Below are 223,619 nucleotides of genomic sequence, written 5' to 3' on the forward strand. Positions count from 1 at the left end.
GGCGCCGCATCCCCTGCCAACTGCCAGACGTGTTCGCGTACTTCAGCACGGGCCGTGCGCAGCGCGGCCAGGACCCGCTGCCCGCCGTCGCCAGCGTGCCGATCAGCCGGGAGACCGTCGGGTCGGAAGCCACCGGCCCGAACACGGCCGGCTCGGCCCGCAACATGCCCACATCGGCCAGGCGGTCCCCGCCCAGCGCCACCGCGAGCGCCACATCCAGCAGGATCTTGCCCGGATCGTGCACCGCCCGCATTTTGCGCCACGGCTCAAGCGCCACCGATATCGCCGCATGCAGACCGGACTTGCGGACCGTCTCGACCAGCAGCACCGCACCGGCCTGCGAGACGACCCCGCGACCGCCGCCCGCGACGCGGACACGCGGATAGGACCCGAAACGCTTCTTCACCCTCTGCTTTCATCATCACCAGTCGGACAGCCCGCTTCGGGAAAGCGCGAGGCTAGCGGTGGCGCCCGGGGTCGGGCTGACGCCGCGTGGCGTGGATGGAACCGAGCAGATTGAGGGACTGGGCGCTGGGGCTGCCTGGTTCGGCATGGTAGATGACGAGTTGCTGGCCGGGCGCTTCGCGGACGTCGAAAGCCTGGTAGGTGAGAGTGAGGGGGCCGACGTCCGGGTGAAGGAAGTGTTTGGCGTCCTGGGTCTTGCCGCGCACGGTGTGGGCGTTCCAGAGACGGGTGAAGTCCGCGCTGTGCTCAGTGAGGGTGTGGACGAGTTCGCGCAGCCGTGGGTTGTCCGGGTCGAATCCGGTTGCCTCGCGAAGGTTGGCGACGGTGGCCTGTGCTGCCCGGTCCCAGTCCGTGTAGAAGGTGCGGCCCGCGGGGTCGAGGAACGTCATGCGGGCCAAGTTGTCCGCCGGCTCGAACGGGGCGTAGAGGGCGTCGGCCAGGGCGTTGACGGCGAGGAGGTCCAGGGTCCGGTTCATGACGAACGCTGGAGTGTTCGGGTAGCCGTCCATCAGCTGTCGCAGCGCCGGGCTGACCCGCTCGGCGGCGTGACCGGAGGGCCGGTCGTTCGGGGTGGCCCTGGCCAGCCGGTACAAGTGCGCGCGGGCGTCCGCGTCGAGGCGCAGCGCGCGGCTGAGCGCGTCGACCACCTGGGGTGAGGGGTTGCGCTCGCGGCCTTGTTCCAGGCGGGTGTAGTAGTCGGCGTTCACTCCGGCCAGGACGGCGACCTCCTCGCGGCGCAGTCCGGCGACTCTGCGGGCCCCGTAGCTCGCCATGCCGACGTCCTCCGGCCGCAGGCCGGCGCGGCGTGTGCGCAGGAAGTCTCCCAGGTGGTTGTCGTCCATGTGCTCAGGCTAGGCGGCGGCCCGGTGTGCTGCCTGGGTGTGCCACACCCAGGCAGCACGCGTCCTGGTTGATGGCCGCTGACCTGCCCAGACTCGGTGGAGCGGGAAGGACCGCAGCATTCGAGGAGAGGAGTCCGCCATGGCCGGGACTGTTGAGGGCGACCACGTCGACGTGGTCGGGATGTGGGTGACCGCGGATGGTCACATCCGTCAGGAGCTGCTGCCGGACGGCCGCTACGACGAAGCCCGCGGCGAGCGGCGCAGCGCGTACACCGGCCGGTACACGGTGACCGGCAGCCACCTGGACTATGTCGACGACACCGGGTTCACCGCGACGGGCGACATCCGGGACGGAGTGCTCTATCACGAGCACCTCGTGCTCTACCGGGAGCAGACGTCGTCGTAGCGGAGGCCGGGCCGCGGCCGCCCTGGTCACCGGGGGCGAATCCGCCGTCGGCGGACCAAGAAGTCCAGACACAGCAGTCAGCCAGTCAGCCAGTCAGCATCAACGAAGATCAAGGACCATATCCATGACGGGACAACGACTTGACGGCAAGGTCGCGCTGATCACGGGCGCGACCGGCGGCCTCGGCCAAGCGACCGCCGAACTCTTCGCCCGCGAAGGCGCCCGGCTCGTGATCACTGATGTCGCCGAAGGCCCCTTGCGGGACCTGTCCCACCGGATCGGGACACACGGCGCGGAGGTCGTCGCTGCCCGCCTCGATGTCTCTTCCGCGCGGGAGTGGGACGAAGTGATCACCGTCGTACGCGACCGGTTCGGAACGCTGGACGTGCTCGTGAACCTCGCCGGCATCCTGGACTGGCCAGGTATCGAGGACACGCGGGAAGAGGCTTGGGACCGCGTCATCGACGTGAACCAGAAAGGCACATGGCTCGGCATGAAGGCGGCGATGCCGCTCCTGCGTGCGAGCGGCAACGCGTCGGTGATCAATACGTCGTCAGTACTCGGCCTGGTAGGAAGCGGTGCGGCTGCGGCCTACCAGGCGTCCAAGGGGGCCGTGCGCCTGCTGAGCAAGACCGCCGCGGTCGAGTACGCCCGGCAGGGAGTACGGATCAACTCGGTGCATCCCGGGGTGATCGCGACGCCGATGATCCAGGAACTCCTGGACGACCAGGGCGACCAGCAGCCGGACATCCAACGCACCCCCATGCGCCGAGCCGGCCGCGCCGACGAGGTCGCACCCGCGATCCTCTTCCTGGCCTGCGACGAATCCTCGTTCGTCACCGGCTCGGAGCTGGTGGTCGACGGCGGGCTCACCGCGCACTGAACAGCACTTCAGGTGTCCCGCACCGGCGCCTGCACTCACACTTACCTTTTCCAGGGACCGCACCATGACACCTGCACCTGCGTCCGCCGAAGCATCCAAATCCGCCGAGTTCGCTGGGAAGACCGCCCTCGTCACCGGGGCCGCGCGCGGCGTGGGCAAGGAGACCGTGGCGCTCCTCCACGCCCGCGGCGCCCGCGTCGTCGCCGTCGACCTACGCCCCGACATCACGACTCTGCCGGACGAGTTTCCCGGCGTACTCGCGATGCGCGGCGACATCACGCAGGAAGAGACCGCCGCCCACGCGGTGCAATCGGCCCTGGACACCTTCGGAGGGCTGGACATCCTGGTGAACAACGCCGGACGCACCTTGAACAAGCCCATCACCGAAACCACCGCCGAGGACTGGGACGCCGTGATGGCGGTCAACGCCCGCGGCGCCTTCTTCTGCACCCGCGAAGCCTTTCGGGCCATGAAGAACCGCGGCGGTGGCGCCATCGTCAGTACCGGCTCCTACACCTGCACCGTCGCCCTGCCCGAAGGCGCCGCATACAGCGCGTCGAAGGGCGCTCTGGCCCAGCTGACCAAGGTGCTCGCCGTCGAGGGCGGGCCACTGGGTATCCGCGCCAACATCGTGGCCGCAGGCGTCATCGAGACCGATTTCCTCGACACGATCCGCTCCGACAGCCGTGCGTACCTGGCGTCCTTCGCCGACGCGCAGCCCCTGGGTCGAGTCGCACAGCCCGAAGAGATCGCCGAGGTCCTGTGCTTCCTCGCCTCACCACGCTCCAGCTTCATCACAGGAGCCGTGGTCGCCGCTGACGGCGGCTTCACTGCGGTCTAGGCAGTTTCTTTCGGATCACCGCGCGGACCAGATGAAGATGGCGGCGATGTGGAGTCCGGCGAGGTAGATCGTGGCGGTCTTGTCGTAGCGGGTGGCCAGACCGCGCCACTGCTTGAGCCTGTTGATGCACCGCTCGACTGTGTTGCGTTGCTTGTATGCCTCGCGGTCGAAGGCCGGCGGACGGCCGCCGAGGCGGCCGAGCCGTTTGCGGTTCGCGGCCTGGTCGGCGGGCTGCGGGATCACTGCCCGGATCCCACGCCGTCGCAGATGACCGCGGATCGCCCGGGACGAGTACGCCTTATCGGCCAGGACCATTTCCGGAGTGGTCCCGGGTCGGCCGACCGGCCGCGGCCCTCGCAGGCGGGCCATGACCTGGTCGAAGGCGGGGGCGTCCCCTGCCTGCCCGGGCGTGAGGACGAAAGCGAGCGGACGGCAGCGGCTGTCCGCGGCGAGGTGGATCTTCGTGGTCAGACCGCCGCGGGACCGTCCGAGGGCATGATGGTCCGGCTCGCCGGCTGGGGCCCCTTTTGACGGGCCCCGGCGGCGTGCTGATGAGCCCGGACGACGGTGGAGTCGACCGCGACGACCCAGGCGAGATCGCCTTCGGCGTCGGCCTGGGCCAGCAGAGCGGTGAACACGCGCTCCCAGGTGCCGTCGGCGGCCCACTTCCGCAGCCGGTTGTGGACGCCCTTCCACGACCCGAAGTGCTTGGGCAGGTCCATCCAGGGTGTGCCGGTGCGGTACTTGAACGCGATCGCGTCGATCAACTGCCGGTGATCCCGCCACCGCCCACCCCGCCTCGGAGTCCGGTCCGGCAGCAACGGCTCGATCCTTGCCCACTGGGCGTCACTCAACGACACGCATCGGTCAACGATCAGATGATCCAATTGAAACGGTCCGGCGCACTGTCACAGGTCAGACCAGTTCGAAGGCACGCCGGAAGACACCGTATTCCCCAGGCGTCTCCCAGCACGTGTAGTGGCAGCCAAGAAGATTGGGCAGGGCAATCCCCAATTGCTCCGCCAGCACGTCGGCCCCGGTCTTGAACATTCGAGACGGCTCATCGACGGCTTGACAATGAGCAGTTGCTCCACGCAGTTCGATAACGACGTACTCCATGCTCCTGCCAGTGCTGACCACCGGTTCCTCGTGGTTCTGCTCGTGCTGGGCATCCATAACCTGCCCACAGAGCCCGCACCGCAAGTTGTCGTGTGAGGCATCCACGGCAGGCATCGTACGCCTCGCTCGAACACGTACGGCCCCCATCCCCACCGGGTATCGGCTCGCCAACCGCCTATACTCCCGTCACTGATCCGGAGGAAACGTCCTAGCGCCGCGTCAGGCAGTATGTCTTTGGCGACCACGGCCGCTAGGTTCTAGTTGTCAGCGGTTCCACCGGATGACGTAGCGGTGAGGCGTCCGAGTCGCGCAGCGGCGCAGTCAGGCGGCGTGACCGTAGCCGTCGGCTCCAGCGCTGCCATCACCGCCATCAGCCCGCTCGACGCCGACCAGGCGCACAGCGTCGTGACCACCACCTCCTTGCCGAATCGCCTGCTGCTCGGTCTCGCCGAGAACCTGGTGCTCGCCGACCCGGCGCCCGCGCGGCTGGGCCACGAGTGCCTCACGTCCGCCCGCCAGCCACTTCGCCCACCAGTTGTCCACGCCCCTGAGTGAGACCAGCGACGGAGTGACTCTCATAACGACCGGTCCGAAGAAGCGGGTCAGCCCGCCCCACCGTCGAGCAGCCAGTTGTAGCGCAGCCGCAGCGCCCGCTCCGTGCTGGCTGCCACAGTAACGAGCCCGACCACGACGTTGCCCCATGCCGATAGGTCAATGGGCGAGGTGAAGGTCCCGACGTACTGGGCGACGCCCTCCGGCGCCCGGGTGACCTGTTCGGCGAGCTGAAGGATCAGAAGAATCAGGCCGATGACGAGCACGATCGACGAGAGGATACCGATCCAGCGGCTCAGTGCGTGGTGCGCGCGGTCGAGGCGCGCGCGGCGCCCTTCGGCGGAGGCGGGGTCCGGGACGAGTTGGTGCTCGACCCCCTCGGCGGTGACGTAGTGGCAGCGCTTGAGCCCGAAGGCGCTCGTCCTTACTTCGACGGTGCCGCCCTGGACGGGGAAGACGGCAGGGACTTTGGACTCGGCGTGATGCCTGCCGTCGAGGTACAGGTGGGCCTTGACGTAGCCCTCCGACTGATTCTGGTGCCTGACGTCGACGGCGTAGACCATCTGTCGGCCGGCATCGTCCGTCAGCCGAAGATGGAACAGTGCGCGGGTGAGCATCTGCCACCAGCGGAAACGCTTCAACGGTCGCCCGTCCCCGGGCTTGACCCGCTGCACGGCCCGACGGTGCCGCCATTCCTTGAGCATGCCCGCACTCCTGTTACTTGCTGGGTTCGGCTGCGCAGGCGAGGTCCTGCGGCGGGCGTTGCCCGGTGGTCAGGAACGCGGTCACCGCGTCGTTCGCGCAGGCGTTGGGGCCGGGATAGACGCCGTGCCCGCCCTGGTCGGCCCGTCACCATCGTGGCCCGCTTCCCGAACGCCCGCCGCAGCTTCTGGGCGCCGGCCAGCGGTGTCCCCGGGTCGCGTTCGTTCTGCGCCATGAGCACGTTCGACGGGCCCCGGTCACCGATGCGCACCGGCGGTTCGACCCGCCTGTCCGGCCAGAAGGCGCACGGTCACATGGTGGCCGTGGACCCGCCCAGCATGGGGTATTTCAGCCGGTCGACCGCGACGTTGCGCTGATACTCCCGGACCGTCTCCGGCCAGCGATCGTCGCCGCATATCACTGAAAAGCGGGCGGACATGAGGTTCTCCATGTTCGGAAACGGCGCGCTAGGCGGCGGTGGCTGGTTCGTGTCGAGTGCCTGCCAGGTCTTGGCCACCAGGGGCATGCCCGCATCGCTGTAGAGGCCCTCGAACGTCATCCATCGGAACGACGTCCCATCGAAGCCGTGGACCGGTTTCGCTTCCAGCCGCTTGGCGAGATCGAAGAACTCCGCCCTCACCTGCTCCGGTGTGGTGCCCAGACCGTACTCGGGGTGCGCTGCCGCGAACGCCGCGAAGTCCGGGAACCGGTCCTCCATTCCACGGGCGAGCAACCGCATGGTCGTGACGTCGTAGCCGCCGGGGCCCGGATTGCTGTCGAGCACGACCCGGTCGCTGCGCTTCGGGAACATCGTCGTGTACACCGCACCGAGGTAGCTGCCGTAGGAGGCACCGAGGTACGAGAGCGTCGGCTCGCCCAGCGCCGCCCGGATCCGGTCCATGTCGCGCGCGATGTTCGCGGTGGTGGTGTACGGCAGCATCCACGCCGTCCGCGAGGTGGCGCACTGCTCGGCGACGATCCACGCGTTCGGCGCCTCCCGCGCGATATCGGCCGCGGTGTGCGCGTACGGCGCGACGTTGCCGCGTGCCTGCTGCTCCGGCGTCAGATCGCAGGTCACCGGCGTGCTGCGGCCGACGCCACGCGGGTCGAAGCCGATCACGTCGTAGGAGTCCAGCACCTCCTGCGGCAGCTCTGAGCCGGCGAGAACGGCCGGGTAGCCGAGTCCCTCGATGCCAGGGCCGCCCGGATTGGTCAGCAGCACGCCGCGGCGCTGTGAGGGTTCCTTGCTCGCCAGCCGGGAGATCGCGATCTCTATCTGCCGGCCGTCCGGATCCCGGTAGTCCAGGGGGACTTCGAGCGTCGAGCACTCCAGACGGGGCAAGGCGGCCTTCTCCGAGGCCGCCTTCTCCGAGCACGGGCCCCACCGCACGGTCTCCGGCGTCGCCGCCACCGACCTTCCCGGCATCGCGGTCGCCGCCGCCACCGCGGTGGCGGCGAGGGCCAGGGACAAGGTCCGGTGCATCTGATGTCCTCCTGAGGGACGCATGGGGGCGCACGGGGGCGCCGGAACGGGCGTGCTCGGGACGGCCCCGCGGGGGATCGCCGAGGGCGATCACCGCTGGGGCGGACCGGGCTGTGATCACCATCCCGACCGCCTCGACGAGTCTGTCCGTGCGGCGCCGCCGGCACATCGGCCCGGCGGCTCGGATCGCCTTCGACCGGAGTCGAGACGGTGGTTCGACTCTGGTCCAAGGACACATCAGCCCCCGGTCTGACCCAACGGCCGTACGGATTCGCGACAATGGCCAGGTGTATACAGACGTCGCGCCACGGCTGGGGGGATGGCAGCAGACCTGGCGGCTGGTGGCGGCTGCGGCAGTGGGCATACCGACCTGGCTCTCCGTCGGTGTGCTGCTGCCGCGTGGGTGCGCGACCGATACGTGTTCCTGGTTCGTCACCGGTGACCCGCTGGTGGCTCTCGGCTGCCTGACGGCGCTCGTGTGGCGACGGCGGTTCCCGCTCGCCGTCGCCATGACGGTCGCGATCGCCTCGCCCGCGTCGGCACTCGCTACCGGCGCCGCGCTGCTGGCGCTGGCCTCGCTCGCCACCCGTCGCCGTCCGATGGAGATCGGGTTCGTCGGGCTGGCCTACGTGACCGCGTCACAGTTCGCCGTCGGGCTCCACCCGGTCCGGAGCCCGCCCGGCTCGTTGTGGTTTCAGCTCGCGTTCCCGGCACTGACCGCGGGCATCGCGGTGGCCGTGGGCATGGCCGTCGGCGCGCGGCGTGTCGAAGTGCGGTCCTTGCGAGAGCGGGCGGAGAGCGCGGAACGGGAACAGACCGCACGAGCGGCGCAGGCACGGGCTCTGGAACGCAACAGAATCGCCCGCGAGATGCACGACGTGCTCGCGCACCGGATCTCCCTGGTCGCCATGCAGGCCGGAGTGCTGGACCACCGCAGCGACCTCACAGCGGAGGAAAACCGCGTGCTGGTCCGCGGCATCGCCGACGGCTCCCACCAAGCCCTGGAAGAACTGCGGGATGTCCTCGGTGTGCTCCGGGCCGACTCGGGCCGTCCGGAACCACCCCAGCCCTCCCTCGACCTCATCCCCGACCTGGTGGCCGACGCCCGCACCTCCGGACTGGACGTCACGCTAACCACCACCGTGACGGGGACACCGTCCGACGGCGTCGGGCGCACCTGCTACCGGGTCGTCCAGGAAGGACTGACCAACGCCGCCAAACACGCCCCGGGCGCACGCGTGCACATCACCCTCGAAGGGACAGCCGGCGACAAACTCAACGTCAGCGTCCGCAACTCCCCGGCGACCACAAAAAACGCACAACCACCGGCATCGGGATTCGGCCTGCTCGGCCTCACCGAACGAGTCAACCTCGCCGGCGGAGAACTCAACCACCACCCCACACCCGACAACGGATACCTCCTCACCGCACATCTACCCTGGCCGGACCCCACCCACGAAAAGAGAACCTGAGTGGACAGCGAGCGGGAGCCGGTGCGCGTCGTCATCGTCGACGACGAACAGCTGGTGCGAATGGCGCTGCGGCTCGTCATCGACGGCGAACCGGACCTGACCGTCGTCGCGGAGGCGGCCGACGGGGACGCCGCGATCACCGTGGTGGACGAGCAGCGGCCGGACGTCGTACTGATGGACGTGCGCATGCCCAGCCGTGACGGTCTCAGCGCGACCCGGGAACTCCTCACCCGGCCGGCGCCGCCGCGGGTGCTCATGCTGACCACGTTCGACTCCGACGATCTGGTGCTCGGCGCACTGCGCGCCGGAGCCCTCGGGTTCGTGCTCAAAGACACCCCACCGCCGCAGATTCTCGACGCGGTGCGGACCGTCGCGGACGGCAACCCCGTGCTGTCTCCAGCAGCCACGGCACGGGTGATCGCCGCAGCCACCGGTCCGCAGTCCGCTCACGCTCGCAGCTCATCCCGCGAAGCCGCACGGAAACAGCTGTCCGCACTGACCGAACGGGAACTCGAAACCGCTCGGGCCATCGCGGACGGACTGGGCAACCCAGAGATCGCCCAGCGGCTGCGCATCAGCGTCGCGACCGTCAAGGCGCACACAGGCAGCCTGTTCGCCAAGCTGACGGTCGAGAACCGGGTGCAGATCGCACTCCTGGTCCGCGACGCAGAGGAATGACCAGCCTGTGGCCGGCCGTCTGCGAACCACGGAAGCGTGCACGTTCATGCGCTCCGGCAGCGTGAGGCGCTGGCCCCGTCCGCCCCGCGCGGTTACGCGGGGCGGTCGGGGCCGTGGGCACCATCTGGTGCGACGTGCCGTTCTCAGCCGTCGGCGGGCGGCGCCATGAGCTGCTCGGCGATGCCGGCCTCCGGTGCAGCGATGCGCCGGTCGGCGATGCGAGCGTTGTCTCGGGCGGCCGTGAGGCGCTTGCTGAGGCGTTCGTTGTCGTTCGTCAACGCGCTGATCTCACGGCGCAGGGCCACGTCGGCGGTGGTGATGCGTACGACGTCGGCATCTGTCCAGCCCTGCTGCAACTCGACGATCTGGCCCAGGAGTTCGGCGATGCGCTCGCGCTGGTCGGCGATCTCGGCGTGGGCGGCTTAGAGGGCATCTTCGGTGTTCAGCGCGCGCTCACGCCAGGAAGCCTCGATCATCTGGTGCTGGGCTTCCTCGGCATCGGCCCTGAGGGGCCATTTCAGTTGGTGAGCCTGCGGTGGCAATGAGGGTGGCGGCGATGGCGGTGAAGGCGAGGAAGTGTGGCTCGCTCGTAACGACGGTGGAGCCGCCGACAGCCGTTGAGCCATGACAGGGTTCGTTCCACGACCCAGCGATGCCGACCCAGTCGGCGGTAGGACTCGATGCCCTTGCGGGCGATGCGGCGCCGGATACCGCGGGAGGACAGCCAGCGCCGTAGGCGCTGGCAGTCGTAGCCCTCGTCGAAGGCGAGCACCAAGGCCACGGCCAGCGAGGGAGCCGGGCGGCCGGAGGCAGGCGCCTGGTCCGGAAGTCCCCTCAGTCCGCAGCGCAGCGTTCGTCGTCCAGGTGAGTCGTGGCGTAGCCGCGTTCGTCAGGATGACGGGCCAGGCGTGCCATCACCCACGCGGTCCGGGCGTCTATCCCCTCGCCTAGTCGGCGGTCAGGCGCCGGGCTTGCCGTGCGGCCGGAGAGGGGCGCGGAGCAGCGGGTCCGTCGACATGGGTCGGACGGCCGTGGCCTCGGGCCCGGTAGGGCCGCCGTGCATCGCCCCCGTAACGAAATGCTCCGCTTCCTTGTGCGGGCCGCGTCCACGCCTGTGAAGTGTGCTGATGCACCTTCCGACAGCCGGCGGTCCGTTATTCCGCCACCTGCGCATGTGGCACGCCGTGGCGGCCTTTCTCGTGGTGGTGGCCGTGGTGGCGTTCCTCGTCCTTCTTCCGTCCGACGGCGCGCACTCGGTGCCCAACAGCCCCTGTCGACCAACCGATTCGGCGCGCGAGGACACGCCTGCGGCCTCCGACCTCGACGGGGACGGCTTCGTCGAACTGGTGCACGAGATCTCCGACACGGCGGAGAACTTCGACGTGACCGTCGTGCCCGGCTCCGAGCACGGTCCGGACCACGACCGCACGAGCGTTCTCACCCACGACGACCTCGGTCTGCCGGACGACGTCCAGACGGGCGACGACCCGTGGCAGCCCACGGTCACGGACCTGGATGAGGACGGCCACGCCGACCTCATCGTCAGCGGCGCCGCCCAGGTCCTGTGGGGAGGCCCCAAGGGCCCGCGGGCCGGCGGACCGCACGGGCGCGTCGCACTGCCGGGCAGCGGATACGACACCGCGCCGATCGCCGGCGACTTCGACGGGGACGGCCACACCGACCTCGCGGCCTTCAGGTTCTCCAACGAGGATCAGGAACTGTTCGTCCTCAAGGGCCCGTTCAAGCGCTCCGGCGCACCCACCCGGACCGTGGAGATCCCCAGCCCCGTCCACGAGGGCGCCTCACCCGTGCTGGTCGCCGGGAACGCGAACGACGACCGCGCCACCGATCTCGCGCTCTACGACTCCCCGTGGGATCCGCCCCTGCTGTTCACCGGCGGCGCCCGAACCGCCGGAGGCCTGAGCCAGGAGCCCGAGCGGCTGCCGGAGGGCGAGAACGTCGTCTTCGGCGACTTCGACGGCGACGGGCGGCAGGACGTCGTCATCGGCCGGAGCTTCGTCGACAGCTACGACGAGATCGACACGCCCCACCGGCGCGGCCAGGTCAGCGTCCGCTACGGGAAGGAGCCGGGGAAGTGGGTCACCATGGAGGGCGGCGACTTCAAGGAGGGCTTCGGCACCAGGCTCGCCGCCGGAGACTTCAACGGCGATGGCTGCGACGACCTGGCCGTACAGCTCACCAAGAAGAAGGAGACGGGGGACGCGCGGATCGAGGTGTTGCGGGGCGGCTCCGAGCACGGCCTCGGGTCGAAGCCCTGGCGCTCCACCAAGCGCTCCGTGCCGGGTGTCGACGGCCCCGTCGACGGCACGCTCTTCGCCGTCCACGACTTCGACGGCGACGGCCGCGCGGAACTGGCCCTTCTCGGCGGGGACAGATGGTGGATCACCGACGGCACGGACCGCGACGAGGCATCCTTCCCGGTCACCCCCAGCAAGGACCAAGGTTCGTAGGCACATGCTCGTTGTCCCCGGCCCCGGAGCTCCGCGCCCGCAACGGGTGGCCGGGGGGGCCTCTGGGGCCGGCAATTGACGGAGGTCAGGGGGCCTGGACCTCCCCCCCCGTCGCCTTGTCGGGGACCAGGGCGAGACCGCCCCTGGGAATAAGCACCGCAGCCGGGCAGGACCGTCCTGCCCGGCACCGAGGCCGTCAGGCGGCGCTGAAATCATGTGCGTGGCCGCCGCGCCATTCCACCCACTGCGGGTCGTCCAAGATGGCCTCGGGTCCGGCGACACCGGCGCCCTCGAGGAATACGACCAGGTCGTGGTCGCTGTAGGCGGTGCCGAGGATCTCGTCCCGGCCGCCGCGGTGCACAGTGACTCTCCGGCCGCCCGAGAGCGAAGGCCGGTGCACAACGATCGGCACGCTGGTCACGCCTCCCAGCGTGCCCCGGTCCAGTGCGAGGGGCGACCCGCCACGTAGACGCGCCGCTGCGTCGTCCTTCTGCGCGGGCTTCCGTCGGCGGCTGAGGTACGCCGCGAGACGCAAGAGGGGCGGCGGCAAGTAGCCAAGACACCCAGAAATCGAAATGAATGCATCGTCGCACTGATCAGACATAGGCTCGTGTGCCGTTTCGCGCGCCAATGCGTCAGGCGCGTATTCCCTTTTCAATCGAGGTTGGAGCCGTGGAAGCAGGGCACCGTCGCACTGGTCGGCGGTGGTACGGAAAGTATGGGAACCGAACGGCGACCGTTCCATCAGCCGCGAGACGAAACAGTTCAACCAGTTGACAGAAGCTTGCGATTGGAATGGATCGGGGGGTGAAGTGCCTGTTCAGAGGTTGATTCAGGGTGTCTCAGTCGAAATGCAGGTGTTTTTCGAGGTGGGACGGCGCTGATTTAGTTGTCACCCGTATGCGCGGCGTGACATTCAGGTGGCAAGAGGCTGTTCGGCTTCCCGGTAGCGCCGACTGCCGTGAGCTGTCGTGTGGTTGGGGCAAAGAGCATGCAGTCCGCTGACGCGAGTCCGCACGGTGTGATGCGAAGCAGGTCCGTTACGCAGTGGGGCCTTCATGGATAGAAATGGAGACGAGGCAGTGGGGCGACCAGAGAACGACGAGTTGCCGCACCCTGACCCGCCCATCATCCAGAACGGCCTGATCGGGGAGGGAGCCGTTCGGCGCGGAGGCAGCGATCGGGTTCAAACGGCTGATCACCAGCCGGGCTTGACTCTGACGCCGCTGGAGACTTGACGATCGCGCTGTAGGCGACACGCGGGTTCACAACGGAGGCGCAAGACATGCGAGGCAAAGGCATCCACTACGACACCGGCACCTTTCCCAACGGCGATACCTCCCGCCCTGTCTTCGACGCCGACGTCGTCGCGCGGGACATGCGGGTCATCGCCGAAGATCTGCACTGCACCGCGATCCGTATCACGGGCGGCGACCCGGACCGGATCGAGACCACCGCGCGGCATGCGGCCGCCGCCGGGCTGGAGGTCTGGTTCTCGCCTTTCCCCTGCGAGATGACCAACGAACAGATGCTGCCGTACTTCGCCGACTGCGCCGAGCGAGCCGAACGCCTGCGCCAGGATGGCGCCGACGTCGTCCTTGTCACCGGCTGCGAACTGAGCCTGTTCGCCCGCGGGTACCTGCCCGGCGACACCTTCAACGAGCGCATCCCGGTCCTGGCCGGCCCCGATCGCGAAGCCGCACTGCGGCCCATCCCCGACATGGTCAACGCCTTCCTCGGCGACGTCGTCCGCACCGTCCGCCCTCTCTTCGCCGGCCCGGTCAGCTACGCCTCGTGCCCCCTGGACGGCGTGGAATGGAGCCCGTTCGACATCGTCGGCCTGGATGCCTTCCGGGGTCTGCGCAACGCCGCCACATACCGCGATGACCTGCGCAAGGAGTTCACCCACGGCAAGCCGGTCGCCATCATGGAAGTCGGCTGCTGCACCTTCCAAGGGGCGGGCGACTACGGCGGCTCGGGCTGGTACGTGGCCATGGAGCCGGACGGTGTCACTCCCAAGCCTGATCTGGTGCGCGATGAGAGCGAGCAGGTCCGCTATCTCGACGACCTCATGCCCATCTTCGAAGGCGAAGGCGTCGACTCCGTCTTCTGGTTCAGCTTCGCCGGTTACGGCACCCCCCACCGTCTGTCCGGACCGGACCCCGACCTCGCCTCCTACGGCATCGTCAAGATCCTCGACGAGCACAGCGGCTACCCAGCAGATGCCCGTACGTACCCGGACATGCCCTGGGAACCCAAGGAGGCGTTCCACGCCCTGGCGAACCGCTACCAAGCCCTCAAGCAGCAGGGAACCTCCCACCAGCACCTCGATTAACCGATAGTGCCTGTAGGGCCACTGAAGATCGGAATGGGGCGCTCCTGCTTCATTGGATGACAAGAAGCCGGAGCACCTCTCCTCATTGTGTTAGGTGCTCTGAGCAGTCGTTCCCCATCGATACACGTCACGCGACTCCCGAGTCCGCCCCGGCCCGCCGAATCAGTCTCATCCAGCCAGGGCCCACGCAGTCCGCCGTCCCCTGAGTGCCGCATCGCCCTGGGCATCCCGGCAGGTCAACGGATGGGACGTCCCACGATCTCCTTAATTGACCAGATGCTGTGGCCCGCGCCCAAGCTGACCGGCAATCTCTGGAGTGCCGAACCCGCAGCGCCTCCCTCCGGGTTCGGACACCGGCCGACAACGAGAAAGGGAAACAATGGAACCGCGTTCGCGTGTGATGCGTTCTGTGATGGCCGCTGCTCTGGCTGCAGGAGGTGTGACGGCCGCGGCCTCGGTACCGGCCGCGGCCACGCCGGCCCGAGCCCAAGGGTGCTACGACCACTCGGTCGGCTACGAGACGGTCGTATACGGCGAACTGCACAGGTGGCCGCGTACCGGGTGGGCCACGACAAGTTCGTACTGCGCCGACGTCAATATCAAGGCCAACATCATGACCGACGTGAAGGTCTGCTTCCGTGCGACCGGCAAGTGCAACGACTTCAAGACCGCCTACTCGCGCTCCTGGATCCAGGCGGCCACCAACGTCCTGGACGGAACGAAGTACTACCTACTGTTCTCCAGCTACAGCGCGGGACTGGCGTCGGCCTGACCGTCTGGTCCCTTGAAACTCCGATGGCTCTGCTGTCTCCGTACGTACGGAGACAGCAGAGCCATCGGGCGTGAGCCCGATGGCCACCGGACCGTGCTGTGGCGGAACGGGGACAGTGTCTGGCTGCAATCCCGTGCCGGCCGCGACGTCACCGCGCCTGCATGGATCTGGCCGCAGCCGCCATGCGTCTGCCGCCCGGCGTGATCCTGGACGGCTAGGCGGTGGTGTCCGTTGCCGACGACGGCAACGCGCAGATCACCGGCTCCACGAGTCGCTTGCGAGCGGCGGACCGCCCAGAAGAGGACCAGCACAACCATGCGGTGGGCCCTTCGCCGGTGCAGGCTTCGTGGAGTATAGGTACATGCATGAGTCAGAGGTCTTCACCGGTCGCGCCATGGACCACCCGGCGTGGTGCTCTTCCGCGCACTGCACGGCACCCGCCCGCTACGCCGTTGATGAGTGGGCGTACGAGGAGTTCGTGCAATCAGATGCGTATCGCGGCAGCGGGTACGAGCATGCCTCCGAGCCGTGGGAGATCCCTCCGTATGCCGGCTTCCATCCGCTCATGGAGCAGTTTGTGCACGGGGCCACACTGACTGCACAGCTCACCCAATTCGCGGCGACGCCCTGGCTCAACGATGCCTACGTCAGCGTGTACGCAGGCGAAGAGCGGCTCTTGTTCATCAGCGAAGTATGGGTGCAGAGAATCTTGGGAGGGGTCATGTCACGACTGCAGGGACCCGAAGGGAACAACGCCATCAACAAGAGCGTCTAGCTCGGCGTGTTCTGGTCCGACGGGCCTGATGACACCATGCCTGCCTTAGTGACAGATATCGTGTCTCGGCTCATGAACTGAGCAGCCTGAGACGTCCCGCCTGGTACTCCAGCCGTAGATCGCTGGTGCGACGTCCGACCGACCGCGCCTACGGGTGCGTGTCCGTGATCGCGATGACCTCGTCGAGGCGGTCCAGGGCGGCCTGCAGGTCGTCGACCTTGGCCTGGATGCGGTCGCGCTCGGCGCGCAGCATGGCTCGTTGCTCGGCGTCGGTGTGCCCGGTGTCCCAGCACGGAAGGAGTTCCGCGATCCTTCGGCTGGTCAGACCGGCGGCGAACATCTGCTGGAAGAAGCGCACCAGGGTGACGGTGTCCTGCCGGTAGAGGCGCTGGCCGGACGGGCTGCGCTCCGCGATGAGCAGCCCCTGCTGCTCGTAGTAGCGCACGGCGCGTACCGAGACGCCGGCGGCCCGTGCCACTTCGCCGATGCGGACCAGCCGCTCGGCCGCAGCCTCCGTGACGGTCATGGTGATTCCTCTCGCCCCGGTCCTGACGGCCAGCACTTGCCTCTGACGTTAGCGTCAGGTTTTAGCGTACCGGGCATGGACATCAACAACTCCGTCGCCCTTGTCACCGGAGCCAACCGCGGCCTGGGCCGCGCCTTCGCCCAGCGCCTGCTCGAACGGGGCGCCCGCAAGGTCTACGCGACGGCCCGCCGACCGGAGACCGTGGACCTGCCCGGGGTCGAGGTGCTGCCGCTCGACATCGCCGATCCCGCGTCCGTGAGGGCCGCCGCCGAGGCCGCCCCGGACGTCTCGCTCCTCATCAACAACGCTGGAATCAGTACGGGGACCGACCTGGTGACCGGTTCGCTGGACGCGGTGCGGCACGAGCTGGAGACCAACATGTTCGGCCACCTGGGAATGGTCCGGGAGTTCGCGCCGGCGCTCGCCAGGAACGGCGGAGGCGCGATCGTCAACGTCCTCTCCGCCATGTCGTGGTTCGGGGGCAAGGGCGCCAATGCCTACCACCTGACCAAGGCCGCAGCCTGGGCCATGACCAACGGCGTCCGCCTGGAGCTCGCCGAGCAGGGCACGCTCGTGACGGCGGTGCACCTCGGCCTGGCCGACACCGACATGGCGGCGGGCTGGCCCGTGGACAAGATCGCTCCGTCGGACCTGGCCGACGCGGCGCTCGACGGTGTGGAGGCGGGCTCCGCCGAGGTCCTCGCCGACCAATGGAGTCGGGACGTCAAGTCCCGGCTGCCGCTGACGCCGGAAGAGTTCAACGCCGCGATGGACCGCGCCCTGGCAGCGCTGATGACGGCCTGAGGGGCCCTCGGGCCGCGCTGACTTCGGTGTGTTGCCAGCGCAAGTGCCCGCGGCCCACTCTGGCCGTCGCCGCCTGCATGATCTCGGGCGGGTCGTGACCTGTTCGTGGCTCTTCGTCAACGAGCGGCCCGTGCGCCCTGCTCTCACCGTCCTGGCCGTCGTTCTCGCCGTACTGCCCACCGCGGTCGCTCTGGCCGCGCAGGCCGCACCGGCTGCCGAGGCCCTGCTGTTGAGCGAAGCGGTGGCCTGGACGATCAAGTCCTGTGTCTGGCTGGCCCGTCTGGCGAGATCCTGCCTGTGAGCGGTGCACTCATCCCGGACGACTCCGGTGGGTGACGTACGTCGTCACCCATCGGACACGTCTAGGACAGGAATTGGCCTAGGGCCTGTCCGGCGGATCTTGGCTGAGGGTCGCCAACAGGTGTGTGACCGGAGGGCTTTGGTCGTTCTTGCGCCAGGCGACGGCGACTCTCGTGCGAGCGGTGCTGGGCTCGATCCTGCGGAAGGCGACGCCTTTGAGGCGCATGCGTCGGATGCTCGCCGGGGCCAGGGAGACGCCCAGACCGGTTTCCACGAGCGCGCACACGGTTTGCCACTCCACTGCATGCTGGGCTATCTGCGGTGTGAAGCCTGCTGCGGTGCACAGCCCGGTGATCTGGTCGTGCAGCTGTGGGCCGACCGCGCGGGGCAGCAGCACGAAGGGCGAGTCCGCGAGCTGTGCAAGCTGCACGGTCCGTTGGGCTGCCAAAGGGTGGGCGGCCGGCAGCACGGCCACGAAGGGCTCGCTGAGTACCGTCCTGAACCCGAGCTCTGCCTCGCTGGTGGGGGGCTCACGCAGCAGGCCGATGTCGATGGTCTTGTCGTGCAGGGCGGCGATCTGCGGCGCGGTGGTCATCTCACGGATGTCCAGGTGCACGCCGGGGTACCGCTGCCGGAAGGCGCGCAGCAGGCCAGGCAGGATTGTCAGGGCGAGGGAGGCAGCAAAACCGATCCGTAGACGGCCGGCCCGGCCGCTGCCCACGGCCCTGGCTGTGGCCAGGCCGTCCGCTAGGTCGGTGAGAGCCCGCCGCGCGGCGGGCAGCAGTTCGCGGCCGGCCGGGGTGAGCGTGACGCGTCCCGGTTCGCGGGTGAACAGCGCGTGACCGACCTTGTCTTCCAGTCGGCGGATCTGCTGGCTCAGCGGCGGCTGGGCGATGCCCAGGCGGGCGGCCGCGTGGCCGAAGTGCAGTTCCTCGGCGAGTACGACGAAGGCGTGCAGCTGTGGGAGGGGAAGTTCGGGGCGCTCCATACGCCTAGAGATATCAGGCCATGCCTTCAGCTGTATTAGACGTACCTGTGCTGGTCACTTAGCGTTCTGCGCATGACAGAGCGACACGCGATCCTCAGCGGCTCGACCTTTGAGGAGCACATCGGCTATGCCCGTGCCGTGGTCGACGGTGACTGGGTGCATGTGTCCGGGACGACCGGCTTCGACTACACCACCATGACGATCTCCGACGACGTGGTGGTGCAGGCCGAGCAGTGCCTGCGCAACATCGAGGCCGCGCTGGCCGAGGCGAAGTGCACCTTCGCCGACGTGGTGCGGGTGCGCTACTTGCTGCCCGACCGCGAAGACTTCGAGCCCTGCTGGCCGGTCCTACGCCGCTACTTCGGCGACGTCCGACCGGCCGCCACGATGCTCATGTGCGGCCTCTCAGACCCCCGCATGAAGATCGAGATAGAGGTGTACGCGCGGAGGGTCACCGCGTAGCAGCCCGAACTGCGCACTATCAACCGGCTCAAGAACTACCGGGCCGTGGCGACGCGGTACGACAAACGGGCCTACGTCTTTCACGGCACCGTCACTGTCGCCGCGATCCGTGCGCGAGACCGAGCTGCTGCGGCCCTCGTTCAAGCGCGAGAAGAAACGCCGGGGAGAGGGGCTGCTGAAGTCGGTGCGGCAGCTGATCGAATTGCCGTGGGTTGTGACAGCCCCACGGATGTGTCTCGAGATGGGGTGGCGGGGGGGCCTCGAACCGGACCCACAAGGGCTCGATCGCTCATGCTTCGACGGCGGGCACCGGTGCTACTTCGGTGCCCAGGAGCACGTTCCGCTGCGCGTGGCCCTGCTGCTGGCCGTGGTGGGGGGCATCCTGCTCACCGCCCTGGCGGGCAGCGCGCGGATCATGCAGTTGCGCGCGACCGCCCGCAAGCACCGCCGGGCCGACCACAGGGCTGTGAAGGCCGGGGCCAAGGACTCGTCGAAGGCCCGGTGGTAGCCCGGACTACCGAGAGCCCGCCACAGGCTGCCGCTTGTAGAAGGACTCCTCCAGGTAGGCGGCCTCGTGCGGCTGGTAGGGCTCCTCCAAGTAGGCAGCCTCGTCTTCGTCGAGTTCGACGTCCACCGCGGCGACCGCGTCGGCCAGCTGGGCCGGCTTGGTGACCCCGACGATGGGCGAGGTCACCGCCGGGTTGCGCATGACCCAGGCCAGGGCGACCTGGGCCGGAGACAGACCCCGCTTGCCCGCGATCTCGTGGACGCGCTCGGCCACCGCCTGGTCCTCGTCGCGGTAGAGGATTTTGCCGCCCGCGTCGGTCTCGGCACGCGCCGTGGCGGTGTCCCGGGCCCGCGTCAGCCTGCCCCGCGCCAGCGGGCTCCACGGGATCACGCCGATGCCCTGGTCGGCGCAGAGCGGGATCATCTCCCGCTCTGCTTCCCGGTGGATGAGGTTGTAGTGGTCCTGCATCGACACGAACCGGGTCCAGCCGTTCAGGTCAGCCAGGTACAGGGCCTTGGCGAACTGCCAGGCGTACATGGAAGAGGCTCCGATATAGCGGACCTTCCCGGACTTGACCGCGTCGTGCAGCGCCTCGAGGGTTTCCTCGATCGGGGTGTCGTAGTCCCAGCGGTGGATCTGGTACAGGTCGATGTAGTCGGTCCCCAGTCGCTTCAGGGAGGCGTCGAGCTCGGCGAAGATCGCCTTGCGGGACAGCCCGGCGCCGTTCGGGCCGGGGCGCATCCGCATCCAGACCTTGGTGGAGAGAACGACCTCCTCGCGCCGGGTGAAGTCCTTGACCGCCCGGCCGACGATCTCCTCGCTGCTTCCGGCGCTGTACCCATTGGCCGTGTCGAGGAAGTTGACGCCGCCCTCGAGGGCCTGCTTGATGATGTCCCGGCTGGCGTCCGCGCCCAGCGACCAGGGCTCGCCGCCCCGGTCCGGCTCGCCGAAGCTCATACAGCCGAGGGTGATGGCGGAGACTTCCAGTCCGGTCGTTCCGAGTTTGATGTATCGCATGCCTGCGAACCTAGGAGTTGGAGTGCGCCCTAACGCAAATACGTCTCGGTCCGGAATTCGGAGGAGGGTTACATATGCGCCCGTCAGGTTTCGACCGTTTCGGGCCAGGCGTACCAGAGAACCCAGTGGTAGCGAGTAACAGACTGTCAATTCTCAGCCGAGTGCGTAGGGCACTACTCAGCCCCCACGGTAAACGCCCCTCGCGGGACCGTCGCCACGACCGATCATCGCTCGATCACTAAGAGATTCCGCTGGTCCGGGCGACGGTATCGCGGCGCTAGACCCCGGCTCTGCGCGGCCATCGTCGGCTGGCTCACCTTCGGCGGCAACGACCGGCGCCGAACCCTACCGGCTGGCCCTTACACAGGCCCGGACAGCAGCGCAGGACGCTGTCGGCTGACCTCGCCCGGTACGGGAGGTGATGCCGTTTTTACCCCGCACGCGAGGGCCGACGGCCTCCCGCTATTGCGCTGCGATGGCTTTGATCCAGTCCTCGACGGCGACCACTTCGGCCCACTGGGGGAACAGCTTTTCGGTGAGCATCCGGTGCACCTCGGGGTCGGTGTCGAGGCAGGCATCGGCCAGGACGGTGAGGCCGAAGTCCAGGTCGATGGCGTGCCACAGGGTGGACAGGACGACAGCGCTGGTGGCGATGCCGGTGAGAACAAGGCTGTCGACATCTCGAGCCCTGAGCACCAAGTCGAGGTCGCTGCCCGAGAACGCACTCCCCCGCCTCTTGGTGACCACGACGTCGCCCTGCTGAGGCGCGACGTCGTCATGGATCTCGGTGCCAGGGGTCCCCTCGGTGAACAGGCCGGCCCGCACGGCGTTTGTCATCACCCTGTTGCGGGGGCTGACTTCTGGATCGCCCGGCCGTAACCCGAGCACCACGTAGATCACGGTGATACCTGCGGCCCGGGCACCGTCGATCGCCCTTCGCAAGCGCGGCAGATATCCGGAACCGTCATCGGCGATGGCCACGACGTCCCGTTGAACGTCCATCACCAGAAGTGCGCTGTTTGCCATGCTAGCTGTCCCTTTCTCCGTTGAGACAAGTCTGGCGGATCAACCGAGCCGCGGTGGAGGCCTCGGAGATTTTCGCAGCGCCGCGCCGCAGTGCTCCCACGACCGGTTTCAGTTCTCGTCGACATCAACGAGTCGCGCGTGGGGGGCCGCTGGACACGAGCAATGAGCCAGGGGTGTATCCGGGGGGACGGCGTAGCCGTACCGGTGTCACTCCGGCTGGTGCTCGGAGCCTCCGAAATCCGGACTGGTGTAGTCCGGGCTGGTAAAGCTCGGGCGCGGGCCCGAGGCACCGCTGTGCGGACGAGGAAAGCCGGGTCGGTCGTAGCCGAGGTGCGGCATACGACTGGTGGGCTCTGGCGGTGCCACAACATCAGATGCGACACCACCGGGGTCGGCCGATGCCTCCCTCAGGAAGGGCATGATGCCGCGCTCCAGCAGAGCCTCCCGCCACGCTTCTTTGGCCAGCGCCACCTTTTCGCTCATCTCGCCTTGGGACCAGTCCCCGACTGGGGGCCGGTGGCGCCGGGCGAGGACCAGCAGAACGGCGAGAGTGCCCGCACATACAGCCCCGGCCACCCACCCGGCGGCAATCATGGAACGGGAGGCATCCGACTCTGCACTGAACGACATGAGGACGATGCCGGCAAGGAAGAAGATCGCAGTGACCGTTCCGGACAGGACAGCGGCAGGAACAGCGAAGTACGACCAAGCCCCGGATCTGCCGGCCTCGGCCGACTCCGGGGCCAGTTTCCGGGCCTCCATGGCGCTGCCTGCTGGCACCTCTGGACGTACGTGCAGGCCGAGCACAGCTGCCAACAGGCGACGGCCGTAAGACATCCTGGCCCAGCGCTGCGCAGCGACACCGCCACCGATTCGGCGGCGGCCCGACTGTCCGGCGCCGGGAACGGCTCCACCGAACCGACGGTCCTGACCTGCCGGAGCCGGCCGACCCGCGGATGCCGGACGGCTGCCAGAGTGAGAGGAGGCAAACGAGGAGGCCGTCAACGCGTCTCCGGTGGACCAGTACGCCGGGTCGCGCATTTCCTCGCGGACCCTCACATAGTGCTGGTACTCGGTCGCCGCGGCCGCCGTGATGAGCGAGGTGGCGCTCAGCGCCATGGTGCGCAACTGTTCGAGACTGAGCTTCCGTCCGAGAGCAGCCAGTTCCGGGCGGTGTGGTACAGATCGCAGGGCTTCGTCGAGGAGCCGCTCGTACTCCTGGCGGTCCTCGCTGAAAAGGTACTGCGGAACACTGTTCACGGCCCCGCCTCCCCCATCGCCGGCCCGTGCCGCCATCGTGGCGCGCTGGGACCGTCAACGCCAGATCCCGCCCCATCGGGCGGGTCGGCAGCCAAGGGAGTATTCGCGGAGCGCGTGGGTTCTGCCGACCGGGCTTGATCCGCAGGAAGTTCGCCAGGGCCGGGCTCTTGCGTACGAGCGACGGCCGCGGGCGGCCTGGCCGAGGACCGTGCAGTAGGTAGTGGGATTTCGCGCGCGGCGGGCTGGGCCGGGTCCGCAGCAGCCGCGAGTTGGGGCTCCATTGGGGATGGTGGCCCTATGGCACCTGCGGCGCCAGGGGACTCGGCACCGGGCACGGTGCCCGCGGTCGCGGTGTTCCCGTTCTCTACGGCCGCCTGCGCCGTCTCAGCCGTCGGCCGATCGCCGGTCACCACCTCGTTCACCGTCTGGACGCGGGTGAGTTGAGTGAGCAGCATGGGCGCCGACATTCCGACAACGAGCGCAGCGTACGCGCCGCTGATCTGTCCTGTGGTGCCGAACAGTACGGCAGCACCGGCTCCCATCACGGTGTGCACGGCGGGCGCGACGATGTCGGTGGAGGGGTCGAAGTACTCCCGGAACTGCGGTGCTTGCCTGCCCGCCTGCAGACAGGCTAGGCGAACGGCCTGCCAGGACACGAATCGGGTGTATAGATCCACGGCCCCACGCAGCAGACCGCCCGCCGCGCCCAGCACGATCAACGTCGGGATGTCCACGGTCTCCCCCGAGTTGTGGCGCCGGCACCTGGCTGGAGACTTCCATACACCGGGCCAGCGTAGAGGCAGGCTTCAGCAACAAGGAAGGGCCTCTTCTCCCAACTGCTCGTTCATCAGATCGACTTGCTGTCCAAGCCGGCGCGGGACCGCCAGTGTTGCCAGCAAGGCTTCATCAGTGACCCTCCTCCGAGAGCCCTAGCCGGTCGTGTGAAGAAGCCGCGACTGAAAGAACTTCTTGCGCTGCTACTTGGACGTCCGGCAGGAGCGAGCTGCGGCCCTTGGTTACGGTGGAGACGTAAGGCCGCCCTCAAGCAGGACATTCTCGACCGCACGTCTCATCGACCTCGTCGCCAACAACCACCAACAGGCGCTTACAGCAACGAGGACGGCCTGCGGAGCGATGGTGCCGACTGCCGGCGCCGGGCTTCTTCAGGCCGTCAGCAGCGGGCCGAGTTCGGCGGCCCACTCCGGGTAGAGCGCGACCTTCTCCTCATGCAGGGCGAGGATGTCCCGGGCCAGGGTGGGCGTCATGTCGTCGGACAAGTCCGGGCCGATGGCGATCCTGTCCAGGTAGGGCGTGATCTGCGGGTCGCCGGCCAGGTGAACCGGGTCGTGCATGTAGCGCCGCAGGGTCGGCAGGTCGGTGATGCCCACGCAGTAGGCGTGGGTGAAGCCGTCGGGATCACCGAGGCATTGGCCCACCGTCGAGAACGACACCGAGTCGACAGAGGCCATACGCCCCAGCACCGCGAGTACGTGCTCGCGCTCCTCCTCGGTCGCGGTCTCCTTGAACGTGAAGCGCAACATGTGGACGATCACGCCTATCCCACCCCTCCCATGCAGACTGAACCTGCTGGTTCAGAAATCTGTTCGCGTTGGTTCAGTCACTACACTGAACCCATGAGTTCAGAAGTGTCAACCGGGGGTGGGCGTCCCGCCCGTGGGCGGATCGAGCGGCGGCAGGCGATCCTGGACGGCGCGTTCGCGGTATTCACGCGACACGGCTACGCCCAGGCATGCGTGAAGGAGATCGCTCAGGAGGCGGGGGTCGCAAAGCCGACCGTTTACAGTCACCTGAACGACAAGGAGAGCCTCTACCGCGAGGCCGTAGAGGCCGCCGCCGACCGGGTCGGCGCGCAGAGCCTCGCCGTCGTCGAGCAGCTGCGCGAGGCCGCCGCGGACAGCGACCCGCGCGCGTCACTCACAGCCGTGGCCCACGGCCTGCTCCAGGCGTTCAGCAACGAAGACGCTCGCGCCGTGCGGCAGTTGGCCTCTGCCCAGGCGGCTCAATTCCCCGACCTGGCGGCGAGCGTACGCGAGCGCACAGCCCTGCGGGTACGTTCCGCCCTCGCTGACCGTCTGGCCCGCCTGGCTCTCGCTGGCCGCCTGCGCCCGTGCGACCCGGAGCTCGCCGCCGAGCACTTCCTCTCTCTGCTCACCGGCCCGATGGAGTACCGCCCCGACGCCGCCCCGGACACCGTCGCTGACACTGCGATGGACGTCTTCCTGCGCGCTTACGGCAAGTGACCCCCCAATCTGTGCCGATCAAAGAGGCGTGTCATCCACCGTCCGCAGCCTCGGCAGGGCGCCATCAGTCCGGTCGCGGCTCCGGGGTGAGTGCCGCTGCTGTTGCCGTGGCGTGCTGAGGGCCGGTCAGCGGGCGGCCAGCGGCTGTCGACAGGTCTTCCAGGGCCTGCCTCCACAGTCCGGGGAGGCTGCCGGCATCGGGGAGAGCTTTGTCGATGCGGAAGCACACGCTCGCCTCGCCCGCGTACACGAGCATGATCACCGACAGGGGCGCGCCGGGCGGGCAGCACATGATGGGGTCGATCCGGGTCACCACCGCGTCGCCGTAACGGAGACGTTGGCGCATCACCAGGCAGGACGCGACGAGCGTGAGCCGACCCGGAGCGGTGCTCGCGGCTACGAGGCGCTGAAGAAGGCCGGCAGGTAGGCGGGTGAGAGCAGCGCGGAGCACTGCTCTGTGTCCGGGCAGCCTGAGAGGCGATGTCACCGCACGGGTCTCGGTGAGCCGCTGGAGGAGGTGAAGTGGGCCGGCCGGGAGGTCGACGCGGGTCAGGAAGAGGCGGTTGCCGGGGGCCCCGGCTTCGTCCTTCGCGCGCAGGTTGACGGGGATCATGACGGGAATGGGAGCCTTGGCGGCGTGTGGCCAGGATGTGCTCGCCCATTGCGCGATCGCGTGGCCCAGCGCGGTGAGGTAGACATCGTTGGCGCTGGCGTCGCCTGCGCGCGCCGCCGTCTTGAGCAGGGCCGCAGGGGTGTGGACCCAGGCCGTGTGACGGCGGCTGGACAGGGGCTGTGACGGTGAGGTCCACACATGGTGCTTGCGGGCATGCCGCAGCAGGACTGCGGCGCTGCGCAGCACCTGCGGCAGCCGGGGCCGCGGCTCGGCGCGCCGGGTCCGCAGCACCGCCGTGGAACGCCCGGCACCCGTGTGCGGTCCGAAGAGGGCCTGCAGGACCTCGATCGCGGTGGCGCCGTCCTGCACGCTGTGATGGGCCGTGTAGAGCAGTGCGAATCCGTCGGAGACGTGGCCGTGGAGTAGGACCAGGCGCCAGGCCGGGGCGTCCACGGGCCAGGGCTCGCGTAGGTGTTCGTGCACCGCCGCCTCGAGAGCCTGGCGGCCCCTGGCCAGGCGTTGGGCGCTGACATGACGCGCGGGGTCGGGAACGGCGGGTAGCCACTGCGCCCGCCGGCCGTCGCCGTGAAGGAGACGCGCCGTGCACGCAAGGCCGGAAAGGCGGGCGGCCACGTGCTCCTGGAGGTCAGGCAGCCCGGGCACTGCGCCCGACAGGTGCAGGACCGCACCGATGGTTAATCCGGCGTCCGGATGCTCCGCGCGTTGTTCCAGATCGCGCAGGAAGAGGTCGGCCGCACTGGGAGGGAGGAAGGTTCGCATGTCGGTCATTTCTGTCACTGCGAAAGATCGGTCGTCACGGCATTGATGCGCTGGTGGGCTGCGATCGCGGTCATCGACTCGCTGCCCGGTGCGAAACGACCCTGGTCACCCTGGCGTAACGGTCTCCTTGGCACCCGGAACCGGTGCCCGCGCCGGGCCCTGGGTGCGGGTGCGCAGGGCGAAGGCGGTCATGCCGAGTCCCGCCATGCCCAGTGCCCACCCGAACCCGAGCAGCAGACAGCTCCACGGCAGCACGTGCAGGTCGGCAGCGGTCACCGCGGTCTGCACCGCGCCGTGCGCCGGCAGGTAGCGCACCAGGGCACTGTCCGATTCCGGATTGACCAGCGGGTTCTGCAGCAGCAGATCCACCGAGCTGATCATGATGGCCAGGAACATGCCGGCCAATTCACTGCGCACCACGGCGGCGAGCACGATGCCGACCGTCCCGTAGACCAGCGCTCCGGTGAACATCCCGGCGGTGAACAGCACCGGCTGTACCGGCCTCCAGAACAGATGCATCCACGCAGTGCCGTAGGCGGCGACCGCGGCCGCCACCAGGACGAGCGACGCGTATTTCGCCAGGGCCAGGCAAGAACGCGGGAAGCCGGCCCGTACCAGACGTCGGTCGAACACGGCGGAGCGGGCCGTGGCAACGAACGTCATGAACGCGACGACCAGCGTGAGAGCCTGCAGCGCCCCGACGACCTGGGTGAGGACGTTGCCGTCCATGACCACATGGCGTCCGACCGGCCGGACGTAGAACCGCAAAGGTGTCCGCGCCACCACCTCGTAGGCCAGCGTGGTCCACAGCGGCACGAACAGGAGCACGATGAGCAGCGCCAGCCGGTTGCGGGCCTGCTCGATCAGCGCGAATCGCAGCGCCGTGCCGAAGCAGGCACGCCAGCGCTTCACGAGGCCGCCCCGACTGTCGTCGTCCACTCGGTCTTGTGCAGCAGCCCGCCGTCCAGGCGATACAGGGTGGACAGGCGCGAGGCGTCATAAGCAAGGTGGGAAACCACGAGCACCGCACAGCCCCGGTCTCGCAGAGCCGCTGCCAGCTCCCAGAAACGCAGATAGGTCTCCCAGTCGAAACCCTGGTACGGCTCGTCCAGGAGCAGCACCTGTGGGTCGTGCATCAGGGCGAGAGTCAGGTTGAGTTTCTGGCGCGTGCCGCCGCTGAGTGCCTCCACCCGCTCATACCGGTAATCGCTGAAGTTCAGTTCCTCCAGCAGCTCGCAGGCTCGGGTCAGACGGCTGATGCCGTAGGCGGCCTGGAAGAACCGCAGGTGCTGGTCGACGGTGAAAGCCGGGTGGAGCACGGTCTCCTGCGGGCAGCAGCCCAGCCGTCCCGTTCTCCGCACCATGCCGCTGTCCGCCGCGAGGTCCCCGGCCAGGATGCGTAGCAGCGTGCTCTTGCCGGCCCCGTTCTCACCGACGATTCCCACCAATTCTCCCGGACGGAGTTCCAGTGACACCCCACGCAGGACAGGCCGCTGCCGGTACCTCTTGCACACCTTTCGCACCTCCAGCACCGGACCGATCGCATTCACCGCGCCGCCCTCCACTCCCGCCGCTTTCCGCCCGGCCTGCCACGCGACCGCATCCGATGGCCGACAGCCGCTCTACGCAGCCGCGCCGACGTCCGCAACGGGCGGAGACCGGTGACATCCCGAAGTCCCCGGCCAGCCGTGCAACGAACACGACAGGTCGCAGGACACGACCACTGAACGGAGCCGGCCACGCGCCCGTCCCCTTGACCGGCACGCACGCACTCGCCATACGGCCCGTGAACGGGTACGGGGTCACGGGTGGCACACACAGAGGCGGTTTGGGCCCGGGGCATCGTGCGGCCCTCTCGCAGAGTCGGCCGGCGTCGCGCGACTAATCGTCGGATCGGCGGTCGGCTGCTGCTTCGGTCAGCCGGTATGGGCTCTGCTCCGGCTGCGCGAACGACGCGGGTCCTGTGCACGGCCGCTGGGGCTGTCGACGGTGCCATGGGCCGCCGACAGCCGTGGACTTCTCCGTCCGGGTGCGTGCCCTGCCTGAGACAGAAGGAGCCCTCCCAGCGCCAGGCGTGACGACAGCGCCCCGCCGTCGTTGCACAGCGCGAGTCGTGGTGTGCGGCTTTCTCCAGGTCAGGGCAGGCAGATCGGCTTTCCAGTCACTGGGAGACGGACGTTTCACCATGCATCCCGCGCCGACGGCGGACCGCTGACGGCGCCCAAGGGTTGTGCGGCCCGAGACGCGGGCGAGCGGCAGAATGGGGAGTTTTCTTGAGCGCGTCACCCATCTCGGCGCGGCCTGTGTGCGTGGCTGACGCCAGAGCCGATCTGACCACGGCCCGCACTGCGGTCGACCGGGCTCTGGACGCTTTTTTGGCCAGCAAGCAGCGATCCGACCGGCCGGGACATTCCGGCCCCGGTGCGGAGCACATGATCGATGTTCTGCGCGCGTTTCTGAGTGGCCGCGGCAAGCGGGTCAGGCCGCTGTTCTGCCACATCGGGTGGCGGGCTGTCACCGACGCGCCGCTGGACGTACGGCTGATCGACGTCGGTGTCGGGCTCGAACTCCTCCACGGGCACGCTTTGGTCCACGACGACCTGGTGGACCGCTCCCTGATGCGGCGCGGTCGCCCGGCGGTGCATGTGGCATGCGCGGACTTGCACGGCGCGAACGCCTGGTCCGGAGTGAGCGCCGCCGTGTTCCTCGGAGACCTGGCCGCTCTGTGGGCCGAGGAGCAATTCCAGTGCCTCTATGAGCCGGGCGTCCCACCGGCGGCCCGTGCCCATCTGGGTGCTATGCGTGCCGAGCTGCTCAACGGCCAGCTCCTGGATCTGGTCAAACCCTCCCAGCTGTTCGGAACGGTGCCCGAGGCGTTCGCCGTCATCCACGCCAAGACCGTCGCCTACACCGTCCTCGGTCCGCTCCTGATCGGTGCCGCGATGGCCGGCGCCGACCCGGACGTGAGCGACGCCCTGGCCGGCTACGCCCGGCCGCTGGGTGAGGCGTTCCAGTTGCAGGACGACCTGGAGGACGTCGCTGCCGACCCGGACTGTTCGGGTTGCGGGGAGGATTTGAAGGAGGGCAAGCACACCGTGGTGGTGGCCCTGGCCGGCGAGGCCGCCACGGCCAGGCAGCGCGCGGTCATGGCCCGGCTCCTGGGCCGGCCCGGCATGTGCGGGGGTGAGCTGGCGGAACTGCGCTCCACGATCGCTGCCACCGGGGCCGTCGAGCGGGTACGGGCCATGATCGCCGCTCGGCGCCGGGCAGCCCTCGAGCGGGCGGCCGGCGGGCCCTTCACCGAGAGGGGACGAGCACTGCTGATCGCGATGACGGACCTGGCATTGCCCGGTGTCGCCGACTGGCCGGAGGTGGCCGCATGACAACGACAGGCAGCACGGATCACACCGCACCCACCCTGGCAGCCCGGCTGGTCCAAGCCCGGCGCGACATCGACCCGCTGCTCCGGGAGGCGGTCGGCACCCTCCCTGCGGGCCGGGTGGGCGACGCGGCACGGTACTACTTCGGCTGGATCGACCCCGAGGGCCGCCCGACCGGAAAGATGGGCGGCGGAAAAAGCATCCGCGCCGCGCTGGTACTCGATGCCGCGACCGCACTCGGCGCCGAGCCGGCGGCCGCGCTGCCCGCCGCAGCGGCCGTGGAACTGATCCAAGCGTTCACGCTGTTGACCGACGATGTCCTGGATCGCGACCGCACCCGGCACGGCCAGCCCGCCACCTGGACCATTCACACCGCTCCCACCGCGCTCCTGGCCGGCAACGCGCTGCTCAGCCTCGCCCTGACGCTGCCCGGCCTGCCCCCCGGCGCGGCCCGGCTGCTCGGACACGCGACAGCTGTGACATGTGAAGGCGCGGACGCGGACACTGCCTTCGAATCCCGCACAGACACCACCTGGGACCAGTGCCTGACCATGACCCGACAGAAGGCAGGAGTCTTCCTCGGCGCGACGGCCGGCGTCGGTGCCCAATGTGCTGCCGCCGACCCCAGCGTGGTGGATCTGCTCGTCGAGGCGTTCACCACCGCCGGGGTGGCGTTCCAGTGCGCCAACGACATGCTGGGCGTCTGGGGAGACGCGGCCAGAACCGGCAAGCCCACCGGCAGCGATCTGGCAGGGCTCAAGCGCACTCTGGTCACCGTGGACGCCCTCGCCCACGACAGCGCGGCCGGCCGGGCCCTGGCCACCCTCTACGCCACCCGCACTCCCCTGACACCCTCGCAGACCGCCCGCGCGACCGAGCTGGTGAACGCGACCGACGCCGGGCCCCGCGCCCTTCACTTCATCAACCAGCAGATCCAGATCACCCTGGCTCTCCTCGACCAGGCGGTGCCCGACCCTGCCGCCCGCCGGAACCTGGAGGCACTGGCCACCCTGCCGATCAGCTACTACACCGCCTACGCCGACGAACGAGGCCCCCGGCCGTGAACAACCCCAACACGCCAGCCCCGGCCGCCGACAGCCTCCGCCCCACCGTCCCTCCGCCCGCCGGCCCCCTGCCCCCTCTGGGCGCGGTCGTCTGCGACATCGACGGCACCCTCACCACCACCTCCAGCGCGCTGACGGTCACCAAAGCCCTCGGTACCTCCGCGGCCGAGCACGCCCGTCTCTACCGGGCCTTCAAAGCCGGAACCCTCACCGGCGACGAACTGCCCCGCGCACTGTGTGCGCTGTGGGCCGGGGTCCGGCGCGAAGACCTGGAAGCCGCGTTCGCCACCGTCCCGCTGCGCGACATCGACCACCTCACCGCCGCCGTCCGTGAGCACAACGTTCCCCTGGCCCTCATCAGCTCCTCGGTCACCGAATACGCCAAAGCCACCGCCGCCCGGATCGGCGCCCGGTTCGCCTACGGCGCCGGCCGCGTCGTCTACGACAACCACGGCTACATGACCGGCCTCGACCTCGACGCCACCGACCCCGCGGCCCTCACAGAACTCAAAGTCACCCAGTTCCATCACCTGGCCCGCGCCCTCCACCTGGAACCCGACCAGATCCTCGTGCTGGGCAACGGCCCCAACGACACCGGCCTGTTCGCCGCCACGCGCCGCTCCGTCCTCATCGACCCCCTCGGCAACAGCCCTCACCGCCACCAGGCCGCACACACCGCACCCGATCTCCAACACGCCGCCTCCTACCTGACCAAGGCCCCACCAACTTGATCTGGACGCATGCAAGCCCGACGGCGCGATCAGCTTCGAGTTGGTCACTTCTCCGAACTAGCGGGTCGTCTAGTTCCGTTTGCTCTGCCGACGGGTCTCCCACAAGGGGCGACATCGACGAGGACGCTGGACGTCCAGGTGAGATTGAGCGGTGCGACCCTGCGCCGCGTGGACGTCGCCGTGCTGGCGTGAACGCGGCCCGGGTGGGCGCTGCACGAACTGGTCCTGGGACGCCCCTGAGCAAACGGCGAGGCCCTCTCGCGGCAAAACGAGGGGGCCGATCAGTGCCGTGGTCTTCCGGCCGCGGCAGACACTGCGGCGCGAACCCTGGCCCTGGCCGCGGGCAGGTTTCGTGAAACGTGGTCCAAGGAGAGCGGGACGATCCGATCACAAGTAGCCCGTCCGTCCCACCACACCGTGCCGGCCAGTGAGCCGGTCAGTACCAACAGGGTGGCGAAGCCGCAGCCGTGCTCCTGAATGACGACCGCGCCGGCCGTCTTCAGGTCCTCGAATCTGTCGGCCTCGTCAGCCCAGGCACGCCAGGCTGTTCGATACGCGGCGTCGTCCTCGAACGCCTCAGCCTGTGGCTCACGCGCCATCAGTTCGTCGTCGCTCTCGGCATAGGAGTCGGGATGCGGAAAGGGAATGGCCAGCAGCTCGCGCCGCCCCTCGTCATTGCCGGCCCACCACCAGCCACGCCCGGTCCGCTCAAGCCGGAAGAGTGCCCCGCCAGCGCTCACCTCGCGCAGATACGTCCGGTATTCCTCAGGCAGGAGCACACCGAGTTCTCGACGCGACCTAGAACCCGCCCGAGCCGATCTTGTCAGAAGCCCTCAGCGGCTGAGCGAGCCGATGAAGCGGTCCAGCCGAGAGACGACTTGTCGCAGGACATCAACCGATCCTGCGGCATCGTCAGCAAACTCCAGGCCATGGTCCGCCAAAGGCACTTCCAGGACATCGTGTCTCAGGGACGCAGCAATTCGAGAATCCCAAAGTTTGTCGGCGCTTCCGCCGATGAGGAGGGTCGGCTCCACGGCTCGTTGGAGAGCCGCAGCAACGTGGTCGATGGTCAGGAGCGGGGTGAGCCAGGCTGCCGGGATCTTCCTGTCAGCTGCGATGCCGCAGGCGAGAGAGCCCAGGGATTTGCCTATGACGAGCTGACAAGCCCCTGCCTCGGCTTCGATGGCCTCGGTGACCTGCCGCTCCACCCATGCGATCCGATCGTCCACTGTGAACTGCGAGAACCCACCAGGGACCCGCCACCACAGTTCCTGGACCGTCCAGCCGTGCTGGAGCAGGACGCTCCGGGCGAAGTGCAGCAGCGGCCGGGCAGGCGAGTAACCGACACCTGGAACGACAACTGCAACACGATCTCGGCCTCCGCCGAAACGGGTGGGCATAGCAAAGGGGACGGGATCAGACATGACCGCAGACTACTAGTCAGTGATCACAGACTCCCTGGTACTCGAACGCTGCCACCATGAACCCTGAGGAATCACTCGACCGTCGACACCGCCGAATCGGCTCGCCGCCGCGGTACTGGCCGTGGCCTCCCTGCTCAGCCCCGCACAAGCCCACGCCGCCGCTACCACAGCTCCCTCCTACACCCTGCCGCTGACCAATGCGGTCAACACGCTGCCCGTCGCCGCGGAGGACCCCACCGGGCGAGCGTTGACGTACATGCGCTCTGCGACTTCGGCCGACACGGCGTGGAGATCGTCACGGCGGTGTGCCAGAGCTTCGAGGTGCACCGCGAACTCGTGGGCAAACGCACCGCCGCCGTCATGCTGGCTGACGACGACGCCGGTGACATCAGCGGGCATCAGCCCTGACGGCGGCCCGCACCTGGTGTTGCCCGCCAGGCACGGTCCTCGGCGGCGCGTTCGCCATCCCGCCCCCAGCGGCTGAGACGAGAGCAACAGCACCGCCCGGCAACTCGGCATCCGGTGCGTGGCGGGTGTGCGGCACGGCACCGGATGCGGGTCAGGTGGGTTGCGGGCGGCCGAAGAGCAAGTCGTAGCCTGTCGGGAGCTGGAGCAGGACCTGGTCCATCAGGTCGTGGCCGGCGGCGTCGGCGACGGTGCTGAGGACGGCGCTGACGTCCCAGGCCGCGGTCTGTTCGGTGGCTCCCTCGATCCAGGCCGCCGTCGCCCGCACGAACCTCTCCGGCGTCAGCGGCTCGGCGCTCTGCAGCGGGTTGAGCAGGATCAGGGCGAATTCCTCTGGCAGGCGCGCCGCCAGCTGGGCGCGCACATCGCCCACCAGGTGGGCACCCAGCAGGGCGAGGACCACGCGCGCCGCCCGCTCGGCTTCGTGTTCCGTTTCGTACTCGCCGCGTTCCTTCACCTGGTCGAGGAAGGCTTCGCGTCGCAGGGTCATGGGGCAACCACCCTTCGTCGGCTCTTAACTCCGAGGGGGTGAAGGGCGGGTGAGGAATGCCCGTCCTCCATTTCTCGGCCGGCCACGGCCGCCGTCGGAGATCTCCCCCGCAAAACCCACTGATGGCGGGTCTTGCGAGGCTTGGCGCGCTCGGCGATCGGGAAACACGGGCTTCCTGGCCGACTGGGCCGGTGCTGGTCCGAACGCCGACGGCGTGGCCGTATCCGGGGCGCCCCCGGGGGTTCTGGTGTCAGCTGGCCAGATCGGCTTTGCCGAACAGGACGGCGTAGCCGGAGGGGAGCTGGCTGATGATCTGGTTCAGCTCACCGCCGGAGACGGCGCCGGCCAGGGTAGTCAGGACCGCGCTGGCGTCCCACTGTGCGGTACGCGGCCGCGCGCCGACGCGCTCGGCGACCCGGCGGTAGAACTCCTCGATCCCGAAGCTCTCGGCCTGCGCCTGCTTGGCCTGGGCCAGTGTCTGTCCGAGCGGTGCGGGCAGTTGGGAGGCAAGGTCGTCGACCTCGCCGGGGCTGATGCGCTGGGCGAGCACGCTCAGCACCGCCTCGGTGACCTTCGCGGCTTCGTCCTGGCTGGCGTATTCGCCGAGCTCGCGTACGCGAGCGAGGAATTCGTGGTGCTGCATGATCCGTCACCTCCGCTTGCCAGTAACTCTCAGGGGCATCGAAAGCGATGCCTTCTTCCCCGGTACCCAGACGGAAGCAAGCCTGTCAGCTCCGCACGACGGGCAACCGCGGCTTGTCTGCGCGGGCGGATGACCACCGTGCGCTGTATTCGGGTTCCGGTGCGCCGCTCGTGGGCGGGGCCGGCCCGGTGACCTCCACAGTCGCCGGGCGCAGCAGGTGCTCTCCCAGCCGGTAGCCGGGACGCAGGACCGCCGAGCACACGAGGCCGGCCGCGGCGGCGCAGACGTGGTGGGTGAGGGCGTCGTGGCAGGCAGGATCGAACGGATCGCCTACCTCACCGAACGACGTGACACCCAGCGAGCCGAGCTGCTCCTCGAGGCTGCCGGCGATGTCCTCAAGACCGGGCGTGAGCGGTTCGTTGGCGCACGCCCGGTCGACGGCGTCCAGCACGGGCAGCAGCGCCTTGAGCACGTTGGCCGCGGCGATCTCGCGCACGGCCAGGCGGTCCCGCCGGACCCGCTTGCGGTAGTTGTCGTACTCGGCCTTGACCCGCTGCAGGTCGGCGGTCCGCTCCTGAACCAGGCGCCGCAGCTGCTGAAGTTCGGTGCTCTGCGGACCGCTCCTAGTCATCGTCAGCCAGCCTCCGGCTTGTCGTCATCAATGATCTCGGCGTCCACCACGTCGTCCTCGGCCGGACCACCGCTCGTACCACCGTCCGCGGAGGCACCGGCCGGCCGCTCGGCCTGGGACTGCTGATACAGGGCGGTGCCGATCTTCTGCGCGGCCTGGGCGGTGCGGTCGATCGCCTGCCGAATCGCGGCGGTGTCCTCTCCCTTCAGCTTCTCCTTCAGCTCGACCAGCGCCGACTCGGTCTCGCTCTTCGCGTCCGCCGGGATCTTGTCGGGGTTGTCCTGCAGGAGCTTCTCGGTGGAGTAGACGAGCTGTTCACCCTGGTTACGGGTCTCGGCCGCCTCACGCCGCTTTCGGTCTTCCTCGGCGTGCTGCTCCGCTTCGCGGACCATGCGGTCGATGTCGTCCTTGGGCAGCGCCGAGCCTCCGGTGACGGTCATCTTCTGTTCCTTGCCGGTACCCAGGTCCTTGGCGGAGACGTGCATGATGCCGTTGGCGTCGATGTCGAAGGTGACCTCGATCTGCGGCACACCCCGGGGGGCCGGGGGCAGGCCGGTCAGCTCGAACATGCCGAGCTTCTTGTTGTAGGCGGCGATCTCCCGTTCGCCCTGGTAAACCTGCACGGTCACCGACGGCTGGTTGTCCTCGGCGGTGGTGAAGATCTCCGAGCGGCGGGTGGGGATGGTGGTGTTGCGCTCGATCAGCTTGGTCATGATGCCGCCCTTGGTCTCGATACCCAGGGACAGCGGGGTGACGTCGAGCAGCAGGACGTCCTTGACCTCGCCCTTGAGGACACCGGCCTGCAGGCTCGCGCCGACGGCGACGACCTCGTCGGGGTTGACGCCCTTGTGCGGGTCCTTGCCGGTCAGCTCCTTCACCAGCTCGGTGACCGCCGGCATGCGCGTGGAGCCGCCCACCAGGACCACGTGGTCGATGTCGGACACCTTGATCCCGGCGTCCTTGATCGCGTTGTGGAACGGCGCCTTGCAGCGCTCCAGCAGTTCGGCGGTCAGCTGCTGGAACTGGGAGCGGGTGAGCTTCTCGTCCAGGTGCAGGGGTCCCTCGGCCGAGGCGGTGATGTAGGGCAGGTTGATGGTCGTCTCGGTGGACGACGACAGCTCGACCTTCGCCTTCTCCGCCGCCTCCCTGAGGCGCTGCACGGCCATCTTGTCGTTGGACAGGTCCACGCCGTAGTGGTTCTTGAACTGTGTGACCAGGTGGTCGACGATCCGCTGGTCCCAGTCGTCACCGCCCAGGTGGGTGTCGCCGTTGGTGGCCTTCACCTCGATGACGCCCTCGCCCATCTCCAGCAGCGAGACGTCGAAGGTGCCGCCGCCGAGGTCGAAGACGAGGACCGTCTGGTCGTTCTCCTTGTCCAGGCCGTACGCCAGCGCGGCCGCCGTCGGCTCGTTGATGATCCGCAGCACGTTGAGGCCCGCGATCTCCCCGGCCTCCTTGGTCGCCTGCCGCTGGGTGTCGTCGAAGTACGCGGGCACCGTGATCACCGCGTCGGTGACGTCCTCACCCAGGTAGGACTCCGCGTCCCGCTTGAGCTTCTGCAACACGCGCGCGGAGATCTCCTGCGCGGTGTACCGCTTGCCGTCGACGTCTCCGTGCTCGGGGAAACGCCAGCCGTGGTCGCCCATGTGCCGCTTGACCGAGCGTGCGGTGCGCTCCACGTTCGTCACGGCCTGCCGCTTGGCCACCTCGCCGACCAGCACCTCACCGTTCTTGGAGAACGCCACCACCGACGGGGTCGTCCGCGCGCCTTCGGTGTTGGCGATGACGGTGGGCTCGCCGCCCTCCAGGACCGAGACCACCGAGTTCGTCGTTCCGAGGTCGATACCAACCGCCCGTGCCATCTGTGCTCTCCCTTCTCGTCCTCACCTCGTTCTTCGTCTCACCGGCCGGGGATCCACCGGACCGGCCCCGCCCGCAGCGGCGGCTCGGGACGCACGTCCCCGAGCACCACGGCGTACCGCCACGCGGGCCGCACGGGCTCGGTCGGAGCAGCACCTCGATCAGACGCCGGCAGCGTGCGCTCGAGGCGCTGGTCGTAGGCCGCTCGCAGGACGGGATCGCGCAGCGTCTCGTACGCCGCCCGCACTTCACCGAACCGTGCGGTGATGTCCGCGTCCACGCGGGTGTCGGGGCGCAGTTCCCGCACCTGGGCACGGAAGGCCGAGGTGATCTTCTCGGCCGTCGCCGAGGGCTGCACGCCCAGCACCGCGTACAGGTCCGATTCCGGCTCCGGCGCCTGCACGTCCGACCACCTCCTCGCCCATGCTGAGCTGCGACTTCCTACCTCCTTGCCTACCTTTCTGAGATAAAACTTGAGCCCTTCCTTGTCAAGTCTGGCGAGGTGTAGGGAGGTGATGCCTGCTGTAGTCCATGCAGTGCAGTGATCACCGAACTCGCTGTCGAACGTGTGGAGTTCACCGCACTGCGGCCGCCGCCGGGTCGGACGCCTGGTGGCGCGCCGGCCCGTGTCGCTGCCCGGTGGCGCCGAGGCGCCCCGCAACCGCGTCACGGCCGAGGGCGGCCATCGTCCCGAGCGGCACACCGCACCGATGCTGCACGCCGCCGGCCACCCGCAGCCGCAACCCGGCGCACGAGCAGCCCGGCCGTCCACGAAGCCGTCCGGATGATCCGAACAGTGCGCGCCTGCCCGTGACGGCGGGCGCGCACTGTTGTGGCAGGGAGTCCGCACGCCGATCTCCTGGGCCCTGCGGCGGCCCCTGAAGGGCGGCACGATCGGCACTCACGTGTGACCTGCGGCATTGCCGGTGAACGCGGTCGGCCTCCACGATGACCGGACCAAACGAGGTCAAGGAGGGCAGCTCCTCATGGGTATTCATGTGCACGTGCGGCTCAGCCAGGGGCTGAGCGTGTCGGCCGAGGGAGAACTGATCGAGCACTCCCGCTGCCGGTGCGGCGCCACCTTCACCAAAGAGTTCGACGCGGAGGCCGGGAAGCCGGAGGGCCCGGCCCCGTCCTGATGCGCTCCCAGAGCCGCACACGAGAAGCCGGCAAGGGTTCTCCCAGCCCGACGCTCCGCGGCTGACCGTCACGTCTGTTGTCGCGCCGTCTACGCGGGCACGCGGGTAACCGTGCGCGAGACCGTGCTTTGCCCGGGATGACGGTGGCACCTCGGCGGCCCGGCGGCGCGCGAGCCCGGCGGCCCGAAAGGATCCGCAGCGCCGCGGTGGCGGCGCTGGCTGCCGGAGGGGCAGAGCGAGCATACGGCCCGGCATCCTGGCCCGCACTGATCGCGCTGACCCTGTTCGGCGCGCTGCCGGACTATCGGCGGGTGGCACGGGAGAGTCGGGACGGCGAGGGGTCGATCGCCATGCTGGAGCGGGCCCTCGGCGCCGGGCCGTGCGGTGCGCGGTCGGGCTACGGCACGGCCACGGGGTCGGTCACCTGTCGGCGCCCCGCGGTCGCAGAGGGAGAAGGGGCAAAGACGGCGTCAGGGCCCCGGGCTGGTGCCCGAGGCCCTTGGAGAGAGGAGTTGCTGTGGCGTCAGCTGCCCAGTTCCTTGCGGTCGCTGCCGCCGCTGATGGCGATCTTGCGGGGCTTGGCTTGCTCGGCGACCGGGATCCGCAGCCTCAGCACACCGGCCTCGTAGGAGGCTTCGATCTTGTCGGTGTCGAGGGTCTCGCCGAGGAACAGCTGCCGGCTGAACGTCCCCGCGGGCCGCTCGGTGACCACCGTGTCGGTGTTCTCGCCGTACGTCGGCTTGCGTTCGGCCTTCACCGTCAGGACGTTGCGCTCGACATCGAGATCGATCGACTCCGCGTCCACGCCTGGCAGGTCCAGCTCCACGAAAAACGTGTCGCCCTCACGCCAGGCGTCCAGCGGCATGCCCGCCGGGTGCGCGGCCGTGCCCCAGACCCGCTCGACGAGCCGGTCAAGCTCGCGGAAGGGATCCGTACGCATCAGCATCCTGTCATCCCTCCTTCACGTCGTTCCTGCGTTCAATCCGCTCTACTTCTGATGTACCACTACGCCGGAAGTTGACAACTACAGGCTCAATTTTTTTTCGGGACGGTGACCTGCCGCAGCCAGGCCGCGTCGCCCTCCGGATCAGAGGTGGGGGCCGTCGTGGCCGAAGGTCGTCACCACGAGCACCGGACCCCGGTTGCACAGGGCGACGACGGCTCGGCCTCGGGCGTGCTCCACTTTGCCCACGCACCAGCGTCCCGGGCGGAAGCGGTAGCGGGACCCGGGGTGCGGGTGCACCGCGCGCCACTAGTGAAGCTCCACGCGGACCTCGTCCACGAACTCATCTAGGGCGCACCGCACGGCCCAGCGGACCCGCGATGCGCCGTGCTTGTGGTACTGGGCCGAACGTCAGTGGGCCACGCGGGCGCCGGAGGCCGGCCCGGGCCACGAACCGCGTCCGGTGCGGGTGGGGTACGCCCGCCAGGCGGCAGCCAGCCACAGGCCGCCCGCGATCAGTGCGTACACGCCCAGGGCCAGCGCGATGGCCACGGCGCCGGCCTCCGGGCGCAGCCACAGCAGGGCACCCGCCGCCACCGACACGACGGCCGAGGCCCGCCACCACCAGGCGTGCCGCAGCTCATGCCGCATCCGCGTGGCGACCCACAGCTCCAGGCATCCCGTCACGATGGCCCAGGCGCCCGCCACGACCAACAGCGCCAGGGCCGTAAGACCCGGCCACAGAGCCGTGACCAATCCGGCCGCCACTCCCAGGGCGCCGGCCGCCGCACAGGTCGCGGCGGGCCGGCGCTCATGCCGGTGCCGCCACGCCGTGCCCAGCAGCATCACACCGTCCACCAGGGCGTACGAGCCGAACACCCAGGCCAGGGCCGGCACCGTCAGCTGCGGCCAAAGCAGCGTCAGCACGCCGAAAACCACCGCTGCTACGCCGCGGGCGGCCAGCAGCCAGACCGTCTTCATCCTTTCCGTCACCAGCGGCCTCCCTTCCAGCACTCCATGCGCCGACGCACGGATCACCCCGGCGGGCCGACGGCATCGACGCAACCGAACACTTCAGCGTTTACGAGATTGAGTCGCCTACCGTCAACTTCATGCAGTGGGCACTTGTCAGAGAATCTCCTGCCGGGTTATACGAATAGGCGGGTACTCGATCACCCGGCCGCATTCCCTGTGGCCCGCCATAAGGAAGAGAGAGGTTGGACATGCTTGCGCGTACGGGTCTGCTGGGCGATCTCGACCGGCTCACGCATCAGCTCGAGAACGGCGCCGCCTCGGCCGGCACCCTCATCCCGGCGGATGCCTGGCGCGACGGCGAAGCGCTCTACCTGCAGTTCGATCTGCCGGGCATGGACCGCTCCACCATCGAGCTGACCACAGAACGCCAGACGCTGACCCTGACCGCCGAGCGGCCCTCCCCCATCCCGGCCGACGCCCGTCCCGTGCTCACCGAGCGGCCCACCGGCCGCTTCACCCGCCGCTTGGCCCTGTCCGACGCCCTGGACACCGCGGCCGCCGAGGCCGCCTACGACAACGGCGTCCTCACCCTGCGCATCCCGCTGGCCGCGCACGCCAAGCCACGCAAGATCGCCATCTCCGGCGGCGTTCCCAAGCAGCTGACCGCCTGAGCTGCACCAGCCCGTCCGTCCCAACGCATCGAAGGAGCTTTACACCATGGGCGCCCTGCTGTGGCTGCTCATCCCCCTCTTCGCCGGGCTCGCCGCCGGCGTCTGGGCCTGGGGCACCGAACGCCGCAGCCCCAACCCGCCCGACCACGACACCTGGGAAGACCTCGACCGGTACCAGCGACTGCGGAGCGTCCTGAGCGCCGACGAACACGCCACCACCGCGTGAGTTGGGTGAGCGCGAGGCCGCGATACACAACCTCAGCGCGGCCCGGGCCGCGGCTGTGATCTCCACCGCCCGGAACCGCAGAGTGCTGGGCGTACAGAGTCGGTACCCGGCGTACCCCGCGCACGGACCTTGCAGGACTTGGCCGCCCGCAGGGGCCGGGTATGCGACAAACGACCGAGCCCGCCCCGCGCGGCGGGCTCGGGTATCGCCGTCAGCCCGCGATCTCGATGCGCCGGGGCTTGGCCTTCTCCGCCTTGCGGACCTTGACGGTGAGCACACCGTCGGCGAGTTCAGCGCCGGCGTGCTCTTCGCCGGTGTCCATGGCGCACCGACCAGTTGCTGTCAAGAATCCTGACCGACAGACCCCTCGCCCCGGCTGCCCACTTCCCGGGCAGCCGGGGCAACGGCGTCCCCGCGCGCGCCGCCTCACCCCCGCTCGCCCCTGCGCAGCCGGCGGAGGAATGGACCGCCTGCACCAAGACGTGACGTGACCGGCGCCGGGCAGTTGTTTGCCGCCCGGCGCCTTGGCGGCTTCTACCTGGGCCCTGCGGCGGTCCGGAACTGCGTGAAGAACTTCCAGACCTCCTGCGGCACCCAGGTCCTGGAGCCGCTGTCCCCGGGAGCCCCGTCCTGCGGAGCCGCGATGTGCCCCTCGTCGAACGCGGCCCAGACGACCGGATGCCCGGACGAGCATCCCGAGTAGGTGGTGACCCGGTGCGTCAGGCTGCCCTGCGCCGGCTCGGGCGGGTTCTGGGGAGTGCAGCCGTTGTTCCTGACGAACCTGTCCCGCAGTGCCCGTCCGCCGGAGATGCCGAGGACACTGTCCCTGAGGCCGTGCACGCCGAGGTAGGCGATCGGCTGGGTGCCGCCGCTGCAACCGCTGAGCTGCCCGGCGGCCAGGACCGCGACCGCGCGGAAGACCGTCGCACGGGAACACGCGAGGGAGTACGACATCGCGGCGCCGTAGCTGAAGCCGAGAGCGAAGCGTTGTGTCGTGTCGACGCAGAGGTCCGCCTCGATGCGCCTGAGCATGTCGTCGACGAAGGTGACGTCCTCCCCGCCGTTGTTGGCCCAGCCGTTGTTGAGGCCCTGGGGTGCGACGAAGATGGCGCTGTTGTTCGCCAGTCGCTGGAGTCCGTAGTAGGCCCAGGTGCCCGTTTCCACGGTGCGGCCGGTGGCGACGTCGGTGGAGGTGCCGCCCAGCCAGTGGAACCCGAAGACCAGGCGGTGGGCGCGGTTACGGTCGTAGCCGTCGGGGATGCGCAGGATGAAGTTGCGGTTCTTGCCGCCGCTCTGGATCGTGTGCGTTCCGCTCGTCAGGGTGGGTGTCCTGCCGCATCCGGAGCTCGGGGCGGCGGTGCCGGCGGATGCGGCAGCCGTGCCGGAGGCCGTGAGCGGGGCGTTCCCGCCCCGGCCGTGGCCCAGTGCCGTGCCTCCCGTGCTCAAGGCGACCAGCACCGCGACCACGGCGGTGCATAAGAGGGACCTTGTCCTCGTCATCCTGGAACTCCTCTGCTGAAGCCGCGGTTGTTCACGCGCGGGTCCACTTCTGGTTGGCCTGGCCGTTGCAGGTCCTCAGGACCAGCGGGGTCCCGCCGGCGGTGCCGGCCCCGTTGACGTCGAGGCACAGCCCGGCGTGGACGTTGCGGATCGACCCGTCGGTCCCGACGGTCCACTTCTGGTTGTTCTGACCGTTGCAGGGCCAGGTGATGACCCGGGTGCCGTCGGTGGTGCCCTGGTTGTAGGCGTCCAGGCACTTGTCGCCGAAGACGCGGATCTCGCCGCCGGCCCATGTGGTCCACAGCTGGTTGGCGGCCGTGTGGCAGTCCCAGAGCAGTGCCGTGGCCCCGGCCGCGGTGGAGGCCTTGTCCACGTCCACGCAGCGGCCGGATGCGGTGCCGCGCAGCCGGGAGGTGGTGGCGGCGAGCGGGCTGCCGCCGCTCACCCGGAAGACGGCGACGCCATGCGCGGGGACGCTCGCCGAGATCTGTCCGGACGTGCTGGACGTGCCGCCGGTCCACAGATCGGTGAGGGTGAACGGCCCGCCGGACAGGCCGACTTGGGCGGCCGTGGCGCTGACCGTGGCCGTGTCGCCTCCCCGGTTGAACAGGCCGACCGCGACCGAGCCGTCGGACAGCGGCTTGGCGAACACCTCGGTGCCGCCGTCGTCGCGCACTCTGCGTCCGCCGGCGCCCAGCGGATCCTGGTTCACCGCCAGCAGGCGCGGGTTGCGAAGAATCGCGCTCACGTCGGCGGACATCGTGCGGATGTCGTTGCCGGCCATGAGCGGGGCTGCCAGCAGCGCCCAGAGGGCGAAGTGGGAGCGGGACTCGGTCAGTGACAGGCCGGGACGGCCGACGACCAGCATGTCGGGGTCGTTCCAGTGTCCCGGGCCGGACTGTGCCGCCAGCGGCGCGGTGACGTCCAGGACGTTGCCCACGCCCATCGGATAGCTGTTGGTGTTGCCGTTCTGCCAGATGTCGAGCAGGTCCTCGGTGGTCCGCCACAGGTCGGCGACCTCGCCCCAGTTGTACGTGTCGCCGGTGATGGCGTGGAAGCTGTTGGGGTTGATGCTGTAGACGATCGGCCGCCCGGTGGCGCGCAGGGCGTCGCGCATCAGCGTGAACCGCGCGACCTGCTCGTCGCGGGTGCCGCTGGAGGAGCACCAGTCGTACTTGAGGTAGTCGACGCCCCACGAGGCGAACGTGGCCGCGTCCTGGGCCTCGTGCCCCCTGCTGCCCGTCGACCCCGGATAGGCGCCGCTGGTCTGGGCGCAGGTGCGTTCGCCCGGCACCTGGTAGATGCCGAACTTCAGGCCCTTGCCGTGGATGTAATCCCCGAGCGCTTTCATCCCGCTCGGAAACTTGGCCGGATTGGCTCGCAGGTTGCCCGCCGCGTCGCGCTGCGGGTCGAACCAGCAGTCGTCGACCACCACATACCGGTAGCCGGCGTCGCGCATGCCCGAAGACACCATGGCGTCGGCGGCCTGGCGCACCTGGGCCTCGGTGATCCCGCACCCGAAGCTGTTCCAGCTGTTCCAGCCGAGCGGCGGGGTGAGCGCCGGGCTTCCCGGCGCGGCCGCGACAGGGGCGTGCGCGGAGCCCGCCAGGGTCGCGGTGACCGTCAGCAAGGTGGTCGCGAGGAGGCGGAGCAGTCGTCCGCCTGATCGTCTGGGCACCAAGGCCTCCTTTGCCGTATGAGCGCCGATGGGCGGGGGACGCGAGTCGATGTCACGTCCATGACACTGCTCGGGAGGAAGAGCAGACACGAAATTTCGTATGCCATTCCGAAACTCACGGTGCCACGGATGGTAGACGGACGCCCGAACATGTCAACACCAGGCGCATTCAAGTCATACGTGCAAGTGACCTGCGATGACTCCTCCCTTCGTAGCGAATGTTTCGACATGCAGATCGAATAATGCGAGGAGTGTTGACGGGGCTTCCGGGCCTTCTATCATCCAGGGTGCCCGACAAATCGATGCACGTTCGAAATCCCGAACCCGTTGTCGTCGCTCCACACGCACGAAGCAAGGCACCTCCGGGTAACGCCACCACGCAACGGCCACGCCGTACGGGGAGAACGCCACGCACAGATATGTCATGTCCGCTTCAACTCCGGTTTCTTCGCCGCGCCGGCACCTTCTCCTTCCATCACGCCACGAGGCACTCGGCGGTGCGGTCCGCGGCACGCGGTTCGACCCCCCACCCACCCCACGAGGAGAACCATGAACCCGCTGAAACGGCTCGGCTGTCGTCGGGCCTCGGTCCTCGGCCTGCTGGCCGCGACCGCCCTGGTGACACCCGGGACCGCTATGGGCGCGTCCGACGCCGTGAAGGCCTCCACCCTGGGCGCCCAAGCGGCCCAGTCCGGACGGTACTTCGGAACGGCCGTGGCCGCCGGAAGGCTCGGTGACGGCACCTACACCACGATTCTGAGCCGCGAGTTCAACTCGGTCACACCCGAGAACGAGATGAAGTGGGACACGACCGAACCGTCCCGCGGCTCGTTCAACTTCGGCCCCGCCGACCAGATCGTCAACGGTGCGACGGCCCGCGGCCAGCGCCTGCGCGGCCACACCCTGGTCTGGCACTCTCAACTGCCCGGCTGGGTCAGCTCCATCGGGGACGCGAACACACTGCGCGGCGTGATGAACAACCACATCACCACCCTGATGAACCGCTACAAGGGCCGGATCCACTCCTGGGACGTGGTCAACGAGGCCTTCGCGGACGGCGGCAGCGGCCAGATGCGCAGCTCGGTCTTCCGGGACGTGCTGGGCACCGGCTTCATCGAGGAGGCGTTCCGTACAGCGCGGTCGGCCGACCCGGCGACCAAGCTCTGCTACAACGACTACAACATCGAGAACTGGAGCGACGCCAAGACCCAGGGTGTCTACCGCATGGTGCGCGACTTCAAGTCGCGCGGTGTCCCCATCGACTGCGTCGGCCTCCAGTCCCACTTCGGCGCCGGCGGACCACCCGCCAGCTTCCAGACGACGCTGTCGAACTTCGCCGCCCTCGGCGTAGACGTCCAGATCACCGAACTGGACATCGCGCAGGCGTCGCCGACCGCTTACGCCAACACGGTCAGGGCCTGCATGAACGTCGCGCGCTGCACCGGCATCACCGTCTGGGGCATCCGCGACAGCGACTCCTGGCGCAGCGGCGAGAACCCGCTGCTGTTCGACCGCAACGGCAACAAGAAGCCGGCGTACAACTCGGTGCTGACCACGCTGGGCGGTACGCCCACGACCCGCAGCACGCCCGCCGTCACCAGCGGCACGCCCACCGGCCCACGCAGCGCCACCAACGCCGCCGCTCTGCCCAGCCGTTACTCGTGGAGCTCCAGCGGCCCGCTGATCTCGCCGAAGCCGGACTCGACCCACAACATCGCCGGGATCAAGGACCCGACGGTCGTCCAGTACAACGGCAAGTACCACGTGTTCGCGAGCACCGCCAGCTCCTCCGGCTACAACCTGGTCTACCTGAACTTCAGCGACTGGTCCCAGGCCGGCTCGGCCACGCACCACTACTTGGACCGGACCGCCATCGGGTCCGGCTACCGGGCCGCGCCGCAGGTCTTCTACTACGCGCCGCAGCGCCTGTGGTACCTCGTCTACCAGACCGGCAACGCCTCGTACTCCACCAACCCGGACATCAGCAACCCCAACGGCTGGAGCGCACCGCGCAACTTCTACTCGTCGATGCCGGACATCATCAAGCAGAACATCGGCAACGGCTACTGGGTCGACATGTGGGTGATCTGCGACAGCGCCAACTGCTACCTGTTCTCGTCCGACGACAACGGTCACCTCTACCGCTCGCAGACGACCGTCGGGCAGTTCCCGAACGGCTTCACCAACACCGTCATCGCGGCACAGGACTCCAAGTACGCCATGTTCGAAGCGAGCAACGTCTACAAGGTGCAGGGCAGTAACCAGTACCTGTTACTCGTCGAGGCCATCGGATCGGACGGGCGGCGCTACTTCCGGTCCTGGACCTCGGGCAGCCTGGCCGGTTCCTGGTCACCCCTGGCCTCATCGGAGAGCAACCCGTTCGCACGGGCGAGCAACGTCTCCTTCCCCTCGGGCGCCTGGACCCGGGACATCAGTCACGGCGAGATGATCCGCGCCGGCTACGACCAGACACTGACCATTCCCGCCTGCCGGCTCCAGTACCTCTACCAGGGCATGAACCCCAACGCGAGTGGCGACTACAACCTCCTCCCCTGGCGGCTGGGCCTCCTCACCCAGACCAACTCGACCTGCTGACCGACCCTGCCGTGGGGAGCGCTTCCGACGGGAGCGCTCCCCTGCTCGCCGCCGACCTTCGGACGCACCCCTGTCAGAAAGCCGAGGTACCCGTCATGCGCCGCAGAATCCACGCCCTGGTGGCAGCGCTCTGCTCACTGCCACTGGCGCTCGCCGCCGCCCCGACCGCCCACGCGGCCGACCCGACGAGCATGACCAACGGGTTCTACGTGGACCCCGACTCCAGTGCGAAGCGGTGGGTCGCCGCCAACCCCGGTGACGGCCGGGCGTCCTCGATCAACGCCTCCATCGCCAACACCCCGACGGCCCGCTGGTTCGGCTCCTGGAGCGGCACCATCGGCACCGCCACCGGCGCGTACGCGGGCGCTGCGGACGCCCGGGACAAGTTGCCCATCCTCGTCGCCTACAACATCTACAACCGCGACTACTGCGGCGGGCACTCCGCGGGCGGAGCCTCCTCGCCGTCCGCCTACGCGAACTGGATCGCCCAGTTCGCGGGCGGAATCGCCGGCCGCCCGGCCGTCGTCATCCTCGAACCGGACTCCCTCGGGGACTACGGCTGCATGAACCAGGCCCAGATAGACGAACGCGAGAGCATGCTGACCGGAGCGCTCGCCGAGTTCAACCGTCAGGCTCCCAACACCTGGGTCTACCTCGACGCCGGCAACCCGGCCTGGGCGAGCGCGGCGACCATGGCCCGGCGCCTCCACGAAGCGGGTGTCCGACAGGCCCACGGTTTCTCGCTCAACGTCTCCAACTACCTGACCACGAGCGAGAACACCGCGTACGGCGACGCCGTCAACAGGGAACTCAGCGCCCGGTACGGCTATACGAAGCCGTTCGTCGTGGACACCAGCCGCAACGGCAACGGCTCCAACGGCCAGTGGTGCAACCCTTCAGGCCGCCGAATCGGCACCCCCACCCGGCTGGGCGGAGGCGCCGAGATGCTCTTGTGGATCAAGGTTCCGGGCGAGTCCGACGGCAACTGCGGCGTGGGAACCGGCTCCTCGGCAGGACAGTTCCTCCCGGAGGTCGCCTACAAGATGATCTACGGCTACTGATCCGAGGCCGTTCTGCGGGCCGAGGCCGACCGCGCCTGAGAAAGACGCGTACCGACCTCGGCCCTGCGGTCGGATCAGGCTCCACTGATGGTCAGGTCGTTGGTGTTGAAGTTCAGTCCGCTGGCCGACGAGGTGATCTCGTAGCCGAACTGCACGTCGCCAATGGTCTCGCTGCCGGCTATCCAGCGCTTGCTGTAGGCGGCGGTGAATCTTGCAGGTCGAGCTGGCGGCGGTCGAGCTTCTGTCCCCTGCTCGGCGCCCGGGCGTACCCGATCTTGATCTCCGTGCGGACGAGCGGCTCGGCCACGAGGAGTTCGGGACAGCCGGGCGGCTCCGGGAGGTCAATCGTTCGTTTCGGCCACGAGGCCTTCCGCCCTGCCGGGCCGCTTCAGCTCGCCAGCCTTGATGGCTTGGTGTTGGCTACAGGTGCGCGGCCAGGAACGGCAGGACGACGTCGGCCATCTCGTCGGGCACTTCCTCCGCCAGGTCGTGGCCGGCATCGAAGGTGTGTCCGGCGACGTCGTGGGCCATGAGCCGCATCTGGGACTCGTTGCGGTCGCCGATGAACGCGGATCCGCCGAGCGCCAGGACCGGGATGTCCAGCTTCTTCTGTGCGGCCTGCCGATTCTGTTCGGCGTCGACGAGCATGGCCCGGTAGATCGAGAGCATCGCGCGGATGCCGCCGGGCATGGAGTAGCAGCGCACGTATTCTTCGACCGCGTCCGAGGTGGCGCTGTCGGGGTGGCTGCGCTCGAACTTGATCATGTAGGTGATCAGCTCGCGCTCGTGTCCGGCGATCAGCATCTCGGGGATGTCCGGCTGGAAGTAGAAGCCCAGATGCCACAGGTGCATGCCGCTGGAGACGTTCTCGGGGGTGAGGGCCGTATGGTCCTCGAAGCCGAATCCGGGGAACAGGGCCTCGGCGAACACGAGAGCGGTGACGTGGTCGCGGTGGCGGGCGGCGAGCTGGTAGCCGATCACCGCCCCCCAGTCCTCGCCCGCCACGGCGTATGTCTCGTGTCCGAGGTGGGTCATCAGCTCGGCGATGTCGTCGCTCATCGTCGCGGAGTCATAGCCGTCCGGGGGGCGGGCGGAGTCGCCGAGACCGCGAAGGTCCGGGACGACGACGGTGTGGTGCGGGGTCAGCTTCGGGACGAGGTGGCGCCAGTGGTAGCTGGTCTTGGGTACGCCGTGCAGGAGCACCACCGCGGGACCGGACCCTGCTGTGCGGTAGTGCAGACTCGTTCCGTTGACGGCGGCTCGGCCCGTGCGGACGGACGTTCCGTCATGGTCGAACATCATGTTTTGCAACCTTCCTGGTGTACTTCGCGATGCGGGTGTCAGTGGGCTTGCGGAGGGTCGACGAGGGTCACCAGGCGGCTCGGCCCGGTGCCGTCCGAGGTTGTCCGGGCAGCGGAACGGCCGGCCGGGCGCAGGGTGACGTTCTCCGGGTAGAGCCGGCCGAGCAGGGCCAGTACGACGAGGTCGTCCTGGCCGGTGGCGTCCAGGGTGACGTCGCCTGCTTGCGTCCACACCAGTGCCGGTGCACGCAGTGCGGACCACACAGCTGCGGTGCGGGGCGCGGCATCGGAGGGGGCGTCACCTGCGGCGGGGCCCGGCCGGTGGGCGAAGCGGTGGCCGCGCAGGGCCTGGCCGAGGTCGACGTGGGCGGTGGTGCCGTCGTGGGTGACCTCGATACGGGCGGTGCGGGTCCCGTCGGCGACCGGCCCGGTGACGGTACGGGCGGCGAACGGCCCCGATGCGGTGTTGGCGGTCGGCAGGTCCTCGACGAGGGTGCGGGGGGCGGCGTAGTAGTCCTGCACCTCGGCGACATACATGACGGTGTCTTCGGCGGCCGGGTGGGTGCGCCAGGTCAGCAGGTGCCGGGGGGCGGTCAGGGGTGGCTGGTCGAGGACGGCGGGCAGGGCGGTGCCGCCGCCGGCCTCGAAGCCGTAGCCGACCGGGCCGGAGGTGCCGGTGACGACGTGGCGGGCGAAGTCCACGATGCTGGTGTGCCGGATCTGGCGGACCAGGAGTTCGGTGAGGAACGCGTCGCGGGCCGGTTCGGTGTGCCGCAGTCCGGTCGGAGTGATCAGGAGCGGAACGTCCTGCCAGTTGGTGAAGGGCAGCAGGGCGTCGCGCAGCAGGACGATCTGGTGCAGCCACTCGTTGTAGAGCTGCATGGTGACGGGTCCGCCACGTCGGCCGCGGAGCAGATCGGCCGCGCGAGGGGTGAGCAGGTGGCCGTAGCAGTGGCTGCGCACGAGGAGCGGCCCCGCGGGCAGCGCTATCCGGTCGGTGAGCAGCCTCTCCAGGGTTGAGGCGGCCCAGGAGGCGAGCTCCCGGCCGATGGTCTCGGCCTGTGCGCCCAGTTCACGCGCTGCCGGGGCGCTGTCCGGGCCGATGGCCAGCGGCAGGGAGGTCTCCCGGGTTCCGAGAGCGAGTGTCGCGCGAATCTGATCCTCCAGCACCTCGCCGTCGGCGCTGGTGAGGGCGTTGTCATCGATGATGCCCTGCAGCAGCGGCTCGCTGGCGGTGAAGAAATCGCGGGCTGTCAGGGTGGTGCCGGCCGCGGGGAAGGTGTTCCAACGGCTGGCACCAAGAGCGGGTGTGCTCGGGGCGGGCGCGGGGGGCATGGGTCCTCCGAAGTCGTAGATGAAGCAGGGGTGGATGTCGCCGGATCCCGCGGCTGAGCGGCCTCCGACCTCTTTTCTGGATCGTCCGATACAGTTTGCGGGCATGAAAAAGTCAGCCGAGGGCGGCCAGCGCGACCTCCACGAGGGGTTCGAGGGCGTGGGCATCCGGGGTGATCTTCGAGGAGACCAGCAGTCCGTTGAGGAACGTGACGAGGTAAGCGGCCAGCGTGTGCGGGTCGTACTGCGCCGCGATCTCGCCCCGCTCCACCGCGACCCGCAGCACCTCGGCGAGCGCGTCCCGACTGGCGTCCTGCATGTCCCGCACGGTGCGCCGGATCGCCGCACTCTTGGGCAGGCGCTCGCAGGCGGCATTGACTGCCAGGCAGCCCCGGCCGTCGTCTTCCACGGCGATCCGGACCCGCTCGACCAGCATCGTACGGATCGCGGAGCGGGCGTCCACCCCCTCCTCCAGGCTGCGCAGGGCGGCCGCCGCGAGGGTGGTGCGGTAGTGCTCCAGCGCCGCTCGGTACAGGCCCTCCTTGTCGCCGAACGCGGCATACAAGGATCCCTGCCCGATCCCCAGGCGCTGGGTCAGGTCGCGTACCGAAGTGGCCTCGTAGCCACGCATCCAGAACAGTTCCATGGCGCGGCTCACCGCCGCCTCAGTGTCGAACTCCCGGGTCCTCGCCATGGCTCCACCGTAAACTATCTGGATCAATTGCTCAAGAAAGGGGGGCTGGGGTCTGACCATGCGCTGACTTGCAGGCCGGCCTCACGGGTACTCGTCATCGGCGCCCTCGGCGGCGTCCGGGTCGCGCAACGGGCGCAGGCCCCGGGGCCCTCCACGCGGAGCTGCGCGACGGCGACGTCGAGGTAACGGGTGTTGCGCAGGACGACGGCGTTGAGGACCAGACCCAGACCGGTCAACCGATCCGCGAGTAGGTGCATAGTCTTGTCGATCCGGCCGTACGCGGCGAACGCCTGCCCCGGCGGGGCAGGATGTCCCTCGCGTCCGAGCATCCGCAGCAGGTCGGCGGCGCGGACCTGGTTGGTGATCAGCGATCCGGCGACCCGGTGTCCGGCCAGTGTGTCTCGATGCGCTTCGGGTTGACCTTGTTGCGGGCGATGGCCTCCGGTGGCCCGTATGCCGGCCGGCACCTCGCCGCCGGGCAGGTCGGTCCGCCAGAACCGCTGGTCGGCAAGGTCGCGGAAGCGCGGGGCGAAGGGGAAGCCGAGCATCTTGTAGAGACCGAACGCCATGTCGGAGTGCGAGGCGTTGTCGGTCGCCATCAGTTCCGGCTTCACCCCGCCGTCGAGGTTCAGGGTGTCCAGCGTGTACAGGCCGTCGTGCGGGGTGCCGCGCACGACCGTCGCGCCGATCCCCGCGACCTGGTCATTGAGCTGCGTTTAGCCAGGTCAGAGCCTAGTTCGTAGCCGTAATACCTGGGCGAGGGAGCGGCCGAGGGTGCCGCAGGATCGTCGTCATACGTTCACCGCAGCCGGGCCGGACAAGAGCGGTGAAGATCCGCAGGAAAACGCCCTATTAGTGCGGCCGATTGCAGAGGAAGCAGCCGTCCCAGAGCGGGAGCGCGCTGAGGACGCGGTGGCGCACGCACGAGGCCATCGCGGCCTCGTCCGGGCCGGGGAAGCCGCGTGCGGCGCTGCTGTCGGCGGGCGGGGTGCAGGACTCCACCATGGTTGTGAAGCGGTGCAGGTAGTCATGCACGCGGGGCGGGTGGTAGCCAAGCTCGCTCCAGCGATGTCCGCTCGCCGCGAGTGCTGTGGCACGCAGCACGAAGTCCTTCGCGCGGGCGCCTTCCCGTTCCGTCGCACCCCAGTCGAACTCCGCCAGGTCGAACCCGACGGCACCGCGCCCCATGACGTTCTGGTCCTGGAGGGTCAGCAGCGCCGCGAAGCGGAAGTCCCAGTCCTCGGAGGCGAGATCGGACACGGCCAGCATCAGCACGTCGATGAACACCGCGGTGGCGCCATTGGACAGGTCCAGGTCGTGGCCACCGCCGGAGAAGATGTTGCTCACCGACCTATGATGCGATCCCGGCCCTCCACCTGCTTGGAGAAGACCCATGACGGATGCGAGCACCGGCAAAGTGGTCGTGAACAGGGTGATGTCCCTGGATGGGTACATCGCCGGTCCCGGCCACACGATGGACTGGATCTTCGAGCACATGACGGCGGCGACGTTCCCGGAGGTCATGGCGGCCACGGGCGCCATGCTCATCGGCCGGGGCACGTACGAGGTCGGCAAGCGCATGTCCGACGAAAACACCGACTACGACGGCGGAGCGCAGTTCGTCCTCACCCACCGCCCGCCCGACGAGCCGGACCCCAACGTCACCTTCCTCAGCGGCGACATCGAGGAAGCCGTGGCCACGGCACGCCGCGCCGCCGGCGACAAGAACCTGGAGATCCTCGGCGCCGACGTGGCCGCCCAGTGCCTGCAGCGCGGCCTTGTCGACGAGATCCTGGTGTATGTGCTGCCGGTACTGCTCGGCGACGGCGTCCGCTTCGCGCCGCCGGGCCTCGACCGGATCGACCTGGAACCGTTCAGCAACGTCCAGTCGGGCGGGGTCACCATGCTGCGCTTCCACGTGCGCAAGTAGGCACGGTCGCTGGCCCCCACTGTCTTGCGCTTGTCTCGGACATGGAAGCCCGTCGCAATGGGACGTCCGCAGTTCAGCGACCTGGCGGCAGCGGGCCAGCCTGGCTCGGAGTCAGAGCCGCAGCCGGTTCGAGCTAGCGGGGACTCCCCGGGCCGCTGAACACCCTCCCGAATATGCCGGGGTCTGAGCACTGGCGGGCCGCCATCAAGCCGTCAGCAGGCGTCCCTCGTCCTCACGGTCTCCTTGTGCGGCGGGCTAGGTGTGGCTGTTGAGGAAGCCGATGAGGCTGGCGCCCCACCAGCCGAGCTGGCTGACAGTGGCGGCGGCGCCCGATGGGACGAGGAGGCTGCGGGGCACCGGCTCGTCCCGGTACCGGTCGAGGCGCTGGCCGAGGCGGTGGGCGTACAGGCCGTTGATGGTGATGACCAGGACGAGTCCGAGTTTGATCCGGGTCAGCGGGGAAGCCAGATCGGGGTGGAGGAACACGCCGCTGGCCACCAGCCCCGCCAGCCCGAGCCAGATCGGGACCTGCAGTGTGCAGGCGGTGTTCAGGATGTCGGCCAGGCGACGCCGTCCCAGCAGCCACAGGACGGCGAACCAGTCCACGGCGAGAACGGCGCCCAGCCCGACGACGAGGGCCGCGACATGCATGAAGCGGGCCACGGTCTGCAGCGTCGAATCGGCATGGAGATGACCGGACATCCAGCACACCGCGGCCAGGGCGCCACAGCTCAGGAGGCCCGCCGCGACGAGAGCCCCCAGCGGCGTGTGCCCAGCCTCGGAGTGCTGGGAGGGCCGGCGGGTGGCGGCCGACGACTGTTCAGGTCCCCGGGCACGTGGGGAAATCGCAGCGGTCACGGGTCTGTCGGACATCACGGTCGCCGTCAGCTCTCTGGCTTCAGTTCGACGCCCGCGAACGCGGCGGTGACCGTCTCGCTCAGCGCCGGCTTCTCGCCGCTGGCGCCGTGCCGCAGGAAGGTCGGCGGCTGCAGCGTGGCCCGCAGGGTGTACTTGCCGGCCGTGTGGACGGAGAAGTTGTTGGCGTAGTGGAAGAACTCGGCGCGGTAGAAGTTCAGGCTCTGCGCCTGGACGACCTTGCCCTTGGCGTCCACGACCTCAAGCTCGATCGGAGCGTTCGGCACGATGCGGCCGGTCTCGGCCTCCATCGGAATGATCTCGATGTGGTGCGTCTCATTCTTGGCCGGCACACGGTTGACCAGCTTCCCGTGAGCGCCGTGCTCGGACTGGAACCACGGCTCGGCGGCTTCGACGATGTAGCCGACGCGGTACTCGCCCACCTTCCTCTCCCCGCCCCGGGCCGCGATTTCCGCTTCGAGCACAGTGTGCTGGTGCGCCACACCGGCCGGAGCGGCCTCCTTCGTCTGAGCCTTGACGGGCGCCGTGTCGGATTGGTCGGTGCCACCGCAGCCCGTCAGGGAGAGAGCAAGCGGAACGGCCAGAGGGAGTGAGGGCAGCATGGACTTGGGCATGGCCGAAATCTTTCGGTCAGAGGTAAGGTAAGCCGAACCTAAGAACTCGCCGTGAGCCCGTCAAGTTATCTCGCAATGCAGACACACTTGGTTATATCGGTCACGTCAAGCCGCAATCCCATACAGCGCAAGGGAGTTGAAGGCGCGTTTGGGCCGGACGCCGGTGGTGTGATGTTCAGCATCTGGACAGCGGAGACGCCTTACCTGAACTGCGCGCCTCCCCCTCCCCGCATCGACGCAGGAGCCTGTCGTGACCTCTACCCCCGCCCCGCCCCTACCCCGCGAGCCTGACCCTGCTCGCCGCGACCCCCCTCGCCCTTCTGACCGCCTGCACCCAGCAGGCCGACGGCAACGGCGACGGTAAGTCGGGAGTGATCGCGGTTCGGGCGGCCGACGACACCGGCGAGCTCTCCCGGAGCTCCGCGCCGGGCGGTGCCATCGCCTTCGAGGTCACACCGAAGGCAGCAAGATCACCTCGGTGCCTTGCCGATCTGCGGCACGGACAACAAGCTCATGGGCGTGCTGACCGACCGGGATGTCGTCGTGAAGGTTCTCGGCGCGGGCAAGGATCCCGCGCCCTGCCCGGTCGGCGAGCTGGCCCAGGGTAAGGCCGTGCCCATCCGCGCCGACGACGACGTGGAGGAGAACCTGCGCACCATGACGGAACACAAGGTGCGCCGTCTGCCGGTGATCGACGGGCATGATCTGGTCGGCATGGTCACCCAGGCCGATGTCGCCCGCTCCCTGCCCGATCCCGAGCTCGGCGACCTGCTCCAGGCTCTGTCCACCGACTGAACCGAACGCCGGCCCCCGGACCTCTTGGCCGCCGGTATGGGAACGCACCGGATTGGCGTCCGCGCCCCTGGGCACACGGGGGGCGTATGACCCATGTGAGCAATGGTGACGAGGGAGGCCTCCCATGCTTTTGGCACACCCCGTCGTGCTGACGAACCTCATCGAGCAGTACGAGACGCTGCGCGTCCTGCACGCCGAAAACGGCACCCCGGAAGCGCGCCGGCGTATGGAAGACGTCGCTTACACGCTGTGCGTGTCGACCGGGACCCGTGATGTCGACGCCGCCCTCGTCGCCGCCCGCCACCGGCTGCCCGGGGCCCGTACCGAAGACGACTCCCTCCTGACCACCTGACCGCCCCCGGAATCGGTACACAAGCACCATGACCACGACCGTCGACCTGCCGACGTTCAGCAGCCTCGATGAGCTGACCCAGCTCATCACCCACCGCCGCGGCCTCTACGTGCGCTGGTCCCGCGGGCCGGAGAGCGACCTGCCGAAGACGAGCAGTACGGATGATCTGACCGGGATCAAGCTGCCGGGCCTGTCGGCCAGCCCGCTGGATCTCGAGGACTGGTGGGGCGAGCGGCCCGTGCGAGTCTGGGTCGCCCGCCGACTGTACGACTACTGCCACCTCCCGCACACCAAGGACGCCCGCACCCGACCTTGGGTCCTGCACGGCTGCGAGACGGCCCGCGGACCGGACAACGAACCCCTGGTGACGGAGATCGAACCCCTCGGCTGGATCGCCGACCAGGTCATCACCGACGCCTGCCGCATCATCACCGAACAGCCCGGGCCCTGGGGCACACTCGACCGGGACGAACCTACCGCGGAAGCCCCTCAGCCCTAGGGCCTGTTTGAGATGTGTTCGGTCGCTCACAGGTACTGGCGTATCAAGGTGGCCGGGATGGTGGCCTCGTATCGGCAGGCGAGCTTGTCGTAGCGCGTCGCTACACCTCGGGCTTGCTGCAACAGTCCGATCCGGCACTCGACCTTGTGTCGGGCCTTGTAGCGTTCCGTGTCGAAGTGGGGATGTCCCGCCACGGTGAGCCGGTCCTGGCCCGCCACCAGATCGCGTTGAACAACTGGCGGCGGTCCCTGGGCGGGCGTCCCATCGACGGTACCGGCGGCAGCAGCGGGTTCAGGCGCCCCCACTGCTGGTCTGTCAGGTCTCCACGGCTCACCGGGAGATGCTGCACCGGCGGTGATCAACACTCCGAACTGACCCTCGCATCTCCCGTTGCCGTCAGGCGGGTTGCGTGGGTGCGGCTCCTAGGGCTCGGATCGCGAGATCGATCGCGGCGGTCAGGCGCTCCAGATCGTGGCCAGCGCGCTCTCGTACCCGTAGGCCGAGCACCGTCGTGAACAGCAATTCCACGGCTCCGTCGATGTCGAGGTCGGCGGACAGCTCGCCTCGCTCCCGCCCCTCGGCCAGCACCGCATGCAGGGCCTGCCGGGTGACCGTGAACGCAGCCTCGGTCCGCTCATGGACCTGGTCGTCAGTGGTGCCGAGTTCGGTGGCGGTGTTGACCACGAAGCAACCGCGGCCGGTCGTGCCGTCGGCCGGGCAGGTCACCAGCCACAGCATCCATTCCCGCAGCACCTCACGAACCGGGCGGTCACTCGCATCCAGACGCTGGCGGGCCTGCGTTGACTCGGTGGCCCGGTAGTGGTCGAGCGCGCGCAGAAAGAGCGTGTGCTTGTCCGTGAACGTCCGGTACAGGCTGCTGGGCGTGAGCTTCAGCTCGTCTCCGAGATCACGCACCGAAGTGGCGTGATAACCGCGCCGCCAGAACAGCTCGGTCGCCGAGGTGACCGCGTTCTGCTCGTCGAACTGTCGAGGGCGTGCCATGAGTTCACCTTACCCAACTTGTGGAGCGTTCGCTCCCATACTAGGGTCCCGATACGGGAGCGATCGCTCCCGAATGTGTGGAGGAGGATCCGTTGACGACCGCAGAACAGACCCCCACCCAGACACAGGAACCAGGGACCCTGGATAAGAGTCGCTGGCTGGCGGTGTCCGTAGTGACTCTGAGTACCTTCCTGCTGGTGACCGCCGAGCAACTTCCGATCGGTCTGCTGACCTCCGTGGGGTCCGCGCTGTCGGTCTCCGAGGGGACGGCAGGACTGATGGTGACGGTGCCCAGCATCGTCGCCGGGTTCGCGGCACCGCTGGTCCCGATGATCGTCGGGTCGCTTGACCGCCGCATTCTGCTGCTCGGACTGATGGCCCTGATGACCGTCGCGAACCTGGGCTCCGCCCTGGCGCCGAACTTCGCGGTATTGGTGGGCTCCCGGGTGCTGGTCGGCATAGCGATCGGCGGTTTCTGGGCGGTCGCCGCCGGCCTGGCGGTTCGGCTCGTCGCCCCCGCGGACGTGCCTCGCGCCACCGCGGTCATCTTCGGCGGCGTCGGAGCCGCGAACGTGTTCGGTGTCCCGCTCGGCACCCTGGTCGGTGACCTGACCGGCTGGCGCATTGCCTTCTCCTCGCTCAGCGCCCTGGCGCTCGTGACCCTGATCGCCCTGCTGGCGGTACTTCCGAGGCTGGTCGCCTCCCAGGCCATCCGGCCCAAGCTACTTATGGAGCAGCTCCGCAACCCAGGCGTGCGCGTCGGCATCATCGCGACGCTGCTCCTCGTGTTCGGACACTTCGCCGCTTACACGTTCGTGAGCCCTGCGCTGCAGAAGCTGTCGGGGATCGACGAGCGCTATGTCGGTCCGCTGCTGTTCGGGTTCGGTGCGGCTGGCATGATCGGCAACTTCGTCGCCGGTTCGGCGCTTTCCCGCCGCGTGCACCGCAGCATGCTGACCATCGCAGTAGCCATGACGGCCGCGATGCCCCTCTTCCTGCTGCTGAGTCAGACCGCGATCGGCGGCGCCATCCTGCTAATCGTCTGGGGCCTGGCCTTCGGTGGTGTGTCCGTGGGCCTCCAGACTTGGATGATCAAGGCCGCTCCGCAGGCTGTGGAAGCGGCCTCTTCGCTGTGGGTGGCGGTGTTCAACCTGTCCATCGGTTTTGGCGCGCTGGCCGGCGGCATCATCGTCGACGCACTCACGCTCCAGGGCGTTCTCTGGCTCGGTGGCGTCTGCGCCTTGCTGGCCTCCCTGGCGATCTGGACCGCCCGTAGCAACAACGCCCTGCAATAACCGAGATCCACTCGGGCTGCCCGGGCACCAGAGAAGGACCTCCGGTGCCCGGGCAGTCCGTGCTTCCAAAATCAACATTCTAAACGGCCCTAGCGGCGGGCCGAGTGGCGCAGGCCCCGCTCGACACGCCGTTCGTCGACGTCGTGCACGCTATGACCCGGCTTGCCTCCGACCTCGCCGCAACTGTGGTCGGCCCGCGCATTGTGCCTGCTCTCGAGTACTGGCGCGGGGTGTACCGAGCCGGCGCATCATCCGGCCCCGATCGCCCGAGGGCCGGGGGGCGAAGCAGGAGGCGGAGCCGGTGTGAGGCTTCGAGGAGGCAACCCCGTGGGGTGGCGAGGTGGGGTTGCAGCAGTGAGCAGGCGTAGAGGGTCGCGGCGTTGAGGCCCGGCGGGGCTTGGACCTAGCCCTCCGGATGGCTAGGGCCACATTCTTCACCAGCTCACAGGACGTTGTCGCACACACTAACGACTCACCTCAGCCCAGGATCACAACCTGGCCACACAAGGAACCTGCGGCCTTCACGCAACGCATGATGATCCTCTCAGGACGAACGCACAGGGGGGGGATCATGCGTACCAGTACAGCCGTCGCCGCAGCCGTTGTGCTCGGCGGGGCAGTCACGGCATGCAGTAGCAGTGACAGCGCCAAGCCCGCACCGACCGTGACCGTCACGAAGACCGTCAGCGCCTCGTCCCGCGCGAAGGCCGCCACGAACCCGGACGACGACGTCCTGAAGATGGGAGCCAAGAAGGACGTCGACGACGCCGAAAGCGGCGTGCACATCACCGTCCAAGCGCTGGAGTACCAGCAGCCGTACAAGGGACCACAGCCGCAGAAACCGCAGGACTTCCAGGGCGGCGACACGTGGGCCACCGTCAACGTCAAGGTCTGCACCGTCAAGGGGGACGTCGAGGTCAGTCAGTTCCCGTGGTCGCTGGCCTACGAGGACGGCACGAGCGTGGAGGTGACGGGGTCCTCGGGCGGCGACATGCCTAAGCCTGAGTTTCCGATGGGCAAGAGGGTTTTGTCGGGACGCTGCGCGGCTGGGCTGATCGCCTTCCCGGTGGACAGCAAGAAGAGGCCGGAACGGCTGGTGCACCAGCCGGAAGGCGGTGATCCGACAGAATGGGCGATCCCGAAGACCTGACAGCTGCCCCTGCGGAGACCGCGGGAGCGCCGAAGGTTACCCGGGCCGCGCGGGCGGCGGGCGACTCGCCGGCCGTCTGCGCAGCGCGTCAGCGTGGCTCCTCCGCCGGCCAGGCTCGGGAGTAGGGCGTGCGCAGGGATCGTGGTGCGACCAGGTTGTGTTCGGCGGCTGCGTGCAGGCGTTGGTCGCGCAGGACGATGGCGCCGTTGCGGAGCATGGTGGCGATCAGGTCGGCGGCGAGGGCCTCGCGCGTACGGCTCAGGAGCCGCTGCCCCGTCCCTCAGCCAGGCCCGGGCACGCAGATCCGGCTCGGTCTCGTCGGCCCGGATGCCGCTGCGGATCATGAGAGTGAGGGCGAAGATGCGCCGTGCGCCGTACCGGACCGCTCTGTGCGGTCGTCGACGAGGCGCTGGGCCCGGCGCACGGCGAGGGCGAATGCCGCACCGGAATCGGTGAGGAGCGGGCGGTATGAGGGAAGGATCACGCGCGTATCGAAGTCGGCAATCCGTTTCAGGGAGCGAGAGCGCCGACCGTAGCGCGCTCAGCGTGTCCGCTCCCGGTACGTTCCACGTTCTGTGGGTCTGACGCTGGATCTCCCCGATGGTGGCGTAGGCACTCGGCATCGCCCGGCCAGAGTGGACGGATGCGCGGGTGGCGGTTAGCCGCGGCCCGGCGGCACCGGATCGCGAAAGCCCCGGCGGCGGGCAGCACCGGGCCGGCAGCGCAACAGACGTGCCAGGATCAGCCAGCCGCCGCGCAGCGCGCCGTAGCGGTGGAGCGCCTGCACCGCATAAGTGGAGCAGGTCGGGGTGTACGGGCAGCAGGCCGACCGGGTCGGGCTTACCGTGACGCGGTAGTGGCGTACGGCCCGGTACATCGAGCGGGACACCCGCCCACCCGGAGGGGGCGCGGCGGGGTCAGCGCCGTGGCGGTCAGCGCCGTGGCTGCCGGCCGTGAGCGAGGGGCGGAGAACGACGAGCAGCATGGCCGCCTGCGACACGCTGCCGCAGCAGCACGGGTGGGCCAGCGTGTCGAGCATCCCCGCGCAGCATCCTTCGTCCTTCTCGCCGTCCGCTCCCCTTCTCCGACCGGGCTTCTCGCTCCGCGACATGGTGTCCGTCTCCCCCTTCACAGTCGAAAGATCATATGACGGGACAGACGGTGGAGGCGTCGGCTGCGGCCGACTCAGGGCCGGCGGCGACTACGAAGTGCTTCGTGCTGGAGACAGGGATCTGCGCTTCCCTCAGCAGGGTCTCGCTGGGGGTGGTCACGGTCTTTCCCCCTTCTGTTTGTGCTTGGCTTCTTGCGGCTGGCGGGCAGTCCGGTCGTCCCCGCACCCGGGGTAGCTCCTCGCCGGCTCGGGGGGTGCTCCTACCGTGCTCGTCGGCGGGGGGCCGCGGTCCTCCCCCGCCGACGCGGGAGCGTTTCGGTCTACGACGCCGACGGGCGCGTGGTGTCCGACCGAGGCGGAGCGGACGTCCTCGCCCTCAGGGTCGCGTGAGTTGAAGGGCAGGAAGGACTCCGGTTCTCCTTGATCTTCCTGCCGTCGGTGAGCCGGCGCGACGCACTGGCCGAGCTCGGCCTCGACCGGGCAAGGGAGGAGCGCTGGAAAAGCTCAAATCAATCATGTTGTCCTGTACGTCTGTGGCTCGGGTGCCCCGTATGCTGTCTTCGCTCAACCTGCTCTTCCTCGAACTCGCCGACCTGTTCGCGAGGTTCGGCGGGCGGGCTCCGGCGTCGCCGGAGCTGGCCAAACGTCAGTCCGCCCTGCAGGACTGGCAGGAGGAGAAGGAGGAACAGCGATGACCGACATGCGCAAGCAGCGCAAGCCGTGGTCCCCGTTCGAGAGGTGGACCATCGGGCTCGCCGCGGCAAGCCTGCTTGTAGGGATCATCGCCGCAGTCGGGCAGCTCTCCCAATAGGGAGTGCATGGAGAACGGTCGGACGGACCGAGGATCGCTGGCAAAGCAGCGAGCCCGGCCGGATGCTAGACGACCGGGCTCCTGCCTCACTGCACGAGGGCTCGTCTCTTCGCGGGAGACGGGCCCTCTGTGGTGCTAGCCATCGGTGGCTGACGATCCGACCGTCCAACACCGGAATCTGTACACCACGTCCGATGGTTTCCCTCAGCTTACTATTCCGGGACCTCCCTCAAGCTAGTCCAAGAGGGTAAATGTCCCCGAGCTGACCAGGTAGATCACTGCCGAGCGGACTGGGGGCGGCCCGGCGGCCCTCGCGCCGTGGGTGGAACGGGAGGCGCCCACCGGCCTGTACCGCGCAGGCGGAGTCAGTGGGTCATCAGGCTGGTGGTTCTCGAACACCGAATCGAGGCGGGAGAGGCTTTGCCCAGGGGCAGTTGGAGGGCCCAGCGCCCCGCAGTGGGTCTGGATTCGGCCGCAGAGTACGACCCGCGCATGCGGAGTCGCCCCCCCGAGAGGCTGCCTGACTTCGGAGTTTTGTGGGCGCGAGGCGCCGGCTGTGATGTCGGCACCGTTGCCCTCAGCGGATCCGTTACGCCGATGGTCGGCAGACCCGCGTGTCACCGTGCCCGCCGTGCTCGTACGTTCGTGATTCGCCCGTCGCCTGCCGTGCTGAGCGCCCGCGCCGGGCGCGCTGGGCGCGTATGGCTCAGTCGCCGTACAGCCAGCTGTCGTACCCGGCGCCGTCCACCAGGTGGTACAGACCGAAGGCGCCGGGGAACAGCACCAGGGCCAGTACCCCGATCCGCAGCAGGACGGGGGCCGCGACGGTCACGGGCCCCGCCTGGCCCCTGACGGTGCGCCAGTCGCGACAGCGCCGGATGTCTCCCCCGCAGGCCCACCAGAAGAAGAGCCCGACAAGGATCCCGACCACGGCCACGGCGGCGGCGAACCCTCCGACGACAGCGAGGAACGTCGTCCGGTCCTGATGGTCGCCGACGAACAGGGAGGCCACCCCGAGCAGGGGCACGGCGACCAGCCCGTACAGCGCCCCGCGCCCCGCTACGTCCCGGATCCGGAGCAGGGGTCGGATGATCGCGTTTTCGGTACGCATACGCGGCACCGTAGCCCAGCCCCGCCGCCGGGATCACAGATGGGTGTGGAGGCGCTACTCGGCCCGCCACCAGCCCTGTCCGACACACCCCTCCCTGACTCAGTACAGGAAATCGCCTCCCGGCTGATCGGACGGGCAGTCGGCCGGCGGAGTTCCTCCCGGCGCCCGACGACCGCAGGGCCGCAGCCTGGTGGCAGACCACCGACGACCAGAGCAACGGCTTCCTCGGCGGTGTTCGCCTCCCCGACGGTCTGGGAACGGGACGGCCCAGCGACGAGGTAGCGCCCACCAGGAAGATGCATGACGAACGGAATATCCCAAGACCAGTCACCGGTGCACCTGCTGAAGTGCAGGTCCTGGTGGCTGCTGGAGGGATGGAGCTGCCGGAGAAGCGGCTCAGCATACGCGGCTCGCACCAGCCTGGTGTCCATGTCCTCGCGATGGAGCAGCCGCTGCCACGCAGCCTCCACGACATCACCCTGACCAGGCTCGGCGTCATCGGAAGCACTCGGCGCATCTGTCGATCCCATGCGCTCATTCTGCCGCCCCGTGCGCCAACAGAGCTTTATCCGGACCAGTTCACCTGGAACAGGGACCAGGCCAGCCGAGACGGGACACGAACTCACTCCGGGGGAATGCCCCGGCTGCCGTACAGGCCATTGCTGCCGTGTTCATCCTTGCCCACGGACGCCCATCCACCACTATGAAAGGAAACCACCGTTTTCCCTGGAGGCCTTGCATGCACCGTGATGGTTTTCCCGCCCCGGATTCCGGGTTCCTCCTCACTCACTTTCTGACGGTGTCCGACGTAGCTCGATCTCGCGCCTTCTACAGCGACGTTCTCGGTGGTGAGGTGGTGCTAGAGGAGAACCCCTGCACCATCAAGCTCGCCAATGGATGGATCATCATGAACCCTGGCGGCGGCCCCACCCCGGACAAGCCAGACGTCACCCTGCGCCCACCTACCGACCCCAGCACGGTCAGCAGCTTCCTCAACCTCCGCGTCGCCGATATCGAGGCGTGTCACCGAGAGTGGAGTGCGAAGGGCGCCGAATTCCTCACGCCGCCCATCGATCGCAAGGCCGAACTGCGGTGCTACTTGCGTGACCCGGACGGCTATCTCATCGAAGTCGGGCAGGCCACCGGCATACTGCATGGTGCCTACGCCGACCCGCCCGCAAATAACCCACTGTGAAGCTGGGATGTTAAGAATTCCCCGAAGGACACGCAATCAGCCACTTCCGCGGCCGCGACCTTTGCCCCGGGCAGTCCGACACCTCTTCATGGACGAGCCGCACTAGCCTCCCACGTGGCAGAGCGGCAGCCGATTTTTTCGCTGTCGGCGACCTGCTGTCCGGGGCATCTGATGAGCACCTTTCGTCTCACGAAACCCCAGCCCACGGAGCGGCGCATCTCCGTACGCTGAGCGAGGTGGAAGGCTTGGGGCATGGCCTTTCGACCATGGCTGGACTTCCGGCGCCCCTGGCGGCCGGGTTACTCACCCGCGCTGGTCGTGCTCCCGCTGGGGCTGATCGTCACGGTCTGTGTGGTGGATGTGCTGGCTCCGCCGCACATCCACCTCGGGCCCCTGCTGGTGGCGGCGCCCGCGATCACCGTGGCGTTCGCCGGCGCCGGTGTGACCGCGCTGATGGGAGCTCTCGCGGTAGCGGCCCAGGTCCTGATCGGCGTATTCAGAGGGGTCCTGCCCACCGCCAACATCCAGGCCCAGATCATCGCCTTGGTCGTGGTCTCCACCGTCTGTGTCACCGTCTGCGTGGTGCGGGACCGGCGTGAGCAGCAGTTGCACCGGGTGCGGTCGGTGGCCATGGCAGCGCAAAGTGTCCTGCTGCAGCCGCTGCCCGCCCGCGCCGGCCCGCTGCGGATCGCCGGCCTGTACCTGCCCGCCGAGGAAGAGGCCGACCTGGGCGGAGACCTGTACGCGGCCGCCCGGACGGCGCACCACAGCACCCGGCTCCTCATCGGCGACGTACGCGGCAGCGGCCTGGCCGCGATCAACAACGTCGCCCTGCTGCTCGGCGCCTTCCGCGCAGCCGCCCATCGCCAGGCCACCCTCCCTCGCCTCGCCGTCCACCTGGACGCCGCGTTCCGCTGGGACCGCAGCCAGTGGCAACCACAGGAGGAGCAAGACACCAACGAAGACTTCGCCACCGCCGTACTGCTCGACATCCCCGACCGTGATCCGGTCGTACACCTCATCAGCTGCGGCCACCCACCGCCGCTCCTCCTGCGCGGAACACACCTCACCCCACTCGCCCCCGAGGCCAGCCACCTCCCGATCGGGCTCGGCGGCCCCTTCGGCATCACCGCCTACGACGTCCAGACGTTCTCTTTCGAGGCCGGCGACTTGCTGCTCCTCTACACCGACGGCGTCACCGAAGCCCGCAACAGCGACGGCCTCTTCTACCCCCTCGCCGAACGAGCACCCAAGTGGGCCAAGGACGACCCCGACGAACTACTGCACCATCTCCAGGACGACCTGCTGGCCCACGTCCACGGACACCTCACCGACGACGCCGCCGTAGTCGCGATCCGCCGACTGGCAGTCTGAGGCCCACCTGACGTGGCAACACCAGCCGCTGAAGCGCCCGCCCGCGGCGCATGGGCATCGGCCGTGGCCGGCAGGCGGCTCACCGTCTCTGAGTGACGGCACCGGTGCCGAGTCGGGTGAGCAGCCAGAAGGTGATTGCGGTGCCGGTGCCGTAGGCGACGTGCGCGCCGAGATCCCAGACCACGACCTTGTTGTCGTACTGCCAGATCGGCTTGTAGAGCCCTGCGATCGGCAAGGTGACATAGTCACCGGCGAACACCGCAGCGCCGAAAGGCACGCCGTATGCAGGGGAGGGCCTGGGCAGTGATCCGGCCACGATGCCGTAAGCCGCGCCCGCCACTGATCCGTAGGCCCAATGAGCGATGGTGCTCGTGAGCCAGGCGGCATCGTCAGGAAGCCGGCGCTGGGTGAAGCCCTCGATCACCCGCTTCGCCACCTGCCCCGGATCTGGAGCCTTCTCCCAGCTTTCGACCGGCGCGAATTCCCAGGCGAGCGGGCTGTCCGTCCCGCCTGCCCGACGGTACTTCACGTAATGGACGGCATCCAGACACACCGTTCCCACCGCCCCGGCCAGCAGGCCGGCCGCGACCGCCGCGAGTGGAGTCAGCGGGTTCCTTCGGGAGCGCATGACGCAATCTCCTCATCGCTCAGGGCCGGAAGGGTCGATGTTCTTCCGCACCTGGGCCGCGATGCGGAGGCATACGACCCGCATCGAGTATCAGGCGACCGGAGAACGTCCGCGAGCGCAGGCAGGGAGGGACCTGCGGCGGGCCGCCTGAGCGACACGGCGGAAGCACCTAACCGCAGGGGGCGCCCATACCCCGAAACGCATATCCACCGCGACCACCTGTACGGGCGAGCCAATGCACTCATTCGCTTCGCCGTGAATGCCTGTCCGGCGCACGCCGGACAGGCTGACGTACGTCCCGCCCGTCCTTCGAAGAGAAACACCTACGACGCTGTCTCCTGTGTCGCCGCTGTCCCCCGTGCAACTTCAACGACTCTGTAGCAGGTAAGGGCAGCGGCCATGGCCAGGCTCGGCTCTGCCAGTCGTTGCGGACCACGGACGGGATCTTGAGACCACGAGCAGCTCATGGCAGGCTCATGCCGCGTGATCGCTGAATTCGCGAAGGACAACCTGCTCGGGAGACTGCGGCGGGACCGAAAAGCGCTGCTCTGGAAACTCGACGGCTTGTCCGCATACGACGCCCGCCGACCTTTGACAGCGACAGGGACCAACCTCCTCGGCTTGGTCAAACACGTGGCCACGGTCGAGGCCAGGTACTTCGGCGAGGTCTTCGACCGCCCTTCCCCGGAACCGCTGCCCCGGTGGCAGGACTACAACGGCAACGATCTGTGGGCGACCGAGGACGAGACCCGCGATCAGATCATCGGGTTCTACCGGCGTACGTGGGAACACTCGGACGCGACGATCAACGAGCTTCCCCTCGATGCCCCCGGCCACGTGCCGTGGTGGCCGGAGCCTTCTCCCAACACAAACCTGTTCGCCATCATGGTCCATGTCCTCGGCGAATCCATCCGGCATGCCGGGCACGCCGATATCCTGCGCGAGGGCCTCGACGGCCGGACCGGGGTGCGCGCCGAACACGAGCAGCCGATCGACGAGGAAGCCCGTGCAGCCTACTGCGCGAAGAACGAGCAGGCCGCCAGGTCGGCCGCACCAATCAAGGCATAGAGGTTGTCTCACGTGACTTGATATTCGTGCGGCGTGATGCCGGTCGTGGGTGCTGGATCTCGCGAAGTGTCCGGTTCCTGATGGCCTCTAGGAGCTGGCCGCCCCGTTGCTGCCGCCGTTCGCTGCCCGTCTTCAAGGTGGTGGGACAACTCCGTGTGACGCGCGGGGCGTGTTCACGGCGGTGGTGTTCGCGCTGACCAGCGGCTGTGCCTGGCGGCATCTCGACAGCCTCGCCCTCAAGCCGCTCTTCCGCGGCATACCCGCCGTCCGGTCCCGCCGGGGACCACGGCGCCACCGACTCGTCAAACTCCGCGTAAGCAAGGCGTACTTCTCCACCGAACGCCTTGCCTGTCCGCGCGAGCGCGGGCTCGTCGCGCACATCGCGCGGCCCGGCATCGAGCCGGCAAAACGCCTCGGCCGGTTATGGTCTCCCGGCCGTCATTTGTTTGCTGATCGGTCACGGATCCCCATTCGACTCAACCCGGCCTGACCGCACGAAGAAACTCACTCGCATCCGGGTGGGACAGCGAGCATCCGAATGATGTGACGTGTTCCTCGGATGCGCCGCACGACAGCCAAGCGCCTTGCCCAAGCCGTGGCTGGGGCGGAGATCTCGACGGCGCGCACGAGGCCGTACCTGGACGCCCGCCAGAAGCGGGCCACCGCCGGCGCTGGCCGGGATGCGCGGCGCCGGCGCTCCTGCGCACCGTCTCGCGCGTGTGACACCTGCGGCACTCGGTGCGCTGTAACTGGTGGACTGCCCAACAGGGTCCTGGCCTGTTCGCTCGTTTCCCCGGTTGGGCGAACACGCACCTGGGGCGGGCAGTGCACCCCGTCGGCTGTCCACCGGCAAAAGCCACCGGCCGCCTGACGCATCGCCCGGAGCCGATTGCTAGGCTCACTCCACGAAGCTACTCAAGTACCCCCATAACGGGGTTAATTGGCCATCATCGTGGGTGCTTCTGTCCGGGTAAGAAGGGTGAGGGTGCGAGTGCTTCTGGCGGATCGGTACTACTTGGACCAGCCGCTGGCTCGCGGCGCCATGGGTGAGGTATGGCGTGCCACGGACCAAGCCCTCGATCGCGTGGTGGCGGTGAAACTCCTGCGCGCGCACGACGAGACCGGTGCCGAGCGCTTCCGCCTCGAGGCACAGACGGCGGGCCGCCTCAACCATCCGCACGTGGTGAGCGTGTACGACTTCAACGCCGACCAGGGACGGCTCTACCTGGTCATGGAGCTCATCGACGGCTGGACCCTTCGCGAGGAGCGCACCCTACGGGCCCCGCTGCCCCCGCTCGAGGCGGCGGGTATAGCCGCGCAGATGGCAGCGGGCCTGTCCGCCGCGCACGGTCAGGGGGTCATCCACCGGGACATCAAGCCCGCCAACGTGATGCTCACCGCCGATGGCACTGCGAAGATCACCGACTTCGGCATCGCCCGTTTCGCGGACGGCGACGCCGGCACCCTCACAGCCGCCGGCACGATCGTCGGCACCGCCGACTACCTCGCCCCGGAACGCGCCCTCGGACGGCCCGCACAGCCCGCCTCCGATGTCTACTCGCTGGGCTGCGTGCTCTACGAACTTCTCACCGGCAGGCCGCCGTTCCAGGGTGAGACGACGCACGCCGTGGTGCGGCACCATATCGACTCCACCCCTCTCCCACCCACCCAGCTGCGGCCCGACATACCCCCTCCACTGGCCGACTTCCTCCTGCGCCTGCTGGACAAGGACCCCGCGCACCGCCCCACCGCCGAGCAGGCGGCCGCCAGGCTCGCGGAGCCCTGGAACACAGAACAACCCCGCAACACCACCCCCCTGCCCGAACCACCCGCCACCCCAGCTCCGCGCCACACCACACGCACCAGAGCAGCGCACTCCCGTCCTCGCGGTCACCGCACAGGCCTGTCGAAAGCTCTGCTGGGCGGCGCAGGAGTGCTGCTGTGCGCCGCCGCGACGGCTCTCGGCGCTTCCATGAACTCCGATGGTGACGCCCCGGCCTCCCCTCATCCGGAAAACAGCGCTCCGCCCAGTGCCACACCCCTGTCCGACGCACCATCGACGACGCCGTCGCCCTCCGACGACGTCACTGTCAACCCCATCCCTTGATGCCGGCTGGCTGGAGTCCCGCACCGGAGGACCGCCGGACCCCAGCCCCTGTCTTGCGTCAGCTCGGTGTGCGCACTGTGCGCACTGTGCGGCGGCGGCGGTGGGCGAGGGCGAGGAACGCGCCTGCGGCCAGGAGCACGGCGAGGGTCGCGTAGCCGGAGGTGAGGGTGGATACGGTGGCCACGCCGGCGACGAGGAGGGGGCCGCCCGCGTCGCCGAGTTCGCGGCCGAGTTCGGCGGAGCCCATGGTCTGGCCCATGCGCTCTTCTGGGGTGGCGGCGGCGAGGGCGGCGAAGCCGAGCGGGGTGATCAGGCCGGTGCCGATGCCGATGAGGGCGGCGGCTGCCAGCACGCCGGCCAGACCGGGCAGCATCGCGGCGGCGAGGCCGGCCGCGGTGATGAGCAGCCCGGCGAGCAGGCCGGCGCCGGTGGTGAGGCGGCCGCTGTCGAGGGCGCGGCCGGCCTGGGGCTGGACCACAGCGGCGGTGGCGGCCAGGACGGAGACGGCTGCGCCGGTCGCGATGGTGCCGAGCCCGGCCGCGGCTCCGGAGACGGGCAGGAAGCCGACGCCGACGGAGAGCGCGGCGGTGGCGGCGGCGAGCGAGGCGGTGGGGGCGAGGAAGGAGCGGTCGGCCATGCGGCGGGCGAGGTCGGCGACGGTCTGCCGCCTGCGGGGCAGTGGTGGCACGACGGGCACCGCGAGCAGGGCCCACAGCGCGACGGCCGCCGCGCACAGGGCCATCACCGTGAAGAGCAGGCGCAGGCCGCCGACCCACACCAGGACGCCGCCCAGCAGTGGGCCCAAGGTGTACCCGATGGACTTGTAGAAGCCGTAACTGCCGAAAGCGCGGCCGCGTTTGGCGGCCGGGTTGAGGCGGGCGACCATGGCGGAGGCGGCAGGTGAGAACGCGGAGGCGGCTGCGCCCTGGCCGAGGCGGGCCGCCCACAGCCAGCCGGGGCTGTCGGCGATCGCGTAGAGCGCGGAAGCCGCGGCGAAGACGATCAGGCCACCCAGGAGGACCGGCTTGCCGCCGATCCGGTCGGCCAGCGAGCCGAAGACCGGCTTGAGGAGGACCTCGGCGCCGTCGTACAGGGCGAGCAGTCCGCCCAGGACGATCAGGGAGGTGACGGCGTCCTCGGAGAAGCCGCCGAGGTTGGCGGCGATGCCGTGCGCTCCGAAGGCGGTGGTGAATCCGGCCGCGTACAACGGCCACATGGCCCGCCGGGAGGCGACATCGGGTATGGGGTGCTGGGTCACGACGAGGCCTCGTCCGTGGCGTGCAGCGCGGCGAAGACACGCTCGGAGTAGCCCTCGCAGACGGCCGCACAGTTCTTGAGCCGCATGGCGGCCGCGGCCGATTCGGGGGCGCCGAAGACGTCGCGGGCGGTCAGGTCACGGTGCCAGCGCCGCAGCCGCTCCAGGCTCTGCTCCTCTTCCTCCAGCTCGGCCAGTGTGAACTTGCCGTTGCGGATCTCCTTGGCGATCTCTTCCTCGAACTTGCCGCAGTCCGCGAGGAACTCCACCCAGTCCGCCGACCGGGCCGCGGTGAACATCTCCCGGAACCGGGCGCCGTCGTCGGCCGTGCGGCCGGTCGCCTGCAGCGTCACAGCCTGTCCGCCGGCGGAGTCGGTGAGGGCCAGAGCGCGCTGCACGCCGTCGGCGAAGACCGGCACCTCCGGTACGGCCCAGACGCCCTGCCCCAACGACAGGGCCCCCACCTTGCGCAACTCCCGCCACACCGCCACCCGGTGCCGGGACGGTTCCGCAGGCAGCTTGATCACCAGGATCAGCCACCGTATCGGCTGCTCAGCGTTCACCATGACAAAAAATGTATCAGGCGTTACTTTCCGCTCCGTGACGACCATGTCCGGAACCCGGACCGGGTCGCACTCCCCGAGATGCACCAGGACCTCGGCTTCTCGCCGGGTGAGCTGCAGTGGGTCTTCAACGCCTATGTCATCGCCTTCGGTGGCCTTCTCCTCCTCGGCGGGCGCCTGTCCGACCTGCTCGGCGCACGCCTGGTGTTCACCGCCGGCTGGAGCGTGCTGATCGGCGGATCGATCGTCGCGGCGGCCGTCACCGCCGGTCTCGCGTTCGCAGTCTTCGCCGTGGTCCGCGCGCCTGAGATCGGCTGGGGTTGCCACGCAGACCGTGCTCGAACTCATCGGCGCCACCGCCCTGCTGGTGCTGTTCCTCGTCCTGCAGAAGACGGTGCGCCAGCCGCTGATGCCGCTCGGCATCTGGCGCGTTCCGCGGCCGGGCTCGGTGAACCTGGCCATGACCCTGCTGGGGGCCGCGTGGATCGGTGGCCTCACCACACTCCTGGTGATGCGCACCGACCGGACCGTGACCACCGCCGGTGCGGAGCAGGTCGGCGCGCACAGCGCACCGGGCGAGAAGGCCGGGGTGTGAGCCATGAGCTGTGAAACCACGCGGGAACTATGTCGCGGCCGACGGTCCGCCAGAGCCCGGATGCCCGGGACTCGGCGGACCGTCGGCGCCTGTCACACCGTGTGGGGCACCGGACGCACGAAGCGCTCCCGCCCCGCCTCGTCCCGCACCGGCGTGCATCCGGCGGCCAGCAGTCGCTCGGCCAGTTTCGCTCGCCGGGTCGTGTTGACCCTGAGTGCGCCCAGCACGAACACCGGGGTCAGGACGGCAAGCGGGAGGAGGACGGCGTACTTGCCCGTCAGCACGGCCAGCAGCAGGAACAGCACCGGTGTCGCCCACGCCATGGTCAGCAGCTGCTTGCGGTTGGCGGCGGCTCCGGCCGCGTCGTACCGAATGCACGTGGTGATCAGGTCGACGTCCGCCTGCGCCTGGGCGACGGGCGTGAGCGAGCCCAGGTACATGCCCGGCACAGGGCGTCCGGGGCCCGGGTCGGGGAAGGCCGCTGTGTTGGCCGCCGCGCGCTGCTGTGCCTGGGGGCTCGTGTCCCGGACGAGACGGATGTGCGCGATCTTGTGCTTGCCGACCAGGCGTACGTCGACGTACCTGAAGCCGTAGCACTCCGCGATGTACGTGAGCGCGCCGAACGTCTGCCACTCGGAGAACGGGTGGACGAGCTCGATCACGTCTTGGGTCGCGATCTGGCGCATGAGGGCGTTGATTTGGCGGTCGGCGAGACTCAAGGTCGCTCCTGGCTGAAAAGCACTGCTGAAGTTCTGATTCCGCACACCAGACTGATCAGACCCCTCAAGGGTTGCCCGTCCTTCTGATCTTTCTGGTGAACGACCACCAGGGTCCGTCTCCTGACCGGTCGTCGGCATCGCGTCGGCATCGCGTCGGCATCGCGTCGCAGGACTTGTCGCTCAGGCTATTGCCCTCCCCGGCCCGCCGCGCTTAAAGTCACCCCGTTTGTCGAATCGATTCGATTGGTTTGGTTTGGTTTGGGGAAGCGGACGGGCCCACGACCGGCCGGGGGGAGGCGGAGATGACGACGATCAAGGACGTCGCCGCGCGCGCGGGCGTCGCGCCGAGCACCGTGTCGTACGTCCTGAGCGGGTCGCGCAAGATCTCCGAGGACACCCGGCACGCGGTGCAGGCCGCGATCGAGGAGCTCGGATACCACCCGCGCGCGAGTGCCCGTACGCTACGCAGCGCACGGACACGGGTGCTGGCGCTGGCCGCGCCGCGAGTGCCCGGGGCGTACCGGGCGATCGACGGGCGGTTCGCGATCGACGTCACCGATGCCGCTCGTGGGCACGGGTACGACGTGCTGCTGATGACGGACAGCGACGGCGTCGGCGGGCTGCGCCGGGTGGCCCGGAGCAGGCTCGCGGACGCCGCGGTGCTGATGGCGGTCGAGGACCGGGACCCCCGTGTCGAGGTCCTGCACGAACTGGGCTTCCCCGCGGCGCTGCTCGGTCACGACGATCACGCGGCGCTGCCCTGGACCGACCTCGACTGGGAGGCCGCCGTAGCCCTCGCGGTGCGCGAGACCGTGGCAGCCGGGCATCGGCGGATGCTGTTCCTCTCGTCGGCCGAGCACGAGGTCGCCGCACGCCGCGGCTATGCCCTGCACGGTCTCGACGGTGCCCGGCGAGCGGCCGCCGAGACCGGGGCCGATGTCCGCGTGGTCCCGTCCCATCGCGACCCGGACGTCCTCGCGCGGCGGCTGAACGAGGCGTTGACCGCGCGGCCCGTCGCGACCGCGCTGATCGTCCAGCACCTCATCCTCCTGCCTCGCTTGCTGGACGCGGTGGCGGCAGCGGGGCTGCGGGTCCCCCACGATCTGACCGTGGTGCTCGTCGGCAGCCTCCCGGACGAGCTGGGCACACGGCATCTGCCGCGGATCGATCTGCCCGTCGCGGAGATGTCCACGGCCGTGGCCCGGCTCGCCATCGACGCGATCGGCTCCGGCCGCGACGACGGGCCGCCGTCTTCGCAGGAGCCCGCCGGGGCACGCGCCTCGAGCAGGCCCTCCGACGCGCCGCACCACCTGATCCAGCCGCAACTGGCCGGACCCGTCATCGCGCCACCGCCCGACTGACCGCTGAAACCGTCCGTACGGCACGACCGGCCGCGTCCTGTTGCCGGGCCACCGCATGTCCAGAGCCGCACATGTAACGGAGGACCAATCATGCCGCCCTTAGCAGGACGCATCAGAACAAGACGTGGACGCGTTCCCGCGCTGGCCGCCGCCCTCGCCGTTGCCATCGTCGCGCCAGGCATGACCGGCTGTGCCGCGGAGCCGGACCCGGGCACCGTCACCGTGCTCAACTCGGCGACGGACACCGCCGAGCACACCGCCAACCAGCGGTTCTTCGACCGGTGCAGCAAGCCGCTCGGCCTGAAGGTCGAACAGAACAGCGTGCCTGCCGACCAGATCGCCTCCAAGGCGCTGCGGATGGCGTCGTCCGACTCGCTCACGGACATACTGGAACTCGACGGCTCGGAGCTGCCCCAGTTCGCGCAGACCGAGGGCCTGCGGCCGCTCGACGAGGTCGGGGTCGCCACCTCCGGCCTCTCCGCGAGCGCGAAGTCCCTCGGCTCGTACGACGGCGCCCAGTACGGCATCGCCCGTTCCGTCAATTCCCTGGCGCTGATCTACAACACCAAGCTCCTCAAGGACGCGGGCATCTCCCCGCCCACCACCTGGAAGGAGTTGCGAGCCGCCGCGAAGAAGCTGACCGCGGGCGACACCTACGGGATGGCCTTCAGCGCCAGCCCGAACGCGGACGGCGTCTACCAGTTCCTTCCGTTCTTCTGGTCCGCCGGCGGTGACGAGGCCAAGATCGACAATGGTAAGGGCGAGGCCGCGCTCCAGCTCTGGAAGGACCTGGTCGCAGACGGTTCCGCCTCCAGGTCCGTCGTCAGCTGGAACCAGCAGGACGTGAACGACCAGTTCATCGCGGGCCGCGCCGCCATGATGATCAACGGGCCGTGGCAGGTGCCGGTCCTCAGCGCCCAGAAGAAGGTGGACTGGGCGGTCGCGAGCATTCCGGTGCCTGAGGCGGGTGAGCCGGCGGTGCCGCCCATCGGCGGCACCGTCATGGCCGTACCGAAGAACGACGAGGATCCGGCGCGCGAGAAGAACGCCGGCAAGGTCCTTAACTGCCTCAACTCCGAGAAGAACCAGCTTCAGTGGGGCGAATCGGTCAACAATGTGCCCACTCGCGCCACGGCCGCACAGGCGTACGCGCAGCACAATCCAAAACTCGCCGCCTTCGCCGAGCTCGTCACGACCGCCCGTTCCCGTACGGCGAAGGTCGGCACCGGCTGGCCGGTCGTCGGCGACGCGCTCGCGGGCGCCTTCCAGTCCGTGCTGACGGGCCGGACCAGTCCGGAACAGGCCCTGCACCGGGCGCAGCAGCAGGCCTCGGCAGGGAAGTGAGGAACCGGCCATGACCACCGTCACCTCCCCCGCGCCCGCCACGGGCGCCGCCGAAACGAAGTCCGCGACCGGGCGTGCTCCGCTGCGCCGTGGACTGCTGCGCTGGCTCTTCGTCGCTCCCGCGCTCGCCTACATGGCGCTGTTCTTCGGCTACCCGCTCGTCCGCAACGTCGTGATGAGCTTCCAGCACTACACGCCGAAGACGTACTTCACCGGCGAGGCCCCGTTCAACGGCCTCGACAACTGGCGGGCCGTCTTCGCCAACGAGCTGTTCACCGACGCCCTGTGGCATACGGCCCTGTTCACCGTCGGCTCGCTGCTCGGCCAGTTCACCATCGGCCTGGCCCTGGCCGTTTTCTTCTCCCGCCGCTTTCGGCTCTCCGGCTTCGTGCGGGCCGTGCTGCTGCTGCCGTGGCTTGTGCCCATGGTCGTCTCCGCCGTCGTCTGGCGGCGCATCCTCGACCAGGACCACGGCATGCTGAACACCGCCCTCCACGCGGTCGGCCTGGTCCCGCAGGACGGCGTGCCGTGGCTGAGCAGCCCGGGTGTGGCCCTGTTGTCGGCGATCCTGGTCAACATCTGGATCGGCATCCCGTTCAACATGGTCATCCTCTACGGCGGTCTCCAGGAGATCCCACGCGACTTGTACGAGGCCGCATCACTCGACGGGTCCGGCCCGTGGCGGACGTTCCGCAGCATCACGCTGCCGATGCTGCGCCCGGTGATCACCGTCGTACTCGTGCTGGGCTTCATGTCGACGGTGAAGATCCTCGACCTGATCCTGGCGCTGACCTCGGGCGGCCCGGCGGACTCCACCCAGACGCTGGGCACGGTCACCTACCAGCTCTCCTTCCTTCAACTCGACTTCGGCCAGGGCGCCGTGGTGGGCAATGTCCTGATCCTCATCAGCGCGGTCTTCGCCGTGCTGTACCTGCGGGCCGACCGCGCCGACTTCGGCAAGGGGAAGTGAGCGACGATGAGCCGACCGACGAAACGACCGGCGAGCCTTCTGCGCGTGCGTTCGGTGTGGAACACCGCCGCCGCCCTGCTGATCCTCGCCGTGCTGCTCTTCCCGGTGTACTGGATGCTCAACACCGCCCTCCAGCCCGAATCGAGCATCGCCGCCACCGAGTGGTTCCCGGTATCACCGTCACTGAAGAACTTTGATACGGCGATCAGCACCCAGGGCGATTCACTGCTCACCAGCTTCGTCGTCGCGCTCGGTGCCGTCGTCGTCTGTCTCGCGCTCGCCGCGCCCGCCGCGTACGGGCTCGCCCAGTTCGGACTCCGCGGCGGGCAGGGCATCGTCTTCGCGACACTCATCACGCAGATGGTGCCGGGCATCGTCATCGCCAACGCCCTCTACAGCGCCTATGCGCAGCTCGATCTCGTCAATTCCTATCTGGGGCTGATCCTGGCGGATGCCTCACTCGGTCTGCCCTTCGCGGTCGTACTGCTGCGGGCTTTCATGGTGTCGATCCCGGGCGAGGTCGTCGAAGCCGCGATGGTGGACGGCGCGAACCGCTTCACCGCGTTCGTGCGGATCGTGCTGCCCATGAGCCGTAACGCCCTGATCACGGCGGGTCTGTTCACCTTCCTCTTCGCCTGGTCGGACTTCATGTTCGCGCTGACCCTCAACACGACGGACGACGTGAAACCCGTCACGCTCGGCATCTACCAGTTCGTCGGCGCGCATGTCAGCGACTGGGGCGCGGTCATGGCGACCGCGGTGCTCTCCGCCGTTCCGGCCGCGATCCTGCTCGTCGTCGCCCAGAAGTACATTGCCGCCGGGATCACCGGCGGGTCGGTCAAGTAGGCAGGTTCCTCCCTGTGAATTTCCCCGATTCCCCCGAGCTCCCCGATTCCCCCGAGTTCCCTGAGTTCCCGCCCGGCTTATTCTTCGGTGCCGCCACGGCCAGTTACCAGATCGAGGGCGCGTACGACGAGGACGGCAGAGGCCCGTCCATCTGGGACACCTTCTGCCGCGAGCCCGGGCGCGTCGCGGACGGCGCCACCGGGGACGTCGCCTGCGACCACTACCACCGCTATCGCGAGGACATCACGCTGCTGCGCGAGCTCGGTGTGGACAGCTACCGCTTCTCCGTCGCCTGGCCGCGTATCCAGCCGACCGGCTCCGGCCCCGTCAACGCGGCCGGGCTCGGCTTCTACGACCGGCTCGTCGACGAGCTGCTGGCCGCCGGCATCTCGCCCGCCGCCACCCTCTACCACTGGGACCTCCCTCAGGCGCTGGAGGACCGGGGCGGCTGGCGGGCGCGTGAGACGGCGGAGCGGTTCGCCGACTACGCCGGGGTGGTCGCCGCCCGGCTCGGCGACCGGGTGGACCGCTGGATCACGCTCAACGAGCCCTTCTGCAGCTCCTTCGTCGGCTACGCGGCGGGCGCACACGCCCCAGGCGCCCGGGAGGGCCGCGGCGCGCTCGCCGCCGCACACCATCTGCTCGTCGGCCACGGGCTGGCCGTGCAGGCCCTGCGCGCCACGGGGGCACGGGAGGTCGGGATCACGCTCAACCCCGACCGGCTGCTGCCGGCCACGGACTCCCCCGCCGATCTGGCCGCCGTACGCCGGGTCGAGACGCTCCACAACGACGTGTGGTTCGAGCCGCTGTTCGCCGGGTGCTACCCGGAGCACGAAGCCGAGACCTGGGGCGAGCTGCTGCCCCGCGGCGACGGCTCGTACCGCCTCGACGGCGACCTCGAGCTCATCGGCGCACCGCTCGACTTCGTCGGCATCAACTACTACCGCCCGATCACCGTCGCCGACGCCCCGCACCGCGACCCGGACCCGGCCACCCGTACCGCGGTCGACGTCCGGGCCGAGGAGACCTGGCGCGAGGATGTCCGCCACACCACCATGGGCTGGCCCGTCGTCCCGCACACCTTCACGGACCTGCTGGTCGACCTGGCCGCGCGCTACCCCACGCTGCCACCCCTGCTGATCACCGAGAACGGCTCGGCGGAGGCGGACACCGTCGACGCCGACGGCCGGGTCCGCGACGTGGAACGGGTCGACTACCTCCGCAGCCATCTGGACGCGCTCGCCGCCGCCGTGCGCGCGGGCGTCGACGTGCGCGGCTACTACGTGTGGTCGCTGCTGGACAACTTCGAGTGGGCCCGTGGCTACGGTCAGCGCTTCGGCATCGTCCGGGTCGACTACGACACGCAGACCCGCACACCCAAGGACAGCTACCGCTGGTACCGGCGGCTGATCGCCTACCACCGCGCCCGCACCCTTCCGGGGAAGGACTCCCGATGAAGTTCACCGACGGCTACTGGCTGATGCGCGAAGACGTCCAGGCGTCGTACGCCGCCGAGGTCGCCGACGCGCGCGTCGATGAGGACCGGTTCACGCTGTATGCGCCCGTTCAGCACGTCACGCGCCGCGGCCAGACCCTCAACAGCCCGCTGCTGACCGTCGAGTGCTGGTCCCCCGCCGAGGGGGTGATCGGCATTCGGTCCACCCACCACGCGGGCGCTGCCGAGCGCGGCCCGGAGTTCGCACTGCGCACCGAGCCGGGCCACGCGGCGCAGGTCACTCGGGAGCGCTCGCTGCTGAAGCTGACGGCCGGGGAGCTGTCCCTGTGCGTGGACAGCGCGGCCCCGTGGCGGCTGGACTTCACCGCGGAGGGCCGCGTCCTCACTTCGGCCAAGGCCCGCGGCACCGGCTTCGCGGTCCTGGGCGACGGCAGCCACCACTCGCTGGCACAACTCACGCTCGCTGTCGGCGAGCTGGTGTACGGGCTCGGCGAACGGTTCACGCCGTTCGTGAAGAACGGCCAGAGCGTGGACATCTGGCAGGCCGACGGCGGCACCGCGAGCGAGCAGGCGTACAAGAACGTCCCCTTTCACCTCACGAACCGCGGCTACGGCATCTTCGTGAACCACCCCGGCAAGGTGAGCTACGAGATCGACTCGGAAGCCGTCGGGCAGGTGCAGTTCAGCGTCGAGGATCAGTCGCTGGAGTACTTCGTCGTGTACGGTCCGACGCCCAAGGACGTCCTGAACCGCTACACGGCGCTGACGGGGCGCCCGGCGCTGCCGCCGGCCTGGTCGTTCGGGCTGTGGCTGTCGACGTCGTTCACGACCTCGTACGACGAGGAGACGGTGAACCGGTTCGTGCGCGGAATGGCCGAGCGGGACATTCCGCTGGGCGTCTTCCACTTCGACTGCTTCTGGATGCGCGAGTACCAGTGGTGCGACTTCACCTGGGACCCGGACGTGTTCCCGGACCCCGAGGGCATGCTGCGGCGGCTGAGGGAGGAGCACGGCCTGCGCGTGTCGGTGTGGATCAACCCGTACATCGCGCAGAAGTCCCCGCTGTTCGCGGAGGCCAAGCGGCACGGCTATCTGGTCCGCAAGGCCGACGGTGACGTATGGCAGTGGGACCTGTGGCAGGCCGGCATGGCCCTGGTCGACTTCACCGATCAGCGGGCGCGCCAGTGGTACGCGAGCAAGTTGCGCGCGCTCACCGCGCAGGGCGTCGACTGCTTCAAGACCGACTTCGGCGAGCGGATCCCGACCGATGTGGTCTGGCACGACGGCTCCGACCCGGAGCGCATGCACAACTACTACACACAGCTCTACAACGAGACGGTCTTCGAGGTGCTGAGCGAGGCCCGGGGCGCCCGCGAGGCCGTGCTGTTCGCCCGTTCGGCGACGGTGGGCGGACAGCAGTTCCCGGTGCACTGGGGCGGCGACTGCGAGTCGCACTTCGGCGCCATGGCCGAGTCGCTGCGCGGCGGACTGTCGCTCGGTCTGTCCGGCTTCGGCTTCTGGAGCCATGACATCGGCGGCTTCGAGGGCACACCCACGCCCGAGGTGTTCAAGCGGTGGGTGCAGTTCGGGCTGCTCTCGTCGCACAGCCGGTTGCACGGCAGCAAGTCGTACCGGGTGCCGTGGGACTACGACGAGGAGGCGGTCGCGGTCACCCGCGACTTCACTCGCCTCAAGCACCGGCTCATGCCCTACCTCTTCCATGCGGCCCAGCAGGCCGCCGAGCGTGGCACGCCGATGATGCGGGCGATGGTGCTGGAGTTCCCCGACGACCCGGCCTGCCACACTCTGGACCGGCAGTACATGCTCGGCGACGACCTGCTCGTCGCTCCCGTGTTCTCGTCCGACGGCGTCGTCGACTACTACGTACCGGACGGCACCTGGACGCATCTGCTCTCGGGCGAACAGGTCAGGGGGCCCGGCTGGCGGCGCGGGCGATACGGCTACGACAGCCTGCCCCTGCTCGCCCGGCCCGGCTCGGTCGTCCCGTACGGCGAGAGCGACGACGCGGCGGAGTACGACTGGGCGCACGGGGTGACGCTGCGGGTCCACGAGCCGACCGACGGCGCGACGATCGTGACACGGGTCCCGGCCCAGGGCGCCCGGCACGGCACGGCGGCCGTCTACCGGACGACTCGCGACGGCGACACGATCACGGTCGACGCGGAGGGAGTACCGGGGCCGTGGCAGGTGCTGCTGGTCGGAGCGCAGGCGGTGCTTGCCGGAGCGCAGGCGGAACCCGGCGATGCCATCGGATCGTCGGCGTCGGTCGAACGGACCGTACTCGGCACTCTTCTCGCCGTACCCGCGGGAACAGCCCGCCTCACGGCACACCTCACCGGAAGCAAGCGGCCGTCGCGCGCGGCCGGGCCTTGCCGACCCGGCTGAAGCGGTTTACCACCTCGGAACTCACCTCGGCCGCCGCGCACGCCCTCCCCGTGGTGTGCACCGGCCGACTCAGCGTGAGGCGGTGTTGCGTCGGGTCTCGGCGAGGTGACTGTCGACGTACCGCATGAGGATCAGCGCGTCCTGCGGCTCATCCGCCTGGAAGGTGACGCGCCGCAGCAGGCTGACCCCGTCGAGCGCGACGCCCTCGCGGGCGAGGACGAAGACGAGGGCGAGGAAGGCGGACCGGGCGTTGCCGTCGCTCTGATGTCCTCCGCCGCGCCGTCGCGGGACGGGGTCACCGGTTCGTCCCGGCCGCAGTCTGAAGCCTCCTGCCACGGCACGGTCTCGCGCACCGCGAGCCAGCGCTCGAGGTGGTCCGGCGCGGGTCCGGCGGATCGTGCACCGTCGTCCGCGCGCAGCGACAGCGCGAGGCGCTCCGCGACGTCCTCGACCAGCACCGGGTCGGGACCCGTCCAGCTCGCGAACCGTCCGCCGATCGCCTCGTCGACCAGTTCTTGCGCGAGGTCGGCAGGGACCCCCCAGTGGCTGAGGAACCAGGTGAGCACCTGATGGCAGTGTCCGTACCAGCCGCTGCCGCAGCCGGTGCGGTCGGTCACCTGCAGAATGCGTACTACATCGGCGTCACGCTCGACGGACGCATCGCCGGCCCTGACGGCGAGTTCGACTTCTTTCCGCAGGGCGACGAGCAGCAGGCCGCCGCCTACTCGGCCTGGATGAACGCGCTGTACCCGGAGACCATCCCGACCGCCTACCGCGCGGCCGTCGGCGTCGCCGACGCGCCCAACCGGCGTTTCGACACCGTCGTCATGGGCCTCGGTACCTACCGCCCCGCCCTCGACAACGGGATCACCAGCCCGTACGCGCACCTGCGCCAGTACGTGGTGTCCAGCACTCTCAAGCCGGACACAGACCCAGCCGTAACCGTCGTGCCGAGCGACCCGCTCGCCCTCGTCCGTGAGCTCAAGAGCGAGGCAGGCGCCGGCCTGGACATCTGGCTCTGCGGGGGCGGCCGGCTCGCGGGCACCCTGCTGCCCGAGATGGACGAGCTGCTGATCAAGACGTATCCGGTCGTTGCCGGAACCGGAATCTCGGTGGTCGACGGTGCCTTCGACCCCACGGTCTTCGACGTGGCCGAGCGCACCGCCTTCCCCAACGGCGTCACCTTCACCCGCCTCACCCGCCGCTAGGGACTGTCCCGTAACTGCTGATCACCGGTGAGATGATCTTGTGCGGGTCCGCCGACTCCCAAGCCGTCGTCGCCGTCGGCCGGCCGCTGCCCGGCAACCGCAACGATTGCAAGGCATGGGAACTTTCCGGTGCGAAGGCTGCGGTCGGCCGGGCCACGGTCATCGCGGACGGCGGCTATCGGGGCACCGGCCTGCTCATTCCGCACCGCCGTGAAGGAAAGGGAGGTGGCTCCCCACCTCCCCGGCTCGAAGAATGTTCAGTCGATACAGAACTCGTTGCCCTCGACATCCAGCATCGGGATGCACGACTCGTTTTCCTCATCGGCATACAGCGTTTGCACGTGGGTCGCACCGAGCGCGACCAGTCTTGCGCACTCGGCTTCGAGCGCGGCGAGGCGCTCGTCGCCCACCAGCCCGGTCCCGACCCGGACGTCGAGATGCACCCGATTCTTGACGATCTTGCCTTCCGGGACGCGTTGGAAGAACAGACGCGGGCCCACGCCTGAGGGATCACTGCATGCGAACCATGATTCCTGCTTCTCAGGAGGCAGGGTGCGGTTGAAATCGTCCCAGGTGGTGAATCCCTCAGGTGGCGGCGGCGTGACGTATCCCAACACTTCACACCAGAAGCGAGCGAGGCGCTCAGGTTCTGCGCAGTCAAAGGTGACTTGGAACTTCTTGATCTCTGACATCGGCGCACCGTACCGCGTAGCAGGGTGACCCTGCCGTTCATTTCGTTTCGATTCAGCGGGCGGACCAGCGGAAAGTGCCCGCGACGTGAAGTCCGGCGAGGCAGATGGTGGCGCCCTTGGCTGCCGCGCCGCAGCCGGTGGGCCTGCCGGCCCGCCCGGCCTCCCGGCCGGGCGCGTCTCGTCTACCCGGGTCACAGTTCGCCGGTTGACGGGTTCTCCAAGCCGTTCGGTCAGGTGCAGTTGCCGTTCTCGGAGTTGTAGTAAATGTCGAACGAGCCGCTCCACGTGAGGCACTGCCCGTCGTCGGGGACGTCCTTGTAGACCGGGCCTGCGTAGCTGGCGTAGGAGCCGGAGTCCTTGACCTCGCCGCTGCTGTGAGGCCAGGTGTCCAGCGTGACCTCCATGAAGACGCGCGGACCCGGGTTGGTGCGCACAGTGACCGCGCAGACTTTGCCGGCGCTGCTGTTGTAGGTCACGAACGTGGTGGCGGGGATGGTGGACTGCGACGAGTGGACCGGCGTAGCCCTGATGACGTCGTATCCGGCGCCACAGGCGCCGTTGTAGCGGGTGGGCGTGGCAGCCGAGGCCGGTGTGGTCGCGGCGAGCGTGCCGCCCAGGGCAAGGACAGCCAAGACGGCGGCGGTGGCTGCCTTTCGGCGGGTCGACTTCATGATGTTCCCCCTGTTGTGGTCTGAGTCAATGCGTCGAAACGGCGGGTCGTCGCCGTCCACGCATGGTGAGACCCGGGGTGCCCACCCATAGTTGTGGGGTGTTTCGTCACTGCTCTGTCACAGGCGTGACGACGAACTGCTCGTCGTCACGGTCCATTTGTTCAGTGCGCAACGCGACTCTCGTGGGAGCGAATCTGAGGAGCACACCCCCTCGCGGACGCGTAGCCCCAACGTAGGCCGAGGACGAGGGGGACTCGAAGTGCGCGATGTGGGAACCGGAAAAGGAGCCCTGACGCACGAGGGCAGGCCGGATGGCCGGACGCCCGGCTCCCTCACCGGAAGAGAGACCACGATGGCGCACGAAGACGACGCCCAGAAGGCCGTGCCGAACACGCCGGGGATGCGCACGGACGGCGACGGCGTCACGCGCCGCCGTCCGCTGCGCGAGCATCACTTCGAGGAGACGGTCGAGGTCGCGGTGCCGGTGCGGACGGCGTACAACCAGTGGACGCAGTTCAAGACCTTCCCGCGCTTTTCGACCGTGGTGCACGGCGTCGAGCAGATCAGGCCCACCGTGGCCGCCTGGACCATCGGCTACGGGCCGCTGCGCCGCCGCTTCCCGGTCGAGATCGTGGAGCAGGACCCCGACGCCTACCTGGCCTGGCGCGGCCTGGAGCAGAACCCCTCCCACCAGGGCGAGGTCGAGTTCAGGCCGACGGAGTCAGGCGGCACTGCGATCACTGTCCGGATGCTCCTGGAACCGCAAGGAGCCGCGAGGATCCTCAACCGCTCGTCCTGGGCAACCCGGCTGACGGCCCGGCTGGTGCAGGGCGAACTCGTGAACTTCAAGCAGTTCATCGAGGGGCTGGGGCAGGAGGGCGGGGCCTGGCGCGGCACCATCCGCAACGGCCGCGTGCAGCACGACCATCCGGAACCGCCCAGGAGCCGCGTGGCCCAGTGGCCTGTCGGCTGACCGGCGTGCCGGACACGGCAAGAGAAAGGCGAACCGATGCAGAACCCGCCCGGCGAGGAGCCGGAGACCACCCTCGCCGTGACACCGCCGAAGAAGTGGGCGGCCGGAGTCCCCGCGGTCGTGCACGCGCTGGAGTACTCCCTGGAGCAGACCTCGCCGCGCAAGACCGGGGTGGACCTGCTGACCATGAACCAGGTGGGTGGTGTCGACTGCCCTGGCTGCGCATGGGCGGACCCGGCCCCGGGCCGCCGCCATCGCAACGAGTACTGCGAGAACGGCGCCAAGCACATCAACGACGAAGCCACCACGCGCCGGATCACCGCCGACTTCTTCCGTGAGCACAGCGTCGCCGACCTCGCCGGACGCTCCGACATGTGGCTCAACCAGCAGGGCCGGCTCACCGAGCCGATGATCAAGCGACCTGGCTCCGAACACTACGAGCCCATCGGCTGGAACGAGGCCCTGGGCGTCCTCGCGCAGGAGCTCAAGGGATTGGCCTCCCCCGACGAGGCCGTCTTCTACACGTCCGGCCGCGCCAGCAACGAGGCTGCTTTCGTCCTACAGCTCTTCGCCCGCGCCTTCGGCACCAACAACCTGCCCGACTGCAGCAACATGTGCCACGAGTCCAGCGGCTTCGCCCTGAGCGAGACCCTGGGTACCGGCAAGGGCACCGTCAGCCTCGACGACCTCCACCACGCCGACCTGATCTTCCTGGTCGGGCAGAACCCGGGCAGCAACCACCCGCGACAGCTCTCCGCCCTGGAGGAGGCCAAGCGGGGCGGCGCCCGGATCGTGGCGGTCAACCCGCTGCCGGAGGCCGGGCTGCGGCGCTTCAAGAACCCGCAGAAAGCGCGCGGGGTCGTCGGACGCGGCACCCAGATCGCCGACCGCTTCCTGCACATCAAACCCGGCGGCGACCTCGCCCTGTTCCAGGCCCTCAACCTCCTGCTGCTGGAGGCCGAGGACGCGGCGCCCGGCACCGTCCTGGACCACGACTTCATCGACGCCCACACCACCGGCTTCGAGGAGTTCGCCCCGCACGCCCGCACCGTCGACTGGGACGACGTGCACACGGCGACCGGGCTGACCCGCGAGGAGATCGAGAAGGTCCGCGACGAGGTCCTCGGCAGCGAACGCGTCATCGTCTGCTGGGCGATGGGCATCACTCAGCACAAGCACGGCGTGCCCACCATCCGGGAGATCGTCAACTTCCTGATGCTGCGCGGCAACCTGGGGCGCGCCGGCACCGGCGCGTGCCCGGTGCGCGGCCACAGCAACGTCCAGGGCGATCGCACCATGGGCATCTGGGAGCAGATGCCGGACACCTTCCTGGACGCCCTGCAGAAGGAGTTCGGCTTCGACCCGCCGCGCCCGCACGGCCTGGACTCGGTGAACGCGATCAGGGCGATGCGCGAGGGCCGCGTCAACGTCTTCCTCGCCCTGGCAGGCAACTTCGTCCGCGCCGCCCCTGACAGCGCGGTCACCGAGGAGGCGATGCGCTCGTGCCGGCTGACCGCCCACATCTCCACCAAGCTCAACCGCTCGCACACCGTCTGCGGCGACACCGCGCTGATCCTGCCGACCCTGGGGCGCACCGAGCGTGACGTCCAGGCCGACGGCGAGCAGTTCGTCACCGTCGAGAACTCCATGAGCGAGGTGCACACCTCCCAGGGCCGCCTCGAACCGGCCTCCCCGCTGCTGCTCAGCGAAGTCGCCATCCTGTGCCGGCTCGCCCGGCAGACCCTGGACGGCAAGGCGGACATCCCCTGGAGCGAGTTCGAGGGCGACTACAGCACGATCCGCGACCGCATCTCCCGCATCGTGCCGGGCTTCCACGACTTCAACGCACGGGTGACGCGCCCCGGAGGCTTCCAACTACCCAACCCCGTCAACGAGGGCGTCTTCAACACCAAGGTCGACAAGGCCCTGTTCACCTGCAACGAGCGGGTGGTCCCCCGGGCGCCCGAGGGGCACCTGCTGCTGCAGACGCTGCGTTCGCACGACCAGTGGAACACCGTTCCCTACAGCAACAACGACCGCTACCGTGGCATCCACGGCAGCCGCCACGTGGTCCTCGTCAACCCGGCCGACCTGATCGAACTGGGCCTCGCCCAGGGCGATCATGTCGACCTGGTGAGCGTCTGGGCGGACGGCACCGAGCGCCGGGCCGAGAACTTCGAGATCGTGCCCTACCAGGCCGCCAAGGGCTCGGCCGCGGCCTATTACCCGGAGACGAACGTCCTGGTGCCGCTGGACAGCGTCGCCGACATCAGCAACCAGCCCGCGTCGAAGGGCATCGTCGTACGCCTCGAACCCACCCCCGACCGGACCCAGCCCACACCCGCCTGACCGGCGGCGTCCGCGCCACGGGCGTGTGGACCTCAAGCCGGTGGTCGGGGCTGTCGGGCTGGGGCCGCACCTGGCGCTTCTGCCCGACCGGGCGTCGGTGCAATTTCTACCCGGCCCCAGCAGCCAGAAACCCTGATATCGGGCATTACATAATAAAACGGTGTATAGGCGTCGCATCGCCGGATACTCGCGGGCCATGGTGCGGACACTGAAAAGACACGGAAAGCACGCCGGGGACGCTCCGGCCGACCACAAAGCCGAGGCCGCGCAGGGCACGCGTGCCGGACCTGATGAGCGGGTGGAACAGCGGGCGCCCGACAAGCCGAAGGATCTACCCAAGGGCTCCTGGCGCGCGGTACTGAAGGGCTCCCTCAAGGAATTCAAGAAGGACGAGCTGACCGACCGGGCCGCAGCGCTGACGTACTACGGGATCCTGGCGCTGTTCCCGGCGCTGCTGGCGCTGATCTCCCTGCTCGGAGTGGTCGGCCAGTCGGCGACCCAGCAGGTACTGGACAACATCCAGAAGCTCGCCCCCGGCGCGGCGCAGGACGTCCTGCGTAACGCGGTGCAGCAGATGCAAGGCAACGCAGGGCTCGGTTCGGTCGTGGCGATCGTGGGTCTGGTGCTGGCGGTATGGTCGGCGTCCGGCTATGTCGCTGCGTTCATCCGCAGCGCGAATGCGGTGTACGACGTTCCCGAGGGCCGCCCGGTGTGGAAGGTGCTGCCTGTCCGGGTCGGTGTGACGGTTGTTTTGATGGTGATGGCCGTGGTCAGTGCGGTGATCGTGGTGTTCACCGGGGGCCTGGCCCGCCAGGTCGGCACCGCGCTGGGCCTTGGGGACACATTCTTGACCGTGTGGTCGATCGCGAAGTGGCCGGTGCTGATAGTCCTGGTCACAGCCATGATCGCGATCCTGTACTGGGCGGCACCGAACGCGAGGGCCCGCGGTTTCCGCTGGATCACGCCGGGCAGCTTCCTGGCGCTGGGAATCTGGGTGATCGCCTCGGCCGGGTTCGCGGTGTACGTCGCGAATTTCGCCTCTTACAACAAGACCTACGGCACTTTCGCCGGAGTGATCATCTTCCTTGTGTGGCTGTGGATCACGAACCTGGCGATCCTGCTCGGCCTGGAATTCGACGCCGAGATGCACCGGCAGCGTGCCGTCGCGGGCGGCCATCCTGCCGATGCCGAACCGTACGTCCAACCGCGAGACACCCGGAAGTGGGACGAGGAAGACCGCCGTCGCCTTGAATCCTGAGTGAGCGGCCGGCCGAGCGAATGATCGCGGCGGGCCGTGCGTGCTGCGGAGGGTCGCCCGGGCTCGGGGGTCGCCCGGGCTGCGGCGCCGGCGCCCGCCAGAGGAATGTGGCGGGCCCGCCGCGCCCTGGAACCCGGGCTACCGTGTGCCGCGATGCAACAGGCGGCCCCTTTGGTGCCCTCGTTTCAGGAGCCTGTGCGCCGGCCAACAGCTTCCGGCCCCTTCTCAGCGCAGTTGCTCGGCCAGCCCGACGATGATGCCCTCCGGGCCGCGGAGGTAGCAGAGCAGATAGCTGTCCTCGAACCGGGCGATCTCCCCGACGAGTTCGGCGCCGTGAGGGCGCAGGCGGGCAACGGTGTCTTCGATGTCGTCGACGGCGAACATGACGCGGTGCGTGCCCACGATGTTGTGGGGTCGGTTGCGCGGCCCGGCGCTGATCGCCGCGGGGCTGTGGTACTTCGCCAGTTCGAGCCGGCTGTGACCGTCCGGGGTCCGGACCATCGCGATGTCACAGCGGACGCCGTCGAGTCCGGTGCACTGGTCGGCGAAGGGGCCCTCGACCTCCCCCCTGCCCTCCAGCTCCATACCGAGTTCCACGAAGAACGCGATGGCGGCATCCATGTCCTCGACGACGATGCCGACGTTGTCCATCCGCTGAATCGCCATGCCGGTTTCTCCTTCTTCCTCGTACGGCTGGTGTCGTAAGCGGGAGTGCCAGCCGTCAGAACGGCACGGCGGGGCAGCTGGTGCCCCGTGGCGGGGCCGTCAGGTCGGTGAGGTAGCTGTCCACGGTGTCCTCCATGCATGGGCCGCTGGTGACGCTGCCGTGGCCGTGGCCCTCGTAGGTGAGGAGCACGCCGCTGCGACCGAGCTGCCGGGCCACCGAGACCGCCCACGGGTAGCCGGTCGCGGGGTCGTGCAAGGCGTTGGACAGCAGAATCGGCGGGGCGCCGCGTGCGTCCAGGTGGTGCTGCGGGTTGGCGGTCGGCGTGCCCAGACACCCCGCTGCCATGTGGAGCGGCAGCAGGTAAGGCAGGTCAGGCGCGGTCGTGTTCATCATGGCGACGAGCGAGGCGTACTCCTGGTAGCCGCGCACCGGCAGATGCCAGTCCGAGCAGAAGAGCGAGGCGGCCCCAGGCAGCGGCGCCGTCGAGGTGGGCGACGCGGGCAGCGGCTTGCTCGCGTCCATCCCCGCGATCGCCGTAGCCAGGCCCGCGTATTCGGCCTTGTAGAACTTCCGGAACGCGATCTTGTTGACCAGGTCCGACGAGGACAACGAGATGCCCTCCTTCGCCGGGTCCTCCAGCTCGCCGCGCCCGGCCCGGGCCAACAGGCCCTGCCAGACGGCACGGACGTCCCGGCCGTGCAGCGCGCAGTCGGCAGCTCCGTCGCACCACTCCACGAACTCCTGGAACGAATCCTCTGCCGTGGCCGCCTCGGCCCGCAGGAAGTCACGGGCGGTCGGGACGCTGTGGTCCATGACGCTCTCCAGCACCATCGCGCGCACGCGGCGCGGGTAGGTCTCGGCGTACTGCGCCCCGAGCAGCGTGCCGTACGAGCTGCCGTGGAAGGTCAGTTTCCGCTCGCCGAGGGCGGCCCGCAGGGCGTCCAAGTCCCGGACCGTCTGGGCCGTGTCAAGGTGGTCGAACACCGGTCCGGTACGGGCCCGGCAGTCGGCACGGAGCCGCTTGTTGTACGCCACGGTGGTGTCGAAGTCCGCTTGGCTCTTGAGCTCCGGTGACGGCCGCTCGGCAAGCAGGTCGCCGGAGCAGGTCACCGGGTTGCTGCCGCCCACTCCGCGCGGGTCGAAGCTGACGATGTCGAACCTGCGGCGGACCTCGGGGCTGAACCGGCCGACACGGCCCACCACCGTCTCCACGCCCGAGTCACCCGGCCCTCCGGGGCCGAACACCATCGAGCCGACGCGTGCGCCGGGGTCCGTGGCCTTGCGGCGGGCCACAGCCAGGTCGAGTCTCGGCCCGTCCGGATGGGCCCAGTCGACCGGCACCGAAAGGGTGGCGCACTCGGCTCCCGGCTTCTCCGGGTCGTCACACGGTGCCCACCGCAGGGCCCCGCTGGCGGGCGGCGACGCGTGGACCGCAGGAGCGGCGGCCACGCCGGTGATGACGGCCATAGCGGCTCCCACGGCCATGGCCGTGCCCCGCTCGGCGATGCGCCGTAATGCGGATCTGCCCCTCAACGGCATGGATCCTCCTGGTGCTCGTGAAGAGAACGGTTGTGTCAGGCGTGCGGACCCGGCCGGGGCACCGTCGTCACGTTAGGTGCACTGTCGCCCATGTGGTGCCCCTGTCAGGGGCTTTTCCGGGTCGGGTCGGGGTCCGATCAGGGGCATCTCGGAAAGCCGGCACCCAGATCCCGCGGCGAAGGCGGGGCGGGACGTTCAAGTTTCGCTTCGCCCCAGGGACGCTGCTTCCTAGGACGCAGCGACCCACCCATCGCGATCGCCACACCCCGGCCGGGGCAGGAGGATGGAGGCATGGCCGGCAACGTGGACCTCTCCCAGTTCCTGCGCCGCTGCCGGGACCGCGTCGACCCCGAGTCGGTCGGCCTCCCGGAGCGCGGCGCCTACCGCCGCGTGCCCGGGCTTCGGCGCGAGGAGGTCGCTCAGCTCGCCGGGGTGAGCACGGACTACTACACCCGCCTCGAACAGGGCCGCAACATCACCCCCTCGGACAGCGTCCTGGACGCCGTCGCCGAGGCGCTGCGCCTGGACGACGCGGAGCGGGCGCACCTGCACGACCTGGTCAAGGCCCGGCCCGGCCGCCGCGCCCGGCGCACCGCGCCCAGCGTGCAACGCGCCAGCCCCGGGCTGCTGCGGTTCCTGGAGTCCTTCCATGACCACGCCGCCTTCATCCTCGGCAGACGCGGCGACATCCTGGCCACCAACCATCTGTGCCGGGTCCTGATGGCCGACTTCGACGCCATGCCTTACCGGGAGCGCAACCTCACCCGCTGGATCGTCCTGTCGCCCGAGGCCCGCGAGCTGTACGAGGACTGGGAGCGGCTCGCGGCGGAGATGACCGCGATCCTGCGCCTGGACGCCGGCCGCTACCCGGACGACGCCCGCACCGCCGAACTGGTCGGCGAGTTGACGATGAAGAGCGAACACTTCAGCCGCTGGTGGGACGACCACAAGGTCCTCACCCGCACCCACGGCCAGAAACGCTTCAACCACCCCCTGGTCGGCAAGCTCACCATCGACTACCAGGCGCTCACTCCGCCCGGCGAGGACGACCAGACCCTCTTCCTCTACATGCCCGCCGCCGACCGGGCCTCCCAGGAGGCGTGGCGCCTGCTCGCCGACTGGAGCACCCCCGCCCCCGACCACCCCCAGGCGGACAGCACAGGCCACACCGCTTCCGCCTCCGACGACAGGAGCAGCCTGTGAGCAGCCCCTCCACCCGCCCCTTGGCTCTGGTCACCGGAGCCTCCAACGGCATCGGCTACGAGATCGCCCGCCTGTGCGCCGCCAACGGCTTCGACCTCGTCGCGACCGGCCGCAGCGAGAAGATCGACGAGGCCGCCGAGCAGTTCACCCGCGACGGCGCCCACGTCACTCCCGTTCGCGCCGACCTCGGCGAGGCGAACGGCGTCGAGACGGTGTGGAAGGCCGTGGCGGACACCGGCCGACCCCTGTCGGCAGCGGTACTCAACGCCGGACGCAGCATCGGCGGAGCGTTCATCGACACCCACCTGGACGACGAACTCTCCCTGCTCTCCCTCAACGTCACCTCGGTCGTCCACCTCGCCAAGCACGTCGCCCGGCACATGGCCGCCCATCACGCGGGCAAGATCCTCATCACCTCGTCGCTGTCCGCGACCCTGCCCACCCCCTACGAGACCGTGTACGGGCCCTCCCGCGCCTTCACCCGCATGTTCGCCCTCGGCCTGCGCGAGGAACTCAAAGAACACGGCGTCACCGTCACGTGCCTCATGCCCGGCGCCACCGACAGCAACTTCCACGCCCGCGCCGGCATGGACAACACCGCCTTCGGCCCCGGCATGAAGAAGAACAGCCGCAAGGACGTGGCCCGCCAGGGCTTCATCGCCATGATGGAGGGCCGCGCCGAGATCGTCGGCGGCGACACCGCCACCAGGCGCGCCGCCCTCGCACACCGCTTCCTGCCCGAGACCTACAAGGCCACCCGCCACGCCACCAAGGCGAAACCCCGCTCCCACTGAACACACGCCCGCGACTCCGCGGCCCCGGATCCGCCCCCTCAGACGGAGTTCGCCCGCGAGATGACGCGACACCAGCGGAGAGGGACGTCAGGCCGGGCGGACCACGCCCTTGATCGCCGACTGGCCGGCGAAGAGCACCGACTCCTCACGGATGAGCGCTCCCGGGCCCGGGGCGTGAATCATCATGCCGTCGCCGCTCCAGATGCCGACGTGGCTGAGGTCCTCGTGGAAGAAGACGAGGTCTCCGACCTGGACGTCAGCGAGCGAGACCTGCACTCCCGCTCCCCACTGGGCCTGCGGGGTCCGGGGAAGCGTCACGTCGGCCGTCTTCCACGCGGCCAGGGTGAGACCGGGGGCGTCGTACGATCCCGGCCCTGCCGCGCCCCATACGCAGGGCCGACCGATCTGCGCTCGGGCGAAGGCGACCACCCGCTCGGCCTGGGTGCTGTGGCCGGCATTCGGCAACTGCCAGGATCCGGCGTAGCCACCGGGTGTGAAGGTGGTGGGGGGAGTTTCGCGTGCCGTGAGGTCAACCGCTTCCGCCGGGGCGGCAGCCGCTGTCAGTGCAGCAGGGGCGGGTGCGGCGGCCGGTTCGGCGGGCACTGCCGGGCCAGGGGCCGCCAGGGAAGAAGCCGGGATGCTCGGCAGACCGGCGCCATAGGTCACGGTGGTCACGTCGGCCAGTGGACCAGAGGTGTAGTAAGTGGTCGGCTCGGCCGGCACGGCCGTGGCATGCGGTGCGGTCGCGTCGGTCGCCGGACCGGCACCGTAGGTCTCCACTCCCCCTGTCGGAAGATCCCCAGGGTGCGTACCCGCAGCGGGGTGCGGGAGGGTGGGCAGCGCCGCGAGGGCCTGTGTGCCGGGCAGTTGGCTGGGCTCGGGGGCGGGCACCGGCTCGGGCTCGTACGGCGGCCGCGCCGCCATGTCGCCGAGGACCGGCTGTGCACCTGTACCCCAGGCGCTCTCGTCCCGCCGGGACTCCCCTGTCGCAGTCAGTGCGTCACGCTGGTCGGAGAGCTCCGGGAGGAATCCCGTGGTCAGTGCCCGAGCTGATCCGCCGGTCAGCTCCCGCGCAACACCGGTGGGTGCCTTGGGCGCTTCGAGAGCGCGGGCTTGCTCGGGACGTTCCGCAGGGCGGGCGGGTCGTACCGCCTGGGGCGCGCGGTCGGGCCGGGCCGGCAACCTCCTGTCCGGCAGCGACGCCGGCACGGTCGGGCCCAGTTTGGCACGGGCGGCGTCGAACCACTGCCGGGCCAGGGATCCGACCGCGGGTTCGGTGTCCTCCTGGGGCCGGCCGCGGCCCGCCGCGTTCCGCTGGCGCGGGATCGCAGCGGCGCGGGTCGCGTTGAAGGTACCCGTGTCACTCTCGGCCCGGTCGTAGAGTCTGTCGATCCGCCGCCGAACCTCGTCAGGGTTCGGCCTCTCGCTCTCAATCGCCGACACGGGAACCATCAGTCCGCGAGAGCCGGGCCTTGACAGTGGAGGCCTCCGGGGCAAGGGAGTTGGTCTTGCCGGCGGAGTCGGTCACTTCGGGGTGCGAGGTTCGTTCCGACGCCATGGAAAAGGGCGCTCCTTCCGTCCGAGAGTGCACGGAACCACCTGCCTGTCGGCGGAAGTCGTGCACGTAGGGGTCAACGTAGCCAACTTGTGAGCCTTCCGTGAAGATCCAAGTCCGAAAACGGCCGATATGCTTCTGTGACCTTCGCCCCTCCGTCCACAGCCCCTACGCAGCCCGTCCCACAAATGCGAACCTTGGACCGCTTTGGACCTCGCCGGCGACTGAGTGAGCGTCAAGAGGGGCGGCAGGCGACGCCGGTCTTCCCGCACCAGCATCCGCGGTCGGCGCGTGCGGCCCGCTCGCCGGTCGGTCCGGTCAGGTTCCGCGCGGCTGATGTGGGCGAGGAGCGGCCAGGTGCTGGTCGGTGATTCCGCCAGGGCAGGCCAGTCCGGCCATGTCCCAGCCGGCGCACCCGGCTCCGGCCCGGTAGGCGCTGTCGTAGAAGGCGAGCACAGCGGCGCGGGGGTCTGCTTCGGCGCGGGCGTCGTCGTAGCTGAGCACGGCCAGATGGCTGTCGTTGCGTGCCACCCACCGGGCGGATCCCGGGTCGAGCGGTTCCTCCGCCAGTTCTGGGGGTTCCGGAGCGGTGTAGGAGTAGAAGGCGGGCTCGGGGAAGGTGTCGTCACCGAACCAGAACCCGAAGCTGATCACCTCACGGGAGTACGCCTCGCGGGTGACCGGGTCGGCCTCCGTCGGCTGTTCGGCATGCCGCCCGGAGAACCTGCTGTAGGCAAGGTCGAAGGTGTGCCAGAAGTGGTGCACGGGACTGGCTTTGCCCGAGAAGTCAGCCGCGAACTCCTCCAGCACGAGTGCCACCTGGCTCAGGACTCGCCAATAGCGGTTGACCTGCACGGGATCGTAGGCGGCGTGCTCGGTGTCCTCGGCGAAGGGCCGGGCCGCGTCCGGCAAGTCGAACGGCTTGGGGATCGGGACGTCCACCTGGACGCCCAGCGCGGCCAGTGCGTCCAGGGTCGCGCGGTGGAAGGACGCGACGGACCGCCCGTAGAGCGGAAAGGACACCACCGTGCCGTCCAGCGAAGCGGCCGTCAGCTGATGGCTGACGAAGTCGAGGTCGATGGTGAACGGATCTCCGTCGACCCGCCCCATCGGGCGCGTGGTGATGCCACGTCCGGTGAGATGGAAGGGAACATTCCACCAGTGGTTGCGCCGAACGCTGGCGGCGAGCCGGATCTTGCCGACGACCTGCGCGAACCGATGCAGCGTCTCCTTGGTGTCACGCCATTCAGCGAGCGGAATCGGCGGGAAGAGCTCCATGAGCCTTCCTTCCTGCTCGGAGTATCCGGCTGGGCACCGGCACCGGCGGCCTCCACCCCCGTGCCCGGGTACCGGGCCTGCAACGTTCGGCGTGCTGATGACGAGGCCGCCCGGGCAACCACGCCGAACGTGTGATCAGGGCAGGATCTTGATCGAGCTTTGCCAGTTCAGCTGGAGGGGCTGCTGCATGGCGATGTGCAGAAATCCCATCGCCTCCAGCTCCCGGGCTCTGCGCAGGGGACCTACGTCGAACGGGCGCATCCCGCCGGAGCGAACGAGCTCCGTGATCTTGCCCTTGGCGCCGGTGTCGTCCCCGGCGATCAGGACGTCGAGCGGGAAGTCATGCCCCTCGCCTGTCGTCAGCGGGCCGGCGAAGGTGGTGTTGAACGCTTCGACGACCCTCACGTCCGTGCCGACGATCTGCTGGATCTCCTCGGCAGCCGAGGTGTCCGGGGGTGTCACCCGCCCATCCATGGTCGAGACGTCGATCGGGTTGCAGATGTCCACCAGGACCTGCCCGGCCAGTGCAGGTCCGGCGGATCGCGCGAACTGCAATGCCGCGTCGTACCAAAGTGCGACCACGGTGACGTCGGCCGCCTCCGCCGAAGCGGCCCAGTCGCTCTCGCCGTCCGGGAATCGCTGCCTGAGCTCCTCGGCCAGTGCCCGAGCAGGGTCGGCGTCGGGGTGGACGATGCGCACTCCATGGCCGCCGGCGAGGGCACGGGTAGCGATGGCGCGGCCCATGTTGCCGGGACCCACAATGTTGATTTTCACGGGTGCTGCCTTCCGGTGTGTCGGAGCGTAGGACGCGCCTGGGCCGGGCCCGTCCACCAGATGTATCCCTTTCCCGGGCCCGACAGGCTGTGCGCGGAGGAACGCCACGGTCACCCGGATGCCGGACACGGGGCGGGGAGCTACACGCAGGGGCTGTGGAACATCGGCCGCGCGGCGCAGCTGTGGTTGTCCTCGATCCACGAGCACGGGTCCGATAACGGTGTGGTCGACCACTGCTTCGAACCCCTGCGGACCGGGGTCGGTCACCCGCAACGGGGCGAACAACGCCGAGGCGACCGCCTCCAACCACTCAGTTCCGCTTAAAGTTCCAAGCCTCAGCATTCCGTTCGGGGAACAGTCGCCGTGACTGTTCCCCGAACGACTTTACGAGGCGTCCTTTTCGCAGGCTCCCGGGGTGCTGCCCTTGAAGCGCTGGCCCATGGCGATTTCGTCGCCCACTGCCGACCAGACGGTCTCGTCGTCCTGGAAAGGGAGCGGGTCGGTGCTGCTCGTCTCCTCACGGATGCGATCGACCTCGCCGTCCAGGCGCTCGAAGTCGGCCTCCTCGTCGCCGCTGAAGGTGAACGCTTCGAGCAGGCGCTGGAACCGGCGGGTGACCTGGACGAGGGAGGAGACGTCCGTGTGCAGTTCCCGCACCGTCTCCTCGTCGGGGTCGAAGGCGTGCACCTTGCCCGATACGGGGTCGAGGGCGAGGTGCGCGTTGAGCAGCCAGCCGATGACGGGCCAGTCACCAGCGCCCTCCGCAGCCTCCTCGAAGTCCTCGATGTGCACGACGTGCTGGACGAGGGGCAGCAGGCCGTCGTCCTCGCCAGGCTGACGCAGCAGGAGCGTCCCGGTGGGGACGCCGACCGTCTGCAGGAGGCGGGCGCCCTCGGCGTCCGCGGCGGCGGGCGGGAAGGCGCCGGCAGGCAGGGTCGCGATCCGGCCCTCGCCGAAGATGCCGGCGAGTTCGCCGCGGGTGACGTCGAAAAGCACTGCCAGAACTCCGAACTCCGCGCCGTTGGACTGCACGCGCCGCGACAGATGTGCCGCAGGTATGGAGCCCACTTGGAAGTGCCGAGGGTAGCGGTCACTCCGCTGATCTGGGGCTCTTGCGCTGGTTGGCATGGAAGCGCGCCTTCTTCTGGCGATTCCCACACGTGTTCATGTCACACCATTTGCGGGTGCGGCTTCGGCTGGTGTCGAAGAAGGCGGCTCGGCAGGTCGGTGACGCGCACAAGGCCAGTTTTCCGTCTCGTTCGCCTGCGATGATGCCGATCGCGTCGGCGGCGATCACGCCGAGGGCGTCTTCCACGCCGGAAGCCGGGCTGAGCCGCCATCGCCGCTTGCCCTCGGGCGTCAGGATCGCCGCGGCCCGACCCTGAGCGCTGCGGTCATTGATGACTTGGACTGCGGACGCAGGGAGAGCGTCCTGGAGGGCGGCGGCTGTCGCTGCGGCGTGAATCGCCTCCCTCAGTTCCCGGGCGAGGCCGAGCTGGGCAGTGGTGCAGGAGTCCACGGCGAGGCCGTTCACCGCCAGCCAGTCGATGAGTCGCTGCGGCGTGGGAATGCGCTCCACGGCGTTGCCATGACGCTCCGACAGAGTCCCCGTGAAGCTGGTCGCCAGCACGCTACCGAGGCGGAAGTCAGGGAACGCAGCACACATGGAACCACCATAGCTGGTTGCCGCGTGGCTTGGAGAACTGCTAGAACCGTCATAGCCGGTTCACGATAGGTCGTAGCCGGTTCCACGATGGTCAGGAGGTCTCATGCCCCGCCCAACCAGCGACGTGCAAGCGTTTGAAGCCCACGCAACGGACGCTGACCTCGACGATCTGCGCGCACGACTAGCCGCGGCACGACTACCGGAGGCCGAGACGGTCTATCGCGCCGCGCCCGACCCTCGCCGCTGGGAGCAGGGCGTCCCGCTCGCCGACCTCGTCGATGTCGTGAACTACTGGCGCACCGGGTACAACTGGCGGTCGTTCGAGGAGCGCCTCAACCGGATCGGCCAGTTCCGTACGACCATTGATGATCTGGGAATCCACTTCCTGCACCGCCGATCCATGCGCGCAGATGCCACTCCTCTGCTTCTGACGCACGGCTGGCCGGACAGCATTGCCCGATTCATCGATGTGGTGGACGAGCTGGCAGATCCGAAAGACGCGGAGGCGCCGGCGTTCCACGTCGTGGTCCCGTCGCTGCCAGGCTTTGGTTACAGCGACAAACCGGCCACCACCGGGTGGGGAACCGAGAAGATCGCGGCCGCGTGGGTGGACCTGATGGAAAGGCTCGGCTACAGCAAGTTCGCAGCCCACGGAGGCGACTGGGGAGGCAATATCACCACGGTTCTCGGCGGCAGGTTCCCGGCGCACGTTCTCGGCATCCACACAACGTTCGCGGAGGGACCGCCCGGGCTGACAACGGACGGACTGACGGCGGTCGAGCGCAAGTGGGCCGAGGAGACCCGGGATTTCTGGAGCCACCGCGCGGCGTACGCGAAGCAGCAGGCGACCCGACCGCAGACCATCGGCTACTCGCTGGTCGACTCACCGGTCGGGCTTCTTGCCTGGATCCTTGACAAGTTCGCCGAGTGGACAGACACCGAAGACAGCCCGTTCGAGACGATTTCCAGAGACCGCGTGCTTGACAACGTCACCCTGTATTGGCTGACGCGGACCGGCGCATCGGCGGCCCGCATCTACTACGAAAGCCACGACTCGCTGGATCCGGAACTGCGGGTCGACATCCCGACCGCGATCACCATGTATCCCCGCGACGTCGAGAAGTGTCCGCGCCCCTGGGCGCAGGAGCGGTATCGGCAGATCGTCCGATGGGGGGCGCCCGAGAACGGGGGACATTTTCCGTCGCTGGAGGTTCCCGATTATTTCGTCAAAGATCTGCAAGAGGGCCTGGCGGCAGTGCTGACCGCACATCGGTGAACAGCGGTCAGGGCGTGTCGCCGGTCCAGTCCAAGCGCCCCGGGTCGCCGGGGCGCGGGTCGTAGATCGCCCGGCCGCCGGCGCCGAACTGCCCCAGCTCGGTGGGGAGCGCGACGCCGGTGCCGGCTTCGTCCTGCGTGAAGCCGGTGATGTCGAGCAGCAGGCCGTCCAGCGGCCCGCCGACCAGTTCGGCATAGCGCCGGTCCGGCCGCGGGCCCGGGTTGTCGTGGTCGGCGCCGTAGACACGGCGGTGCAGCAGTTGCTCGTCATCACGGTCCATCCGTTCAGCCTCGCAGCCGCCACTGACAACGGGTCCGGTCGCATCAGCTGCGGAAGCGAGAGCCATGGCCGGTCGAGTGTTGCGGCTGCGGCGGCCCTTCGGGGGTTAGCGGCCCTTCGAGGGCTGGCGGCAGGAGGCCATGACGTTGCTGATGCCTTCGCGTAGCCGTGATGCCGGCGGTTGCCCGTTCGCTGTGCTGTGCGGGCGGTGGTAGTTGTAGTGGATGTTCCGGACCGCGAGGGCTTCCTGGCGTTGGTTTTCGGATGTCCAGGTGCGGGCGTAGAGGAACTCCTCGGAGATGATCCGGTTGTAGCGCTCTACGTCCGCGAGGCGGGAGTAGCGTGGGTCATGGCGTGGCCTGAGTGTTGGGGAATGCGTGGTGTCGGGCCCCGGCGACGATGAGCAGGCTGACTGCCCCGAGGGCCGCGGCTGACACGGCGACCACGGTGACGCCTGAGCCTTGCAGCAGGAGACCGCCGATGATGCCGCCAAGGGTCATTGCGGTGTTCCAAAGGGTGACGAGGACGGCTTGCGCGATGTCGGCGGCAGTGGTGCTGTGCCGCATTCCGGCTTGTCCGGCTGCGGTTTGCAGCAAGGTCGGGGCACCGCCCCACCCGAGGCCCCAAAGGACAGCGGCGATCCAAACGATCGTGTGTGTTGTGGTGACGGCAAGAGCAACGGTGGCGAGAGTGAACAGCACGGCACCCGTGATCATCAAAGTCCGTGGCCGGCGGTCGACATGGCGTCCGACGTACCAGATGCTCACCAGGCATGCGACACCGAAAGCAAGGAGAACCGCGTCGGTCGCTGACCCGAGCCCGGCGTGCTGCAGGTAGGGAGCGATGTAGGCGTAGATGATCGTGTGCCCGAGAACGAACGTCGTGACCGTGACCATGATCGCCGCGACACCGGGTACCGCCAGGGTCTGCCACAGGGGCGACTTCTCTGCTTCTGGTGCGGGGTCCGAACGGTCGATGTCAGACTTCTCAATGGCGGGTTGCCCCACGCCGGGGACGGACAGGCCGATCCAGCCGATGACGGCGAGAGTGACCAGGGAGACAGCGCCAAACGCCGCCCGCCATCCCACCTGTTCACCGATCAGCGTGCCGGCCGGAACTCCCAAGGACAACGCCACAGGGATCCCGGTCATCGCCACTGCGATGGCGCGCCCTTCCAAGCCGGCAGGTGCGATTCGACGGGCGTAGCCAGCGAGGATCGCCCACGCCAGGCCCGCGGCCACGCCGGCGAGGAACCGGCCCGCAAGCAAGACGATGTATCCCGGTGCAGCCGCCGTCAGGGTGTTGGCCACCAGGAAGACGGCCATGGCGCCGAGCAGCAGTGGTTTCCGCGGAACAGATGCTGTCGCCGTGGCGAGCGGGATCGCGGTCAACGCCGTACCGGCCGCATAGACGGTGACGGCCTGGCCGGTAGCACCTGAACTGGTGCCCAGTGAGGCCGACATGCCGGGCAGCACACCGGCAGGCAGAGTCTCGGTCAAGCTCGTGATGAAGACGGCAGTCCCCAGTGCCAACAGCGCCGACCATGGCAGGCCGACCTGTCGCGTAGGAGACTGTGCGTCGGGAGACGTGGTGGTCATGGACCGAATCCTGAAACCCTCACATGGATGTGATGGTCAAGTCGGGGTGCGCCGAGTAGTTTCGGCGGGTGTGAGGATCGGTGAATTGTCGCGACTGACGGGTGCGTCCCGTCGGCTACTTCGCTACTACGAGGAGCAGGGTCTGATTGTCCCGGACCGGGGTGCGAACGGGTATCGGGAGTATGACGACCGCTACGTGGACCGGGTCCACCAAATCCGTGGCCTGCTGGATGCGGGACTCCCCACTCGCATCATCAAGCAGATCCTTCCGTGCCTGGACAAACCTCGATCGATCCACTTTCCCGATGCAACACCGGAGATGCTGGCCTTGCTGGCCGCCGAGCGGGACCGGCTCACCGAGCGGATCGACGTACTCATCCGCAACCGTGATGCGATGAGCGAGTACCTGACTGAAGTCGCACGATGCCGAGCGCCGGCGCCTGGCAGCTCTCACGGAACACCGAACTCTTCGTCGGTGGTGTCAGCAACGTCATGACCCGCAACAGCTAGCGGGCCCTGAAGCGGCGGAAGAGGTTCCGGGCCACGTACACGCCCGGGCCGCCGAAGCCGACGATGTCGACGTGTCCGTCACCGGTGGTGCCGACGAGGAAACGGGGATGCTTGTCGGCAAGCCACCCTCCCGCCTGCCGGCCGTGCCCGAAGGCATCGAGGACCAGTTTGCCTCCCGTGGGCGCGAACGTCCCGGCGTCGTCCTGAGAGGACGCCCGGACACCGTCAGCGGCGAGCACGACGACGCCGGGTCTGCCGTCGCCCGTCGTGTCCACGACGGTCCACAGGTCCGCAGGGCTCGGGGAGGGCGCGCCTTGGTGCCGATGATTCCGTCCCCCGTTTACTCGCGGAGAGCTGCGCTCCGGCCTTGCCGTTGGCCTGGTCCGCCGGGCCGCCCGATGACCTGAAGGAACTCGCTCACATGGGTTATCCCATGTGAGCCGGGTGATCCGGGTGCGGTTGAGGCCAGGCGAGCACGAAAGGAAGATCACCGCTCGGGGCCGACACGGACGACTGGGTGGGGCGCCACGCTCAGGAGGCGGCAGCCTCGTCGATCGTGCCTCGAATCTCCAGGAGATGGTCGACTCCGGTGATCTCACACAAGCGCCGAACCTGCGGCGAGGGCGCGACCACGCGCAGTGTGCCCGCCTGGTGGGTGAGGATCAGCAGATTCAGAAACGCCGAGTCCGCGAAGGTGACGCAGGAGGCGTCCAGGATCGTCTTCGGATGCTTGCCGACCGCGGTCCCCAGCGCCTCGGCGAGCGGCGTGATGGAGTCCATGTCGTAGGCGCCGCGGGCTATGACGACCCAGGCCCCGGCGAGCGGGTACTGGAGCACCGCAGCCCCTCCGGAGGCGCGCTCAGCGGCCTGATCCGGCAACGGCTTCTCGCCGGCGTTGCTCGTGAGCGTCGGCGCGACAGCCTCGTCCCAGGACACTTTCGGGCTCCTTCTGCGACTCTCCCCTACGGGAGCACGTCATCGATTACCTGAAAAGTATGTCATGTAACTGGATTCAGGCAACGGGGCCCTCTAAAATGCTCGGCATGGTCGGAGTGCCCGAAGCCCACACCGGATGGACGTTCATCACCAGCCACGCGCGCGTACTGGCAACCATCGCCGACAACCCGAACGTCCGTATCCGTGACATCGCCGCCCGCTGCCGGCTCACCGAGCGCGCCGTCGCGCGGATCATCTCCGACCTCGAGCAGGACGGATACCTCTCCCACACCAGGGACGGGCGCATCAACACCTACCGCATCGAACCGGACAAGGTGCTGCGCCACCCGGCCGAAGCAGGCCTCTCTGTGGCCGCCCTGCTGTCCCTGCTCGTGCAGGACGAAACGGAACGCACCAGAAAACCGGTCGCTCCGCAGTAACGCCTGGTGAGCGCCGAGGGCTCGGCTGGTGAATGCCGAGGCATCGGCTGATGAAGGCCGAAGCCTCGGCGAACGCTGCACCATCCCGGCGCCGGCCGATCTCCGCCCGAGGCCGCCGCCCTCACGCCTGATCACAGAGGTCGCTCACGGGCAGCACGGGGACCGCCGGCGCTCCGGCGGGCAGCGGGTGCGGCCTCCACATCCCCGTGCGGCGCCCGCTCCTCCGCGTCGGCCAGCCAGAGGAAGACCGGAGGCAGGCCGAGCTCGATCACCGTCAGCGCGATCTGGAACCACTGCGGCCAGCCGTGCACGGCGAGCGAGAGCAGCCGGCCCACACCGCCCAGCAAGAAGACGCCGGCCAGCCACCGCACCGCCCGAGCCGGGATGGGACGCTGCCGCGCGGCCCAGAGCCAGGCCAGCCCGTAGCCGACGAAGCTGGCCCCCATGAACCGGCCCCAGCTGTCGACCGTCGCGCCGGCGGAGGCAGCGCCAGGGAGCGCCGCGTTGCCGAGTGCCACATGGAACAGACCGATCATCACACAGGCCCAGCCCATCAGCTGTACGAGTGCGCGCAGAACCCTGGCCATCGTCCCTCCAAGCCGCCTTGGCAGCGCTTAGTTGACATGCGTCTACTACATTGAGGCGCACTAGTAGACCCATGTCAACTAGACTGCGTTCGTGCCTTCCCGCCAGCGACTCACCCCCGCCGCCCGCCGAGCCCAACTCCTCGCCGTCGGCGCACGGCTCTTCGCCGCTCATCCCTACGAGGACGTGCTGATGGAAGAGGTCGCCGAAAAGGCCGGCGTCTCCAGGGCCCTGCTCTACCGTCACTTCCCCAGCAAGCACGCCCTCTTCGCAGCCGTCTACCAGCAGGCGGCGGACCAGCTGCTCGCGGAGACGCGGCTCGACCCCGCCGACTCCCTGGTGGAACAGCTGGTCCAGGGGATGGACGTCCATCTCGACTACTTCGTGGCGAACCGCAACGCCGTCCTCGCGGCGAACCGGGTCCTCGCAGGCGACCCGGTGATCCAGACGATCATGACGAACGAGCTGGACGCCCTCCGTGCACGGCTGCTGGCCGTCCTCCCCCTCGCGGACGAGAGCGCACGCGAGGCGGTGTCCGGCGTCCTGAAGAGCTGGCTGGTCTTCGTTCAAGTCCTGTGCGTCGACTGGCTCGCCCACGAGACCTGTACCCGCGGCGAGCTGCGCGACGTCTGCGTCGGCGCGGTTCTCGGCGCCCTCCGACCGCTCCTCGCCCACGACCCCGCCCCCGACTGGCCGCCGCGAGGACACGGCACGGGTGTCTAGAGCCTGTCGTCACGTGATCGTGACTGCTGGGCTGCGAGGGTCGTCCGCCGCCGGTCCCTGGGCGAGATCGGCTGCGTGGCCGACTCGGGCTGCGCCCGACGGCAGCTCCCGGCATGGCTCAGTCGTGCTCACTTCCAACTGCGGGAGCCGTGGATGTGGCCCCGGCTTCGTCGACGCCGTGCTTGAGTACGTCGCAGGTGTGCTGGAACTCGTCCGTCAGACGGCTGGCCTCGGCCATGAGGATGCCGTACGGCTGGGCCGGGTCGCCGAGCGGGAGGGCGCCGGCGTGGGCTTCGTCCTCCAGCCGGGCGCGGCACTGTTGAGCTTCCGCGGCAGCCTCGCACAGCTCCTGGGTCTGGTCTCGCAACTGGTCTTCGTCGATCTGGCTGAGCAGCTCGGCGATGTGGGCGAGGGAGGCCAGGAAGTCGCCGTAGGCGCGGACGAAGTCGAGGTGGTCCCGGTTGGCGGCGGCATCGTGCCACTGGTCGAGGCTGCGGGTCAGGGAGCCCACTTGGTGGGTGACGCGTTCCAGGGCGTCGACGACGGCCTGGTAGCCGTCGAAGGACGTGCGGTGGCGGTGACGGCGCCGTAGGCGTCGGGGGTTGTAGAGGGTGCTCTCCCAGGCGGTGTGGACCGAGGACTGGGCCTGCTGCACGATCGGCGTCAGGTGGGCGGCGCGCCGCCGCCAGTGCTGGGTGCGTTCCCCTTCCAGCTTTCCCTCGCGCAGCGCCGGGTACATGTCACCGACCAGGTCGCACAGCGAGCGGGCGAGGGTGTGGATGCCGTATTCGGCGCTGCGGTACCGCAGGGGGGGCAGCACCAGTGTGTTCACCACGACACCGATGCCGCAGCCGATGAGCACGAGCACGATGATCTGGCCGAGCTGGGACCAGCGCTGTGCGTCGCTGGTGGCCGCGACGTACGTGGAGAAGGCGAAGAACGCCGCGGTGGCGACCTGCGAGCCCTGGGAGCCCAGGGGCCGCCATCGTCCGATGGCCAGGGCCGCCAGCGTCACCAGCACGAACGTGAGCAGGTGCGGGCCGGCCAGCAGACCCAGTACCCCCTGGAGCCCCACGCCCACGGCGACCGCACCCACGTAGCGCAGAGCCTGCACCAAGGACTGGTAGACGGTGACCTGCATGATCAGCACCGCGGAGAACGGCGCGAACGCCGGAGACTGCGCGGCCATGACATCGTGCGCGATCACCCATGAAACGGCTGCGGCGAGGGTGCTCTTGCCTATGAGGGCCAGAGTGTGCCGCTCGTGCCCGTCCGAACCCGCCCGGCCGAACCACTGCCTCACCCGGGCCGGCCGACTCTGGGCTGCCGCCGGTGCGCGCTGTGCTCCTGCAGCGGCTTCGGCCATCTTCTCTCCCGTTCTCGTTCCGCCACGGCTGCCGGGCCAAGAGGTACCCCGTGCCGGCCACCGCAGACTGTGCAAGAGGTCATACCTGTCCCGGGCCCCGCGGGCTCGACGACCCCGGTGCAGCGCGGGCCACAGCTCGGGCCAGGGCTGGGGCGTCACCCACCCGGGAGGGGAAGAGCGGCAGCCCGACGCTGCCGGGTGGGGGTCCGCTCCCCCGGCACACGAACGCGCAGGTCAGGCGCACCCTGAAGCCATCCCCGCAACGAGCGGAACAATCAGTAGGAAAACCGGCGAAAGGGGCACCGGAATGACCGGGAACGTCTCAGGAGCACCGACGAGCCTGCACGAGTCGTTCTGGGGACTGCCCGACTGAGGTCCGCATCCGCCTGCCGCCCCGCAGGTTCCCTGCCGGCGCCCTACCCCTGCCCGGCGGGACGGCGGGGTTCGACGAGGAGTGGCTGGGTTGCGGTGCCGATCGCCCCGGACACGTCGTGCAGGCCCGTCACCGTGGCCCCGATCCCGTCTCCGGACAGGGAAGTACGGGCGTCCAGCAAGATCCAATCCCCCGCGGGATGCCGGTGCAGACTCAACTGCAACGCCGTCGGCACGAACAGGAAGCGATCCAGCGCGAGCTCGCTGGAGATGCCGTTCGCCGAGTCGGCGACCACCGCCAGGCGCTGCAACGGGGTCGTGGCCTCACCCTCGACCACCGGAACCCGGACCCGGGTCCAGACCGCGGCAGGCCCCGGCTGGGCGCCATCGCCGTGGACGAACCGCCACTCGATCGCGTCGGGATAGTGCCAGCCATCCGGGAAACCGGGGAAGGGCCGACCGGGCGTGGCGGACGGGATGGGGGGCAGCGGCGACGAGCGGTGTTCGACGCGCCGGTCCGCTCCTGCGCTCGTGGTCATCGTCCAGCACCTGGCTTCCGCCACCACCCTGCCGCCGATCGTCAGCGTGGCCGCGTCGAGGCGGACCCGGCGACCGGGACGGAGCGTGCGCACCCCGACCTCGCCGGGCTCGCGCGGGATCGCGCCGAGGAAGTCGATCTGGGCCGCCGTGATCCGCCCATGGCCGGCCACCGCCTTCTCGATCTCTCCGAGCAGGAGCGCGGACGGCGGGCCGCCGTGCTGCAACGACTGGTCCCAGGGGCTCTCGGTGGCACGCGTCGGCTCGAACGCGGCGGGTCCCACCCGGCGGTAGAAGGGCTCGTTCGTCATCCCGGCGACGATACAGGTCTGTATCGTCCGGGGGCGAGACAGATCTGTATCGTAAGGATCGTGGTTGGCACCAGGGACGCCCGTGAGCGGGTGCTGCGCTCGGCGGCTGCGCTGTTCTACGAGCACGGCATCGGGGCGACCGGCGTCGATGTGATCTCCGAGCACGCATCGGTGGGGAAGATGTCGTTGTACCGGCACTTTCCCAGCAAGGACGATCTGGTCGTCGCCGTGTTGAGGTTCAGGGACGAGACGCATCTGGACTGGCTGCTCCCGCAGAGCGACCTCGATCCGCGCCGCCAGGTGGCAGGGATGTTCGACAGGATCGGCCGGGCCGCCACACGTCCCGGCTTCCACGGCTGCCCGTTCGTGCGGGCCGGCCTGGAGTTGCCGGCGGGACATCCGGGGCGGCAGGTCGTACGAGACCACAAGGCACGCCTACGGGCACGCCTGCGCACACTGGCTCAGGCGCTGCATGCGGCGGACCCGGCGGCGCTGGCCTGGCAAGTGGTCACGCTGGTCGATGGGGCCGCGGCGGAGTGCGTACTGCAGGGCAGTGGCACTCCGGCACGCGCCGCCCGCGCGGTGGCGATGCTCGCCCTTGACGCGGCGGCGCAGGTCAAGCCGTAGCCGAGCGGTGGCCTGGCCAGGCCTTCCCGGCCATCACCACACTCACGCCCGCTGCAATCCCGTCACGAGGCCGCTGAACAGGACAAACGGAAGTCCGGTGGGGGCGTTAGCCGCTGTGCGGCGCATTTTCAATGCACGACACGCCAGCGCCAGTGTGAAAGAGCGTCAGCCGGGTCCCCCGGGCGGCTTAAAAGTAGTAACAACTGGCCTCCAGTGAAGTGTTTCTGATGACCCATCATAAGTGCGATCCAGGGCTTTCGAACACCCGATCGGCCCCTTCTGTCGGCCCTTCAGAATTTCCCGAGGTGGCGACAGAAATGGACATGAGTATGTTCGATCATGGTCGGCGGCTCAGCTGACATCCCTGAGAGATGGAGGAGTGGAATGCCTGAGAAAAGGAAAAACGGAGTGCGCGGCCGTACCGTTGTCGCGATCGCACTGTCCGTGGGCATCGCGGTCCTGGCCGCAACCGGCGTGAACTACGCCTCGGCTTCCAGCTCCGTCCCGCAGTCCGCCCCGGCGATGCAGGATGCCGATGCCTCCGCTCCCCTCGGAGGCGACGGCCAGACGGACTTCAACAACAACAACAACAACCGCCACAGGAACGATGACGAGGGACGGGTTTTCGTCAACGAGCGGATCTATTCGGCGGACCCGGGTGTGTGCACCGCTGTGATCAGTAGTCCCGCCACCAGCTTCAACGTCCGAAACGAGAGCAACAGGACCATCGAATTCTTCACCGGGATCACCTGCGACAACGGCGCCGCCATTGCGACGATCGGGCCCCGGAACTCCAGCAGTGTCATCCCCGGCACGACCGTGTTCGATGGCGCTGTGGTGCCGTTCGCGCTGGTCGGCAGCTTCCGAGCGGTCGACAACAAGCACCACTGACCCTCGCGCGGACCAAGGGCAGTGACGAGACTGCCCGTGTGGCACTTGGACCCCGGCCCGCCACAAACGGGCCGGGCCCGTACCCATCGAGTATGCGCCTTCGTCCGGGACGGTCAGTTGACGAACCGGTGATGGCCCGGTGGCGCGAGGAACACCGCACAGCCTTCCTCGGTTCGCTGCAACTGAGCTTCCCCATGGGTGACATGGTCAGTGTCGCGGCGAAGGGGGATCCACACCTCGGCGGTCGTGTTCGCGGGAACGCCGAGGGAGAGACTGAATGTCTCGCCGTCCAGCGTCCAGCGCGTCGAGATCGGCCCGCGTACCGAGTGCAGGCGTCCCCGGGCCCTCTTGAGGCTGCCTCCTGGTCGTGGGCGGACGAGGACCCTGCGGTAGCCGGGTTCGCCCGGTGCGATGCCCGCGATGTTGGCGTACATCCACTCCCCCACGGATCCGTAGGCGTAGTGGTTGAACGAGTTCATGCCGGCGTCCTGGAAGGAGCCGTCGGGGCGGATGGAGTCCCAGCGTTCCCACATCGTCGTGGAGCCCCGGTCGATCGGGTAGCCCCAGCTGGGGAACGAGCGTTGTTCGAGCAGCCGGTACGCGACGTCGACATGGCCGGTGTCGGTGAGGACGGGCAGCAGCCGCGGCGTGCCGAGGAATCCCGTCGACAGGTGCCAGTCCTTGCTGCGGATCAGGGAAACCAGCCGGTCAGCGGCGGGCTCCCGGTCGGTTCCGGCCAGCAGGTCCATGGACAGGGCCAGTACGTATGCGGTCTGCGTATCGCCCTTCACCCTCGCGTTCCTGTCGACGTAGGCGGCGCGGAAGGCGTCGCGCACGGCCCGGAACAGGTCGGTGTACGGCGCACTGTCCTTGCCCAGTGCCTGGGCCGTGCGTGCCACGAGGTCGGCCGCGTGGGCGAAGCATGCGGTGGCGATGACGTCCTTGGGAGTCTCGTCCTGCACGTTCAGCCAGTCGCCGTAGCCGGTGGCGGGACGCAGGTAGCCGGAGCTGTGGGCTCGCAGATGGTCGAGCCACTTCAGCATCGACGACCACGACTCCTCCAGCACACGCGTGTCTCCGTAGGCCTGGTAGAGGGCCCACGGCACGGTGACCCCGGCGTCTCCCCAGCCGGCCGTTCCCGAACCCGTGATCCGCGGGTCGGGTGCCACGTCCGGGAACGCCCCGTCGTCGGTCTGGGCCTCGCGCAGGTCGTGCAGCCACTTCGACAGGAAGCGCGCCGATTCCATGACGTAGGTGGCGGTCGGTGCGAAGACGTTGATGTCACCGGTCCAGCCGAGCCGTTCGTCCCGTGCGGGCGTGTCCGTCGGCACCGACAGGAAGTTGCCGCGCTGCCCCCAGGTGATGTTGCTGTGCAGCTGGTTGAGCATGGGCACATCGGTGTCGAACTCCATGGTGAACGGGGCCGCCGTGTGGACGACGAGCCCCTTCACCGCGCTGAGGGGAGGTGCGCTGTCGCACCCCGTCACCTCGACGTAGCGAAACCCGTGGAAGGTGAAGCGGGGTTCGCAGGTTTCCGGGCCGGTGCCCTTGCAGACATAGGTGTCGGTGGCCCGGGCCGTGCGCAGATTGGCCGTGTAGATCGTCCCGTCGGGGTTCAGCACCTCGGCGTGGCGCAGGCGGACGGTGGTGCCCGTCTTGCCGGACACGGTGAGCCGGACCGTGCCGACCATGTTCTGGCCGAAGTCGTAGACGTACACGCCAGGCTTCGGCTCCGTCACCTCGCGGGCGGGCAGGACTCGTTCGACCCGGCAGGGCGCGTCGAGCTGGGCGACCGGCTCGGCCGTGACGTTGTCGAAGGTCTCGGCCGGTGCCCAGTGGCCGTCGTCGAAGCCGGGGCGGGTCCAGCCCTCGGTCTCCAGGCGGGCGTCGTAGTCCTCACCTGCCAGCAGGTCCGCTCTGGTGACGGGTCCGGTCGCGGCGCGCCAGCCGGTGCCGGTGGTCACGCGCTGTGTCGAGCCGTCCTGGTAGGTCACCTCCAGCTGGGCCAGGAGGGCGGGCCGTTCGCCGTAGTGGTGCGGTCCCGCCCAGGCGATGTTGCCCGAGTACCAGCCCGCGGCCAGGGTGACACCGAGCGCGTTGGGGCCGGACGAGAGCAGTCCGGTCACGTCGTACGTCTGGTACTGCACCCGCTTGCCGTAGTCCGTCCAGCCGGGAGCGAGCCGGTCCTCACCGACGCGGCGCCCGTTGAGCCGGGCCTCGTACAGGCCGAGGGCCGTCGCGTAGAGGCGGGCGCGGGTGATCTTTCCGCGCTTGAGCTGGAAGGTGTGGCGCAGTTGCGCCGCGGGGGCGTGGTCGGGGGCCACTTCGCCCCAGGGGCCGGCGCCCCATGACGCCGCCTTCCTGGCGGCCGGCCAGGACGAGTGGTCGTAGGCGCGGGAAGTCCAGTCCCCGGTCGGTTGCGTGTCCGTGGCCCTCCAGTCGTCCCCCGTGGACACCAGGTGCCGCGATCCGTCGGCCAGGGTCAGTTCGAGCACGGCCAGCAGTCCGGCCGGTCCTTCCGTGGCGTTCGTCGCTGCGACGGCGAGAACCCCCGGGCCTGTGCCGATGGACTTCGTGACGTCGATCAGGGCGGGGCGGCGCCACGCGTCGGAGTCGGAATCCGCCGCGACGGAGGCGACCTGCGTGCCGTTCACGTGGGCCGTGCAGCCGTCGTCGGCGGTGAGGACCAGACGGGCACGTGTCACTCCGGCCGGGATGTCGATGAGGCCACGGAACCATCGTGTCGCCGCGGGCACGCTCTGGGTGGGGTCGCCCTCGGGGAACCAGATCCAGGACGCCCCCTTCAGGGCGGGTGCGTCGACGAGCTCGCCGGGAGCGGTGATCCAGCGGGCCGACCAGTCCGCGATGCCGGTCTCCCACCAGGACGGCTCGCTCCACGGGGAGGCCGTGCCCGAGGTGTCCCATACGCGGACCTGCCAGTGATAGCGGGTGCGCGGCTCCAGAGCGGGCCCTGCGTACGGCACGAGGGCCGACTCGGCGGAGGCGACCCGGCCGCTGTCCCAGACATCGGGGTCCGCCAGTCGCTGTGGGGTCGTGGCCACTCTCACCTGATAGGCGCTCTGGGTTCTCGCACCGGACATCGGCCAGCTCAGCCGTGGCCGCGGCGCGTCGATGCCGAGCGGATGGCCGGCGTACTCGACGGTGGGCGCGGTGACCCGCAGCCGCGCCGTCCCGGCTTGCGCCTTCGCCGTGCCGTCCGCCGCTGCGGCGTGGGCGCCCGTGCCGGTCAGGGTCGTGGCGACGGCGGCGGCGCCGGCCGTTCCCAGTAGTTCTCTCCTGCTGATCACGGTCGTCTCCGTTTCCTGCGGGAGGTGAAACGTTTTAGGTGGAGGGGAACCTAGGGAGGCTGCATGGAGGCGTCAAGTGCTGGGACGGCGGAGACGTTCACTGTCCCGGAAGAGGCTTGAATCCTTTCACCCATGCGAAGCGGGCTGTCATCTGGTGAGATATCCGCTCACGATCTGAGAAGAACGGCCGGACGCTGCATCCCTCGGCTGCCTGGCTACGTACACCCCTTAGCGAGCCAGAACACGCGACAGCACAGCAGGGTGCCGAGGGGGTTTCCATGACGGGACAGCAGCTCCAGGAGGCGGGAAGGGGCCTCTCGGAGGAGAGCCGAACCCGTGAAGCGCCGCCGGAGCCCGCCGCGGTGTCCGTGGTCGCCGAGCAGCTGGCCGGGCTGCTGGCTGAGGTCGCGCACCTGGACGAGGTGCCTCTCGACAGCCACTTCTTCGACGATCTCGGCGCCGACTCGCTGGTGATGGCGCACTTCTGCGCGCGGGTGAGGAAACGGCCGGACCTGCCTCCGGTGTCGATGCGTGACGTCTACCGGCATCCGACCGCCGGCCGACTGGCAGCCGGACTGCTCGACACCGCCCCGCGCCCTTCCCGACCGGAGACGCCCGCACCGTCGGCACCACCTACGGCACCGGCACCGGCGCCGCCGACGGGCCGCCCCCACCGCGTGCTGTGCGGCTCACTCCAGCTCCTGGCCTTCCTCGGTTATGCCTTTCTCCTGGGCGCCGTCACCGCCCAGGGCTACGAATGGATCTCCGCGCAGGCGGATCTGCTCGACGCCTACCTGCGCAGCGTCGTCTTCGGCGCCGTGCTGTTCGCCCTGCTGTGCGCCCTGCCCGTGGTCGCCAAGTGGCTGCTCATCGGCCGGTTCAGGCCCCGGCGGTTCCGCGTCTGGAGCTTCAGCTACTTCCGGTTCTGGCTGGTCAAGACACTGATCCGGTCGAGCCCGGTGGTCCTGTTCGTCGGATCGCCGCTGTACCCCCTCTTTCTCCGGGTCCTGGGCGCGCGGATCGGCAGAGGCGTGACGATCCTGTCGCGCGGTGTCCCGGTCTGCACGGACCTGCTGACGGTCGGGGACGGCGCGCTCGTCCGCAAGGACGCCCTGATCAGCTGCTACCACGCGGTCGACGGTGTGATCGAGACAGGGCCGGTCACGCTGGGCCGGGACGCGGTCGTCGACGAGGTGACCGTGCTGGACATCGGGACCCGGCTCGGCGACGGATCCCGGCTCGGGCACGCGTCCTCCCTGCACACCGGCCAGGCGGTCCCCGACGGCGCGCACTGGCACGGCTCTCCGGCCCAGCCGGCGGACGCCGACCTCCCTACGGTCGAGCCCGCGCGGTGCGGCACCGCGCGGCGAGCGGTCCACGGCGCCCTGCTCATGCTCACGGTTCTCCTGGTGTACGTGCCGCTGGCCGTGGGCTGCCTGGACGTGCTGCTCTCCCGGATGCTGGAGGGATCCGCCGCGCTGAAGGGCGGCGGGATGTCGGTGCTCTACGTCGACCTGCTGGTGGTCACGGTCGTCGTGTTCTTCGGCGGCGTGATCGCCGCTCTCGTGGTCCTGGCCACCGTCCCACGGCTGCTGGGCAGGCTCGTCCGGCCCGAACGGACGTATCCGCTCTTCGGCTTCCATCACACCGTGCACCGGACGATCGTCCTGATGACGAACAGGAAGGCCCTGACCCGCCTGTTCGGCGACAGCTCGTGCATCGTGCACTACCTGCGCTGGATCGGGTACCGGCTCTCCCCCGTGGCGCAGACCGGCTCGAACTTCGGCACCCAGGTCAAGCACGAGAGCCCCTATCTGAGCAGGGTCGGCACCGGGACCATGGTCGCGGACGGACTGTCCTTGATGAACGCCGAGTACTCCAGCACCTCCTTCCGGCTGTCGCCGACCACGATCGGGGCGCACAACTTCCTCGGGAACCGGATCGCCTACCCGGCCGGCGGCAGGACCGGCGACAACTGCCTCCTCGCCACCAAGGTGGCGGTGCCCCTCAACGGGCCGCTCCGGCACGACGTGGGGCTTCTCGGCTCTCCGTGCTTCGAGATCCCGCGGTCGGTGGCGCGGGACAGCACGTTCGACGACCTCAAGGACGGCAGCGTTCCGCGCCGCGGCCTCGCGGCCAAGAACCGGCACAACGCCGTCACCATGACCTGTCACCTGCTGACGGGGTGGCTGTACTTCTTCTGCGTCGTGCTGCTCTTCTCGCTCGCAGCGAGCAAGTACCCGTCCCACGGCACCGTGGTCCTCGCGCTCGCCAACGTCGTCGTACTGCCGTTCACCTTCCTGTACTACGTCCTCGTCGAACGGGCGGTCACGGCGGTGCGCCCCCCGGGGCCGTTGTTCTGCTCGATCTACGACCGCCGGTTCTGGCGGCGCGAGCGCTACTGGAAGGTCCCGTCCGAGACATATCTGCACGTCGTCGACGGCACCCCGTTCAAGAGCCTCGTGTGGCGCCTGCTGGGCGTCCGGATCGGGGCGCGGGTCTTCGACGACGGCTGCGCGCTGACGGAGCGCCGCATGGCCGCCATCGGGGACGACTGCACCCTCAACTCGGGCAGTGTCCTGCAGTGCCACTCCCAGGAGGACGGCACGTTCAAGTCGGACCGCATCCGGCTCGGTGCCGGCTGCACGCTGGGCGTCGGGGCGTTCGTGCACTACGGCGTGACGGTCGGTGACGGGGCCGAGCTGGCGGCGGACTCCTTCCTCATGAAGGGCGAGACGGTCCCCGAGCACACCCGTTGGGCGGGGAATCCGGCCCGCCCGGCACTCGACGAGAGCGGAGGTGCGCAGTGATGGCACCGACAGCGACCGACGCCCGCGCCCCCGGACACGACAGCCGGGCCGAGGGCCGGTTCGGCCGGGCCGAGGGCGGCTTCACGGCCCTGCCCCGATGGGCGAAGGAGCCGCTGCCCGGCACCGGAGAACAGGTCACAGAGGTCCCCGACGACGTGACGGCGGCCCTGCGTGTGCGGGCCGGTGAACTCGGCGTGCCGCTCAGCGCGATCCTTCTCGCGGCCCATGCGAAGGTGCTCGCCCTGCTGTCCGGCGATCCCGAGGTGCGCAGCGGCTATCTGGCCCCGGGCCGGACCGAGCCGCTGCCCTTCGCACTGACGGTCGGCCCCGGCACCTGGCGGCGACTGGTGCTCGACGCCCTGCGGGCCGAGGCCGCGGTGGGGTCGACCGGGACCGGCTCGCCGCCCCTCACCGGCCCGGAAGCGGTGTTCGCCCCCTCCGGGCACGAGGTCGACGTCACGCCGGGCGGCAGTGCGCTGCTCGGCGTCTCGGCGGGCGAGGAGGGCGGCCGGCTCGTGCTGCGCCTGCGCCACCGGGCGGACCTGCTGGACGCGGACTGCGCCGCCCGGATCGGGGGGTACCACCTGGCCGCGCTGGAGGCGGTCGCCACCGGCCCCGACGCCCCTCATGACCGACGCAGCCTGCTGTCCGAGGACGAACTCCGGTTCCAGCTCGACGGGCTGGCGGGGCGGCGCCGCGCGCTCCCGGACCGTCGTTTCCACGAGCTGTTCGAGGAGCGGGTGCGACGGCATCCGGACGCCGTCGCCGTGGTCCACCGGAACCGGTGCTGGACGTACGGGGACCTCAACACGCGGGCCAACCGGCTGGCGCGCGCCCTGCTGGCCCAGGGGCTCGGCCGCGAGGAGACGGTCGCCGTGGTGACCGAACGCGACCTCCACTGGGCGGCCTGCGTGCTCGGCGTCCTCAAGGCGGGCGGGGTCTACCTGCCCGTCGACCCGGGGCACCCGCCCGGCCGCATCGCCACCATGCTCAGCCGTGCCGACTGCTCGTACGTCCTCACCGAACCGGACAGCACCACGCGGCTGGACCGGGCGCTCGCGACGCTCCCCGGAACCCGGCGACTGCTCGTCCCGGACGTCACCGACCGGGACACCGACGGGACGGACCTCGGCCTGGACATCCCGGCGGATCGGCTCGCGTACGTCTTCTTCACCTCCGGCTCCACCGGCGAGCCGAAGGGCGCGCTGTGCGAGCACGCCGGCCTGCTCAACCACCTGTACGCCAAGATCGACGATCTGGTCATCGGCGAGGGCACCGTGGTGGCGCAGACCGCCTCGCAGTGCTTCGACATCTCGCTGTGGCAGTTGCTGGCGGGGCTGCTGACGGGCGGACGGACCCTGCTGGTCGAGCAGGAGGCCGTCCTCGACGCGGACCGGTTCCTGGACAGGATCGCCGAGGGCCGCGTCAACGTCCTCCAGGTGGTGCCGTCCTATCTGGACGTCATCCTGTCCGCACTGGAGCGCGCCCCACGCGACCTGCCGGACCTGCGGTGCGTGTCCGTCACCGGCGAGGCGCTGCGCGGGGAGCTGGTCCGGCGGTGGTTCGCCACCGGTCCGGCCGTGCGGCTGGTCAACGCCTACGGGCTGACCGAGACGTCCGACGACACCAACCACGAGGTGATGGACCGGGCGCCCGCCACCGACCGGATCCCCCTCGGCCGGCCCATCGCCAACGTGCACCAGTACGTCGTCGACGAGAACCTGCGCCCGGTTCCGCTCGGCGCCCCGGGTGCCATCGTCTTCTCCGGGGTGTGCGTCGGGCGTGGCTACGTCAACGACGCCGAACGCACCCGGCTCGCCTACTCTGCCGATCCCCACCGCCCCGGCGGGCGGCTCTACCGCGGCGGCGACTTCGGCCGCTGGCGGCCCGACGGAAAACTGGAGTTCCTCGGCCGCGGGGACACGCAGGTGAAGATCCGCGGGTTCCGGGTCGAGATCGGCGAGGTCGAGAACACGCTGCTGCGTGTCCCCGGCGTCACCGACTGCGCGGTCGTGGTGACCGGCGCGGAGGCGTACGGCCGTCAGCTGGCCGCCTTCTGCACGGGAGAGGGCGCGGCGGCCGCCGATCAGCTGCGGGAGCGGCTCGCGGACCTGCTTCCCTCGTACATGGTCCCGGCGTTCTTTCACCGGCTGGACCGCCTGCCGCTCAACGCGAACGGCAAGACCGACCGCAAGGCACTCACGGCGCTCGCCGAGGAGCTCGGACCGGCCCGGGACTCCCGAGGCGCCCCGCGGACCCCGGCCGAACGGCGGCTCGCCGCGGAGTGGTCGACGGAACTCGGCCTACCGCCCGGACGGATCCGCCGGGACGACAACTTCTTCGACCTGGGCGGCACCTCCCTGACGGCGGTACGGCTCGCGGTCGCGCTGGACCGGGTGATCTCCCCGCGCGACCTCGCCGGCCACCCCGTCCTGGCCGACCTGGCCCGCCTGATCGACGCCCGGGCCGGCGGAGATCCGTGACAGACACGAGGAGCACGAGAGGAGATCGACATGCTGTCGGCACTCTTCAGCAAGAACAGGGCCACCACGAAAGCGGCTCCGGACGGCCTGCCGGTGCTCGACGCCGAGGGCGTCCCGGAGACGCTGGACGCGGCGGGCTGGGCGGCCGGCCGGCGGGACGTGCTGCGTGAACTCGTCGCCGAGCACGGGGTGCTCACCGTCCGCGGCCTCGGCCTGCGCACTCCGGCCGACATCGAGTCGATCCTCCACCGCGTGGCCGAGCACCCCATGGCCGAGCGTGAGGCGTTCGCCGCCCGCGACCGCCATGCGGACGGCGTCTACTCGTCGTCGGCCTGGCCACCCAACCAGCCCATGTGCATGCACCACGAACTCAGCTACGCCGTCCGGTGCCCCGGCCTGCTGATGTTCGCCTGCCTGGAGCCGCCCGTCGAAGGCGGCGCCACCGCGGTGGCCGACGCGACCGCCGTGCTGCACGCGCTGCCGGCCGACCTCGTCGACCGCTTCGTCCGGGAGGGCTGGCTGCTCACCCGGGCCTACAACGACGGGATCGGCGCAACGCTCGGTCAGTCGTTCGGCACCGACGACCGCGCCGGGGTCGAGGCCTACTGCCGTGCGCACGCGATCGACTGGTCCTGGCAGCCGGACGGTTCGCTGCGGACGCGCCAGCACCGGCACGCCGTCGTGCGGCACCCGGTCTCCGGCCGGTTCTGCTGGTTCAACCAGATCGCGTTCCTGAACGAGTGGACGATGGCGCCCGAGGTCAGGGAGTTCCTGGTCGAGGAGTACGGACCGGACGGACTGCCCTTCAACACCCGTTACGGCAACGGCGATCCGGTGTCCCCGGACGTCGTCGAGCAGATCAACAAGACGTACGAGGCCCACACCGTACGCCGGCCCTGGGAGCGAGGGGACCTGATGATCGTGGACAACCTCCGCACCGCGCACAGCCGGGAGGCGTACCAGGGGCCGCGGAACATCGTGGTGGCGATGGCCGACCCCGTGCGTCCCGGCCTTCCCGGACCGCAGGTGGGGAGGGAAGCGGCATGACCACCGTGCACACGGTCCCGCGGACCGCCCGGACAGACACCCCGGCGGTGCCGCCCTTCGCGGTCATCCCCGGAAGCCAGGTCAAGGAGGTGCTGCAGGGCCGCGAGAAGACCGTCGTGGAGGTCGTCGAGGCGACGTACCGTCTGCACGGCTCCGGCCGTACGGTCAATCCGCCGTCCTCGTTCCTGCGCTTCCCCGACCGGCCGATGTCGCGGATCATCGCCCTGCCCGCCTCGCTCGGCGGCGAGGGCGGGGTCGACGGCCTGAAGTGGATCTCCAGCGTCCCCGGCAACGTCGCCTCGGGCATCCCCCGGGCTTCCGCCGTACTCATCCTCAACGACCCCGTCACGGGCTACCCCTTCGCCTGCATGGAGAGCTCGATCATCAGCGCCGCCAGGACCGCGGCGTCCGCCGCTTCGGCGGCCGACCGGCTCAGCAGGGGACGGCCGCGCCCGGCCCGGCTGGGATTCGTCGGGGCGGGTCTGATCGCCCGCTACATCCACTCGTATCTGGAGGGCACCGGGTGGTCCTTCGACGCCATCGGCGTGCATGACCTGTCCGCCGACAGCGCGGCCGGCTTCCGCACCTACCTGGAGCAGTCCGGAGCCGTCGGACGCGTCACGGTGCACCGCAGCGCCGAGGACCTGATCCGTCTCAGCGACCTGATCGTCTTCGCCACGGTCGCCGACCGGCCGCACATCAGCGAGCCGTCGTGGTTCCGGCACAACCCGGTGGTCCTGCACGTGTCGCTGCGCGACCTCTCGCCGCAGGTGCTGCTCGACGCCACCAACGTCGTCGACGACATCGACCACTGCCTCAGGGCCTCGACCTCGCCGCACCTCACCGAACGCCTCACCGGCAACCGCGACTTCCTGCTCGGCACGCTGGACGACGTGCTGGACGGCCGCGTCACGGTCCCGGCGGACCGACCGGTGGTCTTCTCGCCGTTCGGCCTGGGCGTACTGGACCTCGCCGTCGGCAGCTACGTCTACGACGAGGTGGCCCGATCGGGTGAACTGCACGTCATCGACCACTTCTTTCACGAATTGAGCCGGCACGGCTGAGGACGGAACCCGTCCCGCGTCCGGCGCCGTACGAGGAGAACATCGTGCCTGTCATATCCGTCCCCCACGCCTTCAACGAGGAGGACCTGTACGTCGACCTCGAGCCGATGACGGGACACCGGCTCTTCCTCAAGTGCGAGGGCTTCAACTTCGCCGGTTCGATCAAGCTGAAGGCCGCTACCGAGATGGTGGAGGCCGCCGAACGGAGCGGAACCCTCAGGCGGGACTCGATCCTGGTCGAGTCCTCCTCCGGCAATCTCGGTGTGGCGCTGAGCATGATCGCGGCGAGCAAGGGCTACCGCTTCGTCTGCGTGACGGACTCCCGGTGCAACCTGGCCACCCGGCTGATGATGGAGGCCCTGGGCAGTCAGGTCCACGTCGTCTCCGACGAGCACGCCACCGGCGGGCTTCTGGGCGCTCGGCTGGCCCACCTGCGGGGTCTGTGCGCGTCGGACGACCGCTATGTGTGGCTGAGTCAGTACACCAACCCCGACAACTGGAAGGCGCACTACTTCAGGACGGCCCCGGCCATCGCCCGCTGGTTCCCGCTCCTGGACGTGCTGTTCATCGGCGTCGGCACGACCGGCACGTTGATGGGCTGCGCCCGCTGGTTCCGCTCCTGGCACCGGCCGGTGCGGATCGTCGCGGTGGACAGCGTCGGCTCCGCCATCTTCGGCGACCCGCCGGGACGGCGGATGATCCCCGGGCTGGGCATGAGCGTGCGGCCTCCCCTGCTCGACGAGAGCTACGTCGACGAGGCGGTCCGTGTCGAGGAGGCCGATGCCATCCGTACCTGCCGGAGCCTGGCGAGGCAGGGCTTCCTGTTCGGCGGCTCGACCGGCACGGTCGTCAGCGGGGCGACGAGTTGGCTCGCCCGGCACGGGACGCCGGGCCTCACGCCCGTCGCGATCGCCCCGGACCTCGGTGAGCGCTATCTCGACACGATCTATCAGAGCAACTGGGTGCAGGCCCTCTACGGCGGCGACGCGCTCGCCCCGTCGCAGGGTGAGGGAACGGCGGACCCGCGTGCCGTGCGGGCCTCCTCCGACTGAGGGCGGCCGGGCCATGTGCCTCCCTCCGGTGAGACCGGCCCTGCGTCCCGAGCGGCTCACCCCCGGCGCCTGGGCCCGGCTGCCTGAGCCACCTCGCCCCGGCAGGCCCCGGCTGTGGCTGGCGCGTGTGGAGGACCTCAGCGGCGCCGTGGCCCCGCTCGCCGACGCGCTGCTGGACAGCGGGGAACGGGCCCGGGCCGCGACGCTTCACCGGGCGGCCGACCGGGACGGCTACCGGGTCGCCCATGTGTGCCTGCGTCTGCTCCTCGGCGCCTACCTCGGAGTCGCGCCGTCGGACGTGCCGCTGGTGCGGCGGCCCTGCCCCGTGTGCCGGGCACCACACGGCCGTCCCGACGTGCCCGGGGTGCCCCTGTGTTTCTCCGTCTCCCGCACCGCCGGTCTCTGCCTCCTCGCCTTCGCGGACACGGCGGTCGGCGCGGACATCGAACGGCTGCCCGGCCCCGACGTCGTCGCCGCCCTCACGACGGTGCTGCATCCCCGGGAGGCCGACGAACTCACCGCGTGTCCGCCGGAACGGCGCCCCGCCGCCTTCGCCCGCGTGTGGACACGCAAGGAGGCCTACCTCAAAGGGCTCGGCACCGGACTCGGCCGCGACCTCCGCTCCGACCACCTCGGCGCCTCCCCGCACGGGCCTCGCCGGGTGCCGGGCTGGGCGGTCGACGACGTGGCGGTGGGGGCGGGCTGTGCGGCTGCCGTCGCGGTGGCTGTCTAGGTGGATGTCGCGGTGTATGTCGCGGTGGCCGAGAGGTGATGCGGCGGGCCGGCACGCAGCCCGGCGCGGGCTGGTGCGGTGTGGGAGGGCCGGAGCGGTGAGCGGACCGGCGCGGTGAGCGGGCCGGTCTCGTCACGGGCACACGTGTCGTCACGGGCACACGTGTCGTCACGCGGGGACGGAGATGACGCCGATGGGTTCGGTCGTGGGGTGCCGGGAGCCGCCGGCCGGTTCCACCGTGAGACAGACGGCGGTGGCCTGCTCCATGCGCCCGTCCAGGACGTGTGCCTGATGTCCGCCCGCAGCGTTCACCAGCCCTGCCGGCCGGTACTGTCCCGCATCGTCGTACCAGAGTTCGTAGACCTGGTCGTCGGTGAGCCGTGGCAGCCCGGAGGCGATGAACGCGGCCCGGCCCTCCGCCCGGGAGGCGACCACACTGGCGGTCCCGCCCCCCGCGAGTTTCCCGGTGCTGATCGTGGCATCGTGGGCGGCCAGGACACCGGCGACGTCCCGGTACGCGGCACGGGCCTCGGCGGACTGCTCACGCGCCGTACCGGCCTCCGAGCTCTGCCACCAGGCGACACCTCCGAGGGCCACGGCCCCCGCCACGGACGCGGCCAGCGCCAGCCCGAGACCGCGTCGGAGGCGGCGCTGACGCCGGGACTCGAGCGCGACGAACCGGTCCTGACGCACCGTGCTGATCTGGTCGAACACCCGGCGGCGCAGGTCCGCGGAGGGCGCGTTCGTCTCGGCCGCTCCCATTCCCACGGCCGCCTCGGACAGCCGCTCGACCTCCAGACGGCACTGGGAACAACCCGCCAGGTGGTTCTCGAAGGCGGCTGCCTCACCGGCCGGGAGGGCGTTCAGCACGTACGCGCCGGCATCGAGGTGGGGGGCGTCGGCAAGGTTCATGAGCCGGCCTCCAGACAGTCGTGCAGGCGCTGAAGCCCCTGACGCATCCGCGACTTGATGGTGCCCGCAGGTGTCGAGAGGGCCTCCGCGACCTCCGCGTACGTCAACCCCTCGTAGTAGGCCAGCACCAGGGGCAGTCTCAGCTCGCGGGAAAGCTGGGCCAGGCAGCGGAAGACCACACGCTGCTCCTCCCGCACCTCGACCTCTTCGGCCACGGTGTCGAAGGAGCGTTCCTGTTCCCGGAGCGCGGCACGCAGTTCGCGGGCGCGGCCCGCGGAGACGGACCGTACCCGGTCCACCGCGCGGCGGTGCGCGAGGGTGAGCACCCAGTTCCGGGCGGCTCCGCGCGCCGGATGGAACCGGTCGGCGGTCCGCCACACCTCCACCATCACGTCCTGGGTCACCTCCTCCGCCTGGGCCTTGTCCCGCACCACACGGCAGACCAGCCCCATCACCGGGTCCGCCAAGGCGTCGTACACACCGGCAAAGGCCTGTTCGTCGCCGTCTGCGGCGCGGACGAGCAGCTGGTTCAGCCCGGGGTCGTCCGTGGGCCCGCTTCGCCGACCTCGCGTGTCACCTTCCCTCCGAGCTCCGGTTCCCCTGTCCATCGCGCCTCCTCGGCTCAGCTCGACACTGGCCCTCTTCCGTGGGAAGCGCATCCGGTCCGACCCCGTGCGTCTGACAGATTCACCTGCCTGCCGCAGTTCTCTGAGGCTCCATGCCCACCGAGAGTTTTCGGGCCCGGAGGATTTGAGGACACCCGGGGGCCTTCGAGAGCACCGCTCGGAGGCTGCCGGAATGCTCTGTTTCTTGCCCCTCCCATTCCCGCTGACGGCTACTCGAACCTTCGTGCCCGTCCGGATCGTCGCCCGGCGGCCGGCGCCCGGAACGAACCTGCGGAGCGTCCCGGACGGGCTCTCTCACCAGGCCCGGGGGTCGGAACACGTTCGGAACGTTTCGGAGCACCGTTCCAGCGTTGAACCCGTGCTGACCCCGTCCCAGACTCATCACCGTTCATCCCGCCCGTTCATCGGGTCGGGTCCGGACCCCTCGCCTCCCCACCGGGCATCTCCCGCCGGGACACGAGGGGCTCCACGGGGACCAGCTGCTGGTGCGCCGTACGCGCACGGTGCGCCGGGGGCAGGTGGTGGTACTGCTGCGACCCCGGTCACCGGCGATCTGGCGGGAGGACCAGCACAGTCCGCTGATCGTGAAGAGGGTGGTGGCGGTGCCGGGGGACCCGGTGCCACCCGGTTCGGTCCCCCCGCTCAAGGAGGGGCAAGGGGGCCATGGGGGACGGGTGCCGCCGGGCCGCGTGGTGCTCCTCGGTGACAACGCCGCCGCCAGCGTGGACTCACGCCAGTTGGGCTTCTTCCCCCTGGGGGACGTGCTCGGGGTGGTGGCGCGGCCCCTGCGCCGGGCCGAAGGCGCGCACCGGCGGTGACTCCCGCTCGTCCGGTGCTCGGGTTCCGCGTCCTCGGCACAGGGGCCCCTCACGGCTGCGCGGGGCCCGGACACACAGCGATCGACGAACGGTTCCCAGGGGCCCTTTCAGTGCGTGCCCCGGCCGTGGTGTCGCCGGGGGCCTTGTTGCCGAGCCGTTTTGCCGCACCACCAGGAGGTAAGGCAACCGGCGGCGAACACCGCCGCGACGGCGGCGTCGGCAATCTGGTGACGCCCGCAGAAGCCCTCCCCGTCGTCCTGAGCCGGCCCGGGCGCCCCACCCGTCCCGGCCGGCGTCCAGGCGGCCCTTGCGATCCCGCTGCGGGCCCGTAACCAGGCGTCCGTCTCGTCCTCGCCGCCACAGACCCGCACGAACGCCCTCACCACGTCCTCCCGGGGCAACGTGGCGCGGCCCAGCACGGCCGCGAGCGTGCTGGGCGGCAGCGTGCCGCCGTTCTGGTGGGCGCGAGCCGCGATCTCCCGGTACGTCAGCCCGGACCACCCTTTGAGGGCACGCATGCGGTCCACGAAGGACCGGGGGTCGAGCGCGTCGTCGGGACGGGGCGGACAGTGATGCCTCATCTCATGACCTCTCTTGAGGATGCGGCGGTGACGCCGCTGCGACGGTGCAGCCGGAGGGTGAACACCTGCCTGGCCGGCCGCAAGACGCGTAGGGCTCCAGGGGTGTCCGGGAGACCGAGCACCCCTCGCACCTGCGCGTTCCGGCCTGTCCCGGACGGCCAGGCGGCTGTCCGGACGCCCGGTGGCACGAGCGCTCTCCGTCGCCCCTCGGACCAAGCTCAGGCGGCGGCGCCCTTGCCGGGGTCGATTGTCCGGTCGTGGAAGGGCACGGCATGCTGCCGGAATGCCCCTGAAGACGATTCCTCCGCTCTCCCGCCGCGCCCTGCTGCGTGCGCTCGGCTCCGGCACGGTGCTCGGCGGACTCGCCGGGTGCGGTGTCCCGGGCGCGTATGTGCGGCCCGGCGATCGCGACGCCGCCGATCTCTCCGCCACCGATCGGCGGCTGGTATGGGCGAACTGGCCTCTGTACATCGACACCGACGACGAGAACCAGGCACGGCGACCGACGCTGTCGGGCTTCGAGAAACGCACCGGCATATCGGTGGACTACGTCGAGGAGATCAATGACAACGACGAGTTCTTCGGCAAGATCAGCCCCGCGCTGATGAACCATCAGTCCACCGGCCGCGATCTGATCGTCATCAGTGACTGGATGTGCGCGCGGTTCGTGCGGCTCGGCTGGGTGCAGGAGATGGACCGGGTACGGCAGCCGAACGTGACCGAGTACCTGGATCCGCAGTTGCGTTCGCCCGCCTTCGATCCGGGCCGTACGTTCGCGGTCCCGTGGCAGTCCGGGATCACCGGGATCGCGTACAACCGGCGCAGGACCGGCCGGGAGATACGGCAGGTCTCCGATCTGTGGGCGAGCGACCTCAAGGGGCGGGTCACCCTGCTGTCCGGTATGGACGAGGCGTTCGCGCTGCTCATGCAAGGCAACGGGGTCGACATCACCGACTGGAGGGCCGACGACTTCCACACGGTCTGCGACCAGGTCGAGGAACAGGTGAGCCGGGGACAGATCCGGCGCTTCACGGGCAACGACTACATCAAGGACCTGTCCAGCGGGGACGTCCTGGCCTGTCAGGCGTACTCGGGCGATGTGATCCAGCTCCAGGCGGACGACCCGGACATCGAGTTCGTCGTCCCCGAGGCGGGCGCCGAGCTGTGGGCCGAGTCGCTGATGATCCCCAACCTGGCCCGCCACAAGACGAATGCCGAGCGGCTGATCGACTACTACTACGACCCCGAGGTCGCCGCCGAACTGGCCGCATGGGTCAACTACGTCTGTCCGGTCCCGGCCGCACAGGACGTCCTCGCCTCCGCCAAGGACGAGGAGACGGCCGCCCTCGCCCAGAACCCGCTGATCTTCCCGGACGCGGAACTGCGCAGCCGACTCTCGGTCGCACGTGACATCACGTCGACGGAGCGAAGGGAGTTCGGCAAGCGCTGGAACCAGATAGCGGGGTTGTAGGCCCTGCCTGTGAGGCCCGGCGGTGAACGGAGGCGGTACGGGCGTCCGCTGCTGACCTCGGTGGCCCCGGGGAGCTCCGACAGGCCGGCGGGGGGGGTACCGGCCTGTCAGGGGCCCTTGCGGTCAGGCGAGGTTCTTGGTGAAGAACTCGTCGAGCTTGTCGAAGGGGATGAGGTCCTTGCGGTCGTACAGGTCGACGTGGTCCGCGCCCGGGACGACCACGAGGTCGACGGTGTCGGGGGCCATCTTCTGGACGTCCTCGGAGTAGTAGCGGGAGTGCGCGTTGGCGCCGGCCACCAGGAGGGCCTTGCGGGGCGCCAGCATGTCGATGTTCGTCATCTGCCGGAAGGCGAAGAACGACATCGGCGTGGTCGCGGTCCACGCGGTGGTGGAGTTGATCGAGCGCGGGTGGTAGCCGCGCTCGGTGCGGTAGTAGTCGAAGAAGATCTTCGTGATCGGGTCGGCGTCCGGCGGGAGGGTCTTGGGCAGGACGCGGTTGGAGGGGGCGACGTTGCCGTTGTCGTCGAAGGGGACCTCGTGGGAGCCCCGCGCGAAGGTGCCCTTCTCGGCGTCGGTCCAGCGCTGCCGGCTGAGGTAGTCCACGACCTTCTGGCGCTGCTCACGGGTGTAGGAGTCCTGGTAGCCGCGGGACATGCTGCGCGACATGTCGTACATCGAGGCCGTGGCGACCGCCTTGATGCGGCTGTCCGCGGCCGCCGCGGTGAGCGCCATACCGCTCAGGCCGCAGATGCCCTGGACGCCGATCTGCTCGCGGTCGACGAGCCTGTGCAGGCCGAGGAAGTCGACGGCGGCGCTGAAGTCCTCGGTGTAGACGTCGGGCGAGGCCACGTCGCGCACCGTGCCGCCGCTCTCCCCTGTGAAGGAGGGGTCGAAGGCGAGGGCGACGTAGCCGCGGCGGGCGAACTCGTTGGCGTACAGGCCCGACGACTGTTCCTTGACCGCGCCGAACGGGCCGCTGACCGCCAGGGCGGGAAGCTTGCCCCTGGCGTTCTTCGGCACGTAGAGGTCCGCGGCGACCTCGATGCCGTAGCGGTTCTTGAACCGCACCGAGGTCCGTTTGACGTTCTTGTCCAGCGCGAAGGTGTAGTGGTCGCCCTTGGCCGTGGCCTTGTCCTGTCCTGTGGCGCCGGCGGCGCGGCCGGTCTCGGCACCGAAGGAGGGCACAGCCGTGAAGGCGGCGGCGGTGGCGCCGGTGCCTGCGATCAGTCCGAGCGCTTTACGACGTTCCATGGGGTGGACCTCATGTTCGAATCGGTGGGAGAAAGACGCGACGGTCGGTGGTGTCGTGACCGAGGCGTGATTCCAGGGAACCGCTTCTGCGTGAGGCGTGGCAGGTCGGGTTTGTGGGGGGTACAAGCTCGACCCCCCTCCCCGCGGGTGCGCGGCGGCGCAACGCGTATCGGCCGGACCGCGCTGACGCGGACCTGGGCGCCTCCTATGTGGCACTCAGTGCCATAATGGTGGTATGGGTTCGCCGATCTCCGCAGGTACGGTCCAAGCCTGGGCGACACTGGGTGCCGATTCTTCGCTGCTCGACCGGGTGTCGTACGGCGGCCCGTCCGGAGGGCTTCCGGCGCGGCTGCCCGTCATGGAGCTGGCGCGGGCCACCGTCGCCGTGTGCTCGCTCGCGGCCTCCGAGCTCGTTTCCGTACGCACGGGGCGGCCCGCGCCCCGGGTGCGTGTCGACGACGAGGCGGTCGCGACGGCGTTCCTCAGCGACCGGCTGGTGCGGGTCGACGGGCAAGCGTGGTCGACCTTCGCCCCGCTGTCGCGGTTCTGGCGGGCGGCCGACGGATGGGTCCGTACGCACGCCAACTACCCGCACCACCGCGCCCGATTGCTCGCCGCTCTCGAGGTGCCGGAGGACTCCGGCGATGCGGCGGTGGACGCGGTGGCCGGGGCGATCGCGGAGCGATCCGCGCTGGAGGTGGAGGAAACCGTGTACACGGCGGGCGGTCTGGCCGTCGCGGCGCGCGGCCCCGAGGAGTGGGCCGGGAGTGAGCAGGGGGTCCTGGCCGCGAGGCAGCCGCTGCTGACGACAAAACGCGTCGATGACGCTCCGCGCCGGGTGCTCGATGACGCCGCGCTGCCGTGTGCCGGGCTGCGCGTCCTGGATCTCACCCGCGTGCTCGCCGGGCCGGTCGCCACCCGAACGCTGGCGTTGCTCGGCGCTGACGTGCTGCGGATCGATGCCCCTCACCTGCCGGAGAGTCAGGAAGCCCACAACGACACGGGGATGGGGAAACGGTCGACCACCCTGGACCTGGCAGACGCCACCGGCCGCCGGATCTTCGAGGAGCTGCTCGACGAGGCGGACGTGGTGGTCACCGGTTACCGGCCGGGCGCACTGGAGCGGTTCGGGCTGAGGCCCGAGGCACTGGCCGGGCGACGTCCAGGTCTCGTGATCGCCCAGCTGTCCGCGTGGGGCCGCTACGGTCCGTGGCACGAGCGGCGCGGTTTCGACAGCCTGGTCCAAGTGGCCACCGGTATCGCCGAGCTGGAGGGCTCGCCGGACTCTCCCGGCGCACTGCCCGCCCAGGCACTGGACCACGGCACCGGTTATCTGCTGGCGGCCGGGGTGCTGCGTGCGCTCACCGAGCAGCACCGCACGGGCGGCACCCGGCTGGTCCGTCTGGCCCTGGCACAGACCGCGCACTGGCTGGTCCACGGCCTGGCCCCTGCTCCGGGCGATGAAGACGGCTTCCACGCCGAGCGCAGGATGACCGAGACCGACAGCCCCATGGGCCTGCTCCGGTACGCGCTGCCGCCGGTGTCGTACGAGGGCGGCCCGGCGGACTGGGCACGCCCGCCGGGCCTGTGGGGCACGGACGCCCCGGTGTGGAGCGGCAACTGAGGGTTGTGCGCCCAATGAGCGCAGCCCCCGGCGGAAGCCGTGAGTTCCGGTCCCGCCGGCCGTCGGTGCAACCTCCGCCCTGCCCCGGACGTCGTACGGTCATGCCCTCGTCGTCGAAGAACGTCACACCTGACGCGCCCGCCCGTGTGCCGGTCCCCTCCCCCGGCGTTGCCTTGGCCTGGCTCCTGTTCATCGCGTACCTCGCCACCGTCATCACGGTCGCCGTGCTGGGCGAGCCCATGCAGTGGATGGTGCCCGCTCTCGGTGTCCTGCCGCTCGCAGCGGGCGTCCTGTTGGTTGTGGGCATGATCCGCGAACTGCGGAAGTGGGTGAGTCTGCGCCGTCACGGCGTCACCGTCACCGCTGTCTGGTCCGGCTACAAGTCGAAGAAGCGGCGGTTCGTGTTCGCCGACGCGGAAGGAACCCAGCACGAGTTCCTCAGCCGTCACCACTTGGCGGCGGAGATCCAGGTCACGTATGACCCGCGTGATCCCCGGCGCACGTACTCACCGATGCCTCTGTTGCCCCGGGTGATCGAGACCGTGGGCGGCGTGATCTTCACCGGCGTCTTCCTCGCCCTGGGGATCGCCCTGGTGCCCGTCCAGTTGTTCCTCGTCCTGTTCGGCTAGGGGCCGTACTTCACTGGGAGATCCGTTTGAAGACGGGCCCTGGTGCAAGCCCCTCGCCGTCAACGCAGTCTGGGCAGGAGTTGGTCGCCGATGCGGATGGTCTCCTGTTTGTAGGGGGTGTCCGAGAGTACGAAATGGGTGATGCCGAGCTTGCGGTAGCTTTCCAGAGCCGTGGCGACGTCGGCGGGCGAGCCGACCAGCCAAGTGGTCCCCGCTCCCCCACCGCCGAACCTGCCGGGTGTCGTGTAGAGGCAGGTGTCGAGCACCTCCCCGCGCGCGGTGAGGTCGAGGAGCCGCTGTTGTCCGACGGCGGTCCTGCGGTTGCCCGTCCACGTCAGCTCGCGCGCCCCGGCCTCCGCCATCGTCGCGGTCTTCTCCTCGGCCGCCCGCCAGGCCTCCTCGGTGGTGTCGCGTACGAGCGTGGTGATCCGCAGCCCGAACTCCAGGGGCTTGTGCCTGCGGTCCACCTGCTCGCTCAACGCCTTGAGCCGGTCGATGCGCTCGGCGATCCCGTCGAGGGGCTCGCCCCAGAAGAGCTGTACGTCCGCCTCCGCCGCCGACACCCGTTCGGCGGCTTCCGAGGCACCGCCGAAGTAGAGCGTCGGGTGTTCCCTCCCTTCGGTCGCGTACGGCCGTGGTGTCACCGTGGACCGCTCGACCTGGAAGTGCTCGCCGGTGAACGTCACGTCCTCCTCGGCCCACAGTCGTCGTACGAGATGCAGGAACTCCCGGGTGCGCGCGTACCGTTGTGCGGGATCGCTGCGGGTGTCGCCGTAGGCGGCCGGGTTGTCGAGGCCGCTGACGATGTTGATCAGGACCCGGCCACGGCTGAGCTGGTCGAGTGTCGCGGCGGCGGTGGCGAAGTGCGCGGGCTGCCAGTAGCCGGGCCGGATGGCTATCAGGGGTTTGAACGTGGTGGTCCGGGCGGCCAGCGCGGTGGCGACGGTGAAGGTGTCCGGCCGGCCCCAGCCCGTTCCGATCAGCGCGCCGCCCCAGCCGTGTCGCTCCGCCGTGCGGGCGAGGTCGGTGGAGAAGTCGAGGGAGCCCCAGCCGGTCGTCGTGTCGTCGCCGCGGTGGCCAGGCTCGACGGTGTTGGGGATGTACCAGAGGAATTCGGGGCTCATTTGTGTCCGATCACATCGTGGGCCGCGCTCACGCCGGCCTTCGTCGGGTGGGTCCGTCCCGTCGGCACGTGCAGATCCCCGTCCCGCAGCCGGGTGGTCGCCCACACACTGACCAGTCCGGTCAGCGCCAGGTAGCCACAGGCCCACCAGGGGCTGCCCGAACCGAGAGCCAGCAGAGCGGTCATGATCAGCGGGGTGATGCCGGACGCGAAGATGCCGGACACCTGGTAGACGAAGGACATCCCCGTGTACCGGACCGGGGTGGCGAAGAGCGCGGCGAACAGGGTGCCCTGGGCGCCGTAGAACCAGGCGTGCACGACCCCCAGCGTCAGGACCAGCGCCGCCGCGAAGGCCCAGGTACCGCCGGTGCCGAAGAGCCAGAACGCGGGAAAGACCGACACGGAGAACGCGGCCATGCCGATGATGTACACCCGGCGGGCCCCGCGGTGGTCGACCACCGCCCCGGACACCGGTATCAGCACGCCCATCACCAGTGCCGCCGCGGTGACCGCGAGCAGCACCGGCGTACGGTCCAGCTCCAGCGTTCCGGTCGCGTAGGTGATGGCGAAGACGGCCCAGGTGTTGAAGGCTGCTCCCTCACCCCACCGGGCGAGCATCCCGAGCAGGACGTGCCGGCGTGCCTGCGGCGCACGTACCAGCTCGACCAGCGGCGCGGAGCGCGGCAGTTCCTGGAGGCGGCGGACGGCGCGGAACGCCGGTGTCTCGTCGATCTTCAGCCGTACGGTCAGTCCGACCACCACGAGCACCAGGCTGACCAGGAAGGCGATCCGCCACCCGTAGGCGAGGAACGCCTCGTCGCTGAGCGTGTCACTCAGCAGCGCGAACACGCCTGTTCCGAGGGCCAGTCCGAGGGCCAGCCCGACCTGCGGGTAGCTGCCGAAGCGGCCCTTGCGGCCGGCGGGCCCGTACTCCACGGCCAGCAGCACGGCCCCGGCCCACTCCCCGCCCAGCGCCACGCCCTGCGCGACACGCAGGACCAACAGGAGCGCGGGGGCGAGGATGCCGACCTGCTGATAGGTGGGCAACAGCCCGATCAGGGCGGTGGAGACGCCCATCAGCCCCATGGTGAAGGCCAGGGTGTGCTTGCGGCCGATCCGGTCTCCGATGTGCCCGAAGAGCAGACCGCCCACAGGACGGGCGACGAAGCCCACGGCGAACGTCGCGAAGGACAGCATCGTGCCGATCGTGCCGTTGGACGTGGGGAAGAAGAGCTTGTCGAAGACGAGCCCGGCGGCCGTGCTGTAGAGGAAGAAGTCGTACCACTCCACGGTGGTGCCGAGCAGGCTGGCGAGCACGACGGTCCTCAGCCGGTTCGGAGCAGGGCGATCCTGTTCCGGCTGGTGGGCTGGGGACGTCTGCGACGGTACGGGTGCGGTGCTCATCGCGAACCACCGCTGAGGGCATGGGAGGACATGTGGCTCCGAGTGGGGTGCGGAGGACGGCGTGCGGGCATGCCGACGCGGTGAGGTACGTCGATGGACGCGTCGGGGCACGCGAAGGCGCGTGAAAGGGGGTCGGCGCAGCCTTGACCGGTGCGCGTGCCGCCGTGGGGGGATGCGGACGCGCGAAGGCTGACGACCCTGCGGCCTTACGCCGTCAGGGGGCTGATGGGCTGCCGGTCGTCAGCGGCGACAGGTGGCGCTGGACTGGCGGCACAGATCGACGTGCAGTCGTCCCACGAGGATGTCGGCGGCAGCGGTCATGCCAGGCATTGTGCGTGAGCGACCCCGTCGAGCTCAAGTGCGACTCGGCTCACGACGTGTGCGGAGAGACGTGGTCCGGAGAGCCGGAGAGACGTGTTCCAGAAAGTGGACGCCGGTTGGTGCCGAGCCGCGGCTGCTGTAGAAATATGCCTCATGAATTCCGAGTCCCTTGTGCGACGCCTGGTCATCGACCTGTGCCGGCGCCCGGGCTCGTGTTGTTGCTGACCCGTCTTCTCTGACGCGCCCTGCCTGCGGTGACACCACCCGCATCGGGGCGGTTCCCGCGCGCTGTCACAGGTCGCAGAGAGCGCGTTCTCTCCCCTCGTTCGGCATGACTCTCGCTCGGGGCCGGCCGCCCGTCCCCCGGGCGGCGGCCGCTCATGTCCCGGCGCGCCCCCTGGAGGACGCCCGTGTCCACAACTCCCACTCTTCACAAGCCTGTTGATCCGGCCGACGTGCCGCCGGAGCCTCGTGCGCCGACGCGGGGCGTGTGGGCGCGCCTGCGCCCTGCCGTGCTGCCGTTCGGCTCGCTCCTGCTCTTCCTCGTCCTGTGGCAGCTGCTGGCGGCGAGCGGGACGTGGAGCGAGACACTGGTTCCGCCGCCGGCCAAGGTGTGGGCGGCGTTCGTCGACGTCTCCACCACGCACGGCGGGGTACGGGGCTACAACGGCACCATGCTCGTCGAGCACCTTGGCATCAGCCTGCGGCGCATCGCGATCGGGGCCGGTCTCGGCATCGCCGCCGGGGTGGTCTTCGGACTGCTCATGGGCACCGTCGGCTGGGTGCGCTCGCTGTTCGAGCCCTGGATCACGTTCCTGCGGACCCTGCCGCCGCTGGCGTACTTCTCGCTGCTCATCATCTGGCTGGGCATCAACGAGGAGCCGAAGGTCACACTGCTGGCCGTGGCCGCCTTCCCGCCCGTGGCGGTGTCCACCACCACGGCCGTCGCGGCCGTACCGAAGAGCCTGATCGAGGCCGCCCGTGCGCTCGGCGCGTCCCGCTGGGACGTCGTCAGGGACGTCGTCGTCCCGTCCGCGCTGCCGGAGACGCTCACCGGAGTCCGGCTCGCCGTGGGGGTGGCCTACTCGTCCCTGGTCGCCGCCGAGTTGGTCAACGGACTGCCCGGGATCGGCGGCATGGTCAAGGACGCCGCCAACTACAACAACACCCCTGTGGTGCTCGTCGGCATCATCGCCATCGGTGTCTCCGGCCTGATCATCGACGGCCTGCTGCTGCGGCTCGAACGCGCGGTGGTGCCGTGGCGCGGTCGCGTCTAATCCCCTTCCTGTCCTTCCCTCCCTTCCCTCCGCACAGAAACGGCTCCGCCATGTCCCCTGCCTCCCGAGGCCCGTCCCGCCGACTCCTCCTCGGCGGCGCCCTGGCTGCCGTGTCCGCGGCCGTCACCGGCTGCTCCTCCGGGAGTGGGGCGTCGACGTCCGGCGGCTCCAAGCGGCTGCGCATCGGCTACTTCGCCTTCCCCAGCGGCGACCTGCTCGTGAAGAACAGAAAGCTGCTGGAGAAGGCGCTGCCGGACTACGAGATCAACTGGATCAAGTTCGACTCCGGGGCCAGCGTCAACCAGGCCTTCATCGGCAAGTCCCTCGACATCGCCGCGCTGGGTTCCAGCCCGTTCGCCCGCGGGGTGTCCGGCAGTTCACCCATCCCGTACAAGGTGGCGTGGATCCTCGACGTCGCGGGCGACAACGAGGCCCTGGTGGCGCGCAAATCCACCGGCATCTCCGATGTCGCCGGGCTCAAGGGCAAGAAGATAGCCACTCCCTTCGCCTCCACCTCGCACTACAGCCTGCTCTCGGCGCTCGAGGAGGCCGGTCTGAAGCAGTCGGACGTCGAGCTCATCGACCTTCAGCCGCAGCCTCTCCTCGCCGCCTGGCAGCGGGGCGACATCGACGCCGCCTATGTCTGGCTGCCGACCCTGGACGAGCTGCGCAAGACCGGAACCCAGCTCACCAGCAGCAAGGAGATCGGCGCGGCGGGCAAGCCGACCCTCGACCTGGCCGTCGTGTCGGACGACCTGATCGCCAGGGACCCCAAGGCGATCGACGCCTGGCGCAAGGCGGAGGCCGAGGCGCTGCGCCTGATCAAGTCCGACCCGGACGGCACGGTCAAGGCGGTCGCGGCCGAGCTCGGCATCAGCGCGGCAGACGCCAAGGCGCAACTCTCGCAGGGGGTGTTCCTCACCCCGGAGCAGGTGGTCTCCGCCGACTGGCTGGGCACCGACGGCAGCCCGGGCAAGCTGCTCACGTACGTCACCGACACGGGTCGGTTCCTGGCCGACCAGAAGCAGATCGGCGCCGCGCCGTCCAAGGACGTCGTCCGCGAAGCGTTCTATCTCAAGGGGCTGCCCGATGTCGTCAACTGAAAGCACCGAGACCACGGAGGGGGCGGACACCGCACGTGCCGGATCCGTCCGCCTCGACCACGTCACCCACCGGTACGGCCGGGGAAGCGAGACCTTCACCGCTGTGGGGCCGGTCGACCTGACCGTCCCGGCCGGGGAGTTTCTGGTCCTGGTGGGCGCCTCCGGCTGCGGCAAGAGCACACTGCTGCGACTGATCGCCGGCTTCGAGCGGCCCACCCAGGGATCGGTGCGGGTATCGGGCGCCGAGCCGCGGCCCGGTGAGGCGGCCGGTGTGGTGTTCCAGACACCTCGGCTGTTCCCGTGGCGGACCGTGCGGGGCAACGTCGACCTGGCGCTGCGGTACGCCGGTGTCGATCGCGCCCAATGGCCGCAGCGGCGCGCGGAGTTGCTGGCCCGGGTCGGTCTCGAGGGCACCGGGAAGCGTCGCACCTGGGAGATCTCCGGCGGTCAGCAGCAACGCGTCGCCATCGCCCGGGCGCTCGCCGCCGAGAACCCGCTCCTCCTGCTCGACGAGCCGTTCGCGGCGCTGGACGCGCTGACCCGGGAACGGCTCCAGGAGGACGTCCGCCGTGTGACCGACCGGACCGGGCGGACCGCGGTGTTCGTGACGCACTCGGCGGACGAGGCGGTGTTCCTCGGCTCCCGCATCGTGGTGCTGACCAAGAGCCCCGGGACCGTGGCTCTGGACCTGCCGATCACCCTGCCGCGCGGCGACGTCGACTCCGAGGAGCTGCGCGAGTCGACCGAGTTCGCCGAACTGCGCGCGCAGGTCGCCCACGCCGTCAAAGCCGCCGCGGCGGCCTGACCCCGTACCCAGGAAAGGACACACAGGTGAGCATTCTCAGCGAGCGGCCCGCCGTGACCCGGCTGCCCCTCACCGAACTCGGCCCCCGCTTCGGCGCCGAGATCAACGGCATCGACCTCGGACGCCTCGACGACGACCAGGTGCTGGCGGTGCGCGAAGCGCTCGTGGCATACAAGGTGCTCTTCGTGCGTGGCCAGCACAGCCTCGACGACGACGCGCAGATCGAGTTCGGCAGACGCCTGGGCGAGGTCACCGTCGGGCACCCGGTCCACGACTCGGGAGACATCGCCCCCGAGGTGTACTCGCTGGACAGCCAGGACAACGGGTTCGCCGACGTGTGGCACACGGACGTCACGTTCGTACGGCGGCCGCCGGCGATCTCCGTCCTGCGGGCCGTGGTGCTGCCGCCCAGTGGCGGCGACACCAACTGGGCGGACAGCCAGCTCGCCTACGAGTCGCTGTCGCCGGGCCTGCGGGCCTATATCGACACGCTGACCGCCGTCCACGACGGCAGCCGCGAGTTCGGTTACTACCTCGCCCAGCACCGTCAGGGTCAGGGCAACCTGTGGGACGGCGAGGTGTTCACCGAACTGAAGCCGGTGGAGCACCCCGTGGTGCGGGTGCACCCGGAGAGCGGCCGCAAGGGCCTGTTCGTGAACCCCGGTTTCACCTCGCACATCGTGGGGGTCTCGGAGCACGAGAGCCGGGGCATCCTCGACATCCTGTACGCCCATCTCACGAAGCCCGAGCACGTCGTACGGCATCGCTGGCAGCCGGGTGACGTCGCGCTGTGGGACAACCGCGGCACGTCCCACTACGCCAACCGCGACTACGGCGACCAGCATCGCGTCATGCATCGCATCACGCTGCGCGGAGACACTCCGGTCGGTCCCCCAGCCCCTTCCTGACCGAACCGGGGCGCCTCGCGGTCCCGTCACCCGGCACGACTGCCCCTGGTTCTGCCCCTGCGGACCTCCCCGCCGGCGGCACCCGTCGGGTAAGAGGGAAGGGCCCGAGTCGAACGAAGGGGAACCGCGTATGCGTACCCACGCAGAAGACCGCTCGAACGCTGACCGCGTCGGCGGACGCCCCACGTCCCGGGCGACCTCCGCCCCGCCACCGCTCATCGCCCTGCAACAGGCCGCGGGAAACGCAGCGGTGACACGCGCCGTCCAGCGGGCCCAGGACGAGCACCACCCAGAAGGGGAGCAGAGCGGGCCCGTGGGACGCGACTCGGACGGGGCCGTGCCGGTCCAGCGGGCGCCATCGGTTCGCGACGCTATCGGCTCCTCCCCCGGCAGTCCGCTGGAGCCGCGCATCCTCCAGCGGGCCGAGCGGGCCTACGGCATGAACTTCGGCCATGTGCGCGTGCACCGCGACCCCGTCGCCCAGCGCTCGGCCGAGGGACTCGAGGCCCTGGCCTACACCACCGGCCCCCACATCGTGCTCGGCGAGGACCGTGTCAGCGACGAGGTGATGTACGAAGAGGTCGACCACGTACGCCAGCAGGCGCTGGGAACGGTGTCCGGCACCGCCAACAGCAGGGGCGAGAGGGTCTCACACCCCAAGGATCCTTTCGAGAGGAGCGCCGGTTCCAACGGCCGGAAGATGGCCCGGGGCGCGGCCCCCGACCTGTCGCTGCCCGGGGCCGGCGCACCCGGCGGGGCGGTGCAGCGCAGCGTGGACGGGGACATGCCCGTCCAGCGGGCGGACCGGCCCGGGCCCGCGGGCACGACCGGGCCCGCGGGCACGACCGAGACCCCGGCCACGGCCTCTCCGCCGGCCGTGGTCCGTCTGGCGCGGCTGCTCGTCGGCGGCGACCGCGAGATCAGGAACAAGGACGTACGGGCCGTCATCCACAAACGGGTGCGGAGCGGCCCGATGTTCACCGGCGAGGAGCTTGAGGCGATCAGGGCGGTGGAGTCCGAGGACCCCAAGTGGCTGAAGACCGTGGGCATCTGCACCCACGCCGAGGCCGAGGCCTACCTCAAGGCCGGTCATTTCCGCAGCTGGCTCCAGCAGCCCGAGGGCAAGCGCCTGTTCGTGACCACCCTGCGGTGGCAGCAGAACGTCGAGGATCGCGGCCAGGGGAAGCCACCGGCCAAGCCCACCCGGTCGGACTACCAGCTCGGCCACCACATGGCCATGCACGCCGAGGAGACTCCGGAGTCCGAGAAGGAGCAGCTCAAGGAGGAGCGGAACGAGCAGATCTTCCAGACCTTCATCAAGACGTTCCTGCCTCCCGGTATCAGCGACGACGTACCGGACGCCGACAAGCACCGGCAGCGCGTCGAGCGCGGCACCGAGTTGCTGACCAAGATCTTCCTGATCCTGAAGGAGGGGCTGAAGGTCTTCAACCCGGAGGCGGGCATGCACGAGGACTTCAGGGACGACGTCGCCCATGCCCTGGCCTACGGCGGTCGCGTCAACATCCGCATCCCGCAGTTGTCCGACGGCCAGCACGGCTACGAGCTGCCCCAGTGGCTCCACATCACCAAGGAGGACCGGAAGCCCTGGGAGCCCAGGTCCACGCCCGAGGCGCCGGTGTACCGTCGAAAGTTCGGCACGCACCACATGGAGATCGGCGACAACAAGCCGGACGGAACGCGGGGCGACTTCGTGGAGAAGGGCGAGATCGGGGCCACGGTCCAGAACTGGCTCGATCCCCACAGCCACCTCTACGGACTGCCCGCGGCCGTCGGCGGCATGGGGAACAACGACTACCACGGCGACACCATCCTGCCGGACGAGTCGTACGGGCACGTGTTCATGGGGTACAAGCCGCCGACCCGCAAGCGTGACGGGGCGTTGCAGGTCGGCATCGAGACCGCCGGGCCGGGCGGCAGGACCGCCGACGGTTACCAACACGGCGTGACCAGCAGCGAGAAGAACAACAACCCCGTGAGCCACTTCGGCGGCCACAAGGACGACAAGCCCGCCGCCAAGGCCCCCCTCAGTGCGAACCAGCGCCTCGTCGACCTGCAGGAGTTCGGAGACTGGGTGCAGAAGCTGAAAGACCTGGAGGCGGCCTGGAAAGCGGAGTTCGCCCAGGCGAAGACCCATGAGGAACGCGCGGCCCTGTACCGGGACCTCATCGGCAAACGCAACAGCGCCGACTCCTGACCCGGTCAGGTCGCTTCGACGTCGGTGTGCAGCAGGTGGTGGTCCGAGTAGGGGCTCGGCTGCACGCGGTGCCGGAGCGGGACGATGCCCCGCAGGAAGACGTAGTCGAACTTGCTCTGCCAGTCGGTGGTCGGCTGGCAGGTGCCGGTGGGCGAGGGGTGGCACTGGGGGTCCGTGTCGGTGGCCAGTGCCCATATCGGCCTGAGCTCCGGGGCGTCCGGCACGGCGTTGAAGTCGCCGAGAACGATCGCGCGGTCGTGCCGGGCGACCTCCTCGGCGAGGACGCCCGCCTGGTCCGCCCGGACCGCCTCTTGACGCCGTTGGGCGAGATGCGTGTTGAAGACCCGGACGGGCCGTCCGCCCACGGTGGTGGTGACGGCCATGTACCCACGGTCCTCGGATCCGCCGTCGGGGTACTCCACGTTGACCGGGTCGGTCATCGGCGCCGCCGAGAGGACCGCCTGGCCGAAGCCTCCCGGGTTCCACGGAAGCCCGCCGCAGCGGCCCCAGTTCCTGAGCACCGTCCCGTACTCGACGTGGTAGACCAGCCCGTGCAGGTTCCGCAGATAGTCCCGGATCCTCTCGACGTCACGGACGCACGCTTCCTGGAAGCCGACGACCTGGGGAGCGTACGTCGCGATCTCCGCTGCCCGGTCGACGTCGCTCACCGCGCAGGGGTTGCAGAGGTTCCACGTCATGACCCGGTTCGGTACGACTTCCCTGGCGGCTCGGACCGGCGGTGACCCGGCGAAGAGGGAACCGGCCGGTGCGCTGGGGCCGACGAGCACCATGCAGACCACGGCCATGGCGCCCGCGAGCAACCGCGTCCCCCTACCGAGCACCATGGCCTCCCCCTCACGGACACACGTGGCACCTGACGTCTCCATGGACGAGGTTATTCCACCGTGCCGGCACCGTCGGAGGCTGTTCCTTGCGCCCGATGGATGAATTGGGTGCGTGGCTCGGGCTTCAGGGCGTGTCCGGCCTCTGGTGGTCGTGGGGCGGCGATAGGACGGGGCCGTGCGGCCGCCCTCAAGTCCGCGCCCCCAGCACCCGCCCCCGCAGTCGAAGGGAACCCTGTGACCGCTCCTGTCGCTCTCGACCACCGCGCCTCCGGCTACAGCCTGCGGCACGCCTACTGCCTTGCCCAGGCGTGCGCCCTGGCCTACAAGGACCGGAGCACCATCGAGCAGCAGGCCGCCAAGTGGGGCTTCGGCCGGGTGCGCCACCACGAGACGCGGTTCACCCCGCCGTTCCCGCTCCAGGACACACAGGCCTACACACTGGCCAGCGACCACATGATCATCACCGCGTTCCGTGGCACGGAACCGAACCAGATCAAGGACTGGCTGACCGACGGCACGACGCCGCCACGGCGTGGCCCGGACGGCACGGGACACGTCCACCACGGTTTCGCCGAGGCCCTGGACTCGATCTATCCGGAGGTCATGGCCACCCTCGAGGAATGGCGGACCAACAGCCAGAGCGTGTGGTTCACCGGGCACAGCCTCGGCGGCGCGCTGGCCATGCTCGCCGGGGCGTGGATGTACCTCGAGGAGCCGCGACTGGCGGCGGACGGTGTCTACACCTTCGGCCAGCCCCGCACCTGCGACCCGACGCTGGCGGCCGCGTACAACAAGGGGTACAAGGACCGCATGTACCGCTTCGTCAACAACAACGACGTCGTGCCGCAGCTTCCGCCCGAGCCCGTCTACACGCATGTGAACGCCCTGCGGTACATCGACTCCCACGGGCGGGTCCGCGAGTCGATGCCGCTGGTCGGCGGACTGGCCGACCGGGCGAGCGGGCTGACAGCGGACCTGTTCGCGCCGGCCGGCGACGGCGTACGGGACCACTTCATCGACAGCTACCTGAAGGTCCTGGAGAAGAACCTGAACTGACAGGTCGCCCGCTTCGAGGTGCCCGAAATATGCCACGTGGGTGGAATTTTGGGTGCGTGACTCGATAGGGGGCCATATTCTGGTTTCCCCGAATGGCGGGTGTAACACGGCAACGATTCCCAGGCGCTGTAGTGGACAGAAATGGCCAACCTCGGCCGAATCCAATACGTCGAGGGCAGGCCGGCGAATGAACACAGCAGATGGGATTCCTCGTGAGTAACACCGGCCCTGCTTCCGGCTACCAGTCGTACGACCCGCCCCCGCCGCCACCCCCGGGACCCGACCACTCGGCGCGCAACCAAGCCGCTGGGCGGCGCGCAGCCCTGACCATCTGCACGATCGCCGACGTCGCGGCCGGTCTGCTGGGTCTGTGGATCGTGCTGTATCTGCTCGACGCCAACCAGTCGAACCCTTTCGTCGAGTTCGTGCACGGAATGGCGGACTGGCTGTCCGGGTGGGCTCAGGATATTTTCACGATGGACACAGAAAGCCTACGCGTCGTCCTCAATTATGGTCTTCCGGCGGTCATCTATTTGCTGATCGGTCACGGTATCGCCGCACGGATCAACCGGGCCTGAATTCACGACGACACTCCCTCGCATCCGGCGTCGCCGGCGGGTGCGTATCGCCCTGTCGGACAGCGGTCCGGCAGGGCGATGCGGTGTGTGCTACTCCTCGCCCGGGGAGTCGGCCACCCGGTAGGTGCGGGTGCTGGTGAACTCGCGGATGCCGGCGGCGCCGGTTCGCGGCCGTAGCCGGCGTTGACGAACGCCGTCGTCGCTGGTGATGCGGCGGGCGAGACCGACTCCGCGCGCCGTGTGGGCGGTCCACACGCTCAGGCCCAGCCCGTGGGCGGTGGCGTCGGTGAGCCGGACGGCGTCCTCTTCGTCGCGGGCGACGGTCAGGGCGGCCAGGGGGCCGAAGGTCTCCTCGTCGAAGGCGGCGGGCCCCTGCCGCCACCGACTCCTCGACCTGCCGCCGGATCGCCGCGCGCAGGCCGTCCCAGGCGAGCGGCCCCACCTGCGTGTCCGGCCAGGCGAGGCGGGAGCTCTTCGACCACGCCGACGAGTGAGCAGATCGGCGCCCGGTTCAGGCACACGGCTATTGGTTGTTAGCTGCGTAACTCTTGACATTCAGGCTTGCCGCCCTTGTGATGGCTAATGCCCAGTAGCCGATGTCAGGGGTCAACGTGTCGATCGGGTTCGAGACCGACGAGAGGGTCGCCGACATCGCGTGGCGCACCACTGAGTTCGTCCGGGACGTCGTGCTGCCGGAGGAGCAGGCGTGCGACGGGAACGTCCATGACGGGCCGGAGCCGCTGCGGCGTCGGTTGCAGGAGGCGGCCCGGGCCGCAGGGGTGTTCGCTCCTCACGTGGGTGTGGAGTGGGGCGGGCTCGGACTCGATCTCTGCGGCCAGGCAGTGGTGTTCGAGGCGGCCGGATACTCGTTGCTCGGCCCTCTCGCGCTCAACTGCGCGGCGCCCGACGAGGGCAACACGCACCTGCTCGAAGTGGTCGCCACAGAGGAACAGAAGGAGCGGTATCTGCGCCCGCTGGCGGTCGGTGAGGTGCGCTCCTGTTTCGCGATGACCGAACCGGCACCGGGCGCGGGGTCCGACCCTCGTGCGCTGGCCACCACGGCGACGAGGACCGGCGGCGGATGGCGGATCGACGGCCGCAAGTGGTTCATCAGCGGCGCCGACGGCGCCGACTTCGCCATCTGCATGGCTCGCACCAGCGGCGTCCCGGGTGACGCGGGCGGCGCGACGATGTTCCTCGTCGACGCCGGCAACCCCGGCATGAAGGTCGTCCGGAACATCGACACGCTGGACCAGGGCCTGTTCGGCGGGCACAGCGAGGTCGTTTTCGACAGCTGCGAGGTCGGCGAAGGCGCCGTGCTGGGCGAGGTGGACCAGGGCTTCGCGTATGCCCAGGTGCGTCTCGGGCCCGCGCGTATGACGCACTGCATGCGCTGGCTCGGGGTGGCGCGCCGGGCACAGGACATCGCCCTGGAGCGCGCGGCGGATCGCACGGCCTTCGGTAGACCGCTGGCCGAACTGGGCATGGTGCAGCAGCTGCTGGCCGACTCCGAGATCGACATCGAGACCAGTCGCGCGGTGCTGCTGCGGGCCTGCTGGGAACTGGACCAGGGTCGCCCGGCCGCCCAGCACACCTCGATCGCGAAGACGTACGTCTCGGAGGCGGTGAACCGCGTGGTCGACCGGGCCGTGCAGGTGTGCGGCGCGCTCGGCATCTCCGGGGACGCCCCGCTGTCCCGGCTGTACCGGGAGGTGCGTCCGTTCCGGATCTACGACGGCCCGTCCGAGACCCACCGCTGGGCCATCGCCAAGCGCGCGGTGCGGGCGGCGCGGGAGCGGAGGGCGGCGCGATGACCCCATCGGACGGCTCACCGAAGGCCACCGTGACGGCACCCCGGCGAGGGACAGCGGCCGCGGCGGACACGGCCGTGGTCGGCATCGACGGTCCCGCCCTGCAGCGCTACTTCGCACGGCATGTGCCGGAGTGCTCGGGCCCGTTGCGGGTGGAGCTGCTGCACGGTGGGCGCTCCAACCTCACCTACGAGGTGACCGATGGGGCGCACCGGTGGGTGCTGCGCCGGCCACCGCTGGGTGTGCTCACGCCGACCGCGCACGACATGGACCGTGAGTACCGCGTCGTCGCCGCGCTCGGCGGCACCGGAGTACCGGTGGCCCGGGCTGTGCTGTCGTGCACGGACCCCACGGTGATCGGAGCGCCGTTCTGCGTCGTCGACTTCGTGGAGGGCGCCGTACTGCGCGACGGTGACGAGGTCGCCGCGCTGCCCCGGGCCGACGTACGGCGCAGCGCCGATGCGCTGGTCGACGCCCTGGTGGCACTGCACTCGGTCGACGTGTCCGCTGTCGGGCTCGGCGGCTTCGGCCGTCCGGGCGGCTATCTGGAGCGTCAGGTGCGGCGGTGGCGCAGCCAGTGGGACAAGGTCGCCACCCGCGCTCTGCCCGACGTCGAAGCGCTGCACGGGCGGCTCGCCGCTGCCCTGCCCGAGAGCGGCGCGGCGGCGATCGTGCATGGCGACTACCGGCTGGACAACACGATCCTGGAACCCGGTGACATCGGGCGGATCGCCGCGATCGTCGACTGGGAGATGGCCACGCTCGGTGATCCTCTCGCCGACCTCGGGATGCTGCTCATGTACTGGGACCCGGTCTGCGAACCGGTGCTCGGGGCGCGCCACGTTCCCACGGCCAACCCGGGGTTCCCCGCGGGCCAGGAGCTGGCCGAACGGTACGCCAGGCGCTCCGGCCGGGACATCGGCGCCCTGCCCTTCTACCAGGCGCTCGGCTGCTTCAAGCTCGCGGTCATCGCCGAGGGCATCCACGCCCGCTACCGCGCGGGGCAGACCGTCGGCACCGGCTTCGAGCGGGTCGGCTCCGCGGTCCCGGCGCTGCTGCGCTCCGGGTTGGAACTGCTGTCCTGACCAGGCCGCTCACCCCACTCGGCCACCGACACTGACGCACTCGACGCTATCCGAGGAGGAGCCGTGCGAGACCGGCTGTCCGCGATGATCGCCCTGGTGACCGGCGCGACCGGTGGCATAGGAGACGCCGTCGTACGCCGGCTGGCCGCGGAGGGTGCCGCGGTGGCGGTGACCGACGTGGACGCCGGCAGGTGTGAGGCGCTCGCGAAGGAACTGACCGACAACGGGGCGCGAGCGATCGGCCTGGCCCTCGACGTCAGTGACGAGGAGGCGTGGCGCCACACGGTCGAGCGGGTGGCCGCCGAGCTGGGTGGGCTGTCCGTGCTCGTCAACAACGCGGGCATCGCCGAGACGCGGACGGTGGAGACGGAGACCCGGGAATCCTGGGACAAGGTCATCGGCGTCACGCAGACCGGTGTCTGGCTCGGCATGAAGCACGGCGGGCCCGCGATCGAGCGCTCCGGTGGGGGCTCGATCGTCAACATCGCCTCGATCTTCGGTACGGTCGGCGGCTTCGGGAGCCAGTTCTCGTACCACGCGGCCAAGGGCGCGGTCCGGCTGATGACGAAGAACGCCGCGCTGCACTGGGCCACGCGCGGGGTACGCGTCAACTCGATCCACCCCGGTTTCATCGAAACGCCCCGCTCCCGCGAACTGTGGCGGGGCACGGCCCGGCACACCGCGATGGTCGAGGGCACCCCGTTGGGGCGGCTGGGCCGGCCCGACGAGGTCGCGGGAGCGGTGGCGTTCCTCGCCTCCCCCGACGCGAGCTTCGTCACCGGCTCCGAGCTGTACGTGGACGGTGGTTGGACGGCACGCTGACCGGGGAGCCCGAGGAGGGGCGGCCGGCCCGGGGCCCCTCCTTCGCCGGCGGGGTCACCGCACCCGTGTGTACTGATGCACGCCGCCCACGAACGCCACGCTCGCCCGTCCCTGGAGCACGAGGACATCCAGGTGCGCCGCCGTCTCGTTGACCGCGAGCATCTGGTTGAAGGCGCTCAGCTCGCCGAACGCCACCGCCCGGCGCGTCCATCCGAGCTTGCGCGCCACCGCGTGGGCGTCGAGCGTGTCCTCGCCCAACGCCGTCAGGCTCCTGGCCAGCCGGTCGTCGTGGTGGGCGAGCAACTCGGCGACCCGGGTGTGCGTGCTGTCGGAGACCGGGCCGTGCGCGGGCAGCAGGCGGGCGTCGGCGTACCGGTTCATCAGCCGCAAGGAGTCCAGGTAGTCGGCGAGCGGCCGGCCGCCCGGCTCGGACAGTTCGAAGCCGATGGACGGAGTGATGTGCGGCAGGACGTGGTCCCCGGAGAACAGCAGGCCCCGCTGCTCGTCCAGGAAGACCACATGCCCCTTGGTGTGTCCCGGAGTCGGTACGACACGCAGCTCGCGGTCGCCGAAGCGGAGGGTCTCGGCGGCGAGCCACCGGTCAGGGGCCTCCCACACGGTCGGGTCGAAGCCGCCGTGGTCCATCGCCCGGATACGGCCCGCCAGTTCGCCGGCCCCTGCCCTGGTCAGGGTCTCCAACGAGCTCACGGGTTCGTCGCTGCGCAGCCGGTCGAGCATCTCCAGACCGGGACGTTCCCCGGCGCCGAGGTAGACGCGCGAGCCCAGCAGGCGGCGCAGTTCCACCGCCTGCGTGTAGTGGTCGCGGTGGATGTGGGTGACCAGGATGTGGCTGAGGTCGCCGAGGTCGCGGTCGATGGCGGACAGGGCTTCCTCGAGCGCCTTGCGCGCCTCGGGGATCGCCCAGCCGCCGTCGATCATGACGATCCCTCCGTCGTCGGCGAGGTCCTCCAGCAGGTAGACGTTGACCGCGTGCAGGCCGTCGTTGGGAAGGGGCAGAGGAACGCGGTGCACCCCGGGCTGTACGGTCTGCACTCCGGCTGCGGCCCACGGGCCCTGGTCGAACCGCGTTGTCATGATCCTCCTTGGTGGGTGCCGCCCCGGGAGCTTGCCCGTGAGCAGGTGACGGCACGGTCGTGCGGATGGTCGCCTCGTCAGGCGTGGTCGTCGGTCGTCCGGGCATGCAGTCTGACGGCCATGTCCCGGGCCCCGCTCCGGTCGAGCTTGCCGACCTTGGTCTGAGGCAACTCCTGGATGCCGTAGACGAATTCGGGCCATTTGGTCTTGGAGAGGCCGACGCTCTCCAGGTGCCCGGTCACCTCGGCCAGGCCGATGCCGCCGCCGTCCTCGGTGACGACGAGCAGTGCCACGCGCTCACCGAGCACGTCGTCGGGAACCGCCGCGACACAGACCCTGGCGACGCGGGGGTAGCTGGCGACCGCGCGTTCTATCTCGGTGATGTCGATGTTGCGGCCGCCGCGGATGATGATGTCCTTCTCGCGGCCCATGATGCTGATGGTGCCGTCCTCGTGGGTCATCAGCAGGTCGCCGGTGGGCAGGTAGCCGTCCTGAGTCAGTGCGGTCGGCTCCACCTCGCCGTCGCGGGCGTAGCCGAGGAAGAGGGAAGGTCCGCGCACCTGGGCCCGGCCGGTCACGCCTGGTCCGGCCCTCTCGCCGTCGGGGGTGAGCGCGCGTACGTCCGTGCCCGGGAAGGGGCGGCCGTCTCTGCCGAGGCGGATCTCCTCGGGGTCGTCGGGGCTGGGCGAGGTGTGGCCGAGGCACTCGGACATGCCGAAGACGCGGAGGATCTTCGTGCCCAGGGACTCCTCCGCCCGGGCCAGCGCTCCACGGTCCATCGGCCCACCGCCGACGGTGATCGACCGGACGCCCCGCAGGACACCGGATCCGGCCGCCTCGGCGCCCATCTGCAGCGCCATGGTCGGGACGCACATGGTCCAGCGGACCTCGGCGTCCGCCATCCGCCGCAGGGCGACGGCCCTGTCCCACCTGCCCGTCATGACGAGCGGCCCGCGCAGCAGGAGGGAGAGGTAGACACCGAAGCAGTAGGCCGCCGTCGACGACAGCGGCACGATCGCGGCGACGGCGTCGCCGGGCGACAGGCCGTTGACGGTGATGGTGCTCGTTGCGGCATAGCGCAGGGCCGACTCGGACTGTACGACGCCTTTGGGCCGCCCGGTCGATCCGGAGGTGAGGCCGATCAGGGCGCCGCCCGACCACCGTGAGGTGTCACGCCGGTCGGGCGCGGTCAGGCACGTCCAGCCCTTGAGCACCTTGCGCGGCCCGCCCGGCAGCCGGTCGGCCACCGCCCATTCGTCCGTCGCGGAGGGCTCGGCGACCACGGCGTCCGGGCGGATGTCCTCCCAGGCCGCGGTGAACTCGGCATGTGTGGTGTGCCGGTTGACGACCGCGATGACACCGCCGCTCAGTCCGACGGCGAGGGTGGCGGCGACGGTACGCCATGAGTTGTCGGCCTGGACCATGACGGTGCCGCCCGCTCCGTCGGCCTTTCCGGTGGACAGCGCTGCCGCCAGCACCGTGGCCTCGTCGAGCAACTGCCGTGCCGTGTGGCTGCCCGCGTCGTCGATGACGGCGACGAAGTCCCTCTCGTGCGCCTTCTGCTGGAACTCCCGCACTACCTGTCGCATCTTGTCCCTCGCTGCGATGTCCCGAACGTCAGGCGGCGAACATCTCCGCCTCGTGCCCCATGACCGCGATGCGGCGCCCCTTCATGTCGCCGACCTGTGCGACGGCCTCGGCCCACTCGGGGCTCGCGAGGGCCTTGTGCAGGTCCTCCGGGGAGCCGAAGCTGAGCACGGAGATCCCGTCCCAGCCTTCGGAGCGCGGCTCCAGAGCGGCGTCGATCTCGGTGTGCCGCCAGGCACGCAGTCCTGGCAGGCGGCAGGTCAGCTCCGCGTGGTCTCCGCGCCACCACGCGATGAACCGCTCGTGCGTCCACTCCGGGGGCCGGGCTGCCAGCAGGACGAGGTTGTACATGACGATCCTCTTTGCGTGGTCGGTCGTGGGTTCAGGTGAAGCGGATCTCCGACGAGCGGCCGATCAGCAGGCGCTGGAGCCGGCCCTGGTCGTTCACCCGCCCGGCGGCGACGAAGCTCGCCTCGGGGACACCCGCGCGTCGGACCTCGCCCAGGAAGAGCTCGTCCTGGCCGAGCGTGGTCGCCGACAGCCGGTGGTGGGTGCGGGTGCCCCTCTCGCGCTGTTCGAGATAGCCCACAAGGGCGGCGCGGCCGCCGGCGAAGTCGGTGGCGTTGCCGCCGCCGGTGGAGAACAGGATGGACAGCGAGAAGTCGTCGCTGATCAGGTCGAGGATCCGGGACGGCTCGTCCCCGTCGAGGATCTCGAACCACGCGGTGAGGAACGGGGCCGCGGTCGAGGTGTCTGTCATGTCCGGCTCCTCTCGGTCGAGGCCTGCCCGGCCCGGTCGACGAGCTCGAAGTCCGTGGTGAAGAAGGACTGGTAGCGCGCCAGCAGCCCACCGGGCGAGATGACCGCGGCCGAGAGGAAGGAGCCGGTGTACCGCCCGCCCTGCGTCACCACTCCGTAGACGGTCTCCAGGTCGCCGTCCTGGCTGTACCGCAGGATCTCGTGCGCCCGGTCCACGGCGTCGCGGCCGGCGATGTACGCCGCGAAGTCCTCCTTGGACGTGCCGGTGACCTCCTTGCCCGGCAGGGCGATGAGGAAGCGGAAGTCGGGTTCGAGCAGTTCCAGCGTCCGCTCCGGATGCCGGCTGTCCATGCTGGCCATGTATGCGCGCAACGCCATGAGTGAGCCCCTTCGGTCGGCGACCGCTTCCCAACTGATCAACCTGAGCCAAGTTCAATTCAGTTAGGATGGTAATCCGCTGGAAACACGGCTGGCAATAGCACAAAGCCCCCGACGGAAATCCGCCGGGGGCCTCACGACCAGGACGCTCAGTACGTCACGTGGCGACCATCCGCACGCAGGCGCCCTCGATCAGTTCGCTGATCTCCGACAGCGGAGTCGGTCCGGACGGCCGGTACCACCGCCAGACGCTGACGATCAGGCCCAGCACGCTCGCACCCAGCAGCTGCGCGTCGCGCAGCGGGAACGCCCCCTGGGACATGCCCCGGACCAGCAGGTTCGTCCAGTCCCGTTCGACGACCTGGACCAGCTGGCGGGCCGCGACGCGCTCGGCCTCCTCCCGCTTGGACTTGCGCGGGCCGGAGAGCAGGTCCATGTGGTTCTGCAAGATACGCATCTGCAGAACCTCCTGGTCGGAGACGTCGTACGCCGCGCGAACAGCCGCCCGCAGCGCTTCCACCGGCTCCGCGACGTCCGCCGTCGCCTCCGTGAACTTGTCGTGGGAGCGCTGCAGCTCCAGCCGCATGATGGTGAGCAGGCAGTGGGTCTTGGACTCGAAGTAGTGGTACAGCGCGGTCTGCCCGATGCCGACCCGCTCCGCCACGGTGGACCACTTGGTGGCCTCGAAGCCCGCCTCGCCGAAATGATCGACGGCGGCCGCGAGAATGGCGGCGCGCTTGGACCTCGGCCCCGCTTCCGGTTCAACGATCTTTGTCGCCATGCCTGACCTGTCTCCTGGCTGCCGCCCGCCTCGTGCGTACCCGAGAGTAGTCCCAAGCTGAACTCAGTTGCCAATCGACTTCCGGTCAAAGGCGCTCCAGCACGATCGCGTTGGCCATGCCACCGCCCTCGCACATCGTCTGCAGACCGAAGCGTCCGCCGGTCCGGCGCAGTTGGTGCACGAGCGTGGTCATGAGCCGCGCCCCGGTGGCGCCGAGCGGATGCCCGAGCGCGATGGCGCCGCCGAAGGCGTTGACCCGCTCCGGGGCGGCACCGATCTCCTTCTGCCAGGCGAGGACGACCGAGGCGAACGCCTCGTTGATCTCGACCAGGTCGATCTCCCCGATCGACAGCCCGGCCTTCTTCAGGACCTTCTCGGTCGCCGGGATCGGGCCGGTCAGCATCTGGATCGGGTCGGAGCCGACCACGGCCATGGTGTGCACACGGGCCAGCGGGGTCAGAGCGTGGCGGCGCACCGCCTCCGGGGAGGCGATCAACAGGGCGGCGGCGCCGTCGGAGATCTGGCTGGAGACGGCCGCGGTGAGCCGGCCGCCCTCGGTGAGGGTCTTCAGACCGGCCATCTTCTCGAGGCCGGTGTCGGCGCGCGGCCCCTCGTCTGCGGCGAGCCCGTAGGCCGGGGTGATCTCGTCGTCGAAGGCACCGGCGGCCTGGGCGGCGAGGGCCCGCTGGTGGCTGGAGAGCGCGAACCGTTCCATGTCGGTACGGGAGACGCCCCAGTTCTCGGCGATCAGCTCGGCCCCGCGGAACTGCGAGATCTCCTGGTCCCCGAAGCGCTCGCGCCACCCGTCCCCCGCGTACGGGCTGCCCATGCCGGCCTGCTCACCGACGAACATCGAGCTGGCGATGGGCACCAGGCTCATCACCTCCACCCCACCGGCGACCACCAGGTCGGCGGCGCCGGAGCCGACCGCCTGCGCGGCGAAGTGCACGGCCTGCTGGGAGGAACCGCACTGGCGGTCGATGGTGGTGCCGGGCACGTGCTGCGGCAGCCCCGCCGACAGCCAGGCGGTGCGTGCGATGTTCCCGGTCTGTGCGCCGAGCTGGCTGACGCACCCGAAGTACACGTCGTCGACGGCGCCCGGGTCGGCGCCGGTGCGTTCCAGCAGGCCGCTCAGCACATGGGCGCCCAGATCGGCGGGGTGGACGCCGCTGAGCGCGCCCTTGCGGCGGCCGACGGGGGTGCGGACGGCTCCGACGATGAATGCTTCCGGCACGGTGGCTCCAAGGTGGGATACGGAGGTCAGGGGCGGGGCGGGATGCGCTTGAAGTCGGGCGCCCGCTTGCCCAGGAACGCGGCGACGCCCTCACGGCCCGTGTCGGAGCCGGCCGCGGCCGCGAGCGCACGGGCCTCGCGGTCCAGGTGCGGCCCGAGGTCCGTGGTCAGTCCGGCGGCGACGAGCCGACGGGTGGCCCCGAAGGCGGTGGTGGGTCCCCCGCGCAGGGCCTCGGCCGTGCGTGCGGCCTCGGCGGCCAACCGGTCGGGGGCAACGGCACGGCTCACCAGTCCGATGGCGGCGGCTTCCGCCGCGGGGACGCGGCGGTTGGTCAGCAGCAGGTCCAGGGCCCTCTTGGGGCCGACGAGACGGGGCAGGAACCAGCTGACTCCGGCGTCCGGTGAGTACCCGATGCCGGTGTACGCGGCGGTGAACGAGGCGTCGTCGGCGGCGAGGGTCACATCGGCGGCCGCGGCCAGACCGATGCCGGCGCCCGCCACCGACCCCTGCACGGCGGCCACCACGGGCGCGTCGCTCGCGGCGAAGGTACGCAGGGCGTCGTGCAACGCGTCCGTCACCGCGGTCAGGTGCTTCTCCAGCGCCTCACCAGAGAGCCGTGAGAACTCCCTGAGGTCGCCGCCGACACAGAAGGACTTTCCCTCACCGGTGAGCAGCACGGCCCGTACGGCCTCGCGCGCGCAGGCCCGCGCCGCCTGAAGCAGTCCGCGCGCCAGGTCCAGGTCGATGGCGTTGCCCGCCTCGCCCCGGCGCAGCGTGACGCGGGCCAGGCCCGCGTCGTCGATCTCGAGGCCGACCGTCGTCGTCCCGGCCGTCATCGGGCGGTCCATCCGCCGTCGACGGTCAGCACCTGTCCGGTGCAGTACGAGGAGGCGTCCGAGGCGAGGTACAGCAGCGCGCCGTCGAGTTCATGGCCGTCGCCGCCGCGCCGCAGCAGGGTGTTGCGCTCGACCCAGCGGCTGGAGCGCTCGTCGCCGAAGAGGGCCTCGGTCATCTCGGTGCGGAACCAGCCCGGGGCGAGCGCGTTGACGCGGATTCGGCTCGTCCCCCACTGTCCGGCCAGTTCACGCGTCAGTCCGATCAGTCCGGCCTTGGACGCCGAGTAACTCGCGCCGCCCAGGGGCGCGGCGGTCACCAGGCCGAGGATGGAGGAGACGTTGATGATGCTCCTGCCTCCCGTGTCACCGGGTGCCTCGGCGGTGAGGCGGGCCAGGTGGTATGGGGCGGTGAGGTTGACGCCGAGGACGTCGGCGAAGGCGTCCGGTGATTCGTCCTCGGCGCGCGTCTCGCCGGAGCCGGCCGCGTTGTTGACCAGGATGTCGAGCCGGCCGGTGGCGGCCAGCGCGGTCTCGGTCAGCCGCGTACGGTCGTCGGCTCGTGAGACGTCGCAGGCCACGGGGTGGATGCGGGCGTCGGAGTCGGCGAGTTCCTTCAGCCGGTCCATGCGGCGGGCCGCGGCGAAGACGGTGGCGCCGGCCTGCGCGAGGACCCTGGCGAAGCGTGCGCCGAGCCCGGCGGAGGCGCCGGTGACGACGGCCGTCCTGCCCTGGAGCGAGAACAGTTCGGCGGCGGATCGTGGCGCGCTCACTCGTCCACCCCGATCGGCAGGGCGGTCGCTCCGCCGTCGAGCACCAGGGTCTGGCCGGTCATCCAGGAGGAGGCGTCGGAGGCCAGGAACAGTGCCGCGTTCGCCACGTCCTCCACCGTGCCGAGGCGTCGCAGCGGCAGCTTGGCGGTGAGGACCGGCTCCCGCACCTCCCACACGGCCCGCGCCAGCTCCGTCTTGATCAGTCCGGGGGCGATGGCGTTCACCCGTGCCCGGGGCCCGAGTTCGTAGGCGAGCTGCCGGGTCATGTGCAGCATGGCGGCCTTGGTGGCGTTGTAGTAGCCGATGTGCGGATCGACGATCAGCCCGCCGACGGAGGCGATGTTGACCACCGCTCCCCCGTGCTCGGCCATCCACGCCCGCCAGGCGTACCGGATCCAGGCGATCATGCCGTACTGGTTGACGCGTACGGTCTTCTCCGCGCGCGGCAGGTCCAGGTCGAGCAGATCGCCGTGGTACGGGTTGGTCGCCGCGTTGTTGACGAGGATGTCGATCCGGCCGAAGCGGGCCATGGTCTCCTCGACACAGGCTTCGGCCTGCTCGGGTTCACCGGCGTTGGCCACCACCGTGTGCAGGTCGCCGTCGCCCTTGACGCGCAGCAACTCCTCGCGCGCCTCGGCGAGTCCGGTCGCCTTGCGGGCCGCGATCACCACGTGTGCGCCGGCCGCCCGGTAGGCGGTGGCGATGCCGAGTCCGATGCCGCGGGATCCGCCGGTGATGACGGCGACCCGGCCGTCGAGAGTGCCGCCGCTCACGCTGCCCCTGCCTTCCTGTCGGTCTTGTCCTGCTCGGCCCTGCCGTGCTCGTCCTTCTTGCGGTACTTGGCGAGTTCCTGACGGGCCACCGTCCGCAGATGCACTTCGTCGGGGCCGTCGGCGATGCGCAGTGCTCGTGTGATGGCGTACAGCCGGGCCAGTACGGTGTCGTCGCTGACCCCTGCCGCGCCGTGCGCCTGCACCGCGCGGTCGACCACCTTGTGGGCGACCTCCAGCGCCGCGACCTTGATCGCCGCGACCTCCATACGGGCGGCGGCGTTGCCAACCGTGTCCATCAGCCAGGCGGACTTGAGGACGAGGAGACGCAGCTGCTCGATCTCGATGCGGCTGCGGGCGATCCACTCGCGCACCACGCCCTGGTCGGCGAGCGGTCCGCCGAAGGCGCTGCGTTCCGTGACGCGTTCGCACATCAGCCGCAGGGCGCGTTCGGCGAAGCCCACGGCGCGCATCGCGTAGTGCATCCGCCCCGGACCGAGCCGCCCCTGGGCGAGCGCGAACCCTTCCCCCTCGCCCCTCAGGATGTTCTCCACCGGCACGCGGACGTCCTCGAAGAGCACGTCACCGTGTCCGAGCCGGTCGGTGTAGCCGAACATCGGCAGGTCGCGCAGGACCGTGACGCCCGGAGTGTCCCGGGGGATGAGGAGCATGCTCTGCTGCCGGTACGTGGGCGCGTCCGGGTCGGTCTTGCCCATCAGGATGATCAGTTCGCAGTCGGGGTCGAGGATCCCGGAGGTGTACCACTTGCGGCCGTTGACGACGTAGGCGTCGCCGTCGCGGGTGATGCGGGTCCGGATGTTGCGGGCGTCGGAGCTCGCGACCTCCGGCTCGGTCATGGCGAAGCACGAGCGGATCTCCGCGTCCAGCAGGGGGCGCAGCCACCGCTCCTGCTGTTCGGGCGTGCCGTACAGCGCGAGCAGTTCCATGTTGCCGGTGTCGGGCGCCGAGCAGTTGAACACCTCGGGGCCGATGACGGAGCGGCCCGCCAGCTCGGCGAGCGGCGCGTACTCGAGGTTGCTGAGCCCCGCGCCCCAGTCGCCGTGCGCCATGAAGAGGTTCCACAGGCCCTCGGCGCGCGCCTTCTCCTTCAGTTCCGCCATCACGGGCGGCAGGGCGTGCGGGTCGTCCGCCTCGGCCAGCTGCCGGTCGTAGACCGCTTCGGCGGGGAGGACGTGCTGCTCCATGAACGACCGCATGCGGGCTTGGAGTTCACTCGCTCGGGGCGAGAATCCGAAATCCACGATGGCTCCTGTCCGGGATTCGTGTGGTGGGTCCGGATCAGCCGAGGATGTCGCGTGCCGTGCTGATCATCGCGGCGATGGTGGGCGGCAGTCGCTCCTGGTCCGGGTCGTGGTGCTTGCCCTCGCGGTGCCGGCGCAGGTTGTGGCCCATGATCGCGGCCATCTTCATGCGGCCGAGTGCCCGGAACCAGTCCATCGCGGGCAGTGCGGGCCCGCCGTCGAGGTAGGCGTCCAGCAGGTCGGCCTCGCCGGGCAGGCCGGGCACGGCACGCCCCAGCCGGGGGAAGTTGCGGTGGTCGGCGAAGAGCAGGAACCACCCGAGGTCGATGCGCGGGTCGCCGATGCTCCAGATCTCCCAGTCGACGACGGCCACCGCATGCTCGTCGACGCACAGCACGTTGCCGAGCCGGAAGTCCCCGTGCAGCAGCACCGGCGGGAGGCCGCCGGGCACATCACGGGCGAGGCGGGTGAGCAACTCCTGTCCGCCAGGGCGCAGTTCGGCGGGGACGGCGTGCAGGGTGCGGCTCCACCGTTCCAGCTCCCCCGCTGTGTCGAGCGGTTCGGGCGGGTCGAGCCCGGGCGTACGGGTGTCCGTGGCGTGCAGGCGCCGCAGCACGGCAGCGACCTCCAGCATCCGGGCGCGGGCCGTCGCGGCGGGCACCCCGGGCTCATCGAGTACCGGCTCGACGGCCTCTCCGGCGGCGAACTCCATGGCGAACCACGCCGGTTGGGTCTCGTCGACGGCGGCGATGCCGGGGACCGGCACCGCGGACCCGGACAGCGCGCCGAGCACCCGTGCCTGACGCAGCACGTCGTTGCGCCCGACGGGTTTCTGCCCGGGAGGCACCGCCTTGACGACGTACCGGGTGTCCCCTGCGGTGATCGAGTACGTCAGCCCCGAGTGGCCGCCCGGCAGCACCGCCAACTCGCCCACCGGGGCGCCCGGATGGCGGCGGGCGAGCCGGTCGCGGACCCGGGCGGACAGCTCCGGCACCTGCGTGGCCGTGCTCATCGGGTGGGCTCCTTCGGCAGGCCGAGCACGCGTTCGGCGAGGATGGTGTGCTGGATCTCGTCGGTACCGCCCGCGATGCTGTATCCGGGGGCGCCGAGCAGGTGCTCCGTCCAGGCGTAGGTGCCCCACTGGCCCGTGTCCGCGACGAGGCTCGGTCCCAGCAGCTCGGAGACCAGGTCGCTGGTGCGCCGCATGGTCTCGGTGGCGTAGAGCTTGCCGACGGAGGCTTCCGCGCCGGGTTCGCGTCCGGCGACGAGGGCGGCGGTCACGCGCAGTCCGATGAGCCGCTGGACGAGGGTGCGGATGTGGAGGTCGGCGGCCCGCTGCTGTTCGCTGCCGGTGAGCGGGCGGGGCAGGTTCCCGGCGAGTTCCAGCGCCCGGTCGGCGTTGTCCAGGCCGAGGTTGCCGGAGTCGAGGCGTTCGGCGGCCAGCACACTGAGCGTGACCCGCCAGCCCTCTCCGACCGGCCCGAGCCGGTCGGTGTCGGGCACCACCACGCCGTCGAGGTAGACCTCGTTGAAGCTGGTGCCGCCCGTCATCTGCTGGATGGGCCGTACGGTCACGCCCGGCGCGTCCATGCGCACCACGAAGACGGTGATGCCGGCGTGCTTGCGCACGTCCGGGTCGGTACGGCACACCGCGACGCCCCAGGTCGCGACGCGAGCCCCGGAGGTCCACACCTTGTGTCCCTGGAGCACCCAATTGTCGCCGTCGCGCACCGCCCTGGTGCGCACCGCGGCGAGGTCGGAGCCGGCCTCGGTCTCCGAGAACAGCTGGCAGGCGAGTTCGTCGGTGCGCAGCATGGGGGGCAGCCAGCGCTCCTTCTGCTCCTCTGTGCCCCAGATGCCGATCGCGGGGGCGACGAGCTGCTGCGTCACGGGGAAGACCTCGGTGCGGTGGGGAACGTCGAAGGCCGTCTCCTCGGTGCGGTAGAGCTGTTCGTAGTACGCGGGCAGGCCCCGCCCCCCGTACGTCTGCGGCCAGTTGAGCGCTCCCCATCCCTGGTCGTAGCGGGTGCGTTCCCACTCCTGCGTGCGGGCGGTGTGCTCGCGTTCCTGTTCCTCGGTCCAGTTCTCGAACACGGCGACGGAGTCGGAGCCGCTGCCCCACTCCCCGTCGGCGGCGCGCGGCCGGGCGACCGTGGCGAGCCACTGCCGGGCCTGGGCGCGGAACGTCTCGGGGTCGGGGACAGCGCCGGGTTCCGGGTTGCCTTTCATCGCTTCTTCCACCTCCGATCGGCGGGCCGTTTCAAGGGACGGGTCAGCGGGACAGCACCGTGCAGGCGCTCACGCCGGGGGCGCCGTACACATGGGTGAAGCCGGTCCTGGGTTCGCCGGGGACCTGGCGCTCGCCGGCCCGTCCGCGCAGTTGCTGGACGATCTCGTAGACCTGGCGCAGTCCCGAGGCACCGATGGGTTCGCCGTTGGCGATGCAGCCGCCGTCGGTGTTGACCGGCAGGGTGCCGCCGATGCCGGTGGCGCCGGAGGCGACCAGCCGCTCCTGCTCGCCGTCCTCGCAGAACCCGCACTCGGCCATGTGCATGACCTCGGCGCCGCTCTCGGTGTCCTGCAACTGGCAGACGCCGATGTCGCCGGGGCCCATGCCGGCCTCCTCGAAGGCGGCGGCGGAGGCGTCACGGCTGACGCTGGTGAGCGGGCCCGGGGGGATCGAGGGGCTGAACACCTCGAACGAGCCGAAGCGCCGGGTGCGTACCGCCGCCGCGCGCAGGGTGACCGGCGTGCCCTCCAGGGTGCGTGCGGCCTCGGGCGAGCACAGCACCAGGGCGGCCGCGCCCGCTCCCGGGGAGCAGAACATGTACCGGGTCAGCGGATCGCTGACCATGCCGGAGTCGAGGATCTCCTCGGCGGACACGGGCTTGCGGCGCCACGCCTCGGGCGTCAGGCCGCCGTTGTGGTACGCCTTCTCGGCGACCAGGGCCAGGGTGCGGGGGGTGATTCCGTGGTCGTGCATGTAGCGCTGGATCTTCATGCCGAAGAACTGGGTCGTCACCATCAGCCCGTCGCTGCCGTACTCCGCTCCCAGGCCCCAGTCCTCGGGCCTCGGGTCGAAGGCGCCGCGCGGGTGTTTGTCGAAGCCGACGGCGAGGACGACGTCGGCCATGCCGGAGCGGATCGCGTTCACGGCGGAGACCAGCGCGCTGCCGCCGGTGGCGCAGCCGTTCTTGACGTTCACGAACGGCAGTCCGGTGAGGCCGAGTTGGGTCACCAGCGTGTCGGCGAGACCGGCGTTGTCGCTGCCGCCGAACGCGGCCCCGACTCGCGACCACGCGATGCCGGCGTCCGCCAGCGCGGCGTTCACCGCGCCGAGGGCCAGGTGCCGGCCGCTGGCCTCCGACCGGCCGAACGGCGTGCGCCCGGCGCCGCAGATCAGGACGTCGGTACTCATGAGCCCTCCTCGCCGGGGGTCGTGGGCCTGGCCCGTGGGACGCCGTCGCCCGCGTTCACGGTGAGGGGCATGCCGATGCGGATGCCGTCGAGGTCGTCGACGTCGAGCACGGCGGCCACCCGCAGGCCCTCCGTCAGCTCGACGTAGCCGAGCGCGAACGGCTCGAAGCCGTCGGGCGGCATCCGATAGGGCGGCGACTTGGGGGCGAACCGCTGCACGGTCCAGGTCCACAGCGTGCCGGTACCCTGGAGGACCGCACTGTCGGCCGGTCCCCCACAGCGAGGGCATGCGTCGTCCGCGGGGTAGGCCGTCACCGCGCAGCCGGAGCAGCGTGAGCCCTGGAGCCCGACGGCGACGGCCGGACTCCGCGGATCCGTGGCCATCGGGATCAGCGCCCCTGCCACTTGGGTTCGCGCTTCTCCAGGAATGCCGACACGCCTTCGCTGGCGTCCTCGGAGTTGAGGGCCACGCCCACGGCGAGGTGTTCCATCACCATCAGCGACTGGGTGTCGGCGTCCAGGCTGCGGTCGATCGTCATCTTCGTGAGCCACATGGTGAAGGGGCTCTTGTCGACGAGGTCACCGATGAAGTCCTCGACCGTCGCGTCCAGCTTGTCCGCCGGCGCGGACTTGTTGATCAGTCCGAACTCGGCGGCCTCGACACCGGAGAGGAGCTTGCCGGTGAGCATCAGCTCCTTGGTCTTGCGGATGCCGATCATGCGCGGCACCCGGTAGATCGGCCCGGCTCCGCCGAAGAGTGCGCGGCGGATGTGGAAGTCGCCGATCTTGGCGTCGTCCGCGGAGATGGCGAAGTCGCAGGAGATCATGATCTCGAAGCCGCCGGCGGTGACATGGCCCTCCAGGACCGCGACCGAGGGGGTCTTCATCGAGTAGAGGCGGTCGCACACCTTCGCGGACTTCACCGCCACGTCGATCGCGTTCGACTTGCCGACGTACTCCGCCTTCAGGCTGTCGAGGTCGAAGCCGGAGCAGAAGGTGCCGCCGCGGCCGCGCACCACCAGAACCCGCAGCTCGGGGTCCTCGTCGACCTCCGTGATGATCTCGTCGAGCCGGTCCAGGATCGGCACGGTGACACAGTTCTTCTTCCACGGGCGGTTGAGCCACACACGGGCGACGTGGCCGTCACGCTCGAACTGGATCTCGTCTTCCACTGCCATCTTCCAACCCCTCCAAACTGAACTGAATTCACTACGAGTCTGGGAGGGTCACGGACAGCTGTCAACCCTTCCGATCAAACCAAACCGAATCCGATTCAGCTCTTGATGCGCGGACCCGCTTCGGTTCAAATGACTGAGGCTCACGACCGCTCTCAGGAAGGACCACCATGTCCGGCATCTCCCGTCTCGGCGTCGTCGGCTGCGGGCTCATGGGCTCCGGCATCGCCGAGGTGGCCGCACTGCGCGGTCTCGATGTGACCGTCGCCGAATCGAGCCCCGACCTGGCCGTCGCCGGCCGCGACCGCGTCACCGCGTCCCTCGACCGCGGCGTACGTCGCGGCAAACTCACCGCGACCGACCGGGACCGGGCCCTGGCCCGGCTCTCCTTCACGCACGCCCTCGGGAGGCTGGCCGACCGGCAGTTCGTCGTCGAGGCCGTCGCCGAGAACCGGCAGGTGAAGCTGGAGGTCTTCCGTCAGCTGGACAAGGTCGTCTCGGACCCGGAGGCCGTCCTCGCCACCAACACGTCCTCGATCCCGGTCGTCGATCTCGCCGTGGCCACCGGCCGGGCCTCCCATGTCGTGGGCCTGCACTTCTTCAATCCCGTGCCGGTGCAGAAGCTGGTCGAGGTGATCCCCGCTCTCACCACCGGCGCCGACACCCTGGCCCGCGCCCGCGCCTTCGCGGCCGAGCAGTTGGGCAGGACGGTCGTCCAGGCGCCCGACCGCTCCGGCTTCGTGGTCAACGCGCTGCTGGTGCCGTATCTGCTCGCCGCGATCCGCATGGTCGAGTCCGGGGCGGCGCGCGTGGAGGACATCGACAGCGGCATGGAGCTCGGCTGCGCCCATCCCATGGGTCCGCTGCGGCTGCTCGACCTGATCGGCCTGGACACGGCCCAGGCCGTCGCCGAGTCGATGTACGAGGAGTTCAAGGAACCGCTGTACGACGCTCCCCCGCTGCTGCGGCGCATGGTGGCCGCGGGCCGCCTCGGCCGCAAGAGTGGCCGTGGTTTCCATGTGTACGACGGCTGACCAGGCCGGTCACCGCCCACGCACGAGCGTCACAGCGGCCTCGCGGCCCGTACGGCCAAGGCCTTCGGCGGCCTTGGCGGCAGCGCGTCGGGGCGACGAGCTGCGCATTCACCGACGGTGACCAGGACGCATGCCGGCGCTGCCCTGGGCCGGCCACCGTCGGTGGGCAGCGGTCTCGTGGGAGCGGCGGCGGTGCGACGGGGTGGTTGCGGAGGGTGAGACCGGCGAGCGGCGTGCGCGGCGACGGCACCATGCAACTGCGGCCTTCGACATCCGTCCCTCGTCGGCTGCCCGGCCTCGTCAGGCGGCGGAGCCAGAGGTGAGGCCGATGAGTTCGGCGAGCCGGCCCCGGTGCCGGTCCGTCGTACCGAAGAGGACCTCGGCCCCGCGCGCACGGCGCACGTACAGGTGGGCCGGATGCTCCCAGGTGAAACCGATGCCGCCGTGCAATTGGACGTACTCGGCCGTCGCCAGACGGAAGGTCTCCGAGCAGACCACGGCGGCGGCACAGGCGGCCACCGGCAGGTGCGGCGAGCGGGCGGCGGCGCAGGCCGTCGCGTAGGAGGACGCGGAGCGTGCCGCTTCCAGAGCGACCAGCACGTCGGCCAAGCGGTGCTTGACGGCCTGGAAGGAACCGATGGGCCGCCCGAACTGGTGGCGCTGTCCGACGAATTCGACGATGGCGTCCAGTGCGTGTCCGCTCCCACCGACCTGCTCGGCCGCCAGCGCGGCCCGCCCGGTGTCGAGCGTCGCCGCGACGGTGGCCTCGGCTCCGCCCGTCGTGCCCACCGTGATGGCCGGTGCCCCTCGGAACTCCAGCAGCGCCTGGCGGCGCGTCTCGTCCAGCACGCGGCGCGGAGTCCGCCGTGTGGTGTCCGGCGAGGACTCACAGACGAACAGCTCCGGTCCGGTCGGAGTCTGCGCCCGTACCAGAACAAGATCGGCGCCGGCCCCGTCGAGCACGAAGTCCGCCCGGCCGCGCAGCACCCAGCCGGACCCAGCCCGCTCCGCCGTGACCTCGGGCTCGTCGGATCCCCCGGCGTCGAACCCGGCCACGGTCGCGGTGAGCGTGCCGTCGGCGATCCGCGGCAGATAGCGCTCGCACGCCATGCGGTCGCCGCTGTACAGCAGGGCATGAGCGGCGAGGACCACGGTGGGCAGCAGCGGCGCGCAGTACAGGGCGCGCCCGGCTTCCTGCAGAGCTACCGCCAGTTCGGCGAAGGTGAAGCCCGCCCCGCCGTACTCCTCGGGAACGGCCAGCCCGTGGACCCCGATCTCCCCCGCGAGCCGTGCCCAGAGCTGCTCGTCGTGTCCACGCTGGGTGGCCAGATGCTTGCGGACGTCCTCGGGACCACTTGTCTCGCTGTAGAAGTCCCGCAGCACGGCCCGCAGTTGCCGCTGTTCGTCTGTTTCGGACAGCGACTGGGGGTCGATCTCGGGGTGCCGACGGTGCATGGAGGTCTCCATCGTGCTCGTACGTCGCCCATACAAGAACTGAACTCAATTCATTCACCGTAGATGCAGGGCTCCGGACGGGCAAGACCTGCGCGCGAGCCGGTTCCGCTCAGACGGTGAACCGGCCGCCGTTGGCGAGCAGCACCGCGCCGACCAGATTCGCCGCGGCCTCGCTCGCCAGGAAGAGCGCGATGTCGGCGATCTCCTCGGCGGTGGCGTACGGGCGCACCCTCGGGTCGGCGAAACCGGCACGCAGCACCTCGGGCGTGCGTGCGGCCATCCCCGTCTCCGTCGGCCCCGGGGCCACCACGTTCACCCGGATCCCGGACGCGATGACCTCTTTGGCCACGGCCTGGCTCAGCGCGTGCACGGCGGCTTTGGAGGCGGCGTAGTGGGGATAGCCGACGGGCGTGTCGAAGGCCGAGGACGAGCCGATCACCACGATCGCCCCGGCCTCGAAGGGGCGCATGGCCCGCACCGCTGCACGCAGCACATGGAACGTGCCGTCCAGGTTCGCCCGCATGACGCGCCGCCAGGCGGTGTCGTCGAGAGAACCGGTCACCTCGACCGGCCGCCCCTCGACCAAGGCGTCCGCGATACGTGCCTTTGCCTCGGGGTCGTCGACCCCGGCCGCGTGCACCAGAATGTCGAGCCGCCCGTGCCGCCGCAGTACGTCCTGGACCGCGCCGTCGACCTGAGCCGCATCCGCCACGTCGAGCGCGACCGCGCGAGCGGCGGGCAGCTCCTTCGCGACAGCCTCGGCCCCGTCGCCGTTCAGGTCCACCAGGACGACGGCCCGTGCCCCCTCCGCCGCGAGCTTCCGGGCGGCTGCCGCACCCATCCCGGAGCCGGCGCCCGTCACCATCGCGACCTTGCCCGCGAACCTGTCCGTCCGCCCGTCCGTCCCGGTCAAGACGATCTCCCTTCACCGCACTGGCCATATTGAACTGACTTCATCTCTGTTACCGTGACGGCTGCGGGACTGACAAGACCTGGGACGGTGAAGATGAGGGCATTGCGGCTCACGGCGTGGGGCGAGCCCCCGGCACTGGCCGAGGTCGAGCGGCCCGTCCCCCGGGGCGCCGAGGTCCTCGTGCGGGTCGAAGCCACCGGCCTGTGCCACTCCGACCTGCACGTCATGGGAGCGGCCGCGGGGGCTCTCCCCTATCGGCTCCCGTTCACGCTCGGCCACGAGGTCGCCGGGCGGATCGCCGCCCTGGGGCCCGACACCGACGGGGTGCGGGCCGGTGACCGCGTGGTGCTCTACGGGCCGTGGGGCTGTGGCACCTGTGACCGGTGTGACGCGGGCCGGGACAACTACTGCGACCGGCGCGACACCCTCGCCTGGCACGGGGCGGGACTGGGCCGGGACGGCGGAATGGCCGAGTACGTGCTCGTCCCGTCCGCCCGCCATCTGGTGCCGATCGACGACCTGCCCGCCGATCAGGCGGCTCCGCTCTCGGACGCGGGTCTGACGTCCTACCACGCCGTGACCGGACTCCGGCACGCACTCGGGAAGGGCAGCACCACCGCCGTCATCGGCGTCGGAGGACTGGGCCACCTGGCCGTGCAGATCCTTCGCGCGACCACCGGGAGCCGCGTACTGGCGGTCGACGTCAGGGAGGACGCTCTGGCTCTCGCGGACCGCTCCGGCGCGGACTTCGGCACTCTGGTGCGGGCGGACACCGCCCCTGTCCTGAAGGCACGGACCGGTGGCGCGGGGGTGGACGCCGTGCTCGACTTCGTCGGCACCACGCAGACGCTGGAACTCGCAGTCGGTGTCCTGCGGCCGGGGGGCGAACTCGCCGTGGTGGGCAGTGGAGGGGGGCGTCTGGCCGTCTCCAAGCCGGGTGTTCTCCCGCCGGGCTTCAGGCTCTCCCTGCCCTTCTGGGGTACGCGCCCGGAACTCGCCGAGGTCGTCGCGCTGGCCCGCTCGGGGGCGATCCACGTCGAGACGGAGTACTTCCCGCTGTCCGCCGCGCCGGAGGCTATCGCCCGGCTTCGCCAGGGCCGGGTGCGCGGGCGGGCCGTACTCGTCCCCGACTGACCAGGCGCAGCCCCGACAGGCCAGGAGCAGCCCTGCCCGGCCAGGGGCGGATCCGGCCGACCAGGCTCGGGCATCACGCATACGCGGAAGGGAAGTTCAGGATGCGCTTCGACGGAAAAGTCGCCCTCGTCACCGGCGGGGCCCGGGGCATGGGCGCCTCACATGCACGCGGGCTGGCCGCGGAGGGCGCCCGGGTCGCCGTCTGCGATCTGCTGGACGACGAGGGGAAGGCCCTGGCCGAAAGTCTCGCCGGCGCGCGGTACCACCACCTCGACGTGACCGACGAAGAGGCGTGGCAGTCCGTCGTCCGCACCGTCGAGGACACCCTCGGTCCCGTGGACGTCCTGGTCAACAACGCGGGGATCGTTCACTTCGGCGGCGTGGAAGAGCAGTCGCCCGAGCACTTCCGCCGGATCCTCGACGTCAACGTGGTCGGCACCTTCCTGGGCATGCACACCGTTCTGCCCGGCATGCGCCGCCGCGGCCGCGGGGCGGTCGTCAACATCTCCTCGGCCGCCGGCCTCATGGGCTTCGCCGACGGCATCGGCTACGTGACGAGCAAGTGGGGGATCCGGGGAATGACGAAGGCAGCCGCACTGGACATGGCGGGCACCGGGGTGCGCGTCAACTCCGTACACCCGGGCGTCATCCGCACCACCATGGGGGACAGCGCCGCCCCCGCGCTCTTCGCCGACCAGCCGGTGCCGCGCATCGGGGAGCCCGAGGAGGTCACGCGCATGGTGCTCTTCCTCGCCGGCGACGACGCCTCGTACACCACGGGCGGGGAGTTCCTGGTGGACGGCGGCCAGACGATCGGCCACGTCGGTCACGCCCGCGGCTAGACAGCGGGGCAGCGCGTCGCGGTGACCGCCGGGCTCCTGGCGCCGGCGGTCACCGCGTCGGACGTCTCAGACCGTCTTCGCGCCCACGTCCTTGCGGACCGTGAGCAGGGCCCCGAGCCCGATCACGCAGACCGTCATGACGAAGAACGCCGGGGAGAGCTGGTTCCCGGTCCGCTGGACCAGGAAGGCCGCGATGTAGGGGGCGGTACCGCCCGCCAGGACGGTGCCGATGTTGTAACCGATCGCCATTCCGGTGAACCGGACCCGTCGATCGAACAGGTGCGGCCACAGACTGGCCGCCGGGACCTGCACGAACGCGCTGCTCAGCATGAACAGCAGATAAGCGGCGCCGGCCAGAGCCAGGTTGTGCCGGTCCATCAGCATCATCGCGGGGTAGGCGGTCAGCAGGAATCCCAGCAACCCCGCCAGCAGGATGCGGCGGGAGCCGAACCGGGCGGCGAGCCAGCCGGCCGGCACCATGAGCAGCACGGTGACGAGCACGACACCCGCGCTCAGCCAGAGCACCTGCGTGGGGTCGTAACCCAGGTCGGTGGTGAGGTGGATGCCGATGTACGTCAGGCCGAGGAAGATGGCGCCGCCCTGCGCCATGGACAGGCCGATGGACTGCAGCAGCGCCGCGCGGTGCGTGGCCAGGACCTCCCGGATCGGAGCGGTGGGGATGTCGGCGCGCCGTGCGGCCTCCTCGAATTCGGGGGTGTCCTCGATCCGCAGCCGGGCCCACAGGCAGAACAGGGTGAGCGGCACGGCCATGAGGAACGGCAGCCGCCAGCCCCAGTCGGCCATCTGGTCCTTCGTGGCGATCGCGGAGATCACCCCGGCCGTGGCGGCCGCGAACATGAACCCGAGGTTGGACCCGATGGGCGTGACGGCACCGAGGAAGGCCCTGCGCCGGGGCGGGGCCGACTCGTAGATGTAGGTGTAGGCGCCGACCGACTCGCCCCCCGTGGAGATGCCCTGCATCAATCGGCACAGAAGGAGCAGCACCGCGGCGGTCACGCCGATCTGGCTGTAGGTCGGCAGCAGCCCGGTGGCACTGCTGGCGACTCCCATGCACAGCACCGAGGAGACCAGTGCCTTGCGGCGCCCCCATCGGTCGCCGAGCCATCCGAAGAACACACCGCCGATCGGCCGCACCACCAGCCCGGTGGCGAACACCGCGAGCGTCGCCAGGAGCGCGGCCGCCGGCTCCTCGCTCGGGAAGAACTGCGGCGCGATCACCACGGCGAGATAGCCGTAGACGCTGAAGTCGTAGTACTCGATCAGGGTGCCGAGGCTGCCGGCGAGCATCGCGCGGCGCACCGTACGAGGTTCGTACGCCGCCGACTGGGCCCCTGATGTGGCGGAACTCTGAGTGGCACTCATGCTCCGGCTCTCCTTCCCGGCACGTCCCGTACCTGCCGACGCCGGGGACGCTACAGAACTGAACTCAGTACAGCTAGTCCGGTGCGTGGACTTTCTTGGCGCGGGACAGAGGGCCGGACCGGAGCCTGAGCGTGCCAGGCGTTTGACCTGCGGCGACTGCGAGAGGCCGCACCGCTCGGGTCGCCGACGCGCCGCAGGGCACGGTCACTACTGCGACACGGCATGACCGTCCACGACTTTGAACCGGATTCGGTTCACACCGAGTGTGCTTCGCTCGAACGGAACTCTCCGTCGAGTCAGCGCGCGCCGGCCAGACGCATGGCGAAGTCGCCGTACTGGTACACGACCTGATCTTCCGTCAGGTCACCGTCCTCGTGGTACCAGACCGGTACGCCCATCCCGAGATCCAGGATCGCGTAGGAGGTCAGCTTCACCGTGGTGACGCTGAAGCGCCCGGCCTGCACGCCTTCGCCGAGCAACGTCCGGAAGGCCTGCTCGTACGCGGCACGCCGCTGGAGGACCTCCGTACGGTGGGGCTCCTCCAGGCTGCGGATCTCCCGGGTCCCCACGAACGCTTCGAGGCGATGCCGGGCGTGGTAGCGGACATGAGCCTCGGCGGCCCGGCGCAACCGCTCCACCACGTCCTCACATCCCGTGACGGCAGCGCGGTGGTTGCGCAGCAGGTCGTCCATCGTGCCCGTCATGATCTGGGTGAGCAGTTCCTGCTTGGACCCCACGTGCTTGTACAGACTCGGCCCACGCATCCCCACCGCTTCGCCGATGTCGGCCATCGTGGTGGCGGCGTACCCTCGCTCGGCGAACAGCACGAGGGCGGCGTTCCGGATCTCCACCGCACGCGGCCCCGGAGCCCGGCCGGCCGCCGTACGGCCCCGGGCGGCCACCGCCGACTGATTGCCGCGCTGTGTCGTCACGCTTCCCCTGCCTTGTCCACCGGCCGGCGCCGTGTAGCCGCTTGCCGCCATCCTCTCCGCCCAGCTCACGGTAAGCCATCCGAGGTCGCACCCCTCCCGGGAGTGCCGCGTGCCGACGGCCGGGGAACGCCACCGGCCCGGTCTGTGTTCCTCAGCCGTGCTCGCTTCCTGCCGCGGGAGCCGTGCGTGTGGCCTGGCCTGCGTCGACGCCGTGCCGTGCTTCATGGCGCTGATCACCCTGTTGCGCCGGTGGAGGGCACAGCGTGGGCGTCGGGCCGCCGTCGTACTGGCCGCCCTGGGCGTCTTCGGCGCGTGGCTTTTCTTCGGCGACCGATACCAGGGCGCCCGTGAGGACGGAACCCGGAACGGCGTCGGGAGTTCCTCACGCGCCGCGCCCGACGTCGCGACCGAGGCGACCGCCTCCGGCTCCAGCAGCATCCGGAACTCGAACAGGGCCCGCACCCCGCCCAGCGAGATCGCCGCCCCACGCGCCACCTCGCCGGGCACGAAGCGGCCGTGGGGAGGGGACGCTGCGGGAGCGTGGCGACGATACGCGTCAGGCGCCGACGATACGGCGCACGTTGTCCACGGAGCCGCAGCCCGACTTCAGCTGACGCTCCCGCTCTGCGAGAAACGCCTCGCCGAGCTCTTCCCTGCGGTCCATGGCGACGTTCTCGCGCGCACCGTTGAGGATGGTGCGCTCCTCCTCGTCGGCGTGGTGGGTGACGGCCTCCACGAGCTCTTCCAGCTTCGTGTCCCACTCGTCGGAGCCGACCTCGTCGACCTCCAGGAGTTCAAGAAGAGCCTTGTTGCCCTCTTCGTGCTCCTCCTCGCCGTGCTCGACCTCGTCGTCGTCGATCTTCTTGTAGCGCTTGAGGGCGGGGTACACCTTCGCCTCCTCCGCCAGCGCGTGTGCGATCAGCAGATCGGCGAACTCCGAGAGAGCTGCTGCCCGGTCGGCTTCGACGCTGCGCATCAGACGGAAGAGATCCTCCATCTTTCTGTGATCCTGGAGAATGAGCTCGACTACGTCCCGTGTCTCGGCCATGGGCATCACTTCCGTGCGAAGGAACCTTGCCGGAACCGAATACCCCCGACCGCGATGTTCAGTGATCCCGGTTCGGCACGCTCGGGCGCCCTCTCAGTGATCGGCGAGCATGCCTTCCCGCAGCCGGGCGAGGGTGCGCGACAGCAGCCGGGAGACCTGCATCTGCGAGACGCCCAGACGTTCGCCGATCTGGGCCTGGGTGAGTTCCTCCACGAACCGCATGCGGATGATGTGTCGGTCCCGCTCGTCGAGTTCGGCGATCAGCGGCGCCAGGGCGTGGAAGTCCTCCACCAGCTCCAGAGCCTGGTCCTCGGCACCGATGAAGTCCTGCAGCGCCGCTTCGCCGTCGTCGCTGCCGCTGATGGTGGCGTCGAGCGAGGAGGAGTTGTAGCCGTTCGCGGCGATGCGGGCCTCGCGCACCTCCTGCTCGGGAAGGCTCATCAGCTCCGACAGCTCCTTCACCGTCGGTGTACGGCCCAGACGACTGCGCAGTTCCTCCGTGGCGCGGGCGAGCTGGACGCGGGCTTCCTGGAGCCGGCGGGGCACGTGCACGGCCCAGGTGGTGTCGCGGAAGAAGCGCTTGATCTCCCCCACGATGTAGGGCACGGCGAAGGAGGTGAACTCCGCCTCCCGGGAGAGATCGAACCGGTCTATCGCCTTGATCAGGCCGATCATGCCGACCTGGACGATGTCCTCCATCTCCTCGGGCCCTCGGCTGCGGAACCGGCCGGCCGCGAACCGGACCAGGGACATGTTCATCTCGATCAGCGTGTTCCGCGCGTACTGGTACTCCGGCGTGCCTTCCTCCAGCACCGCGAGCCGGTCGAAGAACTGCCTGGACAGTTCGCGGGCGTCCTTCGGCGCGATGTGCGCGGGATCGGCGACCGCCGGCAACTCGCACGTCTGTGTTTCCGCCGCCGTTCCGTTCATGAGTGCCATGACAAACCCCTCCCGCCGTCGAAGCCGACCGCCGCTGCCAGCAGGGTGCAGCAGGCGCCGCCCGCGCGGATACCCCCTGGTCCAGCTTCCATGCCCGCACTTCGGATCAGGTCCGGGACGAGTCTTCGCCGAGCTCACGACGATGAAGATCCTGATCTTGGGCACACGGTGGACGTGATCTTGCTGTCGGTCCCACGAGGAGGGGCATGTCGTGACCGCACCTACGCTCCGTACGCCACCTGCGAACCGCCGGCGCCGGTTCGACCTTCGTTCGACCACCCTGTTCTTCGTCTTTCTGGCCGTGGTCGTGAGCGTCGTCGGATTCGCCGTGCGCATGGTGGCGGGCTCCGTCGAGCGTCGTCCCGCCTGGGTGTTCGTCCTGGTCGTCGTGGGCGTGGCGAGCCTCCTGGGGCTGCGGCGCCGGTTGCACGTGATGAGGGCTGCACGCCGGGCCGCGGCAGCGCTCGACGAGGCGGCGAGGGAGGCGGCCGACGAGCTGGAGGCCCTCTCGATCCCGCGTCAGCGCGTGTCCGCTGACGTCGCGGGTGGTTACGACGCTCTGACGCCGGAGGAGTTCGAGGAGGCGATAGGTGCCCTCTGCGAACGCGACGGTTGCTCCGCGGTCGACATCGTGGGAGGGGCCGGGGACCTGGGCGCCGACGTCCTGGCCGTGACCCCGGACGGGCGCCGGGTCGTCCTCCAGTGCAAGCACTACGGCGACGCCCACCGGGTCGGCTCGCAGGACCTCCAGCGCTTCGGCGGCACGTGCTTCACCGTCCACGAGGCCGATGTCGCCGTGCTGGTCACCACGAGCCACTTCACCGAACCGGCGGTGGAGTACGCCGAGCAGTGCGGGATCGTGTGCGTGGACCGGGAAGGCCTCCAGGCATGGACGGACGGCACCGGTCCTGAGCCCTGGCGGTGACAGTGAGCGGCGGGTGACCAGGGGCCGGGTGGCCTAGGTACATGGTGCCGGTCCACCCGGTCCCCGGGTCCGATTCGCCGAGGCCCGACGGTGGTTAGCGTCCCCTCATGCGCTTAGGACTACTTGGCACCGGCAACGTCGCCCGGGCACTGGCTCACGGCTGGAGCGCCGCAGGGCACGACGTGCTCCTCGGTTCACCGTCATCGACCGAGCCGGCGGCGAAGGGCCACCGTCAGTCTGACCGGCGCGACGCGCAGCACCAAGGCGCCCTTCGAGCCGCGTGGGAGCGGTTTGGCGTAGTAGGGGCGGCCGAGTCGGGAGACGCGGAACCAGTGGGTGCCGGTCAGTCCCTTCGTGGGAGGGACGGGGATCCGGCGGCTCGGCTCGTCGGTGCGGAGGGTCAGTGTCCAGTGTGCTGGGGGCAATTCCCTGACCGGCAGGCGGGCGGTGAAGCCGGTGTGCCTGCCGTCCTGTGCGTAGAGCAGGGGCACCTCGCGCACCGCGCCGGAGTCGGTTTCGGCGCGCAGGGAGGTCGGCCTGGGGTGGCGTGACGGCCCGTCGGTCAGGCGTCCGGTGACGATGAGGGTGGCGGGGACGGAGGTGTCCCAGGCGATGCCGGTCACCTGACAAGGCGGCTCGTCCTCGGTCAGCCGGATCTCCAGGGAGACGTTCCCGTGCGGAGTGAAGAAGGGACGGGCGGTGGTGGGCTCGTGCCCGGGCCGAGGGACTGTGACCACCTCGCGCTTCGGCGGAGCCGTTCGCTTGCCGCTCGGGTCCGTCCGGGCCTGCCGGAGCCGGACGGTCCGGCTGACTCCCCTGGCGCGCACGTCCAGGTAGAGGTCCCATACGCCGGGGCCGAGGGGTGCGCCGGAGTCCACGGTGCTCAGGTCCATGTCGGCGGTGAAACCGCTTGTCTCGTCAGCGGCCACGGGGATGCGGATGTCAGGGTGCTCGAACCCGCGCGGGCGCAGGATCAGTCGGCTCTCGGGTTCGAGGGCGCCGACGGACTCGATCCGGGCGTGGCCTGCGAGCCGGAGCACACCGCCCTCGCCCGTCCACGCGGCTTCGTCCAGTTCATGGTGGACCGGGAGCCGGTCGGTGACGTCGAAGCAGACGTCCGGGACCGCCTTCACGGGGTCCCGGAAGAAGGGGTGACACCAGTAGACGCGGCCCTTGTCGACGATGTTGCCGCGCGCCGCGTCCTCCTTGGCGTTCCGGACCACGGTCATGAGGTCCTCGTAGCGGTCCGCGCGCAGGAGGTGGACGATCAGGCGGTCCGGCGGGGTGAGCTGCTGGAAGACCCCGTCGGTCGCGTAGCTCCGTGCCCAGTGCCGGAACTGCGGGTAGAAGAACTCGCGGGCTCGCTGTTCGCTCTCCTTGGGCAGCAGGGCGCGCAGGGGGCCGCACAGCTCCCACTCCACATGGCGGCGCATGATCCGGTCCCGTCGCGGGCCGGGTTCCAGGTAGCGGGCGACCGTCTCGAAGCACAGCCGGGTGCCGTCCATGCGGTGGACGAGGTCGGCGGCGGTGAGGGTGAGGTTGTTGCCGTTCTCGCGGTTGCGTGAGTAGTAGCAGTCGTAGTCGGCGACCACGGAGATGCCGTCGGCGTTGAGGAAGGCAGCGGCGGTGAACGGCTTGTCCTCGCAGTTGCGGTACGGCGGGAACCTCAGCTCCAGTCGCTCGATCAGCGAGCGTCGGAACAGCTTCCAGCAGCCCAGGGTGCGGTAGGCGTGGGAGGAGAAGATGTCCGTACGGGGCTGGTTGTGGGAGAAGACGGCCGTCGGTACGGCTCGTCCGCCCACGGACACCATCTTGCCGAGGACCACGTCCGTGAGGTTCTCGTCCGCCATCGCGACCATGCGGCGCAGGGCGTCCGGGCCCAGGTAGTCGTCGGAGTCGAGGAAGAAGACGTACTCGCCGTCGGCCATGTCCAGGCCGGTGTTGCGTGGGCCGCCGGCTCCTCCGCTGTTGGCCTGGTGGACGACACGCAGAGCGGCGCAGGTGTGGGCGAGCCGGTCCAGCTCGTCCCCGGTGCCGTCGGTCGACCCGTCGTCGACCGCGATGATCTCGATCTTGTCCAGACCGAGCGTCTGCTCCATGACGGAGGTGACGCACTTCGTCAGTTCCGGCATGGAGTTGTACGCGGGGATGATCACGCTGACGCGGGGCGGATTCGTACGGAGCATGAGGACTCCCGGGCCGTGGGACTGGACGCGGCTGAGGGAGACAGGCCGCTTCCCGACGGGAGCCGCCGGCGCGTGGTCGTCCGGGTCCCGGTGACGAAGGCGGTCGGCGGCTTGTCACGCTCATCTCCATGGAGCTTCGGCCTGGCCCCGACCGCCCCGCGTGAGGCGTCCTCATACGCCGTCGGAGTGTCCGAAGCACCCGTTCGGGGGTGTGTCGGCCGTCCTGCCGGGCACAGGGCGTTCGCGTAGCGGGGTCAGCGCGGAGCGAAGAGGTTCTTCTCGTTCCGCAGGACGTAGCGTGCCGTGTCCGTGCCGAGCGTGATCCCTGCTTCGTCGGCCGACCGCGTGTGGATGCCGGAATAGACCCGGGCGTCGACGTTCTCGTCCGAGAGCTGCTTCCAGGTCGTGTACGTCCGGGTGACCCCGGGCGCGGTGGGGCTGGTCAGGCGGAACGGCGCGGTGCGCGGCCCGGAGAGTGCCGACAGCACGGTCTCCGCGGCGCCCGAGTAGGTGTTGTGGCCGCTGGGGTAGTCCGGATGCGCGGGGGTGGCGTGCAGTGGCGTCCAGTCGGGGTCGGGGTCGATGCTGCCGGTGCGGATCGCGGTGACGGGACGCCAGCGTTCGTAGGCGTACTTGCTGTCGGAGGTGGCGATCTGCGTGTCCACGAGCGCCACGTGGAAGAGTGCGACGAGCCGTGCCTGCCCGGCGGTGCCCTGGTTCGTGCGTGTGAGGGCCACGCGCAGCGGCTCGGTGTAGAGGGTGAGGGAGGAGCCCAGCCAGAAGGTGGCCGTCTCGGTCTGGTGGGCGGTGCGCGCGGTGCTGTCCGCGGCGCCGTACGCCCGCACCTCCGCGAGGTCGGCGGCGTAGCGCCCGGAGTTCAGGGCGGGTGGCGGGCCGAGCCGGAACTGGCTCGGCGACTTCAGCAGGAAGGGCTTGGCGAGCCGGTTGCCGTACTGCGCCGCCGGGGCGTAGGCGGGGGGCGTCGGCTGCCAGACGCCCGGGGCGGCGGGCCGCACGGGATACGGCGCGTTGACCGAGGTGGGGTCGAGGCCGTCGCCCTCCCGCGACGCGAGGACGAGGTCCGCCTGCCGCTCCCCCGCCGTGACGCCGCTCTCCTCCGCCGTCCCGTCGGGGATCGCGTCGAGGGTCTGCTCGAAGGTCGCGTCGAGTTGCTCCGTACGGCTCGGGACCAGCGTCACCAGGGCACGGTGCACGGCCGCGGCGAGCGCCGCGTCCTGGTACGTGCCGCGATCGACGCCGGCAGGCACGCTCCGGGTGGCGCGGGCGGCGGCGAGCCAGCTGATGGCCCAGGTGCGGCTGTTGGTGACCTGGGCCGACGCACCGGCCGTCGCGATGTTCTCGGCCGTGGCGTCGTACCAGGTGAGGGTTGTGGACGTGCGGCCGGCCGCTGAGGCCTGAGGCACAGCGGCGGACGCGGTCAGCAACGCCGCCGCGCCCAGGACGACGAGGGTGGAGTGGGTTCTGGTCGAACTCACGCTTTCTCCTTCGGTTTCGGTGAAAGTCCGCGGGCCGATGCCCTGGCGCCGTTCGGTAGCGGGATCGCTTCGGCCCAACGACGCGTCAAAGAATGTTCAGGGCAATCCGTTTCGCCGGGCCGGGCCGGCAACAATGCTTTCGTGCGAATGCCATGCGGCCGTTACGTCCGGGCTTCGCGCACGCATATCGAGGCGATGAACCGATCTGGTGCGTTGCGCCCCGCGTGTGGTTACCTGGCCCCATGACCGTGCTCGTGATCCGCCGCCACGTCGACTACGGGCGTGTCACCACCACGTGTTGTTCCGCCGAGAGCTGACGCCTCGCTCCGGCTTCTGACCTGCGTTCTCTCCACCGCATCACACTGACCGCTGCCGGCGTCCGCGAAACCGCCGCCCGCTATGCCCCCCGATATCAGTGCCGAATTCCGCAGGAGCACACATGACTGTCCAGGACTCGCCCACCGGCATCGACACCTTTGCCACCGAATGGGAGGCATGGCATCAGCGCAGGGATTCCACCCTCGCCCATGCACACGGATTCCTTGCCGTCACGGGCCTGCACTGGCTCGCCACCGCCCCCCAGCGCTTCCCCGACGCGCCCGGCACCTGGTCGACGGGCGACGAGGGCGTCGTCGTGGTGCTCGGCGAGGGGGAGGAACTCGTCGTCGACGGCACCGCGGTGCACGGACGGCACGCCTTCGGTGTCATCCCGGAACGTGGTGGCGTCACCGCCGTCTGGGGCGCTGCCGTGATCGAGATCGCCAAGCGCGGTGGCCACGACGTGATCCGGCCACGGCACCCGGACCATCCGCTGCGTACCGAGTTCACCGGGACACCCGCGTACACGCCCGACCCGCGCTGGGTGGTCACCGGCACGTACACGCCCTTCCCGGAACCGCGGCCGACCACCGTGGGTGCCGTCGCCGAGGGACTTCAGCACGTCTACGACGCACCCGGCAGGATCCGGTTCCGGATCGACGGCCGGACGCTGGGCCTGACCGCGTTCGACGGAAACACCCCTGGCGGCCTCATGGTGCTGTTCACCGACGCGACCTCCGGCGTGACCACGTACGCGGCCAATCGCGCCCTGCAGATCGACGCGCCCGGACCCGACGGCACCGTGGTGCTGGACTTCAACCGTGCCACCAACCTTCCGTGCGCCTACACCGACTTCGCGACCTGCCCGCTGCCGCCCACCGAGAACCGGCTGCCGGTCGCGATCGAGGCCGGTGAGCAGATCCCGCACGAGCGGCAGCCGACCGCACAGTGAGCTCCTCGCGTGTGGACACCGCGTCGTCGCCCGATCGCGAACGGCGAGCCGGCCCCGTTCTCGTCGTGATCGGTGGTCTGCCCGCCACGGGAAAGACCACGCTCGCCCGTCTGCTGGCGGCGGAGGTCGGCGCGGTTCACCTGCGCGTGGACACCATCGAGCAGGCCCTCGTTCGGTCCGGCCTGGCCCGGCACCCGGTCGGCCCGGCGGGCTACGTCGTCGGATACGCCCTGGCCGAGGAGCATCTGCGGCAGGGCCTGACCGTGATCGCGGAGTCGGTGAACCCGCTGGCGGTGACGCGGGAGGCCTGGCGGGGTGCGGCCGCGCGGGCGGGCGTGGCTTGCGTCGAGGTGGAGGTCGTCTGCTCCGACCCGGTCGAGCACCGGCTGGGCGCGACGTCGCGGTCGGCCGACATCCCGGGCCTGCCGCTGCCCGGCTGGCAGCAGATCCTCGACCGGGAGTACGAGCCGTGGGACCGGGACCGTGTCGTCGTGGACACCGCGGGACAGGCTCCGGAGGCGTCGTCGGCCCTGCTGCTGGGGGCCGTGTCGTCGGCGGCTGCCGGTGAATGAAGAGGCGGACGAGCCGGGTCTTTCACGACGCCGCCCGCTGCTCACCCTGTAGGTCGTCGGGGTGGGCGAGGCCGAGCTGGTGGCGGAGGGTCGGGCCCTCGTATGCGGTGCGGAAGACGCCCCGTTCCTGGAGCAGCGGAACGACCCTGTCGGCGAACTCGTCGAGGCCGCCCGGCGTGATGTGCGGAACGAGGATGAAGCCGTCACTGGCGTCGGCCTGCACCAGCTCGTTGATGGTGCGGGCGATCGTCTCCGCCGAGCCGATGAAGTTCTGCCGGTTGCCGGTCTCGATGACCAGGTCGCGGATCGACCAGTTGTTGGCCGCGGCGAGCTCGCGCCACTCGCGGGCCGTGGTCAGCGGGTCGCGGTACATGCGGACCTGGGCGCGGCCCTTGGAGATGTGGTTGTCGCTGATGTCGGGGTCGATGTCGGGGAGCGGCCCGTCCGGGTCGTAGGAGGACAGGTCCCGGTTCCAGACGAATTCCAGGTGCTTGATGGCGGTGGCACCGCTGACCTGCTGGCGGCGCACCAGCTTGGCCAGCTCCTCCGCCTCGGCGTCGGTGTCGGCCAGCGTGAAGGTGGCGGCGGGCAGGATCAGCAGCTGGTCGTGGCGGCGGCCGTACTTGGCGAGGCGGCTCTTGACGTCCGTGTAGAAGGCCTGGCCGGCCTCCAGGGTGGCGTGCCGGCTGAAGATCGCGTCGGCCTCGGAGGCGGCGAACTCGCGGCCCTCCTCGGAGTCGCCCGCCTGGAAGACGACCGGGCGGCCCTGCGGGGAGCGGGGGACGTTGAACTGGCCCTGGATGTCGAAGTGCTGCCCGGTGTGGACGAAGGAGCCCGCCTTCGCGTCGCGCAGGAACGTGCCGGTCGCCTGGTCGGCGAGGATCTCGTCGCCGTGCCAGGAGTCGAAGAGCTCGTTCGCCGTGGCCAGGAACTCCCTGGCCCGGGAGTAGCGCTCCTCCTGCGGCAGGAAGCCGCCGCGGCGGAAGTTCTCGCCGGTGAAGGCGTCCCACGAGGTCACGACGTTCCAGGCGGAGCGGCCACCGGAGAGGTGGTCCAGGCTGGCGAACTGGCGGGCGACCTCGTAGGGCTCGTTGAAGGTGGAGTTGATGGTGCCGGTCAGGCCGAGGTGCTCGGTGACGGCGGCGAGCGCGGCGAGGACGGTGAAGGTGTCGGGGCGGCCGACGACGTCCAGGTCGTAGATCTTCCCGCCCTGCTCCCGGAGCCTGAGCCCTTCGGCGAGGAACAGGAAGTCGAACTTGGCGCGTTCGGCTGTCCGCGCGAAGTGCGCGAAGGAGCTGAACTCGACGTGGCTGCCGGCGCGTGGATCGCTCCACACGGTGGTGTTGTTGACGCCGGGGAAATGGGCGGCCAGGTGGATCTGCTTCAGCGGCTTGCTCATGGTGGTCGTCTCTCCGTCCGGCTCAGGCTGCGACGTGGCGGTTGGCGGGGCGGGCGAGGCCCAGCAGCCCGCGCAGGGTGTCGGCCTCGTAGGTACGGCGGAAGGCCTCGCGGCGCTGGAGTTCGGGCACCAGGCCCCGCGTGATCGCCGGGAGGTCGTGGTCGGCGACGGCCGGGCGCAGCCGAAAGCCGGTCAGGCCTGCCGACTGCAACTCCTGAAGGAGGTCGGCGAGTTGGGAGGGGGTACCGGTGAAGATAGGGGCATCGCTCGTGTACGTCTGTCCCGCGAGGGTGTCGAGGCGCTCGCGGCGGGCCGCGGCCTCGGAGGGGTCGTCGTCCAGGAAGACCACGAGGTCGCCGAAGATGTGCAGCGGTTCGTCGACGCGACCGGCCGCCTCCTGCTCGGCGCGGATCTCCGCGACGATGGCGCGGGCCTGGCCGGTGTCGTGCGGGGTGGTGTAGCCGACGTCGGCGGCGCGGGCCACGAGTCGGTAGGGCACGGTGTCGTGGGCGAGGGCGCTGACGATCGGCTGGCCCTGAGGCGGCCGGGGCGTGATGGACGGTCCCTTGACGCTGAAGTGGCGGCCCTCGAAGTCGATGTAGTGCAGCTTGTCCCGGTCGATGAAGCGTCCGGTGGCGGCGTCCCGGATCTCGGCGTCGTCCTCCCAGCTGTCCCAGAGGCGGCGCACCACCTCGACATGGTCGGCGGCCTCGTCGAAGAGGTCGGTCACCACGTCCTGGGCGGCGGGGCTGTCGTAGGCCTCGATGCGCGGGATGGTGCGGCGGCCGAAGTGCGCGGCCTCGTTCGGCCGGGCGGAGATCTGCACGCGCAGGCCGGCGCGGCCGGTACTGACATAGTCGAGCGTGGCGATCGCCTTGGAGATGTGGAACGGCTCCGTGTGGGTGGAGACCACGGTCGGCACCAGGCCTATGTGCCGGGTCAACGGTGCCACGCGGGAGGCGATGAGCACGGCGTCGAGACGGCCGCGCACCTGGTCGGTGCGCTCGTCGGGGTCCAGCCAGTGGGAGGACTGCGGGCCGAGGCCGTCCTCGATGGTCACGAAGTCGAGCAGACCGCGCTCGGCCTCGGCGACCTGGTCGGCCCAGTATCGGGCGGTGAACAGGTGCCGGGGTCGGGCCACCGGCTCGCGCCAGGAGGCGGGATGCCAGCCGGTGCCGTCCAGGGCGACGGCAAGATGCAGGGGCGAAGGGGGAGTTGAGGACACGAGTCAGCGCCTTCCTGGAATTCCGCAACGGGAACGCCGGCTCCTCCGGCGGGAGGGCGGCGAGGTGAAGGAACGGATCAGGGGCAACAGAGCGCGCCGGCCACGCGCTGGAGATCTATGTGGGGCCGGGAGTGGAGATGGACGGCGTGGAACATGCGCGTCACGTCCTCCACCTCCGTCCGTCGGGTCGCGCGCCGCGGCGCCTCGCACATCTCGTCGTCCTTCACAACGGCCGCGTCCCATGCGGTGTTCCCGGGCTGCGGACCAGCAGGATGGGCGAACGGCGGCGCAGGGTGAAGCCGATGGACTCGTAAAGGCGGATCGCCTGGGTGTTGCCCGCGGCGGCGTGCAGGAAGGGGAGGTCGCCGCGGGCGCGGATGCCGGCGGCGACGGCACGTACGAGACGTGTGCCCAGACCGCGGCCGCGATGCTCCGGGTCGGTGCAGACGGCGCTGATCTCCGTCCAGCCGGGCGGGCGGATCCGCTCGCCGGCCATGGCGATCAGCCGGCCCCGGTGCCGGATGCCGAGATAGCTGCCCAGTTGGACGGTGCGTTTCAGGAAGGGGCCCGGTCTGGTGCGGGCGACCAGGTCGAGGATCTGGGGGACGTCGTCGGGTCCGAGCCGGACCGCTTCAGGGGCGGGCTCGGCCCGCAGGGCGGTGTCGACGAGCTGGACTCCCAGGCCGCCGCCGATGACGTCCCATCCGGAAGGAACCTCTTCGACCGGTTTGATCCATACGACGGTTCCGGGCCCGACGAGCGTACCCAGGTCGGCCCAGGCGGCCGGGTCGGCCGGATCGGCCAGGGCGGCGAAGTCGTAGACGTCGGCGGGGTAGCGGGCGGCGCGGCCGAGCCGTTCGGCGAAGCGGGCGTGCGGGCCCGTCAGAGCGGCCCAGACCGCGTTGTCCAGAGGGTGCGTGCTCGGGCCGGCCAGGGTCTCGCCACCACGAACGTCGATCGATTGTGCCACGGAGGCATGTCTAGCAGGCGGTTGCGGGCTAGATCATTGCAGGTGCATGAAATCCGGGCCCGGCCACTGTGGCGTTCCCTACATTTCCCATCGATTTACTAGGGAAGCGTTGACGGCCCACCCGGCGGGTGCGCAGGATGATGTACATGTCCCACACGCAGCAACGACTCGTTCGTCGTCGGCATGTCGACTTTGGTCACGTCGTCAGCGCCGCCTGCTGTCTCGGGTAGGGCACGCGACTCACATCGTCGCGCGTGCCGCTCCGCTCCTTCTCCCTCCACCCAGGTGCTCAGGCGCATCCAACCGCCGCACCCGTGGACCCCGACGTACTTCTGAAGGACGACCGCCATGACCACGGCACTTCCGACCCAGCTGACTCCGCCGGATTCCCCGCTCCCCGACCCACGCCGCCTCCGACTCGTGGGCGACCCCGCGCCGGGAGGCGACGAGGGAAACGGTTCCGCACCCCTCGTCGGCTACCTCGTGCTCGTCCCCGAGGGCACCGACCCCGCCCAGCTCTTCGCCGAGGGAGTGACACGGCCGGAGATCCGGCCGGTCGCCACCATGGACTCCCCTCCCCCGCCCCGGGCGGAAGCGGGAGGCAGCGGCGTCCGTATCGATCAGGCGCGGCGTGTCGCCGAGCTGGACGGACGCGAACTCGACCTCACCTACCTGGAGTTCGCGCTCCTGGCGCATCTCGTGCAGCAGCCCCACCAAGTGCATTCGCGCGAGCGGTTGATGTCCGGCGTCTGGGGCTACGACCACATCGGCGACGGCCGCACCGTGGACGTCCACATCGCGCGCCTGCGCCGCAAGCTCGGCGCGGCACACCGGCACCAGGTCGTCACCGTACGGCGCGTGGGCTACAAGTACGTGCCCGACCGGCAAGAGGACCCCACCACCACAGCTTGCCGCCGACCCTGAGGAGACCACCACCATGGGCGTTGCCATCGCGCCGGCCGACCCCGCCTCGGCACCCGACCGGACCGGGCCCGGCCGCGCGCACTGGCTGCGCGTGGCCCGCGAGACGGCGGAAGACCTGGCCACGGACGCGGTGGCCAGGGAGCAGGCGGGCAAGGCCCCCTTCGACGAGGTGTCCCGGCTGCGCGAGTCGGGACTGCTGTCCCTCCTCGTCTCGCCCGAGCTCGGAGGCGGCGGCGCCGACTGGCCCACGGCCTACGCCGTCGTCCGGGACATCGCCGCCGCCGACAGTGCGATCGCTCAGCTCCTGGGCTCTCACTACTTCCTGTCGTGGAGCGCCGGGTTCCTCACCGAGCCCGCTCTCGCCGCTCGGATCGAGCGGCGGTCCGCGTCGGAGCAATGGTGCTGGGGCGGTGGTATCGCCCGCCAGGACCTGCCGCCCGCGCTGGCCGGGACAGCCGCCGGCCATGTCCTCGACGGTCGGCAGAGTTACCCCACCGGGGTCCTGGTCGCCGACCGCCTCGTGGTGCGGGCCGTACGGCCCGACACCGGCGAACCGGTCGCCGTCCTGGTCGACCCAGGCCTTCGCGGCGTGCGGATCGACGCCGACGCCGACCCGTTCGGACAGCGGCTCGCAGCCGGCGGGAGCGTGGAGTTCGACGGTGCACTGATCGCCGCCGACGAGGTACTCGGCTCCCTGTCCGCGGACGAGGACGTCCTGTCGCCCTTGACCGCACTGGCCTCGCCGGTCGGCCGGCTGCTGTCCGTCCAACTCCGCCTCGGCATGGCCGAGGGAGTGCTCGCCGAAGCCCGTGACTACAGCAGGGCGGGCCACTCCCCCTGGCACCCGGACTGGCCCGTCGGCTCACCTCAGGACCCGCAGGTGCTCACCGCCTACGGAGAACTCACCGTCCTCACCCGCTGCGCGTCGGCTCTCACCGACCAGGCACAGCAAGCCGTGCAGGGCGGGCTCGTACGCGGCGAAGGCATCACCTACGAGGAGTACGCCGAGATCTCCGTCCTCGTGGCCATGGCCGAAGCCGCCGCCTCCAAGGCCGCGCAGGAGTGCACCGCCCGTGCCCTCGACATCATCGGCGCCCGCTCGGCGTCCGCGCGGCTGGGCTTCGACCGCTTCTGGCGCAACGCCCGGACCCACACCCTGTACGAGCCCGTCACCCACCGGCTCCGCGACGTCGGAGACTACTTCCTCAACGGCGCGCACCCTCCTTTCAGCCTGCCCGTCTGACCCGGTGAGGTCCGGGCCTGGAGCCCCCTCCAGGCCGACGGGCATGTTCCGCGGCCCCTGCCGCTACGTCAGTCCGTGCTGTTGGGCGTACGCGTCGGCCACGTCGCTCGGGTCCTTCTTGTCCTTGTCCACCTGACGATTGAGTTCGGTGAGGTGGGCGGTCGTCAGGACGTTGCCGAGGCGGGCGAGGGCCTTGCGGACCCGGGAGTCGGCCTTGCGGTCGGCGACGAGAGGAACGACATGCTGCCCGGGGATGAGGTTCTTCGGGTCCGACAGCACCACCCAGTGGTTGTCCTGGATGTCGGTGTCGGTGGTGAAGAGATTCGCCACGTCCACGTCACCCTTCTTGAGGGCGCCTTTGACCAGCGGCCCCGAGGAGTCCAGGGACTTGAACTCCTTGAACTCGACCCCGTACACGTCCTTCAGGCCCACCACGCCGACCTGACGCTTCCGTACCTCGGGCGACGCGCCGATGACCAGTTCGCCGTTCCGCTTCTTCAGGTCGGCGAGGGAGGTCAGGCCGTACTTCCTGGCCGTCTCCCGGGTGACCGCGAAGGCGTCCGAGTCCTCGGCCGTCCCGTACGGCAGGATCTGGAGGCCGGACGGGAGGGCGGCGGCGAGGGCGTTCTGCATCTCGCCCTCCTCCGTGGCCGTCGCTTTGGGGTCCAGGTAGTGGAGGAGGGCGCCCTGGTACTCGGGCAGAAGGTCGATGTCGCCGCCCTTGAGGGCGGGGATCAGGATCTCGCGGGTGCCGAGGTTGGGACGGACCGTCGTCTTCACGCCGGCTGCCTCCAGGACAGCCGCGTACAAGTAGCCGAGCACCTGGTTCTCGGTGAAGTTGGCGGTGCCGATGGTGACTCCGCCTCTGCTCGAGCCACCGCCGGTCGTCGTGCCGCCCTGGCCGTCGAGGGAAGTGACGCCGCTTGCGCACGCGGAGAGAGCGGGGACGGATGCGGCGGCGAACAGGCCACCGATGAGAGTGCGACGATTCATTGCGGATTCCCTAGGCAGTGCGGTGACGGAAGAGGAAGCGCTGAAGGCCGGCGAGGCCGACGTCGAGGACGACGGCGACCACGGCGACCAGCACCGCGCCGCCGAGCACCTGCACGAGGTCGCGCTGGGCCAGGCCGTCGAAGACGTAGCGGCCCAGCCCGCCGAAGGAGACGTACGCGGCGATCGTGGCCGTGGCCACCACCTGTATCAGCGCCAGCCGCAGCCCCGTCATGATCAGCGGAAGGGCGAGGGGCAGTTCCACGTGAGCGAGGGCCTGATGGCCGCGCATCCCCTGTCCGCGCGCGGCGTCCTTCACATCCGGGTCGACGGCCGTCATGCCCGCGTACGTGTTGGTGACGATCGCCGGTACCGCCAGGGCGACCAGCGCGACGTACACCGGCAGCATCGACAGGCCGCCGGCCAGGAAGACCAGCACGACCAGCCCCACGGTCGGGAGGGCGCGGCCGAAGGACGCGAGGTTGATCGCGACGAACGCGCCTTTGCCGGTGTGCCCGATCAGCAGGCCGAGCGGGAGGCCGATGGCGGCCGCGATGAGCGTGGCCAGGAGCGAGTACTGGAGGTGTTCGGCGAGACGGTGGCCGATGCCGTCCGGGCCGGACCACTGGTCGTCGCTGACCAGCCACGTGCCGAGGTTCTCGAAGAGTTCGTACATGTCAGGCTCGCCGCCTCTTCCAGGGGGTGAGGACGTACTGGAGCGCGACCAGCAGGGCGTCCGCGGCGACGGCGAGGAGGATCGTGAGGGCGACGCCCGCGATCACCGGGGTGGGGAAGTTGCGCTGGAAGCCGTCGGTGAAGAGCTGGCCGAGTCCGCCGTCGCCGATGTACGTCGCGACGGAGACCAGCGAGATCGACATGACCGTCGCGATCCGGACCCCCGCCATGATCACGGGGAGGGCGAGGGGGAGCTCGACGGTGAGGAGTGTCCGCAAGGGGCGCGTGCCCATGGCCTTGGCCGCCTCCTTCGTCTTCAGGGGGACGGAGTCGAGGCCCTCGACCGTGTTCCGGAGCAGGACGACCAGGGTGTAGATCGTCAGGCCGATGACGGTGGTGGTGCGGGTCAGACCGCTCACCGGGAGAAGGAGCACGAAGATCGCGATGGACGGGATCGTGAACAGGACGTTCGAGACGCCGAGGAGGAAGCCGCGCAGGGGGCGGACGCGGTGTGCGACGACCGCGAGGGGAAGGGAGATCAGCAGGCCGAGCAGGACTGCGGTCAGGGCGGCCTGGAGGTGGGAGAGGGCGAGGGTGGTCAAGTCGTCGGTGTGGCCGGATATCCACGACCAGTCGAGGGTCATGCGGCCACCCGGGCCTCGGTGTGGGCCTGACCGGCGTGGCTGTGGATGTCGTCGCGGGACGAGACGCCGGTGAGGATCCCGGCGGCGTCGACGCGAGCGATCAGGCCGGTCGGTGAGGCCACGGACTCGTTGAGTGCTGCCAGCAGGGAGTCGGTGTCCTTGAGTGGCCGTACGGGTATCTCGCCGCCCCTCGAAGCCCAGTGCAGCGGCTTGCGCGCCTCGTCGAGTACGAGCGTCCAGGTGCCGCCCTCGGGAGCCGGGCCCTGCGGGACGGCCGCGAGGGTCTTCAGGGAGAGCAGCTTGAGGCCGCGCTCGGCACCGAGGAAGTCGGCCACGAAGTCGTCCGCCGGGCGGGCCAGGAGTTCGGTGGGCGAGGAGCACTGGACGAGGTGTCCGCCGGTGCGGAAGATCGCGATCTGGTCGCCCAGTCGTACGGCCTCGTCGATGTCGTGTGTGACGAAGACGATCGTCTTGCTCAACTCCTCCTGCAACCGGAGCAGTTCGTCCTGGAGCTGGGTGCGTACGACGGGGTCGACCGCGCCGAAGGGCTCGTCCATGAGCAGGACGGGCGGGTCGGCGGCCAGGGCGCGGGCGACACCGACGCGCTGCTGCTGGCCGCCGGAGAGCTGATGGGGGTAGCGCTTGCCGACGTCGGCGGCGAGGCCGACGGTTTCGAGGAGCCCGGCCGCGCGGGCCCGCGCCTGCTTGCGGCCATGCCCCAGCAGCAGCGGCACGGTGGCGATGTTGTCGAGCACCGTGCGGTGCGGGAAGAGCCCGGCCTGCTGGATGACGTACCCGATGGAGCGCCGCAGTTCGGCCGCGTCCTGCCGCTGGACGTCCTTGCCGCCGACACGGATGGTGCCGGAGGTCGGTTCGACCATCCGGTTGATCATCCGCAGGGTGGTCGTCTTACCGCAACCGGAGGATCCGACGAGCACGGTCACGCCCCCTTCCGGCAGGTCGAGGGAGAGGTCGTGGACTGCCTCGGCGCCATTGGGGAAGCGCTTGTGCACTGCGTCGAACTGAATCATGAGATGCCCCTTGCCCGGCTGTATAACCTCATGCAGAGTTCTTGGTGCGTGAATAACTTGTCAACGGGTCGGCGTTAATCCGAGGTAACGGATTCCCGCAAGGCGAGATGGAGTGTCTGGATTGAGGGGTGTTTGGGCTTGATGTCGTCTCGAATTGTGGACGCTCCCAGGGGTGTGCACCACAAAGGCTCGGGTCGTGTCGTCCTCGACGGCGCCGGCCTCGGCGTCGCGGACGTCGTACGGCTCGCTCGCGGAACGGCTCGGCCGGTCCCCGGGAGCGAGGCGATGCGGCGCGTCGAGGAGTCCTGGAACGCCGCCCGCCAGATCGCCGCGACCGGCCGCGTGTACGGCCGCTCCACCGGCGTGGGCGCCAAACGGAACGAGGACGTGCCCACCGGCGCGGACGCCGCGCACGGCCTGCGACTGTTGCGCAGCCACGCCGGCGCCATCGGGGAGGAGCTTCCCGCCCGTCAGGTGCGCGCGATGCTCGCCGTTCGGGCCAACCAGTTGCTGGCCGGGGGCGCGGGGTTGCGGCCCACCGTCGTGACGGCGCTGTGCGAGTCGCTGGAGAGCGGGGCGTACCCGGTCGTCAACGAGTTCGGTTCCGTCGGTACCGGCGACATCGCGGCCCTGGCGCAGGCGGGGCTGGCCCTGGCGGGAGAGCACCCATGGCACGGTGCCACCGCGCCGGAGCCCCTGCCGCTCGACAACAACGACGCACTGGCTTTCATCAGCAGCAACGCCCTCACCCTCGGCCAGGCCGCCCTCGCCCTGCACGAACTGCGCGGGCTGCTTGAGGCCACCCAGGTCGTCGCCGCGCTGTCGCTGCTGGCGGTCGACGGTTCGCACGAGGCGTACGCCGCCCCCGTGCACGCGGCCCGCCCGCACCGCGGGTGCGCGGAAGTCGCCCGCCGCATGCGGGGGCTGATCGGCGCGGCCGATCGGCCGACCCCGCCGCTCGACCGTCTCCAGGACCCGTACGGCTTCCGGTGCCTGCCCCAGATCCACGGCCCGGCGCACGACGCCGCGGACGCCCTGGAAGAGGTCGTCGCCATCGAGATCAACGCGGCCGCCGAGAACCCGCTCATCTTCCCCGAGGACATGGCGGCCTATCACCACGGCGGCTTCTACCAGGCCCAACTCGTCCTGGCCCTGGACCACTTCAGACTGTCACTGACGCAGGTGGCGCGCCTGTCGACCTCCCGCCTCGCGACCCTGAACGAGCCCACCTACACCCGGCTGCGCCCCTTCCTCTCCGACCAGGAGCCCGCCTCGTCCGGCGTGATGATCCTGGAGTACGCCGCCGGGGCCGCCCTCGGCGATCTGCGGGCGTTCTCGGCGCCCGCGTCGCTCGGCCACGCCGTACTCTCCCGAGGTGTCGAGGAACAGGCCAGCTTCGCCTCGCTGGCCGCACGTCAGACGCTGCGTCTGTGCGGCGCGTTCCGCCTCGTGGTCGGCTGTGAACTCGTCGCCGCCGTACGGGCGTTGCGCCAGCGGGGCCTCAGGCTTGAGCCGGAGCTTCCGGTCAGCCGCGCCCTGGAGCTCGCCGGTTCGGTGCTCGACGAGGATCCGGCCGACCGGCCGCTCACGGACGACGTGACGGCGGCGGCCGCGCTGCTCGACCGGTTCACTGACATCTGGAGGAGCAGCGAGTGAGGGTGTGACCTCCGTGGCCGTTTCAGGGGTGACCCGGCAGGGTGGGACGGCGGTAATCCTGGCGCGGCGGGGTAAAGGGAGGTCGACCACCCCCGTGGAGAAGGAGCCGACGATGACCGACGACGCCTATCTGTTCCTGCTTGACGACGCATCCGTGCCGCTCGGCGTGGTGCCCGCCGCCGTGGGTGATCTGGCGTGCATGGAGACCCCCGCGGTGCGTGCCTGGCTGGACGCCCAGGGCAGTACGCCGGGCTCTCCGAATCTGCGGTTGCTGCCGCCGGAGGAGAGGGCGGCCGTCCCGGAGGGAGCGGAGCGGCTGCCCGTCCCGTTGAGCGATGAGGAGTTGAACCGGGTCCGCCACCTGATGGCGCCGGAGTCCCTGGCCCGCATCGAGGAGGAGCTGCTCACCTACCGGGACATCTCGGACGGCCGGGACGGCCTGATCGGACGCGCGCTGGCCGCCGGTGTGCCGCCGCACCGCATCGTCGAACTGACCGGGGAGGACCCCGCGACGGTGACCGCCGCGGCGCGAGGCTGAGCACGCGGCAGCGCGCCGCGACCGTCCGAGCGGCCTCACCGGCCGGGACCCGGGTCCGGTTGGGCGGCCTGCGCGATGCCGGCGCGAGCGGCCTCCAGCTGGGCCGCGAAGGCGATGCCGAGGAAGAGCGCGACAGCGGTGAGGTTGGCCCACAGCAGCAGGGCGACGAACGCGGTGAGCGGCCCGTACACGGCGCCGAAGGCACCGCTCCGCTCGACGTACAGCGCGAGCATCCACGTGGCCGACACCCACAGCAGCAGGTGCACGGCCGAGCCGAAGGCCAGCCAGGTGTAGCCGGGCTGGACACGGCGGGGCGACCAGCGGAAGATCACGGCCGACGCCACCCAGGCCAGCAGCAGCCCCACCGGGACGTCGAGTACGCCCCACCACTGCGGCCCGCCGCCCTCCCGGCCGACCGTCTGCGCAACCGCCTCGCCCACGGCCTCGCCGGCGACGAGGACGACGAACCCGGACACCAGGGGCAGACCGGCGGCGAGCGCGAGAACGAGCGCCCGCGCGTACTTGCGCGGGAAGGGGCGGTCGCGCTCGATGCCGTAGATGCGGTTGGCGCCACGCTCGATCTGGCCCATGGCCGAAGCCAGGTTCAGCAAGGCGAAGCCCAGGCCGAGCCACAGGGCGAGGGTGCTCCACACATCTCCGTGAGCGGTGCGCCGTGTCCCCTCGAAGGCGTCCTCGACGATGTCGGCGCTGGCGCCCGGCACGATCCGGCCGAGCGTGAGCTCGATGACCCGGCCCACCCCCTCCGTGTGCACCGACGTGGCCAGCCCGACGAGCGCCACGGTGCACGGAACCAGCCCGAGCACCACCTGGAAGGCGAGTGCGCGGGCGTTGGTGAAGCCGTCCGCGTAGCGGAACCGTACGAAGGAGTCGGCCAGCAGCCGCAGCCCTCCGTAGCGGCGCAAGGCGGTGAACGCCTCATCGCCGGAGAGCTCCTCCCCGATCATGTCCCGGGTCTGCGGGACGTGGACGGCGGTACCCATGGCGTGGACTCTCCTTGTCGCGGGGACTGCGCTCTGAACCGTGCTGTCTGATCCGGTTACCCCCATTGGCCTCCTGCCCCGCCATGACATCTCTCCCGAGTCGTACCGGCCTTCGAGGGAATCCCGGGGCGACTCGGGGCTCCGAGGGCAGGTGGGTGGTACGGGCATGAGACGGCCACGCCTCCCGAACCGCCCGCGTCGCGCCACTCGGACAGCCGAGCGGCGAGGCGTTCGCGTGTACCGGGGTGGCTGCGGACCTCGGCTGCCTACGCGTGGCGGATCATCGCCGTCGGTGTCGTCGTCCGCGTGGCCTTCTCCGTGCTCGGGCAGTTCCACCGGATCGCGGTCGCCGTCTTCCTCGGTCTCTTCATCGCCGCCGTGCTCCGCGAGTGGGTGTCGGTGTGCGCCGGGGGTGAAACGGCTGGTGCTCGCCCCCATCGAGGTCGCAGGCGGCTACAGGCTGCGGGCGGTGATGTCGCCGTAGTCGGTGGTGGCGTGGATGGCCAGGGCGGCGTCGGCGCCGTCGGCGTTCTTGAGCGAGTTGTGGATGCGGCCGTGGCTGGTTCCGGCGTCCAGGGAGGCGGAGACTCCGCGGGCGGCGCCGACCGAGATGTCGCCGTGCTCGGTTCGCAGCGCGAGCGTGCCGCGCACGGCCTCGGTGATGTGGAGGTCGCCCTTGCGGGTGCTGAGTTCGCCGGGGCCGTTCAGGCGGCCGACCGTGATGTCGCCGGCCTGGAGGGTGAGGCGGGCACTCTCGGTCTCGTCGATCTTGACCGTGGCCTGCGCGCCCTCGAAGGTGACGTCGCCGAGCCGTCCGACGCCGCGGAGCTCGGCGTCGGCCGCCTTCGCCTCGATGCGGGAGCCGGTGGGCAGCTGGACCGTCACCTCGACGGATCCGGGGTGTCCGAGGATCCGGTTCTTCGCGGCCGGGGATTCGACCCGCAGGACCCCGTCGCCGCAGGCGACCTCGATCTGCTCCGCCGCCTTCACGTCGCGGCTCTTGGAGGCGTCCGCGGGCAGGATCTCGACCGTGGTGTCGGCGCGGTCGGCGGCGATGAGCCGGATGCGTCCCGCCGGGATGTCGAGGACGGCGAAGACCTGGGTGGGGGTGTCGAACTTCTGCATCGTGCGCTCCTTCGATCTGCTGTTTCTGACGAGAGAAACGCTACGTTGCGTTCAACTACCCGGCAACTACTTCGTTGCATCGAATGGACATATACGCAGTTCAGAGCGGCTAAATCATTGCAATGGCTTCGAATCTAACGCAACATTGCCGGACTGGGCCGTTGCAATGACCTGGGAGTGAACGCTATGGTCGAGGCACCACGGACCACGAAGGAGACCGCGATGCCGGGAGGCCGACTCACCCAGCAGGAACGCCAGCAGATCTCGCTGGGACTGGCCGACGGCCTCGCCTACGCGGAGATCGCCAGGCGCCTGGACCGCCCGACCTCGACGATCACGCGCGAGGTGATGCGCAACGGCGGTCCCGCCACCTACCGCGCCGACCTCGCCCACCGCGCCACCGAACGCCGCACCCACCGGCGCAGGCAGACCGCGCCCCGGGGACCGGAGGCGCCCCCACAGGCCCACGGACGCGACGCCGAGGCGGTCCGCGAGTACGAGGAGGCGTTCACCACCCTTCTCATGCAACAGGGCCTGCCCAAGATGATGTCCCGGGTGCTGACCTGCCTCTACACCAACGACGCCGGCAGTCTCACCGCGTCCGAACTCGCCCGGCACCTCCAGGTCAGCCCGGCGTCCATCTCCAAAGCGGTCACGCTCCTCGAAAGCCAGGGCCTCATCCGCCGGGAACGCGACGAAGGCCGCCGTGAGCGCTACGTCGTCGACAGTGACGTCTTCTACCAGGGCATGATCGCCAGCGCCCGAGTCCACGCCCAGCTCGCCGAGACCGCACGGCGGGGCGTCGGCCTCCTCGGCCCGGACACCCCGGCCGCCGTCCGGCTCGAGAACATCGCCCGCTTCGTCGAGTTCGTCGGCGAGAGCATCACCCGCGCCGCCGAACAGGCCCGTGACGTCCTGTACACGAAGCCCGAGACGTCCCCGAACGGCACCACCACGCCGCGGTCGGGCGACGCATAGTCAGTCTGCCGTCCTGAAAGAGGTATCCGCACCATGGAACAGCGCGTCGACCCACTCGATGATCCGGTGGGCACGTCACTGAGCGGTCACCACGCCCACCTCGCCCGTCGAGTCGGCCGGGCCGTCACCTACCTGCCCGATGTGGCGACTTTCTGCGCGGTGACCAACGACCCCGAGCCGGAGGCCTGGGCAGACCTGGCACGCCTCCTGGGCCCAGGCGAGTTCGCCGACATGTTCAGCAGTTCCGCGACGCCTCCCCCCGGCTGGGAGCAGGTCTTCACCCTCGAAGGCCGCCAGATGATCTGGCCGGGCGACAGCCGCCCCGAACATCCCCACGCCCGGACCACCACCGGTGTCGTCGAACTGGGCGCCGCCGACGTGCCCGAGATGCTCGACCTGGTCGCGCGGACCCAGCCAGGGCCCTTCTGGCCACGCACCCACGAACTCGGCACGTACCTCGGCATACGCCACAACGGCACACTCGTGGCCATGGCCGGCGAACGACTTCGCCCCCCGGGGTGGACCGAGGTCAGCGCTGTCTGCACCGCCCCCGAAGCACGCGGACAAGGCCATGCCGCGCACCTCATCACGGCAGTCGCGACGCGCATCCTGGCCCGGAACGAACGCCCCTTCCTGCATGTGGCCGAAGCGAACACCGGCGGGATCGCCCTCTACGAACGACTCGGCTTCAGGACCCGCACACACGTCACCTTCCGCGGCTACCGCGTCCCCTGACATCCGCCAGCGTCCGCACCCGCACGCGCAGCGGTGAACCGGCGGCTGTACAGCGTGATTCAGGACGGCCCGTGCTGGGGTGAGCCGTCGGCCGAGGTGACCGTGACGGCGGCGGTGCGGCCGTCAGGGGTGATGCGCAGGACGGGGATCGCCTTGTCCCTGGGGGCGCCGTCGTTCCCCAGGGCGATCCAGCCGCTCACGCCCGGCAGGGCGCCCTTCTTCCGCAACCGGGACAGCGTGCGGAAGACGTCGGAGACGGTCGGTGCCCCTGCCGGTGGTGTGTCGCGGACCGCCCGGGCCGCGGTGAGCAGGGCGTCGTGCATCATGATGGCCCGGCCGTCCTCGAGGTCGCTGTACGGGAACGTGCGGGCGAAGGTGCCGTCGCGGAAGGGCGCGACGAAGTCTTGGTCGAACGCGTCGGGTTGTACGTCCCATGCCTGCGGATGGGCGAGGCCGGTGTAGAGCAGGTCGATGCGTCCCTTGCTGAGTACGCCGGCCAGTTCGCGCGCGTCGAAGCCCTTCGTGTGCCTGACCATCATGGTGTCGTCGCCGGACATCACGGTCACCCGGTGGTCCAGGCACCGGCGTCCGGCCAGGCCGGTCAGGAGCTGCGGAAGCGTGGTGCCGCGGCCCGCGAAATAGACCACGTCCGGCTTCACCTCGCAGACGTCGGCGAGCTGGGCCCGGAAGAGGGACGGGCCGCGTCGTGAGGAGTCGAACAGGGTGGGCTCGGGCCGGACCATCCGGCCGGGCGGCATGCGCTCCCGGAACTGCTGGGCGAGGGTGCTGGTGTACTGGTCGCCGGGGGCGATGTCCTGCACGAAGAGGACCCGGGCGCGGGCGAGTGCGCCGGTCGACAGATGGCGTACGGCGGCCGCTGCCTGGTCGGCGTTGGAGGGCGCGACCCGTGCCAGGCCCGGCACGGCGGCCCAGGAGTCGGCGGTGAGCACCGAGCCGAAGGCGGGCAGGCCGCCGGCCGTCAGTTCCTCCACCATGTCCTGGCTGGCGGCGGTGCTGCCGCCGAGCCCGAGCGCCGCCACGATGCGCTCGGCGCGGCGGGCCCCCAGCACCTGTCCGACGGCGTGGTTCCGCTGCTGGGCGGAGCCTCCGGTCTGTCCGAACAACAGCCGGACCGCAGGGCCTTCGCCCGGTCCGGACAGCCCTCCGTTGCTTCTGAGCTGGGCGAAATGAGCCCCCTCCAGATCGCGTCCGACGGCCTGCATCGCGGCGTCGCCGTCGAACTCCTCGGTGAGGGGCGTCAGATACACCATCGACACGTACGGCCGACCACCCGGCTTCGCGGCGGCCGCCACGACCCGCCGGTTCTCCGCCGCGATCAGTTCCAGCACCGGGGCGACGGTCCGGGCCGACGAGCGGCGCAGTCGCGTGGGCGAGGCGTCCGTGTCGAGCAGGCCGACGCATCTGCGCATGCGGCCCTCGCCGATGGCGCTCAGACCGTCGGCGCACGGCAGGTGCGTCGACGGCGCGGGCGGTGGGACGTCGCCCGGGACGACCAGGGTGGCGAGCAGTGCCAGCGCGGCGAGCGATCTCCGGCCGGGCCGGCGACGCCGCACGGGTCGCACGCTGTCGGTCCGGTCGATGCCCTGACCGGCTCGGGTCGCCAGGCGCAGTACCTCCTCCAGGCCGGGCCGGCGGGCGGGGTTCTTGTCGAGACAGCGGGCCACCAGAGCATGCAACGCTCCGGACAGACAGGTCAGGTCCGGCTCCTGGTGCACCACCGCGAAGGCGACGGCGATCGGCTCCAGGCCCGCCGCGTCGGGGTCCTCGAAGGGGCTGCGGCCCGACGCGGCGAAAGCCAGGACGCATCCGAGCGCGAACACGTCCGTCGCCGGGGAGACGGACCGGGCGGCGGTCAACTGCTCGGGTGCCATGAAGGCGGGAGTGCCCACGATCGCGTCGCCGCGGGTCAGGGCCCGGCTCTGGGTGACGGACCGCGCGATGCCGAAGTCGATGACCCGTGTGCCGTCTTCGGCGAGCAGGACGTTGGCGGGCTTCAGGTCCCGGTGCACGATGCCCTGCTGGTGGATGTCGCGCAGCGCCTCCGCCAACTGCCCGGCCAGTCTGACGATGTCGGCGACGGGCAGCGGGCCGCCGGAGCGCACCCGGGCGTCCAGCGAGTCACCGACGACGTACTGCGTGGCCAGCCAGGGCGGGTCCCCGTCCGGGTCGGCCGCCACCACGGGCGCGGTGAAGGCCCCGCTCACCTTGCGGGCCGCCGCGACCTCGCGCCGGAACCGGGCCCGGAACTGTGGCTCGTCGGCGTACTCGGGGCGGATCACCTTCAGCGCCACCTGCCGCCCGGCGGCACTGCGCGCCAGGTACACCACCCCCATGCCGCCGGCTCCGAGGCGCCGTTCCACGGTGAACTCCCCGATCCGCCGCACCACGCCAACGTACCGCCGCCGAGAGCCCTTGTTTCCCGCTCTTTCGGAGTACGTCCGTCTGCATCACACCTTCAGGTGAAATGGCGCGGATCGGGGGCTCTACAGGCCGAACTCGGGGGCTCTACAGGTCGAACTCGAGGTGTTCGACGTCGGTGAACTCCACCAGCAGCCCCTGCGCACGCCGCCCGTGGTCCTTGAAGTAGATCTCCTGGAGGCCCTCCGCCGCGATGTCGCGCAGCTGCTCCTCGGTGCGGCCGGCGTCCCGGGCTTCGAACAGGCGTGCCGCGTACTCGGGTGGCAGCGCCACCGTGAGGTGACGCAGTCGGGCGTCGTCGGTGCTGCCCGGCGCGGCGGTGTAGCCGAAGCGGGCGCGGGTGTCGATGACGATGCCGCCCGTGGTGGCCGCGGCCTGCCTGGCTCTGGCCCTGACGTGGGGCTGCCATCGCTTGAGGACCTCGCGTTCCAGACGCTGCGCCAGGTCCGGCCGGGGCCTCTTGAGCTGGTCCCTGACATAGCGCTCGACGGTGCGCTGGGTGATGCCGAGCAGTTCGGCCACCGCTCTGGTGCCCTTCAGCTGCCTGACGAGGAACCGCATCCGCGCGCCCCCGCTGCGCGGGATCGGCCGGGTGAACGCCTTGCGCAGTGCGTCGTCGAGCCCGTCCGTGACCGTGTCCACGAATTTCTCCCCCGTCCGCTACTCGCCGTCGTCCGAGGCGGTGACCTCGCCCGACTTGATGTACCGCGCGAGGTTCAGGGACTGGCCGTGCCTCTCGCGGAGCTCCTCCGCCCACAACGTCGTCTGCGTGCCTTCGTGTTTGACCATGCCGGGTGACACACCGATCCGGAAGGAGCCGGGCACCGTCCTGCCGTCGGCGTCGTAGGGCAGGACGTCCAGCGGTGACGGGCCCTCAGCGGCGTACACGGCGCAGTCGGACAGCACGGCCACCGGGTAACGGCCCGTGGCGGCGGCCAGGTTGAGCATCTTGCGGTGCATGTTGACGCGGGCGCGGGAGATGACGACGGCGCGGATGTCGGGGCGCCAGGTCGGGCGGGAGAGGGCCGGCCAGGGTTGTCCGGGCTTCCAGCCGCCGCCGCGGGCCCGTTCCCTGAGCTTGCCGATACCGCCCTTCACGGTGGACTTGATCGCGTCCAGGACCATCGCCGCCTGCGGGTCGCGCCGCCGGCAGTCTTCCATGGCCTTCAGATAGTCGTGCGGCGGCAGCTTCTCGGCGACGCCCAGGTCGTCCATCGTGCTGACGTAGGCGTCGCGCAGGCGCTTGTACCAGCCGTCCAGGTAACGGCCCTTCTCCTCGCGCACCCAGGCCTCCAGGGGTGCCACGTCGTAGCCGAGCTCCACCGCGTAGGCCACCGTCGGGGTCGCGTACCACGCCGGGCCGGTGGGACGCTCGCCCGTCGGGGTGAACGGGCTGGGCAGCAGGTCGCCCCGCAGCTGCCGCCGCTGCTTGCCCACCAGGACGCGGGAGAGGTCGACGTGGGAGAGGTCGACCAGCCAGGCGCCGGGCAGTCCCGGGTCGAAGGCCGGGTCGGTGACGTGCACCGGAGGGGTCGCCAGGCCGACGACCGCGCCGTTCGCGGCCGCCCCGAACGCGAGATTGACGTCGATGCCGACCAGGTGGCGGTGCATGCACTCGGCGTCGGTCAGCTCCCGCGTCCAGTCGTAGGCCTCCTCCAGCAGCATCTCCCCCGGTCCGCGCTGGTGGAAGCGGGGCAGGCCGGCCAGCAGCGGATGCCCGTCCGGGGCCTCGCAGGGCGCACAGTCCATCGGGTGTTCGCCCAGGGACCCGGGCCGGTGTTCCCGGTGCCGCCTGCCCGAGTCGTCCGGCTCACTCGCGCGGGTCGGCGGGTTCAGGGCGGTCATCAGCTCCAGGCCGGTGACCGCGGTCGAGCCGCACGGCGTCAGCACCCGCGCCGCGTAGGTGCCCAGCACGCGGGCCAGTTCCGCCGGCTCCAGCTCCGCGGCCTGTCCCCAGGAACGGGCGTCGAGGGCACCCCAGGAGGGGACACACAGCTGCACACAGTGCCGCTGACCGCCCTGCGCGGGGCGGTAGATCCGCGCCCAGGGTCCGAACCCGCGCCGGGTCAGCCGCCAGTTCGCCTTCTCCAGTTGCTTGCAGACCTTGTGGTCGTCCGGGAGCCGCCCGGACAGGCGCTCCGAGTCCGTCAGCCGGGCGGGAAGGCCGTAGCGCTCCAGTGCCGCGGTGGTGAGCACCAGCAACGGGTCCGTGTCCCTGCCGGAGCCGTGCAGCTTCGCCGAACCGAGCTGTGCCTCCTTCAGCGTCCACTCCACCAGGGCGGGCAGCGACCTGGTCGGCACGTCCATCACCAGACCACCGATGCCGTAGCCGGTCACCCGGCGATCGGCGTCCGCGTCGAGGACCAGCAGGGGGCCGTTCGCGAATCGGGGGGCGTCGTCCGTCCGCACAGGGCCCGCCTGGGCGTTCGGCTTCCGCGTGACCGGGCGCGGCGGCGCCGGCGGCGGACCCGATTCGGCCGGACGGGCGACGGGAACCGTCTGCCTCGGAGGGGTCTTCGTCGTGCCGGCGCGGTCGGGAGGCGGCGGCGACGCCTCCGGCGTCCGAGCGGCCGGACCTGTGGACGCCTCCGGCACGGGCGCCTTCGGAGCGGGGGCGTTCGGGTCGGGGGTGTTCGGAGCGGGGGTGTTCGGGTCGGCTGGATAGAGCTGGGCCAACTGCTTCAGCAGGCGCGCGTACGCGTCACGCTCCGGTGGACGCGGTTCCGTCTTGCCGGCCTCCCAGCCGCCCACCGTCGCCCGCCGGACCCGCAGCGCGGCGGCCACTTCGTCCAGGGTCAGGCCGTGCGCCAGCCGCAGCCGCTTGCGCTCCGCCGGCGGTGGCAGTGGGGAACGGGACGCGACGAGTGCGTCGACCGCGTCGAACAGCTCGGACATGCAGGACCTCCCGTTCGGCAACCGTATCGTGAACCGCACTTTTCGCGTACGGAACACGCACCGTTCGCGTGGAGGTCAGGTGGGGAACTCCTCACGCGCGGACCGGCGCAGGCAGGAGATGACCACGACGAGGGGCCAGAGCGACTGAAGCGTCGTCACCGTGCGCTCGGCCACGCCCGCGACGCCCTGGAGGCGGAGCTCGATCAGGAACCAGGCCGCGCCCACCGCTATCACGGCGGTGGCGCCCAGACACGAGAGGGGACGCAGCGCCCATGGCACGGAGCCGCCCCTCCGGGCGGCCAGGACCGGCCAGACGGCCAGGAGGATGAACCCGGCGGTCGCGACCGAACCGTGGCTCAGGGAGCCGCCGCTGCTCGGTGCCGGGATCACCGCCACCGCGAGCGCCGCGACGCCGCCGGCCGCCAGGGCCACACGTCCGGGAAGCGCGGCCGGGCGCAGACCCCAGGCGGTGAGCAGGTAGCAGGCGCCCACGGCGACGAACGCTCCCGTCATCACCCAGGAGCCCGTGGTTCCGGGGGCCGCCAGGACGCTGATCGTCTGGGCGGCGGGGTCGTAGGCGGCACCTTGCAGGGAGGCCGCCACCAACCAGCCCAGGATCAGGACGGCAGGCGCACAGCTCGACGGCAGCAGGACCCATTTCGTAACAGAACGCACCAGGACACCGTAAAGCGCATCGCCCGTTCCTCTCGTCCCACCCCTGCGGCTCCGGGCGGGTCTCCCGTCGGGTTTCGCGGCACGATGGGTCCGTGCGGCGGCCGTGTACCTCCGGCGCACGGCCCGCGCGGGAAAGGTGATCAGGCATGGAGCTCACTCTGGTGGTGCTGATCATCGTCGTGGGACTGACGTTCGACTTCACCAACGGCTTCCACGACGCGGCGAACGCCATCGCCACCTCGATCTCCACCAGGGCCCTGACGCCGCGCGTGGCGCTGGTGATGGCCGCGGTGATGAACTTCTGCGGCGCCTTTCTGGGGACCGGGGTCGCCGAGACCGTCGGCAGTGGCATCATCGGCGCGCCCGAGGACGACTCGGGCCTGTTGCTGGTCCTCTGCGCGCTCCTCGGGGCCATCGGGTGGAACGTCTTCACCTGGTGGCGCGGGCTGCCCACCTCGTCCTCGCACGCGCTGATCGGCGGGCTGGTCGGTGCCGCGCTCGCCGCCTCCGCCACGGTGCACTGGTCCGGCATCGTGGACAAGGTCGTCCTGCCGATGCTGCTGTCCCCGTTGGTCGGTGTGCTGCTGGGATACGCGCTGCACACGGCCATCCTCTGGGCGTTCCGCCGTGCGAACCCCAAGCGCACCACGCACCGGTTCCGTATGGCGCAGACCGTGTCCGCCGCCGCCATGGGCCTGGGGCACGGGCTTCAGGACGCGCAGAAGACCATGGGGGTCATCGTGCTGGCCCTGGTCACGGCGGGGTGGCAGGACAGCTTCTCCGTCCCCGTGTGGGTGATCGTCGCCGTGGCGGCCGCCATGGCGGCGGGTACCTACACGGGCGGGCGTCGCATCATCACCACCCTCGGCCGGCGCATCGTGCACCTCGATCCGCCTCGCGGGTTCGCCGCCGAGACCGCGGCCGCGACCGTGCTGTACACCACCGCGTTCCTGGTGAAGGCGCCGATCTCCACCACGCAGACCATCACCGCGGCCATTCTGGGCGCCGGCGCCACCCGGCGTGCTTCGGCGGTGCGCTGGCAGGTGGCGCGCTCGATCGTCACCGCCTGGGTCCTGACGTTCTTCGGCGCCGGGATCCCCGCCGCCGCGATCTACCTCGCCCTGCACGCCCTGACCGGAGTGTGACGCCCTCGGGGCCGACCGGCGCAACCGCCCGCTGTGGTGGGCCGCCCTGCTGGGCAGGTGGCCGTCACCAGGCGGCGTGCGGACTCCAGGGCTCACCGCTCGGCGAATGACCGAGGTTCCGGGATGCGCGACTCGTCGCCGGAAGCCTTGCCTGCGTATCATCCTATGGACGTAAATCAGGTGATTTGCCTTCGAGGGTGTTCACCGACGGTGGCCATCCTCGCCGGAGTGATCAATGTCCCGCACGGGCACGACGGACGACGGCGACGAGCTGCTGACCAGGCTCGGGGCCCTGACGGCGCAGGCGCGCGCGCAGGCCGAGATGCAGCGGTCGCGGGTCGAGCTGGCCGTCGCGCTCCAGCGCGGCATGCTCCCGCGGGACCTGCCCGTCGCCGACCGGCTGCACCTGGCCGTCCGGTACACGCCCGCGTGTCAGGGGCTCAACGTCGGCGGCGACTGGTACGACGCCTTCACACTGGGCGACGGCCGTATCGGCCTGTCCATCGGTGACGTCCAGGGACACAACATCGAGGCGGCCGCTTTCATGGGGCAGGTACGGGCCGGGCTGCGGGCCCTGGCCTCCGTCACCGGCGAGCCGGGCGAGGTCCTGGCCCGGACCAACGAGCTGCTGCTCTCCCTGGGCTCCGACCTCTTCGCCACCTGCACGTTCATGCGGCTGGACCCGTGCGCCGGAGTGCTGGAGAGTGCGCGGGCTGGGCATCTGCCCTGTGTGTGGGCCACGGCGGACGGGAAGTCCGGTGTCACCGAGGACGAAGGCGGGCCTCCGCTGGGGATCCAGGCGGGGATGCCGTATCCGGTGACCCGGTACCAGCTCACCACCGGTGGGATGTTCGTGCTGCTCACGGACGGGCTCGTGGAAGGCCCGTCGATGCCGCTCGAGGAGGGCCTGGACCAGGCGGTACGGCTCGCCGGGATCGCGGCGGTGGCGGGAATGGACGTGGACGCGCTCGCGGCGGCCCTGATCAAGGGTGCCGAGCGGGTGGGACACGAGGACGACGCCGCCGTGCTGGTGGTCGGCCTCGACGGGCCGGACACTAGGCCATAGGGCCGCAAGGACCGCGCCGTCACCTCGCCGACGCCCTGGCCTCGGTGTCTGATGACAGCGTGGTGGCTAGCCAGGATCTGCGCACGCCGGTCGTCCTCGCTCTGCAGACGCTGGCCGTCGCCGCCTGCTACTACGTCTCGGGGCAGCTGGGCCTGTTGCGGGAACTGGTCGTGGAGGGCTCGGTCGTCACCCCCATCTGGCCTCCCACCGGCGTATCGGTCGCCTTCCTGCTCCTGCTGGGGCTGGGCTGCTGGCCGGGGATCGCCCTGGGTGCCTTCTTCGTCATCCTGTCCCTCACCTCCCCCACCCCTGCCGCGCTGGGCGTCCTGGCGGGAAACACGGCCGCGCCGGTCGTCGGGTACCTGCTGCTGCGCCGGGCCGGTTTCCGGACCGATCTCGCGCGGCTGCGGGACGGTCTGGCGCTGGTGTTCCTGGGCGCGTTCATCGCCATGCTGATCAGTTCGACCGTGGGGGCGGGCCTGCTGCTGGTCACGGACAAGGTGGAATGGGCGACCTTCTGGGCCGTGTGGCTGGCCTGGTGGGTGGGTGACGCGATGGGCGTGCTGATCGTCACCCCGGTGCTGCTTCTGCTGTCCCGCGTCCGCCTGCCGCTGCGGCTGTCGCGCTGGAAGGAGGCCACGGGCCTGGCACTGATCGCCTGCTGTGTCGTGCCGCTGTCCGCGCACAGCTCGATCAGCGTGCTGTTCCTCGTCTATCCCCTGCTGATCTGGGCGGCCCTGCGCTTCCAGCTGGCCGGCAGCATGCTGTGCGCGCTCTTCGCGTCGGTCCTGGCGACGGTGGCGGCGACGGACCGGGTGGGGCCGTTCGACCGGCTGACCCGGGTTGAGGTGATGATCAAGCTGCAAGCCTTCAACGGGGCGATGGCCCTGACGGCGCTGATCCTGTCGGCGGTGATCACCGAGCAGATCAACACGCGGCGGTCGGTGCAGCACGCGTGCCAGGAACTGGTCGAGGTCCTGGAGCATCTCACCGCGGGCGAGCCGGCGGACGGCCGGGCACCGGTGGAGGAGGGCGGGACGGGGCGGCGGCAGGACGAATAGGGTGGTCGTCATGACCGAGGTGGAGGTGCTGCAACTGCTGGTGTCGCCCGCGCACCGGCTGGCCGGGCGCCCCTCGGACGGGCCCGCGGACGGCCCGTCGGACGAGCGGGTGCCCCTGGTGGAGGTACGCCGCGGCCTGGGGATCGTGGGCGACCGCTACTACGCACGGCCCGCCCACCGGAACGCGGCGGTGACCCTCATGGCGGCGGAGAAGCTCCCCGTGGCCATCGACGGGGCCGCCGATCTCCGGCACACCCGCCGCAACGTCCTGCTCAGGGGCGTCGACATCGACGCGTGCGTCGGCGCGACGATCGCGCTCGACTGCGGCACCGGGCCGGTCGTGTTCGCCGTGAACCGTCCCGCCCGGCCCTGTGCCTGGATGGACGTGACCATCGGCCCCGGCGCACAGCGCGCCCTGCGTGGCGGGGGCGGTGTGCGGTGCACTCCGCTGAGCGACGGGGTGATCAGGCTCGGCCCGGCGACGTTCCGTGTCGTGGCCGGGCCCGGCGACACGGCATGAGCCGCAGCGCCGCGTCGGGAGCGTCAGCCGCCCGCCGGGGCCAGGCGGATCGCGGCGATGTCGAGTTGCAGGCGCACCTTCTCACTCACCATCGCGCCGCCCTCGGCCAGCCTGCTGTTGTAGGTCAGACCCCAGTCGGAACGGTTGATGGTGGTGGTGCCGTCGAAACCGACCCTTTCGTATCCGAAGGGGTCGGTGACATGTCCTATGTAGGTCATATCAAGTACGACAGGACGCGATACGCCTTTGATGGTGAGCTCGCCCGACATGCGAAAGAGGTCGGCGCCCGTGTGTTCCACCGCGGTACTGGTGAAGCGCATACGCGGATAAGTCGCGGCGTCGAGGAAGTCACGGCCGACCAGATGCGCGTCGCGTTGTTCCACCCCGGTGTCGACGCTGGAGGTGAACAGCGTGATGTCGGCCCGTGACCGAGCGGGGTCGTACGCGTCGAAGTAGAGCCTGCTCTCGTACTCCAGGAAACAACCGCGCACGGTGGTCACCATGGCGTGCCGGACGGAGAAGCCGATCCGGCTGTGCGCGGGGTCGACCACCCATTCACCGGTGAGATTCGCCAGGCCGGGGTCGGGCAGCACGGCGGTGGGGGATGCCGCCGCGCCGGCGGGGCGCTGTGGGGGGACGGTCGATGCCTGCCGACGGGACGGCACGACGCGGTTGAACAGGTTCATGATTCACCTAGGTACTTGAGTTTGCTTATCGCCGCAAGTCCCTTCAGCGTTCACGGGTGTTGAAGAGGAGCACATCGGCCCGTCCCGCCGCCGCTTTACACAGAATCCACACACCGCTGTCGCGACGCACCGACGAAATGCCCATCCAAAACGCCATGGTTTTTCATCTCGGGCATTTTGACTATTCGGCCGTCTTCACCTCGATCGCGAGGTCGTTGTCGACCGTGTAGTAAGGGCGCACCACCGATGCGGCCGCCGTCATTGCCGGATAGACGAACACGTGCTTGCGGTCCGCCACGTCGTCGAGCAGCCGGGCGATCCTGATCGGTGACGCGTCGGCGGCGGGCCGGACGAAGGCGTCCCAGATCCCGCCGGGCCCGCCACCGATGATCGTCAGGTCGTCGTGGCCGGCGACGAAGGAGAAGCCCCTGCCGTCGTCGTCGATCCGGGGGCGGAGATTGCGCATGGTGTCGCCGCCGCGCAGGCGCAGCCGTACGGTGGCGTCCTCCTGGAGGACGGCACCGTGCAGGCGGGCCGTGACCGTGATGGCCCGGTCCGTGACGTCGATGGTGCGGGCCTCCGCGTGGGTGGTGCGCCGCCAGGCCCGGAGCGCGAGGAAGCCGTCCTTCGTGACGTACGGGATTCTGACGGTGACCGGAGAGGGCCGGTCGCGCAGGTGCCCGTCGACGAGCGCGCGCAGGTCTCTGAGGCCGGGGCGCAGTCGCTGCCGCTCGGCTCCCGCCTCCGGCAGCAGGTACAGGTCCCAGCGGCCTTCGTCGAGGGCCGGGTGCGCTTCCAGTACGGCGCACAGGGGGCCGTCGGGGTGGCCGGGCTCCAGGTCGAGGAGGTGCTTGGTGGTCTCGGGGCGGCCCTTCTTGGGGCGCAGCCGCAGCAGCAGCTGGGGTCGGCTCCCGGTGGCCGCGGGGAGGCGGAAGGTGATGCGGCCGTCGGCGTCGGTCGCGCAGTCGGTGCGCAGGCGGGTGTCGTGCTGGGTGGTCATCGTCGTCCCTTCCGGATCGCGCGCAGGGCGCCGGCGGCCGCGGCGTGGGCGGCGTCGCGGGCGGCGTGGCCGCGGCCGGTCAGTGCGCTGTGGGTGCGGTGGTCCTGCTCGGCGCTGGTGCGGCCCGTGCTTCTGGCCGTGACGGCCCGCTCCAGGATGCGTTCGGCCTGTGCGACGACGGGGCCGGGGGCGAAGCGGCGCGCGTTCTCCAGGGCGGTGCGTCCCATGCGGCGACGGCGTTCGTCGTCGCCGACGAGTTCCAGCAGGGCCGCGGCGAGGGCGTCACGGTCTCCGACCGGTACCAGCCGGCCGTCGGCTCCGTCCTGGATGATCTCGCCGGGGCCGTAGGGGCAGTCGGTGCTGACGACGGGCAGTCCGCAGCGCATCGCCTCGACGATGGTCATGCCGAACGGCTCGAAGTTCGACGTGGCCGCACCGATCGAGGCCTTGGCCCACTCGGCCTCCATCGGGGTGGCGGCCCCCATCAGGAACACGTTGTTCCACAGACCGAGTCGTTCGATGAGCTGCCGCAGCGCGGGCTGCTCCTCGCCCTTGCCGTAGATGCGCAGCTGCCAGTCCGGGAAGGCGGCGGCGACCTGGGCGAACGCCTCGATGAGCAGGTCGTAGCGCTTCACCGGGACCAGCCGGCCGGCGGCGATCACGATCTTGGCGGAGCCGTCCGCGGGCGGCAGCGCGGGGTCGGGGACGCTGTTCGGGAGGGCTTCCACATGGACGCCGGGCAGCCACATCTTGCGCCGGTAGGCGGCTGCGTCCGCTTCCGTGACGGTGGTGATCACGTCGAGGTGGCGGTAGGCGCGGCGCAGCACGGTGCGCAGCCGGGGCGAGTGGTTGTCGAGGGTGAGGTGCTCCTGACCGACGCGTATGACGTGCCGCGGGGCCTGGCGCGCTATGTGCACGTTGAGGCCCGGGCGGGTGCCGATGACGACCTCCGTGTCGAGGGCCTCCAGGCACTCGCCGATCCGCTGGTCGGTCAGCTCGCTGTACTGGTGGTGGCGGTACTCGGCGGCGGGGAAGACCTTCGCCGGTCTCTGGTGCAGCGGATGGTCCGCTTCCTTGCGCAGGTCCACCAGCGCGCGCAGCCGCACCCGCGGGTCCAGGGCGAGGTTCGGGTGTTCCCGGTGGCGTAACGCGGAGACGATCTCCACGTCGTGCCGCTCGGCCAGCGCCCCGGCCAGGTTGAACGTGGTGGTGATCGTGCCTCCGATTCCGTAGGCGTTGTGGATGAGGAAAGAGATCTTCATGGTGGCCTAGACCGTGTCAACGACCTGAACGTTGTTCGTCGTTACCACTCTGTGGCCGTGGTTCGGCCGTGGTCTGCCGGGTGGGCTGGTTCGGCCGATTTCACGATGATCTAGGACATACGTGTTCTGGGCCATACCGGTTCGCCGCCCTTGTGTGGATAGCTTGAGGTGTTTGCCCGCAGCAGTGCCGCGTCATCGGGTGCCCGCTCGTTTTGATCTTCAGGAGACCCATGCGCCCCCGAACCGCCTTCGCCCCCTCGCGCATCACCTCCCTCCCGCCCCTGGCCCTGGCCGGCGGCGCGCTGGCCGTGGGCGTCGGCGGTCTGTACCTCACCGGTCTGATGCTCACGGGTGGGGAGATCGACTCCGGCACGACGGTGCGCGGGGTGGAGATCGGCGGCCTGAGCCGAGCGGAGGCGGTGCGGAAACTGGAGCACGACCTGGGCCCCGTCGGCACGCGGGACCTGCCCGTGACGGTCGGTGACCGCACGGGCACGGTCGATCCGCGGCGCGCCGGGCTCTCCTACGACCTCCGGGAGACCGTCGACCGGGCGGCGCGCACCGGCGCCGATCCGATCGGCGTGTTCGGTGGCCTCTTCCGCTCGGGCGGCGAGATCGAACCGGTCGTACGCGTCGACGAGGGCGAGACCCGGGCCGCCCTCGGGCAGCTGGCGAAGAAGCTCGACCAGAAGGTCCGCGACGGTGCGGTCTCCTTCGAGGACGGGCGCGTCGACCAAGTGGCACCACGCACGGGGTACGCCCTGGACGTGGAGCGCGCGGTCGGCCCCCTGCGTGCCTCGTTCCTGCGCGGTGACGCCGACGCGGTGACGGCCCTGCCCGCCCGGGAGACCCGGCCGAAGGTCACGGCCGACGAGGTACGGCGGGCGGTGCGCACTTTCGCGGAGCCGGCCATGTCGGCGCCCGTCACGCTCAGCGCCGACGGCGAGCGGTTCACGGTCGGGCAGCAGGTACTGGGGGAGCACCTGGCCATGCGGCCCGACGGCAGCGGCACCCTGAGACCGGAGCTCGACGCGAAGGGTCTGCGCGACGACCCCGCCGTGGCCGGGCCCCTGAACGACGTCACCACCGCCGCCGAGAACGCCAGGCTGCGGCCGGACGGCGACAAGGTCGTGGTCGCCGAGGACGCCACGCCCGGCCGGGAGGTCACCGACAAGGCGCTGGGCAAGGCCGTGCTGCCGCTGCTCACCAGGTCGGGCGACGCCCGCGACGGCGAGGTGGAGGTGCGCCGGATCCAGCCCGAGGTGACCCGGGAGAACGCCGCGGCACTGGGGCTGACCGAGACGATGTCCTCCTTCACCGTCCACTTCGAACCGGCCGAGTACCGCACCAAGAACATCGGCCGGGCCGTGGAACTCATCAACGGCTCGGTCGTCAGGCCGGACGAGACCTGGAGCTTCAACCGGACCGTCGGGGAGCGCACCGAGGCCAACGGTTTCGTCGAGGGTGTCATCATCCTCGACGACAAGTTCACGAAGGCGTCCGGCGGCGGCGTCTCGTCCGTGGCGACGACCGTGTACAACGCGCTGTTCTTCGCCGGGGTCGAGCCCGTGGAACACGGCGCGCACTCCTTCTACATCGAGCGCTACCCGGAGGGCCGCGAGGCGACGGTCGCCTGGGGCAGCCTGGATTTGCGGTTCACCAACGACTCCGGCAAGGCGATCTACATCCAGGCCGAGTCCACGGACACCTCCGTGACCGTCTCCTTCCTCGGCACCAGGAGGTACGACGAGATCAAGTCGGTCAAGGGGCCGCGCACCGAGGTGAAGGAGCCCGAGAGGAAGGTGAGCCACGACAAGGGGTGCGTGCCGCAGACGCCGCTCGAAGGGTTCGACGTCACCGTGGAGCGGGTCTTCTACGACGACGGCCGGGAAGTGAGGCGGGAGCCGTACCGCACCCACTACACGCCGCGTGACGAGATCGTCTGCGAGTGACCCCCACCCGCTGTTCGCCCACCCACGCAACTCTCCTGTTCCGAACCGGGCGTTGACCCTCCCGCTGGGCACCAGCACAATGAGCGCGCATCGTTGAGAGCGCTCTCAAGGGGAGATCCATGGCTGGCAGACAAGGCCCGGCACTCAGCCGGCGTTCGCTCATCGGGGCCGGGCTCGGTGCGGCCGGGATCGCCGCGGCCGGCTCCGGACAGGCCCTCGCGGCCGGTCCGGCCGGTGCCCGTCCGGCAGCGGCCCCGGCCCGGGCGCGAGCCTTCCTCGCCGCCGCCATGGACGCCTACCCCGGCCACGGCCGTATCCGCCTGACCCAGAGCTACACCGACCAGGCCGGACTGTTCAGCACGGCGTTCACCTACGACAACGCCCTGGCGATCCTGGCCCACCTCGCGGCCCGCACCGCGGACGGCCTCACCCGGGCCGAGGTGCTGGGCGACGCCCTGCTCCACGCCCAGAGCCACGACCCGGTGTACGACGACGGCAGACTCCGGCAGGCCTACAACGTCGGCCCGTACACGTTCTACGACGGTTCGCGGCAGCCCGACGGCTTCGTACGGCCGGACGGCACCGCCAACGTCGGTACGCAGTTCGGCTTCACGGGCACCGCGGTGGGCGACATGGCCTGGGCCGGCATCGCGTTGAGCGCGCTCGCCCGCCGCACCGGGGCGGGCCGGTTCCTCATGGGTGCCGTGCGGATCGGCGAGTGGATCGAGCGGACCGGCCGGACGGACGAACCCCTGGGCGGCTACAAGTTCGGAGTCGACGGGGCGGACCAGAAGCTGCCGTTCACCTCGACCGAGCACAACACCGACCTGGTCTGCCTCTTCGGGCGGCTCGCCCGGCTCACCGGGGACCGGGTGTGGCTGGAACGGCGTGGGCGGGCCGAGGCGTTCGTGCGGAGGATGTGGGAGCCGTCGGGGGGCTTCTTCTACACCGGCACCAACGACGGGGTGACCGTCAACAAGTCCCCGATTCCGGAGGACACCCAGACCTGGACCCATCTCGCGTTCGGCTCCCGCACCGGTCGCCACGCCCGTTCACTGGACTGGGCCGTGACCGAGCTGGCCGTCCTGGACCACTCCGGCCGCACGAACAGCACGGTGCCCGCGGGGCAGTCGTACGAGGGGGTCACGTTCAGTTCGGCGAGCCTCCTCGCGAACGAGGACGTTCCGATCGCCGAGGGGCAGCCCAAGCCGGACCGCTACGGCGTGTGGTTCGAGGGGACGGCTCATCTCGCGCTCGCCCTGCGGGACCGCGGAGCGCGTGGTGACGCGGCACGGGCCCGGCGTCTGCTCGCCTCGGTCGAACGGGCCCAGGACCTGCTGGGCGGGGGCCAGACCGTCGGCGGCAAGGCGCTTCCCGAGGGCTGCGGGGTGGTGTCGGCGAGCAGTCCGCTGGATACGGGGTTCGGCTTCGGCTACTACCCGTACCGGCACACGGGTGCGACCGCCTGGTACCTGATGGCGGCGGCGCGCTTCAACCCGCTGAGGGCCTGACAGGGCGGCCCGGCCCGCCGTCGCGCGCAGCGGACCGGGCGGGTTTCTCAGGCGACGCGGTGGACGGCTTGGGTCGTCAGCTCGTAACGGGCGCCGACGATCGCCAGGCGGCCGTCGGCGACCCGGGCGGCGAGCTCGGGTTCCGCGGCCAGCCGTGAGCGTACGAGGCGGACGTTGGCGCTCACCGTCGCGTCGATCCGCGCGTCCCCTTCGACACCGTGGTCTATGGCCGGGCCTATCTGGTCGACGAGGTACTGCATGTGGGCGGGCAGGCGTTCCCCGGACTGCTCGGCCTGCACGGCCGCACGGACCGCGCCGCACGACTGGTGGCCGAGTACGACGACCAGGGGTATGGCGAGTTCCAGAACGCCGTAGGCGACGCTGCCGAGGACGGCCTCGTCCAGGACCTCGCCGGCGGTGCGGACGGTCATCAGGTCCCCGAGCCCCTGGTCGAAGACCAGTTCCGGGGGCACGCGCGAGTCGATGCAGCCGAGCACGACGGCGAAGGGATGCTGGGCGGTGGCCAGCGTCCGCCGTAGGGCGGGATTTTCGTGCGGGTGGCGTTCGCGGTGGGCGCGCCAGCGGCGGTTGCCCGCCGCCAGTTCCCCGAGGGCCTCGTCCGGAGTGCCGGGCCTCGGGGGTGTGCCCGGTGTGGAGGTCGTGGCGGTGGCCTGCGGGGCGGCTGCGAGGCCGGCGCCGAGGGCGGCGGCCCCGGTCAGCGCGGTGCGCAGGAGGGTGCGGCGGACTGCGCCGCCCGGGGTCGGCCGTGAACCGGCGAAGGGGTGCGGTTCAGGGCCGCCGCCTCTGTGGGAGGTGGTGTGTGAGTTCACGACCAGAACGTATGCCCGAGTCCGGGAACGGCCGGGTTCCTTGCCGTTTCATGGTGAGAGTTGGGTGAGTGATGTTCTTGCCTTGAACGGCCTTTGACGGTGCCTCAGCGCGCACGCGGGACGCCCCGGGCGGTGGCCCGGGGCGTCCTGTCAGGCGGAGTCGATCAGACCAGGTCGAACCGGTCCAGGTTCATGACCTTGACCCACGCGGCGACGAAGTCGTTCACGAACTTCTCCTTCGCGTCGTCGCTCGCGTAGACCTCGGCGAGCGCCCGCAGCTCGGAGTTCGAGCCGAAGACCAGGTCGGCGCGGGAGCCGGCCCACTTGACCTCGCCGGTGGCGGCGTCGCGGCCCTCGAACGTGGTCTGGTCCTCGGAGGTGGCCTTCCACGTCGTGCCCAGGTCGAGCAGGTTGACGAAGAAGTCGTTCGTCAGCGAACCGGGCGTCTTGGTGAAGGCACCGAGCTGGGACTGCTGGTAGTTGGCGCCCAGGACACGCAGGCCACCGACCAGGACGGTCATCTCGGGGGCGCTCAGGGTGAGCAGGTTCGCCTTGTCGAGCAGCAGGTACTCGGCCGGCAGGCGGTTGCCCTTGCCGAGGTAGTTGCGGAACCCGTCGGCGGTCGGCTGGAGTGCCTCGAAGGACTCGGCGTCGGTGTGCTCCTCCGTCGCGTCCACACGGCCCGCGGCGAAGGGGACCTGCACCTGGAAGCCGGCTTCCTTGGCGGCCTTCTCGACCGCGGCGGTGCCGCCGAGGACGATCAGGTCGGCCAGGGAGACCTTCTTGGCGCCGGTGTTGAACTCCTGCTGGATGCCTTCCAGGACGCGCAGGACCTGGGCCAGCTCGTCGGGCTCGTTGACCTCCCAGCCGCGCTGCGGCTCCAGGCGGATGCGGGCGCCGTTGGCGCCGCCGCGCTTGTCGCTGCCGCGGAAGGTGGACGCCGAGGCCCAGGCGGTGGACACCAGCTGCGAGACGGACAGGCCGGACTCGAGGAGCTTGGTCTTGAGGGTCGCGATGTCCCCGTCGTCGATGGGCTCGCCCTCGGCCTCGGGCAGCGGGTCCTGCCAGATCAGGGTCTCCTCCGGGACCTCCGGGCCGAGGTAGAGGGACTTCGGGCCCATGTCACGGTGGGTCAGCTTGTACCAGGCGCGGGCGAAGGCGTCCGCGAATTCCTCGGGGTTCTCGTAGAACCGGCGGGAGATGGGCTCGTAGATCGGGTCGAAGCGCAGCGACAGGTCCGTGGTGAGCATCTTCGGGCGGTGCTTCTTCGACGGGTCGTGCGCGTCGGGGACGATCTCCGGGGCGTCCTTGGCGACCCACTGGTGGGCGCCGGCCGGGCTCTGCTCGAGCTCGTACTCGAACTCGAAGAGGTTCTTGAAGAACCCGTTGCTCCACTGGGTCGGGGTGGTCGTCCAGGTGACCTCCAGGCCGGAGGTGATGGCGTTCCCGCCCTTGCCGGTGCCGTAGGTGCTCCGCCAGCCCAGGCCCTGCTCCTCCATGGAGGCGGCCTCGGGGTCGGCGCCGACGTTGTCGGCCGGGCCGGCGCCGTGGGTCTTGCCGAAGGTGTGGCCGCCGGCGATCAGCGCGACGGTCTCCTCGTCGTTCATCGCCATGCGGGCGAACGTCTCACGGATGTCGCGGGCCGCGGCGATCGGGTCCGGGTTGCCGTTCGGGCCCTCGGGGTTGACGTAGATGAGGCCCATCTGGACCGCGCCGAGCGGGTTCTCCAGCTCACGGTCGCCGGTGTAGCGCTTGTCGTCGAGCCAGGTGGTCTCGGGGCCCCAGTAGACGTCCTCCTCGGCCTCCCAGACGTCCGCGCGGCCACCGGCGAAGCCGAAGGTCTCGAAGCCCATCTGCTCCAGGGCGACGTTGCCGGTGAGGATCAGCAGGTCGGCCCAGGAGATGGACTGGCCGTACTTCTTCTTCACGGGCCACAGCAGGCGGCGGGCCTTGTCGAGGTTGCCGTTGTCCGGCCAGCTGTTGAGGGGGGCGAAGCGCTGCTGGCCGGCGCCGGCGCCGCCGCGGCCGTCGCTGATGCGGTAGGTGCCCGCGCTGTGCCAGGCCATACGGATCATCAGGGGGCCGTAGTTGCCGAAGTCGGCCGGCCACCAGTCCTGCGAGGTGGTGAGCACCTCGGCGATGTCCTGTTTCACGGCCGCGAGGTCGAGGTTCTTGAACGCCTCGGCGTAGTCGAAGTCCTTGCCGAGCGGGTTGGCCACCTCGGGGTTCTTGGCGAGGATCTTCAGGTTGAGGCGCTCCGGCCACCACTGACGGTTGCCGCCACCCTGGGTCGGGTGCAGGGCGCGGCCGTGCGCTACCGGGCAGCCGCCGCCCGTCTCCTCCGGCTTCGCGTCAGTGACGATCGCGTCGTGGTTCTCGGTCATGGGAATCCTTCCGGACGGGGTGGTTCACGGTGCTCGGGTGGATCACATTGCTCAGGAACTGCGGGCGGTGGAGCAGGCGGGGCACAGGCCCCAGTAGATGACCTCGGCCTCGTCGACGGCGAAGCCGCGGTCGTCGGACGCGGTCAGGCACGGGGCGTGGCCGACCGCGCAGTCCACGTCGGCGACGGTCCCGCACGACCGGCACACGAGGTGGTGATGGTTGTCGCCGACCCGTCCCTCGTAGAGGGCCGGGCTGCCGGGTGGGTCGAGGCGGCGTATGAGTCCCGCCGCGGTGAGTGCGTGGAGCCCCTCGTAGACGGCTTGGACGGAGATGTGGCCGACGCGGCCGCGCACCTCGGAGGCGATGGTCTCGGCGCCGAGGTGGTCACCGTCCCGCACGGCCTCGAGCAGCGCGACGCGGGCGGCCGTCACTCGCAGGCCGGCACCGCGCAGCTCCTCGGCGGTGGTCGGGGGCGGGGATGCGGTCATGCCGGACAACCTATCCACACAAACACGAGCCGTTCAAGAAAACGAACGGTTCAATTTTGGTGTCGCGGACGTGACCCCTTGTGCGGCCTCCCGCCCGGCAGTTGTGAGGTACGCCACAGTGAGCTACGCCACATTCAACATGATCGTGTTCCGGTGCGGTGCCGGGATGGTGTCAGCCGCGTCCGTGTCGCGCCAGCACCGCACGTGCCGTTTCGGCCATGGCCTCGTCGACCATCCGGCCCTCGAACGTGAGGGCGCCGACGCCGTCGCGCTGGGCCGACTCCACGGCGGCGACGAGGCGTGCGCAGCGGTCGAGTTCTTCGGGGCCGGGGGCGAAGACCTCGTTGATGACGGGGATGTGGGTCGGATGGACGGCCATCATGCCGTCGTAGCCGAGGGCGCGGTTCTGCTCGGCGAAGGCGCGCAGGCCCGTCAGGTCGGCGATGTCCGTCCACAGTCCGGTCACCGGGTACGGCGCTCCGGCGGCGCGGACGTCCAGCAGGACGCGGGAGCGCAGGGCCTGTGTCTCGGTGCCCTCGGGGCTCCAGCGGTAGCCGACGGCGCGCTCCACGTCGCCGCCGGGTGCGGTCAGCGCGCCGACGTGTGCCACCCGGGGGGCGGCCGCGGCGATGTCGTAGGCGTCGTGCAGGGCGCGGGCCGACTCCAGCAGGGGGACGAGTGCCGTCGTCGCGGTGGGCAGGCCGTGCTCGTGTTCGCACCAGCCGATCAGGCGGTCCGCGAGCCGTACGTCGGCGGCGGTGTGCACCTTGGGCAGGACGACTCCGGCCAGTCCCGGGCGTACGACGGCCCGCAGTTCCCCGGCGGCGGTCCAGTCGTCGAGCGGGTTGATCCGGACGAACAGGGCCGTGCCACCGGCCGGTTGCGCGGCGGCCTCCGCCAGGGCCTCGGTGACCCGGGCGCGGGCGAGCGGTTTGCCGGCGGCCGGGACCGCGTCCTCCAGGTCGAGGACCACGGCGTCGGCGCCGGCGGCGCGGGCCTTGGGGAGCCAGTCCGTGCGGTGGCCCGGGACGAAGAGCAGGGAGCGGAGCGGAGCACGGAGTGCGATGGGCGCAGAGGGCTCAGACGACATCGTTCTTCTCCAGGTCGGCCAGTTCCCGCTCGCTCAGTCCCAGCCAGTCGCGGTACACGAGGTCGTTGTCCTGGCCGAGTGCGGGCCCGGTGCGCCAGACCCGCCCGGGGCGGCGGCGGAAGTGCGGGATGACCGCCTGCATCCGCACCTCGCCCAGGTCGGGGTCGTCGACGGTGACGATGTCGCCGCGTTCGGCGTAGACCGGGTCGGCGGCGATGTCGGCCGCGTCGAAGACGCGGGAGGCGACGACCTCGGCGCGGGCGAAGGCCTCCAGACACTCGGCGGCCGAGCGGTCCGCCACCCAGGACCGCAGCCCCTCGTCCAACTCCCCCCGTCGTGCGTGCTGTTGCTCCGACGTGGCGAACTCCTCCCCGGGCAGGCCCAGCAGCCGGGCCACGTTGCGTACGGAGCGCAGGGTCGCGGAGGTCACCGTGATCCACTGCTCGTCGCGGGAGCGGTAGGTGTTGATCACGGCGGCGGGGGCGACGGCCAGCTGGTTCCCGGTGCGTTGGGGCACCACACCCAGCTGGTCGTGGACGATGACCTGCCACTCGACGAGCCGGAAGAGGGGCTCGAACAGGGCGAGGTCGATCCACTCGCCGTCGAAGCCGGGGTCGTGGTCGCGCCGGTGCAGCGCGGCCAGGACGGCGTAGGCGCCCATCAGGCCGGTCACGGCGTCGCCGTGCGAGAAGCCGGTGTGGACGGGCGGCCCGTCCGGGTGACCGGTCAGGTGCACGACGCCGCTGCGGGCCTCGCCCATCTTGCCGAAGCCGGGGGCGTCGGCCTGGCTGGAGGTGGCGCCGAAGCCGGAGATCTGCAGCAGGACCGCCTTCGGGTTGATCCGGTGCACGGCCTCCCAGTCGAGGCCCCAGCTGCGCAGCCGCCCGGCGCGCAGGGTGACGATGACGACGTCGGCCCAGGCGACGAGGCGGTGGGCGACCTCCCGGCCGGCCGCGTGGTGCAGGTCGAGGGTGACGGAGCGTTTGTTGCGGGCGGCGACCTTGAACCACAGGGGCACTCCGGCTCGGCGAGGCCCCATCGCCCGGGCGGCGTCCCCGGCCCCGGGGGGTTCGACGTGGACGACGTCCGCCCCCTGGTCGGCGAGCATGGATCCAGCGAGCGGACCGGCCACCACATGGGCGAACTCGACGACCTTCAGTCCTCGCAACTGCCCTTGTCCCGTGCTGTTCCGCTGGTCGTCCGACACCGACGCGTCCCCTCTCGGCTGGCCCGATCGGCCTCCAGACTGCCGAGCCGCAGAAATGCCTGTCCAGCAAAAGAACACCATCAATCAATGCGGGATACGCATCAATCGGCTCAGGCCCAGGACACCCCGGGCGGCAGTTCCCGGCCCTGGCCGCGGAAGTCCTCGAGCGTCTCCAGGAAGTGCTCGGTGACACGTGGGAGGGTCCGCCGGGCGCGCAGGGCGATGTCCAGGCGCCGGTCGACCACAGGGTCGATCAGCGGCCGGAAGGCGAAGGGGCCGGTGCCCAACAGGGGCAGCACCAGGGCGGGCAGGGCGCTCACGCCGAGGCCGGCGGCCACCAGTCCGCCCACCGTGGCGACACTGCCTGCCTCCGCCGCGGGGACGGCGTGTGCGTCGACCTGGCCGAAGGCGGCGTCCGTCAGCCGCCGCACGCTGGAGTCGCGCCCGACGGCGAGGAAGGGCTCGCGGGCCAGGTCCGCCCAGCCGACCTCGTCGCGGGCGGCCAACGGGTGGTCCTCGTGCAGGACCGCGACGAACCGGTCCCGGACCAGGGGGCGGTGCTCAAGACGGTCCGGCGGTACGCCGACCGTGGTGATCGCGAAGTCCGCGTCGCCGGACAGGACGCGGTTCAGCACGGCCCGTTCGAGGCCGTCCAGCAGGCGTACCGCGACCCTCGGCCGTGCCGCGCGGAAACCGGAGATGACCTGTGGGAGCAGCACTGCGGCAACGGAGGGCAGGGTGGCGACGGCGACGGTGCCCGACTCACCGAGCAGGAAGCGGTCCAGTTCGTTCATCCCGGCCCGGTGGGCGCCGAGGATCTGCTCGGCGATGCGCAGTGCCTCGGCCCCGGCGGCGGTCAACTGCACGTTACGCGTGTCGCGTTCGAGCAGCTGGGCCCCGACCTGCCGTTCCAGGTCGGCGACGGCGCGGCTGAGGGACGACTGCGAGACGCCCAACCGGGCGGCGGCCGCGGTGAAACTCGTCGCCCGGGCGACGGCCGCGTACGCCGAGAGCTGACGCAAGGTGGCCTCCATGGCCGGGAAGCGTACGTCACCCCGGGCCGATTGATGCGCGGATCGCATGGACAGATCCTGGTTTGATGCTGGACAGGGATCTTCCGGCGCTCGGACACTCTCGGCTATCCCCGAGAAAGCGAGCCTCACCATGCCGGCAGTCCTGGGCTTCGCCACGATCGCCCTGTTCCTGTTGCTCACCATGACCAGACGCGTCTCGGTGCTGGTCGCGCTGGTGGTGCTGCCGGTGCTGGCCGCGCTGGTGGGCGGGTTCGCGGGCGACTTGGGCGGGATGGTGCTCGACGGGCTGTCGAAGGTGGCACCCACCGGCATCATGATCGCGTTCGCCGTTCTGTACTTCAGTCTCATGGTGGACGCGGGCCTGTTCGATCCGCTGATCCGCGGTCTGCTGCGGCTGGCCAAGGGCGATCCGATGCGCATCACCGTCGCCACGGCCGTCCTCACCCTGTGCGTGGCGCTGGACGGTGACGGGGCGTCCACGTTCCTCATCACGGTCTCCGCGCTGCTGCCCGTCTACCGGAAGGTGGGCATGAGTCCGCTCGTGCTGTCCGGGGTGGTCTGCCTGGGGGCGGGGGTGATGAACATGGTTCCCTGGGGCGGGCCGACCGTGCGTGCCATGGCGGCGCTGAAGCTGGACAGTTCGGACGTCTTCACGCCGGTGCTGCCCGCGATGGGCCTCGGCGTCGCGTGGGTTCTGGTGGCGTCCTGGCTGATCGGCCGTCGGGAACGGCGGCGTCTCGGTGTGCTCACCGAAGCACGTGAGGGGCAGAGTCCCGACCAGCCTGTTCCTGCCGCGGCCGCGACTCCCGGTGACGGGCCGGGTGCCGTCCGGGTCGACGCCCCGGCGCCGCTCTGGCTGACCGTCTTCAATCTGCTGCTGACCGCCGTGCTCGTCGTCGCGCTGGTCCTGGAGGCCATGCCGCTGCCCGTGCTGTTCGTCCTCGGGTTCGCGGTGGCCCTCCTGGTCAACCATCCCAGGTGGGAACAGCAGCAGGCGCTGCTCGACAGGCACGCGAAGAACGTCGTCCTGGTGACCACGATGATCTTCGCGGCGGGTGTGCTCACCGGCGTTCTGACCGGGACCGGGATGATCGACGCGATGGCCGAGGCGCTGGTGTCCGTGATACCGGACTCCCTCGGCGGCCACCTGCCCGTCCTGGTGGCCGTCACGGGCATGCCGCTGAGTCTGGTCTTCACCCCGGACGCCTACTACTTCGGCGTCCTGCCCGTCCTCGCCGAGACGGCGAACGGCTTCGGCACCGATCCCGCCGAGGTCGCCCGGGCCGCCATCCTCGGCCAGATGACGACGGGCTTCCCGCTCAGCCCCCTCACCGCCGCCACCTTCATCCTCCTCGGCATGAGCGGTGTGCAGCTCGGTGAGCACCAGCGCTTCATCTTCGGCTGGGCCTTCGCCACCACGCTCGTGATGACCGCCGGCGCCGTCCTCACCGGCGCCCTCTCCCTCTGACGGAGACTCAAGCCTGAGCAGGAGAGCCGTTCAGGTGCCCGGCGAGGTCAGGCGTTCGAGCTGGGCCACCGCCTTCGCCGCCCGGCGGTCGGCTTCGCGAACGCGACGGTCGGCCGCGCGCGCCCGTTCCCGGGCCGTCCGCTCGGCGAAGCGTGCCTGCTCGTGTTCGCCCCTGGCGCGTTCCAGCTCCTCGGCGAGCTCCCCCACGCGCCGCTGGAGGCGGTCCACCTCCTGTTTCGCCTCGTCCGCGTCCTGCCCGGCGGATGCCGCCTCGTCCTTCAGTGTCCGCAGCTCCCGCTCGGCGGCCTCGGCGTCCCGGCGGGCCTGAGCGAGTCGCCGCTGGCGCTGCTCCTCGGCCTTGCGATCCTGCCCGGAGGGGGCTTCTGCGGGGGCGCGGCGCCGCGTCCCGGCTCCCTCCGCGACGGTGCTCGGTGCCCCGGTGCTCCGCGCGGCTGCGCTCTGCGCGACGGCCGGGAAGCCGACGGTGGCGCTCAGCGGCTTGGCCAGCCGGCCGCTCGCCCATGCCCCGGCGGCCTCGGGGTCGGCGAGGACGGCGTGCAGGGTGTTCTCGACCTCGCGCTGCACGGCCTCACCGACCGGATGACCGGCGTCCGCGGCGAGCCGGCGGGCCTCGGCGGACAGGGCACGGATGAGCGCGTGCTGCTGCCGGCTCAGTTCGCGCAGCTGCGTGCCGTCGAGGTCCTCGTGGGCCTGCCGAAGGCCCTCCCCCAGCCTGAGCAGGGGCTGGACCTCGCCGGGGCGGCTGCGCACCAGAAGGTTGCTGACCCACGCGGCGAGGCTGGGCTTGCGCAGGGCGCCGATCCGCTGGGCGAGCTCCCGGTCGCCCGCGGTGCGGGCCGCTGCCACGGCCGAGGCGCGGGCGGCGGTGAAGTCCTCCGGGCGCAGGGCGTACAGCTCGTCCAGCACGGCGTCGTAGTCCATGAGCGTCCCTTCCGCGTGGAGGCTCCGTTCCGATCGTCTCAGGCCGGGCGGCCCGGGGCTCGCGGAGCCGGGCGGGCCCCGCGGTGGGACCCCGTTCATGATCCGGAAATCGACGGTTTAACATATGAGCGCCGCCTAGCTCGAAAGATGGATTCGTGACTCTCAACGACGACTCGTTCACCAACTGGAAGAACCGCGAGGAGATCGCGGAGTCGATGATCCCGATCATCGGGAAGCTGCACCGGGAGCGGGACGTGACCGTCCTGCTGCACAGCCGCTCCCTGGTGAACAAGTCGGTGGTCAGCATCCTGAAGACCCACCGGTTCGCCCGGCAGATCGCCGGTGCGGAGCTCTCCGTCACCGAGACGCTGCCGTTCCTGCAGACCCTCGCCGCCCTCGACCTCGGGCCGTCGCAGATCGACATCGGCATGCTCGCCGCGACGTACCGCGAGGACGACCGCGGTCTGTCGATCGCGGAGTTCACCGCCGAGGCCGTCGCCGGTGCCATCGGAGCCAACAAGATCGAGCGCCGCGAGGGGCGCGACGTCGTCCTGTACGGGTTCGGCCGCATCGGCCGGCTCGTGGCCCGGCTGCTGATTGAGAAGGCCGGCTCGGGCAACGGTCTGCGGCTGCGGGCCATCGTCGTCCGCGGCGGTGGTGAGCAGGACATCGTCAAGCGCGCCTCGCTGCTGCGCCGCGACTCCATCCACGGCCAGTTCCAGGGCACGATCACCGTCGACGAGGCGAACAGCACGATCGTCGCCAACGGCAACGAGATCAAGGTGATCTACGCGAACGACCCGTCCGAGGTCGACTACACGGCGTACGGCATCAAGGACGCCATCCTCATCGACAACACCGGCAAGTGGCGCGACCGCGAGGGCCTGTCGCAGCACCTGCGCCCGGGCATCGACAAGGTCGTGCTGACCGCACCGGGCAAGGGCGACGTCCCGAACATCGTCCACGGCGTCAACCACGACACCATCAAGCCGGACGAGCAGATCCTGTCCTGCGCCTCGTGCACCACGAACGCGCTGGTGCCGCCGCTGAAGGCGATGGACGACGAGTTCGGTGTCCAGCGTGGCCATGTGGAGACGGTCCACTCGTTCACCAACGACCAGAACCTGCTGGACAACTACCACAAGTCCGAGCGCCGGGGCCGCAGCGCGCCGCTCAACATGGTCATCACCGAGACCGGTGCCGCCTCCGCCGTCTCCAAGGCGCTGCCCGACCTGAAGGCGAAGATCACCGGCAGCTCCATCCGGGTCCCGGTGCCGGACGTCTCCATCGCGATTCTCAATCTCCAGCTCGCGCGCGAGACCACCCGCCAGGAGGTGCTCGACTACCTCCGTGACGTCTCCCTGACCTCGCCGCTGAAGCGCCAGATCGACTTCATCAGCGCGCCCGACGCGGTCTCCAGCGACTTCATCGGCTCGCGCCACGCCTCGATCGTCGACGCCGGCGCCACCAAGGTCGAGGGCGACAACGCGATCCTCTACCTGTGGTACGACAACGAGTTCGGCTACTCCTGCCAGGTCATCCGTGTCGTGCAGCACGTGTCGGGGGTGGAGTACCCGACGTACCCGGCTCCGGCGGTCTGAGCCCGGAGGTCGACGCGGGGCGTGTCCGGCTGGCACGCCCCGCGTTCTCCTGTGTCAGGAGCGGGCCGGCCGGATGCTGTACTGCCGGGTCCGCGTACCGTCCTCGCTGCGAACGGTGACGACCTGGGCCGCCTGCGAGGTGTCCTCGCGGACCGTCACGGTCGCGTAGGGATCGCGCGGCGTGGCGGTGATCCGCGCCTTGTCCGGCCGGTCGGCCATCACCCGGTAGTCGGTCCGGTCGGGGTCGAAGCCGTCGATCGGCACGCCGTCCACCTCGATCGACGCGGCCGCCGCGTCCCCGGACGTGCCGGGTGCCTTGGCACGCAGTCCGATCTCCCCGAGGGTGATGTAGCCGCCCGGTCGCGCCGTCATGACCACGCGTGCCCCGGTCACCGGGCCGGGGGTGCGCACCGGGACATCGACGACGGGTGTGCCCTCGGTGCCGACCGGCACCGAGTCGCTCGCGTCGGTCCAGGTGCCGTCGGCACCGCGCACCTGGATCTTGAGGGACTCGGCGAAGCTGACGTTGCCGCCGTCGCGGTGGAAGTGGGTCACGACCCGGGTCAGATCGCGTGGCTCCGGCAGGGTGAAGGTGATGGTGTCGGACGGATTCTTGGTGCCTGACTTCCAGTTGGACCAGGCCTTCTCGGCGGTGATCCCGTTGCGCAGGCCCTCGGCGGAGTAGCCGCTCTCGGTGAACGTCGCGCCGGCCGTCACCCCCTCGTCGGGCGCGGTGTTCGTCTCCCGGGGTGCCGTGACCTGGACGCGTACGGTCGCCGCCGCCGTGGTGCCGCCGGGGACGTGCGCGGTGCCGCGCAGGGTCACCACTCCGGCGTCGTCGAACGCCTTGTCAGGCGCGACGTCCCAGGTGACCGGGAGGTCGGCGGTTCCGCCGTGCCGTCCGACGGCCGTGACGGTGGCGGGCAGCTCGGGGTGTCCGCCGGTGTAGGTCTTGGCCCGGGCCGGGAGCGTCGAGGCGATGGTGTCCACGGTGACGACCGCCTCGGCGGGGACGGTCCGGCCGAGTGCGTCGGTCGCCCGTCCCCGCACCCGTACCGTGCCCGGCTCGCTCCAGCGCGACTCGGAGGGCTGCGTCCACCGCACGGGGATCGCGCCCCGGGCACCGTCGCGGAAGACCGGCGTCACGGTCTCCGGCAGTTCGGGCGCGCGACCGGGCACGGTGAACGCCTTGGCCTGCCGGGTGCGCAGCACGGTCTCGTCGGTCACGGCCCATCGCTGGTTCGCGGCGGAGGTCGGCAGGTACGCCGACACACGGGCGCCGTCCGCCGTCGACTGGCCGACGACGTCCAGCAATCGGCCCGTGGCGGCGTTGACGAAGGTCCAGGTGCCGTCCCCGGTGGTCGACATGATCCACCGTGCGGCCGGGGTGTCGCTCTCTTCGAGCACGGCGTCGTTGTCGCGTGCGGCGAGGCGTCCGCCGGTGGCGGCGTTGACGAGGGCGTAGCGCTCACGGTTGCCGTCGCCGCGGGTCAGCCGCTTCACGGACCACAGCTGGGACTTGGCGCTCGGGTCGTCCGTGCGGACGACGACGCCGTCGCCGTCGGCGGACGGGGCGAGGGACTTGCCGCTCTGGGCTCCCTGGAGGCGGTAGACATGGCCGGGCCGTACGAGGGCGGCGTCCTCGGCGGTGCCGGACACGCCGTTCACGAGGAGGGTCGTGACGGACTTCGCCGGGACGGTCACCGTGGCGGAGTCGTTCTTCACGCGCACGGGCGTGCCGCGGACGAGGGCGCCGTCGCCGCTGGTCACGACTGGTGTGACGGTGGCGCCTGGGGTGACGCGCCGGAACCGCGAGAGGTCCAGGGTCACGGCGCGCGGGGTCGTGCCGTTGTTGACGTGCACGACGGTCGCTCCCCGGCCGGACTTGCGTACGGCGGCGACGCTGGAGGGGTCGTCGGCCTTCACGAAGTGGTCGCCGGGCCGGATGTGGTGGGTGAAGTTCCGCAGCGTGTGGAACTTGGTGTTGGCCCGGATCGGGCAGGTCTCCAGGGTGTCCTTCGCCGTGCAGTCGAACGGGATGTGGATGCTGCCCCAGTTCTTGCCGGCCTGCGCCTGTGGGACGGCGTCCTCGACCGGCTGCCACAACACCCAGGCGGACGGCTCCAGTTCACGGATGTCGTCGACGATCCGGGTGGCGATGCCGAGCCCGGGTTCCATGCCGGTGAAGTCGGTGCCGGTCCCCCAGGTGCCCTCGACCTCGCTCATCCAGAAGGGCCGGTCCGCGGCCTTGGCGCTGTCCCGGGCACTGGTGCGCATGCCGGTGCCGTAGGTGTGCACGTTGAGCTGGTCGACGGCGGCGCGGGCGGAGCTGTCGTAGGCGTTCCAGTTGCGGACGAAGGTGCTGGGGTTGGTTTCGTCCATGGCGGAGACGGTGGCGCGGGTCCTCGCCTTGTCGAGGGCGCGGCGCAGGGCCAGGACGACCTTCTGCTGGAGTTCGGGGCCGGCGTGCGCGCCCTCCTGACGGCCGCCGGTGGGCTGTCCGTCGGGGCCGAGCTGGGTGCCCCAGTAGTTGGTGTTGGGCTCGTTGAGCGGGGCGAGGGTGTCGAACTTGATGCGGTGCTTCTTCTCCAGGTGCTCGGTCACCTTGACCAGGTAGGTGGCGAAGTCGTCGACGCGATCCGGTCTGATCTGGTCTGTGTTGGCGTCGAAGCCCCCCGAGACGTAGCCGCTGACGGTCTGGAACCAGGGCGGCGAGTTGCTGAAGGCCTCCCACTTCGTCACCTTGTTCTTGACGCGGTCCACCCACCAGCGCTGGCCGGCGTCGGCGGACCAGTCCCAGTGGTCCGGGTCGTCGGGGTTCCACCAGTCGGTGTCCTCCCGGGTGGTGCCCTCGGGGGCCTTCCAGAAGCCGTCCATCGTCGCGCCGACCTTCATGTAGTCCTTGCGGACGTCCGGGGCGTTGCCGCCGCCGATGTTGTAGCGCGCGATGTTGAGGCGGAGGCCGTCGTCGCCGAAGAGCATGTCGGCGAGCTTCTGGCGGATGGGCTCCGGGTAGCGGCCGGTGATGTTGGCGAACCAGACGAGGCTCGTCCCCCACCCTTCGAACTCCTGCTGCCGGTAGGACGGGTCGATCCGTACCGTGACCGCGGTGCCGGGCGGTTCGGCGGCAGCGGCAGCGGCAGCGGCGGTAGGAGGCACGGCCACGAGTCCCGCGCCGAGTACCAGGGGGACGGTGATCGCCGAGGCCCGGGCGAGGCGATGTCTGCTGGACATGGATTCCCTTCGGGAGCGAACAGAACCGCGCAGAATCAATCGAGCTTCCCGAATGTTTTAGGACGGCAATCAACACGTCAAGAGGTGGGGCGAGTTGGGAACCGGTGCAGACCTCTTGACGCGTTCCGCCTCGCCGCCCCACTAATGATCGTCCACATATCTAAACGACGTTCTCTGTTGTGTACGCGAGCGAGCGCGGAGGCGCAGTGACCGTTCTTGCTCGGTGGCCGGTGCCGACCCCATCGGCGGCGGCCCGGACACCCTGCGCATCGTCCTGCCCGAGGAACCGCCGACGCTCGAACCCTGTGACGCCTCGCTGACCGCGACGGGCCGGGTGACACGGGCCAACATCACCGAGGCCCCTCACCGAGCGCGAACCGTCCGCCGGACGCCTGGAACCCGCCCTTGCCACCATCGCCCGTGCCCTGGCGCTGGAGCCGGAGGTGATCGTCTGCGACGAGCCCGTCTCCGCGCTGGGCCTGTCGGTGCCACCCTTACACGGAGGCGCTCCTGTCGGCCGCCCGCTCCCCCGCGACCGGCCGAGGACGCAGGCGGCAGCGCATCCTGCTCACCGGCGAGATCCCGTCACCGACGGACCCGCCGTCCGGGTGCCGCTTCCGGACCCGGTGCAGGCGGGCGCAGGGCCTCTGTGCCGCAGCAGACCCCGCACCGCCGCCCGGCGATCTCCGCCACGGGGCGGCATGTCACTTCCCTCTGGCGGAGCCACCTACGGTCACGTCCTGACGGACGGAGTCAGCCGATGCCCTCCACCAGGGACTCCTAGGTCCCGGTCCCCCGTGCAGCGCTGCTGAGCCACAGGCCCTCCGGCCGTGGCCGGGCCGATCCGTTCGGGCGGCTCACGGCCGTGGCGGTGCCGCGTCCGCTACGGGGACGCGGCACCGCCACGGGTTCATGACCTGATGCTGGAAGACGACCTCAGTGCTTGAAGACGTCCTTCGTCTTCTCCTTGGCCTGGCGGGCGTCGCCCTTGGACTGCTCCGCCCGGCCCTCGGCCGTCAGCCGCTCGTTGCCGACCGCACGGCCGACCATCTCCTTGGCCTTTCCCTTGGCCTGCTCGGCCTTCGCCTTGCCCTTCTGCTCTCCAGCCACGATTCACTCACTCCAAGCCGTGTCCGACTTCGGGGTCACAGCCCGAGTGACCTTTGTTGGGCGGTCCAAACCTGCCCAGGAGTTCACGCGCCGGAGGCCGGCTCCGAGGCCGCCAACCAGCTACTGGGAAAGGCCCGTTCGGTCCATGAGAGCCTGGCTCTGTTCATGATCGACGTTGCGAGCCCGGAGGACAGGCATGACCATCAACCGGCCGGGGCTGCCCGGGGACCTGCCGTCGGCGCAGACGCTGTGGGCGCGCTGGGCGCTCATCGCCGTACTGGAGGCCACCGCCGAGGACGAAGAGGCGGGCCATCACCGTACGGGGACCTGGGTGGACGACAGGGGGCTCCACCTGGACGACTCGGGCCGCACCTGGTGGGGCTTCGCACGGCGGGGCGAGGGGCGGTACGTACTCTTCGGCGAGGACGAGTCGAGTGACTGCACATGGCATGAGCCGCCGGTCGACATGCTCGCCGGCGCCCCTGCCTGGCTGCCCCACAAGAAGCTTCAGGACCTGCTGAACGGCGGTGACCTGGGGTGCGTCTACTGGTTCGAGGACGGAGCCTGGGCCCGTGCTCCGTATCCCGGCACCCTGGACGACGACGGGCTCGACTGCGGGATGAGCCGCTTCGCCGACCGGGACGAGGTGCTGCGCACGGTCGGCGACGCGGATCACGCCGCCACGTCGGCCCACGACGCCGAGGCCCTGCTGACCCATGCCGAGAACCACCGGCTCACGCCGGAGCTCCTGCTGTCCCTCACCACCGACCCCGACGGGCGGAAACGGGACCAGGCCGCCATGACCAGGGCCTTGGAGCGAGCGGGCCTGAACCGGCCGTGACGCCCGGCGTCAGTGACAGCACCGGTCCTCGTCCCCGGGACCGGGCGCTGTCTCCAGACGGCAGAAGCAGGACGCCTCGATGGGTACGTCGGCCAGCGCGGTCGCCAGCTTGAGCTGGTGGGCCACCAGGGCCGCCTCGCCGGTCCGGCCCGTCCGGATCAGGCACTCGTGGAAGCCGTGCAGGGCCCAGACGTTGCCCGGGTGCTGCAGGGGGCGGGGCAGGGTGTCGTCGAGGCCGAGGTCCGCGCGGTAGACCACCTCGGCCTCCGCCACCCGTCCCTGTTCCAGCAGCAGTGCGCCGTAGGCGTGGCGGGTGGGCTGCATCCAGCCCCAGGGCTCGTCGTAGGGCAGACCGTCGTCCAGCGCGATGGACCGCTCCAGCGCGGCGAAGGCGAGGTCGTGACGGCCCCTGCGGTACTCCAGCTCTCCGTCCAGCATGGCCGCCGCGACGGCGAGGATGTCGCGGCAGGTGTTGTTGAACAGCATCCGCGTCTCGGGGACCCTGCCCACCGCCTCGCGGAACAGCTCGCGCTCGGTCTCCGCGCGGCCGACCTCGCCGGTGGCCGACAGGGCGACACCGCGGGCGTAGTGGCGCATGGCGGTGGTCACCGCGTACAGCTTCTGGTCGGTGGGGGCCGGCAGGGCGAGGATGTCGGTCCAGCGTCCGAAGCGGATCAGTACGTGGACGCGCATGGCGAGGAAGCCCTCCAGCCAGTCGGCCATCGGGGGGCTCTGCACCCGCAGCAGGTCCTCGGGGATGGCCGCTTCCAGCTGCGCGGCGGTGTCGAGGGCGACCTGCGCCTGCCCCAGGAACATGGCGCCGTAGATCTTGAAGTGGTAGTTGTGCGCCCGGTAGAGGGTGTAGAAGTTCATCGCTCCGGCCCGCCGGTGGAACTTCTCGTCGGCGGCGATGGCGTCGCTGTTGGCGGCGACGACCCGGCGATAGTCGCCGCACAGGACGTCGAGGTGCGAGGGCATGTGGTGCAGGTGCCCCGCGTCGGGCACGAGTCCGCGCAGGCGGTCGGCGACGGTGAGGGCCTGCTCCGGCGTCGGGGACATCTCCATCAGGTGGATGTACAGGTGCAGGACCCCCGGATGGCGGGCACCGGCGTCGGTCGCGAGAGCGCCGTCCAGGGCCGCCTTGGCCTCCATGGTGCGCGCGCCCCCGGCCGGCTGCCCCGTGCTCAGGTCCCACAGCTGCCAGGGGGTGAGGTTCATCAGGGCGTCTGCGTAGAGGGTGGCGATGTCCGGGTCGTGCGGGGCCAGGTCGTACACCGCGCGCATCGCGTCCGCGTAGGGCTCGTTCCACACCGAGCAGTCCTGCACGGCCTCCGACTGCGGATAGCGGGCCCGCAACGCGCCGATCAGGGCCTTTTCGACCGGGGTGGCGTGGACGGCCTTGTCGTGGGCCCGTTCGACGGCCGTGTGCGTGCGTTCGACGGTCCGCACCAGCTCTTCGCCGTCGAAGAACTCCCAGGGCTTGTTGTAGTTGGGCCCCAGCGCGTAGGCGATCCCCCAGTACGCCATCGCGCACTGCGGATCGGCGTCGGCCGCCCGTTCGAAGCAGGCCACGGCTTCCTCGTGGTGGAAGGCGTAGGTCCACATCAGGCCGCGATCGAACCAGAGCTGGGCCGTCGAAGAGGACGTGGTCACGGGGCGGCTGTAGGTACCGAGGTCGTAGTAGTCGTCCATGGTTGCTCCTGGGAAGCGGCCGGGTCCTCACCCACATCTTGGATCGCGTCGGCGCGGTCATGCATGAGCGCAGGACTGATTTCCCGAGATTTCCGCCCGGCTTCGGCCGAGGGGTCCACGACCCCACCTCCCACAGGAGTACGACTCTCCCCCGGCGAGTACCTCGCTCGACGCACCGGAGTCCGGTGACGCAGAGTGCCTGAAGGTGACACAGTGAGCACGCGACGTAGCGGCACACGATCATCTTTTCGTTCGATCGTGGGCACGTTCGCCACTGGGCTGGCACGGCCCAACTGCCCCTCCCTAGGATGTACTTCCTGTCCAGCCAGTCCGTTGGCGCGGCACCATGCAGGGGGATCGATGCAGTCCGAGAAGCAGTTGTCCACCGAGATCGACGCGACCGTGCCGACAGCAGCCCGTATGTACGACCACTACCTGGGCGGCAAGGACAACTACGCGGCCGACCGCGCCGCGTGCGAGGAACTGGACAAGGTCGTGCCCAGCACGCGCCGCCTCGCCCTGAACAACCGGCGCTTCCTCCAGCGTGTCGTGAAGACGCTCTCCGAGGAGTTCGGCATCCGGCAGTACCTGGACCACGGATCCGGTCTGCCGACGCAGGACAACGTGCACCAGGTCGCCCAGCGCATCGACCCCACGACCCACGTGGTGTACGTCGACAACGACCCGATGGTCCTGGTCCACGGCCGGGCACTGCTGGAGCAGGACGAGCGCACCACCGTC

The 223,619-nt window shown here is 70.0% G+C and carries 215 protein-coding genes and 11 pseudogenes (1 of these 226 running past the window's edge); 101 read left to right on the plus strand and 125 right to left on the minus strand.

What is annotated here, in order from left to right; all coding sequences use genetic code 11:
• Both ABEA82_RS29125 and ABEA82_RS29130 read right to left on the minus strand, forming a co-directional pair.
• Positions 1 to 406: pseudogene (locus ABEA82_RS29125) on the minus strand (transposase); the annotation flags it as partial.
• 52 nt (positions 407 to 458) lie between these two features.
• The gene (locus tag ABEA82_RS29130; protein WP_345664668.1) at positions 459 to 1,307 is read right to left on the minus strand and encodes a helix-turn-helix transcriptional regulator; all 849 of its coding nucleotides are present in this window, start codon (positions 1,305 to 1,307) and stop codon (positions 459 to 461) included.
• A gap of 139 nt (positions 1,308 to 1,446) precedes the next feature.
• Here ABEA82_RS29130 and ABEA82_RS29135 point away from each other — a divergent pair, with 139 nt between their 5' ends.
• The 3 genes from ABEA82_RS29135 (at position 1,447) to ABEA82_RS29145 (ending at position 3,437) form a co-directional block, all read left to right on the plus strand.
• Positions 1,447 to 1,713, plus strand: coding sequence for an Atu4866 domain-containing protein (locus ABEA82_RS29135; protein WP_345664669.1), 267 nt, complete (start codon positions 1,447 to 1,449; stop codon positions 1,711 to 1,713).
• A gap of 124 nt (positions 1,714 to 1,837) precedes the next feature.
• A complete protein-coding gene (locus tag ABEA82_RS29140) occupies positions 1,838 to 2,596 on the plus strand; it encodes an SDR family NAD(P)-dependent oxidoreductase (RefSeq protein ID WP_345664670.1) in 759 nt (252 codons plus the stop codon).
• A 64-nt stretch (positions 2,597 to 2,660) separates the two neighbouring features.
• Positions 2,661 to 3,437: an SDR family NAD(P)-dependent oxidoreductase gene (locus ABEA82_RS29145; RefSeq protein WP_345664671.1), complete on the plus strand. Its 777-nt coding sequence runs from the start codon at positions 2,661 to 2,663 to the stop codon at positions 3,435 to 3,437.
• 15 nt (positions 3,438 to 3,452) lie between these two features.
• On the opposite strand, the gene ABEA82_RS29150 is transcribed toward ABEA82_RS29145, so the two are convergent.
• Both ABEA82_RS29150 and ABEA82_RS29155 read right to left on the minus strand, forming a co-directional pair.
• Positions 3,453 to 4,297, minus strand: a protein-coding gene (locus ABEA82_RS29150) for an IS5 family transposase (RefSeq protein ID WP_425588565.1) whose coding sequence is annotated in 2 segments (ribosomal slippage) — positions 3,453 to 3,967 and positions 3,967 to 4,297 — 846 coding nt in all. Because the reading frame shifts where the segments join, the coding sequence is not laid out codon by codon here.
• A 55-nt stretch (positions 4,298 to 4,352) separates the two neighbouring features.
• Entirely contained in the window at positions 4,353 to 4,661 is a 309-nt protein-coding gene (locus tag ABEA82_RS29155) for a hypothetical protein (protein ID WP_345664672.1), read from the minus strand.
• Positions 4,662 to 4,886: 225 nt separating this feature from the next.
• Between ABEA82_RS29155 and ABEA82_RS29160 the strand changes: the two genes are divergently transcribed.
• Positions 4,887 to 5,111: a hypothetical protein gene (locus ABEA82_RS29160; protein WP_345665004.1), complete on the plus strand. Its 225-nt coding sequence runs from the start codon at positions 4,887 to 4,889 to the stop codon at positions 5,109 to 5,111.
• A 47-nt stretch (positions 5,112 to 5,158) separates the two neighbouring features.
• Here ABEA82_RS29160 and ABEA82_RS29165 read toward each other — a convergent pair whose 3' ends face one another.
• Complete coding sequence (locus ABEA82_RS29165) at positions 5,159 to 5,812, minus strand: hypothetical protein (protein ID WP_345664673.1); 654 nt, start codon at positions 5,810 to 5,812, stop codon at positions 5,159 to 5,161.
• Positions 5,813 to 5,825: 13 nt separating this feature from the next.
• A pseudogene (locus ABEA82_RS29170) lies at positions 5,826 to 7,293 on the minus strand (alpha/beta hydrolase).
• Between the two features lie 287 nt (positions 7,294 to 7,580).
• On the opposite strand from ABEA82_RS29170, the gene ABEA82_RS29175 reads away from it, so the two are divergent.
• The 3 genes from ABEA82_RS29175 to ABEA82_RS29185 all read left to right on the plus strand — a co-directional run bounded on the left by ABEA82_RS29175 (position 7,581) and on the right by ABEA82_RS29185 (position 9,988).
• Positions 7,581 to 8,765, plus strand: a complete 1,185-nt coding sequence (locus ABEA82_RS29175; protein ID WP_345664674.1) for a sensor histidine kinase — start codon at positions 7,581 to 7,583, stop codon at positions 8,763 to 8,765.
• Entirely contained in the window at positions 8,766 to 9,443 is a 678-nt protein-coding gene (locus ABEA82_RS29180; RefSeq protein ID WP_345664675.1) for a response regulator transcription factor, read from the plus strand.
• Between the two features lie 113 nt (positions 9,444 to 9,556).
• A complete protein-coding gene (locus ABEA82_RS29185) occupies positions 9,557 to 9,988 on the plus strand; it encodes a hypothetical protein (protein WP_345664676.1) in 432 nt (143 codons plus the stop codon).
• Positions 9,989 to 10,026: 38 nt separating this feature from the next.
• On the opposite strand, the pseudogene ABEA82_RS29190 reads toward ABEA82_RS29185, so the two are convergent.
• A pseudogene (locus tag ABEA82_RS29190) lies at positions 10,027 to 10,203 on the minus strand (transposase); the annotation flags it as partial.
• A gap of 367 nt (positions 10,204 to 10,570) precedes the next feature.
• Between ABEA82_RS29190 and ABEA82_RS29195 the strand changes: the two are divergent.
• A complete protein-coding gene (locus ABEA82_RS29195; protein ID WP_345664677.1) occupies positions 10,571 to 11,914 on the plus strand; it encodes an FG-GAP repeat domain-containing protein in 1,344 nt (447 codons plus the stop codon).
• A gap of 196 nt (positions 11,915 to 12,110) precedes the next feature.
• On the opposite strand, the gene ABEA82_RS29200 is transcribed toward ABEA82_RS29195, so the two are convergent.
• Complete coding sequence (locus ABEA82_RS29200) at positions 12,111 to 12,335, minus strand: hypothetical protein (protein WP_345664678.1); 225 nt, start codon at positions 12,333 to 12,335, stop codon at positions 12,111 to 12,113.
• Positions 12,336 to 13,199: 864 nt separating this feature from the next.
• Between ABEA82_RS29200 and ABEA82_RS29205 the strand changes: the two genes are divergently transcribed.
• The 3 genes from ABEA82_RS29205 (at position 13,200) to ABEA82_RS29215 (ending at position 15,796) form a co-directional block, all read left to right on the plus strand.
• Positions 13,200 to 14,249 (plus strand): glycoside hydrolase family 113 protein, encoded by a 1,050-nt coding sequence (locus tag ABEA82_RS29205; protein ID WP_345664679.1) that lies wholly within the window; start codon positions 13,200 to 13,202, stop codon positions 14,247 to 14,249.
• 439 nt (positions 14,250 to 14,688) lie between these two features.
• Positions 14,689 to 15,021: a hypothetical protein gene (locus ABEA82_RS29210; protein ID WP_345664680.1), complete on the plus strand. Its 333-nt coding sequence runs from the start codon at positions 14,689 to 14,691 to the stop codon at positions 15,019 to 15,021.
• Between the two features lie 361 nt (positions 15,022 to 15,382).
• Complete coding sequence (locus tag ABEA82_RS29215) at positions 15,383 to 15,796, plus strand: hypothetical protein (protein ID WP_345664681.1); 414 nt, start codon at positions 15,383 to 15,385, stop codon at positions 15,794 to 15,796.
• 148 nt (positions 15,797 to 15,944) lie between these two features.
• On the opposite strand, the gene ABEA82_RS29220 is transcribed toward ABEA82_RS29215, so the two are convergent.
• Positions 15,945 to 16,322: a MerR family transcriptional regulator gene (locus ABEA82_RS29220; protein WP_345664683.1), complete on the minus strand. Its 378-nt coding sequence runs from the start codon at positions 16,320 to 16,322 to the stop codon at positions 15,945 to 15,947.
• Between the two features lie 75 nt (positions 16,323 to 16,397).
• On the opposite strand from ABEA82_RS29220, the gene ABEA82_RS29225 reads away from it, so the two are divergent.
• Both ABEA82_RS29225 and ABEA82_RS29230 read left to right on the plus strand, forming a co-directional pair.
• Entirely contained in the window at positions 16,398 to 17,126 is a 729-nt protein-coding gene (locus ABEA82_RS29225) for an SDR family oxidoreductase (protein WP_345664684.1), read from the plus strand.
• 130 nt (positions 17,127 to 17,256) lie between these two features.
• Positions 17,257 to 17,427 carry a hypothetical protein gene (locus ABEA82_RS29230; protein ID WP_345664685.1) on the plus strand — a complete coding sequence of 57 codons (171 nt, stop codon included), beginning with the start codon at positions 17,257 to 17,259 and terminating at the stop codon, positions 17,425 to 17,427.
• Between the two features lie 78 nt (positions 17,428 to 17,505).
• Here ABEA82_RS29230 and ABEA82_RS29235 read toward each other — a convergent pair whose 3' ends face one another.
• The gene (locus tag ABEA82_RS29235; protein WP_345664686.1) at positions 17,506 to 18,414 is read right to left on the minus strand and encodes a LysR family transcriptional regulator; all 909 of its coding nucleotides are present in this window, start codon (positions 18,412 to 18,414) and stop codon (positions 17,506 to 17,508) included.
• 72 nt (positions 18,415 to 18,486) lie between these two features.
• Between ABEA82_RS29235 and ABEA82_RS29240 the strand changes: the two genes are divergently transcribed.
• From ABEA82_RS29240 to ABEA82_RS38745, 3 genes and pseudogenes are all read left to right on the plus strand, one after another.
• Positions 18,487 to 18,876, plus strand: coding sequence for a RidA family protein (locus ABEA82_RS29240; protein WP_345664687.1), 390 nt, complete (start codon positions 18,487 to 18,489; stop codon positions 18,874 to 18,876).
• A 12-nt stretch (positions 18,877 to 18,888) separates the two neighbouring features.
• Positions 18,889 to 18,987 (plus strand): annotated as a pseudogene (locus tag ABEA82_RS29245) (IS5/IS1182 family transposase); the annotation flags it as partial.
• Positions 18,983 to 19,078 (plus strand): annotated as a pseudogene (locus ABEA82_RS38745) (IS982 family transposase); the annotation flags it as partial. The pseudogenes ABEA82_RS29245 and ABEA82_RS38745, both read left to right, overlap by 5 nt.
• Positions 19,079 to 19,390: 312 nt before the next feature.
• Here the strand turns inward: ABEA82_RS38745 and ABEA82_RS29255 are convergent.
• From ABEA82_RS29255 to ABEA82_RS29270, 4 genes are all read right to left on the minus strand, one after another.
• Positions 19,391 to 20,401: an aldo/keto reductase gene (locus tag ABEA82_RS29255; protein WP_345664689.1), complete on the minus strand. Its 1,011-nt coding sequence runs from the start codon at positions 20,399 to 20,401 to the stop codon at positions 19,391 to 19,393.
• 462 nt (positions 20,402 to 20,863) lie between these two features.
• Complete coding sequence (locus ABEA82_RS29260) at positions 20,864 to 21,427, minus strand: cysteine hydrolase family protein (RefSeq protein ID WP_345664690.1); 564 nt, start codon at positions 21,425 to 21,427, stop codon at positions 20,864 to 20,866.
• Positions 21,428 to 21,634: 207 nt separating this feature from the next.
• Positions 21,635 to 22,687 carry a hypothetical protein gene (locus tag ABEA82_RS29265; RefSeq protein WP_345664691.1) on the minus strand — a complete coding sequence of 351 codons (1,053 nt, stop codon included), beginning with the start codon at positions 22,685 to 22,687 and terminating at the stop codon, positions 21,635 to 21,637.
• Positions 22,688 to 23,850: 1,163 nt separating this feature from the next.
• Positions 23,851 to 24,240 (minus strand): Dabb family protein, encoded by a 390-nt coding sequence (locus ABEA82_RS29270; RefSeq protein ID WP_345664692.1) that lies wholly within the window; start codon positions 24,238 to 24,240, stop codon positions 23,851 to 23,853.
• Positions 24,241 to 24,321: 81 nt separating this feature from the next.
• Between ABEA82_RS29270 and ABEA82_RS29275 the strand changes: the two genes are divergently transcribed.
• The gene (locus ABEA82_RS29275) at positions 24,322 to 24,948 is read left to right on the plus strand and encodes a TetR/AcrR family transcriptional regulator (RefSeq protein WP_345664693.1); all 627 of its coding nucleotides are present in this window, start codon (positions 24,322 to 24,324) and stop codon (positions 24,946 to 24,948) included.
• A gap of 64 nt (positions 24,949 to 25,012) precedes the next feature.
• Here ABEA82_RS29275 and ABEA82_RS29280 read toward each other — a convergent pair whose 3' ends face one another.
• The 3 genes from ABEA82_RS29280 to ABEA82_RS29290 form a co-directional block, all read right to left on the minus strand.
• Complete coding sequence (locus ABEA82_RS29280) at positions 25,013 to 26,350, minus strand: hypothetical protein (protein ID WP_345664694.1); 1,338 nt, start codon at positions 26,348 to 26,350, stop codon at positions 25,013 to 25,015.
• A 96-nt stretch (positions 26,351 to 26,446) separates the two neighbouring features.
• Positions 26,447 to 27,280 (minus strand): ABC transporter permease, encoded by an 834-nt coding sequence (locus tag ABEA82_RS29285; RefSeq protein WP_345664695.1) that lies wholly within the window; start codon positions 27,278 to 27,280, stop codon positions 26,447 to 26,449.
• Complete coding sequence (locus ABEA82_RS29290) at positions 27,250 to 27,870, minus strand: ABC transporter ATP-binding protein (protein WP_345664989.1); 621 nt, start codon at positions 27,868 to 27,870, stop codon at positions 27,250 to 27,252. Before ABEA82_RS29290 ends, ABEA82_RS29285 begins: the two co-directional genes overlap by 31 nt.
• 903 nt (positions 27,871 to 28,773) lie before the next feature.
• Between ABEA82_RS29290 and ABEA82_RS29295 the strand changes: the two genes are divergently transcribed.
• From ABEA82_RS29295 to ABEA82_RS29305, 3 genes are read left to right on the plus strand one after another with little or no spacing between them, the layout of a single operon-like run.
• A complete protein-coding gene (locus ABEA82_RS29295; RefSeq protein WP_345664696.1) occupies positions 28,774 to 29,724 on the plus strand; it encodes a polyprenyl synthetase family protein in 951 nt (316 codons plus the stop codon).
• Positions 29,721 to 30,785: a polyprenyl synthetase family protein gene (locus ABEA82_RS29300; protein ID WP_345664698.1), complete on the plus strand. Its 1,065-nt coding sequence runs from the start codon at positions 29,721 to 29,723 to the stop codon at positions 30,783 to 30,785. Before ABEA82_RS29295 ends, ABEA82_RS29300 begins: the two co-directional genes overlap by 4 nt.
• The gene (locus tag ABEA82_RS29305) at positions 30,782 to 31,516 is read left to right on the plus strand and encodes an HAD-IB family phosphatase (protein ID WP_345664699.1); all 735 of its coding nucleotides are present in this window, start codon (positions 30,782 to 30,784) and stop codon (positions 31,514 to 31,516) included. Before ABEA82_RS29300 ends, ABEA82_RS29305 begins: the two co-directional genes overlap by 4 nt.
• Before the next feature lie 281 nt (positions 31,517 to 31,797).
• On the opposite strand, the gene ABEA82_RS29310 is transcribed toward ABEA82_RS29305, so the two are convergent.
• Positions 31,798 to 32,295, minus strand: coding sequence for an SMI1/KNR4 family protein (locus ABEA82_RS29310; protein WP_345664700.1), 498 nt, complete (start codon positions 32,293 to 32,295; stop codon positions 31,798 to 31,800).
• Between the two features lie 54 nt (positions 32,296 to 32,349).
• Entirely contained in the window at positions 32,350 to 32,940 is a 591-nt protein-coding gene (locus ABEA82_RS29315) for an alpha/beta hydrolase (RefSeq protein ID WP_345664701.1), read from the minus strand.
• A 285-nt stretch (positions 32,941 to 33,225) separates the two neighbouring features.
• Between ABEA82_RS29315 and ABEA82_RS29320 the strand changes: the two genes are divergently transcribed.
• On the plus strand, positions 33,226 to 33,348 hold the full coding sequence (locus ABEA82_RS29320; RefSeq protein ID WP_345664702.1) for a hypothetical protein: 123 nt from the start codon (positions 33,226 to 33,228) through the stop codon (positions 33,346 to 33,348).
• Positions 33,349 to 33,499: 151 nt separating this feature from the next.
• Here the strand turns inward: ABEA82_RS29320 and ABEA82_RS29325 are convergent, their stop codons facing one another.
• The 5 genes from ABEA82_RS29325 to ABEA82_RS29345 form a co-directional block, all read right to left on the minus strand.
• A complete protein-coding gene (locus ABEA82_RS29325) occupies positions 33,500 to 33,895 on the minus strand; it encodes a DUF2267 domain-containing protein (RefSeq protein ID WP_345664703.1) in 396 nt (131 codons plus the stop codon).
• Positions 33,896 to 34,145: 250 nt separating this feature from the next.
• On the minus strand, positions 34,146 to 34,538 hold the full coding sequence (locus ABEA82_RS29330) for a DUF2267 domain-containing protein (RefSeq protein ID WP_345664704.1): 393 nt from the start codon (positions 34,536 to 34,538) through the stop codon (positions 34,146 to 34,148).
• 85 nt (positions 34,539 to 34,623) lie between these two features.
• The gene (gene grpE, locus ABEA82_RS29335; RefSeq protein WP_345664705.1) at positions 34,624 to 35,169 is read right to left on the minus strand and encodes a nucleotide exchange factor GrpE; all 546 of its coding nucleotides are present in this window, start codon (positions 35,167 to 35,169) and stop codon (positions 34,624 to 34,626) included.
• A 2-nt stretch (positions 35,170 to 35,171) separates the two neighbouring features.
• Positions 35,172 to 37,031, minus strand: a complete 1,860-nt coding sequence (gene dnaK, locus ABEA82_RS29340; protein WP_345664706.1) for a molecular chaperone DnaK — start codon at positions 37,029 to 37,031, stop codon at positions 35,172 to 35,174.
• 38 nt (positions 37,032 to 37,069) lie between these two features.
• Positions 37,070 to 37,432, minus strand: coding sequence for a J domain-containing protein (locus ABEA82_RS29345; RefSeq protein ID WP_345664707.1), 363 nt, complete (start codon positions 37,430 to 37,432; stop codon positions 37,070 to 37,072).
• 583 nt (positions 37,433 to 38,015) lie between these two features.
• Here ABEA82_RS29345 and ABEA82_RS29350 point away from each other — a divergent pair.
• Positions 38,016 to 38,168, plus strand: coding sequence for a hypothetical protein (locus ABEA82_RS29350; RefSeq protein WP_345664708.1), 153 nt, complete (start codon positions 38,016 to 38,018; stop codon positions 38,166 to 38,168).
• Positions 38,169 to 38,691: 523 nt separating this feature from the next.
• Here ABEA82_RS29350 and ABEA82_RS29360 read toward each other — a convergent pair.
• On the minus strand, positions 38,692 to 39,114 hold the full coding sequence (locus ABEA82_RS29360) for an Hsp20/alpha crystallin family protein (protein ID WP_345664709.1): 423 nt from the start codon (positions 39,112 to 39,114) through the stop codon (positions 38,692 to 38,694).
• A 408-nt stretch (positions 39,115 to 39,522) separates the two neighbouring features.
• Positions 39,523 to 40,104, minus strand: a complete 582-nt coding sequence (locus tag ABEA82_RS29365; protein ID WP_345664710.1) for an HdeD family acid-resistance protein — start codon at positions 40,102 to 40,104, stop codon at positions 39,523 to 39,525.
• Between the two features lie 230 nt (positions 40,105 to 40,334).
• Between ABEA82_RS29365 and ABEA82_RS29370 the strand changes: the two genes are divergently transcribed.
• Positions 40,335 to 40,757, plus strand: coding sequence for an Hsp20/alpha crystallin family protein (locus ABEA82_RS29370; protein ID WP_345664711.1), 423 nt, complete (start codon positions 40,335 to 40,337; stop codon positions 40,755 to 40,757).
• A 46-nt stretch (positions 40,758 to 40,803) separates the two neighbouring features.
• A complete protein-coding gene (locus tag ABEA82_RS29375; RefSeq protein ID WP_345664712.1) occupies positions 40,804 to 40,983 on the plus strand; it encodes a hypothetical protein in 180 nt (59 codons plus the stop codon).
• 211 nt (positions 40,984 to 41,194) lie between these two features.
• On the opposite strand, the gene ABEA82_RS29380 is transcribed toward ABEA82_RS29375, so the two are convergent.
• From ABEA82_RS29380 to ABEA82_RS29390, 3 genes and pseudogenes are all read right to left on the minus strand, one after another.
• The gene (locus ABEA82_RS29380; RefSeq protein WP_345664713.1) at positions 41,195 to 41,305 is read right to left on the minus strand and encodes an Hsp20 family protein; all 111 of its coding nucleotides are present in this window, start codon (positions 41,303 to 41,305) and stop codon (positions 41,195 to 41,197) included.
• A gap of 233 nt (positions 41,306 to 41,538) precedes the next feature.
• A pseudogene (locus ABEA82_RS29385) lies at positions 41,539 to 42,483 on the minus strand (CE1 family esterase); the annotation flags it as partial.
• 31 nt (positions 42,484 to 42,514) lie between these two features.
• A complete protein-coding gene (locus tag ABEA82_RS29390; protein WP_345664714.1) occupies positions 42,515 to 44,161 on the minus strand; it encodes a glycoside hydrolase family 27 protein in 1,647 nt (548 codons plus the stop codon).
• 549 nt (positions 44,162 to 44,710) lie between these two features.
• Here ABEA82_RS29390 and ABEA82_RS29395 point away from each other — a divergent pair.
• Together ABEA82_RS29395 and ABEA82_RS29400 are read left to right on the plus strand one after the other, a co-directional pair.
• Positions 44,711 to 46,756 (plus strand): glycoside hydrolase, encoded by a 2,046-nt coding sequence (locus ABEA82_RS29395; protein WP_345664715.1) that lies wholly within the window; start codon positions 44,711 to 44,713, stop codon positions 46,754 to 46,756.
• Positions 46,757 to 46,851: 95 nt separating this feature from the next.
• Positions 46,852 to 47,817: a glycoside hydrolase family 6 protein gene (locus ABEA82_RS29400; protein WP_345664716.1), complete on the plus strand. Its 966-nt coding sequence runs from the start codon at positions 46,852 to 46,854 to the stop codon at positions 47,815 to 47,817.
• Positions 47,818 to 48,237: 420 nt separating this feature from the next.
• Here the strand turns inward: ABEA82_RS29400 and ABEA82_RS29405 are convergent, their stop codons facing one another.
• The 5 genes from ABEA82_RS29405 to ABEA82_RS29425 all read right to left on the minus strand — a co-directional run bounded on the left by ABEA82_RS29405 (position 48,238) and on the right by ABEA82_RS29425 (position 52,491).
• On the minus strand, positions 48,238 to 49,119 hold the full coding sequence (locus ABEA82_RS29405; protein ID WP_345664717.1) for an alpha/beta fold hydrolase: 882 nt from the start codon (positions 49,117 to 49,119) through the stop codon (positions 48,238 to 48,240).
• A 38-nt stretch (positions 49,120 to 49,157) separates the two neighbouring features.
• Positions 49,158 to 50,453: a hypothetical protein gene (locus ABEA82_RS29410; protein ID WP_345664718.1), complete on the minus strand. Its 1,296-nt coding sequence runs from the start codon at positions 50,451 to 50,453 to the stop codon at positions 49,158 to 49,160.
• Between the two features lie 112 nt (positions 50,454 to 50,565).
• Positions 50,566 to 51,144: a TetR/AcrR family transcriptional regulator gene (locus ABEA82_RS29415; RefSeq protein ID WP_345664719.1), complete on the minus strand. Its 579-nt coding sequence runs from the start codon at positions 51,142 to 51,144 to the stop codon at positions 50,566 to 50,568.
• Positions 51,145 to 51,167: 23 nt separating this feature from the next.
• Entirely contained in the window at positions 51,168 to 51,818 is a 651-nt protein-coding gene (locus tag ABEA82_RS29420; RefSeq protein WP_345664720.1) for a Tn3 family transposase, read from the minus strand.
• A gap of 178 nt (positions 51,819 to 51,996) precedes the next feature.
• A complete protein-coding gene (locus ABEA82_RS29425; RefSeq protein ID WP_345664721.1) occupies positions 51,997 to 52,491 on the minus strand; it encodes a hypothetical protein in 495 nt (164 codons plus the stop codon).
• Between the two features lie 46 nt (positions 52,492 to 52,537).
• On the opposite strand from ABEA82_RS29425, the gene ABEA82_RS29430 reads away from it, so the two are divergent.
• A complete protein-coding gene (locus ABEA82_RS29430; protein WP_345664722.1) occupies positions 52,538 to 53,074 on the plus strand; it encodes a dihydrofolate reductase family protein in 537 nt (178 codons plus the stop codon).
• A gap of 255 nt (positions 53,075 to 53,329) precedes the next feature.
• Here ABEA82_RS29430 and ABEA82_RS29435 read toward each other — a convergent pair whose 3' ends face one another.
• Together ABEA82_RS29435 and ABEA82_RS29440 are read right to left on the minus strand one after the other, a co-directional pair.
• Positions 53,330 to 53,737, minus strand: a complete 408-nt coding sequence (locus ABEA82_RS29435) for a hypothetical protein (protein ID WP_345664723.1) — start codon at positions 53,735 to 53,737, stop codon at positions 53,330 to 53,332.
• Between the two features lie 221 nt (positions 53,738 to 53,958).
• A complete protein-coding gene (locus tag ABEA82_RS29440) occupies positions 53,959 to 54,564 on the minus strand; it encodes an iron transporter (RefSeq protein WP_345664724.1) in 606 nt (201 codons plus the stop codon).
• Positions 54,565 to 55,038: 474 nt separating this feature from the next.
• Here ABEA82_RS29440 and ABEA82_RS29445 point away from each other — a divergent pair.
• From ABEA82_RS29445 to ABEA82_RS29455, 3 genes and pseudogenes are all read left to right on the plus strand, one after another.
• Positions 55,039 to 55,359: pseudogene (locus ABEA82_RS29445) on the plus strand (CBS domain-containing protein); the annotation flags it as partial.
• A gap of 124 nt (positions 55,360 to 55,483) precedes the next feature.
• Positions 55,484 to 55,711, plus strand: a complete 228-nt coding sequence (locus ABEA82_RS29450; protein ID WP_345664726.1) for a DUF5133 domain-containing protein — start codon at positions 55,484 to 55,486, stop codon at positions 55,709 to 55,711.
• A 28-nt stretch (positions 55,712 to 55,739) separates the two neighbouring features.
• Positions 55,740 to 56,210: a DUF6098 family protein gene (locus ABEA82_RS29455; RefSeq protein WP_345664727.1), complete on the plus strand. Its 471-nt coding sequence runs from the start codon at positions 55,740 to 55,742 to the stop codon at positions 56,208 to 56,210.
• A 26-nt stretch (positions 56,211 to 56,236) separates the two neighbouring features.
• On the opposite strand, the gene ABEA82_RS29460 is transcribed toward ABEA82_RS29455, so the two are convergent.
• Together ABEA82_RS29460 and ABEA82_RS29465 are read right to left on the minus strand one after the other, a co-directional pair.
• Complete coding sequence (locus ABEA82_RS29460) at positions 56,237 to 56,404, minus strand: hypothetical protein (protein WP_345665006.1); 168 nt, start codon at positions 56,402 to 56,404, stop codon at positions 56,237 to 56,239.
• A 202-nt stretch (positions 56,405 to 56,606) separates the two neighbouring features.
• Positions 56,607 to 57,212, minus strand: coding sequence for a TetR/AcrR family transcriptional regulator (locus tag ABEA82_RS29465; RefSeq protein ID WP_345664728.1), 606 nt, complete (start codon positions 57,210 to 57,212; stop codon positions 56,607 to 56,609).
• 77 nt (positions 57,213 to 57,289) lie between these two features.
• Between ABEA82_RS29465 and ABEA82_RS29470 the strand changes: the two genes are divergently transcribed.
• Both ABEA82_RS29470 and ABEA82_RS29475 read left to right on the plus strand, forming a co-directional pair.
• Positions 57,290 to 58,507 carry an MFS transporter gene (locus ABEA82_RS29470; protein WP_345664729.1) on the plus strand — a complete coding sequence of 406 codons (1,218 nt, stop codon included), beginning with the start codon at positions 57,290 to 57,292 and terminating at the stop codon, positions 58,505 to 58,507.
• 571 nt (positions 58,508 to 59,078) lie between these two features.
• Complete coding sequence (locus ABEA82_RS29475) at positions 59,079 to 59,657, plus strand: DUF4352 domain-containing protein (RefSeq protein WP_345664731.1); 579 nt, start codon at positions 59,079 to 59,081, stop codon at positions 59,655 to 59,657.
• An 88-nt stretch (positions 59,658 to 59,745) separates the two neighbouring features.
• Here the strand turns inward: ABEA82_RS29475 and ABEA82_RS29480 are convergent, their stop codons facing one another.
• Positions 59,746 to 59,874, minus strand: coding sequence for a hypothetical protein (locus ABEA82_RS29480; protein ID WP_345664732.1), 129 nt, complete (start codon positions 59,872 to 59,874; stop codon positions 59,746 to 59,748).
• Positions 59,875 to 60,315: 441 nt separating this feature from the next.
• Entirely contained in the window at positions 60,316 to 60,696 is a 381-nt protein-coding gene (yidD, locus tag ABEA82_RS29485; RefSeq protein WP_345664734.1) for a membrane protein insertion efficiency factor YidD, read from the minus strand.
• A 623-nt stretch (positions 60,697 to 61,319) separates the two neighbouring features.
• On the opposite strand from yidD, the gene ABEA82_RS29490 reads away from it, so the two are divergent.
• On the plus strand, positions 61,320 to 61,463 hold the full coding sequence (locus ABEA82_RS29490) for a hypothetical protein (RefSeq protein WP_345664736.1): 144 nt from the start codon (positions 61,320 to 61,322) through the stop codon (positions 61,461 to 61,463).
• A gap of 822 nt (positions 61,464 to 62,285) precedes the next feature.
• Here the strand turns inward: ABEA82_RS29490 and ABEA82_RS29495 are convergent.
• Together ABEA82_RS29495 and ABEA82_RS29500 are read right to left on the minus strand one after the other, a co-directional pair.
• Positions 62,286 to 62,690, minus strand: coding sequence for a DUF6336 family protein (locus ABEA82_RS29495; protein ID WP_345664738.1), 405 nt, complete (start codon positions 62,688 to 62,690; stop codon positions 62,286 to 62,288).
• Positions 62,639 to 63,220, minus strand: a complete 582-nt coding sequence (locus ABEA82_RS29500; RefSeq protein WP_345664740.1) for a DUF6193 family natural product biosynthesis protein — start codon at positions 63,218 to 63,220, stop codon at positions 62,639 to 62,641. Before ABEA82_RS29500 ends, ABEA82_RS29495 begins: the two co-directional genes overlap by 52 nt.
• 209 nt (positions 63,221 to 63,429) lie before the next feature.
• On the opposite strand from ABEA82_RS29500, the gene ABEA82_RS29505 reads away from it, so the two are divergent.
• A complete protein-coding gene (locus ABEA82_RS29505) occupies positions 63,430 to 63,885 on the plus strand; it encodes a VOC family protein (RefSeq protein WP_345664742.1) in 456 nt (151 codons plus the stop codon).
• Between the two features lie 252 nt (positions 63,886 to 64,137).
• Positions 64,138 to 65,259: a PP2C family protein-serine/threonine phosphatase gene (locus tag ABEA82_RS29510; RefSeq protein WP_345664743.1), complete on the plus strand. Its 1,122-nt coding sequence runs from the start codon at positions 64,138 to 64,140 to the stop codon at positions 65,257 to 65,259.
• Between the two features lie 79 nt (positions 65,260 to 65,338).
• Here ABEA82_RS29510 and ABEA82_RS29515 read toward each other — a convergent pair whose 3' ends face one another.
• Positions 65,339 to 65,887, minus strand: coding sequence for a hypothetical protein (locus ABEA82_RS29515; protein ID WP_345664744.1), 549 nt, complete (start codon positions 65,885 to 65,887; stop codon positions 65,339 to 65,341).
• A gap of 483 nt (positions 65,888 to 66,370) precedes the next feature.
• Between ABEA82_RS29515 and ABEA82_RS29520 the strand changes: the two genes are divergently transcribed.
• Positions 66,371 to 66,955, plus strand: coding sequence for a DinB family protein (locus ABEA82_RS29520; RefSeq protein ID WP_345664745.1), 585 nt, complete (start codon positions 66,371 to 66,373; stop codon positions 66,953 to 66,955).
• A 985-nt stretch (positions 66,956 to 67,940) separates the two neighbouring features.
• Positions 67,941 to 69,062, plus strand: coding sequence for a serine/threonine-protein kinase (locus ABEA82_RS29525; protein ID WP_345664746.1), 1,122 nt, complete (start codon positions 67,941 to 67,943; stop codon positions 69,060 to 69,062).
• Between the two features lie 58 nt (positions 69,063 to 69,120).
• Here ABEA82_RS29525 and ABEA82_RS29530 read toward each other — a convergent pair whose 3' ends face one another.
• Together ABEA82_RS29530 and ABEA82_RS29535 are read right to left on the minus strand one after the other, a co-directional pair.
• On the minus strand, positions 69,121 to 70,278 hold the full coding sequence (locus ABEA82_RS29530) for an MFS transporter (RefSeq protein WP_345664990.1): 1,158 nt from the start codon (positions 70,276 to 70,278) through the stop codon (positions 69,121 to 69,123).
• A gap of 38 nt (positions 70,279 to 70,316) precedes the next feature.
• Positions 70,317 to 70,883 (minus strand): Chromate resistance protein ChrB, encoded by a 567-nt coding sequence (locus tag ABEA82_RS29535; RefSeq protein WP_345664747.1) that lies wholly within the window; start codon positions 70,881 to 70,883, stop codon positions 70,317 to 70,319.
• Between the two features lie 78 nt (positions 70,884 to 70,961).
• Between ABEA82_RS29535 and ABEA82_RS29540 the strand changes: the two are divergent.
• Positions 70,962 to 71,367 (plus strand): annotated as a pseudogene (locus ABEA82_RS29540) (MFS transporter); the annotation flags it as partial.
• A 200-nt stretch (positions 71,368 to 71,567) separates the two neighbouring features.
• Here the strand turns inward: ABEA82_RS29540 and ABEA82_RS29545 are convergent.
• Positions 71,568 to 72,194, minus strand: coding sequence for a hypothetical protein (locus ABEA82_RS29545; RefSeq protein WP_345664748.1), 627 nt, complete (start codon positions 72,192 to 72,194; stop codon positions 71,568 to 71,570).
• Positions 72,195 to 72,496: 302 nt separating this feature from the next.
• Here ABEA82_RS29545 and ABEA82_RS29550 point away from each other — a divergent pair, with 302 nt between their 5' ends.
• The 6 genes from ABEA82_RS29550 to yicI all read left to right on the plus strand — a co-directional run bounded on the left by ABEA82_RS29550 (position 72,497) and on the right by yicI (position 80,577).
• Positions 72,497 to 73,555: a LacI family DNA-binding transcriptional regulator gene (locus ABEA82_RS29550; protein ID WP_345664749.1), complete on the plus strand. Its 1,059-nt coding sequence runs from the start codon at positions 72,497 to 72,499 to the stop codon at positions 73,553 to 73,555.
• A gap of 90 nt (positions 73,556 to 73,645) precedes the next feature.
• Entirely contained in the window at positions 73,646 to 74,899 is a 1,254-nt protein-coding gene (locus ABEA82_RS29555) for an ABC transporter substrate-binding protein (RefSeq protein ID WP_425588566.1), read from the plus strand.
• Positions 74,900 to 74,909: 10 nt separating this feature from the next.
• Positions 74,910 to 75,869, plus strand: coding sequence for a carbohydrate ABC transporter permease (locus ABEA82_RS29560; RefSeq protein WP_345664751.1), 960 nt, complete (start codon positions 74,910 to 74,912; stop codon positions 75,867 to 75,869).
• A 6-nt stretch (positions 75,870 to 75,875) separates the two neighbouring features.
• Positions 75,876 to 76,715 carry a carbohydrate ABC transporter permease gene (locus tag ABEA82_RS29565; protein ID WP_345664752.1) on the plus strand — a complete coding sequence of 280 codons (840 nt, stop codon included), beginning with the start codon at positions 75,876 to 75,878 and terminating at the stop codon, positions 76,713 to 76,715.
• A 14-nt stretch (positions 76,716 to 76,729) separates the two neighbouring features.
• On the plus strand, positions 76,730 to 78,172 hold the full coding sequence (locus ABEA82_RS29570; protein ID WP_345664754.1) for a GH1 family beta-glucosidase: 1,443 nt from the start codon (positions 76,730 to 76,732) through the stop codon (positions 78,170 to 78,172).
• Positions 78,169 to 80,577: an alpha-xylosidase gene (yicI, locus tag ABEA82_RS29575; protein WP_345664755.1), complete on the plus strand. Its 2,409-nt coding sequence runs from the start codon at positions 78,169 to 78,171 to the stop codon at positions 80,575 to 80,577. Before ABEA82_RS29570 ends, yicI begins: the two co-directional genes overlap by 4 nt.
• Positions 80,578 to 80,646: 69 nt before the next feature.
• On the opposite strand, the gene ABEA82_RS29580 is transcribed toward yicI, so the two are convergent.
• Positions 80,647 to 80,913: a hypothetical protein gene (locus ABEA82_RS29580; protein ID WP_345664756.1), complete on the minus strand. Its 267-nt coding sequence runs from the start codon at positions 80,911 to 80,913 to the stop codon at positions 80,647 to 80,649.
• A 233-nt stretch (positions 80,914 to 81,146) separates the two neighbouring features.
• Between ABEA82_RS29580 and ABEA82_RS29585 the strand changes: the two genes are divergently transcribed.
• Together ABEA82_RS29585 and ABEA82_RS29590 are read left to right on the plus strand one after the other, a co-directional pair.
• On the plus strand, positions 81,147 to 81,785 hold the full coding sequence (locus ABEA82_RS29585; protein WP_345664757.1) for a dihydrofolate reductase family protein: 639 nt from the start codon (positions 81,147 to 81,149) through the stop codon (positions 81,783 to 81,785).
• Between the two features lie 68 nt (positions 81,786 to 81,853).
• Positions 81,854 to 82,010: pseudogene (locus ABEA82_RS29590) on the plus strand (IS5/IS1182 family transposase); the annotation flags it as partial.
• Positions 82,011 to 82,042: 32 nt separating this feature from the next.
• Here ABEA82_RS29590 and ABEA82_RS29595 read toward each other — a convergent pair.
• Together ABEA82_RS29595 and ABEA82_RS29600 are read right to left on the minus strand one after the other, a co-directional pair.
• Positions 82,043 to 82,477 (minus strand): VOC family protein, encoded by a 435-nt coding sequence (locus ABEA82_RS29595; protein ID WP_345664991.1) that lies wholly within the window; start codon positions 82,475 to 82,477, stop codon positions 82,043 to 82,045.
• A gap of 230 nt (positions 82,478 to 82,707) precedes the next feature.
• On the minus strand, positions 82,708 to 83,148 hold the full coding sequence (locus ABEA82_RS29600; RefSeq protein WP_345664758.1) for a hypothetical protein: 441 nt from the start codon (positions 83,146 to 83,148) through the stop codon (positions 82,708 to 82,710).
• Between the two features lie 352 nt (positions 83,149 to 83,500).
• Between ABEA82_RS29600 and ABEA82_RS29605 the strand changes: the two genes are divergently transcribed.
• The 3 genes from ABEA82_RS29605 to ABEA82_RS29615 all read left to right on the plus strand — a co-directional run bounded on the left by ABEA82_RS29605 (position 83,501) and on the right by ABEA82_RS29615 (position 87,728).
• Entirely contained in the window at positions 83,501 to 84,121 is a 621-nt protein-coding gene (locus tag ABEA82_RS29605; protein ID WP_345664759.1) for an SRPBCC family protein, read from the plus strand.
• A gap of 36 nt (positions 84,122 to 84,157) precedes the next feature.
• Positions 84,158 to 86,470, plus strand: coding sequence for an FdhF/YdeP family oxidoreductase (locus tag ABEA82_RS29610; RefSeq protein ID WP_345664760.1), 2,313 nt, complete (start codon positions 84,158 to 84,160; stop codon positions 86,468 to 86,470).
• 196 nt (positions 86,471 to 86,666) lie between these two features.
• A complete protein-coding gene (locus tag ABEA82_RS29615; protein WP_345664761.1) occupies positions 86,667 to 87,728 on the plus strand; it encodes a YihY/virulence factor BrkB family protein in 1,062 nt (353 codons plus the stop codon).
• Positions 87,729 to 87,953: 225 nt separating this feature from the next.
• On the opposite strand, the gene ABEA82_RS29620 is transcribed toward ABEA82_RS29615, so the two are convergent.
• Together ABEA82_RS29620 and ABEA82_RS29625 are read right to left on the minus strand one after the other, a co-directional pair.
• Positions 87,954 to 88,394: a VOC family protein gene (locus tag ABEA82_RS29620; RefSeq protein ID WP_345664762.1), complete on the minus strand. Its 441-nt coding sequence runs from the start codon at positions 88,392 to 88,394 to the stop codon at positions 87,954 to 87,956.
• A 55-nt stretch (positions 88,395 to 88,449) separates the two neighbouring features.
• The gene (locus tag ABEA82_RS29625) at positions 88,450 to 89,934 is read right to left on the minus strand and encodes an alpha/beta hydrolase (protein WP_345664763.1); all 1,485 of its coding nucleotides are present in this window, start codon (positions 89,932 to 89,934) and stop codon (positions 88,450 to 88,452) included.
• 291 nt (positions 89,935 to 90,225) lie between these two features.
• Here ABEA82_RS29625 and ABEA82_RS29630 point away from each other — a divergent pair, with 291 nt between their 5' ends.
• Together ABEA82_RS29630 and ABEA82_RS29635 are read left to right on the plus strand one after the other, a co-directional pair.
• Positions 90,226 to 91,137 (plus strand): helix-turn-helix transcriptional regulator, encoded by a 912-nt coding sequence (locus ABEA82_RS29630; protein ID WP_345664764.1) that lies wholly within the window; start codon positions 90,226 to 90,228, stop codon positions 91,135 to 91,137.
• Positions 91,134 to 91,931, plus strand: coding sequence for an SDR family NAD(P)-dependent oxidoreductase (locus ABEA82_RS29635; RefSeq protein WP_345664765.1), 798 nt, complete (start codon positions 91,134 to 91,136; stop codon positions 91,929 to 91,931). The genes ABEA82_RS29630 and ABEA82_RS29635 overlap by 4 nt, the downstream gene beginning before the upstream one ends.
• Positions 91,932 to 92,018: 87 nt before the next feature.
• Here ABEA82_RS29635 and ABEA82_RS29640 read toward each other — a convergent pair whose 3' ends face one another.
• The 5 genes from ABEA82_RS29640 to ABEA82_RS29660 form a co-directional block, all read right to left on the minus strand.
• Complete coding sequence (locus ABEA82_RS29640) at positions 92,019 to 93,374, minus strand: C40 family peptidase (RefSeq protein WP_345664766.1); 1,356 nt, start codon at positions 93,372 to 93,374, stop codon at positions 92,019 to 92,021.
• Positions 93,375 to 93,804: 430 nt separating this feature from the next.
• Positions 93,805 to 94,764, minus strand: a complete 960-nt coding sequence (locus ABEA82_RS29645) for a DUF5996 family protein (protein ID WP_345664767.1) — start codon at positions 94,762 to 94,764, stop codon at positions 93,805 to 93,807.
• A 135-nt stretch (positions 94,765 to 94,899) separates the two neighbouring features.
• Positions 94,900 to 95,538, minus strand: a complete 639-nt coding sequence (locus ABEA82_RS29650) for an NADPH-dependent F420 reductase (RefSeq protein ID WP_345664768.1) — start codon at positions 95,536 to 95,538, stop codon at positions 94,900 to 94,902.
• Between the two features lie 384 nt (positions 95,539 to 95,922).
• Positions 95,923 to 96,534, minus strand: a complete 612-nt coding sequence (locus ABEA82_RS29655; protein ID WP_345664769.1) for an SUKH-4 family immunity protein — start codon at positions 96,532 to 96,534, stop codon at positions 95,923 to 95,925.
• A gap of 94 nt (positions 96,535 to 96,628) precedes the next feature.
• The gene (locus ABEA82_RS29660) at positions 96,629 to 97,204 is read right to left on the minus strand and encodes a CGNR zinc finger domain-containing protein (protein WP_345664770.1); all 576 of its coding nucleotides are present in this window, start codon (positions 97,202 to 97,204) and stop codon (positions 96,629 to 96,631) included.
• A 103-nt stretch (positions 97,205 to 97,307) separates the two neighbouring features.
• On the opposite strand from ABEA82_RS29660, the gene ABEA82_RS29665 reads away from it, so the two are divergent.
• Positions 97,308 to 98,480: an epoxide hydrolase family protein gene (locus ABEA82_RS29665; RefSeq protein WP_345664771.1), complete on the plus strand. Its 1,173-nt coding sequence runs from the start codon at positions 97,308 to 97,310 to the stop codon at positions 98,478 to 98,480.
• 7 nt (positions 98,481 to 98,487) lie between these two features.
• On the opposite strand, the gene ABEA82_RS29670 is transcribed toward ABEA82_RS29665, so the two are convergent.
• The 3 genes and pseudogenes from ABEA82_RS29670 to ABEA82_RS29680 all read right to left on the minus strand — a co-directional run bounded on the left by ABEA82_RS29670 (position 98,488) and on the right by ABEA82_RS29680 (position 100,357).
• Positions 98,488 to 98,760 carry a hypothetical protein gene (locus ABEA82_RS29670; protein WP_345664772.1) on the minus strand — a complete coding sequence of 91 codons (273 nt, stop codon included), beginning with the start codon at positions 98,758 to 98,760 and terminating at the stop codon, positions 98,488 to 98,490.
• Between the two features lie 105 nt (positions 98,761 to 98,865).
• Positions 98,866 to 99,117: pseudogene (locus tag ABEA82_RS29675) on the minus strand (integrase core domain-containing protein); the annotation flags it as partial.
• Entirely contained in the window at positions 99,107 to 100,357 is a 1,251-nt protein-coding gene (locus tag ABEA82_RS29680; RefSeq protein ID WP_345664773.1) for an MFS transporter, read from the minus strand. The gene ABEA82_RS29680 and the pseudogene ABEA82_RS29675, both read right to left, overlap by 11 nt.
• 70 nt (positions 100,358 to 100,427) lie before the next feature.
• On the opposite strand from ABEA82_RS29680, the gene ABEA82_RS29685 reads away from it, so the two are divergent.
• On the plus strand, positions 100,428 to 100,853 hold the full coding sequence (locus ABEA82_RS29685) for a MerR family transcriptional regulator (RefSeq protein ID WP_345664992.1): 426 nt from the start codon (positions 100,428 to 100,430) through the stop codon (positions 100,851 to 100,853).
• A 10-nt stretch (positions 100,854 to 100,863) separates the two neighbouring features.
• Here the strand turns inward: ABEA82_RS29685 and ABEA82_RS29690 are convergent, their stop codons facing one another.
• Both ABEA82_RS29690 and ABEA82_RS29695 read right to left on the minus strand, forming a co-directional pair.
• Positions 100,864 to 101,142: a hypothetical protein gene (locus ABEA82_RS29690; RefSeq protein WP_425588567.1), complete on the minus strand. Its 279-nt coding sequence runs from the start codon at positions 101,140 to 101,142 to the stop codon at positions 100,864 to 100,866.
• Between the two features lie 256 nt (positions 101,143 to 101,398).
• Entirely contained in the window at positions 101,399 to 101,803 is a 405-nt protein-coding gene (locus tag ABEA82_RS29695; protein WP_345664774.1) for an STAS domain-containing protein, read from the minus strand.
• A gap of 107 nt (positions 101,804 to 101,910) precedes the next feature.
• On the opposite strand from ABEA82_RS29695, the gene ABEA82_RS29700 reads away from it, so the two are divergent.
• Complete coding sequence (locus tag ABEA82_RS29700; protein WP_345664775.1) at positions 101,911 to 102,243, plus strand: helix-turn-helix transcriptional regulator; 333 nt, start codon at positions 101,911 to 101,913, stop codon at positions 102,241 to 102,243.
• A 131-nt stretch (positions 102,244 to 102,374) separates the two neighbouring features.
• Here ABEA82_RS29700 and ABEA82_RS29705 read toward each other — a convergent pair whose 3' ends face one another.
• Positions 102,375 to 102,830, minus strand: coding sequence for a DUF4345 domain-containing protein (locus ABEA82_RS29705; RefSeq protein ID WP_345664776.1), 456 nt, complete (start codon positions 102,828 to 102,830; stop codon positions 102,375 to 102,377).
• A 91-nt stretch (positions 102,831 to 102,921) separates the two neighbouring features.
• Here ABEA82_RS29705 and ABEA82_RS29710 point away from each other — a divergent pair, with 91 nt between their 5' ends.
• The gene (locus ABEA82_RS29710) at positions 102,922 to 103,551 is read left to right on the plus strand and encodes a TetR/AcrR family transcriptional regulator (protein WP_345664777.1); all 630 of its coding nucleotides are present in this window, start codon (positions 102,922 to 102,924) and stop codon (positions 103,549 to 103,551) included.
• Positions 103,552 to 103,669: 118 nt separating this feature from the next.
• Here the strand turns inward: ABEA82_RS29710 and ABEA82_RS29715 are convergent, their stop codons facing one another.
• Positions 103,670 to 104,917: an FUSC family protein gene (locus tag ABEA82_RS29715; RefSeq protein WP_345664778.1), complete on the minus strand. Its 1,248-nt coding sequence runs from the start codon at positions 104,915 to 104,917 to the stop codon at positions 103,670 to 103,672.
• 416 nt (positions 104,918 to 105,333) lie between these two features.
• Positions 105,334 to 106,137: a thioesterase family protein gene (locus ABEA82_RS29720; RefSeq protein ID WP_345664779.1), complete on the minus strand. Its 804-nt coding sequence runs from the start codon at positions 106,135 to 106,137 to the stop codon at positions 105,334 to 105,336.
• A gap of 60 nt (positions 106,138 to 106,197) precedes the next feature.
• Between ABEA82_RS29720 and ABEA82_RS29725 the strand changes: the two genes are divergently transcribed.
• Positions 106,198 to 106,764: a TetR/AcrR family transcriptional regulator gene (locus ABEA82_RS29725; protein ID WP_345664780.1), complete on the plus strand. Its 567-nt coding sequence runs from the start codon at positions 106,198 to 106,200 to the stop codon at positions 106,762 to 106,764.
• 408 nt (positions 106,765 to 107,172) lie between these two features.
• On the plus strand, positions 107,173 to 107,655 hold the full coding sequence (locus ABEA82_RS29730) for a hypothetical protein (RefSeq protein ID WP_345664781.1): 483 nt from the start codon (positions 107,173 to 107,175) through the stop codon (positions 107,653 to 107,655).
• A gap of 113 nt (positions 107,656 to 107,768) precedes the next feature.
• Here ABEA82_RS29730 and ABEA82_RS29735 read toward each other — a convergent pair whose 3' ends face one another.
• Positions 107,769 to 110,963 (minus strand): alpha-L-rhamnosidase, encoded by a 3,195-nt coding sequence (locus ABEA82_RS29735; protein ID WP_345664782.1) that lies wholly within the window; start codon positions 110,961 to 110,963, stop codon positions 107,769 to 107,771.
• Between the two features lie 278 nt (positions 110,964 to 111,241).
• On the opposite strand from ABEA82_RS29735, the gene ABEA82_RS29740 reads away from it, so the two are divergent.
• Genes ABEA82_RS29740 through ABEA82_RS29765 form a run of 6 tightly spaced genes read left to right on the plus strand, consistent with a single transcriptional unit; the run spans position 111,242 to position 120,152 of the window.
• Complete coding sequence (locus ABEA82_RS29740) at positions 111,242 to 113,773, plus strand: Pls/PosA family non-ribosomal peptide synthetase (protein WP_345664783.1); 2,532 nt, start codon at positions 111,242 to 111,244, stop codon at positions 113,771 to 113,773.
• Positions 113,773 to 116,256, plus strand: coding sequence for a non-ribosomal peptide synthetase (locus ABEA82_RS29745; RefSeq protein WP_345664784.1), 2,484 nt, complete (start codon positions 113,773 to 113,775; stop codon positions 116,254 to 116,256). Before ABEA82_RS29740 ends, ABEA82_RS29745 begins: the two co-directional genes overlap by 1 nt.
• A 30-nt stretch (positions 116,257 to 116,286) precedes the next feature.
• Positions 116,287 to 117,303 (plus strand): TauD/TfdA family dioxygenase, encoded by a 1,017-nt coding sequence (locus ABEA82_RS29750; RefSeq protein ID WP_345664785.1) that lies wholly within the window; start codon positions 116,287 to 116,289, stop codon positions 117,301 to 117,303.
• Positions 117,300 to 118,367 carry a 2,3-diaminopropionate biosynthesis protein SbnB gene (sbnB, locus tag ABEA82_RS29755; protein WP_345664786.1) on the plus strand — a complete coding sequence of 356 codons (1,068 nt, stop codon included), beginning with the start codon at positions 117,300 to 117,302 and terminating at the stop codon, positions 118,365 to 118,367. Before ABEA82_RS29750 ends, sbnB begins: the two co-directional genes overlap by 4 nt.
• Before the next feature lie 44 nt (positions 118,368 to 118,411).
• A complete protein-coding gene (gene sbnA / locus ABEA82_RS29760) occupies positions 118,412 to 119,419 on the plus strand; it encodes a 2,3-diaminopropionate biosynthesis protein SbnA (protein ID WP_345664787.1) in 1,008 nt (335 codons plus the stop codon).
• Positions 119,420 to 119,447: 28 nt separating this feature from the next.
• Entirely contained in the window at positions 119,448 to 120,152 is a 705-nt protein-coding gene (locus ABEA82_RS29765) for a 4'-phosphopantetheinyl transferase family protein (protein WP_345664788.1), read from the plus strand.
• 168 nt (positions 120,153 to 120,320) lie between these two features.
• Here the strand turns inward: ABEA82_RS29765 and ABEA82_RS29770 are convergent, their stop codons facing one another.
• Together ABEA82_RS29770 and sigK are read right to left on the minus strand one after the other, a co-directional pair.
• Positions 120,321 to 121,064 (minus strand): anti-sigma factor, encoded by a 744-nt coding sequence (locus ABEA82_RS29770; protein WP_345664789.1) that lies wholly within the window; start codon positions 121,062 to 121,064, stop codon positions 120,321 to 120,323.
• Complete coding sequence (sigK, locus tag ABEA82_RS29775; protein WP_345664790.1) at positions 121,061 to 121,672, minus strand: ECF RNA polymerase sigma factor SigK; 612 nt, start codon at positions 121,670 to 121,672, stop codon at positions 121,061 to 121,063. Before sigK ends, ABEA82_RS29770 begins: the two co-directional genes overlap by 4 nt.
• A 497-nt stretch (positions 121,673 to 122,169) precedes the next feature.
• On the opposite strand from sigK, the gene ABEA82_RS29780 reads away from it, so the two are divergent.
• A complete protein-coding gene (locus tag ABEA82_RS29780; RefSeq protein ID WP_345664993.1) occupies positions 122,170 to 122,508 on the plus strand; it encodes a S26 family signal peptidase in 339 nt (112 codons plus the stop codon).
• Positions 122,509 to 122,615: 107 nt separating this feature from the next.
• Here ABEA82_RS29780 and ABEA82_RS29785 read toward each other — a convergent pair whose 3' ends face one another.
• Positions 122,616 to 123,089 carry a helix-turn-helix domain-containing protein gene (locus ABEA82_RS29785; RefSeq protein ID WP_345664791.1) on the minus strand — a complete coding sequence of 158 codons (474 nt, stop codon included), beginning with the start codon at positions 123,087 to 123,089 and terminating at the stop codon, positions 122,616 to 122,618.
• 283 nt (positions 123,090 to 123,372) lie between these two features.
• On the opposite strand from ABEA82_RS29785, the gene ABEA82_RS29790 reads away from it, so the two are divergent.
• Complete coding sequence (locus ABEA82_RS29790; protein WP_345664792.1) at positions 123,373 to 124,560, plus strand: ABC transporter substrate-binding protein; 1,188 nt, start codon at positions 123,373 to 123,375, stop codon at positions 124,558 to 124,560.
• Positions 124,561 to 124,683: 123 nt separating this feature from the next.
• Here the strand turns inward: ABEA82_RS29790 and ABEA82_RS29795 are convergent, their stop codons facing one another.
• Positions 124,684 to 125,811, minus strand: coding sequence for an alpha/beta hydrolase (locus ABEA82_RS29795; RefSeq protein ID WP_345664793.1), 1,128 nt, complete (start codon positions 125,809 to 125,811; stop codon positions 124,684 to 124,686).
• Between the two features lie 235 nt (positions 125,812 to 126,046).
• On the opposite strand from ABEA82_RS29795, the gene ABEA82_RS29800 reads away from it, so the two are divergent.
• Positions 126,047 to 127,435, plus strand: a complete 1,389-nt coding sequence (locus ABEA82_RS29800) for a CoA transferase (protein ID WP_345664794.1) — start codon at positions 126,047 to 126,049, stop codon at positions 127,433 to 127,435.
• 101 nt (positions 127,436 to 127,536) lie between these two features.
• On the plus strand, positions 127,537 to 128,064 hold the full coding sequence (locus ABEA82_RS29805; RefSeq protein ID WP_345664795.1) for a hypothetical protein: 528 nt from the start codon (positions 127,537 to 127,539) through the stop codon (positions 128,062 to 128,064).
• Between the two features lie 59 nt (positions 128,065 to 128,123).
• Here the strand turns inward: ABEA82_RS29805 and ABEA82_RS29810 are convergent, their stop codons facing one another.
• From ABEA82_RS29810 to ABEA82_RS29820, 3 genes are all read right to left on the minus strand, one after another.
• Positions 128,124 to 129,188, minus strand: a complete 1,065-nt coding sequence (locus tag ABEA82_RS29810) for an LLM class flavin-dependent oxidoreductase (RefSeq protein WP_345664796.1) — start codon at positions 129,186 to 129,188, stop codon at positions 128,124 to 128,126.
• Positions 129,185 to 130,504 carry an MFS transporter gene (locus ABEA82_RS29815; protein ID WP_345664797.1) on the minus strand — a complete coding sequence of 440 codons (1,320 nt, stop codon included), beginning with the start codon at positions 130,502 to 130,504 and terminating at the stop codon, positions 129,185 to 129,187. The genes ABEA82_RS29810 and ABEA82_RS29815 overlap by 4 nt, the downstream gene beginning before the upstream one ends.
• Positions 130,505 to 130,831: 327 nt before the next feature.
• The gene (locus ABEA82_RS29820) at positions 130,832 to 130,921 is read right to left on the minus strand and encodes a putative leader peptide (protein ID WP_345664798.1); all 90 of its coding nucleotides are present in this window, start codon (positions 130,919 to 130,921) and stop codon (positions 130,832 to 130,834) included.
• Between the two features lie 446 nt (positions 130,922 to 131,367).
• On the opposite strand from ABEA82_RS29820, the gene ABEA82_RS29825 reads away from it, so the two are divergent.
• From ABEA82_RS29825 to ABEA82_RS29845, 5 genes are all read left to right on the plus strand, one after another.
• Entirely contained in the window at positions 131,368 to 132,189 is an 822-nt protein-coding gene (locus ABEA82_RS29825) for an ABC transporter permease (RefSeq protein WP_425588570.1), read from the plus strand.
• 50 nt (positions 132,190 to 132,239) lie between these two features.
• A complete protein-coding gene (locus ABEA82_RS29830; protein ID WP_345664800.1) occupies positions 132,240 to 133,292 on the plus strand; it encodes a taurine ABC transporter substrate-binding protein in 1,053 nt (350 codons plus the stop codon).
• The gene (locus ABEA82_RS29835; protein WP_345664801.1) at positions 133,279 to 134,097 is read left to right on the plus strand and encodes an ABC transporter ATP-binding protein; all 819 of its coding nucleotides are present in this window, start codon (positions 133,279 to 133,281) and stop codon (positions 134,095 to 134,097) included. The genes ABEA82_RS29830 and ABEA82_RS29835 overlap by 14 nt, the downstream gene beginning before the upstream one ends.
• A 26-nt stretch (positions 134,098 to 134,123) precedes the next feature.
• A complete protein-coding gene (locus tag ABEA82_RS29840) occupies positions 134,124 to 135,005 on the plus strand; it encodes a TauD/TfdA dioxygenase family protein (protein ID WP_345664802.1) in 882 nt (293 codons plus the stop codon).
• A gap of 130 nt (positions 135,006 to 135,135) precedes the next feature.
• Positions 135,136 to 137,220, plus strand: coding sequence for an eCIS core domain-containing protein (locus ABEA82_RS29845; RefSeq protein WP_345664803.1), 2,085 nt, complete (start codon positions 135,136 to 135,138; stop codon positions 137,218 to 137,220).
• A gap of 5 nt (positions 137,221 to 137,225) precedes the next feature.
• Here the strand turns inward: ABEA82_RS29845 and ABEA82_RS29850 are convergent, their stop codons facing one another.
• The gene (locus ABEA82_RS29850) at positions 137,226 to 138,065 is read right to left on the minus strand and encodes an endonuclease/exonuclease/phosphatase family protein (RefSeq protein ID WP_345664804.1); all 840 of its coding nucleotides are present in this window, start codon (positions 138,063 to 138,065) and stop codon (positions 137,226 to 137,228) included.
• Positions 138,066 to 138,299: 234 nt separating this feature from the next.
• Between ABEA82_RS29850 and ABEA82_RS29855 the strand changes: the two genes are divergently transcribed.
• Positions 138,300 to 139,121: a lipase family protein gene (locus ABEA82_RS29855; protein WP_345664805.1), complete on the plus strand. Its 822-nt coding sequence runs from the start codon at positions 138,300 to 138,302 to the stop codon at positions 139,119 to 139,121.
• A 212-nt stretch (positions 139,122 to 139,333) separates the two neighbouring features.
• A complete protein-coding gene (locus tag ABEA82_RS29860) occupies positions 139,334 to 139,699 on the plus strand; it encodes a hypothetical protein (RefSeq protein WP_425588571.1) in 366 nt (121 codons plus the stop codon).
• Positions 139,700 to 139,789: 90 nt separating this feature from the next.
• Here the strand turns inward: ABEA82_RS29860 and ABEA82_RS29865 are convergent, their stop codons facing one another.
• Positions 139,790 to 140,218, minus strand: coding sequence for an aldehyde dehydrogenase family protein (locus ABEA82_RS29865; RefSeq protein WP_345664807.1), 429 nt, complete (start codon positions 140,216 to 140,218; stop codon positions 139,790 to 139,792).
• Between the two features lie 92 nt (positions 140,219 to 140,310).
• Between ABEA82_RS29865 and ABEA82_RS29870 the strand changes: the two genes are divergently transcribed.
• The 3 genes from ABEA82_RS29870 to ABEA82_RS29880 all read left to right on the plus strand — a co-directional run bounded on the left by ABEA82_RS29870 (position 140,311) and on the right by ABEA82_RS29880 (position 143,417).
• Complete coding sequence (locus ABEA82_RS29870; RefSeq protein ID WP_345664808.1) at positions 140,311 to 141,513, plus strand: acyl-CoA dehydrogenase family protein; 1,203 nt, start codon at positions 140,311 to 140,313, stop codon at positions 141,511 to 141,513.
• Positions 141,510 to 142,595, plus strand: a complete 1,086-nt coding sequence (locus tag ABEA82_RS29875) for a phosphotransferase family protein (RefSeq protein WP_345664809.1) — start codon at positions 141,510 to 141,512, stop codon at positions 142,593 to 142,595. The genes ABEA82_RS29870 and ABEA82_RS29875 overlap by 4 nt, the downstream gene beginning before the upstream one ends.
• A 63-nt stretch (positions 142,596 to 142,658) precedes the next feature.
• The gene (locus ABEA82_RS29880) at positions 142,659 to 143,417 is read left to right on the plus strand and encodes an SDR family NAD(P)-dependent oxidoreductase (protein ID WP_345664810.1); all 759 of its coding nucleotides are present in this window, start codon (positions 142,659 to 142,661) and stop codon (positions 143,415 to 143,417) included.
• Positions 143,418 to 143,471: 54 nt separating this feature from the next.
• Here ABEA82_RS29880 and ABEA82_RS29885 read toward each other — a convergent pair whose 3' ends face one another.
• The 16 genes from ABEA82_RS29885 to ABEA82_RS29960 all read right to left on the minus strand — a co-directional run bounded on the left by ABEA82_RS29885 (position 143,472) and on the right by ABEA82_RS29960 (position 157,484).
• A complete protein-coding gene (locus ABEA82_RS29885) occupies positions 143,472 to 144,512 on the minus strand; it encodes an MBL fold metallo-hydrolase (protein ID WP_345664811.1) in 1,041 nt (346 codons plus the stop codon).
• 77 nt (positions 144,513 to 144,589) lie between these two features.
• Entirely contained in the window at positions 144,590 to 146,101 is a 1,512-nt protein-coding gene (locus tag ABEA82_RS29890) for a class I adenylate-forming enzyme family protein (protein WP_345664812.1), read from the minus strand.
• A 28-nt stretch (positions 146,102 to 146,129) separates the two neighbouring features.
• Positions 146,130 to 146,450 carry an EthD family reductase gene (locus tag ABEA82_RS29895; RefSeq protein WP_003995146.1) on the minus strand — a complete coding sequence of 107 codons (321 nt, stop codon included), beginning with the start codon at positions 146,448 to 146,450 and terminating at the stop codon, positions 146,130 to 146,132.
• Between the two features lie 31 nt (positions 146,451 to 146,481).
• Positions 146,482 to 146,859: a hypothetical protein gene (locus tag ABEA82_RS29900; RefSeq protein WP_345664814.1), complete on the minus strand. Its 378-nt coding sequence runs from the start codon at positions 146,857 to 146,859 to the stop codon at positions 146,482 to 146,484.
• Entirely contained in the window at positions 146,856 to 147,236 is a 381-nt protein-coding gene (locus ABEA82_RS29905; RefSeq protein WP_345664815.1) for a nuclear transport factor 2 family protein, read from the minus strand. The genes ABEA82_RS29900 and ABEA82_RS29905 overlap by 4 nt, the downstream gene beginning before the upstream one ends.
• Before the next feature lie 157 nt (positions 147,237 to 147,393).
• The gene (locus tag ABEA82_RS29910; RefSeq protein WP_345664816.1) at positions 147,394 to 148,017 is read right to left on the minus strand and encodes a TetR/AcrR family transcriptional regulator; all 624 of its coding nucleotides are present in this window, start codon (positions 148,015 to 148,017) and stop codon (positions 147,394 to 147,396) included.
• 85 nt (positions 148,018 to 148,102) lie between these two features.
• Complete coding sequence (locus ABEA82_RS29915) at positions 148,103 to 149,251, minus strand: acetyl-CoA C-acetyltransferase (protein WP_345664817.1); 1,149 nt, start codon at positions 149,249 to 149,251, stop codon at positions 148,103 to 148,105.
• A gap of 26 nt (positions 149,252 to 149,277) precedes the next feature.
• Entirely contained in the window at positions 149,278 to 150,087 is an 810-nt protein-coding gene (locus tag ABEA82_RS29920) for an enoyl-CoA hydratase/isomerase family protein (RefSeq protein ID WP_345664819.1), read from the minus strand.
• Complete coding sequence (locus ABEA82_RS29925) at positions 150,084 to 150,857, minus strand: SDR family NAD(P)-dependent oxidoreductase (protein WP_345664820.1); 774 nt, start codon at positions 150,855 to 150,857, stop codon at positions 150,084 to 150,086. The genes ABEA82_RS29920 and ABEA82_RS29925 overlap by 4 nt, the downstream gene beginning before the upstream one ends.
• Positions 150,854 to 151,630, minus strand: a complete 777-nt coding sequence (locus ABEA82_RS29930; RefSeq protein WP_345664821.1) for an SDR family oxidoreductase — start codon at positions 151,628 to 151,630, stop codon at positions 150,854 to 150,856. The genes ABEA82_RS29925 and ABEA82_RS29930 overlap by 4 nt, the downstream gene beginning before the upstream one ends.
• Positions 151,627 to 152,889 (minus strand): acyl-CoA dehydrogenase family protein, encoded by a 1,263-nt coding sequence (locus ABEA82_RS29935; RefSeq protein WP_345664822.1) that lies wholly within the window; start codon positions 152,887 to 152,889, stop codon positions 151,627 to 151,629. The genes ABEA82_RS29930 and ABEA82_RS29935 overlap by 4 nt, the downstream gene beginning before the upstream one ends.
• Before the next feature lie 37 nt (positions 152,890 to 152,926).
• The gene (locus tag ABEA82_RS29940) at positions 152,927 to 153,901 is read right to left on the minus strand and encodes a phosphotransferase family protein (RefSeq protein ID WP_345664823.1); all 975 of its coding nucleotides are present in this window, start codon (positions 153,899 to 153,901) and stop codon (positions 152,927 to 152,929) included.
• The gene (locus ABEA82_RS29945) at positions 153,898 to 155,118 is read right to left on the minus strand and encodes an acyl-CoA dehydrogenase family protein (RefSeq protein WP_345664824.1); all 1,221 of its coding nucleotides are present in this window, start codon (positions 155,116 to 155,118) and stop codon (positions 153,898 to 153,900) included. Before ABEA82_RS29945 ends, ABEA82_RS29940 begins: the two co-directional genes overlap by 4 nt.
• Before the next feature lie 43 nt (positions 155,119 to 155,161).
• Entirely contained in the window at positions 155,162 to 156,307 is a 1,146-nt protein-coding gene (locus ABEA82_RS29950) for a thiolase family protein (RefSeq protein ID WP_345664825.1), read from the minus strand.
• Positions 156,304 to 156,690 carry a Zn-ribbon domain-containing OB-fold protein gene (locus ABEA82_RS29955; RefSeq protein ID WP_345664994.1) on the minus strand — a complete coding sequence of 129 codons (387 nt, stop codon included), beginning with the start codon at positions 156,688 to 156,690 and terminating at the stop codon, positions 156,304 to 156,306. The genes ABEA82_RS29950 and ABEA82_RS29955 overlap by 4 nt, the downstream gene beginning before the upstream one ends.
• 5 nt (positions 156,691 to 156,695) lie before the next feature.
• The gene (locus ABEA82_RS29960) at positions 156,696 to 157,484 is read right to left on the minus strand and encodes an enoyl-CoA hydratase/isomerase family protein (protein WP_345664826.1); all 789 of its coding nucleotides are present in this window, start codon (positions 157,482 to 157,484) and stop codon (positions 156,696 to 156,698) included.
• 167 nt (positions 157,485 to 157,651) lie between these two features.
• Here ABEA82_RS29960 and ABEA82_RS29965 point away from each other — a divergent pair, with 167 nt between their 5' ends.
• Positions 157,652 to 158,515, plus strand: coding sequence for a 3-hydroxybutyryl-CoA dehydrogenase (locus ABEA82_RS29965; RefSeq protein WP_345664827.1), 864 nt, complete (start codon positions 157,652 to 157,654; stop codon positions 158,513 to 158,515).
• 300 nt (positions 158,516 to 158,815) lie between these two features.
• Here ABEA82_RS29965 and ABEA82_RS29970 read toward each other — a convergent pair whose 3' ends face one another.
• Together ABEA82_RS29970 and ABEA82_RS29975 are read right to left on the minus strand one after the other, a co-directional pair.
• Positions 158,816 to 159,970, minus strand: a complete 1,155-nt coding sequence (locus ABEA82_RS29970) for an acyl-CoA dehydrogenase family protein (protein WP_345664828.1) — start codon at positions 159,968 to 159,970, stop codon at positions 158,816 to 158,818.
• A gap of 109 nt (positions 159,971 to 160,079) precedes the next feature.
• Positions 160,080 to 160,883: an SDR family NAD(P)-dependent oxidoreductase gene (locus ABEA82_RS29975; RefSeq protein WP_345664829.1), complete on the minus strand. Its 804-nt coding sequence runs from the start codon at positions 160,881 to 160,883 to the stop codon at positions 160,080 to 160,082.
• Between the two features lie 93 nt (positions 160,884 to 160,976).
• Here ABEA82_RS29975 and ABEA82_RS29980 point away from each other — a divergent pair, with 93 nt between their 5' ends.
• On the plus strand, positions 160,977 to 162,017 hold the full coding sequence (locus ABEA82_RS29980) for an NAD(P)-dependent alcohol dehydrogenase (RefSeq protein WP_345664830.1): 1,041 nt from the start codon (positions 160,977 to 160,979) through the stop codon (positions 162,015 to 162,017).
• A 101-nt stretch (positions 162,018 to 162,118) separates the two neighbouring features.
• Positions 162,119 to 162,859 (plus strand): SDR family oxidoreductase, encoded by a 741-nt coding sequence (locus ABEA82_RS29985; protein ID WP_345664831.1) that lies wholly within the window; start codon positions 162,119 to 162,121, stop codon positions 162,857 to 162,859.
• A gap of 66 nt (positions 162,860 to 162,925) precedes the next feature.
• On the opposite strand, the gene ABEA82_RS29990 is transcribed toward ABEA82_RS29985, so the two are convergent.
• The 4 genes from ABEA82_RS29990 to ABEA82_RS30005 all read right to left on the minus strand — a co-directional run bounded on the left by ABEA82_RS29990 (position 162,926) and on the right by ABEA82_RS30005 (position 167,161).
• The gene (locus ABEA82_RS29990) at positions 162,926 to 164,242 is read right to left on the minus strand and encodes an MFS transporter (protein ID WP_345664832.1); all 1,317 of its coding nucleotides are present in this window, start codon (positions 164,240 to 164,242) and stop codon (positions 162,926 to 162,928) included.
• A 296-nt stretch (positions 164,243 to 164,538) separates the two neighbouring features.
• On the minus strand, positions 164,539 to 165,174 hold the full coding sequence (locus ABEA82_RS29995; protein ID WP_345664833.1) for a TetR/AcrR family transcriptional regulator: 636 nt from the start codon (positions 165,172 to 165,174) through the stop codon (positions 164,539 to 164,541).
• Positions 165,175 to 165,730: 556 nt separating this feature from the next.
• Positions 165,731 to 166,222, minus strand: a complete 492-nt coding sequence (locus ABEA82_RS30000; RefSeq protein ID WP_345664834.1) for a hemerythrin domain-containing protein — start codon at positions 166,220 to 166,222, stop codon at positions 165,731 to 165,733.
• A gap of 93 nt (positions 166,223 to 166,315) precedes the next feature.
• On the minus strand, positions 166,316 to 167,161 hold the full coding sequence (locus ABEA82_RS30005) for an RNA polymerase sigma factor SigF (protein WP_345664835.1): 846 nt from the start codon (positions 167,159 to 167,161) through the stop codon (positions 166,316 to 166,318).
• 211 nt (positions 167,162 to 167,372) lie between these two features.
• Here ABEA82_RS30005 and ABEA82_RS30010 point away from each other — a divergent pair, with 211 nt between their 5' ends.
• Together ABEA82_RS30010 and ABEA82_RS30015 are read left to right on the plus strand one after the other, a co-directional pair.
• Positions 167,373 to 168,086, plus strand: a complete 714-nt coding sequence (locus tag ABEA82_RS30010; RefSeq protein WP_345664836.1) for a restriction endonuclease — start codon at positions 167,373 to 167,375, stop codon at positions 168,084 to 168,086.
• 107 nt (positions 168,087 to 168,193) lie between these two features.
• A pseudogene (locus tag ABEA82_RS30015) lies at positions 168,194 to 168,283 on the plus strand (NAD(P)-binding domain-containing protein); the annotation flags it as partial.
• Between the two features lie 3 nt (positions 168,284 to 168,286).
• On the opposite strand, the gene ABEA82_RS30020 reads toward ABEA82_RS30015, so the two are convergent.
• Both ABEA82_RS30020 and ABEA82_RS30025 read right to left on the minus strand, forming a co-directional pair.
• On the minus strand, positions 168,287 to 170,272 hold the full coding sequence (locus ABEA82_RS30020; protein ID WP_345664837.1) for a glycosyltransferase family 2 protein: 1,986 nt from the start codon (positions 170,270 to 170,272) through the stop codon (positions 168,287 to 168,289).
• Positions 170,273 to 170,526: 254 nt separating this feature from the next.
• Positions 170,527 to 171,768 (minus strand): vanadium-dependent haloperoxidase, encoded by a 1,242-nt coding sequence (locus ABEA82_RS30025; protein WP_345664838.1) that lies wholly within the window; start codon positions 171,766 to 171,768, stop codon positions 170,527 to 170,529.
• Between the two features lie 439 nt (positions 171,769 to 172,207).
• On the opposite strand from ABEA82_RS30025, the gene ABEA82_RS30030 reads away from it, so the two are divergent.
• Complete coding sequence (locus tag ABEA82_RS30030; RefSeq protein WP_345664839.1) at positions 172,208 to 173,038, plus strand: DUF1684 domain-containing protein; 831 nt, start codon at positions 172,208 to 172,210, stop codon at positions 173,036 to 173,038.
• 11 nt (positions 173,039 to 173,049) lie between these two features.
• On the plus strand, positions 173,050 to 173,610 hold the full coding sequence (locus tag ABEA82_RS30035) for a P-loop nucleotide/nucleoside kinase family protein (RefSeq protein WP_345664840.1): 561 nt from the start codon (positions 173,050 to 173,052) through the stop codon (positions 173,608 to 173,610).
• A gap of 22 nt (positions 173,611 to 173,632) precedes the next feature.
• On the opposite strand, the gene ABEA82_RS30040 is transcribed toward ABEA82_RS30035, so the two are convergent.
• The 4 genes from ABEA82_RS30040 to ABEA82_RS30050 form a co-directional block, all read right to left on the minus strand.
• Positions 173,633 to 175,009: an NtaA/DmoA family FMN-dependent monooxygenase gene (locus ABEA82_RS30040; protein ID WP_345664841.1), complete on the minus strand. Its 1,377-nt coding sequence runs from the start codon at positions 175,007 to 175,009 to the stop codon at positions 173,633 to 173,635.
• Positions 175,010 to 175,031: 22 nt separating this feature from the next.
• Positions 175,032 to 176,234, minus strand: coding sequence for an LLM class flavin-dependent oxidoreductase (locus ABEA82_RS30045; RefSeq protein WP_345664842.1), 1,203 nt, complete (start codon positions 176,232 to 176,234; stop codon positions 175,032 to 175,034).
• Between the two features lie 77 nt (positions 176,235 to 176,311).
• Positions 176,312 to 176,446, minus strand: a complete 135-nt coding sequence (locus ABEA82_RS38750) for a putative leader peptide (RefSeq protein ID WP_425588572.1) — start codon at positions 176,444 to 176,446, stop codon at positions 176,312 to 176,314.
• A gap of 11 nt (positions 176,447 to 176,457) precedes the next feature.
• Positions 176,458 to 177,204 carry a GNAT family N-acetyltransferase gene (locus ABEA82_RS30050; RefSeq protein ID WP_345664843.1) on the minus strand — a complete coding sequence of 249 codons (747 nt, stop codon included), beginning with the start codon at positions 177,202 to 177,204 and terminating at the stop codon, positions 176,458 to 176,460.
• 348 nt (positions 177,205 to 177,552) lie between these two features.
• On the opposite strand from ABEA82_RS30050, the gene ABEA82_RS30055 reads away from it, so the two are divergent.
• Together ABEA82_RS30055 and ABEA82_RS30060 are read left to right on the plus strand one after the other, a co-directional pair.
• Positions 177,553 to 178,128 carry a winged helix-turn-helix domain-containing protein gene (locus ABEA82_RS30055; protein ID WP_345664844.1) on the plus strand — a complete coding sequence of 192 codons (576 nt, stop codon included), beginning with the start codon at positions 177,553 to 177,555 and terminating at the stop codon, positions 178,126 to 178,128.
• A 13-nt stretch (positions 178,129 to 178,141) separates the two neighbouring features.
• Positions 178,142 to 179,371, plus strand: coding sequence for an acyl-CoA dehydrogenase family protein (locus ABEA82_RS30060; protein WP_345664845.1), 1,230 nt, complete (start codon positions 178,142 to 178,144; stop codon positions 179,369 to 179,371).
• A gap of 63 nt (positions 179,372 to 179,434) precedes the next feature.
• On the opposite strand, the gene ABEA82_RS30065 is transcribed toward ABEA82_RS30060, so the two are convergent.
• From ABEA82_RS30065 to ABEA82_RS30080, 4 genes are read right to left on the minus strand one after another with little or no spacing between them, the layout of a single operon-like run.
• The gene (locus ABEA82_RS30065) at positions 179,435 to 180,364 is read right to left on the minus strand and encodes an ABC transporter substrate-binding protein (RefSeq protein WP_345664846.1); all 930 of its coding nucleotides are present in this window, start codon (positions 180,362 to 180,364) and stop codon (positions 179,435 to 179,437) included.
• 10 nt (positions 180,365 to 180,374) lie between these two features.
• Entirely contained in the window at positions 180,375 to 181,037 is a 663-nt protein-coding gene (locus tag ABEA82_RS30070) for an ABC transporter permease (protein ID WP_345664847.1), read from the minus strand.
• Position 181,038: 1 nt separating this feature from the next.
• Entirely contained in the window at positions 181,039 to 181,680 is a 642-nt protein-coding gene (locus tag ABEA82_RS30075) for an ABC transporter permease (protein ID WP_345664848.1), read from the minus strand.
• On the minus strand, positions 181,677 to 182,711 hold the full coding sequence (locus ABEA82_RS30080; RefSeq protein ID WP_345664849.1) for an ABC transporter ATP-binding protein: 1,035 nt from the start codon (positions 182,709 to 182,711) through the stop codon (positions 181,677 to 181,679). Before ABEA82_RS30080 ends, ABEA82_RS30075 begins: the two co-directional genes overlap by 4 nt.
• Positions 182,712 to 182,852: 141 nt before the next feature.
• Between ABEA82_RS30080 and ABEA82_RS30085 the strand changes: the two genes are divergently transcribed.
• Together ABEA82_RS30085 and ABEA82_RS30090 are read left to right on the plus strand one after the other, a co-directional pair.
• Positions 182,853 to 184,367 (plus strand): aromatic amino acid ammonia-lyase, encoded by a 1,515-nt coding sequence (locus ABEA82_RS30085; protein WP_345664850.1) that lies wholly within the window; start codon positions 182,853 to 182,855, stop codon positions 184,365 to 184,367.
• A 112-nt stretch (positions 184,368 to 184,479) separates the two neighbouring features.
• On the plus strand, positions 184,480 to 184,905 hold the full coding sequence (locus tag ABEA82_RS30090; protein ID WP_345664851.1) for a DUF6003 family protein: 426 nt from the start codon (positions 184,480 to 184,482) through the stop codon (positions 184,903 to 184,905).
• 35 nt (positions 184,906 to 184,940) lie between these two features.
• On the opposite strand, the gene ABEA82_RS30095 is transcribed toward ABEA82_RS30090, so the two are convergent.
• Both ABEA82_RS30095 and ABEA82_RS30100 read right to left on the minus strand, forming a co-directional pair.
• The gene (locus tag ABEA82_RS30095) at positions 184,941 to 185,906 is read right to left on the minus strand and encodes a YihY/virulence factor BrkB family protein (RefSeq protein WP_345664852.1); all 966 of its coding nucleotides are present in this window, start codon (positions 185,904 to 185,906) and stop codon (positions 184,941 to 184,943) included.
• Positions 185,907 to 186,359: 453 nt separating this feature from the next.
• Positions 186,360 to 187,031 (minus strand): DUF4097 family beta strand repeat-containing protein, encoded by a 672-nt coding sequence (locus ABEA82_RS30100; protein WP_345664853.1) that lies wholly within the window; start codon positions 187,029 to 187,031, stop codon positions 186,360 to 186,362.
• A gap of 222 nt (positions 187,032 to 187,253) precedes the next feature.
• Between ABEA82_RS30100 and ABEA82_RS30105 the strand changes: the two genes are divergently transcribed.
• Together ABEA82_RS30105 and ABEA82_RS30110 are read left to right on the plus strand one after the other, a co-directional pair.
• Positions 187,254 to 188,009 (plus strand): helix-turn-helix domain-containing protein, encoded by a 756-nt coding sequence (locus ABEA82_RS30105; RefSeq protein WP_345664854.1) that lies wholly within the window; start codon positions 187,254 to 187,256, stop codon positions 188,007 to 188,009.
• A 33-nt stretch (positions 188,010 to 188,042) separates the two neighbouring features.
• Positions 188,043 to 188,744 (plus strand): GNAT family N-acetyltransferase, encoded by a 702-nt coding sequence (locus tag ABEA82_RS30110; RefSeq protein WP_345664855.1) that lies wholly within the window; start codon positions 188,043 to 188,045, stop codon positions 188,742 to 188,744.
• 59 nt (positions 188,745 to 188,803) lie between these two features.
• Here ABEA82_RS30110 and ABEA82_RS30115 read toward each other — a convergent pair whose 3' ends face one another.
• The 4 genes from ABEA82_RS30115 to ABEA82_RS30130 form a co-directional block, all read right to left on the minus strand.
• Positions 188,804 to 191,149 (minus strand): bifunctional serine/threonine-protein kinase/ABC transporter substrate-binding protein, encoded by a 2,346-nt coding sequence (locus ABEA82_RS30115; protein WP_345664856.1) that lies wholly within the window; start codon positions 191,147 to 191,149, stop codon positions 188,804 to 188,806.
• A 121-nt stretch (positions 191,150 to 191,270) separates the two neighbouring features.
• Positions 191,271 to 191,825 carry a telomere-protecting terminal protein Tpg gene (gene tpg / locus ABEA82_RS30120; protein WP_345664857.1) on the minus strand — a complete coding sequence of 185 codons (555 nt, stop codon included), beginning with the start codon at positions 191,823 to 191,825 and terminating at the stop codon, positions 191,271 to 191,273.
• An 18-nt stretch (positions 191,826 to 191,843) separates the two neighbouring features.
• Positions 191,844 to 194,078 (minus strand): telomere-associated protein Tap, encoded by a 2,235-nt coding sequence (gene tap / locus ABEA82_RS30125; protein WP_345664858.1) that lies wholly within the window; start codon positions 194,076 to 194,078, stop codon positions 191,844 to 191,846.
• A 75-nt stretch (positions 194,079 to 194,153) separates the two neighbouring features.
• Positions 194,154 to 194,753 (minus strand): DUF998 domain-containing protein, encoded by a 600-nt coding sequence (locus ABEA82_RS30130; protein ID WP_345664859.1) that lies wholly within the window; start codon positions 194,751 to 194,753, stop codon positions 194,154 to 194,156.
• A 146-nt stretch (positions 194,754 to 194,899) separates the two neighbouring features.
• On the opposite strand from ABEA82_RS30130, the gene ABEA82_RS30135 reads away from it, so the two are divergent.
• From ABEA82_RS30135 to ABEA82_RS30150, 4 genes are all read left to right on the plus strand, one after another.
• Positions 194,900 to 195,898, plus strand: a complete 999-nt coding sequence (locus ABEA82_RS30135; RefSeq protein WP_345664860.1) for an inorganic phosphate transporter — start codon at positions 194,900 to 194,902, stop codon at positions 195,896 to 195,898.
• A gap of 235 nt (positions 195,899 to 196,133) precedes the next feature.
• Complete coding sequence (locus ABEA82_RS30140; protein WP_345664861.1) at positions 196,134 to 196,964, plus strand: PP2C family protein-serine/threonine phosphatase; 831 nt, start codon at positions 196,134 to 196,136, stop codon at positions 196,962 to 196,964.
• Between the two features lie 59 nt (positions 196,965 to 197,023).
• A complete protein-coding gene (locus ABEA82_RS30145; protein ID WP_345664862.1) occupies positions 197,024 to 198,025 on the plus strand; it encodes an MASE1 domain-containing protein in 1,002 nt (333 codons plus the stop codon).
• 10 nt (positions 198,026 to 198,035) lie between these two features.
• On the plus strand, positions 198,036 to 198,545 hold the full coding sequence (locus tag ABEA82_RS30150; RefSeq protein ID WP_345664863.1) for a molybdenum cofactor biosysynthesis protein: 510 nt from the start codon (positions 198,036 to 198,038) through the stop codon (positions 198,543 to 198,545).
• Positions 198,546 to 198,568: 23 nt separating this feature from the next.
• On the opposite strand, the gene ABEA82_RS30155 is transcribed toward ABEA82_RS30150, so the two are convergent.
• The 3 genes from ABEA82_RS30155 to ABEA82_RS30165 all read right to left on the minus strand — a co-directional run bounded on the left by ABEA82_RS30155 (position 198,569) and on the right by ABEA82_RS30165 (position 201,493).
• Positions 198,569 to 199,231, minus strand: coding sequence for a YceI family protein (locus ABEA82_RS30155; protein ID WP_345664864.1), 663 nt, complete (start codon positions 199,229 to 199,231; stop codon positions 198,569 to 198,571).
• A gap of 181 nt (positions 199,232 to 199,412) precedes the next feature.
• Complete coding sequence (locus tag ABEA82_RS30160) at positions 199,413 to 200,231, minus strand: transferase (protein ID WP_345664865.1); 819 nt, start codon at positions 200,229 to 200,231, stop codon at positions 199,413 to 199,415.
• Entirely contained in the window at positions 200,228 to 201,493 is a 1,266-nt protein-coding gene (locus ABEA82_RS30165) for a glycosyltransferase family 4 protein (protein WP_345664866.1), read from the minus strand. The genes ABEA82_RS30160 and ABEA82_RS30165 overlap by 4 nt, the downstream gene beginning before the upstream one ends.
• A 230-nt stretch (positions 201,494 to 201,723) precedes the next feature.
• Here ABEA82_RS30165 and ABEA82_RS30170 point away from each other — a divergent pair, with 230 nt between their 5' ends.
• Both ABEA82_RS30170 and ABEA82_RS30175 read left to right on the plus strand, forming a co-directional pair.
• Positions 201,724 to 203,445: a VanW family protein gene (locus ABEA82_RS30170; RefSeq protein WP_345664867.1), complete on the plus strand. Its 1,722-nt coding sequence runs from the start codon at positions 201,724 to 201,726 to the stop codon at positions 203,443 to 203,445.
• A gap of 119 nt (positions 203,446 to 203,564) precedes the next feature.
• Positions 203,565 to 204,956 carry a Tat pathway signal sequence domain protein gene (locus ABEA82_RS30175; protein ID WP_345664868.1) on the plus strand — a complete coding sequence of 464 codons (1,392 nt, stop codon included), beginning with the start codon at positions 203,565 to 203,567 and terminating at the stop codon, positions 204,954 to 204,956.
• 47 nt (positions 204,957 to 205,003) lie between these two features.
• Here the strand turns inward: ABEA82_RS30175 and ABEA82_RS30180 are convergent, their stop codons facing one another.
• From ABEA82_RS30180 to ABEA82_RS30205, 6 genes are all read right to left on the minus strand, one after another.
• A complete protein-coding gene (locus tag ABEA82_RS30180; RefSeq protein WP_345664869.1) occupies positions 205,004 to 205,786 on the minus strand; it encodes a carbonic anhydrase in 783 nt (260 codons plus the stop codon).
• 164 nt (positions 205,787 to 205,950) lie between these two features.
• The gene (gene katG, locus ABEA82_RS30185; protein ID WP_345664870.1) at positions 205,951 to 208,170 is read right to left on the minus strand and encodes a catalase/peroxidase HPI; all 2,220 of its coding nucleotides are present in this window, start codon (positions 208,168 to 208,170) and stop codon (positions 205,951 to 205,953) included.
• 51 nt (positions 208,171 to 208,221) lie between these two features.
• A complete protein-coding gene (locus ABEA82_RS30190) occupies positions 208,222 to 208,659 on the minus strand; it encodes a Fur family transcriptional regulator (RefSeq protein ID WP_345664871.1) in 438 nt (145 codons plus the stop codon).
• 172 nt (positions 208,660 to 208,831) lie between these two features.
• On the minus strand, positions 208,832 to 209,749 hold the full coding sequence (locus ABEA82_RS30195) for an HpcH/HpaI aldolase/citrate lyase family protein (protein WP_345664872.1): 918 nt from the start codon (positions 209,747 to 209,749) through the stop codon (positions 208,832 to 208,834).
• Entirely contained in the window at positions 209,739 to 210,956 is a 1,218-nt protein-coding gene (locus ABEA82_RS30200) for a CaiB/BaiF CoA transferase family protein (RefSeq protein ID WP_345664873.1), read from the minus strand. The genes ABEA82_RS30195 and ABEA82_RS30200 overlap by 11 nt, the downstream gene beginning before the upstream one ends.
• 110 nt (positions 210,957 to 211,066) lie before the next feature.
• Positions 211,067 to 211,990, minus strand: coding sequence for a LysR family transcriptional regulator (locus tag ABEA82_RS30205; RefSeq protein ID WP_345664874.1), 924 nt, complete (start codon positions 211,988 to 211,990; stop codon positions 211,067 to 211,069).
• A 130-nt stretch (positions 211,991 to 212,120) separates the two neighbouring features.
• Between ABEA82_RS30205 and ABEA82_RS30210 the strand changes: the two genes are divergently transcribed.
• A complete protein-coding gene (locus ABEA82_RS30210; RefSeq protein WP_345664875.1) occupies positions 212,121 to 213,458 on the plus strand; it encodes a CitMHS family transporter in 1,338 nt (445 codons plus the stop codon).
• Between the two features lie 30 nt (positions 213,459 to 213,488).
• On the opposite strand, the gene ABEA82_RS30215 is transcribed toward ABEA82_RS30210, so the two are convergent.
• Positions 213,489 to 214,400, minus strand: coding sequence for a hypothetical protein (locus ABEA82_RS30215; protein WP_345664876.1), 912 nt, complete (start codon positions 214,398 to 214,400; stop codon positions 213,489 to 213,491).
• Between the two features lie 155 nt (positions 214,401 to 214,555).
• Here ABEA82_RS30215 and ABEA82_RS30220 point away from each other — a divergent pair, with 155 nt between their 5' ends.
• A complete protein-coding gene (locus tag ABEA82_RS30220) occupies positions 214,556 to 216,001 on the plus strand; it encodes a glyceraldehyde-3-phosphate dehydrogenase (protein WP_345664877.1) in 1,446 nt (481 codons plus the stop codon).
• 54 nt (positions 216,002 to 216,055) lie between these two features.
• Here the strand turns inward: ABEA82_RS30220 and ABEA82_RS30225 are convergent, their stop codons facing one another.
• Positions 216,056 to 219,235, minus strand: a complete 3,180-nt coding sequence (locus ABEA82_RS30225) for a glycoside hydrolase (RefSeq protein WP_345664878.1) — start codon at positions 219,233 to 219,235, stop codon at positions 216,056 to 216,058.
• Positions 219,236 to 219,745: 510 nt separating this feature from the next.
• On the opposite strand from ABEA82_RS30225, the gene ABEA82_RS30230 reads away from it, so the two are divergent.
• Positions 219,746 to 219,979 (plus strand): oligopeptide/dipeptide ABC transporter ATP-binding protein, encoded by a 234-nt coding sequence (locus ABEA82_RS30230; protein ID WP_425588573.1) that lies wholly within the window; start codon positions 219,746 to 219,748, stop codon positions 219,977 to 219,979.
• Between the two features lie 192 nt (positions 219,980 to 220,171).
• Here ABEA82_RS30230 and ABEA82_RS30235 read toward each other — a convergent pair whose 3' ends face one another.
• Complete coding sequence (locus tag ABEA82_RS30235; RefSeq protein ID WP_345664879.1) at positions 220,172 to 220,345, minus strand: CsbD family protein; 174 nt, start codon at positions 220,343 to 220,345, stop codon at positions 220,172 to 220,174.
• A 196-nt stretch (positions 220,346 to 220,541) separates the two neighbouring features.
• Here ABEA82_RS30235 and ABEA82_RS30240 point away from each other — a divergent pair, with 196 nt between their 5' ends.
• Entirely contained in the window at positions 220,542 to 221,186 is a 645-nt protein-coding gene (locus ABEA82_RS30240) for a hypothetical protein (RefSeq protein ID WP_345664880.1), read from the plus strand.
• Positions 221,187 to 221,195: 9 nt separating this feature from the next.
• Here ABEA82_RS30240 and ABEA82_RS30245 read toward each other — a convergent pair whose 3' ends face one another.
• Complete coding sequence (locus tag ABEA82_RS30245; protein ID WP_345664881.1) at positions 221,196 to 222,878, minus strand: hypothetical protein; 1,683 nt, start codon at positions 222,876 to 222,878, stop codon at positions 221,196 to 221,198.
• A 360-nt stretch (positions 222,879 to 223,238) separates the two neighbouring features.
• On the opposite strand from ABEA82_RS30245, the gene ABEA82_RS30250 reads away from it, so the two are divergent.
• Positions 223,239 to 223,619, plus strand: partial view of an SAM-dependent methyltransferase gene (locus ABEA82_RS30250; RefSeq protein WP_345664882.1) — the 5' portion only. The gene runs 447 nt beyond the window's last position; 381 of the gene's 828 nt are visible here — the first part of the coding sequence; the start codon lies at positions 223,239 to 223,241; the stop codon falls past the right edge of the window.

The organism is Streptomyces venetus (assembly GCF_039540295.1).
GTDB classification, from domain to species: domain Bacteria; phylum Actinomycetota; class Actinomycetes; order Streptomycetales; family Streptomycetaceae; genus Streptomyces; species Streptomyces venetus.

Bases quoted from the DNA above. Each gene is read 5' to 3' on its own strand.
- ABEA82_RS29965 (WP_345664827.1), top strand. From the start codon at position 157,652: ATGTCCGGCATCTCCCGTCTCGGCGTCGTCGGCTGCGGGCTCATGGGC.
- ABEA82_RS30055 (WP_345664844.1), top strand. From the start codon at position 177,553: ATGACCACGGCACTTCCGACCCAGCTGACTCCGCCGGATTCCCCGCTC.
- ABEA82_RS29195 (WP_345664677.1), top strand. From the start codon at position 10,571: ATGCACCTTCCGACAGCCGGCGGTCCGTTATTCCGCCACCTGCGCATG.
- ABEA82_RS29555 (WP_425588566.1), top strand. From the start codon at position 73,646: ATGCCGCCCTTAGCAGGACGCATCAGAACAAGACGTGGACGCGTTCCC.
- ABEA82_RS29740 (WP_345664783.1), top strand. From the start codon at position 111,242: ATGACGGGACAGCAGCTCCAGGAGGCGGGAAGGGGCCTCTCGGAGGAG.
- ABEA82_RS29990 (WP_345664832.1), bottom strand. From the start codon at position 164,242: ATGAGTGCCACTCAGAGTTCCGCCACATCAGGGGCCCAGTCGGCGGCG.
- ABEA82_RS30135 (WP_345664860.1), top strand. From the start codon at position 194,900: ATGGAGCTCACTCTGGTGGTGCTGATCATCGTCGTGGGACTGACGTTC.
- ABEA82_RS29830 (WP_345664800.1), top strand. From the start codon at position 132,240: ATGTCCCCTGCCTCCCGAGGCCCGTCCCGCCGACTCCTCCTCGGCGGC.
- ABEA82_RS29615 (WP_345664761.1), top strand. From the start codon at position 86,667: ATGGTGCGGACACTGAAAAGACACGGAAAGCACGCCGGGGACGCTCCG.
- ABEA82_RS30070 (WP_345664847.1), bottom strand. From the start codon at position 181,037: ATGTACGAACTCTTCGAGAACCTCGGCACGTGGCTGGTCAGCGACGAC.
- ABEA82_RS30030 (WP_345664839.1), top strand. From the start codon at position 172,208: ATGACTGTCCAGGACTCGCCCACCGGCATCGACACCTTTGCCACCGAA.
- ABEA82_RS30060 (WP_345664845.1), top strand. From the start codon at position 178,142: ATGGGCGTTGCCATCGCGCCGGCCGACCCCGCCTCGGCACCCGACCGG.
- grpE (WP_345664705.1), bottom strand. From the start codon at position 35,169: ATGACTAGGAGCGGTCCGCAGAGCACCGAACTTCAGCAGCTGCGGCGC.
- ABEA82_RS29715 (WP_345664778.1), bottom strand. From the start codon at position 104,917: ATGGCCGAAGCCGCTGCAGGAGCACAGCGCGCACCGGCGGCAGCCCAG.
- ABEA82_RS29620 (WP_345664762.1), bottom strand. From the start codon at position 88,394: ATGGCGATTCAGCGGATGGACAACGTCGGCATCGTCGTCGAGGACATG.
- ABEA82_RS29945 (WP_345664824.1), bottom strand. From the start codon at position 155,118: ATGAAAGGCAACCCGGAACCCGGCGCTGTCCCCGACCCCGAGACGTTC.
- ABEA82_RS29130 (WP_345664668.1), bottom strand. From the start codon at position 1,307: ATGGACGACAACCACCTGGGAGACTTCCTGCGCACACGCCGCGCCGGC.
- ABEA82_RS30085 (WP_345664850.1), top strand. From the start codon at position 182,853: ATGTCGTCTCGAATTGTGGACGCTCCCAGGGGTGTGCACCACAAAGGC.
- ABEA82_RS30110 (WP_345664855.1), top strand. From the start codon at position 188,043: ATGGAACAGCGCGTCGACCCACTCGATGATCCGGTGGGCACGTCACTG.
- ABEA82_RS29440 (WP_345664724.1), bottom strand. From the start codon at position 54,564: ATGCCCAAGTCCATGCTGCCCTCACTCCCTCTGGCCGTTCCGCTTGCT.
- ABEA82_RS30245 (WP_345664881.1), bottom strand. From the start codon at position 222,878: ATGGACGACTACTACGACCTCGGTACCTACAGCCGCCCCGTGACCACG.
- ABEA82_RS29645 (WP_345664767.1), bottom strand. From the start codon at position 94,764: ATGGAGCTCTTCCCGCCGATTCCGCTCGCTGAATGGCGTGACACCAAG.
- ABEA82_RS29745 (WP_345664784.1), top strand. From the start codon at position 113,773: ATGGCACCGACAGCGACCGACGCCCGCGCCCCCGGACACGACAGCCGG.
- ABEA82_RS29405 (WP_345664717.1), bottom strand. From the start codon at position 49,119: ATGATGTTCGACCATGACGGAACGTCCGTCCGCACGGGCCGAGCCGCC.
- ABEA82_RS29295 (WP_345664696.1), top strand. From the start codon at position 28,774: ATGATCGATGTTCTGCGCGCGTTTCTGAGTGGCCGCGGCAAGCGGGTC.
- ABEA82_RS30160 (WP_345664865.1), bottom strand. From the start codon at position 200,231: ATGACCACCCAGCACGACACCCGCCTGCGCACCGACTGCGCGACCGAC.
- ABEA82_RS29630 (WP_345664764.1), top strand. From the start codon at position 90,226: ATGGCCGGCAACGTGGACCTCTCCCAGTTCCTGCGCCGCTGCCGGGAC.
- ABEA82_RS29475 (WP_345664731.1), top strand. From the start codon at position 59,079: ATGCGTACCAGTACAGCCGTCGCCGCAGCCGTTGTGCTCGGCGGGGCA.
- ABEA82_RS29610 (WP_345664760.1), top strand. From the start codon at position 84,158: ATGCAGAACCCGCCCGGCGAGGAGCCGGAGACCACCCTCGCCGTGACA.
- ABEA82_RS29480 (WP_345664732.1), bottom strand. From the start codon at position 59,874: ATGCTCCGCAACGGCGCCATCGTCCTGCGCGACCAACGCCTGCACGCA.
- ABEA82_RS29415 (WP_345664719.1), bottom strand. From the start codon at position 51,144: ATGGCGAGGACCCGGGAGTTCGACACTGAGGCGGCGGTGAGCCGCGCC.
- ABEA82_RS29380 (WP_345664713.1), bottom strand. From the start codon at position 41,305: ATGGACACCGGCGAAGAGCACGCCGGCGCTGAACTCGCCGACGGTGTG.
- ABEA82_RS29700 (WP_345664775.1), top strand. From the start codon at position 101,911: ATGGTCGGAGTGCCCGAAGCCCACACCGGATGGACGTTCATCACCAGC.
- dnaK (WP_345664706.1), bottom strand. From the start codon at position 37,031: ATGGCACGGGCGGTTGGTATCGACCTCGGAACGACGAACTCGGTGGTC.
- ABEA82_RS30195 (WP_345664872.1), bottom strand. From the start codon at position 209,749: ATGTCGTCTGAGCCCTCTGCGCCCATCGCACTCCGTGCTCCGCTCCGC.
- ABEA82_RS29795 (WP_345664793.1), bottom strand. From the start codon at position 125,811: ATGGAACGTCGTAAAGCGCTCGGACTGATCGCAGGCACCGGCGCCACC.
- ABEA82_RS29515 (WP_345664744.1), bottom strand. From the start codon at position 65,887: ATGCGCTCCCGAAGGAACCCGCTGACTCCACTCGCGGCGGTCGCGGCC.
- ABEA82_RS29705 (WP_345664776.1), bottom strand. From the start codon at position 102,830: ATGGCCAGGGTTCTGCGCGCACTCGTACAGCTGATGGGCTGGGCCTGT.
- ABEA82_RS29565 (WP_345664752.1), top strand. From the start codon at position 75,876: ATGAGCCGACCGACGAAACGACCGGCGAGCCTTCTGCGCGTGCGTTCG.
- ABEA82_RS29950 (WP_345664825.1), bottom strand. From the start codon at position 156,307: ATGAGTACCGACGTCCTGATCTGCGGCGCCGGGCGCACGCCGTTCGGC.
- ABEA82_RS29410 (WP_345664718.1), bottom strand. From the start codon at position 50,453: ATGCCCCCCGCGCCCGCCCCGAGCACACCCGCTCTTGGTGCCAGCCGT.
- ABEA82_RS29235 (WP_345664686.1), bottom strand. From the start codon at position 18,414: ATGGAGCGCCCCGAACTTCCCCTCCCACAGCTGCACGCCTTCGTCGTA.
- ABEA82_RS29960 (WP_345664826.1), bottom strand. From the start codon at position 157,484: ATGGCAGTGGAAGACGAGATCCAGTTCGAGCGTGACGGCCACGTCGCC.
- ABEA82_RS29770 (WP_345664789.1), bottom strand. From the start codon at position 121,064: ATGAACCTTGCCGACGCCCCCCACCTCGATGCCGGCGCGTACGTGCTG.
- ABEA82_RS29375 (WP_345664712.1), top strand. From the start codon at position 40,804: ATGGGCGCCCTGCTGTGGCTGCTCATCCCCCTCTTCGCCGGGCTCGCC.
- ABEA82_RS30090 (WP_345664851.1), top strand. From the start codon at position 184,480: ATGACCGACGACGCCTATCTGTTCCTGCTTGACGACGCATCCGTGCCG.
- ABEA82_RS29625 (WP_345664763.1), bottom strand. From the start codon at position 89,934: ATGCCGTTGAGGGGCAGATCCGCATTACGGCGCATCGCCGAGCGGGGC.
- ABEA82_RS29895 (WP_003995146.1), bottom strand. From the start codon at position 146,450: ATGTACAACCTCGTCCTGCTGGCAGCCCGGCCCCCGGAGTGGACGCAC.
- ABEA82_RS29535 (WP_345664747.1), bottom strand. From the start codon at position 70,883: ATGGTGAACGCTGAGCAGCCGATACGGTGGCTGATCCTGGTGATCAAG.
- ABEA82_RS29750 (WP_345664785.1), top strand. From the start codon at position 116,287: ATGCTGTCGGCACTCTTCAGCAAGAACAGGGCCACCACGAAAGCGGCT.
- ABEA82_RS29550 (WP_345664749.1), top strand. From the start codon at position 72,497: ATGACGACGATCAAGGACGTCGCCGCGCGCGCGGGCGTCGCGCCGAGC.
- ABEA82_RS30215 (WP_345664876.1), bottom strand. From the start codon at position 214,400: ATGGACTACGACGCCGTGCTGGACGAGCTGTACGCCCTGCGCCCGGAG.
- ABEA82_RS30155 (WP_345664864.1), bottom strand. From the start codon at position 199,231: ATGAACCTGTTCAACCGCGTCGTGCCGTCCCGTCGGCAGGCATCGACC.
- ABEA82_RS29875 (WP_345664809.1), top strand. From the start codon at position 141,510: ATGACCCCATCGGACGGCTCACCGAAGGCCACCGTGACGGCACCCCGG.
- ABEA82_RS29240 (WP_345664687.1), top strand. From the start codon at position 18,487: ATGACAGAGCGACACGCGATCCTCAGCGGCTCGACCTTTGAGGAGCAC.
- ABEA82_RS30240 (WP_345664880.1), top strand. From the start codon at position 220,542: ATGACCATCAACCGGCCGGGGCTGCCCGGGGACCTGCCGTCGGCGCAG.
- ABEA82_RS29215 (WP_345664681.1), top strand. From the start codon at position 15,383: ATGCATGAGTCAGAGGTCTTCACCGGTCGCGCCATGGACCACCCGGCG.
- ABEA82_RS29255 (WP_345664689.1), bottom strand. From the start codon at position 20,401: ATGCGATACATCAAACTCGGAACGACCGGACTGGAAGTCTCCGCCATC.
- ABEA82_RS30080 (WP_345664849.1), bottom strand. From the start codon at position 182,711: ATGATTCAGTTCGACGCAGTGCACAAGCGCTTCCCCAATGGCGCCGAG.
- ABEA82_RS30020 (WP_345664837.1), bottom strand. From the start codon at position 170,272: ATGCTCCGTACGAATCCGCCCCGCGTCAGCGTGATCATCCCCGCGTAC.
- ABEA82_RS29330 (WP_345664704.1), bottom strand. From the start codon at position 34,538: ATGCAGCACCACGAATTCCTCGCTCGCGTACGCGAGCTCGGCGAATAC.
- ABEA82_RS29660 (WP_345664770.1), bottom strand. From the start codon at position 97,204: ATGTGTGCTGCGTTCCCTGACTTCCGCCTCGGTAGCGTGCTGGCGACC.
- ABEA82_RS29810 (WP_345664796.1), bottom strand. From the start codon at position 129,188: ATGAGCCCCGAATTCCTCTGGTACATCCCCAACACCGTCGAGCCTGGC.
- sigK (WP_345664790.1), bottom strand. From the start codon at position 121,672: ATGGACAGGGGAACCGGAGCTCGGAGGGAAGGTGACACGCGAGGTCGG.
- ABEA82_RS30100 (WP_345664853.1), bottom strand. From the start codon at position 187,031: ATGCAGAAGTTCGACACCCCCACCCAGGTCTTCGCCGTCCTCGACATC.
- ABEA82_RS29140 (WP_345664670.1), top strand. From the start codon at position 1,838: ATGACGGGACAACGACTTGACGGCAAGGTCGCGCTGATCACGGGCGCG.
- ABEA82_RS29145 (WP_345664671.1), top strand. From the start codon at position 2,661: ATGACACCTGCACCTGCGTCCGCCGAAGCATCCAAATCCGCCGAGTTC.
- ABEA82_RS29835 (WP_345664801.1), top strand. From the start codon at position 133,279: ATGTCGTCAACTGAAAGCACCGAGACCACGGAGGGGGCGGACACCGCA.
- ABEA82_RS29500 (WP_345664740.1), bottom strand. From the start codon at position 63,220: ATGGGATCGACAGATGCGCCGAGTGCTTCCGATGACGCCGAGCCTGGT.
- ABEA82_RS29225 (WP_345664684.1), top strand. From the start codon at position 16,398: ATGGACATCAACAACTCCGTCGCCCTTGTCACCGGAGCCAACCGCGGC.
- ABEA82_RS29260 (WP_345664690.1), bottom strand. From the start codon at position 21,427: ATGGCAAACAGCGCACTTCTGGTGATGGACGTTCAACGGGACGTCGTG.
- ABEA82_RS30140 (WP_345664861.1), top strand. From the start codon at position 196,134: ATGTCCCGCACGGGCACGACGGACGACGGCGACGAGCTGCTGACCAGG.
- yidD (WP_345664734.1), bottom strand. From the start codon at position 60,696: ATGCTCGACACGCTGGCCCACCCGTGCTGCTGCGGCAGCGTGTCGCAG.
- ABEA82_RS29805 (WP_345664795.1), top strand. From the start codon at position 127,537: ATGCCCTCGTCGTCGAAGAACGTCACACCTGACGCGCCCGCCCGTGTG.
- ABEA82_RS29980 (WP_345664830.1), top strand. From the start codon at position 160,977: ATGAGGGCATTGCGGCTCACGGCGTGGGGCGAGCCCCCGGCACTGGCC.
- ABEA82_RS29905 (WP_345664815.1), bottom strand. From the start codon at position 147,236: ATGGCGTTGCGCGCATACATGGCCAGCATGGACAGCCGGCATCCGGAG.
- ABEA82_RS29505 (WP_345664742.1), top strand. From the start codon at position 63,430: ATGCACCGTGATGGTTTTCCCGCCCCGGATTCCGGGTTCCTCCTCACT.
- sbnB (WP_345664786.1), top strand. From the start codon at position 117,300: ATGACCACCGTGCACACGGTCCCGCGGACCGCCCGGACAGACACCCCG.
- ABEA82_RS29205 (WP_345664679.1), top strand. From the start codon at position 13,200: ATGCGAGGCAAAGGCATCCACTACGACACCGGCACCTTTCCCAACGGC.
- ABEA82_RS29350 (WP_345664708.1), top strand. From the start codon at position 38,016: ATGGGTATTCATGTGCACGTGCGGCTCAGCCAGGGGCTGAGCGTGTCG.
- yicI (WP_345664755.1), top strand. From the start codon at position 78,169: ATGAAGTTCACCGACGGCTACTGGCTGATGCGCGAAGACGTCCAGGCG.
- ABEA82_RS30150 (WP_345664863.1), top strand. From the start codon at position 198,036: ATGACCGAGGTGGAGGTGCTGCAACTGCTGGTGTCGCCCGCGCACCGG.
- ABEA82_RS29920 (WP_345664819.1), bottom strand. From the start codon at position 150,087: ATGACGGCCGGGACGACGACGGTCGGCCTCGAGATCGACGACGCGGGC.
- ABEA82_RS30165 (WP_345664866.1), bottom strand. From the start codon at position 201,493: ATGAAGATCTCTTTCCTCATCCACAACGCCTACGGAATCGGAGGCACG.
- ABEA82_RS29720 (WP_345664779.1), bottom strand. From the start codon at position 106,137: ATGACGAACGAGCCCTTCTACCGCCGGGTGGGACCCGCCGCGTTCGAG.
- ABEA82_RS30175 (WP_345664868.1), top strand. From the start codon at position 203,565: ATGGCTGGCAGACAAGGCCCGGCACTCAGCCGGCGTTCGCTCATCGGG.
- ABEA82_RS29300 (WP_345664698.1), top strand. From the start codon at position 29,721: ATGACAACGACAGGCAGCACGGATCACACCGCACCCACCCTGGCAGCC.
- ABEA82_RS29275 (WP_345664693.1), top strand. From the start codon at position 24,322: ATGAGTTCAGAAGTGTCAACCGGGGGTGGGCGTCCCGCCCGTGGGCGG.
- ABEA82_RS29940 (WP_345664823.1), bottom strand. From the start codon at position 153,901: ATGAGCACGGCCACGCAGGTGCCGGAGCTGTCCGCCCGGGTCCGCGAC.
- tap (WP_345664858.1), bottom strand. From the start codon at position 194,078: ATGTCCGAGCTGTTCGACGCGGTCGACGCACTCGTCGCGTCCCGTTCC.
- ABEA82_RS29790 (WP_345664792.1), top strand. From the start codon at position 123,373: ATGCCCCTGAAGACGATTCCTCCGCTCTCCCGCCGCGCCCTGCTGCGT.
- ABEA82_RS30105 (WP_345664854.1), top strand. From the start codon at position 187,254: ATGCCGGGAGGCCGACTCACCCAGCAGGAACGCCAGCAGATCTCGCTG.
- ABEA82_RS29530 (WP_345664990.1), bottom strand. From the start codon at position 70,278: ATGTGGCCGTTGTACGCGGCCGGATTCACCACCGCCTTCGGAGCGCAC.
- ABEA82_RS29820 (WP_345664798.1), bottom strand. From the start codon at position 130,921: ATGCCTGGCATGACCGCTGCCGCCGACATCCTCGTGGGACGACTGCAC.
- ABEA82_RS29165 (WP_345664673.1), bottom strand. From the start codon at position 5,812: ATGCTCAAGGAATGGCGGCACCGTCGGGCCGTGCAGCGGGTCAAGCCC.
- ABEA82_RS29605 (WP_345664759.1), top strand. From the start codon at position 83,501: ATGGCGCACGAAGACGACGCCCAGAAGGCCGTGCCGAACACGCCGGGG.
- ABEA82_RS38750 (WP_425588572.1), bottom strand. From the start codon at position 176,446: ATGTGCGAGGCGCCGCGGCGCGCGACCCGACGGACGGAGGTGGAGGAC.
- ABEA82_RS29955 (WP_345664994.1), bottom strand. From the start codon at position 156,690: ATGGCCACGGATCCGCGGAGTCCGGCCGTCGCCGTCGGGCTCCAGGGC.
- ABEA82_RS29280 (WP_345664694.1), bottom strand. From the start codon at position 26,350: ATGACCGACATGCGAACCTTCCTCCCTCCCAGTGCGGCCGACCTCTTC.
- ABEA82_RS29800 (WP_345664794.1), top strand. From the start codon at position 126,047: ATGGGTTCGCCGATCTCCGCAGGTACGGTCCAAGCCTGGGCGACACTG.
- ABEA82_RS29315 (WP_345664701.1), bottom strand. From the start codon at position 32,940: ATGTCTGATCCCGTCCCCTTTGCTATGCCCACCCGTTTCGGCGGAGGC.
- ABEA82_RS30075 (WP_345664848.1), bottom strand. From the start codon at position 181,680: ATGACCCTCGACTGGTCGTGGATATCCGGCCACACCGACGACTTGACC.
- ABEA82_RS29325 (WP_345664703.1), bottom strand. From the start codon at position 33,895: ATGACCCTGCGACGCGAAGCCTTCCTCGACCAGGTGAAGGAACGCGGC.
- ABEA82_RS29970 (WP_345664828.1), bottom strand. From the start codon at position 159,970: ATGCACCGTCGGCACCCCGAGATCGACCCCCAGTCGCTGTCCGAAACA.
- ABEA82_RS29890 (WP_345664812.1), bottom strand. From the start codon at position 146,101: ATGCGACAGGTAGTGCGGGAGTTCCAGCAGAAGGCGCACGAGAGGGAC.
- katG (WP_345664870.1), bottom strand. From the start codon at position 208,170: ATGACCGAGAACCACGACGCGATCGTCACTGACGCGAAGCCGGAGGAG.
- ABEA82_RS29900 (WP_345664814.1), bottom strand. From the start codon at position 146,859: ATGACAGACACCTCGACCGCGGCCCCGTTCCTCACCGCGTGGTTCGAG.
- ABEA82_RS29510 (WP_345664743.1), top strand. From the start codon at position 64,138: ATGGCCTTTCGACCATGGCTGGACTTCCGGCGCCCCTGGCGGCCGGGT.
- ABEA82_RS29845 (WP_345664803.1), top strand. From the start codon at position 135,136: ATGCGTACCCACGCAGAAGACCGCTCGAACGCTGACCGCGTCGGCGGA.
- ABEA82_RS29220 (WP_345664683.1), bottom strand. From the start codon at position 16,322: ATGACCGTCACGGAGGCTGCGGCCGAGCGGCTGGTCCGCATCGGCGAA.
- ABEA82_RS29395 (WP_345664715.1), top strand. From the start codon at position 44,711: ATGAACCCGCTGAAACGGCTCGGCTGTCGTCGGGCCTCGGTCCTCGGC.
- ABEA82_RS30065 (WP_345664846.1), bottom strand. From the start codon at position 180,364: ATGAATCGTCGCACTCTCATCGGTGGCCTGTTCGCCGCCGCATCCGTC.
- ABEA82_RS29595 (WP_345664991.1), bottom strand. From the start codon at position 82,477: ATGTCAGAGATCAAGAAGTTCCAAGTCACCTTTGACTGCGCAGAACCT.
- ABEA82_RS29465 (WP_345664728.1), bottom strand. From the start codon at position 57,212: ATGGCACGCCCTCGACAGTTCGACGAGCAGAACGCGGTCACCTCGGCG.
- ABEA82_RS30205 (WP_345664874.1), bottom strand. From the start codon at position 211,990: ATGGAGGCCACCTTGCGTCAGCTCTCGGCGTACGCGGCCGTCGCCCGG.
- ABEA82_RS30095 (WP_345664852.1), bottom strand. From the start codon at position 185,906: ATGGGTACCGCCGTCCACGTCCCGCAGACCCGGGACATGATCGGGGAG.
- ABEA82_RS30005 (WP_345664835.1), bottom strand. From the start codon at position 167,161: ATGGCACTCATGAACGGAACGGCGGCGGAAACACAGACGTGCGAGTTG.
- ABEA82_RS29680 (WP_345664773.1), bottom strand. From the start codon at position 100,357: ATGACCACCACGTCTCCCGACGCACAGTCTCCTACGCGACAGGTCGGC.
- ABEA82_RS29360 (WP_345664709.1), bottom strand. From the start codon at position 39,114: ATGCTGATGCGTACGGATCCCTTCCGCGAGCTTGACCGGCTCGTCGAG.
- ABEA82_RS29600 (WP_345664758.1), bottom strand. From the start codon at position 83,148: ATGAAGTCGACCCGCCGAAAGGCAGCCACCGCCGCCGTCTTGGCTGTC.
- ABEA82_RS29370 (WP_345664711.1), top strand. From the start codon at position 40,335: ATGCTTGCGCGTACGGGTCTGCTGGGCGATCTCGACCGGCTCACGCAT.
- ABEA82_RS30040 (WP_345664841.1), bottom strand. From the start codon at position 175,009: ATGAGCAAGCCGCTGAAGCAGATCCACCTGGCCGCCCATTTCCCCGGC.
- ABEA82_RS29450 (WP_345664726.1), top strand. From the start codon at position 55,484: ATGCTTTTGGCACACCCCGTCGTGCTGACGAACCTCATCGAGCAGTAC.
- ABEA82_RS29430 (WP_345664722.1), top strand. From the start codon at position 52,538: ATGACGGATGCGAGCACCGGCAAAGTGGTCGTGAACAGGGTGATGTCC.
- ABEA82_RS30210 (WP_345664875.1), top strand. From the start codon at position 212,121: ATGCCGGCAGTCCTGGGCTTCGCCACGATCGCCCTGTTCCTGTTGCTC.
- ABEA82_RS30190 (WP_345664871.1), bottom strand. From the start codon at position 208,659: ATGACCGCATCCCCGCCCCCGACCACCGCCGAGGAGCTGCGCGGTGCC.
- ABEA82_RS29585 (WP_345664757.1), top strand. From the start codon at position 81,147: ATGGCAGTGTCCGTACCAGCCGCTGCCGCAGCCGGTGCGGTCGGTCAC.
- ABEA82_RS30000 (WP_345664834.1), bottom strand. From the start codon at position 166,222: ATGGCCGAGACACGGGACGTAGTCGAGCTCATTCTCCAGGATCACAGA.
- ABEA82_RS29910 (WP_345664816.1), bottom strand. From the start codon at position 148,017: ATGGCGACAAAGATCGTTGAACCGGAAGCGGGGCCGAGGTCCAAGCGC.
- ABEA82_RS30170 (WP_345664867.1), top strand. From the start codon at position 201,724: ATGCGCCCCCGAACCGCCTTCGCCCCCTCGCGCATCACCTCCCTCCCG.
- ABEA82_RS29885 (WP_345664811.1), bottom strand. From the start codon at position 144,512: ATGACAACGCGGTTCGACCAGGGCCCGTGGGCCGCAGCCGGAGTGCAG.
- ABEA82_RS29850 (WP_345664804.1), bottom strand. From the start codon at position 138,065: ATGGTGCTCGGTAGGGGGACGCGGTTGCTCGCGGGCGCCATGGCCGTG.
- ABEA82_RS29985 (WP_345664831.1), top strand. From the start codon at position 162,119: ATGCGCTTCGACGGAAAAGTCGCCCTCGTCACCGGCGGGGCCCGGGGC.
- ABEA82_RS29560 (WP_345664751.1), top strand. From the start codon at position 74,910: ATGACCACCGTCACCTCCCCCGCGCCCGCCACGGGCGCCGCCGAAACG.
- ABEA82_RS29665 (WP_345664771.1), top strand. From the start codon at position 97,308: ATGCCCCGCCCAACCAGCGACGTGCAAGCGTTTGAAGCCCACGCAACG.
- ABEA82_RS29785 (WP_345664791.1), bottom strand. From the start codon at position 123,089: ATGAGGCATCACTGTCCGCCCCGTCCCGACGACGCGCTCGACCCCCGG.
- ABEA82_RS29455 (WP_345664727.1), top strand. From the start codon at position 55,740: ATGACCACGACCGTCGACCTGCCGACGTTCAGCAGCCTCGATGAGCTG.
- ABEA82_RS29400 (WP_345664716.1), top strand. From the start codon at position 46,852: ATGCGCCGCAGAATCCACGCCCTGGTGGCAGCGCTCTGCTCACTGCCA.
- ABEA82_RS29490 (WP_345664736.1), top strand. From the start codon at position 61,320: ATGCTGTCTTCGCTCAACCTGCTCTTCCTCGAACTCGCCGACCTGTTC.
- ABEA82_RS30225 (WP_345664878.1), bottom strand. From the start codon at position 219,235: ATGTCCAGCAGACATCGCCTCGCCCGGGCCTCGGCGATCACCGTCCCC.
- ABEA82_RS29135 (WP_345664669.1), top strand. From the start codon at position 1,447: ATGGCCGGGACTGTTGAGGGCGACCACGTCGACGTGGTCGGGATGTGG.
- ABEA82_RS29495 (WP_345664738.1), bottom strand. From the start codon at position 62,690: ATGCGTACCGAAAACGCGATCATCCGACCCCTGCTCCGGATCCGGGAC.
- ABEA82_RS29670 (WP_345664772.1), bottom strand. From the start codon at position 98,760: ATGGACCGTGATGACGAGCAACTGCTGCACCGCCGTGTCTACGGCGCC.